The 230,686-nt window shown below is 56.7% G+C and carries 204 protein-coding genes, 8 tRNA genes, 1 other RNA gene and 1 pseudogene (2 of these 214 cut by a window edge); 96 read left to right on the forward strand and 118 right to left on the reverse strand.

Translation table 11 applies throughout. The features are described 5' to 3' along the window. The 5 genes from DW133_RS00560 to DW133_RS00580 all read left to right on the forward strand — a co-directional run. Positions 1-735 carry the 3' portion of a TatD family hydrolase gene (locus DW133_RS00560; protein ID WP_118274183.1) on the forward strand. The gene continues 60 nt to the left of window position 1, outside the view, so 735 of the gene's 795 nt are visible here — the last part of the coding sequence; the start codon falls outside the window, past its left edge; its stop codon occupies positions 733-735. Between the two features lie 130 nt (positions 736-865). Further along, positions 866-1,426 (forward strand): glycine cleavage system protein R, encoded by a 561-nt coding sequence (locus DW133_RS00565; RefSeq protein ID WP_118274185.1) that lies wholly within the window; start codon positions 866-868, stop codon positions 1,424-1,426. Positions 1,427-1,470: 44 nt separating this feature from the next. After that, the gene (locus DW133_RS00570) at positions 1,471-2,844 is read left to right on the forward strand and encodes a PFL family protein (protein ID WP_118274187.1); all 1,374 of its coding nucleotides are present in this window, start codon (positions 1,471-1,473) and stop codon (positions 2,842-2,844) included. Positions 2,845-3,183: 339 nt separating this feature from the next. Further along, on the forward strand, positions 3,184-4,080 hold the full coding sequence (locus DW133_RS00575) for a universal stress protein (protein ID WP_118274189.1): 897 nt from the start codon (positions 3,184-3,186) through the stop codon (positions 4,078-4,080). A gap of 215 nt (positions 4,081-4,295) precedes the next feature. Further along, the gene (locus DW133_RS00580; RefSeq protein WP_118274191.1) at positions 4,296-5,192 is read left to right on the forward strand and encodes a universal stress protein; all 897 of its coding nucleotides are present in this window, start codon (positions 4,296-4,298) and stop codon (positions 5,190-5,192) included. Positions 5,193-5,293: 101 nt separating this feature from the next. Here the strand turns inward: DW133_RS00580 and DW133_RS00585 are convergent, their stop codons facing one another. Together DW133_RS00585 and DW133_RS00590 are read right to left on the reverse strand one after the other, a co-directional pair. After that, positions 5,294-6,457 (reverse strand): iron-containing alcohol dehydrogenase, encoded by a 1,164-nt coding sequence (locus tag DW133_RS00585; protein ID WP_118274193.1) that lies wholly within the window; start codon positions 6,455-6,457, stop codon positions 5,294-5,296. A gap of 223 nt (positions 6,458-6,680) precedes the next feature. Beyond that, positions 6,681-7,925, reverse strand: a complete 1,245-nt coding sequence (locus DW133_RS00590; protein WP_118274195.1) for a dicarboxylate/amino acid:cation symporter — start codon at positions 7,923-7,925, stop codon at positions 6,681-6,683. Between the two features lie 502 nt (positions 7,926-8,427). Between DW133_RS00590 and DW133_RS00595 the strand changes: the two genes are divergently transcribed. From DW133_RS00595 to DW133_RS00605, 3 genes are all read left to right on the forward strand, one after another. Further along, complete coding sequence (locus DW133_RS00595) at positions 8,428-9,114, forward strand: response regulator (protein ID WP_118274197.1); 687 nt, start codon at positions 8,428-8,430, stop codon at positions 9,112-9,114. Between the two features lie 13 nt (positions 9,115-9,127). Further along, the gene (phoR, locus tag DW133_RS00600; RefSeq protein ID WP_118274199.1) at positions 9,128-10,468 is read left to right on the forward strand and encodes a phosphate regulon sensor histidine kinase PhoR; all 1,341 of its coding nucleotides are present in this window, start codon (positions 9,128-9,130) and stop codon (positions 10,466-10,468) included. A 193-nt stretch (positions 10,469-10,661) separates the two neighbouring features. Next, complete coding sequence (locus DW133_RS00605) at positions 10,662-11,330, forward strand: trimeric intracellular cation channel family protein (protein WP_118274201.1); 669 nt, start codon at positions 10,662-10,664, stop codon at positions 11,328-11,330. 36 nt (positions 11,331-11,366) lie between these two features. Here DW133_RS00605 and lnt read toward each other — a convergent pair whose 3' ends face one another. From lnt to carA, 6 genes are all read right to left on the reverse strand, one after another. Further along, entirely contained in the window at positions 11,367-12,923 is a 1,557-nt protein-coding gene (gene lnt, locus DW133_RS00610) for an apolipoprotein N-acyltransferase (protein WP_118274203.1), read from the reverse strand. Further along, complete coding sequence (locus DW133_RS00615; protein ID WP_118274205.1) at positions 12,920-13,813, reverse strand: HlyC/CorC family transporter; 894 nt, start codon at positions 13,811-13,813, stop codon at positions 12,920-12,922. Before DW133_RS00615 ends, lnt begins: the two co-directional genes overlap by 4 nt. Before the next feature lie 431 nt (positions 13,814-14,244). Beyond that, positions 14,245-14,721 carry a transcription elongation factor GreA gene (gene greA / locus DW133_RS00620; protein ID WP_118274207.1) on the reverse strand — a complete coding sequence of 159 codons (477 nt, stop codon included), beginning with the start codon at positions 14,719-14,721 and terminating at the stop codon, positions 14,245-14,247. Between the two features lie 125 nt (positions 14,722-14,846). Next, positions 14,847-18,074 (reverse strand): carbamoyl-phosphate synthase large subunit, encoded by a 3,228-nt coding sequence (carB, locus tag DW133_RS00625; protein ID WP_118274209.1) that lies wholly within the window; start codon positions 18,072-18,074, stop codon positions 14,847-14,849. A gap of 3 nt (positions 18,075-18,077) precedes the next feature. After that, positions 18,078-18,680: an SIS domain-containing protein gene (locus DW133_RS00630; protein WP_118274211.1), complete on the reverse strand. Its 603-nt coding sequence runs from the start codon at positions 18,678-18,680 to the stop codon at positions 18,078-18,080. A gap of 35 nt (positions 18,681-18,715) precedes the next feature. Beyond that, a complete protein-coding gene (gene carA, locus DW133_RS00635; protein ID WP_118274213.1) occupies positions 18,716-19,897 on the reverse strand; it encodes a glutamine-hydrolyzing carbamoyl-phosphate synthase small subunit in 1,182 nt (393 codons plus the stop codon). A 307-nt stretch (positions 19,898-20,204) separates the two neighbouring features. On the opposite strand from carA, the gene DW133_RS00640 reads away from it, so the two are divergent. The 5 genes from DW133_RS00640 (at position 20,205) to coaE (ending at position 23,819) form a co-directional block, all read left to right on the forward strand. Beyond that, a complete protein-coding gene (locus tag DW133_RS00640; protein WP_118274651.1) occupies positions 20,205-21,143 on the forward strand; it encodes a transaldolase family protein in 939 nt (312 codons plus the stop codon). Positions 21,144-21,237: 94 nt separating this feature from the next. Further along, positions 21,238-21,825 (forward strand): response regulator transcription factor, encoded by a 588-nt coding sequence (locus DW133_RS00645; protein ID WP_199588766.1) that lies wholly within the window; start codon positions 21,238-21,240, stop codon positions 21,823-21,825. A 113-nt stretch (positions 21,826-21,938) separates the two neighbouring features. Beyond that, positions 21,939-22,928 (forward strand): polyprenyl synthetase family protein, encoded by a 990-nt coding sequence (locus DW133_RS00650; RefSeq protein WP_118274217.1) that lies wholly within the window; start codon positions 21,939-21,941, stop codon positions 22,926-22,928. A 21-nt stretch (positions 22,929-22,949) separates the two neighbouring features. Continuing rightward, positions 22,950-23,026: transfer RNA gene (locus DW133_RS00655), tRNA-Pro, on the forward strand. Positions 23,027-23,207: 181 nt separating this feature from the next. Next, complete coding sequence (gene coaE / locus DW133_RS00660; protein ID WP_118274219.1) at positions 23,208-23,819, forward strand: dephospho-CoA kinase; 612 nt, start codon at positions 23,208-23,210, stop codon at positions 23,817-23,819. Between the two features lie 87 nt (positions 23,820-23,906). On the opposite strand, the gene DW133_RS00665 is transcribed toward coaE, so the two are convergent. The 5 genes and pseudogenes from DW133_RS00665 to secA form a co-directional block, all read right to left on the reverse strand. Then, the gene (locus DW133_RS00665) at positions 23,907-24,137 is read right to left on the reverse strand and encodes a DNA gyrase inhibitor YacG (RefSeq protein ID WP_118274221.1); all 231 of its coding nucleotides are present in this window, start codon (positions 24,135-24,137) and stop codon (positions 23,907-23,909) included. A 381-nt stretch (positions 24,138-24,518) separates the two neighbouring features. Beyond that, positions 24,519-24,902: pseudogene (locus tag DW133_RS10150) on the reverse strand (NUDIX domain-containing protein); the annotation flags it as partial. A gap of 6 nt (positions 24,903-24,908) precedes the next feature. Next, the gene (locus DW133_RS00675; RefSeq protein WP_118274653.1) at positions 24,909-25,751 is read right to left on the reverse strand and encodes an ATP-binding protein; all 843 of its coding nucleotides are present in this window, start codon (positions 25,749-25,751) and stop codon (positions 24,909-24,911) included. Between the two features lie 76 nt (positions 25,752-25,827). Beyond that, complete coding sequence (argJ, locus tag DW133_RS00680; RefSeq protein ID WP_118274225.1) at positions 25,828-27,054, reverse strand: bifunctional glutamate N-acetyltransferase/amino-acid acetyltransferase ArgJ; 1,227 nt, start codon at positions 27,052-27,054, stop codon at positions 25,828-25,830. Positions 27,055-27,265: 211 nt separating this feature from the next. Further along, a complete protein-coding gene (secA, locus tag DW133_RS00685) occupies positions 27,266-29,950 on the reverse strand; it encodes a preprotein translocase subunit SecA (protein ID WP_118274227.1) in 2,685 nt (894 codons plus the stop codon). A gap of 246 nt (positions 29,951-30,196) precedes the next feature. Here secA and DW133_RS00690 point away from each other — a divergent pair, with 246 nt between their 5' ends. Next, positions 30,197-30,697 (forward strand): hypothetical protein, encoded by a 501-nt coding sequence (locus DW133_RS00690; RefSeq protein WP_118274229.1) that lies wholly within the window; start codon positions 30,197-30,199, stop codon positions 30,695-30,697. On the opposite strand, the gene lpxC is transcribed toward DW133_RS00690, so the two are convergent. From lpxC to trpC, 4 genes are all read right to left on the reverse strand, one after another. Continuing rightward, complete coding sequence (gene lpxC / locus DW133_RS00695) at positions 30,694-31,602, reverse strand: UDP-3-O-acyl-N-acetylglucosamine deacetylase (RefSeq protein ID WP_118274231.1); 909 nt, start codon at positions 31,600-31,602, stop codon at positions 30,694-30,696. The two genes, DW133_RS00690 and lpxC, sit on opposite strands and share 4 nt — an antisense overlap. 13 nt (positions 31,603-31,615) lie before the next feature. Next, on the reverse strand, positions 31,616-32,860 hold the full coding sequence (ftsZ, locus tag DW133_RS00700) for a cell division protein FtsZ (protein ID WP_118274233.1): 1,245 nt from the start codon (positions 32,858-32,860) through the stop codon (positions 31,616-31,618). Positions 32,861-33,046: 186 nt separating this feature from the next. After that, on the reverse strand, positions 33,047-33,763 hold the full coding sequence (locus DW133_RS00705) for a uracil-DNA glycosylase (RefSeq protein WP_118274235.1): 717 nt from the start codon (positions 33,761-33,763) through the stop codon (positions 33,047-33,049). Beyond that, positions 33,763-34,560: an indole-3-glycerol phosphate synthase TrpC gene (gene trpC, locus DW133_RS00710; protein ID WP_118274237.1), complete on the reverse strand. Its 798-nt coding sequence runs from the start codon at positions 34,558-34,560 to the stop codon at positions 33,763-33,765. The genes DW133_RS00705 and trpC overlap by 1 nt, the downstream gene beginning before the upstream one ends. 220 nt (positions 34,561-34,780) lie before the next feature. Between trpC and DW133_RS00715 the strand changes: the two genes are divergently transcribed. The 5 genes from DW133_RS00715 to DW133_RS00735 all read left to right on the forward strand — a co-directional run bounded on the left by DW133_RS00715 (position 34,781) and on the right by DW133_RS00735 (position 36,513). Continuing rightward, positions 34,781-34,857 (forward strand) — tRNA-Pro (locus DW133_RS00715). A gap of 18 nt (positions 34,858-34,875) precedes the next feature. Further along, positions 34,876-34,952 (forward strand) — tRNA-Arg (locus DW133_RS00720). Between the two features lie 27 nt (positions 34,953-34,979). Then, positions 34,980-35,055, forward strand: a tRNA-His gene (locus tag DW133_RS00725). Positions 35,056-35,111: 56 nt separating this feature from the next. After that, a tRNA-Leu gene (locus tag DW133_RS00730) sits at positions 35,112-35,196 on the forward strand. 261 nt (positions 35,197-35,457) lie between these two features. Further along, entirely contained in the window at positions 35,458-36,513 is a 1,056-nt protein-coding gene (locus DW133_RS00735) for a type II asparaginase (RefSeq protein ID WP_118274239.1), read from the forward strand. An 89-nt stretch (positions 36,514-36,602) separates the two neighbouring features. Here DW133_RS00735 and modC read toward each other — a convergent pair whose 3' ends face one another. The 3 genes from modC to modA are packed head-to-tail and all read right to left on the reverse strand — an operon-like array spanning position 36,603 to position 39,224. Continuing rightward, on the reverse strand, positions 36,603-37,688 hold the full coding sequence (modC, locus tag DW133_RS00740) for a molybdenum ABC transporter ATP-binding protein (protein ID WP_118274241.1): 1,086 nt from the start codon (positions 37,686-37,688) through the stop codon (positions 36,603-36,605). A gap of 48 nt (positions 37,689-37,736) precedes the next feature. Next, a complete protein-coding gene (gene modB, locus DW133_RS00745; protein WP_118274243.1) occupies positions 37,737-38,429 on the reverse strand; it encodes a molybdate ABC transporter permease subunit in 693 nt (230 codons plus the stop codon). A gap of 42 nt (positions 38,430-38,471) precedes the next feature. Further along, entirely contained in the window at positions 38,472-39,224 is a 753-nt protein-coding gene (gene modA, locus DW133_RS00750) for a molybdate ABC transporter substrate-binding protein (protein ID WP_118274245.1), read from the reverse strand. Positions 39,225-39,400: 176 nt separating this feature from the next. Here modA and DW133_RS00755 point away from each other — a divergent pair, with 176 nt between their 5' ends. The 6 genes from DW133_RS00755 to ttdB all read left to right on the forward strand — a co-directional run bounded on the left by DW133_RS00755 (position 39,401) and on the right by ttdB (position 46,846). Beyond that, the gene (locus DW133_RS00755; RefSeq protein WP_118274655.1) at positions 39,401-40,204 is read left to right on the forward strand and encodes a TOBE domain-containing protein; all 804 of its coding nucleotides are present in this window, start codon (positions 39,401-39,403) and stop codon (positions 40,202-40,204) included. A 348-nt stretch (positions 40,205-40,552) separates the two neighbouring features. Continuing rightward, complete coding sequence (locus tag DW133_RS00760) at positions 40,553-41,116, forward strand: NapC/NirT family cytochrome c (protein ID WP_118274248.1); 564 nt, start codon at positions 40,553-40,555, stop codon at positions 41,114-41,116. Positions 41,117-41,295: 179 nt separating this feature from the next. Beyond that, positions 41,296-43,974, forward strand: a complete 2,679-nt coding sequence (pepN, locus tag DW133_RS00765; RefSeq protein WP_118274250.1) for an aminopeptidase N — start codon at positions 41,296-41,298, stop codon at positions 43,972-43,974. A gap of 30 nt (positions 43,975-44,004) precedes the next feature. Then, positions 44,005-45,003, forward strand: coding sequence for a class 1 fructose-bisphosphatase (locus DW133_RS00770; RefSeq protein ID WP_118274252.1), 999 nt, complete (start codon positions 44,005-44,007; stop codon positions 45,001-45,003). Positions 45,004-45,332: 329 nt separating this feature from the next. Then, positions 45,333-46,232 carry a L(+)-tartrate dehydratase subunit alpha gene (gene ttdA, locus DW133_RS00775; protein ID WP_118274254.1) on the forward strand — a complete coding sequence of 300 codons (900 nt, stop codon included), beginning with the start codon at positions 45,333-45,335 and terminating at the stop codon, positions 46,230-46,232. Next, positions 46,229-46,846, forward strand: coding sequence for a L(+)-tartrate dehydratase subunit beta (gene ttdB / locus DW133_RS00780; protein WP_118274256.1), 618 nt, complete (start codon positions 46,229-46,231; stop codon positions 46,844-46,846). Before ttdA ends, ttdB begins: the two co-directional genes overlap by 4 nt. Positions 46,847-46,941: 95 nt before the next feature. Here the strand turns inward: ttdB and DW133_RS00785 are convergent, their stop codons facing one another. The 5 genes from DW133_RS00785 to uvrA form a co-directional block, all read right to left on the reverse strand. Beyond that, positions 46,942-47,871: a LysR family transcriptional regulator gene (locus DW133_RS00785; protein WP_118274258.1), complete on the reverse strand. Its 930-nt coding sequence runs from the start codon at positions 47,869-47,871 to the stop codon at positions 46,942-46,944. 12 nt (positions 47,872-47,883) lie between these two features. Beyond that, on the reverse strand, positions 47,884-48,645 hold the full coding sequence (locus tag DW133_RS00790) for a hypothetical protein (RefSeq protein ID WP_118274260.1): 762 nt from the start codon (positions 48,643-48,645) through the stop codon (positions 47,884-47,886). A gap of 197 nt (positions 48,646-48,842) precedes the next feature. Further along, on the reverse strand, positions 48,843-50,372 hold the full coding sequence (locus DW133_RS00795; RefSeq protein ID WP_118274262.1) for a DASS family sodium-coupled anion symporter: 1,530 nt from the start codon (positions 50,370-50,372) through the stop codon (positions 48,843-48,845). A 371-nt stretch (positions 50,373-50,743) separates the two neighbouring features. Further along, entirely contained in the window at positions 50,744-51,532 is a 789-nt protein-coding gene (locus tag DW133_RS00800; protein ID WP_233542064.1) for a fumarate reductase subunit C, read from the reverse strand. 265 nt (positions 51,533-51,797) lie between these two features. Further along, a complete protein-coding gene (gene uvrA / locus DW133_RS00805; RefSeq protein WP_118274266.1) occupies positions 51,798-54,632 on the reverse strand; it encodes an excinuclease ABC subunit UvrA in 2,835 nt (944 codons plus the stop codon). A gap of 122 nt (positions 54,633-54,754) precedes the next feature. On the opposite strand from uvrA, the gene DW133_RS00810 reads away from it, so the two are divergent. Both DW133_RS00810 and DW133_RS00815 read left to right on the forward strand, forming a co-directional pair. Then, positions 54,755-55,966 carry an MFS transporter gene (locus tag DW133_RS00810; RefSeq protein ID WP_118274268.1) on the forward strand — a complete coding sequence of 404 codons (1,212 nt, stop codon included), beginning with the start codon at positions 54,755-54,757 and terminating at the stop codon, positions 55,964-55,966. Positions 55,967-56,037: 71 nt separating this feature from the next. Beyond that, positions 56,038-56,523 carry a single-stranded DNA-binding protein gene (locus DW133_RS00815; protein WP_118274270.1) on the forward strand — a complete coding sequence of 162 codons (486 nt, stop codon included), beginning with the start codon at positions 56,038-56,040 and terminating at the stop codon, positions 56,521-56,523. 67 nt (positions 56,524-56,590) lie between these two features. Here the strand turns inward: DW133_RS00815 and DW133_RS00820 are convergent, their stop codons facing one another. The 4 genes from DW133_RS00820 to DW133_RS00835 are packed head-to-tail and all read right to left on the reverse strand — an operon-like array spanning position 56,591 to position 61,233. Next, a complete protein-coding gene (locus tag DW133_RS00820; protein ID WP_118274272.1) occupies positions 56,591-57,799 on the reverse strand; it encodes an ABC transporter permease in 1,209 nt (402 codons plus the stop codon). Beyond that, on the reverse strand, positions 57,800-58,498 hold the full coding sequence (locus tag DW133_RS00825; RefSeq protein WP_118274274.1) for an ABC transporter ATP-binding protein: 699 nt from the start codon (positions 58,496-58,498) through the stop codon (positions 57,800-57,802). A gap of 18 nt (positions 58,499-58,516) precedes the next feature. Next, positions 58,517-59,791, reverse strand: coding sequence for an efflux RND transporter periplasmic adaptor subunit (locus DW133_RS00830; RefSeq protein ID WP_118274276.1), 1,275 nt, complete (start codon positions 59,789-59,791; stop codon positions 58,517-58,519). A gap of 5 nt (positions 59,792-59,796) precedes the next feature. Further along, positions 59,797-61,233 carry an efflux transporter outer membrane subunit gene (locus tag DW133_RS00835; RefSeq protein ID WP_118274278.1) on the reverse strand — a complete coding sequence of 479 codons (1,437 nt, stop codon included), beginning with the start codon at positions 61,231-61,233 and terminating at the stop codon, positions 59,797-59,799. Between the two features lie 265 nt (positions 61,234-61,498). Between DW133_RS00835 and DW133_RS00840 the strand changes: the two genes are divergently transcribed. Together DW133_RS00840 and DW133_RS00845 are read left to right on the forward strand one after the other, a co-directional pair. Continuing rightward, the gene (locus DW133_RS00840; protein ID WP_118274280.1) at positions 61,499-62,194 is read left to right on the forward strand and encodes a response regulator transcription factor; all 696 of its coding nucleotides are present in this window, start codon (positions 61,499-61,501) and stop codon (positions 62,192-62,194) included. Between the two features lie 27 nt (positions 62,195-62,221). Continuing rightward, the gene (locus DW133_RS00845; protein ID WP_147408836.1) at positions 62,222-63,598 is read left to right on the forward strand and encodes a HAMP domain-containing sensor histidine kinase; all 1,377 of its coding nucleotides are present in this window, start codon (positions 62,222-62,224) and stop codon (positions 63,596-63,598) included. A 155-nt stretch (positions 63,599-63,753) separates the two neighbouring features. On the opposite strand, the gene DW133_RS00850 is transcribed toward DW133_RS00845, so the two are convergent. Next, on the reverse strand, positions 63,754-64,620 hold the full coding sequence (locus tag DW133_RS00850) for an inositol monophosphatase family protein (RefSeq protein ID WP_118274284.1): 867 nt from the start codon (positions 64,618-64,620) through the stop codon (positions 63,754-63,756). A 369-nt stretch (positions 64,621-64,989) separates the two neighbouring features. Here DW133_RS00850 and ahpC point away from each other — a divergent pair, with 369 nt between their 5' ends. The 6 genes from ahpC (at position 64,990) to DW133_RS00880 (ending at position 70,412) form a co-directional block, all read left to right on the forward strand. Then, positions 64,990-65,553 carry an alkyl hydroperoxide reductase subunit C gene (gene ahpC, locus DW133_RS00855; RefSeq protein WP_118274286.1) on the forward strand — a complete coding sequence of 188 codons (564 nt, stop codon included), beginning with the start codon at positions 64,990-64,992 and terminating at the stop codon, positions 65,551-65,553. Positions 65,554-65,794: 241 nt separating this feature from the next. Beyond that, complete coding sequence (locus DW133_RS00860) at positions 65,795-66,775, forward strand: extracellular solute-binding protein (RefSeq protein ID WP_199588774.1); 981 nt, start codon at positions 65,795-65,797, stop codon at positions 66,773-66,775. 20 nt (positions 66,776-66,795) lie between these two features. Next, positions 66,796-67,611, forward strand: coding sequence for an ABC transporter permease (locus DW133_RS00865; RefSeq protein ID WP_118274288.1), 816 nt, complete (start codon positions 66,796-66,798; stop codon positions 67,609-67,611). Between the two features lie 15 nt (positions 67,612-67,626). Continuing rightward, on the forward strand, positions 67,627-68,445 hold the full coding sequence (locus DW133_RS00870; RefSeq protein WP_118274290.1) for an ABC transporter permease: 819 nt from the start codon (positions 67,627-67,629) through the stop codon (positions 68,443-68,445). Between the two features lie 15 nt (positions 68,446-68,460). Continuing rightward, positions 68,461-69,594, forward strand: a complete 1,134-nt coding sequence (locus tag DW133_RS00875) for an ABC transporter ATP-binding protein (RefSeq protein WP_118274292.1) — start codon at positions 68,461-68,463, stop codon at positions 69,592-69,594. Next, on the forward strand, positions 69,591-70,412 hold the full coding sequence (locus tag DW133_RS00880) for a metallophosphoesterase (protein ID WP_118274293.1): 822 nt from the start codon (positions 69,591-69,593) through the stop codon (positions 70,410-70,412). Before DW133_RS00875 ends, DW133_RS00880 begins: the two co-directional genes overlap by 4 nt. A 79-nt stretch (positions 70,413-70,491) precedes the next feature. On the opposite strand, the gene DW133_RS00885 is transcribed toward DW133_RS00880, so the two are convergent. The 3 genes from DW133_RS00885 to DW133_RS00895 form a co-directional block, all read right to left on the reverse strand. Next, complete coding sequence (locus DW133_RS00885) at positions 70,492-71,808, reverse strand: amidohydrolase (RefSeq protein WP_118274295.1); 1,317 nt, start codon at positions 71,806-71,808, stop codon at positions 70,492-70,494. Positions 71,809-71,898: 90 nt separating this feature from the next. Then, positions 71,899-72,363, reverse strand: a complete 465-nt coding sequence (locus DW133_RS00890) for a hypothetical protein (RefSeq protein WP_118274297.1) — start codon at positions 72,361-72,363, stop codon at positions 71,899-71,901. A 50-nt stretch (positions 72,364-72,413) separates the two neighbouring features. Then, positions 72,414-73,193, reverse strand: coding sequence for a DUF3100 domain-containing protein (locus DW133_RS00895; RefSeq protein ID WP_118274299.1), 780 nt, complete (start codon positions 73,191-73,193; stop codon positions 72,414-72,416). 659 nt (positions 73,194-73,852) lie between these two features. Here DW133_RS00895 and fusA point away from each other — a divergent pair. Beyond that, on the forward strand, positions 73,853-75,901 hold the full coding sequence (gene fusA, locus DW133_RS00900; protein ID WP_118274301.1) for an elongation factor G: 2,049 nt from the start codon (positions 73,853-73,855) through the stop codon (positions 75,899-75,901). A 126-nt stretch (positions 75,902-76,027) separates the two neighbouring features. Here fusA and DW133_RS00905 read toward each other — a convergent pair whose 3' ends face one another. From DW133_RS00905 to tyrS, 3 genes are all read right to left on the reverse strand, one after another. Beyond that, a complete protein-coding gene (locus DW133_RS00905) occupies positions 76,028-76,228 on the reverse strand; it encodes a hypothetical protein (RefSeq protein ID WP_118274303.1) in 201 nt (66 codons plus the stop codon). Between the two features lie 245 nt (positions 76,229-76,473). Continuing rightward, positions 76,474-76,911, reverse strand: coding sequence for a D-aminoacyl-tRNA deacylase (gene dtd, locus DW133_RS00910; RefSeq protein ID WP_118274305.1), 438 nt, complete (start codon positions 76,909-76,911; stop codon positions 76,474-76,476). Further along, positions 76,912-78,165 carry a tyrosine--tRNA ligase gene (gene tyrS / locus DW133_RS00915; protein WP_118274307.1) on the reverse strand — a complete coding sequence of 418 codons (1,254 nt, stop codon included), beginning with the start codon at positions 78,163-78,165 and terminating at the stop codon, positions 76,912-76,914. A 261-nt stretch (positions 78,166-78,426) separates the two neighbouring features. Here tyrS and DW133_RS00920 point away from each other — a divergent pair, with 261 nt between their 5' ends. The 3 genes from DW133_RS00920 (at position 78,427) to DW133_RS00930 (ending at position 82,988) form a co-directional block, all read left to right on the forward strand. Beyond that, a complete protein-coding gene (locus DW133_RS00920; protein WP_118274309.1) occupies positions 78,427-79,857 on the forward strand; it encodes a M23 family metallopeptidase in 1,431 nt (476 codons plus the stop codon). A gap of 38 nt (positions 79,858-79,895) precedes the next feature. Then, positions 79,896-81,005, forward strand: coding sequence for an anhydro-N-acetylmuramic acid kinase (locus DW133_RS00925; RefSeq protein WP_118274311.1), 1,110 nt, complete (start codon positions 79,896-79,898; stop codon positions 81,003-81,005). 246 nt (positions 81,006-81,251) lie between these two features. Next, complete coding sequence (locus DW133_RS00930; RefSeq protein ID WP_118274313.1) at positions 81,252-82,988, forward strand: SulP family inorganic anion transporter; 1,737 nt, start codon at positions 81,252-81,254, stop codon at positions 82,986-82,988. 53 nt (positions 82,989-83,041) lie between these two features. Here DW133_RS00930 and DW133_RS00935 read toward each other — a convergent pair whose 3' ends face one another. From DW133_RS00935 to DW133_RS00950, 4 genes are all read right to left on the reverse strand, one after another. After that, positions 83,042-84,508, reverse strand: coding sequence for an ATP-binding protein (locus DW133_RS00935; protein WP_118274315.1), 1,467 nt, complete (start codon positions 84,506-84,508; stop codon positions 83,042-83,044). Positions 84,509-84,511: 3 nt separating this feature from the next. Then, positions 84,512-85,210: a response regulator transcription factor gene (locus tag DW133_RS00940; protein WP_118274317.1), complete on the reverse strand. Its 699-nt coding sequence runs from the start codon at positions 85,208-85,210 to the stop codon at positions 84,512-84,514. Positions 85,211-85,323: 113 nt separating this feature from the next. Further along, the gene (locus DW133_RS00945; protein ID WP_118274319.1) at positions 85,324-85,695 is read right to left on the reverse strand and encodes a NirD/YgiW/YdeI family stress tolerance protein; all 372 of its coding nucleotides are present in this window, start codon (positions 85,693-85,695) and stop codon (positions 85,324-85,326) included. Between the two features lie 36 nt (positions 85,696-85,731). After that, positions 85,732-86,088, reverse strand: a complete 357-nt coding sequence (locus DW133_RS00950; protein ID WP_118274321.1) for a NirD/YgiW/YdeI family stress tolerance protein — start codon at positions 86,086-86,088, stop codon at positions 85,732-85,734. 366 nt (positions 86,089-86,454) lie between these two features. On the opposite strand from DW133_RS00950, the gene DW133_RS00955 reads away from it, so the two are divergent. Together DW133_RS00955 and DW133_RS00960 are read left to right on the forward strand one after the other, a co-directional pair. Then, entirely contained in the window at positions 86,455-87,180 is a 726-nt protein-coding gene (locus DW133_RS00955; RefSeq protein ID WP_118274323.1) for a DsbC family protein, read from the forward strand. 49 nt (positions 87,181-87,229) lie between these two features. After that, positions 87,230-89,335, forward strand: coding sequence for an acetate--CoA ligase family protein (locus DW133_RS00960; RefSeq protein ID WP_118274325.1), 2,106 nt, complete (start codon positions 87,230-87,232; stop codon positions 89,333-89,335). A gap of 69 nt (positions 89,336-89,404) precedes the next feature. Here the strand turns inward: DW133_RS00960 and rnpB are convergent. Next, an RNA gene (rnpB, locus tag DW133_RS00965) (RNase P RNA component class A) lies at positions 89,405-89,718 on the reverse strand. Positions 89,719-89,946: 228 nt separating this feature from the next. Here rnpB and hemL point away from each other — a divergent pair. Together hemL and DW133_RS00975 are read left to right on the forward strand one after the other, a co-directional pair. Next, positions 89,947-91,224, forward strand: coding sequence for a glutamate-1-semialdehyde 2,1-aminomutase (gene hemL, locus DW133_RS00970; RefSeq protein WP_118274327.1), 1,278 nt, complete (start codon positions 89,947-89,949; stop codon positions 91,222-91,224). Positions 91,225-91,238: 14 nt separating this feature from the next. Next, positions 91,239-93,500, forward strand: coding sequence for a protein-disulfide reductase DsbD (locus DW133_RS00975; protein WP_158571082.1), 2,262 nt, complete (start codon positions 91,239-91,241; stop codon positions 93,498-93,500). 74 nt (positions 93,501-93,574) lie between these two features. On the opposite strand, the gene DW133_RS00980 is transcribed toward DW133_RS00975, so the two are convergent. From DW133_RS00980 to DW133_RS00990, 3 genes are all read right to left on the reverse strand, one after another. Beyond that, a complete protein-coding gene (locus DW133_RS00980) occupies positions 93,575-94,474 on the reverse strand; it encodes a DMT family transporter (RefSeq protein ID WP_118274331.1) in 900 nt (299 codons plus the stop codon). Continuing rightward, positions 94,471-95,934 carry a D-alanyl-D-alanine carboxypeptidase/D-alanyl-D-alanine-endopeptidase gene (dacB, locus tag DW133_RS00985; protein WP_118274333.1) on the reverse strand — a complete coding sequence of 488 codons (1,464 nt, stop codon included), beginning with the start codon at positions 95,932-95,934 and terminating at the stop codon, positions 94,471-94,473. Before dacB ends, DW133_RS00980 begins: the two co-directional genes overlap by 4 nt. 128 nt (positions 95,935-96,062) lie before the next feature. Then, positions 96,063-97,025: a DMT family transporter gene (locus DW133_RS00990; protein ID WP_118274335.1), complete on the reverse strand. Its 963-nt coding sequence runs from the start codon at positions 97,023-97,025 to the stop codon at positions 96,063-96,065. 276 nt (positions 97,026-97,301) lie between these two features. Between DW133_RS00990 and DW133_RS00995 the strand changes: the two genes are divergently transcribed. The 3 genes from DW133_RS00995 to DW133_RS01005 all read left to right on the forward strand — a co-directional run bounded on the left by DW133_RS00995 (position 97,302) and on the right by DW133_RS01005 (position 101,242). Beyond that, entirely contained in the window at positions 97,302-97,589 is a 288-nt protein-coding gene (locus tag DW133_RS00995) for a co-chaperone GroES (RefSeq protein ID WP_118274659.1), read from the forward strand. A gap of 50 nt (positions 97,590-97,639) precedes the next feature. Continuing rightward, positions 97,640-99,274 (forward strand): chaperonin GroEL, encoded by a 1,635-nt coding sequence (gene groL / locus DW133_RS01000; RefSeq protein WP_118274337.1) that lies wholly within the window; start codon positions 97,640-97,642, stop codon positions 99,272-99,274. A 288-nt stretch (positions 99,275-99,562) separates the two neighbouring features. Then, entirely contained in the window at positions 99,563-101,242 is a 1,680-nt protein-coding gene (locus DW133_RS01005) for an ATP-binding protein (protein ID WP_118274339.1), read from the forward strand. 15 nt (positions 101,243-101,257) lie between these two features. Here the strand turns inward: DW133_RS01005 and DW133_RS01010 are convergent, their stop codons facing one another. Beyond that, complete coding sequence (locus DW133_RS01010; protein ID WP_118274341.1) at positions 101,258-102,505, reverse strand: peptidase U32 family protein; 1,248 nt, start codon at positions 102,503-102,505, stop codon at positions 101,258-101,260. 8 nt (positions 102,506-102,513) lie between these two features. Then, positions 102,514-103,485, reverse strand: a complete 972-nt coding sequence (locus DW133_RS01015) for an alpha/beta hydrolase (protein WP_118274343.1) — start codon at positions 103,483-103,485, stop codon at positions 102,514-102,516. Between the two features lie 186 nt (positions 103,486-103,671). On the opposite strand from DW133_RS01015, the gene pyrF reads away from it, so the two are divergent. Both pyrF and DW133_RS01025 read left to right on the forward strand, forming a co-directional pair. After that, positions 103,672-104,499, forward strand: coding sequence for an orotidine-5'-phosphate decarboxylase (gene pyrF, locus DW133_RS01020; protein WP_118274345.1), 828 nt, complete (start codon positions 103,672-103,674; stop codon positions 104,497-104,499). 24 nt (positions 104,500-104,523) lie between these two features. Continuing rightward, on the forward strand, positions 104,524-105,096 hold the full coding sequence (locus DW133_RS01025; protein ID WP_118274347.1) for a flavin reductase family protein: 573 nt from the start codon (positions 104,524-104,526) through the stop codon (positions 105,094-105,096). A gap of 80 nt (positions 105,097-105,176) precedes the next feature. Here DW133_RS01025 and DW133_RS01030 read toward each other — a convergent pair whose 3' ends face one another. The 6 genes from DW133_RS01030 to ribH all read right to left on the reverse strand — a co-directional run bounded on the left by DW133_RS01030 (position 105,177) and on the right by ribH (position 108,961). Further along, positions 105,177-105,611 (reverse strand): phosphate-starvation-inducible PsiE family protein, encoded by a 435-nt coding sequence (locus DW133_RS01030; RefSeq protein WP_118274349.1) that lies wholly within the window; start codon positions 105,609-105,611, stop codon positions 105,177-105,179. Between the two features lie 86 nt (positions 105,612-105,697). After that, positions 105,698-106,195, reverse strand: coding sequence for a CinA family protein (locus tag DW133_RS01035; RefSeq protein ID WP_118274351.1), 498 nt, complete (start codon positions 106,193-106,195; stop codon positions 105,698-105,700). Continuing rightward, positions 106,195-106,755, reverse strand: coding sequence for a phosphatidylglycerophosphatase A (locus DW133_RS01040; protein ID WP_118274353.1), 561 nt, complete (start codon positions 106,753-106,755; stop codon positions 106,195-106,197). Before DW133_RS01040 ends, DW133_RS01035 begins: the two co-directional genes overlap by 1 nt. Positions 106,756-106,779: 24 nt before the next feature. Further along, positions 106,780-107,790, reverse strand: coding sequence for a thiamine-phosphate kinase (gene thiL, locus DW133_RS01045; RefSeq protein ID WP_118274355.1), 1,011 nt, complete (start codon positions 107,788-107,790; stop codon positions 106,780-106,782). Positions 107,791-107,922: 132 nt separating this feature from the next. Next, entirely contained in the window at positions 107,923-108,426 is a 504-nt protein-coding gene (gene nusB, locus DW133_RS01050; RefSeq protein ID WP_118274357.1) for a transcription antitermination factor NusB, read from the reverse strand. Beyond that, the gene (gene ribH / locus DW133_RS01055) at positions 108,410-108,961 is read right to left on the reverse strand and encodes a 6,7-dimethyl-8-ribityllumazine synthase (RefSeq protein ID WP_118274359.1); all 552 of its coding nucleotides are present in this window, start codon (positions 108,959-108,961) and stop codon (positions 108,410-108,412) included. Before ribH ends, nusB begins: the two co-directional genes overlap by 17 nt. A 197-nt stretch (positions 108,962-109,158) precedes the next feature. On the opposite strand from ribH, the gene DW133_RS01060 reads away from it, so the two are divergent. Further along, the gene (locus DW133_RS01060; RefSeq protein ID WP_118274361.1) at positions 109,159-109,647 is read left to right on the forward strand and encodes a hypothetical protein; all 489 of its coding nucleotides are present in this window, start codon (positions 109,159-109,161) and stop codon (positions 109,645-109,647) included. On the opposite strand, the gene DW133_RS01065 is transcribed toward DW133_RS01060, so the two are convergent. The 15 genes from DW133_RS01065 to moaC all read right to left on the reverse strand — a co-directional run bounded on the left by DW133_RS01065 (position 109,644) and on the right by moaC (position 124,182). After that, positions 109,644-110,711, reverse strand: coding sequence for a hypothetical protein (locus DW133_RS01065; RefSeq protein WP_118274363.1), 1,068 nt, complete (start codon positions 110,709-110,711; stop codon positions 109,644-109,646). The genes DW133_RS01060 and DW133_RS01065 overlap by 4 nt on opposite strands. A gap of 31 nt (positions 110,712-110,742) precedes the next feature. Next, positions 110,743-111,369 carry a riboflavin synthase gene (locus DW133_RS01070; RefSeq protein WP_118274364.1) on the reverse strand — a complete coding sequence of 209 codons (627 nt, stop codon included), beginning with the start codon at positions 111,367-111,369 and terminating at the stop codon, positions 110,743-110,745. Between the two features lie 59 nt (positions 111,370-111,428). Further along, positions 111,429-112,517, reverse strand: coding sequence for a bifunctional diaminohydroxyphosphoribosylaminopyrimidine deaminase/5-amino-6-(5-phosphoribosylamino)uracil reductase RibD (gene ribD, locus DW133_RS01075; protein ID WP_118274366.1), 1,089 nt, complete (start codon positions 112,515-112,517; stop codon positions 111,429-111,431). Then, positions 112,514-112,981 carry a transcriptional regulator NrdR gene (nrdR, locus tag DW133_RS01080; RefSeq protein WP_118274368.1) on the reverse strand — a complete coding sequence of 156 codons (468 nt, stop codon included), beginning with the start codon at positions 112,979-112,981 and terminating at the stop codon, positions 112,514-112,516. The genes ribD and nrdR overlap by 4 nt, the downstream gene beginning before the upstream one ends. Before the next feature lie 33 nt (positions 112,982-113,014). Further along, positions 113,015-114,280 carry a serine hydroxymethyltransferase gene (glyA, locus tag DW133_RS01085; protein WP_118274370.1) on the reverse strand — a complete coding sequence of 422 codons (1,266 nt, stop codon included), beginning with the start codon at positions 114,278-114,280 and terminating at the stop codon, positions 113,015-113,017. 192 nt (positions 114,281-114,472) lie between these two features. Next, complete coding sequence (locus tag DW133_RS01090) at positions 114,473-115,315, reverse strand: radical SAM protein (protein ID WP_233542065.1); 843 nt, start codon at positions 115,313-115,315, stop codon at positions 114,473-114,475. After that, the gene (locus DW133_RS01095; protein WP_233542066.1) at positions 115,249-115,938 is read right to left on the reverse strand and encodes an orotate phosphoribosyltransferase; all 690 of its coding nucleotides are present in this window, start codon (positions 115,936-115,938) and stop codon (positions 115,249-115,251) included. Before DW133_RS01095 ends, DW133_RS01090 begins: the two co-directional genes overlap by 67 nt. A gap of 12 nt (positions 115,939-115,950) precedes the next feature. Beyond that, on the reverse strand, positions 115,951-116,946 hold the full coding sequence (locus DW133_RS01100) for an amidohydrolase family protein (protein WP_118274374.1): 996 nt from the start codon (positions 116,944-116,946) through the stop codon (positions 115,951-115,953). 167 nt (positions 116,947-117,113) lie between these two features. Beyond that, entirely contained in the window at positions 117,114-118,187 is a 1,074-nt protein-coding gene (locus DW133_RS01105; RefSeq protein WP_158571083.1) for an FAD:protein FMN transferase, read from the reverse strand. 117 nt (positions 118,188-118,304) lie between these two features. Next, positions 118,305-118,637: an FMN-binding protein gene (locus DW133_RS10080; RefSeq protein ID WP_199588768.1), complete on the reverse strand. Its 333-nt coding sequence runs from the start codon at positions 118,635-118,637 to the stop codon at positions 118,305-118,307. Between the two features lie 33 nt (positions 118,638-118,670). Continuing rightward, positions 118,671-120,077, reverse strand: a complete 1,407-nt coding sequence (locus tag DW133_RS01110) for a flavocytochrome c (RefSeq protein ID WP_199588769.1) — start codon at positions 120,075-120,077, stop codon at positions 118,671-118,673. A gap of 329 nt (positions 120,078-120,406) precedes the next feature. Next, on the reverse strand, positions 120,407-122,497 hold the full coding sequence (locus tag DW133_RS01120; protein WP_118274380.1) for a glutamine--tRNA ligase: 2,091 nt from the start codon (positions 122,495-122,497) through the stop codon (positions 120,407-120,409). Positions 122,498-122,575: 78 nt separating this feature from the next. Continuing rightward, on the reverse strand, positions 122,576-122,905 hold the full coding sequence (locus DW133_RS01125) for a branched-chain amino acid transporter permease (RefSeq protein WP_118274382.1): 330 nt from the start codon (positions 122,903-122,905) through the stop codon (positions 122,576-122,578). 3 nt (positions 122,906-122,908) lie between these two features. Further along, positions 122,909-123,628, reverse strand: coding sequence for an AzlC family ABC transporter permease (locus DW133_RS01130; protein ID WP_233542067.1), 720 nt, complete (start codon positions 123,626-123,628; stop codon positions 122,909-122,911). Positions 123,629-123,702: 74 nt separating this feature from the next. Beyond that, complete coding sequence (moaC, locus tag DW133_RS01135) at positions 123,703-124,182, reverse strand: cyclic pyranopterin monophosphate synthase MoaC (protein ID WP_118274384.1); 480 nt, start codon at positions 124,180-124,182, stop codon at positions 123,703-123,705. Positions 124,183-124,333: 151 nt separating this feature from the next. On the opposite strand from moaC, the gene DW133_RS01140 reads away from it, so the two are divergent. The 4 genes from DW133_RS01140 (at position 124,334) to recN (ending at position 129,932) form a co-directional block, all read left to right on the forward strand. Further along, on the forward strand, positions 124,334-125,842 hold the full coding sequence (locus tag DW133_RS01140) for a M48 family metalloprotease (protein ID WP_118274386.1): 1,509 nt from the start codon (positions 124,334-124,336) through the stop codon (positions 125,840-125,842). Positions 125,843-126,025: 183 nt separating this feature from the next. Continuing rightward, complete coding sequence (locus tag DW133_RS01145) at positions 126,026-127,108, forward strand: NAD(P)/FAD-dependent oxidoreductase (protein ID WP_118274388.1); 1,083 nt, start codon at positions 126,026-126,028, stop codon at positions 127,106-127,108. Positions 127,109-127,230: 122 nt separating this feature from the next. Then, positions 127,231-128,190 (forward strand): NAD(+)/NADH kinase, encoded by a 960-nt coding sequence (locus tag DW133_RS01150; protein WP_118274390.1) that lies wholly within the window; start codon positions 127,231-127,233, stop codon positions 128,188-128,190. A 65-nt stretch (positions 128,191-128,255) separates the two neighbouring features. After that, on the forward strand, positions 128,256-129,932 hold the full coding sequence (recN, locus tag DW133_RS01155; RefSeq protein ID WP_118274392.1) for a DNA repair protein RecN: 1,677 nt from the start codon (positions 128,256-128,258) through the stop codon (positions 129,930-129,932). Between the two features lie 71 nt (positions 129,933-130,003). Here recN and apbC read toward each other — a convergent pair whose 3' ends face one another. Beyond that, entirely contained in the window at positions 130,004-131,107 is a 1,104-nt protein-coding gene (apbC, locus tag DW133_RS01160) for an iron-sulfur cluster carrier protein ApbC (protein ID WP_255415069.1), read from the reverse strand. Positions 131,108-131,255: 148 nt separating this feature from the next. Further along, entirely contained in the window at positions 131,256-132,449 is a 1,194-nt protein-coding gene (locus DW133_RS01165; protein ID WP_118274394.1) for an RtcB family protein, read from the reverse strand. A 209-nt stretch (positions 132,450-132,658) separates the two neighbouring features. On the opposite strand from DW133_RS01165, the gene metG reads away from it, so the two are divergent. Further along, positions 132,659-134,788 carry a methionine--tRNA ligase gene (gene metG / locus DW133_RS01170; RefSeq protein ID WP_118274396.1) on the forward strand — a complete coding sequence of 710 codons (2,130 nt, stop codon included), beginning with the start codon at positions 132,659-132,661 and terminating at the stop codon, positions 134,786-134,788. 61 nt (positions 134,789-134,849) lie between these two features. On the opposite strand, the gene DW133_RS01175 is transcribed toward metG, so the two are convergent. The 7 genes from DW133_RS01175 to rph all read right to left on the reverse strand — a co-directional run bounded on the left by DW133_RS01175 (position 134,850) and on the right by rph (position 141,368). Then, complete coding sequence (locus DW133_RS01175) at positions 134,850-135,509, reverse strand: cyclase family protein (RefSeq protein ID WP_118274398.1); 660 nt, start codon at positions 135,507-135,509, stop codon at positions 134,850-134,852. A 142-nt stretch (positions 135,510-135,651) separates the two neighbouring features. Continuing rightward, a complete protein-coding gene (gene dcuC / locus DW133_RS01180; RefSeq protein WP_118274400.1) occupies positions 135,652-136,917 on the reverse strand; it encodes a C4-dicarboxylate transporter DcuC in 1,266 nt (421 codons plus the stop codon). 233 nt (positions 136,918-137,150) lie between these two features. After that, on the reverse strand, positions 137,151-137,528 hold the full coding sequence (gene erpA / locus DW133_RS01185) for an iron-sulfur cluster insertion protein ErpA (RefSeq protein ID WP_118274402.1): 378 nt from the start codon (positions 137,526-137,528) through the stop codon (positions 137,151-137,153). A gap of 118 nt (positions 137,529-137,646) precedes the next feature. Beyond that, on the reverse strand, positions 137,647-138,864 hold the full coding sequence (locus tag DW133_RS01190) for a murein transglycosylase A (RefSeq protein ID WP_233542068.1): 1,218 nt from the start codon (positions 138,862-138,864) through the stop codon (positions 137,647-137,649). Positions 138,865-138,878: 14 nt separating this feature from the next. Then, positions 138,879-140,039: a radical SAM family heme chaperone HemW gene (hemW, locus tag DW133_RS01195; RefSeq protein ID WP_118274406.1), complete on the reverse strand. Its 1,161-nt coding sequence runs from the start codon at positions 140,037-140,039 to the stop codon at positions 138,879-138,881. Further along, the gene (rdgB, locus tag DW133_RS01200) at positions 140,026-140,625 is read right to left on the reverse strand and encodes an RdgB/HAM1 family non-canonical purine NTP pyrophosphatase (RefSeq protein ID WP_118274408.1); all 600 of its coding nucleotides are present in this window, start codon (positions 140,623-140,625) and stop codon (positions 140,026-140,028) included. Before rdgB ends, hemW begins: the two co-directional genes overlap by 14 nt. Positions 140,626-140,645: 20 nt before the next feature. Next, a complete protein-coding gene (rph, locus tag DW133_RS01205; protein ID WP_118274410.1) occupies positions 140,646-141,368 on the reverse strand; it encodes a ribonuclease PH in 723 nt (240 codons plus the stop codon). 151 nt (positions 141,369-141,519) lie between these two features. Between rph and DW133_RS01210 the strand changes: the two genes are divergently transcribed. After that, positions 141,520-142,419 (forward strand): YicC/YloC family endoribonuclease, encoded by a 900-nt coding sequence (locus DW133_RS01210; protein WP_118274412.1) that lies wholly within the window; start codon positions 141,520-141,522, stop codon positions 142,417-142,419. Positions 142,420-142,452: 33 nt separating this feature from the next. On the opposite strand, the gene DW133_RS01215 is transcribed toward DW133_RS01210, so the two are convergent. Then, positions 142,453-142,752, reverse strand: a complete 300-nt coding sequence (locus tag DW133_RS01215) for a hypothetical protein (RefSeq protein ID WP_118274414.1) — start codon at positions 142,750-142,752, stop codon at positions 142,453-142,455. Between the two features lie 130 nt (positions 142,753-142,882). On the opposite strand from DW133_RS01215, the gene DW133_RS01220 reads away from it, so the two are divergent. Next, positions 142,883-143,407: a phosphatase PAP2 family protein gene (locus DW133_RS01220; RefSeq protein ID WP_118274416.1), complete on the forward strand. Its 525-nt coding sequence runs from the start codon at positions 142,883-142,885 to the stop codon at positions 143,405-143,407. On the opposite strand, the gene DW133_RS01225 is transcribed toward DW133_RS01220, so the two are convergent. The 14 genes from DW133_RS01225 to DW133_RS01290 form a co-directional block, all read right to left on the reverse strand. Beyond that, positions 143,396-144,322 (reverse strand): ScpA family protein, encoded by a 927-nt coding sequence (locus DW133_RS01225; RefSeq protein ID WP_118274418.1) that lies wholly within the window; start codon positions 144,320-144,322, stop codon positions 143,396-143,398. The two genes, DW133_RS01220 and DW133_RS01225, sit on opposite strands and share 12 nt — an antisense overlap. A 2-nt stretch (positions 144,323-144,324) precedes the next feature. Continuing rightward, the gene (locus DW133_RS01230; protein ID WP_118274420.1) at positions 144,325-145,107 is read right to left on the reverse strand and encodes an ABC transporter permease; all 783 of its coding nucleotides are present in this window, start codon (positions 145,105-145,107) and stop codon (positions 144,325-144,327) included. A gap of 1 nt (position 145,108) precedes the next feature. Next, positions 145,109-145,903: an ABC transporter ATP-binding protein gene (locus DW133_RS01235; protein WP_118274422.1), complete on the reverse strand. Its 795-nt coding sequence runs from the start codon at positions 145,901-145,903 to the stop codon at positions 145,109-145,111. Beyond that, positions 145,893-146,843 (reverse strand): ABC transporter substrate-binding protein, encoded by a 951-nt coding sequence (locus tag DW133_RS01240; RefSeq protein ID WP_118274667.1) that lies wholly within the window; start codon positions 146,841-146,843, stop codon positions 145,893-145,895. The genes DW133_RS01235 and DW133_RS01240 overlap by 11 nt, the downstream gene beginning before the upstream one ends. A 102-nt stretch (positions 146,844-146,945) precedes the next feature. Next, positions 146,946-148,598 (reverse strand): NAD-dependent malic enzyme, encoded by a 1,653-nt coding sequence (locus tag DW133_RS01245; protein ID WP_118274424.1) that lies wholly within the window; start codon positions 148,596-148,598, stop codon positions 146,946-146,948. A 289-nt stretch (positions 148,599-148,887) separates the two neighbouring features. Next, a complete protein-coding gene (locus DW133_RS01250) occupies positions 148,888-149,622 on the reverse strand; it encodes a YbgF trimerization domain-containing protein (RefSeq protein ID WP_118274426.1) in 735 nt (244 codons plus the stop codon). An 18-nt stretch (positions 149,623-149,640) separates the two neighbouring features. After that, complete coding sequence (gene pal, locus DW133_RS01255; protein WP_118274428.1) at positions 149,641-150,132, reverse strand: peptidoglycan-associated lipoprotein Pal; 492 nt, start codon at positions 150,130-150,132, stop codon at positions 149,641-149,643. A 53-nt stretch (positions 150,133-150,185) separates the two neighbouring features. Continuing rightward, positions 150,186-151,451: a Tol-Pal system beta propeller repeat protein TolB gene (tolB, locus tag DW133_RS01260; protein WP_233542069.1), complete on the reverse strand. Its 1,266-nt coding sequence runs from the start codon at positions 151,449-151,451 to the stop codon at positions 150,186-150,188. Positions 151,452-151,594: 143 nt separating this feature from the next. Next, positions 151,595-153,151, reverse strand: coding sequence for a bifunctional phosphoribosylaminoimidazolecarboxamide formyltransferase/IMP cyclohydrolase (gene purH, locus DW133_RS01265; protein WP_118274432.1), 1,557 nt, complete (start codon positions 153,149-153,151; stop codon positions 151,595-151,597). Positions 153,152-153,167: 16 nt separating this feature from the next. Further along, entirely contained in the window at positions 153,168-153,476 is a 309-nt protein-coding gene (locus DW133_RS01270; protein WP_118274433.1) for a helix-turn-helix domain-containing protein, read from the reverse strand. A gap of 2 nt (positions 153,477-153,478) precedes the next feature. Beyond that, complete coding sequence (dusB, locus tag DW133_RS01275) at positions 153,479-154,495, reverse strand: tRNA dihydrouridine synthase DusB (protein ID WP_158571084.1); 1,017 nt, start codon at positions 154,493-154,495, stop codon at positions 153,479-153,481. A gap of 137 nt (positions 154,496-154,632) precedes the next feature. Continuing rightward, positions 154,633-155,715, reverse strand: coding sequence for a nitronate monooxygenase family protein (locus DW133_RS01280; protein ID WP_118274437.1), 1,083 nt, complete (start codon positions 155,713-155,715; stop codon positions 154,633-154,635). 17 nt (positions 155,716-155,732) lie between these two features. Next, the gene (locus DW133_RS01285) at positions 155,733-156,464 is read right to left on the reverse strand and encodes a sugar phosphate nucleotidyltransferase (protein ID WP_118274439.1); all 732 of its coding nucleotides are present in this window, start codon (positions 156,462-156,464) and stop codon (positions 155,733-155,735) included. 20 nt (positions 156,465-156,484) lie between these two features. Further along, entirely contained in the window at positions 156,485-157,501 is a 1,017-nt protein-coding gene (locus DW133_RS01290) for an aminoglycoside phosphotransferase family protein (RefSeq protein WP_118274441.1), read from the reverse strand. 247 nt (positions 157,502-157,748) lie between these two features. On the opposite strand from DW133_RS01290, the gene DW133_RS01295 reads away from it, so the two are divergent. The 5 genes from DW133_RS01295 to DW133_RS01315 all read left to right on the forward strand — a co-directional run bounded on the left by DW133_RS01295 (position 157,749) and on the right by DW133_RS01315 (position 164,706). Next, the gene (locus DW133_RS01295) at positions 157,749-160,109 is read left to right on the forward strand and encodes an LPS-assembly protein LptD (RefSeq protein WP_118274443.1); all 2,361 of its coding nucleotides are present in this window, start codon (positions 157,749-157,751) and stop codon (positions 160,107-160,109) included. Next, a complete protein-coding gene (locus DW133_RS01300) occupies positions 160,093-161,505 on the forward strand; it encodes a peptidylprolyl isomerase (protein WP_118274445.1) in 1,413 nt (470 codons plus the stop codon). The genes DW133_RS01295 and DW133_RS01300 overlap by 17 nt, the downstream gene beginning before the upstream one ends. A 108-nt stretch (positions 161,506-161,613) precedes the next feature. Beyond that, on the forward strand, positions 161,614-162,609 hold the full coding sequence (gene pdxA / locus DW133_RS01305) for a 4-hydroxythreonine-4-phosphate dehydrogenase PdxA (protein ID WP_118274447.1): 996 nt from the start codon (positions 161,614-161,616) through the stop codon (positions 162,607-162,609). A gap of 30 nt (positions 162,610-162,639) precedes the next feature. Continuing rightward, complete coding sequence (rsmA, locus tag DW133_RS01310) at positions 162,640-163,467, forward strand: 16S rRNA (adenine(1518)-N(6)/adenine(1519)-N(6))-dimethyltransferase RsmA (protein WP_118274449.1); 828 nt, start codon at positions 162,640-162,642, stop codon at positions 163,465-163,467. Between the two features lie 111 nt (positions 163,468-163,578). Then, positions 163,579-164,706 carry a 5-methyltetrahydropteroyltriglutamate--homocysteine S-methyltransferase gene (locus DW133_RS01315; RefSeq protein WP_118274451.1) on the forward strand — a complete coding sequence of 376 codons (1,128 nt, stop codon included), beginning with the start codon at positions 163,579-163,581 and terminating at the stop codon, positions 164,704-164,706. A 74-nt stretch (positions 164,707-164,780) separates the two neighbouring features. Here the strand turns inward: DW133_RS01315 and DW133_RS01320 are convergent, their stop codons facing one another. Then, positions 164,781-165,539 (reverse strand): GDSL-type esterase/lipase family protein, encoded by a 759-nt coding sequence (locus tag DW133_RS01320; protein ID WP_118274453.1) that lies wholly within the window; start codon positions 165,537-165,539, stop codon positions 164,781-164,783. 282 nt (positions 165,540-165,821) lie between these two features. Next, a tRNA-Phe gene (locus tag DW133_RS01325) sits at positions 165,822-165,897 on the reverse strand. Between the two features lie 207 nt (positions 165,898-166,104). Here DW133_RS01325 and hemA point away from each other — a divergent pair. The 5 genes from hemA (at position 166,105) to DW133_RS01350 (ending at position 170,906) form a co-directional block, all read left to right on the forward strand. Further along, positions 166,105-167,388 carry a glutamyl-tRNA reductase gene (hemA, locus tag DW133_RS01330; protein WP_118274455.1) on the forward strand — a complete coding sequence of 428 codons (1,284 nt, stop codon included), beginning with the start codon at positions 166,105-166,107 and terminating at the stop codon, positions 167,386-167,388. A gap of 126 nt (positions 167,389-167,514) precedes the next feature. Beyond that, positions 167,515-168,597, forward strand: coding sequence for a peptide chain release factor 1 (gene prfA / locus DW133_RS01335; RefSeq protein ID WP_118274457.1), 1,083 nt, complete (start codon positions 167,515-167,517; stop codon positions 168,595-168,597). Next, positions 168,594-169,403, forward strand: coding sequence for a peptide chain release factor N(5)-glutamine methyltransferase (gene prmC, locus DW133_RS01340; RefSeq protein WP_118274459.1), 810 nt, complete (start codon positions 168,594-168,596; stop codon positions 169,401-169,403). The genes prfA and prmC overlap by 4 nt, the downstream gene beginning before the upstream one ends. Before the next feature lie 62 nt (positions 169,404-169,465). Further along, complete coding sequence (locus DW133_RS01345) at positions 169,466-170,107, forward strand: nitroreductase family protein (protein WP_118274461.1); 642 nt, start codon at positions 169,466-169,468, stop codon at positions 170,105-170,107. A gap of 58 nt (positions 170,108-170,165) precedes the next feature. Next, positions 170,166-170,906 carry a Nif3-like dinuclear metal center hexameric protein gene (locus tag DW133_RS01350; RefSeq protein WP_118274463.1) on the forward strand — a complete coding sequence of 247 codons (741 nt, stop codon included), beginning with the start codon at positions 170,166-170,168 and terminating at the stop codon, positions 170,904-170,906. Between the two features lie 31 nt (positions 170,907-170,937). On the opposite strand, the gene mscL is transcribed toward DW133_RS01350, so the two are convergent. Next, complete coding sequence (gene mscL, locus DW133_RS01355; protein WP_118274465.1) at positions 170,938-171,426, reverse strand: large conductance mechanosensitive channel protein MscL; 489 nt, start codon at positions 171,424-171,426, stop codon at positions 170,938-170,940. Positions 171,427-171,598: 172 nt separating this feature from the next. Here mscL and DW133_RS01360 point away from each other — a divergent pair, with 172 nt between their 5' ends. The 3 genes from DW133_RS01360 to DW133_RS01370 all read left to right on the forward strand — a co-directional run bounded on the left by DW133_RS01360 (position 171,599) and on the right by DW133_RS01370 (position 172,741). Beyond that, the gene (locus tag DW133_RS01360; protein ID WP_118274467.1) at positions 171,599-172,204 is read left to right on the forward strand and encodes a glutathione S-transferase N-terminal domain-containing protein; all 606 of its coding nucleotides are present in this window, start codon (positions 171,599-171,601) and stop codon (positions 172,202-172,204) included. Between the two features lie 20 nt (positions 172,205-172,224). Further along, positions 172,225-172,638, forward strand: coding sequence for a ClpXP protease specificity-enhancing factor SspB (locus DW133_RS01365; protein WP_118274469.1), 414 nt, complete (start codon positions 172,225-172,227; stop codon positions 172,636-172,638). A gap of 27 nt (positions 172,639-172,665) precedes the next feature. Then, positions 172,666-172,741, forward strand: a tRNA-Thr gene (locus tag DW133_RS01370). Between the two features lie 552 nt (positions 172,742-173,293). Here the strand turns inward: DW133_RS01370 and DW133_RS01375 are convergent. Next, positions 173,294-173,866, reverse strand: a complete 573-nt coding sequence (locus tag DW133_RS01375; protein WP_118274471.1) for a surface-adhesin E family protein — start codon at positions 173,864-173,866, stop codon at positions 173,294-173,296. A gap of 209 nt (positions 173,867-174,075) precedes the next feature. Here DW133_RS01375 and DW133_RS01380 point away from each other — a divergent pair, with 209 nt between their 5' ends. Then, positions 174,076-174,459 (forward strand): nucleotide pyrophosphohydrolase, encoded by a 384-nt coding sequence (locus DW133_RS01380; protein WP_199588770.1) that lies wholly within the window; start codon positions 174,076-174,078, stop codon positions 174,457-174,459. After that, on the forward strand, positions 174,456-176,453 hold the full coding sequence (locus DW133_RS01385) for a DUF2075 domain-containing protein (RefSeq protein WP_118274473.1): 1,998 nt from the start codon (positions 174,456-174,458) through the stop codon (positions 176,451-176,453). Before DW133_RS01380 ends, DW133_RS01385 begins: the two co-directional genes overlap by 4 nt. Positions 176,454-176,652: 199 nt before the next feature. On the opposite strand, the gene DW133_RS01390 is transcribed toward DW133_RS01385, so the two are convergent. Continuing rightward, entirely contained in the window at positions 176,653-177,636 is a 984-nt protein-coding gene (locus DW133_RS01390; RefSeq protein ID WP_118274475.1) for a ribonucleotide-diphosphate reductase subunit beta, read from the reverse strand. A gap of 3 nt (positions 177,637-177,639) precedes the next feature. Further along, a complete protein-coding gene (locus DW133_RS01395; RefSeq protein WP_118274477.1) occupies positions 177,640-179,415 on the reverse strand; it encodes a ribonucleoside-diphosphate reductase subunit alpha in 1,776 nt (591 codons plus the stop codon). A gap of 659 nt (positions 179,416-180,074) precedes the next feature. On the opposite strand from DW133_RS01395, the gene DW133_RS01400 reads away from it, so the two are divergent. Continuing rightward, positions 180,075-181,463: a sodium:alanine symporter family protein gene (locus DW133_RS01400; protein ID WP_118274479.1), complete on the forward strand. Its 1,389-nt coding sequence runs from the start codon at positions 180,075-180,077 to the stop codon at positions 181,461-181,463. A 64-nt stretch (positions 181,464-181,527) separates the two neighbouring features. Here DW133_RS01400 and DW133_RS01405 read toward each other — a convergent pair whose 3' ends face one another. Both DW133_RS01405 and DW133_RS01410 read right to left on the reverse strand, forming a co-directional pair. Further along, positions 181,528-182,661 (reverse strand): HNH endonuclease domain-containing protein, encoded by a 1,134-nt coding sequence (locus tag DW133_RS01405; RefSeq protein ID WP_158571085.1) that lies wholly within the window; start codon positions 182,659-182,661, stop codon positions 181,528-181,530. Positions 182,662-182,815: 154 nt separating this feature from the next. Then, positions 182,816-184,642 (reverse strand): flavocytochrome c, encoded by a 1,827-nt coding sequence (locus DW133_RS01410; RefSeq protein ID WP_118274483.1) that lies wholly within the window; start codon positions 184,640-184,642, stop codon positions 182,816-182,818. 179 nt (positions 184,643-184,821) lie between these two features. Here DW133_RS01410 and DW133_RS01415 point away from each other — a divergent pair, with 179 nt between their 5' ends. Further along, complete coding sequence (locus DW133_RS01415) at positions 184,822-185,763, forward strand: LysR family transcriptional regulator (protein WP_118274485.1); 942 nt, start codon at positions 184,822-184,824, stop codon at positions 185,761-185,763. 99 nt (positions 185,764-185,862) lie between these two features. Further along, positions 185,863-186,843, forward strand: coding sequence for a LysR family transcriptional regulator (locus tag DW133_RS01420; protein WP_118274487.1), 981 nt, complete (start codon positions 185,863-185,865; stop codon positions 186,841-186,843). Here DW133_RS01420 and DW133_RS01425 read toward each other — a convergent pair. The 6 genes from DW133_RS01425 to DW133_RS01450 all read right to left on the reverse strand — a co-directional run bounded on the left by DW133_RS01425 (position 186,832) and on the right by DW133_RS01450 (position 194,671). Then, positions 186,832-189,129: an FAD-dependent oxidoreductase gene (locus DW133_RS01425; protein ID WP_118274489.1), complete on the reverse strand. Its 2,298-nt coding sequence runs from the start codon at positions 189,127-189,129 to the stop codon at positions 186,832-186,834. The two genes, DW133_RS01420 and DW133_RS01425, sit on opposite strands and share 12 nt — an antisense overlap. Further along, positions 189,126-189,731: a 4Fe-4S dicluster domain-containing protein gene (locus DW133_RS01430; protein ID WP_118274491.1), complete on the reverse strand. Its 606-nt coding sequence runs from the start codon at positions 189,729-189,731 to the stop codon at positions 189,126-189,128. Before DW133_RS01430 ends, DW133_RS01425 begins: the two co-directional genes overlap by 4 nt. Further along, positions 189,719-190,387, reverse strand: coding sequence for a molecular chaperone (locus DW133_RS01435; RefSeq protein WP_233542070.1), 669 nt, complete (start codon positions 190,385-190,387; stop codon positions 189,719-189,721). Before DW133_RS01435 ends, DW133_RS01430 begins: the two co-directional genes overlap by 13 nt. Before the next feature lie 32 nt (positions 190,388-190,419). After that, the gene (locus DW133_RS01440) at positions 190,420-191,232 is read right to left on the reverse strand and encodes a hypothetical protein (protein WP_118274493.1); all 813 of its coding nucleotides are present in this window, start codon (positions 191,230-191,232) and stop codon (positions 190,420-190,422) included. 12 nt (positions 191,233-191,244) lie between these two features. After that, entirely contained in the window at positions 191,245-191,841 is a 597-nt protein-coding gene (locus DW133_RS01445) for a 4Fe-4S dicluster domain-containing protein (protein ID WP_118274495.1), read from the reverse strand. 118 nt (positions 191,842-191,959) lie between these two features. After that, positions 191,960-194,671 carry a molybdopterin-dependent oxidoreductase gene (locus DW133_RS01450; protein ID WP_233542071.1) on the reverse strand — a complete coding sequence of 904 codons (2,712 nt, stop codon included), beginning with the start codon at positions 194,669-194,671 and terminating at the stop codon, positions 191,960-191,962. Between the two features lie 363 nt (positions 194,672-195,034). Here DW133_RS01450 and DW133_RS01455 point away from each other — a divergent pair, with 363 nt between their 5' ends. Both DW133_RS01455 and DW133_RS01460 read left to right on the forward strand, forming a co-directional pair. Then, positions 195,035-198,004, forward strand: coding sequence for a DUF3427 domain-containing protein (locus tag DW133_RS01455; protein WP_118274497.1), 2,970 nt, complete (start codon positions 195,035-195,037; stop codon positions 198,002-198,004). 56 nt (positions 198,005-198,060) lie between these two features. After that, entirely contained in the window at positions 198,061-198,447 is a 387-nt protein-coding gene (locus tag DW133_RS01460; RefSeq protein WP_118274499.1) for a (deoxy)nucleoside triphosphate pyrophosphohydrolase, read from the forward strand. A gap of 186 nt (positions 198,448-198,633) precedes the next feature. Here the strand turns inward: DW133_RS01460 and sppA are convergent, their stop codons facing one another. The 10 genes from sppA to DW133_RS01515 form a co-directional block, all read right to left on the reverse strand. Beyond that, positions 198,634-200,433, reverse strand: coding sequence for a signal peptide peptidase SppA (gene sppA / locus DW133_RS01470; protein WP_118274503.1), 1,800 nt, complete (start codon positions 200,431-200,433; stop codon positions 198,634-198,636). 16 nt (positions 200,434-200,449) lie between these two features. Continuing rightward, positions 200,450-201,226, reverse strand: a complete 777-nt coding sequence (locus tag DW133_RS01475; RefSeq protein WP_118274505.1) for a pyrimidine 5'-nucleotidase — start codon at positions 201,224-201,226, stop codon at positions 200,450-200,452. Further along, a complete protein-coding gene (gene argB / locus DW133_RS01480) occupies positions 201,219-202,124 on the reverse strand; it encodes an acetylglutamate kinase (RefSeq protein WP_118274507.1) in 906 nt (301 codons plus the stop codon). Before argB ends, DW133_RS01475 begins: the two co-directional genes overlap by 8 nt. A gap of 233 nt (positions 202,125-202,357) precedes the next feature. After that, positions 202,358-203,707: an ATP-dependent protease ATPase subunit HslU gene (hslU, locus tag DW133_RS01485; RefSeq protein ID WP_118274509.1), complete on the reverse strand. Its 1,350-nt coding sequence runs from the start codon at positions 203,705-203,707 to the stop codon at positions 202,358-202,360. A 29-nt stretch (positions 203,708-203,736) separates the two neighbouring features. Then, complete coding sequence (hslV, locus tag DW133_RS01490; RefSeq protein WP_118274511.1) at positions 203,737-204,276, reverse strand: ATP-dependent protease subunit HslV; 540 nt, start codon at positions 204,274-204,276, stop codon at positions 203,737-203,739. 185 nt (positions 204,277-204,461) lie between these two features. After that, the gene (gene dksA, locus DW133_RS01495; RefSeq protein WP_118274513.1) at positions 204,462-204,881 is read right to left on the reverse strand and encodes an RNA polymerase-binding protein DksA; all 420 of its coding nucleotides are present in this window, start codon (positions 204,879-204,881) and stop codon (positions 204,462-204,464) included. Positions 204,882-205,039: 158 nt separating this feature from the next. After that, positions 205,040-206,038, reverse strand: a complete 999-nt coding sequence (locus DW133_RS01500; protein ID WP_233542072.1) for a GTP-binding protein — start codon at positions 206,036-206,038, stop codon at positions 205,040-205,042. Positions 206,039-206,100: 62 nt separating this feature from the next. Beyond that, on the reverse strand, positions 206,101-207,318 hold the full coding sequence (locus DW133_RS01505) for a class I SAM-dependent rRNA methyltransferase (RefSeq protein WP_118274515.1): 1,218 nt from the start codon (positions 207,316-207,318) through the stop codon (positions 206,101-206,103). 33 nt (positions 207,319-207,351) lie between these two features. Then, complete coding sequence (gene dapF / locus DW133_RS01510) at positions 207,352-208,230, reverse strand: diaminopimelate epimerase (RefSeq protein WP_118274517.1); 879 nt, start codon at positions 208,228-208,230, stop codon at positions 207,352-207,354. 2 nt (positions 208,231-208,232) lie between these two features. Continuing rightward, positions 208,233-209,126 carry a lysophospholipid acyltransferase family protein gene (locus DW133_RS01515; RefSeq protein WP_118274519.1) on the reverse strand — a complete coding sequence of 298 codons (894 nt, stop codon included), beginning with the start codon at positions 209,124-209,126 and terminating at the stop codon, positions 208,233-208,235. Positions 209,127-209,272: 146 nt separating this feature from the next. Between DW133_RS01515 and DW133_RS01520 the strand changes: the two genes are divergently transcribed. From DW133_RS01520 to ychF, 9 genes are all read left to right on the forward strand, one after another. Continuing rightward, positions 209,273-211,012: a tetratricopeptide repeat protein gene (locus DW133_RS01520; protein WP_118274521.1), complete on the forward strand. Its 1,740-nt coding sequence runs from the start codon at positions 209,273-209,275 to the stop codon at positions 211,010-211,012. Beyond that, entirely contained in the window at positions 211,009-211,536 is a 528-nt protein-coding gene (locus tag DW133_RS01525; protein WP_118274523.1) for an outer membrane lipoprotein LolB, read from the forward strand. The genes DW133_RS01520 and DW133_RS01525 overlap by 4 nt, the downstream gene beginning before the upstream one ends. A gap of 2 nt (positions 211,537-211,538) precedes the next feature. After that, the gene (gene ispE, locus DW133_RS01530; RefSeq protein ID WP_118274525.1) at positions 211,539-212,399 is read left to right on the forward strand and encodes a 4-(cytidine 5'-diphospho)-2-C-methyl-D-erythritol kinase; all 861 of its coding nucleotides are present in this window, start codon (positions 211,539-211,541) and stop codon (positions 212,397-212,399) included. Between the two features lie 20 nt (positions 212,400-212,419). Further along, a tRNA-Gln gene (locus tag DW133_RS01535) sits at positions 212,420-212,495 on the forward strand. A 208-nt stretch (positions 212,496-212,703) separates the two neighbouring features. Then, on the forward strand, positions 212,704-213,654 hold the full coding sequence (locus tag DW133_RS01540) for a ribose-phosphate pyrophosphokinase (RefSeq protein WP_118274527.1): 951 nt from the start codon (positions 212,704-212,706) through the stop codon (positions 213,652-213,654). An 88-nt stretch (positions 213,655-213,742) separates the two neighbouring features. Next, complete coding sequence (locus tag DW133_RS01545; RefSeq protein ID WP_118274529.1) at positions 213,743-214,345, forward strand: 50S ribosomal protein L25/general stress protein Ctc; 603 nt, start codon at positions 213,743-213,745, stop codon at positions 214,343-214,345. Between the two features lie 163 nt (positions 214,346-214,508). Beyond that, positions 214,509-216,284: a DEAD/DEAH box helicase gene (locus tag DW133_RS01550; protein ID WP_118274531.1), complete on the forward strand. Its 1,776-nt coding sequence runs from the start codon at positions 214,509-214,511 to the stop codon at positions 216,282-216,284. A gap of 32 nt (positions 216,285-216,316) precedes the next feature. After that, entirely contained in the window at positions 216,317-216,973 is a 657-nt protein-coding gene (gene pth / locus DW133_RS01555; RefSeq protein WP_118274533.1) for an aminoacyl-tRNA hydrolase, read from the forward strand. A gap of 73 nt (positions 216,974-217,046) precedes the next feature. Beyond that, positions 217,047-218,141, forward strand: a complete 1,095-nt coding sequence (ychF, locus tag DW133_RS01560) for a redox-regulated ATPase YchF (protein WP_118274535.1) — start codon at positions 217,047-217,049, stop codon at positions 218,139-218,141. A 62-nt stretch (positions 218,142-218,203) separates the two neighbouring features. On the opposite strand, the gene DW133_RS01565 is transcribed toward ychF, so the two are convergent. Continuing rightward, complete coding sequence (locus DW133_RS01565) at positions 218,204-218,602, reverse strand: RNA-binding S4 domain-containing protein (RefSeq protein WP_118274537.1); 399 nt, start codon at positions 218,600-218,602, stop codon at positions 218,204-218,206. 112 nt (positions 218,603-218,714) lie between these two features. Between DW133_RS01565 and DW133_RS01570 the strand changes: the two genes are divergently transcribed. The 8 genes from DW133_RS01570 to rapZ all read left to right on the forward strand — a co-directional run bounded on the left by DW133_RS01570 (position 218,715) and on the right by rapZ (position 225,352). Beyond that, complete coding sequence (locus tag DW133_RS01570) at positions 218,715-219,701, forward strand: SIS domain-containing protein (protein WP_118274539.1); 987 nt, start codon at positions 218,715-218,717, stop codon at positions 219,699-219,701. After that, complete coding sequence (locus tag DW133_RS01575; RefSeq protein ID WP_118274541.1) at positions 219,701-220,240, forward strand: HAD family hydrolase; 540 nt, start codon at positions 219,701-219,703, stop codon at positions 220,238-220,240. The genes DW133_RS01570 and DW133_RS01575 overlap by 1 nt, the downstream gene beginning before the upstream one ends. Further along, positions 220,237-220,824 carry an LPS export ABC transporter periplasmic protein LptC gene (gene lptC, locus DW133_RS01580; protein ID WP_118274543.1) on the forward strand — a complete coding sequence of 196 codons (588 nt, stop codon included), beginning with the start codon at positions 220,237-220,239 and terminating at the stop codon, positions 220,822-220,824. Before DW133_RS01575 ends, lptC begins: the two co-directional genes overlap by 4 nt. Positions 220,825-220,830: 6 nt before the next feature. Beyond that, the gene (gene lptA, locus DW133_RS01585; protein WP_118274545.1) at positions 220,831-221,442 is read left to right on the forward strand and encodes a lipopolysaccharide transport periplasmic protein LptA; all 612 of its coding nucleotides are present in this window, start codon (positions 220,831-220,833) and stop codon (positions 221,440-221,442) included. Positions 221,443-221,475: 33 nt separating this feature from the next. After that, a complete protein-coding gene (gene lptB, locus DW133_RS01590; protein ID WP_255415067.1) occupies positions 221,476-222,231 on the forward strand; it encodes an LPS export ABC transporter ATP-binding protein in 756 nt (251 codons plus the stop codon). Positions 222,232-222,252: 21 nt separating this feature from the next. Further along, the gene (rpoN, locus tag DW133_RS01595) at positions 222,253-223,671 is read left to right on the forward strand and encodes an RNA polymerase factor sigma-54 (protein ID WP_158571086.1); all 1,419 of its coding nucleotides are present in this window, start codon (positions 222,253-222,255) and stop codon (positions 223,669-223,671) included. A 129-nt stretch (positions 223,672-223,800) separates the two neighbouring features. Beyond that, positions 223,801-224,316, forward strand: coding sequence for a PTS sugar transporter subunit IIA (locus DW133_RS01600; RefSeq protein ID WP_118274549.1), 516 nt, complete (start codon positions 223,801-223,803; stop codon positions 224,314-224,316). A 100-nt stretch (positions 224,317-224,416) separates the two neighbouring features. Then, positions 224,417-225,352, forward strand: coding sequence for an RNase adapter RapZ (gene rapZ / locus DW133_RS01605; protein WP_118274679.1), 936 nt, complete (start codon positions 224,417-224,419; stop codon positions 225,350-225,352). Here rapZ and mutY read toward each other — a convergent pair. After that, complete coding sequence (mutY, locus tag DW133_RS01610; RefSeq protein ID WP_118274681.1) at positions 225,340-226,350, reverse strand: A/G-specific adenine glycosylase; 1,011 nt, start codon at positions 226,348-226,350, stop codon at positions 225,340-225,342. The two genes, rapZ and mutY, sit on opposite strands and share 13 nt — an antisense overlap. Before the next feature lie 8 nt (positions 226,351-226,358). Next, positions 226,359-227,186 (reverse strand): bifunctional DNA-formamidopyrimidine glycosylase/DNA-(apurinic or apyrimidinic site) lyase, encoded by an 828-nt coding sequence (gene mutM, locus DW133_RS01615; RefSeq protein ID WP_118274550.1) that lies wholly within the window; start codon positions 227,184-227,186, stop codon positions 226,359-226,361. 146 nt (positions 227,187-227,332) lie between these two features. Here mutM and DW133_RS01620 point away from each other — a divergent pair, with 146 nt between their 5' ends. The 3 genes from DW133_RS01620 to DW133_RS01630 form a co-directional block, all read left to right on the forward strand. After that, the gene (locus DW133_RS01620; protein ID WP_118274552.1) at positions 227,333-228,217 is read left to right on the forward strand and encodes a formate/nitrite transporter family protein; all 885 of its coding nucleotides are present in this window, start codon (positions 227,333-227,335) and stop codon (positions 228,215-228,217) included. Between the two features lie 212 nt (positions 228,218-228,429). Further along, on the forward strand, positions 228,430-229,605 hold the full coding sequence (gene metK / locus DW133_RS01625; protein ID WP_118274554.1) for a methionine adenosyltransferase: 1,176 nt from the start codon (positions 228,430-228,432) through the stop codon (positions 229,603-229,605). Positions 229,606-229,814: 209 nt separating this feature from the next. Beyond that, positions 229,815-230,686, forward strand: the 5' portion of a protein-coding gene (locus DW133_RS01630) for an O-acetylhomoserine aminocarboxypropyltransferase/cysteine synthase family protein (RefSeq protein ID WP_118274556.1). It continues 418 nt past the right edge of the window; 872 of the gene's 1,290 nt are visible here — the first part of the coding sequence; the start codon lies at positions 229,815-229,817; the stop codon falls past the right edge of the window.

Below are 230,686 nucleotides of genomic sequence, written 5' to 3' on the forward strand. Positions count from 1 at the left end.
ATTTTGCAGGCACGAAAGCGGGGACTGGTTCAAGCGTTAGTCTGCGCCACGCACTCGGGCGACTTTGAGGATGTGCAACGCACAGCCTGCAAACTGCAGTTCGGCTATGCGTTGGGCATTCATCCTTTGCTTCTCCAAACCCCCGAACAGGTCGCGCAAGAAGTTCGATCCCTTGAAGTAGCGATTTCTGAGGCGCAAAAAGATCCCTTTTTGTGTGCCGTGGGAGAAATCGGCATTGACCTCTATCCGCAAGCCTGCGCTCTGCCGCTTGACTCACAATTGGAACTTTTCGAGCACATGCTCGCGATTGCTGCAAAGGCCGGGCTGCCCGTGAGCGTACACAGCCGCAAAGCGCTACAGCATGTTTTACCGCTTTTGAAACATTCGGCGGTTACTGGCGTACTTCACGCGTTTGCGGGCTCCTACGAACAGGCGCGACAGGCTCTCGCCAAGGGTTTTAAGCTCGGTTTCGGCCCTTCTTTGACTTATCCAGGCTCCAAACGCATTCGCGAAGTGTTTGCCAGACTCCCCGAAGACGCCTTCGTGTTGGAAACCGATGCGCCCTTTATGCTCACGGCAAACCGCCGCGCGCAAGGTGCTCAAATTGCCCGCGCCGTCGATCTTATCGAAGTGCTTGAAGCCGCCGCGCAAATCCGCAGCCTCCCCCTTGACGAGGCCGCCACCCTGAGCACACACAACGCTTTGGCTGTTTTTGCTCGTTTGCAAACCTCCTGATTTCCTCGCACTGCACCGAGGTGCGGCGTTTGCCTTTGCCAGCCTGTGGTATTCTGACTGCATCACCCTGCCAGAGTCTTCCCGCACGGAAGGCTTTCGCTCTCCTCATCTCTTTTTAGGAGCATCTTTCATGTCTAACCATGAGGTTGTAGTGGCCGTCATCGGCCTGGATCAACCCGGCGTCATTGCGTGCATCTCTTCAGTGATCACTCGTCTGGGCTGCAATATCCGCGAAATGACCCAATCGACCCTGCACGAACAATTTGCCGGTATCTACCTTGTGGATAAGCCGCAGGAACTCTCCAACGAAACGCTCAACGCGGAAATCGAAAAGGCCGTCGCCCTCAAAAAGATGCGCTTGACCATCGTCACGCGCGACTACGAAGAGCCTTCGGGCGAACCGGTGCCGAGTGAACCTTTCGTGATCTCTGTCTACGGGCCGGACCGAAACGACATCGTCGCGACCTTCTCTCATATCTTCGGCGCGCAACAGATCAACATTTCCTCGATGCGAGCCTTCCCGATCGGCGAAGGAAGCTCCATGCAGGTCTTTGAAGTCTCTATCCCCACGGATCTCGATACGCGCAGCCTGCATCGCGTGCTTCTGGAGCGCGCCAAGTCGCTCGGCCTGTCGCTTACCATGCAACACCGAGACATCTTTGAAGCCGTCCATCGCGTCACCGTCATCTGAGGCGATCGCATTTTTTTCGAATTTCAAAACGGAGCCAAACAAACATGCTGACTGAACGCGAGGTCCTTTCGACTATCAATATGCTTCGCAGCGAGCATCTCGATGTGCGCACGGTGACGCTCGGCATCAATCTCTTCGACTGCGCGAGCCACGATTTCGACGTCTTCGAACTTAAAGTGCGCAGCAAGATCCTCAAGTACGCCAAACGTCTGGTGGAAACCTGCAACGGCGTGGGCGACCGCTACGGTATTCCCGTCGTCAACAAGCGCATCGCCGTCTCGGCCATCGGCACGGTTTGCGCAGGCTTTTCGACCGATCAGATGGTGCGCGTCTGCCGCATCCTCGACGAATGCGCCAAAGAAGTCGGCGTGGACTTCGTCGGAGGCTTCGGCGCACTGGTGGAAAAAGGCATGACGCCGGGCGAGCGCAATCTCATCAATGCACTGCCTGAAGCCTTGGCCACAACCGATCGCATCTGCTCTTCGATCAATGTGGGCTCGACCAAGAGCGGCATCAACATGGATGCCGTAAGCCTCATGGGCCAAAAAATCGTGGAAACGGCCAATGCAACGGCCGACCGAGACGGCATCGGCTGCGCCAAGCTTGTGGTGTTCTGCAACATTCCTCAGGACGTGCCGTTTATGGCGGGCGCCTATCTCGGTGTAGGCGAACCCGATGTGGTGATCGACGTCGGCGTCTCGGGCCCCGGTGTTGTCAACAAAGCCCTGCAGCGCGCCATTGAAGAGTCGGGACGCAAGCTCACCCTTTCAGAAATCGCCGAAGTCATCAAGCACACCGCCTACAAAGTGACGCGTGTGGGCGAACTGATCGGCCGCGGCGTTGCCAAGGCCATGGACATTCCCTTCGGCGTTGCCGATCTCTCGTTGGCTCCGACGCCTGCCGTCGGCGACAGCGTCGGTGAAATCTTCCAGACGCTGGGGCTGTCTTCGATCGGCGCTCCGGGGTCAACGGCCATCCTCGCCATGCTCAACGACGCCGTGAAAAAAGGCGGCGTGTTTGCATCAAGCCACGTCGGCGGCCTGTCGGGTGCCTTCATTCCGGTAAGCGAAGACAGTGCCATTGAAGCGGCTGCCCGCTCCGGCGCTCTCACGATGGAAAAACTCGAAGCCATGACCTGCGTGTGCTCGGTGGGGCTTGACATGATCGCCATCCCGGGCGATACGCCTGCCGAAACCATCTCGGCCATGATTGCCGACGAAGCCGCCATCGGCATGATCAACAGCAAGACCACAGCCGTGCGCATCATCCCGGTGCCGGGCAAAACAGTGGGTGACGTTGCGGTGTTCGGCGGCCTTCTCGGCGAAGCTTCCATCATTCGTGTTCCGGGCGGTGACTCGCAGAAGTTCATTGACTTCGGCGGTCGCATCCCGGCTCCGATTCACAGTCTCAGAAACTAACCGTCCTTTCATGCGGGCAGCGTTGTCGTTTCGGCGCTGCCCGCCGTCTTTTTTTCCTCCCGACCAATCCGCTCTCTGTCGGGCTTTCCAGGAGGAGGCCGAGTTCCATATCAAACTTCATTTGTTGCGCAGATTCGGCCCGTCTTCAAATTCTTTTCTCTTTGCTTGCAAAACCCGCGTGATGCGCTAATATCGAAGTAGAAAAAGAAAAAACTTTTCGCTTATCAACTCGACAGAAGGCGTCACGATGAGGCTATCCGGCGCGGCTATCACTGTTTCGAGTTTGTTTCTCAAAACGAGCTGCAGCCAATAAGCCCCGACGCTTGAGAAGGGGTGCTTATGAAAATCCTGATTGCCGTTGACGGTAGCATCTATACCGACCACGCACTTGAATTCCTTGCTTCGCGTGAAGGCTTCCTTGCTGGCTCGCCCGAAATCGAAATGCTCTCCGTCGTGCCGCAGATTCCGGCCGGTGCCCTGCGCTTTATCGAGCGTGAAACACTTGAGGGCTATTACAAGGATTGTTCTGAAAAGATCTTCAAGCCCATCCGCAAGTTCCTCAAAGGCAAAGACCTTCCTGTTGAGGAAGTCTACGTCGTCGGCGATCCGTCCGAGGGTATCGCCGACGAAGTCGATCGCACCAAACCTGACCTCGTGGTCATGGGGTCGCGCGGCCGCTCGAGCCTCAAGGGGCTTTTCCTCGGCTCCGTCACGCGCGGCGTGCTCGCCCGCACCAAGGTGCCGATGTTGATCGTTCGCTCCGACCTGATTCCGAAAAAGGACGGCATGCGTGTGGGCATCGCCGTTGACGGCTCGCCGCATAGCAAAGCCGTCGTGCGATACATACTCAACAATCTCGACTTCTTCGGAAAGGACTCCAAGTTTTATCTGATTCACGTCACAAGCGACATCAGTCTCACGCTTCTTGCAGGCGTCTCCACCGGTGCGCCGCAGCCGCTCAAAGGCACGGATCTGGAGGCCATTAAGGAAGAGACATACCGCGAAGCCACCGAAGATATCGTACCGATGCTTGACAAGGCCGGCATCGAATATGAGAAGGTTTGCGTCGAAGGCACGCCGGGTGACGTACTTGCCAAAGTCGCCAAGAAAAAGAAGCTCAATCTGATGGTGATGGGCACCCACGGCTACGGACGCTTCAAGAGTGCCGTTCTCGGGTCAACGGCCATGAGACTTCTGGCCAAGGGCGAAGTACCGGTGATGCTCATTCGCAAGTAGTAACCCGTAAATCGCGCAGTTATAACCGCGGCAGCCGGAAAAAACACCATATTCGCCGCCGCATCCGTTTATAACTGCGCTATGATCGAAGAAGGTATTTTGGTGAGCGAGCAACCACAGTCCGCGCCAAACCGTTTCGGTTTTTTCTTCATTTAGTGAGTGAGCTCGACGCTTTTCGGGCGCCGCACTCAAGAAAGAACAAAGGAAATAGACGTATGAAAATTCTCGTTCCTATCGACGGCAGCAGCTACAGCGAAAACTCTCTGTCCTTTGTAGCCTCCCGCACGTCTCTTCTGGGTCAGACCCCCGAAATTGAACTTCTGGTCGTGCTTGATCCTCTGCCCGCCCGTGCCGCACGCCTGGTCGGTAAGGATTCGCTCACACGCTACTACGAAGAAGAAGCGGAAAAGATTTTTGAACCGGCTCGCAAGTTCCTGGCCGACAAGCACATCACGGTGACCGAAGCTTTCATGGTAGGCGATCCGTCCGAAAAGATCGCAGAAGAGGCTGTGCGCCTTGATGCCGATCTGGTGATCATGGGCTCTCGCGGCCGCACCGCTCTTGCAGGTCTCTTCCTTGGTTCTGTGACCAACGGTGTTCTCGCCCGTACCAAGAACCCGATTTTGATCGTGCGCAACAAGGCCGTTCCCGAAACGGACGCCATGCGCGTAGGCATCGCCGTTGACGGTTCCAAGTTCGGCGTGGCTGCAGTCAAGTACCTCGTGCGTCACAAGGAACTCTTCGGTGAAGGCGCCTCGTTCTATCTGATCAACGTCGCCAGTGACTACGCCGGCGCTGTGATGCCCGACATGGCAGGCATGGCACTTCCGGCACTGTCCGAAAGCGAAGTGCTCGAACTGCAGAAGAAGGAGTTTGGCGAAGCTGTCGACCCGATCCGTCCGATTCTAGCCAAGGCCGGTCTCACGCCCAAGGAAGTTTGCCTCGTGGGCAACCCGGGCGACGAAATCGCTGCATTTGCGAAGAAAAAGAAGCTCGACCTGGTGGTGATGGGCAGCCACGGCTACGGACGCTTTAAGAGCGCAGTGATGGGCTCGACCGCTACTCGTATCGCAGCTCAGGGCGACGTTCCCATCCTGCTGATCCGTCGCTAATTGCGCATCGTCATCCCGCGAGGTGTCTGTCCGGCACCTCGCAGACAAACGGCCCGAGAGATAACTTTCCTCCCGGGCCGCTTTGTTTGGATTGGCTCAGATCAGAGCGAAGCTCGCAGAATCTCGATCACGCCGGCCTTGTCGATCGGACGCAAAGCACCGGACAACGGCCACCAGCACGTCGGAATGTGATCAGCCATCGCTTCAAAATGCGAATCATCCACACCCACTTCGCTCAGTCGCTGCGGAATACCGATGGACGCAAAGAACTCAGCGGTTTTATCAATGGCAGCATTAGCTAACTCCATCACATCGCCCTTGGGATCCATGCCCCAAACGTTAACGGCATACTGCGCAAAGCGGGGCGCCGTCTTTTCGTTCAGGCTGTAGCGCATCCAGTGCGGCGTAATGATTGCCAAACCCACGCCGTGCGTGATGTCATGCCAGGCCGAAATTTCGTGTTCAATAGCGTGGCACGGCCACGGTGAAGGCATATTTCCGATCGCAAGCAGACCACAACAGCCGAAGGAACTCGCGAGCATCATTGCGGAGCGTGACTCGAGATTGGTCGGGTCCTTGATGCAAATCGGTGCGTTCTTGATCACGGTCTTGAGAATCGTTTCGCAGAAACCGTCGCTGACGTCGTTGCCTTCGATTACCAGATACTGCTCAAACGTGTGCGACATGATGTCGGCGGCACCCGCAGCGGTGTGCCATGCCGGAACGCTTGCGCTGACAGACGGATCGCAGAAAGAAGCCTTCGGAAAAAGCAACGGAGAAGATATCGCCTGCTTTTCGTTGGTGTCCATATTGCTGATCACACCCGGCGCATCGTATTCGCTGCCGGTTGCCGCGAGCGTGAGCACCGAAAAGAGCGGCAGAGCGTCCTTGATTAGGCTGCCGTCCTTGACGAGATCCCAGGCGTCGCCATCGTACTTGACGGCAGCGGCAATTGCCTTGGAAGCGTCAATCACAGAGCCGCCGCCCACGGCCACAATAAAGTCGGCCTTCTGTTCACGGGCCAGTTTGGCTGCGGCGTTGACAGAGGTCACGCGAGGATTGGGTTCGATGCCGGAGAACTCCACCACTTCAAAACCGGTCAGCGCCTTCTTGACACGGTCAAGCAGGCCGCTACGAACCACACTGCCGCCGCCGTAGGTGATCAGCACTCGTTTGCCGTAAGGAGCGGCAGCTGCTGCCAGCTTCTCGATGCTGTCGGCACCGTAGACAAGACGCGTGGGCATATAAAGTTCAAAGGAATGCATGGTCAACACCTCACAGAAAATTCATAACGCCGTCATTCCGGCCTAGTTGCACGGTGAGAATAGCGCACCCCAAATTCAGTCAACCACCTGAAAAGCTCAAGTTTTTGCCTGATTGTCCAAATCTCTCCGGACAAGAAAAAAGGCCGCGAGTCGCAATGAACCCACGGACCTTGAGATTGCCGGGCTCCCGACTTTGGGAGCCCGAGCGGCTGACCGAACGCGATTACTTCACTTCTTCTTCGTCGAAGGGTTCGGAGCCGAGTTCACCTTCCATACGAGAGACTGCCAGAGCGGTCGTCGAGTCGCCGACCACGTTGATGGACGTACGGATCATGTCAAGGACACGGTCCACGCCGGCAATCAGAGCAACGACTTCCAGCGGGATGCCAATCTGCGTGAAGACCAGAGTCGACATGATCAGGCCAGCGCCCGGAACACCGGCGGTACCGATAGCGGCGAGAACACCCGTCAGAACCACAATCACCTGATCCGAGAAGGTAAGCGGCAGACCGTAAATCTGAGCGGCGAACACTGCAGTCACACCCATGTAGACGGCGGTACCGTTCATGTTGATCGTGTTGCCCAGCGGCACAGCAAACGAAGCAATGGCGTTGGTAGCACCCAGACGACGGGAAGCAACGAGGTTAGCAGCCATAGCGGCGGCCGACGAGCAGGTCGTGAATGCGATAAGCCAGGGTTCGAAAATACCCTTGAAGTACTGGCCAAGCGGGATACGGATCCAGAACTTAACCCACGGGATGTAGATGATGATGACCAACAGAGCCGTAGCGATGAAGCTCGCGAGGATGAGCTTGCCCAACGGCAGAAGAACCGCGATACCGTGCTGAGCGACGACGGCGGCCATCAAACCGAACACACCGATCGGAGCGTAGCGCATCACGATGTTGGTCATGCGGATCATGATGTGGCCCATGACGTCAAAGAACTCGTACATCGCACGCCCCTTCTCTCCCATCGCGTTCAGGCAGAAACCGAACATGATGGCAAAGAAGATGATCTGAAGGATCGAGCCCTTGGCAAAGGCTTCCATCGGATTGATCGGGACGATTTCAAGCAACGTCTTCACAAAGCTCGGAGCATTGACCTGAGCGGCCTTCAGGCCTTCGGTCGAAAGCGTCACACCCACGCCCGGGTCAATCAGGTTGGCGATCACGAGACCGAACACCACAGAGATGGCCGACGTGACCATGAAGAGCACCAACGTACGAACGGCAACGCGGCCGAGCTTCGAAACGTCACTAATGCCGGCGGCACCGGCAACCAGGGTGGCGAACACCAGGGGAACGACCACCATGCGGATCAAACGAATGAACAAGTCGCCCAGCGGACGGAACCAGGTCTGCGCGAATTCGGGGTTGGTAAACGCACCGACAACCACACCCAGCACCAGACCGAACATCATCTGCATCGGCAAGCTGGTCCATACGGAGGATTTCTTATCTGCCATAACAGCTCTCCATTTGAAATTTTTCTTCGCTGAGAACGGGCAGCCCCTGGTTGCGTCCAAAGTCCACACGTCACGCACTGCAGCGTTGAAACAAACTGTTTCAACGTCTCAGTGCTTAATTTAGACCGAAGAAGGCGATCGCGAGTTCGGTATAAACCCTTACTTTTGTCTCAAGTCAATGCCTAGAAACTACTATACAAAAGTGCAACCCTTTGTTTTTACAGAGAAATTTCCAAATTTCACAAAAAACGGATTTTTTTGCCATAGGAGAAATCAAATAGCCTTTCTTTTGCGTTAGCGCAACTCTGATACGTACTTACAGCACTTGATACAGCGCGAATCTCTTTTGTTTTATGCCGATTTCGCGAATTTTTCGTTCTTGTCACGGCTTTGTCACGAATCCGACATAATTTTCTTCTGAAGAAAACATCCGTCGACATACGCACACATAAACAAACATACGCACATGCGCGCGCGAGCGCGCCTTAGGAACCAATTGACCATGGCTGAGACCATTCTTGTTGTTGAAGACGAACCGGCAATCCGAGAACTGATCGGCTTTGCCTGCGAATCATCCGGCTACGCCGTGCTGCGCGCCGGCAGCGTTAAGGAAGCTAGTGACCTTCTTTCCCAAAACCGCGTCCACCTGATCCTTCTGGACTGGATGCTTCCCGATCTTTCGGGCCTGCAGTGGCTCGATAAACTCAAGCGCGACGAGCGCTACGCCGCCGTACCTGTGATCATGCTCACAGCCCGCGGCACCGAAAGCGACAAGGTCGCGGGACTTGATGCCGGCGCCGACGACTACGTCGTCAAGCCCTTCTCGCCGCGCGAACTCATCGCTCGCATGCGCGCCGTTTTGCGTCGCGGCGGAACGGAAGCCGAAAAAACAGTCACCTGCGGGCCGCTTACTATCAACGAAGCCCGCTTCTCGGCCAAGGTCGAAGGAGAACCAATCAAGCTCGGCGTGATCGAATTCAAGATGTTGCTGGTGCTCGCCTCGTCGCCTGGTCGCGTCTATTCGCGGGCTCAGCTCCTGTCGCGAGTATGGGACGACTCAACCGAGCTCGACGAGCGCACCGTCGACGTTCATATTCTTCGCCTGCGCAAGCAACTAGCAGGCACAGCTGCGGCCTCTCTGGTCGAAACCGTCCGCGGTCTGGGTTACCGCGCCAACGACGCCGTCTGAAAGTGATTTCGCCATGGTTAAGCGTCTGAAACTAATGGCGCCGGTCATATTCCGGCTCATCCTGCTCTGCTGCCTCTGTCTGGGCATTGCGGGACTTGCCGATCCCATCTGGGGCTTCGGCCTGTTGATTCTCGGGCTTTTTCTTGAGATCTTCATGCATCTCAACTACATCGTGCTGCTCGCGCAATGGCTCGAAGAGCCGGGACTTCCCGATACGCCGTCAGTACGTTCGGGGATCTGGAGTGAAATCTTCTACCGCATTTCCAAGAGCCGCAGACAGCTCGAAAAGAACACGCGGCGCTTGACCGAACGTGAAGCACGCTACCGCAAGACGCTTGCCGCATTGCCCGAAGGCATCGTACTTGTGAAATCCGACTGGTCGGTGACGTGGTGCAACGATGTCGCCGAAAAAATCTTCGGCATACAGGGTGAAGACGACGTCGGTCGCCACCTTCTTGCCTTCATTTCCGACGAAGGGCTGCGAAACTACATCAAGTCCGGCAACTTTGCCTCTTCTTACATCCTGCGAACCAAAACACCAAATACGGCCCACGAAATCCGCCTCGTTGATGTCGATCGCAAAACGCGCATCCTGATTGCCCGCGACGTGACCGAACAGGAACGACTCGACGCGATGCGGCGCGACTTCGTTGCCAACGTCTCGCACGAACTGAGAACACCGCTTACGGTGCTCTCGGGTTTTCTCGACATGGCCCTGCACGGCATTGACGAAAAGGTCCCGACCAAACTCGAGCTTCAGGCATCTCACCTGCAGCTCATGCGCGAGCAGGCCGGCCGCATGCAGCGACTCATCAACGATCTGCTCACGCTTTCGCGCCTTGAAAACGAAGAACAGACCAAGCCGTCCGAAATCATCAACCTCTCGGCCATGCTCAGCACAATTGCCGAAGAGATTCGCGTCATGGCCGTCAAGACGCACACGGTGGAAACCGACATTGACGCCGGCATATCCGTACACGGCTGGCCCGATGAACTTCGCAGCGCCGTCGTCAACCTCATGACCAACGCCGTGCGTTATTCACCTTCAGGCGGCACCATCAAGCTGACGGGTAGAATCAAGGAAAACGGCGCCATTGCTATAAGCGTCACCGACAACGGCATCGGCATTGCCGAAAAAGACATTCCGAGACTAACAGAACGCTTCTACCGAGTTGACAAATCACGTTCACGCGACACAGGCGGCACCGGTCTGGGGTTAGCTATCGTCAAACACGTGCTCATTCATCTCAACGCCACAATGCACATCGAAAGCCGGCTCGGCGAAGGCTCGACCTTCACCGTGGAAATTCCGGCTTCGCTCAACGCCTCCTCTCAAAACGGGCCTCAGGCTTGACGCGGGACTTTCAGGACGACGGACTGTCTGCCTTTTGACGCAAACAGTCCGCTCGCCCAAAAAGCCTCCCCGATTAACGGCGAAAAAACAAATCGTGTCAGCGCTTAGACCGCCCTGTTCCGTATAGAATCAAAGCGAGTCTCTGATTTCGTCGGACAAACCGGTCCTGGTTCGAACCGCCCCGATTTCGCCTATGCAATCCAGTCTTCTGGTCTTCACCGACTCCGTCGGCATTGTCTCCTTCGCCCTCTCGGGACTTTTGGCCGCCAAAGAAAAGAAAATCGACCCTGTCGGCGTCTTCGTCGTCACCTTTGTCACCGCGTTCGGCGGCGGAATCGTGCGCGATCTCATCATCGGCAACCGTCCCATGTATTGGATCGCCAACCAAGAGTACATCTGGGCGACGTTGGCCCTGTCGGTCTTTGCGCCATCCGTCCTACGGCACTTTGAGGACAAACTGCATCAAAGACTTCTCGTATGGCTTGATGCCGTCGGGCTGGGATTTTTCACCGCAGGCGGCACCTCGCTTTCTCTGACCTACGATCTTCCCTATCTTCCCGCCGTCCTGATGGGCGTATGCACGGGTGTATTCGGAGGGCTTCTTCGCGACGTATTTCTCAACAGGCTGCCGATGGTGATGTCCGATCAGTTGCCATACGCCTCCGCCGCCTTTGTGGGCGGCTGGCTCTATATCGGACTGCACGCGGCCGGCACTTCGGAATTTGCCGCGTTGATGACGGCCACGCTCTTCATCGTGCTTGTTCGTATGCTCTGTTGGTACAAGGGATGGAGAATCGTGCGCTACGACGGGCAGCCCGAAAAGGAGACCGAAAAGAAAAACAGCCACGAGCCGCGTTGCTGACGCGACGCCTCGTCATCGGACAAGGAACACCGTTAATTACGCTTGATGCGAACGGTTTTCACGCCGTGCAAGCGCCAAGACCCCAGCCATCAAAAGTACCAGAAGGCCAATCAACGGCCAAAGACCGAAGCGTACAAAGGGCGTGGGCTTCCCCGTCGCCGTTACAAGCGTCAGATCCATATTCTGGGCGCCTGCCGAAGCCAACCGTTCGATTTTTCCGTCGGGGCCGATCAACGCAGAGTGAGCGTTCTGAACGGCCTGAATTAATGGGCGCGCGGTCTCGCGGGCTCTCATGGCGCTCATGCCCGTGAACTGAGGCAGCACGGCCTCACTAAACCACCCGAGATTGGCTGTATTGAGAATGAAGCTCGGATTGGCTTGATCCCAGGCATGGCGCAGCTCCTCGCCGAACATGTTTTCGTAGCAGATGCCCGCCGCGCCGCTCACACCGGAAACTTCAAACGGCTCGCCTCCAACAGGCCCTCTGAGCTGATCGGCCATCGGAATGCCCAGTGCATCCACAAACCATCGAAATCCGGCGGGCACGAATTCTCCGAATGGCACGAGATGATGCTTGCGATAGAAGAGCTGCGCGGGCTTGTTTTTATCGGCGGCCATCCACATACCGTTGTAGTAGCGGCCAGGGCCTTCCCGATAAAAAGCATTGAATACCACGGAAGCGCCGGTCTTTGCAGCCACATCTACGGCGGCAAGCGCCGGGACATCCAGTCCGTTGCGCAAAGGCGTCGCGATCGTACTTTCGGGCCACACGATCAGATCAAGCTGTTTTCCCATGGCAGAGCGGCTGCTCATAGCTACTGCGCGATCGATGCGCTTGACTGCCGTCGACTGCGTGTAACTCATCGCAACCGGCAGATCGGGCTGCACCAGACGCACTTCAAGTCTTGAGCCTGGTTCGCTGTAGGTCACGTCGTTGAGCACAAGCGTTACCATTGCCAGAGCGCCCAGAACGATTGCGTCGACCGTCTTGAGCCACGGTTTCTTGTCTTCATGCGGAAAAAGCAATTCAACGGCAAAGCCAACCGTCAGAACAACTGCGAAGCCCACACCGTAGACACCCGCAATCGGCGCCCAGGCCCCGAAAAAATCCGATGAGTAAGCGTAACCGACGGAAAGCCAGCCGAAACCTGCAGGCTCCACACCCCGCAGCAGTTCAAATATCGACCACAGCACCGGCAGCAGGACGATGAGCTTGAGTCGCCTCGACACCGGCAGCACACGCGTGATTCCAGTCACACAACCGATAAAGCAGGCGAGCACTGCCCCCAAAAGAACAATGGCCGTGACCGACAGCATCATGCTGAGCTGCCCGTGATCATGAAGCGAGCCGTAGCACCAGCGCAGTCCCACGGAGAAAAAGACGATGCCCCAGAGCCAGCCGAACAAAAAGCCTTCTTTCTTGCTACCGGGCTGCACTGTCACTAAAAACAACACGGCCAGAGATACCAACAGGAACCAATTGGCCGCCGGCACGGAAAAAGCGATGCTGCCCAAGGCGCCCGCAAGCGCCACGGCAACATAGCGAAGCACAGTACCCGTACGCCCCGAGGTGAGAGTGGTTAAAAACGTCATGCAGCCGACTCGATGCTTTTCGTCTCGTCCGTGCGTGCCGCCGAAACCAAACGCTCGACAAGAAAGAGATGGGCCTGACGTTCGTCGGCGGTAAGCACCTTGAAGCGGAAACCGTCAATTTCAACGCTTTCACCGCGGTGAGGAACATGTTCGAGTCGATCGCTCACCAGGCCGCCCACCGTCTCGCAATAGTCATCTTCCAGGTGCACGCCGAAGAAATCATTGAACTGATCGAGATACGTCTCCGCCTTCACGCGCCAGCGCTCGTTATCGACCGGCGTAATGTTGTCTTTGCCGAGATTGATATTGTCGAATTCGTCGGCGATTTCCCCAACGATTTGCTCGATAACGTCTTCAATCGTGATCAGACCTGAGACAGAACCAAACTCGTCAATCACCAAAGCCATGTGATTACGCGTGATGCGGAAGTCACGCAGGACGACGTTCAAAGGTTGGGTTTCGGGAATAAATCGGGCCGGTCGAAGGTGGGCTCGAATGTCATACGAAGGATCCACAAACAGACGCAGCAAGTCCTTTGCGTGCAATACGCCCTTGACCTCGTCCAGATCGCCTTCGATGACGGGAAAGCGGGAGTGTCCGCGGCTGATGACCTTGGGAAGCCAGACCTCTCTGGGTTCTTCTAAATCCACCGCTTCGATCTGAGCGCGGGGGACCATCAGATCGGAAGCGCAAAGATGCCCCACTTTAAGGGCGCCTTCCATCATGGTGAACGCTTCGGTATCAATGATCTTTTGCCCGTGCGCGCGCTTCAAGGTCTTGGAAAATTCCTCGGCCGTCGTGGGTTCTTTCTTGAAAAAGGAACGCAGTTTGTCAAAAAAACCTGGTTCTTCGGATGCGGTTGTTTCTTCTGTTTGCGGTTGATCTTGCATACAAGCCGGCAGCAATTGGCTTTGCGCCGGTTATTTGGTAGACATATTTTCTGAGGATAGCAAAATCCTGACGTTAGTGAAAGAGAGCGCCGCACCAGATGACAATCACCGGTCTTCGCACAACCACCTTGAACAAATTGTCGACTCGATCAGCTACGTATTCTGTTTTTGGCCACTCTTTGCACACTCGCCAGATTCCTCTACCAAGCCCACGGTACGACAACAAGGCAGCTCCGAAGTAGTTTAGCCAGCCGTCACGTATCAGATTTGACAGAGCCTTTCATGAAAAGGTTCTTGCGGCAACGCTATCCGTATCGGTTACCGACCGAAAGAAAGTGAGTTAAGCACAAAATTGCCGCCTACCAAACAACAAGAGCGCCTTGGAATCTCTTCCTCAGCGCTCGTTTTGCCGTCAAATCTTCCGTCTTCAATCAGATGTACTTCACCGACACGATCGCGTAGTGAATCAATCCCTTCGGCGCCGGACACGTCACCTCGTCGCCCTCGTACTTGCCGATCAGGCTGCGGGCCACAGGGCTGGAAATCGAAATGCGGTTTTCCTTGATATCGGCTTCGTCGTCGCCAACGATCTGGTAGACGTTGACCTTGCCGTCTTCGTCTTCAAGTTCGACCGTTGCGCCAAACACAATACGGTCGCCCGCCTGCAGCGTCTTCGGATCAATGATCTGCAACGCGGGGATCTTGCCTTCGAGCTCGGCAATGCGACCTTCAATATGGCCCTGCATTTCCTTGGCGGCATCGTACTCGGCGTTTTCGGAAAGGTCACCCTTTTCACGCGCTTCGGCAATCGCCTGAACAACGGCCGGACGCTTGACGCGCTTGAGTTCGTCGAGTTCTGCCTTCAACTTCTCGGCCCCGGCGGCGGTAATCGGAATTCGCTGTTGCATATCTTTGTTTTGACTTGAAAAAAGAATTTTGCCCTTCTCAGAAGGGCGCAATTTTACATGGTGCCGGAGTCTTCGGTGAAGAGTCCGGCACCATGGACAGGCTTTGTTACGTTTTACGAGGAGCGTTAGGCCTTGGTCGCTTCAGCGTACATTTCCTGAAGTGAGCAGACCTGCGCATCCGACAAGTGTTTGATGCCCTCGACAGCGGCGCGGCCGCCGGCAATCGTCGTGTAGTAGGTCACACGATTGGCCAAAGCCGCCATGCGGATGTCACGAGCGTCACTGATTTCACCGCGGGATTCGTTACTCGTAGTGATCACCAACTGAATCTCGTGGTTCTTGATCTTGTCAATCACGCTCGGACGGCCTTCAGATACCTTGTTGACCACCTTGCAAGGGATGCCGGCCTTCACAAGCGCGGCGGCAGTGCCGCGGGTTGCCACCAGGCTGTAGCCTTTGTCGAGAAGTTCGGAAGCCACCACAATGGCGCGCGGCTTGTCTTCATCACGCACGGAGATAAAGACGGTGCCCGCCGGAGGCAGAACCGAACCCGAACCGAGCTGGCTCTTAAAGAGCGCTTCGCCGAAAGTCTTGCCCACGCCCATCACCTCGCCCGTGGAACGCATTTCCGGTCCCAACACCGGATCAACACCCAGGAACTTGGCAAACGGGAACACAGCCTCCTTCACGCAGATGCGAGAAGGCGTCACTTCCACCTTGGCACCCTGTTCGGCAAAACTCTTGCCGACCATGCAGCGAGCTGCGATCTTCGCAAGCGGCTCGCCCGTAGCCTTGGACACGAACGGAACCGTGCGGGAGGCACGCGGATTGACTTCGAGCACGTACACGAGCGGGTTTTCCGTCACAGCGCCTTTGATGGCGAACTGCACGTTCATCAGACCCACTACGCCCAAGGCCTTGGCCATCAGCGTCGTTTCGCGGCGCACTTCGTCCAGAATATCCTGTCGCAGGCTGTAGGGAGGCAGCGAGCAAGCCGAGTCACCCGAATGCACGCCCGCGGCTTCGACGTGCTGCATCAGGCCTCCGATGCGCACTTCTTTGCCATCGCACACGGCATCAACGTCCATTTCCACGGCATCGTCCAGGAAGTGATCGAGCAACACGGGGCTGTCTTCGCTCACCACAATGGCTTCGTGCATGTAGCGCGTCAATTCCTTGGCATTGTGCACGATGTCCATGGCGCGGCCGCCGAGCACGTAGCTCGGGCGAACGACGATCGGATAGCCGATGCGTTCGGCGGCTTCAAGAGCCGCTTCCTGTGTGTGGCAGGTGGCGTTGGGAGGCTGGCGCAGCCCCAGCTCATTGATGAGCTTCTGGAAGCGTTCGCGGTCTTCAGCACAGTCGATGGCGTCCGTACTGGTGCCGATGATCTTGACGCCTTCTGCTTCGAGCGCGCGGCAGATCTTGAGCGGCGTCTGACCGCCGTACTGCACGATCACGCCTTCAGGTTTCTCGATGCGGCAGATTTCCAGCACGTCTTCGAGCGTCACCGGTTCGAAATACAGACGATCGGACGTGTCATAGTCGGTCGAAACGGTCTCGGGGTTGCAGTTGACCATGATCGTTTCGTAGCCGTCTTCGCGCAGTGCCATGGCTGCATGCACGCAGCAGTAGTCAAATTCGATGCCCTGACCGATACGGTTCGGACCACCGCCAAGAACCATGATCTTTCTGCGGTCGGTAGGCATGGCTTCGCATTCATCCTGATAGGTCGAATACATGTAAGCCGTGCGGGTTTCGAATTCGGCCGCGCACGTATCGACGCGCTTGTAGACCGGATGTACGTTGAGTTCATGGCGACGATGGCGAACGTTGGCTTCCTTGACGCCGAGCACATTTGCCAAGCGCTTGTCCGAGAAGCCTTTCTTCTTCAGGAAGAGCATTTCTTCCTTGGTTAAGTCTTCGAGCTTGACCTGAGCCACGCGCTTTTCGATATCGACAAGTTCCTTGATCTGCACCAGGAACCACATGTCGATGTCGGTCATTTGATGCACTTCGTCGAGCGTCATGCCGATGCGGAAGGCATCGGCCACGTAGAAGATGCGTTCGGGACCGGCTTCGCTGATTTCATGCACGATCTCTTCGCGATCACTCGAAATCGGCGTAAAGCCATCCTTGCCTGTTTCCAGACCGCGCAGAGCCTTCTGGAAGGATTCCTGGAAGGTCGAGCCGATAGCCATCACTTCGCCCACGGACTTCATCTGGGTAGTCAGACGATCGTTTGCCTGGGGGAACTTCTCGAAAGCAAAACGCGGCACCTTGGTGACTACGTAGTCAATCGTGGGTTCGAAGGACGCAGGCGTTGCGCCGCCCGTGATGTCGTTTTTGAGCTCGTCGAGCGTATAGCCCACGGCAAGCTTGGCAGCGATCTTGGCAATCGGAAAGCCCGTGGCCTTGGAAGCAAGGGCCGAGGAACGCGACACGCGCGGATTCATTTCGATGACGATCAGACGTCCGTTCTTCGGATTGACGGCAAACTGAACATTAGAGCCGCCGGTGTCCACGCCAATTTCTCTCAGCACGGCAATGGAAGCGTCGCGCAGCAGCTGATATTCGCGATCGGTGAGCGTCTGAGCCGGTGCAACCGTGATTGAGTCACCCGTGTGAATGCCCATCGGGTCAAGGTTTTCGATCGAGCAGATGATGATGCAGTTATCGGCCTTATCGCGCACGACTTCCATCTCGTACTCTTTCCAGCCTAGAAGCGACTCTTCAATGAGCAGTTCGTGCGTGGGCGAAAGCGCCAAACCGCGCTCGCAGATTTCCACGAATTCCTGCATGTTGTATGCAATGCCGCCGCCGGAGCCGCCCAGAGTAAAGGACGGGCGAATCACGGCAGGGAATCCCACACGCTGCTGCACTTCCAGAGCTTCGGCCATGGAATAGGCAATGCCGGAACGAGCCGATTCCAGACCGATCTTTTCCATTGCCTCCTTGAAGCGCTGGCGGTCTTCGGCCTTATCGATCACGTCTGGCTTGGCGCCGATCAGCTCCACTCCGTACTTCTCCAGAATGCCCTCGCGGTTTAAGTCCATCGCGAGGTTCAAAGCCGTCTGGCCGCCCATGGTCGGCAGAATCGCATCAGGCTTTTCCTTGGCGATGATGCGCTCGAGCACCTTCCAGTTCAGGGGTTCGATGTAGGTAGCGTCGGCCATCACCGGATCAGTCATGATGGTGGCCGGATTGGAGTTGACGAGAACCACGCGATAGCCCTCTTCCTTGAGGGCCTTGCAGGCCTGAGCACCCGAGTAGTCAAACTCGCAGGCCTGCCCGATGATGATCGGACCGGCCCCGAGGATCATGATTGTTTTGATGTCTGTACGTTTAGGCATGTCTTACGCGCCTTCGTTGTAGTTCTGAGCATCGAGCTCACGCTCGATGAGTTCGATCAGAATGTGGATCACTTTGATGTGCAGCTCCTGAACGCGGTCGGCCCAACGCCCCGCCGGCGTCACCACAGCGATGTCGGCCTCGTCGGTGATTGGAGAACCGGCTTTGCCGGTCAAAGCCACCACGGTCATACCTTTGGCCTTCGCCGCCTTGGCAGCCGCCACGATGTTCTTGCTCGTTCCCGAAGTGGTGATAGCAACGAGCACGTCCTTTTCAGTTCCCATTGCTTCGATCCAGCGCGAGAACACGTGCTCGTAACCGTAGTCGTTGCCGACGCAGGCCATGTGCGAGACGTCGGAAATGGCCGCCGCCCGATAAGGTTTGCGGTTTTGGCGATAACGTCCCGTCATCTCTTCGGCAAAGTGCATGGCGTCGCATAGACTGCCGCCGTTGCCGCAGGAATAGACGGCGCCTCCCTGACGCTGGCTTTCGGCAATAGCGTGTGCGGCCTGAGCGATGGACTCAAGCGTCGCCTCATTTTCAATCAAAGCGGCGAGCGCACTTTGCGCCTCTGTAAGAGCGGACTTGACGTGATCAACTGCATTCATAATGCTGCTTCTTTCTCTAGAGCTTTGATGCGACTTTACGCTCGAGCGCTTTTCATCAGCTCGACAAACTTGTCAAAGAGCGTCTCTATGTCATGCGGACCGGGAGAGGCTTCCGGATGTCCCTGGAAGCTCATGGCGGGGGCATCGATAAATCGCATGCCCTGCAGAGACCCGTCGAACAGACTGACGTGCGTGACTTCGACGTTGTCCGGAAGCGTATCGGCATCAACCGCAAAGCCGTGGTTCTGGCTCGTGATGTTCACGCGGCCGGTCTGTTTGTCGAGCACAGGATGGTTGGCACCGTGGTGACCAAACTTCATCTTGAGCGTCTTGCCGCCGGATGCCAAGCCCATGATCTGGTGACCAAGGCAGATGCCGAAAAGCGGAATGCGACGCTTGAGGCATTCGCGGGCCGCTTCAATGGCGTAAGTGCAGGGCTCGGGATCGCCGGGGCCGTTCGACAGGAACACGCCATCGGGATTCATGGCGAGCACTTCCTCTACGGGCGTGCGAGCAGGCACAACGGTAAGTTCAATGCCGCGGTCAACCATCAGGCGCAGAATATTGCGCTTGACACCGAAGTCATAGGCCACAACCTTGTAGGTCGGGTTCTGAAGCTTCTTAAAGCCAGGCGTGCCGTCGTTGGCGGTAAGCGTCCAGGTGCCTTCCTTGAATTCGTACGGAGCCTTGCAAGTGACTTCGCTTGCAAGATCTCGCCCTACCATAGAGCCCCACTGAGCGGCGGATCGTGCAGCCGACTCAATTTCCTCGGGCGTGAGCGTCCCGTTTGCAGCCACCACGATCGTGCCGGCCTGAGCACCCTTGGTTCGCAGGATGCGAGTGAGCTTGCGGGTGTCAATGTCGCAAAGACCAACAACGCCTGCTGCACGCAGATAATCTGAAAGACTCTGTTCGGAACGGAAATTGCTCACCACCGGGCTTTCGCTGCGAATAATGAGGCCGGCGGCGCAGACCGCGGCGCTTTCCTCATCCTGGGCATTGACGCCGACATTGCCGATATGCGGGTACGTGAGCGTGACAATTTGACCCGTATAGCTCGGATCGGTCACGATTTCCTGATAGCCCGTCATGGCCGTGTTGAACACAACTTCGGCCGTCACGCTTCCCGAAGCACCGAATCCGCGTCCGAGAAAGACTTCGCCGTCGGCAAGCACGAGGGCTGCTTGCGGACGAGCATCTGTGATAATCAGACTCAAGGTTCCTCCCTATCTTTGTTCTTGAACTGACTCGATTGGATCTGTGCCTGTCCCGGCAATTTCCCCGTCCGTTAGCGAACGCAGGAAATTTTCCGGGACAAAACGTTTTGCCTGAGGTTTAGAGTTCCCGGAGCTCAGGCTAAAATTGATCCATTATACCTTGGAGGCAAGGCTGTATCGGACGAAATCGTCCTGCAAAATCATCGGTTCAAGCATGCTTCTACGCTGCTTTTGCGCATTGAAATCGTCCGACGTTTTCGAGCCGACCTCCGAGCCGATTTCGACTTTTTTCTCAGAAGGTCAAGCGATGCAGCAAGCAAGCGAACTCGAGCAGCTCAAATCCATGACCGTGGTCGTTGCCGATACGGGCGACATTGATGCCATTGCGCAACTCAAGCCCACGGAAGCCACCACCAACCCTTCGCTCATTCTGAAGGCTGCAACGGGCGGAAAATACACGCATATTCTTGAAGCGGCCCGCTCCGTCAACGAACCGGCCGAAGCACGAATCGACCGAGTGCTTACCGGCTTTGGCGCAGCCATTCTCGAACACATTCCCGGGCGCGTGTCCACCGAGGTCGATGCCCGCCTGAGCTTTGACACCAATGCCACGATCGCCAAGGCGCGCCGCATCATCGGTCTGTACGAAGCCATGGGCATCTCTCGCGAACGCATTCTCATCAAAATCGCCGCCACTTGGCAAGGATGCGAAGCGGCCCGCGTGCTCGAAGCAGAAGGCATTCACTGCAACATGACGCTTATCTTCTGCACAGCGCAGGCAGAAGCCGCCGCCCAAGCCTCAGCAACCCTCATCAGTCCCTTTGTCGGCCGCATTTACGACTGGTTCAAGGCCGCCGAAGGCGCCTGCTGGGACGAAGCCGCCAACAGCGGCCTCAAGGATCCTGGCGTGCAATCCGTGACCGCCATCTACAAGCGACTGAAGGCAGCCGGCAGCAAGACGCAAATTATGGGCGCATCCTTCAGAAACAAAGGCGAAATCCTCGCTCTTGCCGGATGCGACCTTCTCACGATTTCGCCCAAGCTTCTGAACGAACTCGACTCATCCTTTGCCCAGGTGCTCCCCACGCTCACGACCGAAGAACTGGAGCAGAGCGCTCCGATCTCAATTTCGGAACCCGACTTTCTGCTTGCGCTTGCCATGAGTGCCGTTGCTAGCGAAAAGCTCGCCGCCGGCATCCGTAGCTTTGCCGTTGACACCGAAAAACTGCAGGCACACCTTGTCTAACATGATGAGCACCTTCAGCAACCCGCCTGGCAAAACACAGGTTCACACCGTTCTGATCGTCGAACCGGACTCTTACTGGCGCAAGGTACATAGTATGGACGTTTCTCGTGACGGAACGTTCGAAGTCCTTTGTGCCGTGCGCAACAAGCGCCAAGCCGTGGCCTTTCTGTCTCGCCTTCCGGTCGACTTCATCGTCACCAACAGCATGCTGCCCGACGGAAATCCCGCCGACATCATCCGCTTCGCGCAAAAACGCAACCCTGACTGTTTGGTTCTGGCGGCCTCCGACTGCGAAGATGCCAACATCGTTATGCAAACCATCACAAGTGGCGCCAACGGCTATGTTTTGTTTTCCGACAAAACAACGAACCTGTGCTCCTGCCTGCGTGTGTTACAGGCAGGCGGCTCGCCCGCCAGTCCCGCCGTCGCCAGTACAGTATTGCGATCCCTACAAAGTCGGGAAAATCAGCGCCAACAGATGCCCGAAAAACATCCTCTTACTGCTCGGGAACTCGACACACTGCGACTTCTGGCCGAAGGCATTTCGTTTTCTCAAATCAGCCACATTCTGGTTATCTCAAAATCAACCGTAAGCACCCACGCCGCAAACATCTATCGCAAACTTGACGTGCACTCCCGTACTGAAGCCGTCTACCGCGCGAAGCAAATGAAACTTCTCTGAGACTCGCTAAAATGGCTCCCGCACTGCGGGACGCGGCACGCTTTAACGCCGCATGTTCGCGTTTTTTGGTTTGCTCGTCTCGTTTCAGACTCTTTTTTTAAATCAAGACTCTCATGTCCCAATCCGAAGACATCAAAGCGGCCGCTCGCCGCGCTCTGGCTCCCATCGCCGAAGATATGCTCGAGGTCGAGCGCATCATCATGCGCGAAGTCTCAAGCGCCGTTTCCCGCGTCGACGAAGTGGGACACTACATCACAGCAGCCGGCGGCAAGCGCATGCGCCCCGCCCTGCTCATTCTGATGGCCCGCGCAATGGGGGCCGACCCCGCAAAAGCCGCCTATCTCGGTGCCGTGATCGAAATCCTTCACACGGCGACCCTCATGCACGATGACGTTGTTGACGAGGGAAAAATGCGCCGCGGCCGCGAAACAGCCAACGCGCGCTGGGGTAACGGCACGGCCGTACTGGTCGGTGACTTCTTCTATACCCGCTCCTTCCAGATGATGGTGCGCGCGGGCAACCTCAAGGTTATGCAAGCCTTGGCCGACGCCGCCAACCGATTGAGCGAAGGCGAAGTGCTGCAGATGAACAATGCGCACAACCCCGACATTACGGAAGATGATTACTTCGGCGTGATCGAACGTAAGACGGCTTGCCTTTTCAAAGCCGCCGCACACATGGCCGCAGCCATCGCTGAAGCCTCTCCCGAAATGGAAGAAGCCTGCGCAGCCTACGCCTTACACCTGGGCAACGCCTTCCAGATCGCCGATGATATCCTCGACTACAAAGGTGAAGCTGCCACCATCGGCAAGAACTTGGGCGCAGATCTGCGCGAAGGCAAAGTGACGCTTCCGCTGCTCTACGCCATGCGGATGAACACTCCCGAAAAGCGCGAGCGTATCCGAGAAGCCGTTCGCCACGGCGACGGAGACTTTGAAGAAATCAGCCGAATCGTGATTGAAAGCGGCGCTTTGCCGAAGTGTTTGGAACGCGCTCAGCAGGAAGTCGAGTTAGGAAAACAAAAATTATCTGCACTTCCCTCTGGACAATTCAAAGAATCTCTGGTACAGTTCCTCGCCTTGACAGTTCAGCGCAACAAATAAAGCGCCAACGGTCAGAAAATTCGGGGTGTAGCTCAGCCTGGTAGAGTACTACGTTCGGGACGTAGGAGTCGGAGGTTCGAATCCTCTCACCCCGACCAGATTTTGAAAAGGAGATTTCGCAAGAAGTCTCCTTTTTTCTTTTGGTTTTCGCCAAACAATCGCCATTTCAGAACGCTACCGCCTAGAATAGAGTCAGGAACACACCGCACGGAGAGATCGTTTTTAATAGTTCAATCTCAATGCGGCGTGCCGAGAGACGAGACTACAAGGGGACCCGGTATGACAATGATCATTGGAATGACTGGCGGTATTGCCTGCGGCAAGACGGCGGCGACGGATGTTTTCCGCGCTCTAGGGGTACCGGTGATTGACGCTGATGAAATCAGCCGCGAACTCACGGGCCCCGGCGGAAAAGCCCTCCCCGAAATTGCAGTGGCCTTCGGCGCCGACATGATCGGCACACAGGGCATGAAACGCGACCTGATGCGCGAAATCGTGTTCTCGGATCCGCGTGCAAAGGAAAAGCTCGAATCGATCCTGCATCCCATGATCAAGCGCGAGATGTTCGAGCAACTCAAGGGCATCAAGGCGCCCTACGTGATTCTTTCCGTTCCTCTGCTTCTGGAAAGCGGCCGCTGGGCTGATGCCGTCAAGCGCGTCCTGGTGATTGACGTGAGCGAAGACGAACAAATCAACCGTCTGGTCTACGACCGTCATCTCGGCGAGGAACAGGCCCGTGCCATCATTGAAACGCAGATTTCCCGCGACAAGCGTGTAGCGGCTGCCGATGACCTGATCGACAACAGCGGCACGCTTGAAGACCTTGAAGAAAAGGTCAAGGGGCTGCACCAGTTCTATCTGAAGATGGCCGAAGGCGAACCGACCGCCTGACACAACCGAACCGCATACGAAAACACCGCCCTCGGTTACAAACCGACTCGGGCGGTGTTGCATTTTTACCGAAGGCCTTTGAGCTGGTTACTTGCACTTGCCTTCTCTCTCTTCCTCTTCCTTTTCGCGCTGCATCCTCTCGAGCTGTTCTACAATCAAATCCGGATCAGCAGATCCCGGCTGGCCATGGATCACGTAGCTGCCACTCGCCCATTGCCCCAGATCAATAAGCTTGCAGCGTTCCGAGCAAAACGGACGCCAGGGGCTATTCATGTCGTACTCGTGCAGTTTCTTACATGTCGGGCACTTCACCATCATTTCGACTTCTATCCTTTCTCAGATCGCAACGTAGACGCCTTGCGCGCCTAGCTGCATCAATCGTTCATTTTGTTCTTCCGTTTCGCACGCCGCAACGTATAAAGGAAGCCGTTGCGAGGCTGCCTTCAAAATCGTCTCGGCGTCAGCCATCGGCTGCAAAGCTCCGACCAACCACTCCTGCAAGTCGACCGCAGTAACATCCTCCGGCTGTTCAAACCACTGTCGGCAGACGATAAGCGGCACTCCTAGCCGTTTGGCTAAAGCCTCTTTTTCCGGCGTAAATGAAGACGCCAGAATAGCCTTTGCGCCGCTTTTTTCAAAGTCAGTCTCCACCGTGGGCGATAAAGGCGTCTTCACCAATGCGACACGATCAGACAACATCAGACGTTCGATCACAAGCGAACACATAGGTAGCAGTTTTTCCGTTTGAGCCTGTTTGAGGGTTTCAAACCACTGAAATGTCTGGCCTTCACGGGGTTGAGGCTGGCCCTCCCAGTCAACAATGCGGCAGAAATGTAGACGCACGTAGGCGTGAGGATATTCACGCTCGAACACAAACCAAGGAGTCGCTTTTTTCACCTTGACGCCAAGCTCTTCGGCGTATTCGCGACTCAAAGCCTCGGTCACGGCTTCGCCTGCCTCCAGTTTTCCTCCTGGGAACTCCCACCATCCTGCATAGGGCTTGCCCTGAGGACGACTGGCCATCAAAAAGCGTCCCTCTTTATCGATCAAAACGCCGACGGCAACTTCGGTCACTTCTCGCATAATTCTCTATCCTTTGAGCGCTTCGCGAGCACTGACAAGCTTGGCAAACTGCATCGCGACACGACCGCTGCGGCCCCCTCGCTCGATTGCCCACTGCAACGCTTCAAGGCGCAATTCTTCAGATGTTCGAACCGCTTCGGGCACAGGATAGACTTCAAAGGCCCGATCCAGTACCTGCAAGTACTCGGCTTGCGTAAAGGGATAGAAGGACAACCACAATCCGAAACGTTCGGCCAAAGAGAGTTTTTCTTCCAGCACCTCACCCGGATGCAAATCCCCGTTTTCGTCCAGTTTGGAAGTGAGATTGTCGCTTGCAGGTTCCGGCATCAAATGACGACGGTTGCTGGTCGCATAGACCAGAATCCGACTGCCGCCGGTCGCAACCGAACCGTCGAGTGCCGCTTTAAGCGCTTTATAGCCGCTTTCGCCCAATTCAAACGACAAATCGTCGCAATAAAGGATGAATCTCTCGCTACGGCTTCTTAACGCCTCCACAATTTCAAACAGATCGCGCAAATCTTCTTTGCCGACTTCAATCAAGCGCAGACCTTGGTCAAAAAAGCGCGATGCGCACCCGCGAATCAGAGAACTTTTGCCGGTACCGCGAGCTCCCGTCAACAAGACGTTGTTGGCAGGAAGCCCCTTTACGAAAGCCTCTGTGTTGGCCAAAAGCAAATTTTTCTGGCGCTCAACATACAGCAACCGGTCAATATCGACGGATGCAAAGGCGTGCACCGGCTCCAGACGTCCGAGTTCTGTGCCCAAATACGCGCGTTTGACCCAACGGTATGCCGGCGCCGTCCAATCGAAGTCCTCGGCAAGAGGAGGCAACAACTGCGAAAAGCGCATCAAAAGATGACGCACTAGCTCCTCGTTGCCACCCTGTCCCAAGGCTTTTGCAAGATCAATTTCAGAAGACATAGCTTTAGCTGCGGTAATCGGCGTTAATGGAAACGTAGTCGTGCGAAAGATCCGTGGTCCACACGGTTTCTTGCGCCGATCCGCGCCCCAAGTCAATGCGCACCGTGATTTCCGGCTTGGCCATCACGCGCACGCCATCCTCTTCTTTGTACTCTGCAGCACGACCTCCGTTGCGGGCCACCTGCACCTCATCGAGCCACAGATTGACTTTATTGGCATCAAGATCTTCCACGCGGGCGTTGCCGACGGCCGCCAGAATGCGGCCGAGGTTCGGGTCGGAAGCAAAGAACGCTGTTTTGACCAGCGGTGAGTGAGCCACGGCATAGCAGACTTGCAACGCTTCGGATTCCGTGCGAGCACCCTGCACCTGAATCGTGATGAACTTGCTTGCTCCTTCACCGTCACGAATCATGGATTGCGCCAAATGTTGCCCCACGATCGTAAGCGCGCCGACCAGTGCTTCCAGACGCGGATCGTCCTCACTTTCGATAGAAAGTTCACTTTGTCCCGTGGCAATGGTGATGAAAGAGTCGTTTGTGCTGGTGTCGCCGTCAACCGTGATGCGGTTAAAACTCGCGTCAGCTACACGCTTGGCGACCTTGGCCAATACGTCCGACGCCACGCCCGCATCGGTGGCAATAAAACCCAGCATTGTGGCCATGCGCGGCTCAATCATGCCCGACCCCTTGCTGATGCCCGTCACCGTGATGAGCTTACCGTCAATGAGCGCCTTCGTGGAAAACGCCTTTTGCACGGTGTCGGTGGTCATGATGGCTTGCGCTGCCTCGATCCAATTGTTCGGAGCAAGATTGTCGACCGCCTTGGGAAGTCCTGCCAGAAGCCGATCCATCGGCAAAGGCTCCATGATGACACCGGTGGAAAACACAAGTGTCTCTTCGGGCTTGCAATCAAGAAGTTGAGCCAAAGCCTCACACGTTGCCTTGGCGTCGGCCAGCCCCGTTTCTCCAGTTCCTGCATTTGCAATGCCCGTGTTCACCACAAGACCGCGCACGTTTTTGGTCACGGCCTGATGAGCGCGGCACACCTGCACGGGAGCCGCCGCAAAGCGATTCTGCGTAAAGACGCCTGCCGCGTGCGTACCCGGGGTAAATCGCATCACCATCATGTCGCGCCGATTGGCTTTGCGAATAGAAGCCATCGTCGTGCCGAGCTCTACACCTGCCACAGGAAAAATCGTTTTCGGATCCGGAGCCGAAAGATTGACCGCCATTGAAAACACTCCTTGTATCGTTGTTTTTTTATCGCTGAAGCAAGCGATGGTTCGAGGTGCCCCGCTTGCGAGCGCATCTTTGAATTATGCCGCCGTCTCCAACGTCTGCAAACACGCTTCCTCGGCAAGTTTCGCTCAGAAAAAAACTCCTGCAGCGGAAAACAAAGAACCGTCGCAGGAGTTTGATTGGAGACCAGAGGCAAATGCCGAATTACTTCAGTTTGCCGTGGCAATCCTTAAAGCGCTTGCCGGAACCACACGGGCAGGGATCGTTACGGCCGACATGCGAGAAGTCGAGCCCCTGAGCCTCGTCGTGCTGAGCGTTGGCATCCGCAAGGCGCGATTCACCGGCCTCTTGACTTGCCTGTGCAGCCTGCTGAGCTTCTTCGGGCAGCTGGATCTGAACATGCATAAGCACGCGGCAGACGCCTTCGCGTACCGTATCGAGCAGTGTTTCAAACATCGCAAACGCTTCGCGCTTGTATTCCTGCTTAGGCTGCTTCTGGGCGTAGCCACGCAAGTAAATACCCTGGCGCAACGCGTCGAGAGCGGTGATGTGCTGACGCCACGTGGTATCGAGCACCTGCAACAGAACATGACGGCAGAAACCGGCCCAGGCATCGTGACCGACCAGATCTTCCTTGGCCTTTTCGATCTCGGCAGCGGCTTCGAGAAGCTTGTTGAGCAAGTCTTCATCGGTGGTGTCGTTGCTCGCTTCGAGCATGCCCTTCATGTCGATGTCAATGCCCCAATTGTTTTTGAGCTCAGCGAGCAAGCCGTCGAGATCCCACTGTTCTTCCACCGTTTCAGCAGGCACGCGAGCACGGAAGAGATCCGTGAAGTAACCGTCACGCAGATTCTTGATCATTTCGCTCACGTCGGAGCTCTCAAGAATTTCGTTACGCAAACGATAGATTTCGCGACGCTGGTCGTTCTGAACGTCGTCGAACTCAAGCAACTGCTTGCGAATATCGTAGTTGCGGCCTTCGACCTTACGCTGAGCGCTCTCGATCATGCGCGTGAGCATCTTGCTCTCAATGGCCACGCCTTCTTCGAGCTTGAGGCGATCGGCGATGGCACGCATACGATCGCCGCCGAAGATGCGCAGCAGCTGATCTTCCATCGACAGATAGAACACGGAGCTACCAGGGTCACCCTGACGGCCGGAACGTCCGCGCAGCTGATTGTCGATACGGCGGGATTCATGACGCTCGCTACCGATGATGCGCAAACCGCCGGCGGCAACAACCTGATCGTGCTGCACTTGCCATTCGGCCTTGAGCGCATCAATCTTGGCCTGCTTTTCTTCGGCCGAAAGAGCGTCGTCGGCAAGAATCGCATCGACCTGATGGTTAATGCCGCCACCCAACACGATGTCGGTACCGCGACCGGCCATATTGGTAGCAATCGTCACCATACCCAGGCGACCGGCTTCCAGGACGACCTGAGCTTCGCGTGCGTGCTGCTTTGCGTTGAGCACGTTGTGCGCGATGCCTTCCTTGGTGAGGAGCTGAGCGATGCGTTCGGAGTTTTCAATCGAGGTAGTGCCAACGAGCACGGGCTGGCCGCGCTTCTGACAATCCTTAATATCTTCGATGATAGCCGCGTACTTCTCGTTTTCAGTCCGGAATACCTTGTCCTGCTGATCGATTCGGATCATCTGGCGGTTGGTGGGGATCACCACCGTTTCCAGACCGTAGATGTCCTGGAATTCATAAGCTTCGGTATCGGCCGTACCGGTCATGCCCGCAAGCTTCTTGTACATACGGAAGTAGTTCTGGAACGTGATGGAAGCCATCGTCTGGTTTTCCTGACGGATTTCCACGCCTTCCTTGGCTTCCACAGCCTGGTGCAAACCGTCGGACCAGCGACGGCCGGGCATCAGACGGCCCGTAAACTCGTCGACGATGATCACTTCGCCGTTCTGAACGACGTACTGCTGATCACGGAAAAAGAGTGTGTGAGCGCGCAACGATGCATTCAGGTGATGCATCAGAATAATGTTCTGCGGCGAGTACAGGCTTGAGCCATTGGCGATCAGACCGCGTTCCGTGAGGATCTTTTCGACCTTTTCGTGGCCCTTTTCGGAGAGATACACCTGATGAGCCTTTTCGTCGACCCAGTAGTCGCCCTCACCCTTTTCGTCGGCCTGACGGGTGAGCAGCGGCGGGATTTCGTTCACGGCCTTGTATAGATCCGTATTGTCGTCGGCAGCGCCGGAAATGATCAACGGCGTGCGGGCTTCGTCAATGAGAATCGAGTCCACTTCGTCAACAATGGCGTAGGCCAAAGGACGCTGACGACGGTTGCCGACTTCATACTCCATATTGTCGCGCAGGTAGTCGAAGCCGAATTCGTTGTTGGTACCGTAGGTGATATCAGCCGCGTATGCCGCCTTCTTCGATTCGGTGTCCTGCTGGGACAGAATGGTGCCCACAGTCATGCCGAGGAAGTTGTAGAGTCGTCCCATCCAGGCCGCGTCGCGGCTTGCAAGATAGTCGTTGACCGTCACCACGTGCACGCCCTTGGCAGGAAGTGCGTTCAGGTAGACCGCAAGGGTAGCCGTCAGCGTCTTACCTTCACCGGTGCGCATTTCGGCGATCTTGCCGTCGTTCAAAACCATACCGCCGATAAGCTGCACGTCGAAATGACGCATCCCCAGCACGCGGCGACTGGCTTCGCGGACGACCGCGAATGCTTCGGGCAGCAGCGCGTCAAGCGTTTCGCCCTTGTCCAGGCGTTCGCGGAATTCAGCAGTCTTGCCGCGAAGCTGCTCGTCGGTAAGCGCCTGAATTTCCGGTTCAAGCTTATTGATCTGAGCGCAGCGTTTGCGGTATTGACGAATCAAGCGGTCGTTGCGACTGCCGAAAATCTTGGTAAGAAACGAATCAAACATATATCAACCGATTAAATGTGCACTGCCGGCAAAAGCCTCTTGGACAGTACAAAAAATGGGCACAACACCGCCTGCGATGTCATGCTCGCACAATGGCGGTAATTATAAGCAAGAGCGCCGTCGTCTTTCGGTTCGGAAATTTTCGACATTTGTGCCATTTTCTTTCCGACAGAGCGCTTTTTCAGCGTCGTCTGTAGACTACACAGGCACTTTCCGTGTTTGTTCGTCTGTTTTCCGTCTTTGGATATGTCCGACAACGTTCGCATCACTCGCGCCAATGCGCGCTCTTTTGCGCAAATCAGTCTTGACCGCAGCATGTCGGAAACGCTCGGGCAAGAGCTCTTTGACGTGCGCCGCATTGCGCGCATCTTTCGAACGGCCGCCAAATCGGTCAACGTCGGACTTGACCTCACGGACATCCGCAACATCCGGCGGGAAAACGGCGAAGTCGTGATTCTGGTCAAAAACACCGCGCAGCACGCCAAACTGCGACAGATGTTGCCGCGCCTGAAGATGGCACTTGAAGATGCGGGCTTTCGCGATCCGATCAGTCTGCGCATCAAACCTCCGACGCCCCCGCTTCAACTACGGGAGAACCTCGCCTTCGGAGCGCCGCGCGTGGCCTCCGGCCAAAGCGTAGAGCTCATTCGCAAAAAAGCCGAGAGCATGAAACCCTCGGCTTTGAAAGATGCGTTAGCTTCGCTTGCCAATGCGCTTGAAAAAGCCAACAGCGATCGGCACACCTAAAGCGCCACTGCCGCATCATCCTCCTTAAAGGGGCGCTGTGCGGCTTTCACCTCGGCGATTTCCCAGGCGTCGGTCTCGGCCAGTAGTGCGCGCAACAGTCGGTTGTTGAGCGCGTGCCCTGACTTGTAGGCAACGTAGCGCGCCAACAGCGGATGCCCCAGAACATACAGGTCGCCCATCGCGTCCAGAATCTTGTGCTTGACAAACTCGTCGTCGGAACGAAGACCACCTACATTGAGCACGCGATATTCGTCCATCACGATGGCGTTTTCAAGCGTGCCGCCCTTAGCAAGCCCCATGGAGCGAAGCAGTTCCACTTCGGAGACAAAGCCGAAGGTGCGTGCGCGACTCACCGCCTGCTCGTACGTTTCGAGCCCCAAATCCACCACGGCATGCTGTACGGTCGAATCAATCGCCGGATGACCGAAAGCGATTGCAAAATCGAGAATCATGCCGTTGTGCGGTTCTAGACGAGCCCACTTGTCGCCGTCGCGAACTTCCACTGTTTTCTTGACGCGAACAAAGCGGCGCGGAACAGGCTGTTCCAAAATGCCTGCATTGCGGATGAGGTACACGAAAGTGGCGCCTGAACCGTCCATGATCGGGATTTCCGGCGCATCAATCTCAACAATCAGGTTGTCAATTGCCAGACCGTTGAGAGCACTCATCAGATGCTCGATCGTCGAAACGATAACCTTGCCTTCGTTAAGCGTTGTCGCCAGACGCGTGTCATTGACGGATTCGGCTCGGCTGGGAAGATCCACCGCGGGCGTGATGTCGACGCGGCGAAACACGATGCCCGTATCGGGCGGCGCCGGCCGCATCACGAGTTTGACTTTACGGCCGGAGTGAAGACCGATGCCGACAGCAGAGGCCGTCTGTTTGATCGTTCGCTGCTTGATCATGCCCGACGACTAATCACTTGTTGCGCAGAATGGAAGGCACGTTTGCCATCGAGAAAGGATCGCTACTGCTCGAGGAGCCGCCCCACACATCGGGTTCGGACGGGGCTGTCGCCGGACGCATCGGCTGCGGAGCCGGTTCATAAGCCGGCTGTGGAGCAGCAGCGTGCATCGGAGGAGCCGTCACAACCGTCTGCTGCGGCATACCGGCAGGCTGCGGAACTGAAGTCGAATTGGAGAGAATCACCTCGGGCGGACGATCGTTCACCGACGGCTGCGACTGCATGTCGGAAGCCGGACGGTCGAGGCCGGTTGCCACCACGGTAACGCGCAACTCTTCGCCCATTTCGTTGTCGAAGGCCGTACCGATAAGCTGAATAGCGTCCTTGCTCACGAAATTTTTCATGACCGTCATAACCTGACGCACTTCGGCCTGCGTCATCGTATCGGCCGAAGCCGTTACGTAAACCAACAGACCGCGAGCACCCTGAAGGTTGGCGCCTTCGAGCAGCGGGCAGGCAATGGCGCGCTGAGCAGCTTCGCGTGCACGATCGGGACCGGCAGCCGTTGCCGTACCCATCATGGCAGTACCGCGCTCGCTCATCACCGTACGCAAGTCTTCAAAGTCAACGTTGATCAGACCCGGCGTGTGGATAATTTCAGCAATACCGTTACACGCCTTGTAGAGCACGTCGTCGGCAGCGGCAAAGCATTCCACCATCGTCGCATTGTCACCCACTTCCTCTTCGAGCTTGTCGTTGAGAATCACGATCAGGCTGTCGACCTGCTCCTTGAGGTTTTCGATGCCTGCCTGGGCCTGGCGCATGCGGCGGGAACCTTCGAATTCAAAGGGCTTCGTGACCACTGCAACGGTCAAAATGCCGAGTTCCTTGGCAATCTTGGCAATTACGGGAGCCGCGCCGGTACCCGTGCCGCCGCCCATGCCGGCCGTGATAAACAGAAGATGCGTGCCTTCGAGCGATTCACGAATCTGGTCGGTTGCGTCCATGGCAGCTGCAGCGCCCACTTCGGGCTTGGCACCGGCACCCAGGCCGGTCTTGCCGAGCGGAATCACGATGTCGGCGCGGGAACGATTGAGCGCCTGCTGGTCCGTGTTGGCCGCAATAAACGTGATGCCCTGAGCCTTTTTGTCAATCATGTGCTCGACGGCATTGCCGCCGCCGCCACCCACACCGATCACCTTGATGCAGGCGTTGAAAGTAGTGGGTTCACCAATTTCCGGAGCAAAATCAAAGGACATTCGCTATTTCCTTGTAATCCTTAAACACGCACAGACGCTGCCGCCCAATTTGGGTCATAAACGTCTCACCTGACAAACTGGAGACGTTCTGTGGCCGCTTTTCCACGAATCCGCTAATTATCGCCGATTTTGCACCGGAAAAGTGCACCTTTTTTGAGCTTGAACGTTGCAAAACGCAAAATTGAGTCAGACCAGCGAAAACGCCCGAGGTACCCACTCAATACGCCCGCGTCCGTGCTCTTCCAACCAGTCGTTGGCAGCCTTAAAGTGGCCGCAACCGATAAAGGGCACCGGCGGGCGACGTGCCGACAGAGGAGAAGGATGATTGCTCGAAAGCACCAAAACATCGGTTTTGGCACCGGTTTCGATGCGATCCTTCTTTTTCTGAGCCGATGCCCCCCATAACATGAAAACAACAGGGCGAGCCTCTTCTAGCACGCGATCAATCAGACGATCCGTCAGCGTTTCCCAGCCTTTGCCGGCATGAGACTGCGGCACACCCGCTTCAACGGTGAGCGTCGCGTTCATCAGCAACACCCCCTGCTGCACCCATGAGCTCAAGTCCCCTACGGCTGAATGTTCACCTTCCCCCTCCAAGGCAAGTTCCTTGAAAATGTTTTTCAGACTCGGCGGCAGCTTCTTAAGTTCGGCGGGAACGGAGAAGGCCATTCCCATCGCCTGCCCCGGGCCGTGATACGGGTCCTGCCCCAAAATCACCACACGAACATCCTGAGGTTGCGTGAGTCGAAACACGCGGTACGGATCCGGCGGATAAATCACAGCACCGGCTTGCAGCCTGTCTTGCAGAAAATCCAATAAATTTTTCCCTTCTTCCGCCCCAAAGAACGCATCAAACTCGGTCTTCCAGGATGCTTCAATGCCGTCAGTTGCAAATCGATGCATCAAAAATCTCCGAATAAATGCTGCAGTGCGGCCCCGGGCGACGACTCACGCATAAAGGCCTCTCCCACTAAAAAGGCTCCGACCCCAGCTTCTCGCAAACAGTGAACGTCTTGCCGAGAAAGAATTCCGCTTTCAGTCACAAACAATCGATCCTGCGGAATCAGCCGCTTGAGTTCCAACGTCTGACGAATGCTCGTTTCAAACGTTCGAAGATTACGGTTATTGATGCCGATCATAGGTGTACCAGGCAATTTGAGCGCACGAGCAATTTCCTCTTCGTCGTGCGTCTCAACGAGCACATCCATTCCAAGTTCTACAGCGCAAGCCGTCAACTCCGATGCTTTCTGATCGCTGAGTGCCCGCATGATCACCAACACAGCATCGGCCCCCATCGCTCTCGATTCATAAACCTGATAGGGATCAATAAGAAAGTCCTTGCGCAGCATTGGAATCTGGACTCGCTTCCGCACAGCCTCGAAGGTCTCGTTCGCCCCCATGAAGAACTCCCGATCCGTCAGCACCGACAGACACGCCGCGCCGTGGGCTTCATAGTCAAGTCCTGTCTCAACCGGGCGGAAGTTTTCGCAAATCACCCCCTTGCTCGGACTAGCCTTCTTCACTTCAGCAATCACGGCGGGCAAACCGGCTTCCATTTTGACTCGAAGCGCCCGGGCAAAACCGCAGGCAGGCGTTTGCGCAATCGCTTGCTTCTTCAATGTCTGCAGCCCTACCTTTGACTTGGCCAACTCGACTTCCCGAGCTTTAACGGCAAGAATTTTTTCCAGAATATCGGTCATAACTGTCTGCGATTATTTAACACTGCACACGCAACAAAGATCTTTCCTCAGTGCGGGAAAATTGTATCGGGAAGACGTACTACGTCCGCACTTTCACCAAGGTTTTTGCCCGTTTCAGACACTGACAAACGTTGTCTCAAAAGCTCTCGGACTGAAATCCAATTTTTTTCACGAAAAAATTTGCAAGAGTCGAAAGTTTTCTTATAATGCGTGATTCCCGCGGGGTGTAGCGCAGCCCGGTAGCGCGCCTGCTTTGGGAGCAGGATGTCGGGAGTTCGAATCTCTTCACCCCGACCACTTGCTTGACAGCAGCATCTGCCCGTAGCTCAGTTGGATAGAGCATCGGCCTTCTAAGCCGAGGGTCGCTGGTTCGAATCCTGCCGGGCAGGCCAAGCGAAACGGGAAGTAAAAATTTAATGGTGGGTGTAGCTCAGTTGGTAGAGTCCCGGATTGTGATTCCGGTTGTCGTGGGTTCGAGTCCCATCTCCCACCCCAGAATTTCAAACCTCTAGCCTTCGGGCTGGAGGTTTCTTGTAAAAAATTTGGATTTTGCCCGGGTGGCGGAATGGTAGACGCAGAGGATTCAAAATCCTCCGCCTAATAAGCGTGAGAGTTCGAGTCTCTCCTCGGGCACCACTTAGAAACCTCCAGCAGGATTCTGCTGGAGGTTTTTTCTTATCTTACCGGGAATATTTTCCGCTTAAAATCAACGCATTAACAAATTTTGACCCGGATTCTAGGAAATCCCCGAATTCTTTTTGCCCTGCGCGCACTTTTGGTTCCGCACAACCGCGCTCGCTCACCCTTTTGCCTTATGATTTGTCGTTGGAAGTGGCATTTCAGGATGCTTCGTTGGGAGCGTGTCCTGCTAACCCTTGTTGAAAAGGAGGAGCCTCTATGCGACTTTTTATCAAAACGTTGCTCGGCGCTGCTTTGAGCGCCTCTCTCGCGGTTTCAGCCCAGACGCTTCCGCAGATCAAGATTTTGGCTACTGGCGGCACAATTGCCGGTACTGCCGCAAGCGCAACGCAGACGACCGGCTACAAGGCTGGCGACTTAGGCATCCAAGTTCTGATTGAGGCCGTTCCGCAAATGAAGGAATTTGCCGATGTTTCCGGAGAACAGATCTTCAAGATAAGCTCCAACAACATGACGGACGAAGGCCTCTTGAAGCTCGCCAAACGTTGCAACGAACTCCTTAAGGATCCCAAAGTTTCCGGCATCGTGATTACGCACGGTACGGACACTCTGGAAGAGACCGCCTACTTCCTGAACCTTACCGTCAAGAGCAAGAAGCCTGTGGTGCTTGTCGGCGCCATGCGTCCGGCAACAGCCATTTCGGCTGACGGCCCGATGAATCTTCTTAACGCCGTGCGCGTTGCGGCGGATCCTCAGTCTGTCGGCAAAGGCGTCCTCATCACGATGAACGACGTGATTAACAACGCTCGTGACGTCACCAAAACCAACACCACCAATGTAGCAACTTTCCGCGGTGGCGAACTGGGCGCTCTCGGCTACATTGCCGGCGGCAAAAATTATTTCTACAAGGAATCAACTCGCCCGCACACTTACAAAAGCGACTTTGACATCGAAAAGATCAACAAGCTTCCGCGCGTCGACATCATCTATTCGCATGTCAATGCCGACCGAGTTCTGGTTGACGCAGCAGTAGCAGCTGGCGCCAAGGGCATCGTCGCGGCCGGAACCGGCAATGGATCGATTTCCGAACGCGAAGAAGCTGGGCTTGTTGATGCTATGAAAAAAGGAGTAACGGTCGTTCGCTCCGCTCGTGTCCAAAACGGTCCGACGACGGCTTCCGTGGCTCGCTGGCAGGAAGAAGGCATCCTGTTCTCGCAGGCTCTCAATCCACAAAAAGCTCGTATGCTTCTTCAGCTGGCCCTGACAAAGACTCAGGATCCGAAGAAGATTCAGGAATACTTCGACAAATACTGATCGCCGCTTTTGCGAACTGTTCTCCGCTTGCCGATCTTAGGATCTCCGAGCGGAGATCATAGGAATGGTTTCAAACAAATTGTCGGCGCTTAGTGCACTGCAATCGTTTTGACCTGCGCCCACACTGCCATGCCAGGACGCAACTGCAGTTCGTGCGCTGCACGAGCCGTCAATTCAGACATGATGACCGTTCCTGCCGCCTGCACCTGCACCACCTTGCGACTGGGGTCGCTGCCATCGTCAATGGCTGCGACCGTGCAGGGAAACACATTCTGGATACTAGTCTGAGAAGGTTTGGTGACCGAGAGCGATACGTCATCGGCATTGACCATCAGGCGTACAAGGCTGCCTATCACAGCTCCCGTATCGCGCACCCAGAAGTGCATGGCGCCGCTTACAACCTTCATCAGACTCCAAGCGGAGTCGCGTTCCTCGACCGTTCCCATCACCAGAAGCAAACGACTCGCCTTGCGGCCCTTTTTCTGCATCAGGTGCAACCAAGTTTCCGCAACCGGACCGTTGTCAATAAGCTTGCCGTTGTCAATCACGGCAAGACGGTCGGCCAGACGCATCACTTCCTCTTCGGAATGGGTCACGTAAAGAATCGGCAGATTAAGTTCTTTCTTGAGCCGGTCAATCCAGGGCATGATCTCCAGTCTACGTGCGTGATCCAAAGCCGCCAGCGGTTCGTCCATGAATAGCGCCGTGGGCTTGATGGCGAGAGAACGGGCAATGGCGCAGCGCTGTCGCTCGCCGCCTGAGAGTTCCGAGGTACGACGCTCGAGAAGATGTCCGATGCCCAGAAGCTCAACCGCGTCGTCCAGACGCTTTTCGCCGTCCTTATCGGAAATTCGCTTCAAGCCGAAGCGCAGATTCTCCCGCACATTGAGATGATCGAACAGACTGGCTTCCTGAAATACGTACCCGATGCGGCGTTTGTAGGTTGGAACAAAAAGATGCTTTTCGTCATCCTGCCAGACCTGGCCAGCGATACGCACGTAGCCCTGAGCCTTTTCCAGACCTGCCGCACTCCGCAACACCGTCGTCTTGCCGCAGCCCGACACGCCGAAAAGCACCGTCACGCCTCCGCTCGGAAGCCTCAAATCAACGTCCAACATAAAACCCGTGCTGCGTGAAAGCGTCAGACGAATGCGATCGTCACTGTTGTCGGCCATGTCTAAACTCAAAACGGTTTCAGAGTTGAATGTCTTACGGAATAGACGCTACACCGGCGTCGCCGAAATATTGCCAGCCTTGGCACGGCGATTAAAGAGCGTCACGAAGAGCAGCACAAGGAAGGAGAAGACGAGCATGCCGCCCGCGAGCACATGCGCGTTGTCGTACTCCATGGCTTCCACAAAAGTGTAAATCTCGGTAGAGACCACCTGCGTCTTGCCCGGGATATTGCCGCCGATCATCAGCACCACGCCGAATTCACCGATGGTGTGAGCGAACGTCAAAACCATGGCGGTCAGAAAGCCCGGCCGAGCCAGCGGAATCACAACGGAAAAGAAGGCGTCCAGGGGCTTGGCGCCCAAGGTTGCCGCGACTTCCATCGGTCGGTTGCCGATGGACTCGAAAACACCCTGCAGCGGCTGCACGGCAAAGGGCAGCGAGTAAATGATGGAACCCACAACCAGGCCGGAGAAATTAAAGGTCATCAGACCCAATCCGAGCGACTGCGTGAGTTGGCCGATGGGGCCGTGAGGCCCCATTGCGACCAGAATGTAAAAGCCCAGTACGGAAGGCGGGAGCACCAGAGGTAGCGTGACGATGGCACTGATCGGCGCGCGCCAAGCACTCTTGGTGCGGGCAAGCCACCAGGCAAGCGGCGTAGCGAGTACCAACAGAAATGCCGTAGTAACCGCCGCCAGCTTCAGGCTCAACCAGACGGGTTCAAGTGAAATGGCTTCCATTTGTCCTCTTTCGTACCGGGTTTGAAGGTGCTGTCAGCGAAATTACTTGTCGCCGTAGCCGTAGTCAAGCTTCACCTTGGCAGCTTCCGGCCCCTGCAGGAACTTCAGGAATTCCTTGGCTGCGTCCTGATTCTTACCCTGCTTCAGGAGCACGGCGTCCTGAGCGATTTTGCCGTAGAGTTCAGCCGGAACGATCCAGCCGGAACCCGAGGTGATCTTGCCGTTCTTGTATACCTGGCTCAGAGCCACAAAGCCGATGTCGGCGTTGGCGGTCTTCACAAAGTTGAAGGTCTTGCCGATATTGTCTCCTTCCACGAACTTCGGGCTCACCTTGTCAAAGAGATTCAAAGACTTGAGGGTTTCATGAGCCGCCAGACCGTAGGGAGCCAGCTTAGGATTGGCCACGGCGCACTTATTGAAGTCGCCGGAAGCAAGCAGAGCCTTGCCGTCCTTGACCTTGTTGGCGTCAGCACTCCACAACACAAGCTTGCCGACGGCATACGTAAAGCTCGTATCCTTGACGCCGTAGCCTTCGTCAATTGCTTTCTTGGGCGTCTTGGCATCAGCGGCGAGCAACACGTCATAGGTCGCGCCGTTCTTGATCTGGCCGTAGAACATACCAGTGGCGCCGAAGCTCAGAACCAGCTTGTGTCCGGTCTGCTTTTCAAAAATCGGTGCCAGTTCCTTGGCCGGAGCCGTAAAGTTGGCGGCCACAGCCACATGCACTTCGGCAGCGCTCACGCAGAAAACAGTGCCAAGAAGTGCGGCGGCAACGGCGGTCTTGACGAGTTTCATGTTTTCTCTCCTAGAGATGAAGTGTCTGTCCAAGATTCAACCGCAGGCGTCAGAAGACATCTGCGGCCATTCAAAATTTGAATAGCGCAACGTTATCACATTTGTGAATACCGTAAGAAACACCAACGGCACTCTTGCCGTAAACTAGCGAAAATGCCTACTAGGGAAGAATGTTTATGACATCCGCCGACACTGAACACCAAGATGAATCGACTTCGCAGCTCGTTGCCGCTCCGATTGCGCTTACGCGCCAGCTCGAGCAGCTCGTCGACAAGCGCATCAACATTTTGCGTCGCATCCATGAAACGGGCTCGATTTCCGAAGCGGCTCGCCTCTCCAACGTCTCTTACAAAGCTGCCTGGCAGGCGCTCGAAACGCTCACCAACCTTGCGGGCGTTCCGTTAGTCGAAAAAGAAGTAGGCGGCAGCAAGGGCGGCGGAACGAAACTCACCGCTTCCGGTCTGACCGTTCTTGAACTCTCCGAAAAGCTCACGCGAGCACGCGAAGCCGTCCTGATGGAATTCGCCTCCCGCGTCACCCCCGAACTTGTCCCCTTGAGTTCGGCCACTCTGCGCACCTCTATGCGCAACCAATTTCCAGTCACAGTCATGCACATCGCCCGCGGCCCCGCTCTGGTTCGCGTTCACATGCGCATCGACGACGTCAACACGCTCAAGGCTACGCTCACGCAGGAAAGCGCCCAGCTGCTTGGTCTGAACCAGGGTGAAAGGGCTCTGGCCTTATTCAAAGCCACCAGCGTCGAAATCGCACACCGCGTTGAGCCCGTGAAAGGTTCAAGCGTTATCTCGGGAACGGTTATTCGCAGTGCCCGTCAGGACAAGGGCGGCGAAATCACGCTGCGTCTTGCCGGCGGTACGTCGCTCGTGGGTTTTGCACGAGCCGGTCACGGTTTGAAATTAGGCGATCACGCTGAAGCTCTCGTCACCGCACAGGCCGTGGTCGTTGCGCAAATCGCCTAGGCCAATTCATTCGTTCGGGCAGGCCGCTTGCGGCTAACTCCCTCACAAGCGGGATCTGCGTTAGGTAGGAAGTCCTAGAAAGGAATTAGGCCACTTGGCCGTGCCCAAACGCCTTTTGACATAAGTCAAAGCAAAGACTGTTTTCTCGCTTCAGGTTTGCTTAAGCGCGGTTTATGATTGCGGCCTAACCTCGCGGTCGAATGTCCCTGTCCTTACTTGCTTTCTGCGGACGACATTCCTGGAACACCGCAGAGACTTTGACTGCCAAACATGCGGAAATAACCCCCCTATTCACAAAAACCCGCCGGCAGCAAAGAGCAAGAACAAACCAATAAGGAGGATTTTCTGATGGCTTTCAATAAGAACGGCAAATGGTATGGTGCCGGCCTCGTGTTGGTCGGCGCTGTCATCGGTGTGGCACTCGTAAGCGCCGGTACGTCCGTGGTTCACTGGTCCGGCTCCACCGAATTCTGCGGCACTTTCTGCCACTCGATGGACGCGGCCTACGCTTCCTACAAGAAGGGACAGCACGCCCAGACCTTCTCGGGCGCCAAAGCCGAATGCGTGGACTGCCACCTGAAGTATGAATCCGTGCACTCCATCAGCCAGGCTCAGGTTGTGGGCCTGCTCTGGCACAAGGCCGTTTCCGGTTCCAACTCTCTGTGGGGTGAAATCCGCGGCACACTCAGCACGCCCGAAAAGCAGATCGAAAAGCGTGAAGAAATGGCCGAATCCGTTCAGAAGTGGATGGTCTCGGTGGATTACGTCACCTGCCGCGGCTGCCATGACATCGGCAACATGAAGGTCAACCCGGCCAAGCCGATGGTTGCTCCGATGCACAAGGCCTTTGCCGATCAGCCCAAGACCGACTGCGTGGCTTGCCACAGCACGGCCGGCCACAAGTACGAATAATCGTACGATCGACATTGTGGCTTACAACGCCTGCTCGCCTTTGCCGCGTGCAGGCGTTTTTCTTTGTTTTGCGCTGGGCGCAGGCGCGGTACAATCGTGTGTTGATTTGTCTCGGCTCGCAAAAGTCGAGCGCTTAGTATTTGTCACGGCCGGCTTTTGTCAGCCTTCGGAAAGTCTCCATGCAGTCTCAGGAACACACCACCGTTTACCGCAAGGACTATCGTCCCTATTCTCACAGCATCGACTCGGTCGAACTTGATTTCGTCTTGAATCCCGAGTCCACGACGGTCACCTCTACCATGGTTGTGACGCCGCTGCGCGGCGCTGCCACCCGAGACCTCGTGCTCGACGGCGGACACGATCTCTTCATCGAAAAAGTCCTCATTGACGGCCAGCAGGCAAACGAACGCTATCAAATGAGCCCGGGCCAGCTCACCATCAAGGGCATTTCCAAGCAGTCGACCATCACGATCGTTAACCGCATCGTCCCCGTCAACAACACGTCGCTTTCAGGTATCTACATGAGCCGCGGCGCGTTCATGAGTCAGTGCGAAGCCCAGGGCTTCCGAAACATCACCTACTGGCCGGACCGCCCCGACGTGATGAGCCGCTTTACCGTCACGATCCACGCCGACAAGACGCTCTACCCAGTGCTGCTTTCCAACGGAAACCTGGTCGCCGAAGGAGAAGAAGCCGACAACCGCCACTGGGTGCGCTGGGAAGACCCCTTCAAGAAACCCTGCTATCTCTTTGCTCTGGTAGCCGGTCAGTTCGTTGCGCGCGAAGCAAAAATCCGCACTAAGAGCGGCCGAGAAGTGCTGCTGCAAGTGTGGACGGAAGAAAAGAACTATCCCAACTCCGAGCACGCGCTCGAAAGCCTCAAGAAGGCGATCACCTGGGACGAAGAACGCTGGGGACTTGAGCTCGACCTCGACCGCTTCATGATCGTGGCCACCGACGACTTCAATTTCGGTGCCATGGAAAACAAGGGCCTCAACATCTTCAATTCCCGCTATGTGATGGCTTCGCCCGACATCGCCACCGACACCGACTACCAAAACATCGAGTCGATCGTCGGACACGAGTATTTCCACAATTGGACGGGCGACCGCATCACGCTGCGCGACTGGTTCCAGTTGACGCTCAAGGAAGGCCTTACGGTGTTCCGCGAGCAGGAATTCACGGCTGACATGCAACCCGACGAATCGAGCCGGGCCGTGGCGCGCATCCGCGATGTGCGCGCCCTGCGTACCGGTCAGTTCCCGGAAGACGCCGGCCCCATGGCGCATCCGATTCGTCCGGAAAGCTACCGTGAAATCGACAATTTCTACACGATGACCGTGTACGAAAAAGGCGCCGAAGTGATCCGCATGCTGCAGACGCTGCTCGGCAAAGAAGGCTTCAAGAAGGGCATGGAACGTTACGTTCAGCTCTTTGACGAATCGGCCGTCACCTGCAACGATTTCATCCGAGCAATGGCAGACGCCAACGGCGTTGATCTCTCCAACTTCAGCCTCTGGTGGTCGCAGGCGGGCACGCCGCGTGTTTCCGTGGAAACGAACTGGAATCAGGACGACTGCACCTTCACGATCCGTGCTTCGCAATCGACGCCGCCCACTCCGGGACAGCCCGACAAATATCCCCTTGTCATTCCGGTTCTCGTGGGCCTGATCGGTCAGGACGGCAAGGACCTTCCCTTGAAGCTCCTCGGCTCCGACGACGAACCCGTCACCACCGCCAAGCTTGTTTTGGAATCGGCCGATGATGAATGGACGTTTGAAGGCATCACCGAAAATCCGGTGCTCTCTCTGGGGCGCGACTTCTCGGCCCCCGTGATTTTCGACTACGCCTACACGCTGCAGGAACTGCAGTTCCTCGCGCTACACGACTCCGACGGTTTTAACCGCGCGGACGCCTTCGAGCGTCTGATGCTTACCGTTCTGAACGAAGTCGTCGACATGATTGAAAACGGCGTTGAGCCCGACGTGCACGGCACACTCATTTCGGCATTCGAAGGCATCCTCACCAACACGAATCTTTCGCCTGAATACCGCGCCACGGTGCTCACGCTTCCCTCGGAAAAAACCATCGCCGCCCACCGCGCCATGATCAATCCGCAGGCAATCCGTCAGGCTCGCATCTTCGTGATGGAGACGATCGGTCGCAAGCTCTCGCATAAGCTCGGCCAACCGCTGCGCACCGAAAACATGCGCAACATGACGCTTGAATACCGCTTCGATCCTAAGGAAGCCGGAAAGCGCGCTCTGAGCAATCTCACGCTCGAGTACCTGCTTGCGGGCGGCAACGCCAAAGCACTACTTGACGCACGAGATCAGTTCGAGCTTTCGGACAACCTCACGGATCGTCTGGCCGCACTACGCATGATCGTCAACAGTCAGAGCCCGGCCAAGATTGACGTACTCAATGCTGCCGGCAAGCTTTGGGGCCACGAACCGCTTCTGATCAACAAGTGGTTCTCTGTTCAGGCAACGGCACGCGTCTATCCCAACGAATGCCCGGTGCTTGACCGCATCAAGTCGCTCATGCAGTGCCCGGTGTTCTCGATGAAGAACCCCAACAACGTCTACGCCCTCGTGAACACGTTCTTTGTTGCGAATGAACCCGAATTCCACCGTCCCGACGGTGCCGGCTACGAATTCTGGGCCGACACGGTGCTGCAGCTCGACGCCATCAACAGCCACGTGGCGGCTCGTCTGGCACGCGCCCTGGACAACTGGCGCCGTTATACGCCGGAACTCGCCCGCCTTATGCACGCCGCTCTCACCAAGGTTGCCCGTTCGGAAAACCTGTCGGCTGGCGTAAGCGAAGTGGTCGAAAAAGCACTCAATACATACTAATCAGTCCCTGCTCGAAAAAAGAGAAGCGTTATGCAACAGATTACTTTGAGCCAGATGCTCGCCAACGAAGTCAAGACCAACGGTCTTGATGAAAAACTCGCCCGACTGATTGAAACCGTCGCTGCCTGCGGCGTGGAAATCAGCTCAGAAGTCTCCTGCGGAGCCCTCATGGGGGTGCTCGGCATGGCCGGCAGTGAAAACGTTCAGGGTGAAGAGCAAAAGAAGCTTGATGTCATCAGCAACGACATCGTTACCAAAGCTGTCCTTGACTCGGGCGTCGTCGCTGCCTGCGCCTCCGAAGAAATGGATCATTGTGTGGCCGCGGGTTGCGAAGATCGCCGTCCCTATCTCATTTGCTATGACCCGCTCGACGGCTCAAGCAACATCGACATCAACGTCTCGATCGGCACGATCTTCTCGATTCTGCCCAATCCGCATGAGGACGCCACCGCGCCCGAAGACGCCGACTTCCTGCAGCCCGGCGACCGTCAGCTTGCTGCGGGCTACATCATGTACGGTCCGCAGACGCAGATGGCGCTCACGCTCGGCCGCGGCGTAGTGATGTTCACGCTTGATCCCCGCACCAACACTTACATCCTCACCAACGACAATGTGCAGGTGCCCGAGCAAGCCAAAGAATTTGCCATCAACTGCTCGAACAAGCGTCACTGGGAGCCCCCAGTGGCCCGCTACATTGATGAGCTACTCGCCGGCAAGACCGGCGTTCGCGGCAAAGACTACAACATGCGCTGGGTCGCTGCCATGGTCGCCGAAGTGCATCGCATCCTGTGCCGCGGCGGCATCTTCATGTATCCCAAAGACAACCGCGATCCCTCCAAGCCCGGCAAGCTTCGCCTGATGTACGAAGCCAACCCCATGTCCTGGCTGATGGAACAGGCGGGAGGCCGCGCCACCAACGGCTATGAACGTATCCTTTCAATCAAGCCTGAAAAACTGCACCAGCGTGTGGCTGTATTCCTCGGCGCCAAAGAAGAAGTTGAACGCGTAACGTCCTATCACGCCTGCTGATCGTCTTCACGCGTTTGCTTTCAAGCGCTTCGTCTCCCGGACGAGGCGCTTTTTTTCGTCTGTTATTTACCCAATTAGTGGTATTTCATGTCCTCTGCTTCTTTCCGTCCCATTCCCAACTCTAGCATTTTATCCTTTCAAATCAACGAATTACATATTTCGATAAATGCTCGATTATTATATTTATAGATTGTGAAGCATTTGATTTATCAATCAAAAGGCGTAAGAATTCCACCAAAAGTAGGAAGGCCCGCCTCCCTTGATTTCACCCCACCAGACGCGCTGCGCAGCGGTCACATCCCGCTGGCCCGCGCGAGGAGACAAACGCAATGGACAAAACGGAATTGAGTACCCGTTTCACTGACACCATGGCGAAGTTCACGGCGTACTTCGGCAAGCATTTGCCCGACGACGTGCTTGCCAAGCTCAAGGAAATGCGCACGAAGCAAGACACGCCGCTTGCCAAGGTGATGTACGACTCCATGTTTACGGACCTCGAACTCGCCGACAAGTTCAACGTTCCCTTCTGCCAGGACACCGGCGTGATTCAGTATTGGATCGAATGCGGCTCCGAATTCCCGCTCATCGGTCAGATGCAGGAATGCTTGCGTGAAGCCACAATTCGCGCCACCAAGGAAGCCCCGCTTCGCCACAACGCAGTTCAGATCTTCGACGAGAAGAACACCGGCAATAACACGGGCGTACGCATCCCCTGGATTGACTGGGAAATCATTCCGGGGTCGGATCAGTGCACCATCCACGGCTACATGGCCGGCGGCGGTTGCTCGCTTCCTGGCACCGCCAAGGTCCTGATGCCGGTTGAAGGCTACGAAGGCGTCGTGCGTTTCGTCTTTGACAACATCTGCGATCGCGGCATCAACGCCTGCCCGCCGCTTCTCGTGGGCATCGGCATTGCAGGTTCCGTCGAAGTGGCTGCCAACCTCTCCAAGAAAGCGCTGATGCGTCCGATCGGCTCACGCAACAGCAATCCGCGCGGTGCGGAATTCGAACAGATCATCGAAAAGGGTCTCAACGACATCAACATTGGCCCGGGCGGGCTCAACGGTGCGCTCTCCGTGATGGGGGTTCACGTCGAGCAGGCTGCGCGTCACCCCTCGTGCCTTGCCGTCGGCCTGTCGGTAGGTTGCTGGGGCCATCGCCGCGCAACCATTCGATTTAACGCCGATATGTCTTATGAAATGATCTCGCATAAAGGAGTCACGCTGTGAGCAAGAAAATTCTGACGACGCCGATTCGCAGTGAGGACCTCGAAGACATCCGCATCGGCGACATTATCTATCTCAACGGTTATCTCATCACGGCTCGCGACTGCGCCCACACGCGCCTGGTCAAGCACGGCCGCAAGATCCCCGTCGATCTGGCAGGCAAGGCGATTTTCCACGCCGGCCCCATCATGGTGCCCGATCAGACTTCCGGCAGCGGCTTCAAGGTCGTTTCCATCGGTCCGACCACCTCCATGCGCATGGAAAAGTTCGAGAAGGAATTCATTGAGCAAACCGGCGTCAAGCTCATCGTCGGCAAAGGCGGCATGGGTCCCAACACGGTCGAAGGCTGCACCCGCTTTAAGGCGCTGCACTGTGTCTTTCCGGGCGGCTGCGCGGTACTGGCCGCTCAGTGCGTCGAAGAAGTCGAAGACGTGCAGTGGCCGGAACTGGGTATGCCCGAGTCGCTTTGGGTCATGCGAGTGAAGGAATTCGGCCCGTTGATCGTCTCGATTGACACCCACGGCGGCAATCTGTTCGAACAGAACAAAAAAGTCTTTAACGAGCGGAAGGCTCCGATCGTTGAAGAAGTGATCAAAAAGACCGAATACATCGATTGATGAAGAAACGGGCGTTTCCGAAGCTTCGAGAAACGCCCGTTATACTTGAATGTCAAGCCGTCGCGCTTTAGCTCGCTGGACGGCTTTTTTGTTGGCTAACCGTCGGCAAACTCGGTTTCGGCTACACGGCGCATGACTTCGATGAGGCTGCGCGCGGCCTTGGTCAGATAGCCGTTTTTGCGGTACGCCGCCACAACCATGCGATCAGGACGAGCGGGCTCAATCGTGAAGTAGCGCACAGGCTGAGCCGGACGGCAGCGTTTGGCAAGCGTCTGTGTGACAAACGTTGCGCCGAGACCAGCGCTAGCCAAATGAAGCGCTGCAACGGGGGATTCGCTTTCAAGCATCACGCGGGGCGTTGTGCGTGTTGCACGGCACAGGTCTTCGTAAAGATTGCGGAATTTCTGGCCCTGCTTGATCGTGATGAAGGGCTCACCGTTGAGACGATTGAACGGCATCGATGCGTAGCCGCCGGAGGCAGGCTGCGGCACAGTCTTTGCCACACGCGCCTCGGGGCTCATCGCCAACAGATAGCGTTCACGGAACAGCTCGGCATATTCGAGCTCGTCGCGATACAAAGGCGCGATCACCAAACTGAGATCGGTGACACCATCGAAAGCAAAGTCCTCAAGCTCCTTGGTCGTACCTTCAGCAAGCGACACCGTCACGCCGGGATATTCTCGGCGGAAAATCGGCAACACTTCGGCTAGGAAAAACGTAGAACGGTAGTGCGATGAGCCGATGGTGACATGACCTCGAACACCTTCGTCAATATCAGCAATCAGTCGGGAGCGCATCGAACGCAACTGCTCAATTTCGCGTTCGGTTCGCATGAAGCACTCGCCGGCATAGGTGAGTCGCAGAGGCTTTGCGGTGCGATCCACAAGCTCAGTGCCGACTTCCGTTTCCAGACGATGCACAAATTGTGAAATGGATGGCTGAGAGATTTGCAACACCCGCGCCGCTTTGGAAAACGACCCGGCAGTGATCAGCGTATCCAGGTAGCGGTAAACATTACCGGACATAAAAACCTCGCCTTACGAATGGAACATTTTTTTGAAAAACCCGTCTTTGGATTTAGCTGCCGGCACAACCGGCTGAGCAACCTCCTCCTTGATATTGTCGGTTGCGGCAGGTGCGGATACAGGCGCCGGTGCGGACTCAGCCGCCGGCGCCGGCGCCGTGCTCGGCGCTTCAACGACCGAATTTGTGTCCGGCTCGCTCGGCTTCAGCGACTTCTCTTCCTTATTCGGTTTACTACCCCCTAAAAAACCGAAAAAGCCGGACTTCTTAGGTTCCGGCGCGGGCAGTTCAGGCGCCGGTCCGATTTGCGCTTTGTCCGCAATCTGCTCGATTCGAAGCGATAACTTTTCAAGCGCTTTTTCTACGGCTTCCAGCCGCTTTTGAGCATTGACGGCACTGGTCGTCGGAACTTCAACAGCCGCCTTAATGCCAGCAAGAAGCTCTTCGCGGTTCTTGACCATTTCCTGACGCAAGCTTTCTTTGGTCTGCTCCAAGCGAGACTGTTCCGCATGGTCGGCAAGCGACTTGTTGGCATTTGCTTCCTTGTATGCCTTGCGAATCTCAACTAGCGTAGAAGCTTGCTGCATCAAGGCCCAAGCGATGCCGAAGAGCCACAGCCCGCCGAGAATCACCAACAGGATCAGTCCCAGCGGAGCCTGAATTTCTTCAACGATCAGATTGACAGGCACGGAGGCCGTGATTCCCTGCCAATTGAGGATCAAGAAAATCAGCGCCAACAGACTCAAAATAGCCAGAACAACAGAGCGCAGCGTCATAGGTCATTACCGCAAAAAATGAAAAGACGATAGGAACGGAATTAACATGCCTTTCATAGCATTTTAATTATAGAGCTAAACGAACCGTTTAAACGTCGGTTTTTGTTAAGAGCCGTTGCAGGAACGACACACCGCCGCACCCAGAGAATTTTTCCCCGAGTGCGGCGGTGCGAAGCAGATGGTTGAATCAGTTTTGTTTAGGTCACGGGAATGATACCCGGATCAATGATCAGCACTGCAATCGAGATCACAATAATCGAGACCACATTGAGCCAGAAGCCTGCGCGCAGCATGTCGCCTATCTTCAGGCGGCCGGTACCGAACACCATGGCGTTGGGAGGCGTACCCACCGGCATCATGAAGGCGCAGCTCGTTGCCATCGTGGCGGCAATCAGCAGAGACTGCGGATTGGCGTTGATGGAGTCGGCCACAGCGGCCACAAGCGGCATCAAGGTCGCAGCAAGAGCTGTGTTGGAGGTGAATTCCGAGGCAAAGCAAGCCAGAGTTGACACGCCGCCCACGATCGCCCACTCGGGCAGACCGCCCAGAGCCACCGCAGCAGCGCCCACCGCATCAGCCGCTCCGGTGCGTTGGATAGCCGCAGCCATCGCGAGACCACCACCGAACAGCAGCAGCACGTCCCAACTCACGCCCTTGGCGGCACTCGACCAGTCCAGAGCATGGATGCCCTTCTTGGCGTCCACGGGGATGATGAAGAGGATGATACCGGCGCCCATGGCGATCACGGTGTCACTCAGCGGCTTCAAGGGCTTAGTGCCGGCGATTTCAAGGCCGCGCAACACGGGACCGAACGTCCACAGCAGCGCCGCAACCACGAACACGATCAGAACTGTCCATTCGCCGCGGGTAAGCGGACCGAGATGCTTGATTTCGCTGTTGACCCAATCCTTGCCTCCGGGCAGTTCGCCGGGCTGGTCGCGGAAGAGCACGTGCACGAGCAACAGATAGGTCGCGATGATCAGAATCGTCATCGTCGGAAACGAGATCTTGAGCCAGTCAAGGAAGCTTACGGGCGAGCCATATGTTTGTTCCACGAAGCGAGCCAAAATGCCGTTGGGAGGCGTACCGATCAGGGTGTAGACACCACCCAGAGAGGCGCCGTAGGCCACGCTCAGAAGCAGGCACACACCGAAGTTGCGTTCCGCCTTATCGATGGGCTTGTCGATGCGCGTAGAGCGAACGACGGCCATAAGTGCAAGAGCGATCGGAAGCATCATGGCGGCGGTAGCGGTGTTTGACACCCAGGCCGACAGGAAGCTCGTAGCGAGCATGATGCCAAGAACGATCTGCTTGGGCTTGGTGCCCACGATACGTATCGTGTAAAGAGCGATGCGACGGTCGAGGCCCCAGCGGGCGATGCCGGCAGCAATCAAAAAGCCGCCCAAGAAGAGATAGATCGTGCTGTTGGAATATTCCTTGAGCGTCTGAGCGGGGGTCGCCACGCCAAGTAGCGGGAAGCACACGATCGGCAAAAGGGCCGTAACGGCAATCGGAACAGCTTCGGTGAACCACCAAATAGCCATCCAGAGCACCATACTCACGCAAGCGCGAGCGGCGTGCGTCAGTTCAACCGGATCGCCTTTGGCGCTCACATAAGATTCCGGCAGGATGAAATAAAGAGCCAGGGCAAGCAAGGGGCCCAGGATGAGAGGGATGACCTTGGACTTGTTGTCCAGTGCGCCGATCTCAATACTGGATTCGTGCATGTTTGCCTCCTAATAAGAAGGGCAACTGTCTGGGAAAAGATCGGCGAGAAGGCCGTATCGACTGTTGCTCGGGGTTGTTCGTACTCAAGTTATCTCTTTTTGTTAAGAGATCATCGAGTTTTGATATTAGTCAACAGAAAAGTGCACTAAAACCCTTTGTCCTTAGTATAAACCCTAATGAAACAAAAATATTCAGGACCTTTATAAAAATTGCACTATCAACCCCCATGCCTGCATCTACAGTGTTCAGCTCAGACACATACGCATAAAAAAGCCGAACTTCCGGAAAAAGGAAATTCGGCTTTTAAAGTTGCCTCCCCGGGTAAGGAGACTGGAGCCCGGGGAGATGAGCTGCTGCAAACAGCTTCGGATTACTTGTCGGCGAACCAGTTGACGGTAGGAACGTAACGGGTGGCGGCGTTGCCGGATTCCACGAGTTCCTTGCCATAACCCCAGTAGGTGTAGGCCGTCAGGGAGCCGCAGCAGATCATCAGGAAGGCGATCACAACCATGGCCTTGCGCAGACCGTGAGCGCGACCCTTGATGACGTCCCACTTCACAGCCAGACGATACAGACCGATCATGCCGTGCAGTTCGGTGGCAACCAGGAAGATGAGCGTCCAGATCAGGCCATTGTGATAGGTGTGAACCGACGACAGGTTGGGATCGATTTCGGACGGAGCCGTAAGCATGCCCATGACGTGCGGGAACACCATGCCGGTGAGGATGATGGCGGTCACGAACTGGATGAACCACAGAGAAGAATCCGTGTGGTGCACAACCTTCACGTGAGCGCGGATATCACGGAACTGCTTGTAGGAAGTCGGGAAGCGACGCAGAGCGCACAGAGCGTGGATGATGACGCAGAGCGTGATGATGCCGACGAACAAAAAGTGCAGCCAGATCTGTTCATGGCCGAAGATCGGGGTACCACCGGAAACCTGGATCAGGTTCCAGAAGAGATCCTTGCCGACCTGAATAGAGCTGGTGAATGCCATGTGGCAGAACAGGAAGATGCCGAGGATGGCACCGGTGACGGACTGAGCCACGTCAACGTATGCAGGCCACTTGCTGGCACGCTTAGCATCCTTGAGGGTCACGCCGGCGATGACTTCGGGGCCGGTGGGGGTATGACCGTACTTGATGTTGTCGGGAGTCATGATCGATTTCCTTAGTTTTTTAATGGAATGGGATCGAGGGCAGAGACTACTACCCTGACCCTTGATTTTGATGTGCGAATAATGCTCCTTTCAGACGTTTTTAATATTGATATAAATCAAACTTTCATCGCTTAGGAGTCAATTTACTGTACCCTTTTACCGTCAATTTGCGGGTTATCCCGCATAAAAAGCCAAGATTCGATGTTTGACACTTTCCTTATACAAGGGTTAACCCTTGCTTTCTCGAAAAATTTGACTTCTGGTCTCATCTGCGCTTTTTCGGTGCCTTTCCGTCGGCCGTTGCGTGCAGCCATTGTCCGGTGATGCTCTCGGAGCACTTCATCAGATCTTCGGGAGTGCCTTCAAAAACAAGCTGACCTCCAGCGTTGCCGCCTTCAGGCCCGATGTCCACCACCCAATCGGCTCCGGCAATCACGTCGGTGTTGTGCTCAATCACGATGACTGTATTGCCAAGCGCGGTCAAACGGCGCAGCACGCGCATGAGCACGGCCACGTCCTCGAAATGAAGCCCGGTCGTAGGTTCGTCCAATATATAGAGAGTACGTCCCGTGTCGCGGCGTGCCAATTCCTGGGCCAATTTGATGCGCTGCGCTTCGCCGCCCGAAAAAGTCACGGCGCTTTGGCCCAGACCGATGTATCCAAGGCCCACTTCTTCTAGCATTTCGAGCTTGCGCACGATCTGCGTGTGAACGTCAAAGAACGGCAACGCATCGCTTACCGTCATGTCCAACACGTCAGCAATCGATTTGCCCTTGTACTTCACTTCTAGCGTCTCGCGGTTGTAGCGCCGTCCGTGGCAAACCGGACAGTCAACATATACCGGCGGCAAAAAGCCCATTTCGAACTTGATACGGCCTTCTCCCTCGCAGGCTTCGCACGCGCCGCCCTCAGTATTGAAACTAAAGCGACCCGGCCCGTACCCGCGCTCGAGAGCCGCAGGTGTTGCCGCAAACACTTCTCGCAACGGCAACATGAGCCCCGTATAGGTTGCCGGATTGGATCGCGGCGTCTTACCAATTGCGCTCTGGTCGACCTCAATGATCTTGTCGAAATAATCAGCGCCTTCGATTTCCTCGAAATCAAGCGGCTGAAGCTTGGCGCGATGCAGACGCTTTTTCATAAAGCGGCCGAGCGTTTCGTTGACAAGTGTTGACTTGCCCGAACCCGATACGCCCGTGACCGCCACCAGGGCCCCCACAGGAAATCGACACGTGATGTGCTTGAGGTTGCGCCCCGACGCGCCCCTGATGACGAGAGCTTCGGAGTCAGCGGTAAACACCTTGTGAGGCGCCTGCGGCATCTTGAGTCGTCCGCTCAGATACGCGCCAGTTTTGGAAGACTCGCACGCGCATATGTCCTTGACGTCACCCTGGCAAACGACCGTGCCGCCCTGTGTACCGGCTCCCGGCCCCATATCCACCACCCAGTCAGCCGCGCGAATCATTTCGGGGTCATGTTCGACCACGACAACCGTGTTGCCGGCCTTCGTGAGCTTCTTGAGCATGTCGATGACGCGCCCCGTGTCGCGCTGATGCAGCCCCACGGTCGGCTCGTCGAGCACGTAGGTCACGCCCGTCAAACCGGCGCCGAGCTGACCCGCCAGACGAATGCGCTGCACCTCGCCGCCCGAAAGGCTCGATGTTTCGCGCGAAAGCGTCAGATATCCCAGACCGACGTCAATCAGAAAGCGCACGCGCTTTAAAACTTCATCAAACAAGGGTTTGGCCACGCAAGCAGCGGCCGGCGCAAGCTCCAGTCCTTCAACACGCTCTACAAATTCCAGAAGCGGTAGCCGCTGCATCTCAATCAGATTGATGCGATTGTCGGGTACACCCACGTAAACATTTTTGACTTCTGCTCGATGACGCGTCCCGTCGCAGGCCGGGCACACGGTAGTGCGACGCAGCACGCGCATACCGTTTTTGACCGCTTCGCTCGTCGTGCGCTTCCACTTCTTTTCAAGCTGCGTGATCACACCTTCAAAGTCTGGCATGCCGAGCACCTCACGCTGCGTCTTGTTCGGGCCGTAAAGCACATAGTCCTTAACGTCCTGTGAAAGATCGTCAAACGCAACGTCCAGAGAGAACCCCAGCAAGCGCGAGGCCGTCAACAGATCCGCAAAGTTGGCTCGATTTTGCGGCGTACAGCCACACACGGCCCCCTGGCGCAACGTCAATCGCGCGTCGCTTACCACCAACGCAGGATCAAATCGTTCTACTTCACCCGAACCTTCACATACCGGACACGCCCCGAGCGCGTTGTTAAAGGAAAACATCGCAGGGCTCAGATCGGGTGCAGTAGCTTCGCACACCGGGCAGCAATAGCGCGTGTGAAACACACGGCGCTCGCCGGTGTCCATTCTGAGATAGGCCGAGCGACCATCGCCCGCCTTGACGGCCGCTTCAAAGCTTTCGGCCAAGCGCGAACGTTGCGCATCAGAACTTTTGAGTCGATCGATCACGATGTCGATCGTGTGTCCCGCCACAGGCTCAGTGAGTATCTGCTGCGGCATATCGTCGAGCGTGTACGTTTCGCCGTCGAGCAAAAGACGCAGAAAGCCGCGCTTGATGAGCTGCTTGCCCACTTCGGCAAACGTGACAGCTCCGGGAATCTTTAGGGGCGCCAAAATCAGAACGCGCGTTCCCTCCTCAAAACCCAACACGGCATCGACCATATCGTGCACGCCGCTTTTTTGCAGCGGCACATCGTGCTCGGCACAGTACGGCACACCGGCTCGCGCAAAGAGAACGCGCAGGTAGTCGTTGATCTCGGTCATCGTGCCCACCGTCGAGCGCGATCCCGTAGTGGTCGTTGCCTGCCCGATGGCAATGCAGGGAGAAAGCCCTTCGATGGCATCCACATCGGGCTTATCCATCACATCCATGAAGCGGCGAGCGTAGCTCGAGACACTTTCAGCGTAGCGACGCTGACCTTCGGCATAGAGCGTGTCAAACGCAACTGAACTCTTGCCCGAACCCGACGGTCCGGTGACAACCGTGAGCTTGCCGCGCGGAATCTCTACGTCGACGTTTTTTAGGTTATGTGTGCGAGCTCCGCGGATGCGGATGGTATCGGGCATGAACGGTCCTTCCTAAAATCGGTTTAAGCACAAAGCTTAAGTTTTGGCTTAGGCGAATCGACTACTATACAACGCATTGCGCTCTAAAGCAGTGTTTTTTCTTCTTTTGACCTCAGCTTCCCATGACCGGCACGTCATCCGCCCCTTTGCGCCTCACACGACAGGAACGCACCGCCTCCATGACACTCGGCGCCGTGTTTGCGTTGCGACTGCTGGGCATCTTTCTGATTCTTCCCGTGTTTTCCGTCTGGGCGCAGACGCTTGAAGGCGGCACGGACGCCTTCATGGTCGGCATGGCGCTCGGCATCTATGGCCTGACCCAGGCCGTGCTTCAGATTCCATTCGGGGCAGCGAGCGACCGATTCGGACGAAAGCCGGTGATTGTGACAGGTCTCTTGATTTTCATCGCCGGTAGTCTGCTTGCATACTCTGCCGACAACATCACGACGCTCCTGATCGCGCGCGCCATTCAGGGAGCGGGCGCCGTATCGGCTGCCGTCACCGCCATGATTTCCGACAGCGTTCGGGAACAGCTCCTCACTCGCGCCATGGCCTTCGTCGGCGCCTCAATCGGCGTTAGCTTTACGTTTTCGCTAGTCATCTCCCCCATTCTGGCCGACTCCATTGGCGTACCGGGCATTTTTCTGCTCACCGCTCTTTTGTGCATGCTTGCCATTGGTGCCGTTTTGATGTTGCCGACGGCTCCAGTAAAAAGATTTGAAAACTTCCGCGCCCGCGCCAAACTTCGCGATGTGTTTCTGCACAGCCAGCTGATGCGACTCAATTTAGGCATCTTTTCGCTGCACATGGCTCAGATGGCTCTCTTTGTGGTAATCCCGCTGCGTCTGGCAGAACTTGATCTCGTCGTGGCCCAGCACTGGACCGTCTACCTTCCCGCCGTGCTCGTGAGTCTGGCGTTTCTGATGCCCGTTCTGCGGCACGCCGAAAAAACGGGTCGAACCAAAGAATTGTTCGTGGGTGCCATTTGCCTGGTGTTGGCCGCATTTGCCGGATTTGAGATTTTTGACAATTCAGTTCTTCTCATTTCAGTTTTGCTGTTAGTATTCTTCTCCGGCTTTAACGTCCTCGAAGCATCCCTGCCCTCGCTCGTGTCAAAAACGGCGCCGCAGGAATGCAAAGGATTGGCGCTTGGTGTGTACAACACCACGCAGTCCGTCGGTGTCTTCATCGGCGGAGCCGCCGGGGGCTGGCTGTATTCGGTCTTCGGCACGCACGGCGTGTACGGCTTTTGCGCCGCACTGATGGTTCTCTGGATCATCGCGGCACAGGGTATGACGGCTCCGGCCCGCGGAAACGTTGAAGCAGACTCTTGACTTACTCGAGAGCTTAACGTTGGTATCTAACGACATATTTGGTTCAATAGTTTTATTAGGATTTAACCGTCATGGCTTCTATTAACAAGGTCATCCTGATCGGCAATCTCGGCAGAGATCCGGAAACGCGCTACACCGCAGACGGCAGTACTGCCATCTGCAACATCTTGATGGCCACTTCGCGTCGCTATAAAGACAGTCAAGGTCAGGTGCAGGAAGAAACTGAATGGCACCGCGTTGTGTTCTTCGGTCGTCAGGCTGAAGTCGCACAAACCTACTTGCGCAAAGGCAATCCGGTCTACATCGAAGGCCGCCTGCGTACCCGCCGCTACACCGACAAGGAAGGCGTTGAACGCTATTACACCGAAATCATCTGTGAAACGATGCAGCTGCTCGGTAGCCGCAACTCCTCATCCGCTCCGGTGCATCAGAGCGACGAAGCTTTTGAGTCGCCGCGCCGTGCCGCTCCCGCTGCGCGACCGGCCTCTCAGCCTGCACAGCCCGCTCAGCCGGCCGTTGCAGCCGACAGCTTCAGCGATGATGACATTCCGTTCTAATCGCTGGGAAAACGTCCAGTTAGTGTTTTGAGAACCGGTCTCCGATGCGCTCGGAGACCGGTTTTCTTTATTCGTGACGAACCGCTTCAATCGGATCGAGTCGGGCGGCTCTGCGTGCCGGAAAGTACCCGAAGATAACGCCCGTGAGTGCAGCAAAAGCAAAGCTCACGATATTGATCATCGGGTCAAAAGTGTAGGGCACGTCCATCCAGCCGGTGATCAGGTAGGAAGAACCGGTGGCAAGCAAAATGCCGATGACACCCCCCATGCAACCGAGTACCACGGCTTCGATCAGAAACTGCATGAGCACTTCTCGGGCGGTGGCGCCGATAGCCAGTCGCACCCCGATTTCGCGCGTGCGCTCGGTCACTGACACAAGCATAATGTTCATGATGCCGATGCCGCCCACCAGAAGGCTGACAGCAGCCACGGCACCGAGCAAGGCCGTCATGATCTGAGTGGTGGAGGCCACTTTTTCAGCCACTTCGGCCGTGTCGAGAATCGAGAAGTTATCGTCATCACCTTCGGAAAGCGAACGACGTTCGCGCATCAGGTCGCGTACGAGTCCCTTAAGATGCACGCGATCGCTCTGCGGATCAATGCTGATGAGAATCGTGTTGACGCGATTGTTGCCGATCAAGCGTCGCGCAGCCGTATTAAACGGAATCACAACAAGATCATCCTGGTCTCCGCCCATCGCGGCTGTTCCCTTTTCATTCAGCAGCCCCACGATGCGGCAGGAAAAAGCATTGACGCGCAGCATCTCGCCGATCACGGGCGCTCCCGGGCCAAACAATTCCTTCTGAATGGTTGTGCCGATCACGCACACAGCCGCACCCGACATTTCTTCCGCGGGCTCAAAGAACCGCCCCTCGGCAAGCGTCCTGTTGTCGGTAGTGAAATAGTCCGAGCTTGAACCGATGATGGTTGTCGTCCAGTTTTTACCGTTGGCTACCACGATGGTGCTGCGCTGCGACTGAGGCGCCGCCGACAAAACGCCCGCAATCTGATCTTCGAGTGCTTCAACGTCTTCGAGCTTGAAGCTCGGCGCCCCGGCTGCACCACCGGGCCCCATGCGCTGCCCCTTGCGAAGCATCAGTTGGTTGCTGCCGAAACTTTCGATTTGTTCCTTGACGGCTTCCGTGGCACCGTTGCCGACCGTCACCATCGTGATGACGGCCGCAACGCCGATCACGATGCCCAAAACCGTCAGCAGCGAGCGCAATGGATTGCGGCGAATCTGCCTAAACGCCAGCAAAAACGCGTTGCCAAGCATTTATTTACCCTCCTGCGGCGTATCGCTTGCGATCATGCCGTCGATGCAATGCACGCAGCGCCGCGCATAGGCCGCCATATCCGGCTCGTGCGTCACGAGCACGATGGTGATCTTGTCGGACTTGTTGAGATCGGCTAGAAGCTCCATAATCTCCACACTTTTGCGGCTGTCCAAACTTCCGGTCGGTTCATCGGCCATCAACAGAAGCGGTTTGGTGACGATGGCTCGCGCAATGGCCACGCGCTGTTGCTGACCGCCCGAGAGTTCTGCCGGAGTATGGTCCTCCCACTGCAGAAGGCCCACGCGATCGAGCGCAGCGCGTGCAAGTTCATGGCGTTCGGCAGCCGGCACACCTCGGTACAAAAGAGGCAGTTCCACGTTTTCCAAAGCCGTCGTTCGCGCCAGGAGATTAAATCCCTGAAAAACGAACCCCATGAACCGACGGCGCAAAAGTGCACGCTCGTCGTTGGTAAGCGTCTCAACATGCAGCCCCTGAAAGAGGTACTCGCCGCTTGTGGGACTGTCGAGCGCCCCAATAATGTTCATGGTCGTCGACTTGCCCGAGCCTGAGGGGCCCATGATCGCCACAAATTCCCCCTGATCAATCGTCAGATCAATACCGCCGAGGGCGTTAAATGCCGCCTCCCCCGTGCCATAGCGCTTGACGATACGACGCAGTTCAATGAGGTGTTCACTCATCGTTCGCTCCCTTCGACCTTAGGGCATGCTCTTGAGCTGATCGGTAATAACCTTGTCACCTGCCTGCAGCGGCCCGGAAATTACTTCCGTCATGCGCCCGTTGGTAAGGCCAGTCACGATTTCCACGGGCTTGGCCCCGCCCTTTTCATCCACCACGTAAACGGTCTGAGTGCGCTGGTACTGAGCAAGCGACACTTCCTTGGCAGTCTTGGTCCCGCGCGTACGATGCGGCGGCATCATGATGCCTACGCTCGATTTTTGTGAACTGTTATTCACAACAGGTTTGAAGCGCAACGCCGTACTCGGAACCAGAAGCGCATTTTCGCTTTTGGCCGTATTGATCGTTGCTGTCGCGGTCATGCCGGGGCGCAGTTCGAGCTGAGGATTTTTGACGTCAAGGTAGGCCGTGTATGTGATCACGTTGTCGGTGGAAGTTGTCGAACCGTAAGCGACTTTTGTGAGTTTGGCGGGGAACCGCTTATTGGGGTAGCTTGCCACCGTAAAGGTCGCATCCTGCCCCTCCTTCACCTGACCGACGTCGGCCTCGTCCACGTCCACCTCAAGTTCGAGTTCGCGCAAGTCGGTTGCCACCGTCAGAAGTTCAACGGCCTGCAAACTCGCCGCCACCGCGTAACCGGGTTCAACCGAGCGAGTGAGCACCACTCCGTCAACCGGGCTCTTGATCTGGGATTTGGAAAGATCGGTGAGACGCGTATCGAGAGTTGCCTGCGCGTCGTCAATCGCCGCCCGAGCCGACTGCACGCCCGCCTTAGCCTTTAAAACGGTGGCGCGCTGAACGTCCAATTCCGTACGCGAGGGCAGCCTTCCGCCCGAGCTCTTGTTGAGCTCTTCGTAGCGGCGCATCTTGGCTTCGGCTTCCACAAGCGTAGCCTGGGCTTCGGCTAAAGAAGCCTTGGCGCTGGCAAGCGAAGCCTTTGCCTGATTGACATTGGCCTTGAGGTTGGAGTCGTCGAGTTCGATCAGCACGTCGCCAGCCTTGACAATGCTGTTGACGTCAACATTGACTTTACGAACGATGCCCGAAAGTTCGGAGCCGATTGAAACCGTACGCACCGGGTTGACGGTGCCGTTGGCCACCACGGTCACTTCCAAAGGACCGCGTGTGATTTCAACGGTACGGTACACGGGGACCTTGGCCGTATCGGCAAAGCCGAAGTACCAGACACCGGCTGCCACCGCCGCAATCAACACGGCTGCTCCGCCGATGCGTAGCGCCCGAGAGCTTTTGGTGCCGGCGCGCAATTCGTTGATGGTCAGTTTCTTTTCTGTCATGTCCTTTATCCTGCCGTGCCGTTGTCGGTCGTCTGCGGCTCTGTTTCAGCCGCTCCATTTTCTGTTGTGGGCTTCCAGCCCCCTCCCATCGCGCGATAAAGCGCTATGAGCTGTGTAGCTAAATCGGCCTTGTTGCTCTGTTCATTTTCGCGAACGGAATAGAGCGTTCGCTGCGTGTTGAGTACCGTCTGGTAATCGGTGAGACCCGCCGAATACTGTTGCATGGCGAGATCGGCCGCCGATTCGGCTGCGGTCAAAGCGCGCTGCAACGCATCGGCTCGACTCTGCGACGTAGTGATGCCCGTGATCGCATTTTCCGTTTGTTCCAGCGCCGCCAAAAGGGTCTTGGTGTAATTGGCTCTCGCCTGATCCAAAGCAGCAAGCTGCTGTTCTGTTGCCGTCACCTGTGCGCCCCAGTCCAGAAGAGGGAAGGCAAGCGCGGCCAGAATGCCTGCCACTCCCGTACCGGAAGCTCCCAGCGTCGTGATGGTCGCAGCCTTCGTTCCGATGTTGCCCGAAAGATTGAGCGTCGGGAACCACTGACTGCGCGCCTCATAGACGCGATCAGAAGCGGCCTGCAGAGAATAGGTTGCCGCACGCATATCGGGCCGCTGCTTTAACGTCTGCGCGGGAAGCGAAACGGCCAGAGCCATCGGCGCAGCCGGCACCGTTTCGGCAGGCTTCACGTCAAGCGTTGCCACGGACTGACCGGTAAGGCGAGCTAAGGCGTTGCGATAACTGTCGATGCTTTGTTCAAGCAGCGGAATCTGAGCACGAGCATTTTCTTCATTGGAAACGGCCTGATCGACTTCCGTTTTATCTGACATACCCGCTTCATAGTTCCAGCGGGCAATGTCGGCCGCCTGCTTGTAGTTCGAAAGCGTCATCTCAGCAATAAGCTTTTGCACGTAGGCCAACCGCAGACTCACATAAGTTTGTGCAACTTCCGCGGCCACGGCAATGCGTGTGTCTTCCAAAGTCATGGCGCTCGCCATCGCTTCGAAATCAGCCGCTCGCTTGGCGGCGATATTGCCACCGGCAAGCGAAATCGCCCACGCCCCTGAAGCTCCCGCCTGCCAGCCTTCCGACCAATTGTTCTGAGCTCGATTACCTGAGCCCTGTCCGTTTGCCGTAAAAGTCGGAAACAGAGCTGCCGTTGCATCGTCGGCCAACGCCGCTGCCGAGCGCAGATTTGCAAGCGCTGTCAGAATGTCGGTGTTGTGCTGCGCGGCTGCCTGCAGTAGTGCCGTTAACTCCGGATTGTTCCAGGCTTGCCACCAGGTCTTGTCGCCCAACAGCGACGGCGGCTGCAGCTCGGGCAGCGTCGCCGTCCACTCGGCGGGCTCAAGTTTGGCCTGCTCCTGCAGAAACTCCGTGTTGCTCGCGCACCCCGCAAGCAAGGCGCAGAGCGCGGCAGTCAAAGTGAGATGCGTTCGTTTCATTAATCCCAAACCCAAAAATCTGAATCCTCGTTCAGTGCCGTTTGGCTTCCTAAACAGTAATCTAAAGAGAGTCTTTACAAAGAAGCGTGAGACTTTTGTAAAGCTACGCAAATTTCGACTTCAGTACAATGCCGAATCCGCACAAACGGTTCAGCTTGTGCAATTATCTTGACACAGGACCTCGGCCTTGAGTAAGCGCTGAGGAAGTTTTTCCGCAAATCATTTCGGCTGCGATCGCTTGTTTCAGTTTTCGGGAGCTTTATTTATGTACGCACGTCCTTCGAAAATCCTCATCATCGACGACGACGTCGAGCTCGTCACGCTGCTCGTCGACTACTTTACGCTCGAAGGCTTTGAGGCCACGCCCGCGCATTCGGGTACCGAAGGTCTGCAAGCCCTCGAGAACAAAGAGTTTGACCTCATCATTCTCGACGTCATGATGCCCGGTATCTCCGGCGTCGAGACCCTGCAGCGCATTCGCGAAAAGTGGCGTACCCCCGTCTTGATGCTCACCGCCCGAGGCGACCCCGTCGATCGCATTCTCGGTCTGGAACTCGGTGCCGACGACTATGTGCCGAAGCCCTGTTCGCCGCGCGAGCTCGTCGCCCGCATCCGCGCCATTTTGCGTCGTGTGGCCGGCAACGAAAACAACCGCGGGCCGGTTCAAGTCGGCAAACTGCAGATCGACCTGGCTCAGCGCCGCGCACACTATGACGGCAAGCAGATTCCGCTTACGGGCACGGAACTGTCCCTTCTCGAAATGCTTGCACGCTCGGCCGGCCAGCCGGTTCCGAAGGCTGAAATCTATCCGCGCATTCTGGGCCGCCCCATGGGCCGCTACGATCGCGCCATCGACGTACACATCAGTGCCATCCGGCACAAGCTCGCTCAGGAAGGCGTTGAAGGCATCGCCATAGAAAGCGTGCGCGGCGTGGGCTATCAGCTCGTTCGCTTGGACTAATCTCAAAAGGACTTCGGATTGTTGCGTTTGAAATCCATCAGCGGCATCTTCATCCGCTTTTTTGCCGGTATCTGGCTCACGCTTCTATTTGTGGGAGCTTTGGTTTGGGGTGCCTCTTCTTTTTTTACCGAGGCACCTTCGAATTACGGCTCCTTTGAGCACAGCCCGGCCGCTGAGCGCGCAATTGGCACGGCACTGGGTATTGCCCGCTGGGGCGGGGAAGATGCTCTAATCACCTGGCTCAAAGATCCCGAAGTCAACACTCGCCCTGAAGTTTTTGTTGTGGACCCTTCGGGCCATGAAATTTCAGGGCGCTCCATACCTCAAAAAGCGGCCGAAAGTCTGGCACATTCCGGTCCCCAGGAAGGCGTTTATACGATGCGGGGACACGGCCGACACATGCGGCCTTTCCAAGGCTACCGTTTCTTTGCCGTACGCACCGATATTCCGCCGAGCCCCATTCGACTCATCATGTGGAAAATGCCTTGGTGGGGCTGGGCTCTGATAGCGGCTTTGATTTCCGTGTTTGTTGCCGGCAGCGTCGCGTGGACATCTACGCGTCCGATCAAAAAACTGCAATGGGCCATGCAAAAAGCCTCTCAAGGTGTCTTTGACGTCCGCATTGCCAATGAAGTCGGGCACGAACACGATGAAATCGGTGAGCTCGCTCGTCAGTTTGACGCCATGGCCGAACGTATTCACGGGCTCTTTGAACGACAAAAACGACTCTTTCATGACGTCAGTCACGAGTTGCGTAGCCCCCTGGCGCGCATTTCTGTTGCCGTCGAACTGGCGGAAAAAACACCGGAAAAATCGCATGAGTTTTTGCAGCGCATCGAAGGCGACGTGCAGGTTCTCAACGCCATGGTCGACGAGTTGCTCACCTATGCCCGTCTTGACGAAAACGCAGTGATTCATTTCGAGCGGACAGATCTGGTGCCGCTACTGGAAGCCATCACCGATGATGCCGATTTCGAAGGATCTGCTACCGGTACGCATGTTACGCTGCAGTCTCCCGATTCCATCCTGATGAACATGCACGTTGATTCGCTCATGCGCGCCGTCGAGAATCTGGTTCGCAACGCACTTCGTTACTCAGGCCCCGGTCAACAGGTTTCCGTGGTAGCTAAGGAAGAAAACGAACACGTCGTGATCACCGTTACTGACAGCGGCCCCGGCATGGATCCCTCCGAACTCGAAAAGATCTTCGAGCCGTTCGTGCGCGGCAAAAATCAACCCACCGGCGGCGGATTCGGTCTAGGCCTTGCGATTGCCAAGCGTGCGGTACAACGCCACGGCGGCACCCTCACGGCAACGAACGTCGAACCCCACGGGCTCTGCATGCGCATCGATATCCCGCTTTCCGGTCCCAACGCCGTCACCTCATCCACAGCAACCGCTTAGGTCGGAAAAAGGCGCAAATTTCGCCTTTTCCGTCAGAGATAAGCGATATTACGGCTGAAATATTTGCGTGCCAACGCCTCAAAACGACCGCCTCTGATGACTATGTGCTGATCCAGAACCTTGTTGCCTGACGCTTGGCGACCTCTGAATCGGCATCAAGAGCCTGTCTGATCGCCGCCGCTGTTGAGAAGCGCGATCACTTCGCCGTGAATGCCGCCCGCCGTGCACACGGCCGAGAGATCCTTGAGCGGATTGCCGCCCGTCACCGATGTGAGCGTACCGCCCGCACCTTCCACGACTGGCAAAAGTGCGGCGATGTCCCAATAGCTCAAATCAGGATCGATCATGATGTCGGCGCCGCCCGAAGCAACGGCAAAATAACCAAAGCAGTCGCCGAAGGTACGGTAAAGCTTGACGGCGTCGATCAGCTTTTGAATCCGCTTGTCGCCCTTTTGTTCCCCCGTCGTCCAGTGGCTCGTTGCAAGAAGCGTTGCCTCGGACAGCTGAGTGCAGTTGCGCACGTGAAGCGGACGAACCAAGGGCGCAGTGCCGTTGTCGTAGTAGAGCGTGGTACCCGAAAGGGAACCCACCGTACGCACGCGTGCTGCAGGATGACTGACGGACGAGAGAATCGGTCGGAACCCCGCTCCGTCATCGCGCTCGAGCGCAATCAGCGTGCCGAAAAGGAAACTGTTCGTGATAAAGCTGCGGGTACCGTCGATCGGATCCAGAATCCAGCGATACCGAACCCCGTCAACTTCCTGGCTTTCCTTGATGCCGAACTCTTCGCCGAAGATTCCGTGCTCAGGGAACCGCTCATCAATCATCTGGCGCATGATGGCTTCGGCCTGTTTGTCAGCCTGCGTCACGGGCGTGCCGTTGTCCTTGTCGTCGACTTTAATGCCGCGCAGGAAGCGGGCCGAAATCTCAGCAAAGGATGCGTCGAGAAGCTCAAAAAGAAAAGGCGTAAAACGTTCGAGTTCGGCCGGCGTTGCCGGCGCGCAGTAGCTATTGGCGGTCACAGCGGGACTCCCAGAAGAATCGCGATCTATTGCTTCAAATCCTAACGCCGAGGCGGCGGTATTGAGCAAGACAAAACGGAAATTTATTGCCGCATTGTGGCCGATAGATATGTCCTATCCGTGACATTGATATCACCCCTTTTCCGATGCCTCTCCCCATCAACAGACCGCTCAAATTTTTGCTTTACTTTCAGTCGATTAGAAGATTCCAGAGAGTAACAGAAAAGAATTCTCACATCCCGGCTGTCTTTTTCTTTTTTGTCGATCCCTTTTAAGCGGGTGCTTCTGATAGATTTTTCGCACACGATGAGTGGCAGAAAGCCGCAAATCACACCAGTTTGAAATCTTGTTTTTATAAGGAATACTCCGATGTCCATTCTTCGCACCGAAGTTCTCCCGTTCAAGGCCACCGCTTTCAAGGATGGCGACTTCATCAATATTTCCGAAGCCGATCTCCGCGGCAAGTGGTCCGTCGTGTTCTTCTATCCGGCTGACTTCACCTTCGTCTGCCCGACCGAACTTGAAGACCTCGCCGAACACTACGAAGAGTTCCAGAAGCGCGGCGTTGAAATCTACTCCGTATCCACGGACACCCACTTCACGCACATGGCCTGGCACGGCTCGAGCCCGGCTGTCGGCAAGGTCCGCTTCCCAATGGTGGGCGACCCCACGGGCGTGATCTGCCGCAACTTCGGCGTGATGATCGAAGAAGCCGGTCTTGCCGAACGCGGCACCTTCGTGATCAACCCCGAAGGCAAGGTTGTGGCCTGTGAAATCCACGACGGCGGCATCGGCCGCGATGCAGCCGAACTGCTGCGCAAGGTGGAAGCCGCTCAGTACGTAGCTGCCAACCCCGGCGAAGTCTGCCCTGCTCGCTGGCGTCCGGGCGCACAGACGCTCAAGCCCTCTGCAGAACTGGTTGGCAAGCTCTAATCCGACTCTTTCACAATCAATTATCTGATTGAAATTTGCGGCAGACGTCCGGTACGTCTGCCGTTTTTTCTTGTCATCGTCTCTACACAAAACCATCATCGTTTCGACATACCTCCCGATTATCGTTGCGGCGTCTTTGAAAAAACAAAGAAACACCACACTGATTCCCTACTTCAGGATTACAAAAATGACCACAATCAGTCGCCGCAACTTCGGCAAATTTGCTTTTGGTTCCGCTCTGATGATGAGCGGTTTCGGCTTCACAAACGTTTTTGCACAAACCGGCAAAACCGCCATCTGCTACAACGTTCCTGCCGAATGGGCCGGCTGGGGCAATATGCTTCAACTCATTGCCAAAGAAACCGGCATCAATGTGCCCATTGACAACAAAAATTCCGGCCAATCGGTCTCTCAGGTCATCGCCGAAGCCAAAAACCCTGTGGCCGACGCTATGTACCTCGGCATTTCCTTTGCCATCAATGCAAAAAAAGCCGGCATCATCGAACCGTTCAAGGGCAAAGGCTGGCAGTCTGTTCCGGATAATCTCAAGGATCCCGACGGCTATTGGGTTTCCATCCACGCAGGCACCGTCGGCTTCATGGTCAACAAGGAAGCATTGGGCGATGTACCTGTTCCGAAGAGTTGGAAAGATTTGTTGGATCCGAAATACGACGGCATGGTCGGCTTCCTGGATCCGTCTTCTGCATTTGTCGGCTATGCCTGTGCCGTGGCCGCAAACCAGGCGTTAGGCGGTTCGCTTGATAACTTTAAACCCGGCATTGAGTTCTATAAGAAGCTTCTTGAAAACCACCCGATCATTCCGAAGCAGACTGCCTACGCCCGCTGCCTGTCCGGTGAGATTCCCATTCTGTTTGACTATGACTTCGATGCCTATCGAGCCAAATACACCGACAAGGCACCGATTGAGTTTGTCATCCCCCAGGAAGGCACGATTCAGGTTCCGTACGTGATGTGCATGGTTAAAAACGCACCGCACCGAGAAAACGGGCAGGCTGTGATTGATTTTGTTCTCAGCGAAAAAGGGCAGCAGTTCTGGGCGGAAAACTATCTGCGTCCGGTTCTCGGCGAACTGCCGGCTTCCGCTAAGGAAAAATTCCTCCCGGATTCGGAATACAAGCGAGCAATCGGCATTGACTACGCCCGCATGGCCGCCGTGCAGGAAAGTTTCAGCGAAGCCTACCTGAAGGCCACCAAGGGCTAATCAAAGCTTTGAGAGTCACTATGAAATCCCGTTCTACGTGGCTCTATCTGCTTCCGGCGATCACCATTCTGGCAGCATTTTTTGTGCTGCCGGTGGTGAGACTTATTCCTGCCTCCGTATCGTCGGAAAGCGGTTTAGGGCTTTATCTTGAAATCATCACCAATCCCCGCTACAGCACAAGTGTCCTGTCGACCATTGTGCTTTCGGTCTTTGTCACGCTTGCCAGCCTTTTCGTGGGAGGCCTAAGCGGACTTTTTCTCGAACGTCACCGTTTTTGGGGACGTGATGCAATCGTCGGACTTATCACGTTGCCGCTGTCATTCCCCGGCGTAGTCGTTGGCTTCATGATCATCATGCTTGGCGGTCGAAATGGCCTGATCGGCATGTTTACTCAGGGATTAGGGGCCGGAAAGCTCGTATTTGCGTACGGCATGGCAGGCCTTTTCCTAGGCTATCTCTACTTTTCAATCCCGCGTGTCGTCACCACTGTCATGGCAGCGGCAAAGAAAATAGATCCGATGTACGAGGAAGCGGCGCGAACGCTAGGAGCCTCGTCGTTTCGAATTCTCAAAGACGTCACGCTCCCTGCTCTGGCTCCTGCACTCTTTTCCACCGGTGCGCTCTGTTTTGCTACCTCCATGGGAGCCTTCGGTACCGCTTTTACGCTTGCAACCGACATCAATGTTCTGCCGATCACGATTTACACCGAATTTACGCTTTCGGCCAACATCGCCTCTGCAGCAATGCTTTCTGTCGTGTTGGGATTGATCACCTGGATCATGCTTGTCGCGGCGCGCCACTTCTCCGGCTCCTCTACCGTTACCGGTGCCGCATAAGAACTGGAGCAAACAATGTCAGCAAAAAAATCCTTCAACGGCGCTGTTTGTTTTGAAGCAGCTCTAACCGGACTTACGCTCCTGTTTTTGATGGTGCCCGTGATCCAGATGGTCATCACGGCCTTCACGGTCAACGCTTTTCGCGGCATCAAATCCGGGCTCACTACGCAATGGCTCGTCAAAGTTCTCGAACTGTACGGCGATACGATTGTCAGAAGTCTTGGTCTTGCTCTGATGACACTCATCGTCTGCGTCATCGTCGGGGTGCCTGCCGCTTGGGTCTTGGTGCGTGAACAACGCAAGCGCTGGGCCGCTTTTATCGAAGAAGCATTCATTCTGCCACTTTCAATGCCGGGGCTGGCAGTCGGCCTGGGCATTCTGCTCATCTGGGGCGGTTTTTCCTATTTCCGACAAAGCATCTTCTTTCTCTTAGCCGGCCACGTCATGTTCTGTCTGCCGTTCATGGTTCGGTCGGTGACTGCCGTTCTGCGCGTCGAACCGCTTTCGCAGTATGAGGAAGCTTCGGCCACGCTCGGCGCTTCGGCCTGGACGACTTTCCGCAGGGTCGTCGTTCCTGTTGCAATGCCGGGAATATTGGCGGGCGCCCTGATGGTCGTCACGGTTTCGCTCGGTGAATTCAACATTTCCTGGATGCTTCAAACTCCCTACACCAAAACGCTTCCGGTCGGTTTGGCAGACAGCTACGCGTCAATGCGACTGGAAGTGGGCAGCGCCTACACATTCATCTTCTTTGTCATCCTAGTGCCGCTTCTCACGCTCATGCAGAAACTTCCGGAACGCTTGAGCAAGCGCCGTGCGCTCAAAAACAAATAAGAACTGGTAAGAAATATGGATCAGAACCTCAATCCGGGACAAGAACCTGTCTCGATCGAACTCAAAAACGTCAGCAAGCACTACGGCGAGACACTGGTGCTTACCCCCTTTTCGCTCACGATGGAAGCCGGCTGCCGTACCGTGCTGCTGGGACCTTCCGGTTGCGGCAAAACAACGCTGCTGCGAATGATTGCGGGCCTGGAAACTCCCGATGAAGGATCTCAAATCTGGATCGGCGGAAAAGACGTAACCAACATTCCCGCCGAAAAAAGACAGATTGGTTTCATGTTCCAGTCCTATGCCCTCTTTCCCAATATGACTGTTGCTGAAAATGTGGCATATGGCCTGACAGTACGCAAAGAAGATCCTCAAAAAATCAAAGAAACCGTCGCGAGAATGCTCGAACTCGTCAATCTTGAGCCATACGCCGATCGTCCTGTCCAAGCACTTTCAGGCGGACAAAGACAGCGCGTCGCTCTTGCTCGTGCTTTGGCCATCCGGCCCCGCGTTCTCCTTCTCGATGAACCGTTGACTGCTCTTGATGCACTTTTGCGACACAAAGTGCGAGAAGAGCTCGCAGTCATTCTGAAACGTTTGGGGATCACTGCCGTCATCGTCACTCATGATCAGGACGAAGCTATGGTGCTCGGCGACAAAATTGTCGTCATGCAAGGCGGCGTCATCCATCAGGCCGACACGCCTCAAAATGTTTGGGACAATCCTGCCACCGATTTTGTGGCCGGTTTCGTCGGAAACAGCAACAAGCTCAAGGGAACACTTTCCAACGGAATTTTGGATATTGACGGCGGCACGATTGCCGTCAGCGATCTTTCTCCCTCCAGCCAAGAACGCTTGAAAGGTCTGGATCAAATGACCGTGCGAGCTTTTGTCCGTCCCGAATCAGCCAGTATTGAACTTACTGCGCAGCACTACAAAGAACCCGTGCTGCGTGTTCCGGTCATCGTGCGCGATTTTCACTTTATGGGCAGCTTCATCCGCATTTCCGTAGAGCTGAAATCGCACACCAAACTTGTGAAAGTCAATATGTCCGAAATCCCGGCCGGAATTGAACCGGGCTGTGAAGCAACAATGATTATCCCTGCCAGTGATCTGATGGTGTTTGCCGGCAGTAAGGTTGAAGAAAAATGATGAAAATTCTGCACTTATCCGACCTTCACGTCGAACCGGTCGGCAAACTTGCCTACGCACGTGCCAACACCGCCCGCCGCATGATTGAACTAACGGAATGGCTGGCCCAGCATAAAGATGAATACGATGCGATTGCAGTTTCAGGCGATTTGAGCTGTGACGGAAACATTGATTCTTACCATCTCATTGATGCTATCTTCCGTTCTCTTCCCAAACCCTGTTTCATGGTTCCGGGCAATCACGACCGCAGAAAACCATTTTTAGAATGTCTCTCTCACTTCTGCCCAAATGTCTACAGTCCCGAGAACTTGAGTTTTTCGGTCGATCTCGGTGACTACCGGCTTTTCATGCTCGATACGCTCCAACCGGGCATTCACTGGGGTGCTTTGCCCGATGGTGTACTCGACTGGCTTGAAGCTGAGATGAAAAATACCAACAAGCCTTCCTTGGTTTTCTGTCACCATACGCCGGTCAAACCCGGTATGGGCTATATGGATGAACCATTCGGAAACGGGGACCGCTTCATTGAGATTCTCTCGCAACGGCCGGATGTACGTCTCTGTACAGGCCATTTACATCGCCCCGTAGCAACCCTTGCCAAAAACAAAGTTGTCGTTGTCACGGCACCGTCCGTCTCCTTGCAGATGCTGCTTGACTTAACCCCCAAGGGTGGTGATGAATTTGTCTTTGAAACACCGGGATACGCTGTGCATACCTTCCTAGATGACGGTTGGGTAACACACTTCGGTCAATTCCCGTTCCCCAGCGACTTCAGCGGTCCGTATCCGTTTGTCAACACAATCAATCCAGACGCTTAAGTCCCGTTCTGGAAAAAAACGCGGAAGAGCATTCGCCTCCTTCCGCGTTCTTTTTTTCAGATTTCAGGACTGTCGAAAATCACTGACCGGATGCGATCTTGTCCTGGAATTCGCAGTACGTTTCCTTCGTAAAGACGGGTTTGAAGTTGGCGCAAATTTCTTCAGCCTTCTTCGCATCGTCGTACAAAAGATCAATGATTGTCATGGCTAGCACTTCGGGCGACTTTTCGTAGGCCACTTCTTCGTTGTCGAGAACGAAATTGGCACCGTGCAAAACACCCTTGGCGCAACCCACCCACGGATGTACGACCGGAATCAGATGCGAGACGTCGCCCATTTCGGTACTGCCGGCATTGTGTGCGCCGACGGCCACGTGTTCTTCACCGAAAAGCGCCACGGCATTGTCGCGCAACACGTTGCGCAGATTTTCGTCAGGACGCAACGGCAGGTAACCCGGCAGGTCCTGCAGTTCACAGGTCGCCCCCACGGCATCGGCACCCGCACGCAGTGCACGGTTGATGTCGGTGTTGTAGCGAAGCAGTGCATCCACATTGGCTGCACGCGTGTAGCTTTCCATCGTGACGTAATCGGGAATTACGTTCACCAGATCGCCGCCCGAGTTGATGATCGGATGAAAGCGCACGAAGTCGTCTTCGCGGAAACGTTCGCGGATGGCATTGACGCCCATCACGCCCATCATGGCGGCGTTGAGCGCATTGATACCCTTGTCGGGCGCGCCCGCAGCGTGAGCCGCACGTCCGCGATAGGTCATAAGCTTTCCGACAAAGCCATTGCAGCTGCCGCCCAGATCATAGAAGCCATGCGGATCGTTTGTGATGTTGGCGTGCATCTGCATGGCGATATCAATGCCGTCGAAAGCGCCTTCGGCAATCAGTTGCTGCTTGCCGCCGAGATAACGCAGGTCACCCTTTTCACGCAGGCCGTTGCGGAAGTCAATTTCGACATACTCTTCAGCCGGAACAGCAAAGAGCATCAGGTCGCCGTCAAGTTCGTCCATGATGCCGGCGTCCTTAAAGGCCATGCCGACGGCGAGCATATTGGCAAGCTGCACGTGGTGACCGCAGCAGTGCGCCGCCCCGGTTTTGGGATCGGCATGAGGATGGTCGCGGCAGATGATGGCGTCAAGTTCGCCCAGAAGCGCCACCGTCTTCTTGCTCTTCTTGCCCTTCATGCGGGCGCGAACACCCGTGATGCCCCAGCCGGTTTCGCACGACAGGCCAAGCTTTTCAAACTCTGCCTTGATTTTGTCGGATGTCTTCGTTTCCTTAAAGCCCAATTCGGGTTCGGCAAAAACGCTTTCGGCTACAGCCTTGATGTCGGCACGACGCGCACGAATGGCTTCGCACACGCGGCGCTTGAGATCTTCCTTACTCATGATGTTTCTAGGCGTAAAAGTTCAACAAAAAAAGGCGAGCCCTTCAGACGGCGCACAAGCCGCTGGAGCTCGCCTGCGCATTACTAGGCGTCAGAATACACCTTCGAGGCCCAACATGATTTCAGCCAGAACCGTTGCACAAATGAAGCTGCCGGCAGCCACGGCCAATGCCACGGGAATGATTCGCCAGGAAAGCGCCTTGAAAGCTTCCATGTCCTTGCCCACCGAGAGACCGGCGTAGGCAAGCAGCGGCGTGGTCAACGCAAGGAAGCTCACCTGCTTGGTGTAACTGATCACAACGTCACCGCCCGGGAAGCCCGGAATGGACACCATCACGGCCACGATCGAAACCCAGAACACCATCGGAAGCTTGTGGAAGCCCGGAAGCTTCGAAATAAAGATGCCGATGGAAGCCAGCACGACCAGAAGGAAAACACCGATGGCGCTGGCACCGAGATCCGGATGGATGTTGATGAGGTTGGCTACCCAGCTGAAAACACCCGTCACCAGAAGGATAAAAACCATATCCTTCATTTCATTCAAAATTTTCATCATGATCTTTCTCTCTTTAACTTTGCAGTCTTAGTTGTTACGTTCCCGATTCGTCAAGCCGCTTTTTTGGAGCGCAGCGAATCCATCCAGCCGTAGACCTTGACAGTCACCGGCAGCGAGATGAAGAGCGCAAAGTAAATACCCAGAACGGTGGTGAGCAGGTTGGCGGCAGCCGCGTAGGCCTGCACCGTTTCAGCCCATTCGGGGTGAGAAGCAATAATGGATGCGGTGGAAGCAGCCATCATGGAAGCACTGCCGATGCCGGCACCCATAGCAAGAGCGTGCGGATGGAAGATGCCCATCTGAGCAATGACGCCTGCAAGAATTGAAACCCAAAGTGCACCGAAGACAGTACCGCAGATGTACATGCCCATCACACCACGGCCTTCGGGCGAGTCAAGCCCGTAGCGCTCGGCAATAATGGCGATATTGGGTTCGCGGTCAATGGAGTAGCACGCGCCGATGGCTTCACGCTTCATGCCGACGAGGAAGGCCACGGGCAGACCGAAGACGAGCGTGCCGAAGAAGTGACCGAATTCCTGAACGAGCAATGCCAGAGAAGAATTGGCGAGCTGTTCCAGGTTCGGACCAATGTCCAGACCGAGCTTGGTCACCAAAATGAGCATGCCCACGGAAAGAACACGGGAAGCGCGCTCCATTTCGGGCAACTTCAGAATCTTGAAGTTGGGGTAGCTGATGATGCCGCCGATGATCAGGGCATAGAACAGCGGCAGGAAAATGATCAGATCAAAACGCTTCATGCCGATCGATTCTGCGACGATCACGATCAGAAGCGCCAGCAGATGAAGCTTCCAGTTTTTAATAAGGTCCATTTGGTTCTTCCTTGTTGTCCGATCTCGGGCATTTTCTGTCGAAATCGTTTGTACCTGGGGGTTGGCAGCTCCTCGTGCACAGGCTTCCGTTAAGAAGCCAAGCATGCAGAAAACACAAGCGGAGGCAAGACTTTTGTCGATCTCCCTCCGCTACAGTGTCCTCACAATGCCCTCGACGGAATTTTCCTTTCCGCCGATGCTGCGCGGCAGCTGTCTCTTTATCCGATTACACTTGGCGCGCTCGAGCCACGCGGCAGTCATCGCGACGCGCCGGAAAAGCGTATCCGCTGATGTTGCTTTGAAAAACTGCCGCGAGGATCATTTTGAATCGTGTCGATTGCGTTCAAGCGTTACGGACAAAAGGGGCCGGCGGGAGGCCCTCTAGGTCGGACAGTACCACGCCGAAGCCCAAAAACTCAAGGAAATCGCGGTTTTGCACGCAAAATTAGCCATCTAGCCTAAGGAATTTTGCTCACTTTTGTCTTCGTTTTGACATCGTCCCGCGCAATTGCAAAGAAACCTCAAAGTTTTGAGCCGCGTCAGCAATCCGAGTCTTCAGTTTTGTCAAGACACGCATTCCTTTAGGTCATCGGCTTGAGTTTTACTCGCGCTCGGGAGCAAAATGCAGAGATCATCATACGAAAGAAGGAGGGCCTGCGATGTCCAATTACCTTACCGAAAACCTTCGTACTGTAGCTTTGGTCGGGCACAGCGCTTCGGGCAAGACGAGTCTTGTCGAAGCTATGCTGGTTCGTACCGGCGCCATCGCTGAAGCCGGCTCCGTCGAACGCGGCAATACCGTTTGCGACAACGATCCGCAGGAAAAGGCGGTCGGTCACTCGCTTCGTATGGCCGTAGCGCACATCGACACCGCTATGCCCGACCTGACCCCGGTGCGCATTCACGTCATTGACACTCCGGGGGGCCCCGACTACGTCGGTCAGGCACTGTCCGCTCTCGACGCCGTCAAGTCCGTTGCCGTGGTGGTCGATGCCACCAAGGGCATCGAACTGATGACGCGCCGCATGATGCAATGGGCTGAAGAACGCGGTCTGTGCCGCGTGATCGTAGTCAACAAGATCGACGCTCCCGACATCAACCTTCATGAACTTCTTGACGAACTCAAGGAAGCCTTCGGCGACGGCGTTCTGCCGATCAACCTTCCCACCAAGGGCTGCACCCGTGTCATCGACTGCTTTGACAAGGATTCGGGCGAAAGTGACATCATGACGGTGAGCGACGTTCACCGCGCCTTCATCGAACGCGTCGTCGAAGTCGACGACGAAACGATGGAAAAATATCTCGAAGAAGGCGATGTGGATCCCTCCACTCTTCACGGCCCCGTGACGAAAGCCCTGCGCGAAGCCCACGTCATTCCGGTGTGCTTCACCTCTGCGAAGAACCTCATCGGCATTCGCGACTTCATGAAGGTGATCATCCGCCACCTGCCCTCTCCGAGCGAAGCCAACGATGCTCAGTTCATCGACAAGGAAGGCGCTCCCTACCAGACTCAGCCCGACAAGACTCTGCCCGTTGTGGCTCACGTCTTCAAGGTCGTGAGCGACCCGTTCGTCGGCAAGATCGGCGTCTTCCGCGTACATCAGGGTTGCATCACTGCCGGTTCCACTCTGTACGTCAACGACAACAAGAAGCCCATCAAGGCTGCCCGTCCGTTGATTCTGCAGGGCAAAAACACGTTTGAAACCGACGAACTGCACCCCGGCGACATCGGCGCTCTCAACAAGATCGACGAACTCACCTACGGTTGCATCCTGCATTCCGACCCGAACCTCGACATCCGCATGCGGCCTCTGCCCTTCCCCAAGCCCATGCTCGGCTTGGCTATCGCTCCGGCCCGCCGCGGCGACGAAGGCCGCATGAGCGAAGTGCTCGGCAAGATGCTTGCTGAAGATCCGACGCTTTCGGTCGACCACGACGTCGTTCTGAACGAAACGGTGCTGCGCGGTCTGACGGAAATGCATGTGCGTACGGTGCTCGAACGCATGAAGGAACAGTTCAAGCTTGAAGTGACGACCAAGACGCCGTCCGTACCCTACCGCGAAACGATTTCGGGTTCGGCCGAAGGCCATGCTCGTCACAAGAAGCAAACGGGCGGTGCCGGTCAGTTCGGTGAAGTCTATCTGCGCGTCGAGCCGCTGCCGCGCGGCGAAGGCTTTGTCTTTGCCGATGAAGTCAAGGGCGGCGCCATTCCGTTCAACCTGATCCCGGCCGTGGAAAAGGGCGTGCGCGAAGTGCTCGCCACGGGCTTCGTTGCCGGTTACCCGATCGAAGACATCAAGGTAACGGTCTACGACGGCAAGTACCACCCAGTGGATTCCAAGGAAGTGGCCTTCGTTTCGGCCGGCCGCAAGGCCATGCTCGATGCGCTTGCCAAGGCCTCGCCCCAGGTGCTCGAACCGATCGTGGAAATGATCATCACGGCTCCCGACGGCTACATGGGCGACATCACCGGCGACCTTGCAAGCCGTCGCGGCCAGATTGTCGGCACGGATAATCTCCCGGGCGGCATGATGGAAATCCGCGCTCAGGTTCCTCTGGCTGAACTGGAAAATTACGCTACGCGTCTGCATGCCCTCACGCAGGGCGCCGGCGCCTTCTCGATGGATCTGTCGGGCTATCAACCCGTTCCGTCCCAGAAGCAGGCCGAACTTGCCTCCAAGTTCAGTCTTAAGGCTGAAGAAGACTAACCAACTCTCACAAACACCCGCTTCCGTTGCGAAACGGGTGCCATTTTCCTCCCGAGCGGCATTTACTTTGTGAACTGCCGCTCATTTTTTGCCCAAAGCAAACTGCCGGAAATTGCGACCTTTCAGTCAATCTTCCACCGGCGGCTTTTCTGATTCGGGCAGGCAAACCACATAGCGAGTGTTTCTGCCGGAACCTTCCCGGATGATCTGCTGCTTGTCCTTTAGCTTATTCAGCCAATAGTTTGTGGTTATACGAGGAATGGCAAGTTGCTCCTCAATTTGAGCTCGCGTCAACAATCCCTCTCTTTCCTTCCAACTTTCTTCCAATAATGCGTCCAGTTCTATCGAACTTGGAAGAAAAAATATTTCTTTAATATCAGCACATTAAAAAAAGCCTGCAACCTTCCAGGTTTTCTTCCAACTTTCCCTCCAAAACTTAGAAGAAAAAGCTTCCTCCTTCCAACTTTTGATGTCCGTACACGACACCAAAAACAAAAAGACCTCCGAGTCAACCGCCCGACGATCCTCGAGCAACTCGGAAGTCTTTCCGTACAAAGCAGATTTTTCGGCTCTTAGTTCTCGAGCCAAATGGTCACCGGTCCGTCGTTGACGATGTTAACGACCATGTGCGCTCCAAAAATGCCTGTCGCAGTCTTCAGCCCGGAAGCCGCACATTCCTCGACAAAAATGTCAAAGAGTCGCTTTCCGTCCTCGGGGGCGGCCGCTGGCGTAAAGCTCGGACGGTTGCCTCGGCTGGTGTCGGCGGCAAGCGTAAATTGCGACACCAAAAGCAACTGGCCGACGATATCCGACACAGAACGATTCATCTTGCCGGCATCATCCTCAAAAATACGGTAGCGCAACACTTTCTGCGCCAAGGCTCGAGCCTTCTCTTCGGTGTCCCCCTTGACGGCACAGACAAGTATGCACAGGCCGCGACCGACTTCACCCACGGTTTTCCCGTCGACTGTCACGCCGGCCTGCGCGACGCGCTGCAACAACGCGATCATTTAACCCACCGTCACCTTGGCCCAACGGCGCTTGCCGACCTGCAGCGTGTACGTGCCCGGCTTTACCTTGAGACCGCGATCGGAAATGCGTTCGCCTTCCAGGCGCACGCCGCCCTGATCGATGTTGCGGTTGGCTTCACCCGTACTCGGACACAGACCCGCTTCCTTGATGAGACGGGCAATGCCGATTTCTCCGTCGGGAGCGGCAACGTTGACTTCCGGGATATCCGAAGGCACGGCACCAGCACGGAAGCGGTTGTTAAATTCGGCTTCGGCCGCATCGGCCGCCTTGTCGTCATGAAAGCGCGCCACGATTTCCTTGGCAAGCAACACCTTGGCATCACGCGGATTGCGACCGTTTTCGCATTCGCTCTTGAGTTCAGCGATCGCTGCGTTGCTCTTGAGGCTCAGCAGGTTGTACCAATCCCACATGAGCGTATCGGAAATGCTCATCACCTTGCCGAACATCTCATCGGCACTTTCCGTGATGCCGATGTAGTTGTGCTTGGACTTACTCATCTTATTGACGCCATCAAGGCCCACCAACAAGGGCATCGTGAGGATGCACTGCGGTTCCTGGCCATACTGGCGCTGCAGTTCGCGGCCCACAAGCAGGTTGAAGCGCTGGTCGGAACCGCCGAGTTCCAGATCGGCATGAAGAGCGACCGAGTCGTAGCCCTGCATCAAGGGGTAGATCAGTTCGTGCACGGCAATCGGAAGCTGTTCGGCAAAACGCTTGGCAAAGTCGTCGCGTTCGAGCAATCGAGCCACCGTGTAGCGGCTGGCAAGCTGAATGAGGCCCGTAGCGCCCAACTGGTTGCACCATTCGGAATTCCAGCGCACTTCGGCCTTTTCGATGTCGATGACGTGAGCAGCCTGTTCGAGATAGGTTTCGGCGTTGACCTTAATCTGTTCAGGCGACAGCGGCGGACGGGTCGTATTGCGGCCGGTCGGATCGCCAATGGCGGCCGTAAAGTCACCGATCAGGAAGATCACCGTGTGGCCGAGATCCTGCAGCTGACGAAGCTTATTGAGCACCACCGTGTGACCGACGTGAATGTCGGGAGCCGTGGGATCCAGACCGAGCTTGCAACGCAACTTGGTGCCGGTCGCCTTGGCGCGGGCCAGCTTCTGCTCCAATTCGCTTTCGATCAAAAGCGTGTCGGTACCGCGGGCAATCGTGGCCATTGCCTCCTTGATTTCGGGCGTCACTTCGTATTTCTTTTCTTCGGTACGGGCGGATTCAACAGACATCGGTATGGAATTCCCAAAAAAGCTTTTTCATTCAACGGCTGCGACACATTCGCAACAAACGGAGCGATATTGTACCGAACGGCAAAGAATCAAGCTCAAACAGCTCGCAACGCTGGTCTGAAACGGCTTTGTCCAAAATGCAAATTCTTTTTTCACATAGAGACAGCACTGTGTCACCAAACTAAAATACCAGCTTGGTTTGGCGCAACCTCGAAAAATGGTTGTCAAAAAGCGCCTTCGGCCCAGTTTCATCGCTTCTAAATGACCTCTCAGCTTATTGTCGGTAAAGAATTGCGGCGCCTTGGCAAAGGCGTCATCGACCTCGCTCGTTCTCGACGTCTGTCGCAAGTGGGCGGAGGCGGTGTCACGCGCACCTATCTGGTCGCGCTGGGTTTGTTCTGCGTGCTTCCGATCGGCGCAACGGCCGCCCTTTATTATTCGATTCCGAACGAAACGCTCACGGCTTCCCCCGTTCGTACGCTTACGGTCGAACCGGTTCGCCTTCCTGATCTGAGAGGCCAAATGGCGGCCATCGAAGCCGTCACCGATCCGATTTCGCACGAAATCTTCGTGCGCGAGGCCGAAACGCTCACCTCGCTTCTGGCTCGTCTGCAGATCAAGGACACGCAGGCGCGCGACTTCATCATTCGCAATCCCATAACACAGGCTCTCGTCTATCCCAAGCAGGGCCAGTTTGTGACAGCCGTGGCCGGCGAAGACGGCAAGCTCGAAGAACTGCGTTTGTACACTGACAGCGACATTTCCGGCAAGGGGTCTCTTTTAGAAGTGCGACGTACGGCACGAGGCTTTCAGGCCCGTACGACCCCCTACGAGTACGACACCGAACTCACCATGGCAAACGGCGTGGTGTCAGGCTCTCCCGACACAAGTCTCCTCAACGCGGGTGTACCTGCCAAGATCGTCGAACAGATGCATTCGGCCTTTGACTTCGATCGAGATGTCGTCAGCCAACTGCAGCGCGGAGACGCATTCCGCCTGATTTATGAAACAAAGTTTGCCGAAGGCAGTTTCGTGAGACACGGCAGACTTCTGGCCATGCAGCTTGATCACGACGGCAAGACCACTGAACTCTTTCGCTTTGACAACGACAATGCCGGCGGCAACTTCTACGACGCCGAAGGTAATATTTCGCGGCGTACGTTCATGCGCGTACCGCTGGACGTTCAAAGCGTAACGAGTGAGTTTTCTCCCATGCGCCGCCATCCCGTGACGGGCGTTCTTCGCCCTCATCTGGGCACGGACTTCCGCGCCCCCTGGGGCGCCGTGGTACGCGCCGCAGCCGACGGCACTGTGGAATTTGCGGGCGTCGGCACGGGCTACGGCAACTACATCCGCATCGCGCACGGCCCGGGCATTCTGACGCTTTACGCGCACCTTTCCTCCATTGACCCGCACGTCAAGAAAGGCACAAAGGTCAAGTACGGCGAAGTGATCGGCCGCGTGGGCCAGACAGGTCTTGCAACCGGTCCGCATCTGCACTACGAATTGAAATTCGGCAATGTGCAGATCAACCCGATGACCGTACGGCTGCCTGACACCAAGAAGCTGACACCCTATCAGTTTGCGCAGATGGAGGTGCTCATTGCTCCGCTGCGTGCCAAACTAGCCCGCCTGCAGCAGGTGCAGGTGAGCAGTCTGAGCGGCAAAAACGCCGTTTCTCAAACGAACTAAAATTACCATTCCCCAAACCAAATCGGAGATTTTCAACCATGGCCAAGACAGTGACCCTGGGTTTAATGTCGGGAACCAGTCTTGACGGCGTAGACGCCGTCGCCGTCGATTTTTCCGGAGTGGGACCGCGTCTGATCGGCCATCACCACATTGAATTTCCCAAACCGCTCAAGGAAAAACTCCTTGCGCTGTGCCAGCCCGGCGACAACGAAATTGATCGCATGGGCGTTGCCTCCGTGGAACTCGGCAAGTTCTACGTGCATTGCGTAAACGAACTGCTTGACGTCGCCGACATCGGTCGCAAGGATGTGGCAGCCGTCGGCATTCACGGGCAGACGATTCGTCACCGCCCCGAACAGGGCTGGACGCTTCAGCTCAACAACCCGGCGCTCGTCGCCGAACTCTCGGGCCTTGACGTCATCAGCGACTTCCGCAGCCGCGACATTGCCGCCGGCGGTGAGGGCGCTCCGCTTGTGCCCGCTTTCCACCGTCAGGTCTTCATGGGCGAAGTCGCCCGCTCGGTCGTCAACATCGGCGGCATTGCCAACGTCACGTTCCTGCCTCCTCGCCGCGGCTACGGCAAGATCATCGGCTTTGACTGCGGTCCGGGCAACATCCTTCTGGACGCATGGTGCCGCAAGCACATCGCCCGCCCGTACGACACCAATGGCGCCTGGGGCGCAACGGGCCGCGTGCACGAGGAACTTCTTGCCAAGCTCCTCTCGGATCCGTACTTCGAACGTCAGCCCCCCAAGAGCACCGGCCGTGAACATTTCAATCTCGACTGGCTTGAATCCCAGCTCACAGAATTCGGCACTCTCGAGCCCGCCGACGTACAGGCAACGCTCGTGATGCTCACTGCCCGCACCATTACGGATGCAATCAAAAAATTTGCCGGACGTACTGAAGAAATCTATTTGTGCGGCGGCGGAGCCTTAAACGGCGCGCTTGCGCAGTGCATCCGCGAATGCGCGGGCGAAGCCATCTACGTGCGCTCGACTTCGGCTCTGGGCGTTGATCCGATGCACGTCGAAGCAATGGCCTTTGCCTGGCTTGCCTGGGCCTTCCTGCAGAAGAAGCCCGGCAATCTGCCCGAAGTGACCAACGCTTCCGGCGCTCGTTTGCTCGGCGCGCTCTACCCGCACTAATAGCTCAACCGATTCACTCAGCGAACTTCGACGACCGGACGGAAACACATTTTTCCTCCGGTCGTTTGTTCTTTGGGACGACGCTCTTTAGACTTCTCGTTAATCCGCATATTTGAGCAGCGCCGCCGCGCTTACAATTCCGCTTTTTTGAAACCTCCCGGCCCAACTGACGCAGACTGACTTGTTCGACCAAGGCACAAGCCGGCCTACCGCCTGCGACCGAGAACCGACGCCTTTGTTTTTGCCATGTCGTTCGTCTCTTCCGCCAAAGCATTTCTGGGCAGTCTGCCCATTCAGCGCTTTCATCCCGTCACGTTGGATGCGCTCCGCCACTACGACACACGGATGCTTACTCGCGACATCAGCGCCGGTTTGACGGTCGGCATGGTGGCGCTGCCGCTTGCCATGGCTTTCGGTATCGCCTCAGGCGTGCCTCCCGAAGCAGGTATCTACACGGCCATCATTGCAGGGTTTCTGATTTCTTTGCTCGGCGGCTGCCGCGTTCAGATCGGCGGCCCCGCCGGCGCCTTCATCGTCATCATCTACGGCATCATCGCCAACTACGGCCTGGGCAATCTGCTTCTGGCCACCATCGGCTCGGGCGTCATTTTATTTTTAATGGGGCTCTTTAAGCTCGGCAGCTTCATTCGCTTCATCCCCGTTTCCATCGTCATCGGCTTTACCAACGGTATCGCCGTGCTGATCGGCCTGAGTCAGGTCAAGGACTTTCTGGGGCTTTCGATCGAGAAGATGCCCGCGGACTTCTTCCATCAGATACAGACGCTGTACGCGCATATCGACACCTTCAACCCATACGCTTTCGGTCTGGCGCTCGTAAGTTTTCTCATCGTCAAGTTCTGGCCCAAGGGCTACGTCATGGGCGGCGCTCCGTGGAAGCGTTGGATGGCGCATCTGCCGGGCACGGTGATCGTGCTCGTAGCCTCCACCATCGTGGTCTCCGTCTTCAATCTTCCGGTTGAAACCATCGGTACAAAGTTCGGCGGGATTCCGCAGAAGCTTCCCGATCTGACCCTTCCCGATTTTTCCTGGGAAGCCTTCAAGCACCTGATCGGTCCGATGATCACGATCGCTCTTCTGGGCGCCATTGAAAGCCTGTTGTGCGCCCGCGTGGCGGATGCCATGACCGATGACCGTCACGACCCCAATCAGGAATTGATGGGCCAGGGCGTGGCCAACTTCGTCGTACCTTTCTTCGGCGGCATTCCGGCCACCGGCACCATTGCGCGAACCGTCACCAACATCAAGAGCGGCGCGGCCAGCCCCGTTGCGGGCATCGTGCACGCCCTCACGCTTTTGGTCGTGATTCTGGCCGCCGCTCCCTTAGCGGGCGACATCCCCCTGGCGGCACTGGCTGCAATCCTGTTCTTTGTTGCGTGGAATATGGGCAACTGGCGTGAATTCTCCCGCCTGCGCCAGATGACGATGAGCTACAAGGCCACGCTGATCACAACGTTCCTCCTGACGGTGATTTTCGACCTCACGGTCGCCGTTGAAGTCGGTCTGTTGGTCTCCTGCGTTTTCTTTATCTACCGCATGAACACGCTCACCCGCGTCACGCGTCAAACGCTGCCCTTCGACATGCCCGAAACGGTGGAATGCTGGAAGCTCACCGGCGCTCTCTTCTTCGGTTCCGTCAGCAAGCTCGAAGACGTTACCGATCCCAAGCGCATCACGTCGCCTGATGCCGCTAAGGTCGTGATCCTCGACTGCACCGACTTGCTCAACATTGACAACTCGGCTATGGACATCCTGCAAGTCTTCATGCGTGCACTCAAGCGCCGCAACCACGAGCTCATCATCGCGGGCGCTTCCGGCCACCCGCAGCGCCAACTGCAGCGTACCGGCATTGCGCAAAGCCTCGGAGCCAACTTCGTGCCCAACATCGAGTTTGCTCGGCATCGCGCGCGCGAACTCCTTGTCGAGATCGAAAACAAGGAAACGAGCGGCAAACCCGTCGTCTGACCGTTTTGTCGTTCCGTCTCCAAAAAGGCCTTGAAGCTTTCAGGGCCTTTTTGTTATGCCTTCGGCATATCCACCGTCACGCTCAACCCCTTTTGTGCCTGAGAATCGGTCCAGTCAAGCGCAATGGTACAGCCATAGCGATCCGCAATTGTCTTGCAAATGGCCAGCCCCAGACCGGTGCCCGTCTGCTGCGTCCCCAAAACGCGGTAAAACGGGTCAAAGACACGGCCTCGCTCGGCCTCAGAAATCCCAGGGCCGTTGTCGGCCACACACAAACTGAGGCGATCACCCGTCTGACGAAAAGCAATCGTCACACTGCCGCCCTGCGGAACATAGTGCACGGCGTTGTGCACGAGATTTCGCACGAGACAGAAAAGCGAAGCTTCGGGCATCGCCGCACAGGCGCTTTGTGCTTCGTTGGTGTCGAACCCTGCCACCTCAACGGCAATCTCCTTGCTTTCGGCCTCCCAATAAATATCTTCAACGACCGAAGTCACCACCTTGAGACACTGCGCCGTTTGCGGGCCGTCGACGGCTTTTTCTTGTCCGGCCTGCACGCGCTTGAGCGTCAGCAGCTGACTGATGAGGTTAGAGAGACGCGCGATACCCGCTCGGATATCCGCTACTGTTTGCTGCGCCTGTTCGGACATCGGCATGTTGCTCAAACGATCGACCTGCAGACTCAAAGCCGTCACTGGACTGCGCAGTTCATGGGCCGCATCGGCAACAAACCGTGTCTCGCGCCCTCGAAGTTCCTCCACGCGAGCGAACATATCGTTGACGGCTGTCATGATGCGCTCGAGTTCTTCGGGCACGCCTTCGTAGGAAAGCGAGCTCAAGTCATCGGCCTTGCGCTCCTGAATTTCTTTAACGAGCCGCTGCACCGGCTTTAACCCGTGCCAAAGCACCAAAATCAAAACCAGCAGCATCACGGGCGTGAGTATCAAAATAGGCGCGGCTGCGGTAAGAGCTCTCACCAGAATCTCTTCGTTACGCTCGCTTAACCTCTGAGCGGCGGCCACATGGGTGCCATCGGAAAGAGTTCTCAAATAAAAACGATACTTGTCACCGGCAAATTCCGCCGTATGTGCGCCATTTGAATAGGATTGCCGAAAGGTAACGGTCAGAGCTCGACCTTTTTTGTGCAGCATGCGCACCAAAACCGTTTCACCGGCCTGCACCACGGCGTCCTTGCTGTCGTCGTCAAGTTGAAAATGATCCTCAAAAACATCGTCATCCATGGTGAGCGCACCGTACTGCGGCAACGTCTCACCTTTGTCCGAGCCGGGGCCGTAAAAACCCCCGAGAGTGAGTTCCTGAATTTTGTTGCGCTGACGCTGTTGCACGATGTCGCGCGAAAGCATCCCCACCACTTCCTTGAGGATGTCATCCTGACGGTCTTTGGCCTCTTCGTAACCAATGGCAAAACTCGCGGCCGCCGTGATGAGCGAAAACACGGCAAGCGTGCCCGCGCACCAAAGCGTCACTCGCTTTAGAAGCGAATGTTTTCTGAAAATCATAAGTTATCGTCCTGCCGCGCGTCCCTTGTGCACCATCCATCCCAGACCACGGACGTTTCCGATAGCATTTGCACCGAGCTTTTTGCGCAAGCCGTGGATGATGAATTCCAGAGCATTGCTCTCGGGCATGTCGCCGTCTCCGTAGAGACGCTCTTCGAGCGTGGTGCGTGACAAAATGGCGCCCGGTCGGGTCATGAGCGCCTCCATCAGATCAAATTCGCGCTTACTGAGCGCCACTTCCTTGTCACCCTCGGGCGCATGCAAGCGCACGGTCTTCGTTTCGCAATTGAGCGTCATCGTGCCGTTGGTGAGCACCCTGCTTGCGGCCTGCGCACCCTGGCGTCGCCGTTCGATGGCGCGCAACCTTGCCAGCACTTCAGACATATGAAAAGGCTTGACCACGTAGTCATCAGCCCCCGCGTCCAGACCGGCTAAACGGTCGTCCAGTCCGTCCCGGGCCGTCAGAATCACCACCGGAGTTTCGGAATCCTTGGCGCGCAGCTCACGCAACACGCTCATGCCGTCCTTGCCGGGCAAGCCCAGGTCCAGCAGCACGGCATCGTACTTGTTTTCCGAGAGAAACCCTGTGGCTTCCCAACCGCTGCGGGCCCAGTCAGCCGCTTTGCCAGCATCGGCCAGAGCATTGACGACCGCCTCTCCGATCATCGGGTCGTCTTCGACAAGAAGAATCTTTTCGGTCATAACTTTTCGGCGCGCAAATCGACTCTGCAGCCGATGAAAAAAACGCCGCTCCTTTCCTGCCGTAGTCTACGGCAAGTCGGCCAGCGGCTTAACAAAGTGCTGCGTTGCTTTCGTTACGGAGCTGCCGGCAGAACCGTCAGACGATAGACGTCAATCGTTTCTTTTTCGGCGTATTCAAGCTCCAGTTCTCCTTCGATGCGGATCTTGGTCTTGGGATCAACTCGCTGACCTTGAAAGACCTTGTCGGGAATCTCCGCAATGATGCGGCCCGTCTCATCGGCAAACACATACTTCTTGCGCTTGACCTGCTCAACGATGAAGCCTTCGAGCGACGCCTCCTGATCTTGCTTGCCGTTTTTAAGCAATTCAGCGACAGTTGTCACCGCAACGGCGGGTTTGTCACTGACAAATTGCGCTTGGATGGGAGCGGCGGCAAGAATGCCGAGGGCTGCCGCCGCAAGCGTCATGGATTTCAGATTCGACATTCTCCAGTTCTCCGTGATGCGTCTGCGGTTAGCGAATTAGCGCAGGATGGTGAGGTTGTAGACGTCAACCTTGTCCTTTTCCATGAAGTCGCGTTCGAGTTCGCCGTCAATGCGCACCTTGGTCTTCGGATCAACGCGCTGGCCCTTGAAGACTTCGTCGTCGATTTCAACGAGCATTTCGCCGGTGCTGTCGCGGAACATGTACTTTTCGTGCTTGACCTGCTGCACGATGTAGCCTTCGAGCGTAGCGAGCTGATCGTCCTTGCCGCTGTCGAGCAGGTTCTTGACGGTGGTCACGTTGCTCGGGCCGCCCACAAACTGAGCCTGGGCAGGAGCAAAGGCGATAACGGAGGCAAGAGCGGTGGCAGCGGCAATGGTCTTGAGATTGAGCATGGTGTTACTCCTTGTAGAAAAACCGTTTTCAAATGCTTTCTGTCTGTCGGGGAACTTCTTCTCCCCTCTTGGTAACACGCAGTTTAGGAAGTCCGGATTAGCCACCCCATAGCTGGCCCCAACCGACTATTTCCCGCCTCTCGGTTCATCGTTTTTCCCGTCGGGCGGCGCAAAGAAGGCGAACTTAGAAAACTTAGCGGACGCAAAGTTTTCTCAGTCGGCACGCGCTTAATTGCAACCATTTGTATCGCGCGAGCGGTCATCTTTTTCGGCTACACTTTGAACCACTTGGATTCCCGCCGCTGGCCGCCTCGATTTGCCCCAAATCGTCCCGACTGTCGGCGCCGCAACCTTACTTTTCGAATCATGCAAATCAAAACCCTCGTCTGTTCCCTCACCTGCCTTGCCGCTCTGGCCTCCGCTACCGCGAGCGCCGCGACCGACCCTCAGATTGAAAAAATCAGCAAAGCGGTTCAGGCCGCCACGGGCAAAGCACCCGACTCCGTAATGAAGTCCCCCGTCAATGGTCTCTGGGAAGTGGTCATTGACAAGCGCATCTTCTATTCCGATGCCGATGCGCGCCACCTGATCATCGGCCGAATCTTCGACTCGGCCACGGAACGCGACCTCACCGCCGAACGGATTGAAGAGCTCAACCGCATCAAATGGGCGGAACTGCCGCTTAAGGACGCCATCAAGGTCGTCTACGGCAAGGGCGAGCGCAAGCTCATCGTCTTTACCGACGCCAACTGCCCCTATTGCCGTCTGCTTGAGCAGAACCTGCGCAAGGCCGGCAACCTCACCGTCTACAACTTCATGTATCCGGTGCTGCGTTCGCGTGAAGAAGCTCGTCGCATCGTTTGCGCAAGCGACCCCGTCAAGACCTTCCTCGACTCAATGGCAAGCGGCCAGGTGCCCGAGGTTGGCCAATGCAGCAACAGCGCCGTGCTTGACCGCAATCTCGAACTCGGTCAAAAGCTCGGCATCAACTCCATTCCGGCCGTGATTTTCCCCGACGGATCCCGTTACACGGGCCTGATGTCAGTCGAAGCGATCGAAGAAAATCTCGCCAACAGCGCGGCTAAAAAATAAGCCGCCAGCCGATTTGCCCGCCAACCGTACTTTTGGAGACGAACACACCATGTCGCACAGTCTTGACCACATCATGAAACCCTCCAGCATTGCTGTGATCGGCGCTTCCACCAAGCCCCACACCATCGGCTCGGATCTGATGAAGCGCTTAATCGAGTTCGGTTTTAAGGGCCGCATCTACCCGGTCAATCCCAAGGGCGGCATGATCGAGGGGCTTCAGGCCTATCCGAGCGTGCTCGACATCGAAGGCCCCGTAGACATGGCCGTGATCGTCGTTAACTCCAAGTTTGTGCTTTCCACGATTGATCAGTGCCACGAAAAGGGCGTCAAGGGCCTCGTCGTGATCTCGGCGGGCTTTAAGGAGTCCGGCAAAGAAGGCGCCGAAATGGAAGCTCAGCTCTACGAACGCGTCAAGAAATACGGCATGCGCTGCGTGGGGCCCAACTGCCTGGGCGTGGTCAACACGCATCCGGACGTGCGCATGGACGCCTGCTTTGCCGAATCGCTTCCGGTGCGCGGTGACATCGGCTTCGTCTCGCAATCGGGCGCGTTGGGCGGCGGCATTCTCAACATTTTGCAAGACCTCGGCATCGGCTTTGCGCAGTTCGTCTCCATCGGCAACCAGGCCGACGTCAATGCCGAAGACGCCATCGAATACTGGGAGGATCAGGACGACGTCCGTCAGATTCTTCTCTACATGGAGTCCATCAAGGATCCGGCAAACTTCCGCAAGCTTGCCTCGCGCGTGACCAAGGTCAAGCCCGTGCTCGCGCTCAAGGCCGGCCGTTCTGCTGCGGGCGCCTCGGCTGCGAGCTCTCACACCGGCTCGCTTGCCGGTTCCGACCGTGCCGCTGAAGCCTTGCTGCGTCAGTCCGGCGTCATCCGCGAGTACAGCTTGAAGCAGCTCTTTGCCACAGCAAAGGTCTTTGCCAACTGCCCGATTCCCAAGGGCGACCGCGTGTGCATCATCACCAACTCGGGCGGCCCCGGCATCATGGCTACCGACAGCGTCATTGACTACGGAATGCAGATGGCCCAGCTTTCCGAGACGACGAAGGAAACGCTGCGCAGCTTCCTGCCCGCCGCTGCTTCCGTGAAAAATCCGGTCGACATGATCGCTTCGGCGCCGCTTGAACACTATCGCCGCACGCTCGAAACGGTGCTTGCCGATGAAGGCGTCGACATGGTGATTTCTATCTACCTCCCCTTCCTCGGACTCAAGGACACGGACGTGGCTAAGGCGCTCATGGAGATCAAGGCGCAGCACCCTGAAAAGCCCATCGTCGGTGTGTTCATGACCAAAAACGAGTTCTTTAGCGAAATCTCCAAGGGTGAAGTGACGATTCCGTTCTTCATGTACGCTGAAGAAGCGGTCGACGGTCTGGCACGACTCAATATGCAGCGTAAGTGGATGGAGCGCCCGGTCGGTACGACGCCCGTCTTTGACGTCAATAAGTCAGCCGTGAGCGACATCTTTGCCGCCGTGAAGTCCGAAGGGCGCCTGGAGCTCACCACGCGCGAAAGTCTCGACGTACTCGAGGCCTACGGCGTGCGGGTCTGCCGGGCACGCTTTGCCGTCGGTGAAGACGAAGCCGTAGCTGCCGCTCAGGAAGTGGGCTACCCCGTCGTGATGAAGATGACCTCCAAGAGCACGTCGCACAAGACCGACGTGGGAGGCGTGCGCGTGAACATCGGCTCGGACGAGGAACTGCGCGCGCAGTACCGCGATCTCGTAGCCAAACTCAAGGAGCGCGGCATTCTTGATGGACTTGAAGGCGTCATCATTCAGGAAATGGTCAAGAGCAACCGTGAGCTTGTCTGCGGCATCGCCGCCGATCCTCAGTACGGCCCGATGATCATGTTCGGCACGGGCGGCGTGTTTGTGGAAGTAATGAAAGACGTTGGTTTTGCTCTGGCCCCGCTCACCGATGCCGACGCGCACGATCTGGTGCGTTCCGTCAAAGCCTTCAAGCTTCTCGAAGGCGCCCGCGGCACCAAGCCTGCCGACATCGCACGCGTGGAAGAAACGCTGCTGCGTCTGTCGCAATTGGTGACCGACTTCCCGATTGTGCAGGAACTCGACATCAATCCGCTGATGATTTCCAACACCACGGGCGAAGCCATCGCCGTTGACGGCCGCATCAAGCTTGCCTAAGGCAGACGAGGCATCTTGACAAAATGGGGAGACATCCTTTTGGAAGCTCCCCATTTTTTGTTCGGTTCACGTCGGGCTGAAGCTATAAGCCGGATTCTGTGCCGCGGCTTTCTTTCGAAAACCGCAGTGACGACCATTCATCTCGGACTCTGCTCACGCAGAGCCTCCAGCCACCTACCCGCAGTCTCACCGGGCCGGGTCAAAGACTGCTTACTTGGTGTTACTCCCCGTAGAGATTGCCCGTTTCACCCGAACTGAATCGGCTCGTCTCTGTTGCTCTAATCCTCGCCTTGCGGCGGACAGGCGTTACCTGCTACGGTGCCCTTCGGAGTCCGGACTTTCCTCAATGAAAACAAGTTCATTGCGGCCGTCCGCCTCACCCCAACGTGAGGCGTGAGAATTTACGCGGATTTTTTCTGTACTGCAACTTTCCGCACCCGATTCATTTCCATTGCTGGCTCTTCGAACAACAGAGACACAAAACTGTTTGCATCCGCACACACTTGTTAAGCGAAACATAGGCTTGACCTTGCTAGACTTCGCTGAATTTACAGGGATCGGCTGTATCCGGTGCCCTGTTGCTTTTATTGATTCAATGCATTGGAAAGAAAATGGGCATCAACGAGGAACTTTTTGAACGGGCTCAGCAGAGCATCCCCGGCGGCGTGAATTCTCCCGTACGCGCTTTCAAGAGCGTTGGCGGCGCACCGCGCTTTATCCGTCGCGCCAAAGGCGCCTACATGTGGGATGCCGAAGGTCGCCGCTACATCGATTACATCGGCTCCTGGGGTCCGATGATCCTCGGCCACAACCATCCGGCCGTGATTGAAGCCGTGCACGCCGCCGTCGACACGGGCCTTTCGTTTGGCGCCGTCACCGAGGGCGAAACGCTCATTGCCGAAGAAGTCATCAAGATCATGCCCAATGTCGAAGCCGTGCGCTTTGTGAGTTCCGGCACGGAGGCCGGCATGAGCGCCATTCGTCTGGCTCGCGGCTACACGGGCCGCAATAAGATCATCAAATTCGAAGGTTGCTACCACGGCCACAGCGACAGCCTGCTCGTGAAGGCCGGCTCGGGCATGCTCACATTTGGCAACCCCTCTTCGGCTGGTGTTCCGGCCGGTACGACCGAACACACGCTCGTACTCGAATACAACAATCCGCAGCAGCTCGAAGACGCATTCAAGCAATGGGGCGACGACATCGCCTGCGTAATCGTCGAGGCAATCGCCGGCAACATGAACATGGTTCCGGCCACGCAGGAATTCATGGACACAATGCGCCGCCTGTGCACGCAGTACGGCGCGCTTCTGATCGTCGACGAAGTGATGACGGGTTTTCGCGTAGCGCTGCACGGCGCACAGTCCCTCTACAACATCGTGCCCGACATCACCATGATGGGCAAGGTGATCGGCGGCGGCATGCCGGTGGCTGCCTTCGGCGGACGCCGCGAAGTCATGAATAAGATCGCTCCTTTGGGCCCCGTCTATCAGGCCGGCACCCTCTCGGGCAACCCTGTGGCCGTTGCCTGCGGTCTGGCCACCCTCAAGGAAATCCAGAAGCCGGGCTTCTACGAAAGCCTCTCGGAAAAGACAACCAAGCTCGTGACAGGACTTACCGCTGCGGCCAAGCAAGCCGGCGTTTCGTTCTGCGCTCGCTCTCAGGGCGGCATGATGGGGCTCTTCTTCCTTGAAAACCTGCCCAACGGCTTTAACGACGTCATGAAGGCCGATCCGGCCGTGTTTGCGAAGTTCTTCCACACGATGCTCGAAGAAGGCGTTTACCTTGCTCCTTCGATCTTCGAAGCGGGCTTCGTGTCGGCGGCTCACAGCGACGAAGACATCGAAGCGACTATCGCAGCCGCCCGCAAGGCTTTTGCGGCTCTTTAATGTTCAAAGCGGTAATGAAACTCTTTCGCAGCTTAACGACGCTGCTGCTCGGCTTGACGACGGCAGCTTCCGTAGCACTGGCCGCTCCGACCGGATTGGGTGCGGGTTCTGCCGGCACGGGATCTCCCTTTGCAGGCGGCGGCCAACCCAAGACGGTGACGGTGCAGCTTGTGTCGCGACAAACGGCCGGGATTCCGCGCGCGACCAACGACATCGGCATTTTGCTCAAGCACGAACCGGGCTGGCACACGTACTGGCAGTTCTCGGGTGACTCCGGTTTTGCTCCGAGTGTCGAATGGAAGTTGCCGCGCCGCTGGACCGCCGAACAAATCGGCTGGCCCACGCCGCAAAAGCATAAGCTCGGGCCCATCACCAACTTCGTGTACTCGGGCGAAGTGCTTTTGCCCTTCAATCTGGACATTCCCTGGGGAACGCCTTACGGCGGCACATACACCCTGCGAGCCAAGGTTGACTACCTCGCTTGCAAGGAAGTCTGCATTCCGGGCACCGCCGAAGTTTCGATGAAGCTTCCAGTGGAGGTGGCAGCCAAACCCGGCCCCTTTGCCGGCAAGTTTGAAAAGACGCTCAAGTCCATCCCCGAAAAGGTTGTCTCCGAACACATTTCGGCTCAGATTGAGGACGACCGCATCCGCATCGACTTTGCCCCGCTTGCGGGCAAGATCGAAAAAAAGGTGGAGTTCTTTCCTCTTACCGAAGGACTTGTCGACTTTAAGGAACTCGATCGAGCGGTGCTCAGCAAAGACCAGGTGTCGCTCTATCTTAAGGCCGCTCCTGAATATCTGGAAAGCCTCAAGACCGGCAATCCTCTGCCGTTTACCGGCGTGATCGTCGCCGACGGCGGCCCGGACAACGAAGGCTGGGCCATCGAAACGACGCTCGACATCAAGCCGGGCGAGGTGCCGTTGCCGTGGGCGCCGGAAGAAAAACCGGATTCCGCTCAAGCCGAACCGGCCACTCCAACCGCACAACTGCCCGATGCGCCGCCGAGCATGAGCACGGCGACCGCCTTGAGCTTTGCGTTCCTGGGCGGCTTGATTCTGAACCTTATGCCCTGCGTGTTTCCCGTGTTGAGCCTCAAGATCCTGCAATTGGTCGACGGCTCTCGCCGCAAGGGTGCGCTTGCTCTGCACGGCTTTGCCTTTACGGGCGGCGTGCTGCTCTCCATGGCAGCGCTCGCCGGCGCCTTGGTGATACTTCGAAGTCTGGGATGGGCCATCGGATGGGGCTTCCAACTGCAGCAGCCCTGGGTTGTGGCGACTCTGATTCTGCTCTTTAGCGCGCTAACGCTCAATTTGCTGGGCGTCTTCGAGTTCACGGCCGCCTCGCACCTTGCCGACAGCCGTGCCGTGCGCAAATTGCCGAGCACGGGGCCTCTCGGAAGCTTCTTTACGGGCGTTCTCGCCGTCGTGGTGGCCTCCCCCTGCACTGCACCCTTCATGGGGGCGGCTCTGGGGTACGCCGTGCTGCAGGACAGCGCCGTGAGTATGCTCATCTTCCTGGCGTTGGGTTTCGGTATGGCGCTTCCGTGGCTGATTCTCACTTTGGTACCGGCCTGGATGAAGCTCTTGCCGCGTCCGGGCGCCTGGATGCTCACCTTCAAGCGCGTCATGGCCATTCCGATGGTCGCGGCTGCCTTGTGGCTCATCTGGGTGCTTTCGCGTCAAGTCACGCTCTACGGGCTTCTCACCGTGCTCTTTGCCATGGGTTCGGTCACCGGTCTGTTGTGGGCCGTAGGCAGAGAACAGTACGGCCGCGGCCGCTCGCAGGTACTCAAAGGCGTCTGCGCGCTTGTGACCGTCGGATGCATGGTTCTGTTGTGTCTTGGCAACTTCGATCGTCGCATCGACACCGAAGCGGTGATGGCATCCGATCAATGGCAGCCTTGGAGCGAAGAGGCGGTCAATTCGGCCATCGCCCGCGGTCAGCCCGTTGTGGTCGACTTCACGGCCGCCTGGTGCGTGACTTGTCAGTTCAATAAAGCCACGGCACTGCGCACCGAGGCTGCCACGACCGAACTCACGCGTCTCAATTACGCGCGATTCGAAGCCGACTGGACGAACCGCGACAGCAACATCACCGAAATGCTCAATAAGTTCGGCCGTACGGGCGTGCCGCTCTATCTGCTCTACAAGATAGACGGTACGGCCACGGTTTTGCCGGAACTTCTCACTGAGTCGTCCTTTATTGCGGCATTGAAGGAAAACGTCGGCGAAAAACCGGCAAAGAATGAAGAAACCAAGAAGGACGCGCCTTAAAAGGACTCTGACTTCCGGTGTTTCCAAACGGCAGACGTTTTAGCGGCGTCTGCCGTTTTTTCTGCGGAACAGATTCAGGAGGTTTTCTGACGGGCGAACTCTTCGGCTTCCTGCTTTGCTTCCATGCGCTTAGTGGCCACAGCTGCCGACATGCCGGCAAGCAAAATAAGCGTCATACCGAAAAGCGACAGCGGATCGACCGACTCGTCAAAAAGTGTGACGCCGAAAATGACCGAAAACGGCACGGCCGAAAAACCCAGACAGGAGGAAAGAAGCATATTGCCGTAGGCGTAGGAGCGCGTGGTGCAAATCTGCCCGAGCGTGGCAAAAAGGCCCATGCCGAGAAGCCCCGCTATGCCAGTGAGATTGGGCACATGAAAGCCAGTCGTCGCCACGGTGCCCACCGCGGCAAACACCATGCCGAGAATGCAGAAATAAAACACGATGCGATAGCTCGGCTCGTTCAGGCGCCCCATCTGTTTCATCTGCCAGTAGGCAGCCAGATCAATGAGCGCCACGCCCAAGCAAATCAACGCGGGGATAAATTCATCGGTACCCAGTCCCGGTTTCATCACCAGACAAATGCCGATAAAGCCCGTGACAATAGCCAACACCACCGCCCACGGCGCTCTTTCACCCTTGCATTTGGCAAGAATGATGAAGTTCAAGGCCATGAATAGCGGCGTCGTGTAAATGAGCGTCATGCAGGTGCCGAAATGCATCTGCGACAAGGCATAAAACCACAGCGCAACGCTCGTGACACCCAACAAAGATCGAACGATATGATGCCGGAAGTGTTCCGTCTTGAGCGTGCCGCCGCTGCCTGCCACCACAAACGCAATGAAGATGGCGCCGAAAAGCGAACGGTAAAACACGAGTTCAAAGGAGCCCAGATCCTCCGTGCAGAATTTCACGAAGGCGCCCATGATGGAAAAGCAGGCCGCAGCCGCAATCGCCCATAAAGACTGTTTCATCGTGCCGCGCTCCCTTTTCGTTGATCATCCCAAAGAGCCTGCGCTCCGCCCTGGGCACACCACTGCAGTACGGCCTGAGAAAAGATCCGATCGCCGTCGAGTCGTTTTCCGTTCATCATCACCACCACGCTCCAACGACGGGCGTTGATGTCGGTCACGTACCCCGCAATTGAACGCACATCTCGAATGAGGCCCGTCTTGACGTGGGCGCTGCCCACCGCCATACCTCTCTTTTTCATCGTGCCGTCAAAGCCCGCCAAAGGAAGCGAAGCCATAAATTCGGGCATCACGTAGGAACGAAAACCGTAGTTGAGCACTCGCCCCATCGTTTCTGCCGTGATTCTGGTTTTGCGCGACAGGCCCGAACCGTTGTCGATAAAAGTGCCTGAAGGTACTTCGCCTGCAGCCTTAACAAGCCACCGATCCGTCACGGCCCGGCTGCGCGTCAATGTGGCAGGCTTTGCCGTACCGACGGGGTCGGTCTGAGACAACGTTAAAAACACGTGACGAGCCATTGTGTTGTTGGAATACTTGTTGATCAAGGAAACAATCGTTGGCAACGGCTGTGACTGAATTTCAGCCAGACGCACGCCGCTTTGGGCAAGAGCTCGTCCTTCTCTGACAACTCCTGTCCAAGCAATTCCAACCGAGCGCAGAATCGGCTTTAAAAGGCGCGTGAGATAGTCGTCTGCCTCCCAACGCGACACATGCAAAGCTTTGACGCCGCAAGATGCGGGCAAATCGCCCTTAAAGCGCACGCCTTTGTCCGAATACGAGGCCTTGACCTTGCTTTTCCAATCGCCACAGGCACCTTTACTCAGAGCAATGCGCTTGGGTACGGAAAAGCCTTCGAGCACAGGCAACGACGTGACGCGCGCCCACTTGCCGTTTTCTTCCGGTTCAAGCGTGATGGAGACGGCCTTGAGGTTGACGAGCGCCGCATCGGCCGCCACGTTGTAGGAACGATCGGCTGCGCCGTCAAAGGCGCCCTGATCAACCGGCTTTTCGCCAAAGGCCGAGCGATCGACCGTGATGTCGCCGATGATGCGCTTGACACCCGTCTGACGTAGTTGTTCCACAAGCAGCCACACCTGCTCGATCATCAGATGAGGATCCCCCGAACCGATGAGCGACACGGAACGCACAGCTCCCGCCTTGTCAGGCAACGTCTGCGCTCGAATCTGCGTTTTCCAGGTGAAATCGGGCTTGAGAAGATCAAGACCGGCAAGCGTTGTCACCACTTTGACGGAGCTTGCGGGCTGCATCAGACGATCGGTGCGATGCGCGACGACAGGAGCGTTGATGCCTGCGGGCGACACCCACACGGCAACTTCGTCAAGAGACACGGACGTACGCGCCAGCGCTTCTTCAAGCGCCGACGGCAACTGCGCCCATCCGGGGAACGACAGGAAAAGCGCCCCCAAAGCGGCACTCAATTTGAGAACTGCTGAATTCGGCATGATTCGCGCCCGATACGGACGCCCTCCCTTTCCGGCTGCAGTTTGTCTTTATGTCAAGGCTTGCGCCCCTTGTCGCCGGAATTGAGCAATTGTATCGGTTACGGCGGCCTATCGGAATGAACGAACGTTCAATTTTGACTTTTCCAGCGCGGAGCAATGTTTTCGCCTTCGTTTGATTTGCGCGGCGTCTTGGCAAGCAAAACTACCGTTGCAAGCACCATCACCACGCCGATGCCCTCGATGAGCCCAACATCTAGCCCCATCACCAGCACCGACAGCAGGTAAGCCGATACCGGTTCGCCCAGACTCAGGATGCTGGCAATCACCGGGGAAATCAGGCGCAGGGCCGTCATGTAGAGGCAAAAAGCCATCAGGGTGCCAAAAAACACCACATGAAAAAGCAACGCTGCGGTCATCCAATCAAAGCGCGAGAAGTCGAAGGTCGCAGGCAAAAAGAAAGACGCGACGACCGCCATCAATCCGCCGAAAAGCATGGCGCTTCCCATCACGGGCATCACCGCCACGCGCTTGAGGAGCTGCCGAGGCTGTACGGAATAGCCCGCCGTCATGACAGCGCAGATGATGGCCCAGGTAAGCCCCGTCAGATTGAATTGGGAAACATCGAACTCGCCCTTGGTAACAATGAGCGTCACGCCCACCGCAGCGAGCAGAAAACAGATCACCATCCGGGGCGACGGTTTCGATCGGTTCACGATCATTTCCCAAAGCGCCACCCACAGTGGAACGGTGGTCAGCACAATGGCCGCCGCACCGGCATTGGAATAGTGAATGGCGAGCATGAAGGCAAACTGCCCGCCATAAATAAAGACGGCGCCGAAAAGTACGTCGCGAAAGTTCGTCCAGCTAGTGAAGATTTTGACGATCTCATTGCGAGCGGTGATGCAGCACCACAAAAGAAGCAATCCGCCTGAACTACACAGGCGCACGATCACGAGCGCGCCGGCGTTGACCACGCCGTTTGCCATGACCGCCTGCGCGGCAACAGCCATCGAGCCCCAGAAAATGGCCGCGCAGAGCGTGAAGATCACGCCCTTGGGAAATGAACCGATGTTTCGGACTGCGTTCAGCATACTTTTATCGTGTCGATCGGACCGCTCTCAATCTATCGCAGGTCGGAAGCATGAACAAGTAGCGCAATCTTGTTTTGTCTTCGTTTCAGCTCGATGACAAAACTGTCAAAAAAAACTTCAGAAAAAATTTTTGCTTCGGGGCTTGAAATGCTGTTGCCCCATCCCCATATGGGGTTCTAGCAGCGGGCTTGGAGCCCGCTAAGAAATGATTTCATTGCTGAAAGGCCGCGCTAGTGCGGCCTTTCAATGGTTATTCAAATTTGGAGTGAAAACAAAATGCAGATCCGTCCGTTACACGACCGCGTGATTGTGAAGCGCCTTGAAGCCGAACGCACGACCGCCAGCGGCATTGTCCTTCCGGACACCGCCGGTGAAAAGCCCGATCAGGGCGAAGTCCTCGCTGTGGGTCCCGGCAAGCGCGACGAAGCCGGCAAGCTCCTCCCGATGGACGTGAAGGTCGGTGACCGTGTTCTGTTCGGCAAGTACGCCGGTCAGACCGTCAAGGTAAACGGTGAAGAACTCCTCGTGATGCGCGAAGAAGACATCATGGGCGTTCTCGAATAATCGGTATCGGTTTGATTTCATTGAAGAATTTTTAACGGAGATAGAAACAAATGGCTGCAAAGCAAGTTCTCTTCGGTGATGACGCCCGCGTGCGCATGGTCCGCGGCATCAACACGCTCGCCAACGCTGTGAAGGTGACTCTGGGCCCGAAGGGCCGCAATGTGGTGCTCGAACGCGCCTTCGGCGGTCCGCTCGTGACCAAGGACGGCGTGACGGTTGCCAAGGAAATCGATCTCAAGGACAAGTTTGAGAACATGGGCGCCCAGATGGTGCGCGAAGTGGCCTCCAAGACCAACGACAACGCCGGTGACGGTACGACCACCGCCACGGTTCTCGCTCAGGCCATCGTTTGCGAAGGCATGAAGTACGTTGCCGCCGGCATGAACCCGATGGATCTTAAGCGCGGCATCGACAAGGCCGTGGCCGCCGCCATCGAAGAACTGCGCAAGATCTCCCGTCCGACCACCACTTCCAAGGAAGTTGCTCAGGTCGGCGCCATCTCCGCTAACTCCGATCAGGAAATCGGCGACATCATCTCCCAGGCCATGGACAAAGTCGGCAAGGAAGGCGTGATCACGATCGAAGACGGCAAGAGCCTCAACAACGAACTCGAAGTCGTTGAAGGCATGCAGTTCGACCGCGGCTATCTGTCGCCCTACTTCATTAACACGCCGGAACGTCAGGCTGCCGTGCTCGACAATCCCTTCATCCTGATCCACGACAAGAAGGTGAGCAACATCCGTGAACTCCTGCCGGTTCTCGAACAGGTTGCCAAGACCTCTCGTCCGCTGTTGATCATCGCTGAAGACGTTGACGGTGAAGCTCTCGCCACCCTCGTGGTGAACTCCATCCGCGGCATCCTCAAGGTTGTGGCTGTCAAGGCTCCGGGCTTCGGCGACCGCCGCAAGGCCATGTGCGAAGACATCGCTGTGCTCACGGGCGCAACGGTCATCTCGTCTGACCTCGGCCTCACGCTCGAAAAGGCAACCCTCGAACAGTTGGGTTCTGCCAAGCGCGTTGAAGTCACCAAGGAAGCCACGACTATCATTGACGGCGCCGGCGACGCTCAGGCTATCGAAGGCCGTGTCACCCAGATCCGTCAGCAGATCGAAGCCGCTACGAGCGACTACGATCGTGAAAAGCTTCAGGAACGCGTTGCCAAGCTCGCTGGCGGTGTAGCCCTCGTTAAGGTCGGTGCCGCTACCGAAGTCGAAATGAAGGAAAAGAAGGCTCGCGTGGAAGACGCCCTGCACGCTACCCGCGCTGCCGTGGAAGAAGGCATCGTCCCGGGCGGCGGTGTGGCTCTCGTGCGCACCAAGTTCGCCATCAAGGACCTCAAGGGTGACAACGACGAACAGAACGCCGGCATCAAGATCGTTCTGCGCGCCATGGAAGAACCGATGCGCCAGATCGTGTCCAACTGCGGTGAAGAACCCAGCGTGGTCGTCAACAAGGTTGCCGGCGGTGAAGGCAACTTCGGCTACAACGCTCAGACGGGCGAATACGGCGACATGGTTGCCATGGGCGTTCTCGACCCGACCAAGGTCACCCGTACCGCTCTGCAGAACGCTGCCAGCGTGGCCGGTCTGATCCTCACGACCGACTGCATGGTCGCCGACATCCCTGAAGACAAGCCGGCTGTGCCTCCGATGGGCGGCATGGGCGGAATGGACGGCATGATGTAATTCATCGCCTGAGCGCTTAAGTCTTTAAGGCATTGAGCCGCTTGCTGTAAAGCAGGCGGCTCTTCTTTTAGGTTCACGTCTTAGATTCGACGAAAAATCTCTAACCTTCAGTTGTTTGTCGTTCGTGGTAAAGACAACTTAAGATCATACATACGGACATGTATGTATCACCACTCCTTTTTTAACATCAGTTAATACATACATTTAACATCAATGTCTTTATAATTTAGCATCATGATGCTAACCGTCTGTATCTTAGCTCACTTTTCCGTCTGTTGATTCTTTACCATGAACACCGACAATCTCTCTTTCCCGCAATTTCCTTCCAGAGAATCGTTAACGATCGAATTCAAGAGTGATCCTAAAAGCGGCCTGCCGGACAAGGTTGTGGTTGAGACCGTCGTTGGACTGGCAAACGCTGAAGGAGGAACGCTTTACGTCGGCATCAATGATGACGGCATCGTGTCGGGTGTACGAACACCCAGGTGGCGCGATCCGGACCTTGCCGCCGCATACATTGCTTCGCACACCATTCCACCCGTAGCAGTCGTGGCGGAACTCGTCGAGGCTGGCGAAGGTCTCGATGTACTAGTAATCGAAGTTTCGAAAGCCACGGGTATCGTTGCGACCAACGACGGCAAAGTTCTCAAACGCCGGCTGAAGATCGATAAGACGCCTGAAACCTCCCCACTCTTTCCACAGGAGTTCATTTCGCGTCTCTCAGAAATCGGACGCTGCGACTACTCATCCATGATCCTGCCGAATACTTCGTACGCCGACCTGGACAACGATGAACGCCGGCGATTGAGGAGCTTCATTCGCGACAACCGAGGAGACAGCACTCTGCTCGAACTTGAGAATGAAGACCTCGACAAAGCTCTGGGGTTCGTAAACGAAACGCCGCACGGTTTGTTGCCGACGGTCGCAGGGCTGCTTTTGATCGGGAAAAAAGCAAGCATCCGGCGGTTTGTCCCTGGAGCCGGAGCCGTTTTTCAGCATCTCAGCGGAACGGAAGTCCTGGCAAACGAAGAAATCGAACTGCCGCTGCTCCGAAGCTTTGACGCTCTTCTTGATCGGTTCCGAGCCCGCAATACGGAAGTCGAAATCACGCAGGATCTCGTTCGCATTGCAATTCCAACCTTTTCCGAGCGAGCCTTTCGAGAAGCATTGGTCAACGCCTTTTGTCACCGTGACTACACCATCCTCAATCGTGTCTCCGTCCGTTTCACGGACGACGGCCTGGAAATCAACAGTCCTGGCGGCTTTGTTTCCGGTGTTGATCTCAACAACCTGCTCACTGTTGAACCGCATCCGCGAAATGCGCTGTTAGCGGACATTTTCAAGCGATTGGGACTTGCCGAGCGTACAGGACGAGGAATTGATCTGATTTTTGAAGGCAGTCTTGTCTACGGACGTCCGTCACCGGACTATTCCGAATCCACTGAAGAAAACGTGCGTGTCTTTTTCCCAAAATGCGAGGCCGACGTCAATTTCTTCAGGCTCATCCTTGAATATCAAAAGCGAAACGGCAAGCCGATTTCCATCCAAAGCTTGATGGTGCTGACAGCGGTACTCTTTTCCAAGCGGATCACCTTCGAAGGCATTGTCGCTGCAACAAAACTGCCTGCCAACCGGCTCAAACGGCACGTCGAAACACTTGTCGAAGACGGTCTTCTTGAATGCAAAGGAAGTGGATCCGAACGCGATTTCATCTTGAGCCCAAAGTTTTATAAGGCTCAGAATCGCGAAATTGAGATGGTCCGCCAATCGGGTATTGGCTCCGTAAGAAACGATGAGCTTGTCATGCAGCTTGCCCGAGAAAAAGGTTGCATCACACGAGCCGATGTAATGCAAATTCTCAGTCTCGAAGCCCAACCAGCTTATCGACTATTACGCAAATTAACAGACCAAGGGCGGCTAATACGAGAAGGCGACAGGCGCACAAGCACGTACCGAGCATCTTCGTAAAAGTAATTCCGCTCGCTATCCGCGAGGCTGCAGCACATAAAGCTTGTCGTTTTCACGCACCTTCTCGGGAACCTTGATCGTCACGGCCGTTCCTTTGGTCGCGTGATTCACCGGTCCGTTGTCGTCGAAAATTTCATCGGCCACAAACTCCACCGCGCCCGTTGTGGGACCAGTGACAAGCAGTCGAGTACCTCTGTCGAAGCCGTCAGCCTGCACCAGAAATTGCGCCACCGACGCCTTATTGAAGAAATTGATGCACTTGCCGGCAAAACGTTTGGTGATTGTGGCTTGCGAGCCGTATCCGGAGGCAAGCTCCGGCGTGTGAGCTCCCAGGTACCATCCGTCCCAATAGCCGCGATTGAAGACCTCGGCAAGCTTGTCATCCCAACAGGCCACCTTGTCGGCCGTAAAGTCGCCGTCAAGCACCGCCTGCAGGGCCTGGCTGTAGCACTGCACGGTCGTGCGCACATATTCGGGCGAGCGGGCGCGTCCTTCGATTTTGAAAATACGCGCGCCACTCTGAACCATTTTGTCGAAAAAGCCGATCGTTTTGAGATCCTTCGGACTCATCACGTACTGCGGATCAATCTGCAACTCAATGTCGCGCTCGGCGTCCTTGATGTAATACTTGCGGCGGCACGACTGAAGGCACTGCCCCCGATTGGCGCTTTTTCCCCTCGTGTGCAAACTCATGAAACAGCGGCCGCTTTGTGCGATGCAGAGCGCCCCATGACAGAAAATTTCGATTTTGATGCATTCGCCCGACGGCCCGCAGATGTTTTGCTCGTCGATGGCTCTCGTGATTGCTGCGGTTTGCTCAAGCGTCAATTCACGAGCAAGAACAGCGACATCGGCAAAGTGCGCATAAAACTTCAGCGCTTCAACGTTGGCGATGTTGAGCTGCGTGGAAAGATGCACGGGGATACCAACTTCGTGCGCAAGCATCATCGCCGCCACATCCGAACAGATGACGGCATCAATGCCCGCCTTCTTGGCAGCAAGCATCGTTTGACGAGCCTCGGACAGATCTTCATCGTAGAGCACGGCATTAACCGTTAGCCGCGTCTTCAAATTGTGATCTTTTGCAAAAGCGGCAATATCAGGCAAGTCGGTTTCGCGAAAAGCACCGGTAGCAAGACTCCGCATATCAAGCGCGCCCAGCCCGAAATACACGGCGTCGGCACCTGCTGCTGCGGCAGCCGCCATCGCTTCTCGGGAACCGGCCGGGGCCAAAATCTCAAACTCTTTTCTGTCGTTTCGCATTACTGTCGTTATTCCGTTCGCTTCAGGTGGCGGTCAAAGAAGTTCACCACGCGGGAGATCACGCCGGGTTGATACCACGGTAAATCGCCATGTCCGGCTCCGCGCACAAGGACGTATTCGGCCTCTACCTTCTTGTTCTGAAGCGCTTCAAACATTTTTTTGCTCTGCAAGGGACTCACTACCTTGTCACCCGAACCGTGCATCAGCAAGAAAGGGGGCTCCGTTCCGTCTACATGCCCAATGGGGCTTGCCGCCTTCGCCTTTTGGGGATCGGCATTCACGGAAGCGCCGGCAAAATCCTTAAAGGCCGGCCCGTTGAGAAGCAATGCTTCCGTCACAGCAGCAGACGCATGCACGTTCTCGTTGCCGATCCCTTCCCCAATTGTCGTCAGATCGGAAATGCCGTAGATCGATACCACCGCCTGCACATCGGACGAAACCTCCTTAAAGTCGCCTACGTCCCAGTTTTTTTCGCCGTTGGTGGCACCAGCCATCTGTACGACGTATCCGCCGGCGGAGTCACCAAGCAGCCCGATGCGATCGACGTCCACTCCAAATTCTGAGGCATGCGCGCGCATCCATCGCACCGCTGCCTTGGCGTCTTCAAGCAGTGCCGGGAATTTATTGGGCACGGCACGATACTCGCAAGCCGCGACAGCGTATCCGGCACGAGCCAATGCATAGCGCATTTCCAAGAACTTCTCGTGATCGGCCGAAGTAAACCCGCCTCCCGGGAAATAAAGCACTGCCGGTTTCTTTTCTTTCGTGCGCGGAACAAAAAGCGTCATCTTGAGCCCACGCACACTTCGGCCTCTTTCAAAAACCTGGCTGTAGACAACGCCGGAAATCGCGTCGATTCGCCCCTGGACAACGGGCACGTCAATGACCTGTGCTTCAGGACTTTGGCCCATCAAATTCTGGGCTGTCGCTGTCGTGACCAAAAGGCTTGCCGCAGCAAGGACCGCGAGCTCTTTTCTCATGTTTGTTTCTCCCAAAAATCCTGTGCAACTATAAGGCAAATGGTGTCAGTGTTTGCCCAAACGTCTCGTCTTTGCCTGTTGCCAACCATTCGCTCTAACGGGCGCGGTAAGATTTAGCCTCAAGAAAAACCGGTTTTTACGGAAGGCATTTTCTGCCTTTCTTTTTGTGAAGGAAAACGCAACGTCATGTTCATCGAAAAACTCAACAAGCGAATCGACGCCGTTGACTCCATGCTCTGCGTGGGACTTGATCCCGATCTCAAACGTCTGCCCGCGCATCTGACCAAAGACGCCGAAGGTGTTCTGCAGTTCTGCTGTGCCATTGTGGACGCCACAGCACCGTACGTCTGCGCCTTCAAGCCTCAGATCGCTTACTTCGCGGGCGAAGGTCTGGAAAAAACGCTTGAACAGGTCATTGCATACATTCACGAAAAGCACCCCGACATTGCCGTCATTCTCGATGCCAAGCGCGGCGACATCGGCTCCACGGCCAAGCAGTACGCCAAGGAAGCATTCGTGCGATACCAAGCTGATGCGGTGACGCTTTCGCCCTACATGGGTTTTGATACCGTCGAACCCTATTTCGAATACGAAGGACGCGGCGTGATTCTGCTGTGCCGCACGTCCAACCCGGGTGGCGCCGACATTGAGGAGCTCGTCACCAAGGACGGCGACATGGTCTACGAGCGCGTTGCCAAGATGGCTTCGGGTCCCTGGAACGTCAACGGTCAAGTTGGGCTGGTCGTGGGCGCCACGCAGCCCGCTGAAATCGCACGCGTACGTGAACTTGCGCCTGAAACGCCTCTGCTTGTGCCCGGCATCGGCGCACAGGGCGGCGACGTCAACGCTGCCGTAGCTGCCGGTCTGGACGCACACGGCCGCGGCATGATCATCAATTCGAGCCGCGCCGTCATCTTTGCCGGTAACGGCGAAGACTTCGCGCAAGCCGCTGCCAAGGCTGCTGAAGCTACGATGATTGCCATCCGCGAAGCCAAGAAAAAAGCCTTGAGCTGAATTCCATCATTTGGGAGAACAAAAATGCAGAACTTCAAGCCGGTGGAACTGGAGGATGTTTATCGTCTCTTTAATTTGGGTGCCACCTCGTTGGTGTCGGCCGCAGACGGCGATGATGTCGACGTCATGCCCGCCACTTGGGTGTGCCCGCTCAACACCACGCCCGCCCTGTCGACCGCGGTGATTGACTCGGTTCACTACACGCGCAAGCTCATTGACAAGACCGGCTACTTCATGCTGTCCTTGCCGTCTCTGGCCATTGCTCGCGAAACGCTTTATCTGGGCTCGGTGAGCAAATTCGACGAAGCCGACAAGATCGAAAAAAGCGGCGCCAAGCTCTTCAAATTTGAAGGCTGCGACATCCCCACCGTCGAAGGTGTGTTGTGTGCGGTGCTTTTCAAGGTGATTCCAAACGAATACAACGAGAAAAAGCACGACCTGTTTATCGGAGAAGCCGTGGCGGCCTGGGCTGATTCCCGCGTCTTCTCCGAGGGACACTGGCACTTCCCGGAAGGTGACGACAGCTGCCGGACGCTTCACTACGTCTCCGGCGGTCATTTCCTTACGATCGGCAACGCCCACGACATCAAACTCTGATCGTTTAGTTCTTACCCATTAAAAACGCGCACCGGCTCTGAGGCTTGTGCGCGTTTTTAATGGGCTTATGTGCGTGTTTCTTAATCGGCGTTGTCCTTGCCTGCCGACCAACCGGTGAGGCGCACGCGCATCTTCCAAAGAAAGAGCGCAGCCACCAGAATGAAGATCGCGCCTGCGTACATCATCTGGTGTAGCGCGTTGTGATCCGAACTCACAACCATATAGCGCCCCATCGCCACGATGGCAATGGCAATCGGCATTGCGATAGCAAGTTCGTGGTGACTGTGAAGCGCCGCGCGCGCCATCACCATCACTTCGGTATAAAGGAAGAGCAAGAGCAGATCGCCCAGAGCGATCGTATCGGCCGTCACCATACGCCAGAGCTCAGCACCAAAGCCGACAATGGCCGCAATGGCGATGGCGCTCAGTCCCAGAAACTGGCACACGTTGAAAAGCCTATCGAAAGCGCCGAGCGCCGCGGAGGATTCTTTGTTTGTTTTTGTCAGAGGTTCCATTCCATCAAATCTCGAAACGAGTCATCGGAACCCGCATTGTGGCACACACCGTCATTGTTCCTGAGAGCCGTCAGACAAATCTGTTGTTAGCACTTGTCACCAAGCGCCTGGCAGAGCAATTGCAACGCATAGCGAATGCTTTGACGACGTACGTCATCGCGGCTGCCGTCAAACTGCATACGGGAAGTATGCACCATAGTCTTGCCGTCGATTTTCAAGGCCACCCCGAAACAAACGGTTCCCACGGGTTTGCCCGGCACAGCGCCGCCCGGCCCCGCAATCCCAGTGATAGACACAGAGAGCTGCGCGCCGGAATGCTCCAAGGCGCCGTAAGCCATCTCTTCGGCCGTCTCTCGACTTACGGCTCCGAATGCGGCAAGCGTTTCTGCCTTCACTCCAAGCATCTCTTCTTTAGCACGGTTCGTATACGTGATAAAGCCGCGCTCGTACCACTCACTTGATCCTGGAACGGCTGTGATTTCAAAGCCGAGACCTCCCGCCGTGCAACTTTCAGCCGTTGCCACGGTCACGCCGCGCCGCTTGGCTCTCAGGCCGAGCTCAAGCGCCAGTTCATATGAATCCATCAGAAGACTCCGAGAAAAAGACTGGCACCGGGAAACAATCGATTGCAGAGCATATCGATTCCCACTAGGGCCACCGCCGCCCAAACGCCGGCGAGCAGATCGTCGAGCATGATGCCCCATCCGTTGTGGATTTTGCGATCCACCCAACTTGCAGGCGGCAACTTCACGATGTCAAAAAGTCGAAACGCAAGAAATGCGGCGCACCAAGCAATAGCGTTTTGCGGCAGCATCAGGCACACCAGCCAAACGGCAGCCACCTCGTCGACGACCACACAGCCGGCATCCTGTACGCCGAGATCCCGACAAGTTTTTTCGGACGCGAGCGCGCCCAACACAAAAAGCACCGCGATGCAAACCGCAAGCGCCTTCCAGCTTAAGAACTGCACCAAAACTATCCACGCGAGCACGCCGGCAAGCGTACCCCACGTGCCCGGTCCCGGTCGGAGGCAGCCCGCTCCGAAGAAAAGCGCCAGCGTGTGCGCTGGGTGCGAAAACGCAAATTTAAGGCCCGGACGAACGTTGTAGGCGGGATTTGACGCGCTGTACTTTTCTGAAAACATGGGCAAAAGCTCTTTGTTTTTCTCTTAATCGGCGCCCTGCGCAAAATGATCGAACCCCTGCACCGGCAAAAAGAGCGGACGCCCCGAAGCGTCTCGAATCGCTAGCGGCGCACCGCTTTGCTTCTTTTCGATGATGCGGCCGATGCGAGTCACGGGCGTGAGCGCGGAAATCGAAGCCTGTTCGATCAAACCGCGCTTATCAGCCGGCGCCGTGAAGACGAGCTCGTAATCGTCGCCGCCGCTCATGGCTGCTTCGACTTGCTGCTCCTGCGACAGTGCCGCCAAGGCCGGATGCTTGGGCACAGCGTCCCACAGCACATCAGCGTCAACGCCGCTTCGCTCCAAAATGTGTCCCAAGTCCTGGGCAAGCCCGTCGGAAATGTCCGCGCAGGCCGTCGCCGAACTCAAAAGGGCTGTACCGAGCGCATTGCGGGGGTTGGGGCGATCCATAGCAAGCGCAGCCGATGGAAAGACACGCGCGTCAAGCGTGAGCTTGCCCCAGCGGTGCATCAGCGCCGCCCAGGCGCCTCCCACGCAACCCGAGACCCAAATGTCGTCGCCCGGGCGGGCGCCCGCTCGAGTAAGTCCCATACTCTGCGGCAGTTCACCCATGGCCGTAATCGAAATCGTCACCGGAGCGTGTATGTCACCCACCTTGGCCGTACGTGTCGTGTCACCTCCCAGCAGAGGACAGCCCGCCTGTCGGGAAAGCTCCGTCATGCCTTTGGTAAAACCGGCAAGCCAGGCGTCGTCGCGCACGGGCAAACCGATCGTCAGAAAGAAGGCGCGCGGAATGGCCCCCGCGGCAGCCAAATCCGACAGATTCACGGCAAGGGCTTTGTAGCCGATATCTTCCGGACGCTGCGTGGGAAGAAAATGCGTGCCGATGGCCATCATGTCTGCCGTCACGGCAATGCGGCCTGCGGGCATATCAATGATGGCGCAGTCGTCGCCGACGCCCTTACTTGCCCAAGCGCCAAAGTTTTCATGCGTAAAGAAGCGCTCAATAATCTGAAATTCGCCGTTCTGAGCCATAGGATTCTTTCAACCTCCTGTTGTCCGACAACAAGGTCAATTTTGGCGCAAAAAACGAAAAAGGCACGGCCGAAAGAGAAACTTTCTCTCTCGAACCGCACCTTTTGCGGTGTGCTTTACCGAGATTCAGCCTTAGGCCTGATGTTCGGCCGGACGCAGCTCTCCGGCGACCTTGTCGAGCACGCCGTTAACGAGCTTATAACCGCGATCGGCACCAAAAACCTTGCACAGCTCCACCGCCTCATTGATGACGACTCGATAGGGAATCTGCGGGCAGTTCTTCATTTCCCACGTTCCGATCATCAGACACGCGCGTTCCACAACAGAGAGGCGCTGCGGGTCGCGGTCAAGATGACGCGAAAGCGTATCGAGCAGCTCCTGCTTGCCCTTGATCACGCCGTCAAGGATGTCGCGGTAAAACTCCTGATCGCACTGATCGAAGTCTTCTGATGTGAGATCGCACCCGGCAACGGGACTGCCTTCATCGGTAATCACGCTCAGAAGATTGGCGTCGATCGCCGCAAAGTCGGCCGATTCGTTGATCAGCGATTCGTACACGCCCAAAAGCGCGAATTCACGAGCTTTACGGCGCGGGCCCAGGCTCAAGCGAGCACGCAAATTAGCACTTTCCGTCATGTTTTTCGAGGTCGTCCGCAAGGATCACATCGTCGTCTTCATCGGCGAGGTTTTCCCAATCGGAGCTATAAAAGTTTTCGTAGAGGCTCGTCTGCAGGTTGACCATTTCAACGGCGCAGCGGGCGCAGTCCTTACCCTTCATGTGGGTACGGGCCTTGCACTGTTCATCGTCGTAGGTCGTAAGGATGCCGTTGGCGATCGGAATGTCGTTTTCACGGCTCACGCGAGCGATTTCAGCTGCCGACGTGTCAGCCACGATTTCGAAGTGATAGGTTTCACCGCGAATCACGGCACCCAAAGCGATCAGAGCGTCAAACTCGTCGCTTTCGGCCAACATCTGCAGCGCCAAGGGGATTTCCAGGGCGCCGGGAACCGACACTACGCGGATGCAATCTTCCTGAACGCCGAGAGTCTTGAGTTCTTCAAGACAGGCATCAAGTTCTTCTTTGCCGGCGTACTCGTTGAAACGAGAAACGACAATACCAACGACGATTTCGGAGCCGTCGAGCTCGCCCTTAAAGGTCTTCACGGTCATATCTGACTTGCTAGCCTATGTAGTTCGTTTGCAGGTGCAAACAAAATTTCTTCAATAACAGGCGATTTTACCTTTCTCAGGGAAAATTCGCCTCGGAAACACCGTTTTTTAACAAAACGACTTGGACTGCCGTTTGGTCAGAGCAAAGCACAAACTCTTATACTTTGGCCCAACGACACTCTGAACAAAAAAACAATATGCCTTCGATTCCCACTTGGGTCACCACCGGCCTGCTCATTTTCGCCGCGCTCTACACTGTCGTGCAGGCAGTGCGTCTCTTTCTTCCCGTCTATTTCTGGACACTCGATCGGAATGCGGCGCGCGGGCGCGCCATTTTAGCGGTTTGCCCAAAAGATACAAGCCCGAGCGAAATTGCCCGCGCTGTCCCCGCTGAAGCCTGTCTGGCTCGTTTACTGAGAGCACAGGACCTGAGCCCGGCCGAAGAAGCCTGCAAGGCCGATTTCCGCCGTCGCGTTCTGTACTGCTTCGTTGCCTTCGGCCTAACGCTCGTGGCACAGTTCAAGCCTGACGCCCCCGCCGTCCTGATGCCGCTTTCCCAAGCGCTTTTGCTGTGCGCCATCGGAATGATCATCGGCGCCGTCGCACGCTATCGCATTCTGCGCACGATGGACGTGACCGAAACCACACTCAAAGAAAAGGGCCTCTGGAAAGAGACCGAAACCTAAAACGCCGCAACAAACACCGGCGTCTGCACCGGGCTGCCCAGGCTCTGCGCGGCAGCCCACACCCAACTCGGGTTCTTGACCATCTCGCGACCGATGCAAACCGCATCGGCGTCCTGTGTGCGCAAAATCTCTTCGGCCTGAAGCGGCTCGACAATGCCGCCGCTCGTGAAGGTCACAATTCCAACCTTCTCTTTGATGTGGTGTGAAAACGTCGTGTGCGCAACGGTAAGCGATGCCGGAGGTTGCTGCGCGGGATCGATGCCGCCGGAGGAAACGTCAACGGCACAGACGCCAAGCTCGGCAAGCGACGAGGCCAAGGCCAGAGCCTGCTCTTCGTCGGCGCCGCCCTCAATCCAATCGCTGGCCGACAGACGCACCATCACGTCAAGCCCGGGAGCACCCTTTTGAACGGCTTTGACAACTTCCTGAGCGAAGCGCAGACGGTTTTGAGTCGTACCACCCCAAGCGTCGGTACGGTGATTGGTCACGGGCGACAGAAACTGGTGCACAAGATAGCCATGCGCCGCATGAATCTGAATGCCGTCGAACCCCACTCGAGCCGCCCGGCGAGCTGCCTCTTCAAAGGCCTGCAGCACTTCGGCGATATCGGCTTCAGTCATTTCGCGCGGCATCGGCGCCTGCGCAGTGTATGCAACGGCCGAAGGCGCCATCAGTGCAAAGCCTCCCTCTTCGGGCAACAGAGTGCCGTGGCCGGTTTTGGGATCCTTACGGCTGCCTTTGCGGCCGCAATGCGAAAGCTGAAGGAAGAACTTGGTATCGGTGCTCGCCACGGCGCGGCAGGCTTTTACAAGCTTTTTGAAAAAGGCTTCCTGCTCATCGTTGTAGAGCCCGAGGCAACGCGTGGTGATGCGGCCGTCGGCGCGAACCGCCGTCGCCTCGACCACAACCAGCCCCGCCCCTGAAGCCGCAAGCGTCTCGTAGTGCGAGATGAGCTCATCGCTGCCCACGCCCTCTCGAGCAAGGCAACGACACATCGGCGGCACGCAGATGCGATTGGGTAGCGTCTGTGCCCCCATCTTCAAAGGCGTAAAGAGCAATGCCATCCGAAAGTCCTTCCTAATGCGCGGCGATCAATCAGAACAAATCGTCGCCGTCGTCTTCACGAAGCTTGATCATGCGCTCGACATAGCGCGCGATCGTGTCAATTTCGAGGTTGACCCAATCCTGCGCCTTGAGGTGCTTCAAGGTCGTTACTTCAACGGTATGCGGGATGAGATTGATGCTGATGAGCGCGCCCATCGCCGTATCTTCGACCTCGTTGACGGTAAGCGAGACACCGTTGACAGCCACCGAACCCTTGTAGGCGAGATAAGGCGAGAGCTTCAAGGGAGCTCGGATCACGAGCTTGTAGCTTTCTGCAATCTTGGTCATGGACTCGACCTGGCCTACGCCGTCAACGTGGCCGCTAACCAAATGGCCGTCAACGCGATCGCCCAGACGCATCGCCTTTTCAAGGTTGACTTCACCGAACGTATCGAGACCGCAGGTCTTGGAAAGGCTCTCGGCACTCACGTCAATCTGGAAGGAATTCCCTTCGATGTTGACCACCGTCATGCAAGCGCCGTTGACGGCGATGGAGTCGCCCACGCGCACTTCTTCGAGATGAAAGTCTTCGGGCGTGACGATCGTCAGACGAACGCCGTTGCCGAGTTTTTCGGGTTCACGAACCTTGCCGATGGCCTGAATAATTCCGGTAAACATGGTTTTTCAATCTTTCCTAAAAGGCGGCCTCTCCTGTCCGAGACTTGCCGCAGTTGCAGTTAATTCTTTCGCAGCACGACCTCAAGGTCGTCGCCGACTTTCTCAAAACTAACGAAGCGTCCGCGCAAGACTTCGCTCATTTCTTTGAATGGTCCGAGCTTGGCAAAGGGCATGCCCTCGCCCATCACAGCCGGCGCCAGATAGCAGACGATCTCGTCGACCAGATCCGCATCAAGGAGCGCCCCGGACAAGGTTGCACCGGCTTCGACATGCAACTCGTTGATTTCATCACGGCCGATCTGACGGATGATTTCCTCGAGATCAAGCCCTTCGCTGCCGCCCACGCAGCGGACCGTAGCGCCGGCGGCAACCAGTGCGTCCACACGCGCCTGAGGAGCCGTGTCGCTTACGAAAATCGTCGTGGGTTGCCCCTGCAGAATGTTGAAAGTCACCGGCGTAAGCGCCTGGCTGTCGGCCACATACTTCACCGGGCTCGGCAGCTTTTCTTCGCGCACGCTCATTTGCGGATTGTCCGCAAGCACCGTGCCGATACCGGTAAGGATACCCTGAGCGCGGGCGCGCCACAGGCGTCCTTTGCGGCGAGCTTCCTCGCTCGTGATCCAGCGGCTGGCTCCGTTGTAAAGCGCCGTACGGCCGTCAAGCGTCACTGCAGTCTTCAGTCGCACCCAGGGCTTGCCCGTCGTCATGCGTGTAAAAAAGCCGATGTTGGATTCGTAGGCCTCGTCGCGGCACACACCGCAGACCACCGCAACTCCGGCCTGACGTAGCATTTCCAACCCCTTGCCGGCGACCTGCGGGTTAGGGTCTTCAATGGCGGCCACGACGCGCCCGGCACGTTCTTCGATAAGGCGCGCCGCACACGGCGGCGTGCGGCCGTAATGCGAACAGGGCTCAAGCGTCACGTAATAGGTGGCGCCGGTAATGTCGATACCTGCCTGCTTGGCGTTCATAATGGCATCGATTTCGGCGTGCTGAGAGCCCGGAGCGTGCGTATAGCCGCGCGAGACAATCTGACCGTCCTTGACGATCACGCAGCCGACAGCCGGGTTGGGCGGGGCGATATAGCGCCCCTTGCGCGCCTCTTCAAGAGCGGCGCGCATGAAAATCTCATCGCTCGTATCCGTCATTTCGCTTCGTTCTTGTCGATTTCCAGATCACGCATCAAGCGCTTGAAAGCTTCGGGATCTTCCACGTTGAAGTAGACGCTTGCAAAGCGAACGTAGGCGATCTTATCGAGACGCTTGAGTTCCTCGAGCACAAATTCGCCCACCTTTTCGCTTTTGACTTCCCGCTCCCCGAGACTGCGAAGTCGTTGCTCAATGAACGTAATGGCTTCCTCGATCTGCTCGTCGCTCACGGGACGCTTGCGAAGCGCCAGGCGCATGGAGCCGCGAACCTTGTCGCGGTCGTACTCGCGGCGCACGCCGGTGCGCTTGACGATGGCCGGCATATTGATTTCCACGCGCTCAAACGTCGTGAAACGCTTGCCGCAATGGCTGCACTGACGGCGACGTCGAATGGAGAACCCATCTTCGCTCGCGCGAGAGTCCACCACCGCTGTGTCCTTAGACTTGCAAAACGGGCAACGCATCTTGAAAACTCCTGGAAAACGCCCGGAAACGGTTTAGGGTCGATAAACGGGGAACATCGCCGTGAGCTGATCGACTTCGGTACGCACACGTTCGAGCACCTGAGCGTCCTCGGGAGCCGAGAGCAGATCGGCAATGAGGTTGGCCACCTTGCGCGTTTCTTCTTCCTTAAAGCCGCGGGTGGTCATGGCAGGCGTGCCCAGACGAATGCCTGACGTGACGAAGGGCGTCTGCGGGTCGTTGTGAATCGCGTTTTTGTTAACAGTGATGTGTGCTGCTCCCAGAAGCGCTTCAGCGGCCTTGCCCGTCAGATTCATCGGACGCAGGTCAACGAGCATCACGTGGCTTTGCGTGCCGCCCGAGACAATGCGCAAACCGCGCTCCATCAGCGTCTTGGCAAGCACCTCAGCATTCTTGATCACCTGCTTGCCGTACTCCTTGAACTCGGGCTTGAGCGCTTCGCCGAGCGCCACAGCCTTGCCTGCGATCACGTGCATGAGCGGACCGCCCTGAGTGCCCGGAAACACTGCCGAGTTGATCTTCTTTTCGAGATCGGGCCGGCAGAAGATGATGCCGCCGCGCGGGCCGCGCAGGCTCTTGTGCGTCGTCGTGGTCACCACGTCGGCATAGCCAAACGGGCTCGGATAGACACCGGCGGCCACCAGACCTGCGTAGTGCGCGATGTCAGTCATCAGAATGGCGCCTACCGAGTGCGCGATGTCCGCAAAGCGTTTGAAGTCGATGTGAAGCGAATAGGCCGAAGCACCCGCGATGATGAGCTTGGGCTGATGTTCCTTGGCCAAGCGCTCGACTTCATCGTAGTCGATTGCTTCGGTGTCGTCGCGCACGCCGTAGCTCACGATGTTGAAATAACGGCCGGAAAAATTGAGGTGCATGCCGTGCGTGAGATGGCCGCCGTCGGCAAGGCTCATCCCCATCACGGTGTCGCCCGGATTCAGAAGGCCGAACAGAACGGCTTCGTTGGCCTGCGCGCCGGAGTGCGGCTGGACATTGACAGCCATTTCGACACCGGCGGGCTCGCAAAAGAGCTTCTTGGCTCGCTCGATGGCGATGCGTTCCACCTCATCCACATACTGGCAGCCGCCGTAGTAGCGCTTGCCCGGATAACCTTCGGCGTACTTATTCGTCAGAAGCGACCCTTGAGCCTGCATAACCGCCGGAGACGTGTAGTTTTCGCTCGCGATCAGCTCAATGTGCTGTTCCTGACGATCCGCCTCAGCCTGAATGAACTTCCAGACTTCGCTGTCGGCTACTGCGATGGTGTTGGAGTGGCGAAACATGTCCTTGGACTCCTTAAAAGTTGGGCGCGCTTGTTCGTTCAAACAAGGTTCTTCTTGAAAGAACGGCGCAATTTTTTCAAAAAACGATTCTGCAATTATCGCCTATGGAGTCGACAAAAAGAGACAATGAAAAAGCCGGCTCCGTCAAAGAATCGTTTTTTCTGACAAACGACTCCGACAAGCCGGCTTTCCTTATCCGTACCAGTGAGCGCTGATGCCCAGGTTCTCGACCCGCTGCGCAATCCTTTCGAGCGTCTCCGCAGGCGCCTTTTTGAGCCCCGCCACAGGCGTCTCGCGCGCCAGAGTATAGATGTCAACGCCTTCGGGACGAATCTGCGCCAGCGCTTCAAGCCAGGGGCCCACGTACTTTTCAGTCGTATTGTCGACGCTTTGTCCGGCAAAGGTGCCCTGCATGAACATCGTCTGTACGATGCAGCGACCGTTGAGTTCCTTGATGCGCTCAATCACCTCTTTGACGTCGTAGCGCGCGTTGGGGCGATCCACCAGACGAATGTAGTCTGCATCCACCGTATCGAGCTTCAGACACGGGCGGTCGATCAGACGAACGGCCTCAAAGACGTCCTCGCGGTTGAGGTGCGTGGCGTTGGTCAGCAGACACACCTTGGCCTGCGGACAATACTTATCGCGCAGCGCGAGCGTATCGCGCACAATGTTGAGGAAATCCGGATGTGATGTGGGTTCACCGTTTCCCGAGTAAGTGATCGCCTCGGGCAAGTCGTCGGCGTCGCGCATGGCGCTCAGACGCGCTTCCAGAGCTTCGCGCACAGATTGGCGCGAGGGCATCTTCGACTTGGGGCGACGTTCATCATTGAGTCCACATTCGCAATAGATGCAGTCGAAACTGCAGATTTTGCCGTCAACGGGCGACAAATTGACGCCCAGACTCTTGCCCAGACGTCGACTGCGAACGGGCCCGAAAACGGGCCCGGGATAAATGACGGTACTCATCAGTTTTCGATAGCGCTTGCCACAACGCCGTGCATGGCGGCCCACGTCCAGGGCGTCTGCAGCCATTCGAGCACCAGTTTTTCGTGCTCGACGTCAATCACGCCCATTTCCTGCGCCTTATGCACGACTTTTTCAAAGGCAATCACATCGTAGGTATCGATTCCTTCCTGCTTGAAGAGGCGCTGTGTTTCGGGAATCGCGTAGTTCGTAATCGACATTACCTGCGTCACCTGAGCTCCCTCTTCGCGCAGAGCGCGAATGGCGTCCAGACAGCTCAGACCGGTCGAGATATGGTCTTCGAGAAGAAGCACGCGCAGCCCCTTGACATCACCGCCTTCGATACGGGAGTGGTTGCCGTAGGTCTTAGCCTTCTGACGCACCATGATGGCGGGCAGTCCCAGGCGATAAGCCAGAGCTGCGGCGTGCATGGAGCCGGCGGCTTCGACGCCTGCGACTATGTCAAACTCCAGATCGTATTCTTCAACGCGGCTAGCCATCGTCTCAACAATGTCGCGCCAGGCTTCCGGATGCGAAAAAAGCTTGCGGTTATCCACGTAAACGGGAGAAATCAGACCGGACTTCAGGCGCATCGGCGCATCGGCAAGAAACTCCACCGCCTGTGCGCGAATCAAGCGTTCGGCCATGATGTCTTCGGCAATGCTGCTGGTGTAGCTGGGCTTAAATTTCATGACTCTTCCCCTTTACTCAATGCCGAGAACCTTGCGACCATTGACGGTAGCGATGTTGACGAGCTGTTCGAAATCATCGAAGCGGCAGCCGGTGGCAAGCAGCTGCAGTTCGTGCCACATGTCGCCTGCGCTCCACGGAACCATGGCGTCGCACACGTTGTCGGTACCGAGCGCCACCGTGACGCCGGCCGGCACGAGTTCGTCAACAGGCGTCATCGAATTGTGCATCGGGCCGATCATTTCGGTACGGGCCGTGTCGATCCAAGCCGTCGGACAGCAGACCATCATCACGCCGGCTTCCTTGAGAAGCGTGTAGAGACGCTGACGGTACATGCGGGAATGCGCACCAATCGAGATGCCGTGAATGGCGACCACCCGGCCGCGCATGTCATGCTCAATCGCCTTGTGCGCAAGCATTTCGGTTTCGTATTCGCTGGAGAGGTTGAATTGGTCGACGTGCACGTGCACCATCTTGTTCTGCTCTTTGGCCGTGCCAAGCAAAATGTCGAAAGCTTCGGCAGCGCGTCCAAAGTCACGTTCGTCTCGCTTGGGCAAGCCACCGATGATGTCCACCATTTCGGCGCCGATGTCAAACCATTTGCGCGCTTCCGGATCAATCACTCCTTTGAGTGTCTGATTGGCAAATTTCACAGTGATCTGATCGGCATAGTGCTCGCGGGCGCGAAGGCCTGCCTTGATGGCACGATCTTCGGTCTGAGGATCGATGTCCACGAACGTGGCGCAGGCCGTGCAGCCTTGCTCGATCATCAGTTCAAAGAACATGGAAAAGCGCCGGTAGAAGTCTTCCTCAGTCGACTCGCTCTTTAAGCGATCCAGAGCGTCCCATTTCTGCTGCAGAGAGTGCGTGCGACGCATCTCCAGAATTTCGGGAGACAACGTAAACGCACGGTCTGCGTGAGCGTGCGTGTTTACCCAACCGCCGGCCTTCTTAATTGCCGGCTCGATCATCTCGCGTACGGTTCGCGGCGCGTTTTCATCAAAAGACATGAAGGGTTCTCCTAGCGAAAAGGCACGAGCGCCCGTTGTCTGTCAGCATCAAGCTCAGACAGCGGCGCTACGCGCCTGCAAATCTAGGTTAATTTAACTAGGTCGCGCGCTTGTGTCAACCATGTCGCACGAGCGCGCCTGAGAAAAAAGTGATTCGGCCGACCGCCTTACTCGACAACGGTCAGTTTAACCTCCGGATCCAGAATCTTTACGCGATCGGCAATGCACTTGCTCACCCAGGCTCGCTTAAGGTCGGAGTCAAGAATAAAGACGCCCAAGTCCTTCTTTTCGGCCATTTTCTTGACCGCCTTTTCTACGCCCATCGCAAACAAGGCCGTACACCAGCCGTCGGCGCGCGCCCCGTCCTTATCGACGATCGTGACGCTGGCAATGTCGGTAGCGACAGGCATCCCTGTCTCAGGGCTCAAAATGTGCCCATAAGATTTGCCGTCCTTCTCAATTTTGCGCTCGTACGCGCCCGAGGTGATCACCGATTCGTCAAAGGCTTTGACGACGGCAAAGATTTGACCTCGTTCTTTGTCGGGGCGCTGGATGCCGACGTTCCAGGCGCGTCCTGCGGGAGACTTTCCGAGCAAGGCAACATTACCGCCCAAGTCAAGAATCACGTTGGTGGCACCGGCCGCCTCCAGATCCTGCGTGAGTGCCGTGCCGATCCACCCCTTAGCGATAGCCCCGAGATCGATGCTCTGCCCCTTGCCGATGCGCATGCGGCAGACGTTGTCCTCGCGCTGCGTTTCAATCTTCGTGTAGTCAACCTTTTTGAGCGCCGCATCAATATCTCTTCTCGCCGGAACCTGATCGCCGCCGAAACCGATCTTCCAGACGTTGACAAGAGTGCCGATCGTGGGTTCGAACGCCCTGTCGGAAGCCTCTGCTATGGCCTTGGCTTTTTCCGTCAGTTCGGTGATGCGGCAGTCGACTTCAACCCATTCGCCCGAGCGTTTATTGACCTCGTAGAGAGGCCCCTCGCGGTGCACCGTAAAAAGCGTTTCGTAGTCATCGACGCGTTCTGATACGAGCTCTTCGAGCTTTTGCGCGGCTTTGGCATCCGGCGAAATCAAACGCGCCGTAATCAGCGTTCCCATCGCAAGCCCTTGATACTGCGTTTCATAGAGCGTTTTGCCTTCTTCGGCAGCGGAAACAAGCGTACTCAAACCGCAAAACAGGGCAGCCGCAAGGAGTGGCGCGCGCGCGAAAATGCGAAAAGTCGTATTGGGCAAGGCTGACATCCTTTCAGTCGAACAAAAATGCAAAGAGTATGCGCACTATATACAGAAAAAGGCCCGGTGCGGGATTTCCCCACTCCGAGCCTTTTTTGCATCATGCAACTGAGCTGATTACTTGGCGGATTCGAGAGCCTTGTTCACAGCTTCGATGATGCCCTTGGAGGAATTGGACGCACCCGTCACAGCTGCGACACCTTCCGTACCGTTCTTCTTGATAATTGCCTTGGACAACTTCTTCTGAGCGGCGTTGAGCAGCATTTCGGTTTCGCCATGCTTGACAACCTTGACAGAAGTGATCTTGCCACCGGCAACAACAACTTCCACCTGAATCTTGCTGGCGTTACCGGTGCCTTCACCGGTGTAGGTGCCGTCCTTGTAGGTAGCGGCCTGAGCACCTGCACAGAGCAGAGCGGCAGATGCAGCAACAATCAATTGCTTGATCATTGGTTGAAAACTCCTCTAAGTTTTACAGCGTTATTAGTGAGCCTTGACGTAAGCGGTAGCGCTGTTGCCAGCGATACGACCGAAGACGATGATGTCGGCCTGAGCATTGCCGCCGAGGCGGTTGCCGCCGTGGACACCGCCGGTCACTTCACCAGCAGCGAAGTAGCCCGGGATAACCTTGCCGTCGACGTTGATCACTTCAGCCTTCGTATTGATCTTCACGCCGCCCATGGTGTGGTGCACGGCCGGGGTGACGAGAATAGCATAATACGGAGCCTTGGTGAGCGGACGTTCCATCTTGGTGCGGCCGCAGCAGCTGTCCTTACCGGCAGCCTGATCCTTGGCGTACTGAGCCATCGTGGCCTTCAGGTTAGCAGCCGGAACACCCATGTTCTTGGCCACTTCGTCAAGATCCTTACCCTGAATGACCATGCCCGGCATCTTGATGTAGCCTTCGATAGCCTTCAGAGACTTGCGAACGTCATCGTCAAAGAACATGTAGGCGTGGCCGGTGGTCTGCTTCAGGATGGCAGCCGACACAGCGTCGCGCGTGTTGAGTTCGTCAAAGAAGCGCTTGCCTTCCTTGTTGATCAGCACAGCACCGTTGCCGCGAACGGCTTCGGTCACCATCACGCCGGTCGTTTCAACAACGGTCGGGTGGGTCTGGATCTGGTCCATGTCAACAAAGGCAGCCTTGACCTTTTCGGAGAGCAGCAGGCCGTCGCCCGTGGCACCCGGATGGTTCGTCGTGGCAAAGCCCTTCAGACGCGGAATGATCTTGGAAACCATGGCGTTGTTGCCGGCAAAGCCGCCAGCTGCGTTCACGACAGCCTTGGAGTTGATTTCGTAGACCTTGCCGTCTTCGTCCTTAACCTTGACGCCGGCCACAGCACCGTTCTTGACAATCAGGTCGACAACCTGAGAGTCCGTGCGCAGATCAATCTTGCGGGCTTCAACAGCGTTATAGAGCGTCTTGACAACTTCAGGACCAACAGCGGCGCCGCCCGTCGGACGGTGGCAACGCTTGTTGGTGGCGCCGCCCATAAAGCCGACGTCGTTGAAGTTACCGCCGAGCTTGATCAGCCACTGAACAGCATCGTTGGAGTTTTCGCACAGAACCTTCACGAGTTCAGGATTGTTGCGGTTGTGGCCGCCCTTCATCGTGTCCTTGTACATCTGTTCGATGCTGTCCTTAATGCCGAGCTTTGCCTGCTGCGGCGTTTCAGCAGCGTTGATACCGCCGGTAGCGCGGATCGTGTTACCGCCGACCATCGGCATCTTTTCGATGATCACAACCTTCTTGACGCCGTTGTCGTGCGCCTGAACGGCAGCAGCCATACCGGCACCGCCTGCACCGATCACGACAATGTCAGCCTGTTCGGCAGCGTTGGCCATGCCGAAGGCGGCAGCGACTGCGGTTGCGATAAGAATCTTTTTCATGTTTGTTGTCTCCCCAACAAAGATTGTCGATTCCTATTTGAATCGATCTGTGGTTTTCTGAGCACGACCGCTTTCTCAACTTTTTTGCGCGCAAGCCACCCGCCGGCGCAAAAAAGGCCGCACTCAACCTGAGCGATTATATGGAGAAACGTCAAAAGCACCCGTTCAAACTTTCGGATGTCCCTACCCGACATCTTTTTTGTTTGACTAAATACAAAACCATGAATTGGCCTTTACACAAACAAAAAAGCCTGTCCGACCTCCGAGCGTCGAATGACGACGAACGGGAGAATTCGGGCAGGCTCTTGTACCGCTGGGGAAAGATTCTGTTACTTCGCGTTCTTGCCCCAACTGTCGCGCAGTCCGACGGCAAGGTTAAGCACCGGATGTTCGGCGCTGTGATCCTTGATGTCGGTCACAAAGTAGCCGACGCGCTCAAACTGATAGCGCGTCTCGGGAGCGGCAGCAGCCACGTTGGGTTCAACGAAACCCTGGCTCACGAACTTGCTGTCGCGGTTCAAAACGTCGAGGAAATCCTCGGCCGAGTCAGGCTGCGGCACCGTAAAGAGACGATCGTACATACGGAACTGCGCGGGGACGGCGGTCTTGGCGTCAAGCCAGTGAATGGCCGCCTTCGTCTTGACGGAATCGGCGCCGGCCGTACCGCTCTTGGTTTCCGGCAGGTAGTCGGCATGCACGCACACGACGTTGCCTTCGGCGTCCTTTTCAAAGGACGTGGGCACAATCACGTAACTGTTGCGCAGACGCACGGGCTTGGCGGGCGTACCGTCGGCCGGAATCGTCAGTCGGCGATAGCCCTTCGGAGGCACTTCGGCAAAGTCTTCCTGTTCGATCCAGAGTTCCCGGCTCATCGTCACCGTACGCGTTCCCATTTCGGGTTTTTGCGGGTGATTCGGGCACACAAGCTCTTCGCTCTTACCCTCCGGATAGTTGTCCAGAATGAGCTTTAACGGATGCACAACGCCGGCGCGCCGTTCGGCCGTGCTTTCCAGGTCCTCGCGAAGCGACTGCTCAAGCACGCTGTAGTCAATCCAACCGCCAGCCACGCGGCTCACGCCGCAGTTTTCGACGAACTTCTGCAATGCTGCGGCGGTGTAGCCGCGGCGACGCAGACCGACGAGGGTAGGCATACGCGGATCGTCCCAGCCGTCGACCAGCCCCTGCTGAACGAGGGAAATAAGCTTGCGCTTGGAGAGCACCACATAGGTGAGACTCAGACGGTTGAATTCGTACTGATGCGAAAGCAGGAAGAAGTTGTTGCGCACCACCGACAACGCGCTCTGAAGCAACGGCGTGAAGTTTTCGGTGTTCATCTGCAACAACGTAAAGAAACTCTTGCCTTCGGTGCCTTCGAGCGTCTCCGGACCACCCGTGGCAGACCAGCGGCCAAAGATCTCACGCATGGCCACTTCTGGTTCGCTCTGACCGAGCTTGTCAGCGGCGTTGAACGCAGCGCGGGCAAACGCCAGCGCGCGATCGTCCTTGCCGGCAGCCATGTCGGCGATGATTCTCTTGGCTTCTTCGTACTGGGGCGTACGAAGTACCGGCACAATGCGCTCGAGCGCCCAGTCGTAGAACGCGCGCTGGTCGTCAAACTCGAGCGTGCAGATCGAGTGGGTGATATTTTCGAGCGAGTCTTCGATCGGGTGCGCGAAGGTGTACATCGGGTAGATGCACCACTTATTGCCCGTGGACTGGTGTTCAGCAAAACGGATGCGATAGATCGCCGGATCGCGCAGGTTGATGTTGGGCGAAGCCATATCAATCTTGGCGCGCAACACCATGGAGCCTTCCGGATGCTTACCGTCGCGCATTTCGCGGAAGATGCGCAGGTTTTCCTCTGGGCTGCGGTCGCGATAAGGCGAGTTCTTGCCCGGTTCGAAAAGCGTGCCGCGATTGGCGCGCATTTCGTCGGCGCTCTGTTCGTCGACGTAGGCGTAACCGGTCTTGATCAGATGTTCGGCAAACTGGTACATCCAATCGAAATAATCGGACGCGTGATAGAGATTGTCTTCCGTGCCATGCTTCCAGTCAAAGCCCATCCAGCGGACGCTTTCCTTGATCGCGTCAACGTACTCCTGGTCTTCCTTAACCGGGTTGGTGTCGTCAAAGCGCATGTGGCAGACGCCCTTGTAATCGGCCGCCAGTCCGAAATTCAAGCAAATGCTCTTGGCGTGACCGATATGCAGATAGCCGTTGGGTTCGGGCGGAAAACGCGTGCGAATACGCGCCCAATCGGGCTCACCCTTTTGCAGTTGTTCGGAATAGGGAGCCGGATGACCGCACCAGTAGCGCGGCAGGTTGTTGCCCTGCTCCAGATCGTTTTCAATGATCTGGCGGATGAAGTTGGTCGGACGCGTGGCGCCCGCTTCGATGTCGGCAGTTTCTTTATCAGTCATCTCAAAGAGTCCAAGCCTTACGCGCCCAAGGAGTTGGGCCTATCTGACAAGCGCAGGCGTAAAAAATGAATTTTAGCGTCAAAAGGGCAAGTAACCGTTGACCCAGGCGACATACAGGGCTGTGCCCGCAAAGATCGAAACCAGAGGATTTTTCAGGAACCACTGCAGCACAAAGGCAAAAGCGATGCTCACCACTTCGGGAGTGGGAGCTGCATCACGCGCCACGGCCGCGTCGGTTGCGGCGTGCACGGTCAAAAGCACCATAATGGCAAGAGGCAAAAAGTCGCCCAGATCTCTTACCCAGCGCTGTTTTTGCAGCCATTTGCTTGCGGCAAAGGGAAGCGCGCGTTCGGCAAAGGTCACCGCCGCCATAGCGATGAACACAAGCATCAAGTATCCGAAATCCATCCCTTAGGCCTCCTTGTTCAAAACGCAGTTGCCCGCATCTCGCTTGCGGCGGGAAGCTCCCCATGCAAGCCCCGCAACCGCACACAAAGCGATCGAGACGGCAAGAGCGTTTTCGGGCATCAGCAGTCGAGCAGCGGCGTATCCGAAAAGCGCCACCCAAAGCGATAGCGCCGTCTTGCGATTGCGCCACTGTTCAGCCGTCAGCATGGCAAAAAGACTCGTGAGCACAAAGTCAAGACCGGTGAGCCCGATCGTCACGCTTGAGCCCGCCAGCGCACCGACAAATCCACCGAGAATCCACCACAGGTGATTGAAAAAACACACGAAAAGCATGCGCGCCAAAGGCGTACCGACAGGCATGATCGAGAGCAGTGAGTACGTCTCGTCGGTGAGTGTATAGGCGATGTACCAACGCGCCCAGCCCTTGGAAGGGACCTTCTGCAGCAGCGACACGCCGTAGAAGATGTGTCGCAGGTTGATCACAAGCGTTGCGAAGGCGATCGCCGGCACCGAAGCGCCGGCCGCGACCATCGGCACCATCATGTACTGCGAGGCGCCGCCGTAGACAATGATCGAACATACCGGCGCCATCCAAACGGCGGCACCTGCCTGAGCAAACAAGAAACCAAAGACAAAGCCCAGCGGCAGATACCCCATCATCACAGGAATGGAGTCGCGAAAAGCCGTCAGCACCGAGTCTCGAAGTTCGGAGTCGAAATGCATTTTCCTCAAAAAACAAACGGACAGGCCTGACGCAAATCAGCCTGCCGTCGCGTATCGATCAGATAAAGAATTGGTTACTGCGGAGCAATCCAATGACCGGATTTGCCGCCGGATTTCTCGAGCAACTTGACGCCGCCGATTTCCATGAAGCGATCAACGGCCTTACACATGTCGTAAATCGTGAGAAGCCCAACCTGCACGGCGGTGAGAGCTTCCATTTCCACACCCGTCTGCCCTCGCGTTTCGCAGGTTGCAACGCATCGCACGGTGCTCTTTGCCTCGTCAAACTCGAAATCAACGGCCACGCGCGTGAGCGCAATCGGATGACACAACGGGATCAGGTCCGACGTCTTTTTGCTCGCCATAATAGCCGCCACGCGGGCAATGCCGATCACATCGCCCTTTTTGGCCGTTCCCTGAGAGATCATGGCAAAGGTTTCGGACTTCATACGGATGTAGCCTTGCGCACGCGCCACGCGATGCGTCTGATCCTTGGCGCCGACGTCAACCATATGCGCGTTGCCGGCTTGGTCAAAATGAGTGAGTTCTGTCATCTTTCGTAGCAATAGATTGCGTTTTGAGTCGTCCGAAGAAACCACGCCTCGGCCGCAGGCCGCTATGATACACAACCGAAGTTCTCGGCTTCGATTCAATCGACATCCTGCCGACGGCTTGCCGCCGTCCGACTTATAGGTTTTCAATTCCGTGCGCTTTCTTAAAACGCTTACCGTTCTTGCCGTCAGTTGTTCGCTTGCCCTTCCGCCGGCAGGCGCATACGCGCAGCTTGCGGGCGGCGTGGGCGAATTTAACCTTCCGAGTCTGGGCAATGTAGTCGGCGCCGACCTCACCGTGCTCGAAGAGCGCAATCTCGGCGAACAGCTCATGCGCCGCGTGCGCGCGGACAGGTCCTATATGCCGGACCCCGAGATCACCGACTTCATCAATCGGTTGGGTTATCGGCTTGTGGCGGCCGCCAACCCCTCGCCCTACGATTTCTTTTTCTTTCCGATCCGTGACAAATCGTTAAACGCCTTCGCACTGCCGGGCGGGTTTATTGCCGTGCATACGGGCCTGATCGTCGCCGCGCAGACCGAAAGCGAACTTGCGGGCGTCATCGGTCACGAAATCGGCCACGTCACGCAGCGACACATCGCCCGAATGATCGAGTCGAGCAAAGGATCGCTTGCGATGACCATCGGCTCGATTCTGCTCGCGCTGCTTGCGGCACGTGCCGGCGGCAGCTCGGGCGGCGATGCCGCCATGGGCGTGATGTTGGGCACCCAAGCGGCAATGCTGAGCAAACAGCTCGGCTACTCGCGCGATGCAGAACGCGAAGCCGACCGCTTCGGACTTTCAACGCTGCAAAACGCCGGATTCGATCCTCTCGGCATGGAAGCGTTCTTCGAGCGGCTGCAGCAGAACAACCGCTGGTACGAAACGACAAGCACCGCGTACATCTCCACCCACCCGATGACGACCGAGCGTATGAGCGACATGCAAAACCGCACCCGCAACATGGCCCCGGTCACACATCGCGACAGCATGGACTTCTTCCTTGTGAAGGCGCGCGCACGCGTGCTGCAGGAAACAACGTACGACGGCTGGCTTAAGGTCTCGAAGAGCTTTGAAAACGAACTCAAGCGCCATCCCACGGGCTACAGTCTTGTGGCAACGCAATACGGCCTGTCGGTTGCCTACGCGAAGATGAACCAGAAGGACAAAGCGCTTGCCGCCATCCGCGCCGCCAAAGCCGCGAGCAAAGAAAAAAGCGTCATTCTGGATAAACACCTGTCGGAACTCACCTATCAGGTCGCTAAAACGCAGGCTCAGAAAGACCAGGCACTTGCCGTTGCCAAGGGAACGTGCGAGCAGTATCCCTACTCGGGACTGGCCGCATCCAACTACGTCGAACTGCTCTTTCAAAGCGGCAAGCATCAGGAGCTCGTCGACTACCTGCGCAAGCAGTCGGCCCTTTCGCGCACCAACCCCGACTATCACATGTACCTCGCGCGCAGCTACGAAGCTCTCGGCAAAAAGTCGATGGCCTTTGCCGCCACAGGTGATATGTACGCGCTTTTGGACAACCCGCGCGCCGCGGTCTATCAGTTTGAGCTCGCACAGAAAGCCAACGACGGCGACTTCTACATCATGAGCGAAATTGACGCCAAACTGCGTGAACTTCGCCAGAAAGTGCTCGACCAGAAAAAGGATTGATTATCCGCTACGAACCGGCGAAGTCGTCTTTTTTCCTTATTCAAAACAGCGGGATCGTGTGCGAAAATACGCCCAACGATTCGCCTGCGTGCAAGACGGGGTTTTTGCGCGCCGGTTTTTTGCGCGCGTCAAGCTGACGCCGCCCTATGCTCAACGAATATTTGACAGACTTAAACGACAACTATGGCTATTGAAGATTATCTGAACGTTGCCGAACCCACCGACCAGGTCATTGAAACCGACGCCGTGATCGTCGGTGCCGGCCCCGTGGGTCTTTTTCAGGTTTTCGAGCTCGGCCTTCTCGAAATAAAGGCTCACGTCGTCGACTCGCTGAAAAACGTCGGCGGCCAGTGCATGGAACTGTATCCCACCAAGCCGATCTATGACATCCCGGCCGTGCCCGTGTATTCCTCCTACGAACTCACGGAAAACCTTCTCAAGCAAATTCACCCCTTCAACCCCACCTTCCACCTCGGTGAGGAAGTCAGCGTGGTGAAAAAGCGCGAAGACGGCCTTTTTGACGTTGAAACCGACAAGGGCACCAAGTTCCTCTGCAAGGTCGTAATCATCGCCGCCGGCGTGGGCTCCTTCCAGGCCCGCCCGCTGCGCGTGCCCGGCATCGAAAAGTTCGAAGGCACCCAGCTGCACTACCGCGTGCGTGACCCCGAACTCTTCGCCGGCAAAAACGTCGTGATCTGCGGTGGCGGCGACTCGGCTCTCGACTGGACGCTCAACCTCGTGGGCAAGGCCGAAAGTGTCGTGCTGCTGCACCGCCGCGACGGCTTCCGCGCTGCTGCCTCGTCCGTGGCCCGTATGCGCGAGCTGTGCGAAAACTGGGAAATGCAGTTCGAAGTCGGTCAGGTGACGGGCTTTGAAGAAAAAGACGGTAAGATGACCGAAATCCGCGTCACCGGCGGCGACGGCGTCGTGCGCCGCATGCCTCTGGACCACCTGCTCGTGTTCTTCGGCCTTCAGCCCAAGATCGGTCCGATCGCCGAATGGGGTCTGGAACTTGACCGCAAGCAGATCGTTGTGGACACGGAAAAGTTCGAAAGCTCCATCCCGGGCATCTTCGCCGTGGGTGACATCAACACCTATCCGGGCAAGAAGAAGCTCATCCTGTCTGGCTTCCATGAATGCGCACTGGCTGCCTTCGGCGCGTCCAAGTACGTCTTCCCGGAAAAGAAGGTGTTCCTGCAGTACACCACGACGAGTCCGAAGCTGCACAAGGTGCTCGGCGTTGAAACGCCCACCTTCGACGACTGATTCGTCTGACGTTACTTCGACAGAATCCGACGCCGGCCGCGGTCAACCGACTTCGGCCGGTTTTTTCTGTCCGGCGCAAATTGCTACACTCTCGATCGAACCATTCTTTGAGCTTTGAATCGATGCAAAAATTTGAGCGCGTTGCCGTCATCGCCAAGCCTCAGGGCGCCATCTCCCGCTATGTTCGAGAGCTGACGGATCTCATCACCCGCACGGGCTGCACGCCCTATCTGGACGAAAACGCCGCGGCCCACATGCCGAGCGACTGTCCTTTCGAGTCGGGATCAGCCGAAGAGATTGCCCGCGTATGCGACGTGGCCGTTGCCATTGGTGGCGACGGCACCATGCTCGGCGCCGCACGCGCCATGGCGGCCTACAAAGTTCCCGTGATCGGCATCAACGCCGGGCGCCTGGGCTTTATCACCGACATCGTGCTCGAAGACATGAATCGGCTGCTTCCTGCCATGCTGCTCGGTCAATACGTCGCCGACGAGCGCAGCATGCTCGAAGGCAGCGTCTGGCGCGAAGGCAATATGCTCTTTGAGGGACTGGCCGTCAACGACATCGGTATCAGCCACGGCCGCGCTCTGGGTATGGTCGAGTACACCGTCTACGTTGACGGTCTCCAGATGGCAGTGCAGCGCGCCGACGGCGTTCTGGTGAGCACCTCGACCGGATCGACCGCCTACGCGATGGCCGCGGGCGGTCCCATCATGCATCCGTCCGTTTCCAGCATGCTCCTGGTGCCAATTGCGCCGCACACCCTCTCCAACCGCCCGATCGTGCTCGGCTCGCACACGAAGATTGACATTGAGGTAAACGAAACCCGCAGCGCCGTGGCAAGTTTCGACGCTCAAGTACTCATTGACGTGCAGGCTGGTGACGTATTGCGCGTCAAAGTAAGCAAAGAGCGCTTCACCATGCTTCACCCGGTCGGCTACAACCACTTCGATTTGCTACGCCGCAAGCTCAAGTGGAACTACCTGCCGCAATCCGAACATCCGATTCACACACCCCTGCAGGATCAGACCACGCCGGTTCAGATTCCTCATCCGACAACCTCAGAAAAATCGTCAGACTAACACTTCAACCCATTTGATTCCATCGACAAACGTCCGGACTTGTCCTTTGCTTTCGAGAGTTAAGAATGCTTCAGTTGTTGTCCCTTAAAGATTTTGTGATCGTCCCCTCGCTTGTTGTGGAAGCCTCCTCGGGGCTAACGTGTCTGACCGGTGAAACCGGTGCGGGCAAATCCATTCTGATCGACGCGCTGGAACTCGTTTTGGGCGCCCGCAGCGACACAGGGCTCATTCGCGAAGGTGCACAGCGCACTGAAGTCTGCGCCGAATTCGATGTCACGCCGCGCGTGAAAAAGTGGCTCTCCTCGGCCGGTCTCGACGAAACCGACATCGTGATTCTGCGTCGCACGGTTGATATCAAAGGGCGGTCGCGCGCCTGGATCAACGCCACTCCGGTGACCGTTTCTCAAATTCGTGAACTGGGCGAACGCCTGGTCGACATCCATGGGCAGCACGCGCACCAATCGCTTCTGAAGACCTCGTACCAACTGCAGCTCGTCGACGGATTCGGCGGCACACAACCGCTACGGCTAGCAGTGCGCGAAGCCTGGCTCGAATGGCAAGAGCGCGTGAGACTTCTCAATCAGGCCACACAAAACGTCGAACAGCAGCAGGCAGAGGCCGAGCGGCTGGGCTGGATCAACGAACTCTTTGACGAACTCGATCCCAGGGAAGGTCAATGGGAGGAACTCTCCAAGGAACACAGCCTGCTTTCAAACGGCGCAGAAATCGTCAGCCACATTCGTGCCGCAACCGACGCTCTCTCACAGGGAGACGTGACGGCCGTCGGATTGACGATGCAGGCGCAGGCCGATCTGAGCGCCGCAGCCAAATTCGATCCGGAGCTTGCGCAATACGAAGAGTCTCTATCAGAAGCAAGCGCTATTCTCGAAGACATTTCGCGCGACCTTTCACACCACCTCGATCGTTTCAACGTCGACGAATCGCGCTTTGCAGAAATCGACGAACGTCTGTCGATGTACTGGAAGCTCTCGCGCAAACTGCACCGCGCTCCCGAAGATCTTTTTGCGTACCGCCTGGAAGTCAAGGCACGGCTCGAGGAACTCGCTGAGAACGCCGACATCGAGCTTTTGGAAGAGAACGAAAAGCGCGCCAAAGAAGTTTTTCTGAAACGCGCAGCAGCGCTCACCCAAGCGCGCATGAAGGCCGCTCAGGATCTCTCAAAAGCAGTGACTGATGAAATGCAGCACCTGTCCATGACCGGAGGTTGTCTGCAGATCACGCTCCCGAAGTGCGAACCCTGGGCAGGCGGCTTGGAGCGCTGTGAATTCCTGGTGTCAGGGCACGCCGGAGCCACGCCGCGACCGCTCACCAAAGTGGCCTCCGGCGGCGAACTGGCCCGCATTTCGCTTGCCATTGCCGTGATCACCGCACAGATCACGCCGGTACCCACGCTTATTTTCGACGAGGTCGACAGCGGCATCGGCGGAGCCGTAGCCGAGGTCGTCGGGCGTCTGCTGCGCCGTCTCGGTCAGACTCGACAGGTGCTTTGCGTCACTCACCTTCCTCAGGTTGCAGCCTGCGCCAACAACCAGTGGCTTGTGCAAAAAGAAACGCTCAATGACGTGACGACGAGTTCTCTGAAACCCCTTTCGGAGGAAGAGCGCATCCGCGAAATTGCCCGTATGGCCGGTGGCCTGCAGATCACCGACGCTACGCTCAAGGCCGCGCAGGAACTTATCGAGAGCGCAAAACAGGCCGACGAGACCGTTGAGAAAAATTAAGCGAGAAAATCGTCTCCGACCTTCCCGCTCCTCAAACTTTGCCCCGACCTTGATGCCGGGGCATTGTGTTTTTAGTCGTTGACGACCTTCACGGAAGGCATCACCTGACTCATGTCCTTGGCAGTACGCGCCACGTAAGCAGCCGCACGCAAGGCGATCTGACGATAAATCGAAGCGATTTCACCATCGGGATCAGCCGCCACGGTGGGCAGCCCCGAGTCGGCCTGTTCGCGGATGCGCGAATCAAGCGGCAACTGGCCCAAAACAGGAACCTTGTACTGTTCGCTCATGCGCTTGGCACCGCCTTCTCCAAAGATGTGTTCGAGGTGCCCGCACTTGGGGCAGCGGAAGAGCGCCATGTTTTCCACGATACCGAGCACCGGCACCGAGACCTTTTCAAACATACGAAGGCCCTTCTTGGCGTCCAGAAGCGCGATGTCCTGAGGCGTCGTCACTACAACGGCCCCTGTGACCGGAACAGACTGCGAGAGCGTAAGTTGCACATCACCCGTTCCCGGGGGCATGTCGATCACGAGGTAGTCGAGGTTATCCCAAGCAGTCTGATTGAGAAGCTGGGTGAGCGCCTGCGCGACCAGCGGACCGCGCCAGATCATCGGCTCTTCCGGATCAATCATGAAGCCCACGGAGTTGATCTGCAGACCCAGGCTTTCGATCGGATCCATGTTGACGCCGTCGCGGCTCGTCGGCTGACCTTTGGCACCCAACATCGTGGGTTGCGAGGGACCATAGATATCGGCGTCGAGCATGCCCACGCGAGCGCCTTCGGCAGCAAGCGCCAGAGCAAAGTTGGCTGACACCGTGGACTTGCCCACGCCGCCCTTGCCGGAGCTGATGGCAATAATGTTCTTGACACCCGCCATCGTCTTGAGCGTGCGCTGCACACGGTGAGCAATGATTTCGCCCGAAACCGTCACAAGCGCGGAAGCCGCACCGGCCTGCGTGAGCGCCGTCTTGACACGGGAAGCCAATTCGTCGGCAACACTCTTGACGGGGTAACCGGGACACACGGTCACGGCAACGGCATCGCCGTCGACGACGACATTCTTGATGGCCTTAAATTCCGAAAGCGGCAGGTTGAGTACCGGATCAAGCACTGCACCTGCAATCTCCTGCACTTGTTCTTTGGTCAGCATGGGATAGTGTTCTTTCTTAATGGTGGCGACAAGCGCTTCACAGTTCGTCGCCGGTTGCGTAAACAATGCGCAGGCACGCGTCGCACCCGCGCATGGAGTTGGAGTTTACAAGGAAAAGTCCGAGCTATCTAGTCGGACATTTGACCAAAGCTCTTCTGAGGAGAACGAATCAGCCTTTGACGCACAGAACCTGACGGAACTTGTGGATCACGCGTACGAGATCGTTTTGGTTTTCCATCACGGAGTCGATGCGCTTGTAGGCAGCAGGAATTTCATCAAGCACACCGGGATCCTTGCGACACACGATGCCTTCGGTCTGCGCCTTGAGGTCCTCAACGGTAAAGCGTCTCTTGGCATCCTGTCTTCCGTAGCGGCGACCGGCACCGTGCGCAGAGCTCATAAAGGACTCCTCATTGCCCAGTCCTTCGACCAAGTAAGACGCGTCACCCATGCTGCCCGGCACGAGACCAAGTTCGCCGATACCAGCACGAATGGCTCCCTTGCGCGTGACGTAAACCTCTTCTCCGAAGTGCGTTTCCTTTTCGACGTAGTTGTGGTGGCAGTCAATCAATTCACCGACGGGCTCAACATGCGGCCATACGTCTTCAAGCGACTTGATGACGTCGTCGACCATCGTGCGGCGGTTGGCGCGTGCATAGTTCTGTGCCCAGTGCACCGCCTGCATGTATCGGTCGAACGCCTCTTCGCCTTCCTCAAAGTAAGAAAGCGCGCCATCAACAAGTTCGATGCCTTTGGCTGCCGTCAGCGTCTTTGCTTCCTTAATGAAACGCGACGCCATAACGTTGCCGGCACCGCGAGAACCCGAGTGTAGCATCACCCACACGCCGCCTTCTTCGTCAACCTCAAGCTCAATGAAGTGGTTGCCCGAACCGAGCGTACCCATCTGAAGCCGCCAGTTCATGTTTTGCATCGGATCGAGAATGCCGGGATTTTTGGATTCGATTTCTGCCATCTCGTCGGAAAACGGCAGGCACATTTCCGTGCGGCAGTTCTTCTCTCTGTGCTGTGTCAGGCCCACCGGCGTGCGACGCAAAATCGCCTGAAATGCGGCGACAAGCTGTTTTTCTGTGAGTTCGCTTCGCTCGAGATTGAGTTTGACGGCGGCCATACCGCATCCGATGTCCACGCCGACGGCAGCCGGAATCACGGCTCCTTTGGTGGCAATCACGCTTCCGATGGTCGCGCCCATGCCAACATGAACGTCCGGCATAGCAGCGACATGATGAAATACAAACGGCAGATCAGCCACGTTCTTGAGCTGTCTGACGGAACCTTCGTCGACGTCGTTTGTCCATATTTTGACGGGCACGCGCGACGATTCAATGATCTGCTTGATTGGCATTTCTCTTCTCTTTTTTCTTTTGTTGGGTCGTCCGCACAGGTCAGCCTACAGCATGGTGCGTCAACAAATGACGCAGACGAACACATGTCTCTTCGCTGTGCTTTTGTCCTCTCTTTTCGGCGCACCGTCTAGCGCAGTAAAATGTCGGATTGCACCGCGACTCCCTACGTTCGCGGCCTTCTTTTTTTAACCGATTTTTCTGATAAACAATGAGCAACGCCAAGCGCAATATTTTCGTGACCACCGCTCTGCCTTATGCAAACGGCGCCTTCCATTTCGGCCATATTCTGGAATACATCCAGGCCGACATCTGGGTGCGCCACGAGCGAATGTGCGGCAACAACGTGCATTTTGTATGCGCTGACGACGCTCACGGTGCCCCGATTATGATTGCGGCGAGCAAACAGGGTGTTACGCCGCAGGAATTTGTCGCCAAGATCTCTGCCGGTCGCCAGCAGTATCTCGACAACTTCTACATCAACTTTGATCACTGGCACTGCACCGAAAGCCCGGAAAACACCGAACTCTCGCAGGACATCTATCGCCGTCTGAAGGATGCCGGTCTCATCTACACCACTGACATCGAGCAGTTCTACGACGAAGAAGTCGGCATGTTCCTCGCCGACCGCTTCATTAAGGGCACCTGCCCGAAGTGCGGCGCGCCTGATCAGTACGGCGACTCGTGCGAAAAGTGCAGCTCGGTGTATTCGCCGACCGACCTGATCAATCCCTACAGCGCCATCTCGGGTTCCGTACCGGTTCTGAAGACCTCCACGCACTACTTCTTCCGCTTGTCGGATCCGCGTGCTCAGGCCTTCCTCAAAGACTGGACGATGGGAAATGGCGCCGACGGCAAACCCCGCGTACAAGCTGAAGTGCTCGCCAAAGATAACGAATGGCTCGACGGCAATCTTGCCGACTGGGACATTTCTCGCGATGCCCCCTATTTCGGCATTGAAATTCCGGATGCACCCGGCAAGTACTTCTACGTTTGGCTTGATGCGCCGATCGGCTACCTGGCCAGCTTCAAAGCCTATTGCGCCAAGAAGGGACTCGATTTCGTGCAGGAACTGTCGCGTCCGGACACCGAACAGATTCACTTCATCGGCAAGGACATCATCTACTTCCACACGCTCTTCTGGCCGGCCATGCTGCACTTTGCAGGCACCCCCTACCGTGTTCCCGATCACGTCAATGTGCACGGCTTTATGACCGTCAACGGTCAGAAGATGAGCAAGTCGCGCGGCACCGGCATCAGCCCGATGGACTACCTGGGCCTCGGCATGAACGCCGAATGGATGCGCTACTACCTCGCCGCCAAGCTCAACAGCCGCGTCGAAGACGTCGACTTCACTAAGGGTGACTTCCAGGCCCGCGTCAACTCCGACCTGATCGGCAAGTACGTCAACATCGCCAGCCGCGCCGCCGGCTTCATCTTCAAGCGCTTTGAAGGCCGCGTGTCCGATGCCGCAATGAATGACGAAATCCTCACGAGTATTCGCGCTGCGTCCGAGGACATCCGCAACGATTACGAAAACCGCGAATACGCTCGCGCCATGCGTCGTGTGATGGAACTCGCCGACGTCATCAACGAATACGTCGATCGCGAAAAACCCTGGGAACTTGCCAAGAATCCGGAAACCGCCGACAAGCTTCAGTACGTTGCGTCCGTTGCGCTCGAAGGCTTCCGCTTGCTTACGCTCTACCTCAAGCCCGTGCTGCCGGCAACAGCCGAACGCGTCGAGAAGTTCCTCAACTGCGGCTCCATGCAATGGGACAGTGTCAATCAGACGCTTTCAAGCGAACGTCCGATCTCGAAGTTCGAACATCTGATGGGACGCGTGGATCGCGAAAAGCAACTCGACGTACTGCTGCCCGATCCCGACAAAGCCGAAGCCAAGGTACAGAAACCTGCGAAGAAGGCTGAAGCAAAGCCTGCCGTCGAAGCCAAGCCCATTGAGGCAACCGCCGTCAGTGCTCCCGAAGTGGAAGCGGTGGCCGACATCTGCACCATCGACGATTTTGCCAAGATTGATCTGCGCGTAGCGCGTGTCGTCAAGGCCGATCATGTCGAAGGCGCCGACAAGCTCATCCGTCTCGAGCTCGACATCGGCGACGGCCGCAATCGCCAGGTTTTTGCCGGTCTCAAGGCCTACTACAAGCCAGAAGAACTCGTGGGCAAGCTTGTCGTGATGATCGCCAACCTCGCCCCGCGCAAGATGCGCTTCGGCCTGAGCGAAGGCATGGTTCTGGCGGCAAGCTATCAGTCCGACAAGGGCGCCGGCGTCTATCTGATCACGCCGTTTGAAGGCGCTCAGCCCGGTATGCGTCTGCGTTAATCCGCAGCTCCCACCGGTCTGTCTCGGCCCGCGTCTTTCTGCTGAAGGCGCGGGCCTTTCTTTAGCCGATCAACGCAACGGCACGCACCGGAGCGCCGTCGCCGGCGGCTAGCTTCAAGGGATAGGCCGCAAACAGGATTCGAGGTTCAGTAAGCAACATTTCCAAACCCGTGAGGTTTTCCACCATCAGTCCGCCGCCGCTCAGAAACCACAACCGGTGCAAATCCACGCCTTCTCGATCAAGCCCCGAGCAGTCCAGTCCGATGCCTTTGCGCGCGATCTTTGCGGCCGCCTTGACGAAGGTTTCGGTAAATCGCGGTTCCGTCCCGAAATACGCGTCGCTGCCCCACTTCTCGCTTTGCCCCGTACAGAGCAAAAGCCAATCGCAAGGCTCAATGCCGTCAAGCGCCGTCGCATCAACCTCACCCAAGCCGCGCAGATCCGCCACGCGGGCCGACCCCGAAAATGCCGTCAGCGGATAGTCTCCGAGCCGTTTGCCGCCGTGCATGACGTGCGCCGCAGCATCAATGTGCGTCCCCGTGTGGGTCGCCATGGAAATCCGCGTCACGCAGCAGTCGTCGTGCGTGATGTCAGCCTCCGTTTCCAAACGCGGAGCCGGATCGCCGGGATACGGCTTCGTGGCGTTGTCGACAACATGCGACAGATCCGCCACGCGCAGTGACGCGAAAAGTGCTACCACCGCTTTCGGCTGTCTTTCCATAATCGGGCACTCCTTGCGTTTTCAGTCCAACAAAAAACCGGCCGCAAACAAAAGATCGAAATCCATCGTTTGTCGGTCCGGTTTTCCATCAAGCCGGCCGCGAGCTCTGAACACAGTCTCGCGGCGGCTGCTTTCGTCGCCTTTAAACCATCAGGAAGGCGCAGGCAAAGACGGCAATGATGCAGGGGATCGCGGTGCGCTTGATCACGTCGATCGGGTTGACCATGGCAATACCCGAGACGAGAATCGTCACGCCAGCCAGAGGCGACATCGTACGGCCAAGAGCGCCGGTGAGGAAGGCCAAACCGCCCAGACCTTCAATCGTCATGCCGAAGTCCTTGGCGTGCGGCGTCACCGTTTCGTTAAAGGCCAACGTGGCAGCGTCGCCCGAACCCGTGATCACACCCATGATCCAGGGACCGAGGGAACCGCCCCAGCGAGCGATGTCGTTGGAGTCCTTCAGAGCGTCAACGCAGGCGTCGATCAGACCCGTGGCGCGCAGACCGGCGGCAAAGACACCGGCGGCGATGATGATGCCGAGCACGTCAGCATAACCCTTGCCCATACCGTCAAAGAACTTCTTGGAGAATTCCTGCGGGTTGCTGAGCGAAACGAGCAGGGCGCAGATCGCACCGATCAACATAGCCTGAGCAACGCCCATCTTGATGGCGGGAACCCACATGTTGCCGACGACCAGAATCGTGATCGGAACGAGCGGCACGAGAGCCTTGAGAGGATTCGGCGTGAAGTCTTCGTTCTTGATCTTGGTTTCGTCAACCTGGGCGTTCGTATCGCCCTTGCCGTCGCCCATCAAGAAACAGACCACGGCCGTGCCGACCACCAGAATGGCGCCGCACATCAGCGAGTAGTAGGTGTGCGTGCCGATGAATTCCATCACGTCCATGCCGGCCATCTTGGCGACGAACGGGTTGTGCGAGGTACCCGGCGAGAGATAAGAGCCGATCGTGCCGGCCAAAACGGCGGCAGCAGCGGCGGCAGGCTTAATGCCCGCGCGCAGCATCAGCGGAATCAGCGTAGAGCCCACGGCGGCGGCGCAGCCCGCGGCCGACGGAATGGCGATGTTCACGAAGAACGTGATCACTGTCGAGACAGGGACCAGGAAAAGGCCCAAGCCGCGAATCGGAGCGGCCAGGTAGTGCACGAGCGAGCGGTCGCACTGCGTGTAAGTAGCCGTAAAGGCAAAGCCCATCGAACCGCAGATTGCCATGATGAGCGAATTGTTCGTCATCGACTTGGCAAACTGGTTCAAACCCATCATCGGGTCAAGACTGATGATGCACAGGAAAAGACCGGCGGCAATCAGCACCAGACGCGTTTCCCAACGTTTGATCAACGCCCAAATGGTTACGAAGATCACTGCAACGGCAATCCAGGACAGTAGTGTCATGAATATCTCTCCTTAACCGGGCTGCTTTTCATAAGACGCAGCCCCTACGAGTTTTGATCTGCCTATTCTAAGACGGCAACGCCTTGAAAGGAGATGCAACCTTTTGAAACGAACAAATTGGACGAAAACTTTTGCGCCGATAGGACTAAAACTCAGCGGTTAACAAAAAAGCTCCCGCATCGGAGAGCTTTTTCGTGTTAGGCCGCGGCGTCGTTCGGACGCCTCAATGAGCCTTAAACCGAGAAGGACGAGCCGCAGGAGCAGGACGTCACCGCATTGGGATTGCGGATCACAAACTGCGAGCCTTCGAGATCTTCCTTGAAGTCGATTTCGGCACCGACCAGGTACTGCATGGAAAGCGAATCAACGAGGAAAGTCACGCCGTCGCGCTCAATGATTTCGTCGTCTTCCGCCGCCTTTTCTTCAAACTGGAAACCGTACTGGAAGCCCTGGCAACCGCCGCCCTGCACAAAAACGCGCAGAGGCATGTTGGGATCTTCTTCGGCAGCAAGCAGCTCCTTCACCTTCGCCACGCAGGCGTCCGTAAAGACCAGCGGTTCGGGCGCTTCTTCCGGGGAAGGATTCTGCAGTTGGGTGTTCTCTTCAGTCATATCTCAATCTGTCTCCCGAAAAAGCACGGCAAATCAATTCGTTGGCCGTGCTTCAGTGTCAAAGTGGTGCCATTATAACGGTCGCTTCGGTGCATATATGGGGCCGCTTTGGCCGTTTTCAAAGCCTCTGCGAGAAAACCGCCGCAGGGCTCTGTCCCTTGGGTACCATCACCCAGGCGCTCACGTCGCTTTTTTGGCTGCCTGCGCGATTGCCCGCCTCGTTTCCGAGTCCCCAGAAGTAGTCAAAGCGCAGCACGCCCTTGATGGCGCCTCCCGTATCCTGAGCAATTACTGGACGAACAAACTGCATCGCGGGCATGCTCTGGCTTGCGGCCGTCACAAAGGGCACTCCGAGTTTCCAGTAGCGCCGATCAACCGCAACGGAAGCCAGAGGCGTAAGCGGCACGCCCTGAGCGCCCACCGGTCCCTGATCGTCGGAGTAGCCCGTGCGCTCGGCAAAGAAAACGAAGTTTGGGTTGGCGTTCAAAAGCTCCTGCCGGCGCTGTGGATTGTCTCTTACCCACTGCTTGATGCGTTGCATGCTCATTTCATCACGCGTCAGTCCCGCATTTTCAATCAGCCAGGCGCCCAGGCTTCTGTAGGGATGCCCATTTTGATCCGCGTAGCCGATACGAAGGAGCGAACCGTTGTCAAGCAACACGCGCCCGGATCCCTGGATCTGCAGAAAGAACGCCTCCACGGGGTCGTCGGCCCAGCAGATCACATGCTTTTTCTCCAGATCCTTGCGAGAGGCGATGCCCTTGCGATCGTCGTAAGGAACTAGCTTGCGGCCCTGCAACTTGCCGCGCAGCCGCAGCCCCTTTAACTGAGGGTGAATCGAATCGAGCTCCACCGTGATGAGGTCGTCGGGCACGCCGTAGATCGGGTACTGATAGATGCCATGACGCACGCGGCTAGCGCGCAAAATGGGCTCGAAATAGCCCGTCATGAGCCCCTTGTCGATAAAAAAGCCGCTTTGCGAATCCCTGGCCGAGACTTTCCAGAGCTCAAAATTGCCCTCGAAAAAGGCACGGGCAAGCCCCTGAGGCATTCCTTGCGCATTGCGGCATGCCTCGCGCCAGAGCGAGTGATGCTGCATGTTCGTGCATGACACCTGAAACGCCTTGAGGGCCTGTTCCCAGTCTTCATCGCGCGTGACGGGCAGATCGGCAAACTGCGCCGGACGCAGACGCACGTCGCCCGCGACAAAATCTTGCGACTCGGGCGTCGGCGGCACCGTTTCCTTTTCTGGGGGCGTTTCCTGTTGCGGTGCCGTGCTGCACCCAAACAAAAGCAAGCTGCCGACCAAAGCCGCCGTCATTGGCCAATTGATCATGAGAAAACCTTCCTTCAGAGTTCGTTGTCGGCGAGGAACCGCTCCTGCACCGTGCTGAGCCAATTGCGCCCGAGGGGCGTACACACAAGCCGTTGAGGATCTTTGGCTAGAAGCCCTTCGCCACGCAGCGCATCAACCGTTTTTCCGATCACGTCAAAGGACAACCCCGTGGCCTCTTCCCAAAGGCTCACAGGCACACCGTCATAGAGACGCAAAACGTTGAGCATGAATTCAAAGGGGAGAGACTCGGCAAGCACGAAACTGAGTTGAGCGGCAAATCGGCCGTTGGCCGCATCGTCCATGTATAGCTGCGGATTAGCTCGCCGTTCGGTGCGAAGAATGCCGCCTTTGGTCGTAATCTTGCCGTGCGCGCCGGCTCCCACCCCGATGTAGTCGCCAAATGTCCAGTAGTTGAGATTGTGACGGCAACGGTGTCCCGGCTTGGCGTAGCCCGAAACTTCGTAGTGCTCAAACCCGGCTTGCGCAAGGATTGAAGCCACCGTCTCGCCCATTTCCGCAGCCGTATCATTATCGGGCAGTCCCGCGGGCTCTCGCTTATAAAAGGCCGTTCCCTCTTCAATCGTGAGCTCGTAAAAAGACAGGTGCGTTGCACCGCTCGCCACGGCCGTGCGGGCATCCTCCACGGCACCATCCATCGACTGCCCTGGCAGGGCATACATCACGTCCAGATTGATGTTGTCGACATGTTTGAGCGCCGTTTCGACGGCTTGCAGCGCCTGCCTGCGATCATGGATGCGCCCGAGCGCCTTGAGCCTCTCATCGTTAAAGCTCTGCACGCCGATGGAAAAGCGATTGACACCGTTTGCGACGTAACCGGCAAAGCGGGCCGCCTCGTGCGTACCCGGGTTGGCTTCCAACGTAATCTCAGCGTCTTCGGCAAAGGGAAGACGCTCGCGCAAACCGTTCATAAGCGTCTCAAAGCCCGCCACCGACATCAGGCTCGGCGTACCGCCACCGAAAAAGACGCTCGAAACGGGCCTGCGGCCGGACAGGGCCACCGCCGCATCTATGTCCTTTAAAAGCGCGCGGATATACCCGGCTTCATCCGCACCCGAGCCGATCGCATGCGAATTGAAGTCGCAATAGGGGCACTTGCGCACACACCACGGCCAGTGTACGTATAGTGCAATGGGCTTGACATCAGCGGCCGACACCCCAGCGCTCCTGCATTTCCGTAAGCAGCAGACGCATGGCCTTGCCGCGATGGCTCAGACGGTTCTTCTCCTCAGCAGACAACTCTGCTGCCGTGCACCCCTGCTCGGGCAGGTAAAAATGGGGATCGTACCCGAAACCGCCGTCCCCCTTGGGAGACGCGATAATTTCACCGTACCAGCAGCCTTCGCAAACGATTGGATCGGGATCGTCGTGCGAGCGCACCGCTACGAGCACACAGGTGTAGTGCGCGCTCTTGTCCTCAAACTTGGATAGGCGCTCGACCAGCTTGGCGTTGTTGGCCGCGTCGTCGCTCTTTTTCCCGCTGTAGCGGGCCGAATGCACACCGGGTTCGGTCACGAGAGCATGAGCCGTAATGCCCGAGTCGTCGGCCATCGCAGGAAGGCCCGTTGTCTTGGCCGCATTGCGCGCCTTAGCAAGCGCATTTTCCAAGAACGTGCAGAAGGGCTCTTCGCAAGGCGTCACACCGAGCGCCCCTTGGGAAACCACCTCAATGCCATGATCAGCAAAAAGCGCGCCGAACTCGCGTAGCTTTCCCTTATTGTCCGAAGCCAGAACCAACTTCACTTTTCTCCTCCGTTGCGTCTTTATGCAGCAAGCGCAGCCTTCTGAGCCGCCAAAATTTCTTCACAGCCTTTCTTGGCAAGCGCTAGCATCGCCGTCAGGTCTTCGTGACTGAAGGGAGAACCTTCAGCCGTGCCCTGCAGTTCGATAAAGCGCCCGCTTGAGGTCATCACCACATTCATGTCCGTTTCGCTCGTACTGTCTTCGACGTAGTCCAAGTCAAGCACGGGACCGGCATCGGTCATGCCGACGCTGATCGCGCAGACAGCTTCCTTGATCGGATTTTCTTCGATCATGCCCTTTTCAAGCATGAAATTAACGGCGTCAACCAGAGCCACATAGGCGCCCGTGATCGAAGCGCAGCGGGTTCCGCCGTCGGCCTGCAGCACGTCGCAGTCAAGCGTGATCGTGTGGCGGCCGAGCTTGGTGCGGTCCACGATGCCGCGCAGACTGCGCCCGATGAGGCGCTGGATTTCCTGTGTGCGGCCGCTTTGCTTACCGCGGGCGGCTTCACGATCAGTGCGCGTACCGGTTGAGCGGGGCAGCAAACCGTACTCGGCAGTCACCCAGCCTTCGTTCTTTTCGTTGAGAAATTTCGGTACCGTCGGCGAGACGCTGGCCGTACACAGCACTTTCGTTCGTCCGACCGATACCAGAACGCTGCCTTCGGCGTGGCAGGTAAAGCCTCGTTCAAACTGAATGGAGCGCATCTCGTCGTTGGCGCGTCCGTCGTGTCGCTGTGTCATGTCAATCCTTTCTTTCGCTCAAAATTTCCTGCTGCGCACCACATCGGCGCAGCCGCATTCAGCATTCTAAGGTGAGCGTCTACAATTAGGCCTCCGCAAGACCAATCCTGCGGCTTACTTTTTTGCAACCGTCCTTGTCATCTCTTTTGTTATGTCCGGCATTCGTTCCATGACCGGCTTTGCGACCGCGCAAGGCCAAACCCCGCTCGGCTTCATGACCGTTGAACTTCGCGGCGTCAACTCGCGTTTTCTTGACCTCACGCTTCGTCTGTGCGAGGAACTGCGAGCGACCGAACCCGCTGTTCGCGAGGTCATCTCTGCGGCCGTCAAGCGCGGCAAGCTGGAGTGCCGCGCAAGCCTCAAGCAAGCCGAAACGTCAGGCGCGGGCATCAACGCGGCAGCTCTCGCCAATGTGCTCACGCTGCAGCAGGAAGTGCTCAAGGTCAATCCTGACGCCGCCCCCATGTCGGTATCTGAAATACTGCAGATGCCGGGTATTCTCAATTCGCCCGAGGTCGATCAGGACGAATTGAACGCAAGTGTTGCGACCATCCTGCGCGACGCTCTGCAGGCTTTCAACGCTTCGCGTGAACGCGAAGGTGCAGCGCTTGCTGCTATTCTCTCGAAAAACTGCGACACCATCGAAGAAGTGGTACAAGCGGTGGCCGAACGCATTCCCGACATTCACCGCAATCTCAAGGAAAAGCTCGAACAGCGCCTTCAGGAAGCACTGGGTGCCACGCTTTCGAACGCGAGCTCAATCAGTCCGGAAGAAGTGTCGGATCGCATTCGTCAGGAAGTGACGTTCTATGCGCTCAAAATGGATGTGGCCGAAGAAATCAATCGCTTGCGCACGCACGTTGCTGAAGTGCGCCGCATTCTCAAGGAAGGCGGTGCGGCCGGCCGTCGCCTGGATTTCGTCACTCAGGAAATGAACCGCGAAGCCAACACGCTCGGCAGCAAATCGGCCGCCATCGAAATGACCGATGCGGCCGTTGCGCTCAAGCTTTGCATTGATCAGATGCGCGAGCAACTGCAAAACATTGAGTAATCGTTCGTATTCAGCCGGCGGCGCAGTCAATGGCTAGAAAATCTGCGCCGCACCTTGCTTCTGTCGAATTTCTTGCCAGAAATCAAGCGTCATCCAGTAGAAGTGAAGACCCACTTCCGCCACCATCAAAAACTCTTCTTCATTGGTGACGAACGGGAAACGGCGCGCGAGGCGAATTGTGCCGAATTGGCCGATGCCGACCATCGAGGTGACGATCGCATCAAAGTCGGATTCCTTTTCGGGATCGAACCGCAGCACCCGACAGGCCACTTCGAAATTTTTCACTTCCCGTTTGGCGCGCTCGATATATTGCGCCGCGTATTTGCTCGCCATGCGTCCGGAGTCCTTAACTATTTCTCTTTGCAAAACCGCTCAAATTGTATCGAAATCCGCCGACTCTAAGTCCTGGCAATGTCGGCGCACCTAGCATCTGAGGCATCCGGACGGATCCTTTTGATTTCCTATGTTTGAAGTTGAGATTTTGCGCAATATCCGCGAGAGCTTCGGTGGCGACGAAGCCCTCGTCTTTTGGCAGACCGTGACGCACTTGGGCGACGCGGGACTCGTCTGGATCGCGCTGGGGCTTTTCCTGCTGTGCTTTCCGGGGTTTCGCCGCATCGGCAGCACCATCGGCATTGCACTTTTCTCAGGGTTTCTGATTTGCAACGTGCTCCTAAAACCCATGGTCGATCGCCTTCGCCCCTGTGAACTGCACGCCGAAGACCTGTTCATGGTCTGTCCCACCGATCCGTCTTTTCCATCCGGCCACACCACCGCCTCCTTTGCAGCCGCGGTTGCCTTCGGCATCTTTCACCCCAAATGGGGCATGGGACTTCTGACACTTGCCGTTCTCATTGCCTGGTCACGGATGTACCTCTTCGTGCATTGGCCCAGTGACGTCGCCGTCGGCATACTGGTCGGCACCGTTTCAGCCGCCGCTGCCGCAGCTTTTACCAAATCGGTCTTCGAGGAGCGTTTAGGCCTCTGACGCTGTCGGAGCACTGGAGCTGAAAAGATCCTGAGTGTCGTCAGAAGACCGCATCGGTGCCGCAGATACGTAGATCGGCGCAAAGGGAACGGCCTGCGTGATGCGAATGAGTCCTTCCTTAGCCAACTCCAAAAGCGCGAGATAGTTGACGATGCAAACGGAACGACCGGCCTCGGGCTCAAAAAGCTCCTGAAATTCCACAAACCGCTGCGTCGACAGGCGTTTGAGAATTGCGCTCATAAATTCGCGCACGGAAAGTTCCTGCTTCGACACCTTGTGGTGTCCCTTGAGATTGGCTTCGCGCAGAATGCCGTCCCAGGCAAGCCTCAGATCATCGGCGCTCACTTCGGGCAAAAGTTTGATCTGTGCTTGTTCAATGAGCACATAAGCTCGCAGGAAGTCGCGGCTATTTCGCGGAACGCGATCCATTTCGGCAGCCGCCATCTTCATCTTTTCATACTCAAGCAGACGACGGGCAAGTTCGGCCTGCGGATCGGCAACCTCTTCGCCGGTATCGGCGTGCGTCACAGGAAGCAACAACTGGCTTTTGATCTGCATGAGATGCGCGGCCATTGCAAGATATTCGGCCGCAAGTTCCAGATTGCTTTCGCGGATCAGCTCCACATAGCTCATGTACTGTTCCGTAACGATCGCCATCGGAATCTGCATGATGTCGAACTTTTGCCGTCGGATGAGATACAAGAGCAAATCCAGCGGGCCTTCGAAGCTTTCCAGAAACACACGCAGTGCGTCGGGCGGAATGTACAAACCCTCAGGCACCTTAAAGAGCGGCTCACCGTACAGACGCGCAAAGGCTACGCCGTCAATTGCTTCCGGCGTCGTATCCTGCGCATTGCCGGTATCCATTAAATCGGCAAGGCTGAGTTGCTTGGGCTGTGCGGCGTTCGAGGTCATGATTAGTGCAGCTGCACAGCGCGACACCAGGGCGTAAGCACCACTTCGGAAAGCCACACGGCAGCGTAGAGAAGCAGCCCGATGACGCTCATGTCGAGAATGCCGTTAAACATCGCCAGCGTATCGCCCACACCCCAGGCGTCCATGATGAGAAAGCCCAGCCCCGTGGTCGTAGCAAAGCTCTCGGCCAAAAAGAGAACGGCAACGGCCGTGCCGCAGGCGACCTTCAGACTTGTCAGAAACGCCGGCAATGCCGCAGGCAAATAAACGTAACGGATTCGATCCCAGCGTCCCGCCCCCATACAAGTGATGGCCGTCTCATAGACGGGATCAAGCGAAAGCGCCGCCGCACGAACAATCACGATCATCTGATAGCCCGTCGTGAGCGCAATCAAAAGAACGCGGGAAGCGTCGCCCAGACCCAGAAAAAGAAAAAACACCGGCAACAACACGATTTTGGGCAACGGAAATGTCGTATAGACAAGCGGCGCGCCCAGCCAATCGGCCTTTTTGAGATGTCCGAGCAAAAGTCCCAGAAAAAGCGCGGGAAGGGCACCGGCCGTAAGGCCGCAGATCAAACGCTTGAGGCTTACGATCATATGCCCGATATAAACGGGGTCAGCCAACGACTGGAAAAAGAGAAGAGCCGTCGTCACCGGAGAAGGCAGCAACGCTTCGCCTGCAGCGCGCGAAGCGACTTCCCACAGAAGTCCAATGAGAAAAAACGCCAGCGTGTAGCGCAGCAGCAAAATAAGAGCGCCTCTTTGAAAAGTTCCTTCTCTCATCTCACCACGCCCCATCGGTTAAATGCAGTTCCTGGCCCGCGCGAACCGCCGCCACGGCGTTGTGCAGGCGGCGCTGCACGGCATAGAAGGCATCCGTTCCGCGCACATCCACATTGGCGTCGTCCGTAAAGCTCGGATTGGCGCCGAAGGCGGCTACGCGCGATGGGCGTGCCCCCAGAAGCATGATGTGTTGGCCAAGATAAACGGCTTCACCGATGTCGTGCGTCACAAAGACCATCGTGCAAGGGTGACGTTCGCGCAGCTGTTTTAAGAAGTGCTGAAGATGTTCGCGCAAAACGGCGTCGAGCGCCGAAAACGGCTCGTCCATGAAAAGCACGTCGGGCTTGGCAATGAGCGCGCGACCGAGAGCCAGACGCTGGCGCTGTCCGCCCGAGAGCGCCGCAGGGAAGCGCCGCTCAAGGCCTTCGAGCTCAAGCTCGGCGAGCATTTCGCGCACGCGCTCGGCTATACCGTATTCCTTCTTGAGTTTCAAAGGCAAAGCCAGATTGCCCGCCACTGTGAGCCACGGGAAAAGCGCCAGATTCTGCCAGACAATGGCGTTGACGGGCTTGCCTGCACTCTCCGAGCTTCGGCACGACACGTCTCCCGCCACGGCAGGCAAAACCCCGGCAAGCGTCTGCAGCAGGGTGGTTTTGCCGCAGCCCGACTCGCCGATCACAGCCAGAGAACTGCCCGGCTGCAATGTGAAGTTCACGCCCGATAGCAAGGCCTGTCCGCGGCGCCCCACGGACAAGTCCGTTGCTTGAAGCGCAAACAACGCGCGCTTATTTTCCAACGTAGATGACCTCCTCGTAAGACGGCACTTTCTTGATCATGCCGCGCTGAAGCATCCATTGTCCCACACGCTTGACATCTTCGGCCGTCGGAAGCGGCGGCAGACCATCTTCACGGCCGAAAAGCGAGAAGCGGACCATCTTGTAGTCCTTGGCCACGGGCTGCGGGATCAGACGCTTTTGCACCATGAGCGCACGGTACTTATCGGGTTCGGCTTCGATCTTGCGGGCGGCTTCGGCCACAGCCTTGCGGAAAGCCGTCACGGTCTTGTCGTCGAGATAGGGCTGGCGCAGCGCCACCACGGCAAGCGATTCATCAAGTTTCGTGTCGTCCCAAATCACGCGACCGCCCTTCTTTTCGACAACCGTCACAAGCGGTTCGGGCAAGAGCGCCGTTTCAATCTGGCCGCTCAAAAGCATCTGCAAGCGGATCGGAATCTGACGCACTTCCATGTTCTTGAGCGCCTCGGGCTTGACGCCGGCTGTTTCCTGCATTCGGGTGAGCAGATAGTCGATGATAGTCGAAGCACTCATCGCCGTGGGCGTAGCCTTCAGATCGTTCAGAGACTTGATCTTGTCGACGTGCTTGGGCGAAACCACCATGCCGAAGGCGCGCTGTGCGGGAGTGGTGTGCGTCGTGGTGATCACAACGGCCTGAGCCGCTCCCGTTTCGTTCTGCGTAAAGACATTCATCAGGTCACCGAAATGACCGGCAAGCTGCCCGGCACGCATGGCAGCCCCCACTTCAAGCGCGCTCTTGAAAGGGACCGTCTGTACGTCAAGCCCTTCCTTCTTAAAGAGCCCTTCGTTGACAGCCACATCGAGCACGATGGAGTCGGCCGCGGGCAACGTGGCAATACGAAGCGTCTGCGCAGACACGCAGGCGCAGCCCGCACAAAGCAGGCTGCAGAGGATCGTTTTGAATGTCGATTGCATGTGCATGGTTGAATCTTTGTTTGTCAGATTGATCGGAGATGCTCTCAACGAAAAACCCCGTGCTTTTCGGCGCGGGGCCCCTTCGCGTTAACCCGTAACTCTAAAGGATTATTCGCCACAAACAAAGTGTGGGTCTTCGGGTGACCACATCGTGGCCTTCACGGCGGCCAGAATGTCGGTCGGACGTTCAGCCTGTGCGAGTCCCTTGTTGTAGAGGTACGCGGCCACGGCAGCGGCAATCTCGGCCGACAGTTCGCGCACCTGGCTCAACGGCGGATACATCGAACCATTGTCAAGATCCGACTGGCTCACGAGCTCAGCCAAACGCTTGGCGGCCGTAAGGAACACGCCCGTCGGGATCATTGTCGGCTGAGCGATCACGCAGCCCAGGCCGATGCCCGGGAACACGTAGCTGTTGTTACCCTGACGCGGCACAAATGTCTTGCCTCCGCAGCTCACCGGAGCAAAAGGCGAACCGGAAGCGAAGATCGCGCGGCCTTCCGACCACTGATACGCTTCCGCGGCCGTGCATTCGGCCTTGGAGGTCGGATTGGAAAGTGCAAAGATGATCGGGCGTTCGTTCAGAGCGCTCATCTCTTCGATCACTTCCTTTGTAAACGTCTTGGGCTGAGCAGAAACGCCGATGATAGCCGTAGGCTTGAAGACCTTGACGGCCTCAAGAAGATTGCCCGCGAGCGGCAGATCGTGCGCAAACGGCAACTTGTTGGCAGCAAGCGTGTCGGAACGACGCGAGCTCACCATGCCCTTGGAGTCAACCAGAGCGATGCGCTTCAAGGCTTCTTCGCGCGGCAGGCCTTCTTCGGCCATAGCGTCGGCAATCAGATGAGCAATGCCCGTTGCCGCCGACCCTGCCCCCAGGAAAAGCACGCGCTGTTCGGAGAGCTTTTCGCCCTTGACGCGCATGGCAGAGTACAGACCGGTAACAGACACCGAGGCCGTACCTTGAATGTCGTCGTTAAAGCACGGGATCTTGTCCTGCCAGCGTTCGAGCAGTTCAAAGGCGTGCGTGTTCTGGAAGTCCTCGAACTGGATCACCACATTGGGCCAGCGTTCGCGAGTGGCTTCAATGAATTCCTGCACCAGTGCGTAATACTCTTCGCCGTCGACTCGCTTTTGCTGCAAGCCAAGATAGAGCGGGTCGTTGAGGTAGTTTTCGTTGTTGGTGCCCACATCAAGCGTCACAGGCAGCACGTGCTGCGGGTTGATGCCGGCGCAAGCGGTGTAGAGCGCGAGCTTGCCAATGGGAATACCCATGCCGTTGATACCCAGGTCACCGAGACCCAGAATGCGCTGGCCGTCGGTCACCACGATCATCTCCACATTGTGCGTGGGCACGTTCTTGATGAGTTCGCGCACGCGACCGCGATCGTTGATTGAAACGTACAAACCGCGGGCATAGCGGAAGATATGGCTGAACTTCTGGCACGCTTCACCGACGGTGGGCGTGTAGATGAGCGGCATGTATTCTTCGATGTTCTTGATCACCAGACGGAAGAAGGCGATTTCATCGGACGAATGGATGCCGTCCAAAATCAGGTACTTGCCCAGAGCCGTCGGCTGGGAGGCAATCACTTCCTCCAGGCGGCTGATCTGTTCCTGAACGCTCGAGACGCGAGGGGGCAACAGGCCGCGCAGGCCGTAGCGGTCGCGTTCTTCTTCGCTGAAGGTTGAGCACTTGTTAAACCAAGGATTGCGCAACAGACTCACGCCGCGCATTTCGCTATCACTGCAGTAGTTCATTTTGTTCTCAGGCTCGAGGTTTTCGTTTTAAATCTGAAGGCGTCTTCAGGACAGGAAAAAGCCGCGCCCGAAGGGCGCCATTCCTGTGCAGTCGGCAATTCAATCAGGCAAGAAACAGAGCTCGGCAAAACCTTTCAAGCCTATTTTTGCCGACTCCTTTGTCGATTGTATCTCAGCTATGGTGCGAAAATACCGACTCACTGCGCCCGAAACGCAACGAAAAGCAAATGGGCGCACGAGAACCTTCCTCCCGTGCACCCATCGGCGGAGTCTCCTATCGAGGCTTGCCTTACTTCTTCTTTTTGGCGTTAAGGCTCTTAAGTCGCTCCAGGGCCACTTTGGCTGCCGGCGCGTCCTTATGCTCCTTGATGATTTTCTGAAGCGTCTTGGAAGCGTTGGTGCGCTGCCCGAGGCCCACTTCAGCCGCGGCCTTCGTCAGCAACGCATCCGGCACGCGAGCATCCTTCGGAAACTCTTTCAGAAGCTTGTTTTCGACTTCAAGCGCCTGCTTGAGTTCACCCGAAGCGTAAAGCGAATTACCAAGCCAGAAAAGCGCGGCGGGCATGTAACCGGTCTGCGGATAATTGGCGGTGAGCGTTCTTAAAAGCGCCTCGCTTTCCTCATACTTGCCCTGGGAAAAGGACGATACGGCAAGCGTATAGAGACGGCGTTCCTCAGCCGAAACGCGCACGGTACGCCCGTCGAGCTCCACGTCAGCGGGTTCAAGTTCGGCCATACGCTTGTCCAGATCGGTGTACAGGTCGCGATTGGAGCGCTGCTCCAGCGTGAGCTGGTTGGAGAGCTCTTCGACGCGGCCGATCAAACGAGCGTTTTGTTCGCGCAGCGCTTCGATCTGGTTTTGCAACATCAGCTGCGCGTTTTGAGCCGCCTCCACCTTTTCGCGCAAATCAAGAATAGCCTTGCGGGCTTCATCATCGCCGAACAAGGCGTGCGCAGGCAAAGAGGCCGCGAGCATTACCGGCGCAATCACCAGAGAGGCCAACCAATTTTTCTTCATCAGCATGAACGGATCCGTCGGTGATTAACGATAGACGATGTCGGCACGACGGTTCTGCGCCCAAGCTTCTTCCGTGTCACCCAGGGCGCGAGGCTTTTCACGGCCGAAGCTCACGGCTTCAATGCGCGAGGCGGGCACGCCCAAGAGCTGCAAACGCTGCTTGACAGCTTCGCTGCGCTTCTGGCCGAGAGCGAGGTTGTATTCACGGCTTCCGCGGTTGTCGGTGTTGCCTTCCACCGTCACGTGACGCGACGGATTGGCCATCAGGTTGCGGGCGTGGGTTTCGACCACCGGCATGAATTCGGGCTTGACGGTGTAACTGTCGAAGTCAAAGTAAACGGCGTTGCTGTCGAGAGCGGCGCCGGAAGCCGAGCGATGCTTCGCGGCGGCATCGTCCTGTGTGGTACCGGCCTTGGCGGATTCGTCAAGAGGCACACTTGAACAGCCTGCCAGAAGCATGCTGGCGGCAACAAGACCCAAGGCGCAACCGCGGATGGCGATCTTAGAGAACTGCATGATGCGTTTGTCTCCGAAAAAAGTGTCTAAAAAATGTCCGTCTTCACAATTCATCAGTCGAGCAACGGCCCCCACGTCGGCTCGCGGATGTCGCCGGCCGATGCGGTAAGCCAGGCCGAAACGGCTCCGTCGGTGCTCACGGTGCCAAGCACTCCCTTCTTGTTGCGTTCGCTCGCATAACAGATGATGCGGCCGTTTGGCGAGAAGCACGGACTTTCGTCGAATTCGTTTCCGGTGAGAATGCGTTCCTGACCGGTCTGCAAATCCATGATAGCAATGCGGAAGCGCCCGTTGGAGCGGGTCACGTAGCTGATTTCCGTTCCCTGCGGATTGAGCGCGGGGCTCACCGCATAGTTGCCGTTGAAGGTCACGCGTTGCGCGGAGCCTCCTGCCAGAGGCTGACGATAGATCTGCGGACTGCCCCCTCGGTCGCTCGTAAAGTACAGGTACTGACCGTCGGGAGAGAACACGGGTTCAGTGTCGATGGCCAGACTCTTGGAGAAACGCTGAACTCCCGAACCGTCCGTGTTGATCAAGAAGATCTGTGTATAACCGTCGCGCGAAAGCGCCACAGCAAGTTTCTTACCGTCGTGACTGAACGCCGGCGCCGAATTGTTGCCGCGGAAATTGGCCACGACACGGCGCTGACCGGTGGCAACCGTATGCACGTACACCACAGGTTTGCGCGCCTCAAAGCTCACGTAGGCAAGCTGCTTGCCGTCAGGCGACCAGGCGGGCGAAATGATCGGCTCCTTGCTCTTTAAGGCAGGCAGCGCGTTGGCGCCGTCGCTGTCGGCAACGATCAGCTCGTAGCTCTGCTTGGAGTGCTGCACAACGTACGCTAGGCGAGAAGCAAACAAGCCGCCCAAGCCCGTGAGCTTGTCGTATATGCGATCGGCAATGCGGTGACTCACCATGCGAAGCTGACGGTCTCCCGCAAGAGCGTACCATTCGTCGATCTGAGAGCCCGCCACCACGTCAAAAAGACGGAAGCGGATATCCCAGCGTCCGTCAGCGAGCTTCACAAGAGACCCCGTAGCAAGAATGTTGGCCTTTTTCTCCGTCCAGCGTTCAAACTGCGGACGCAGGCTCGTTTCAAGCGAGGCCTCAGCAGCCGAATCGGTGATGATTTGAAAGGCCCCCGTGCGTGCCAGATCGGCGCTGACAACCTGCATCAGATCTATGCCCGTCTCGGCCGACCCGTTGAAGCGTTCGAGCGCAAGCGGAATGCGGTTAGCACCCACGCCCGTGATTTCGATGCGCAGTTGCGCCCAGGCAGGAAGCGAGGAAAGGCCGCCCGCAGCGACTGCGGCAGCCATCAGACTTCTTCTGGAAAAAGAAACGTCAGAGTTCATTATTCGTTTTTTCGTCCGGCCGAGCCGGCTGTTTTACAAGCAAACCCGGCCTTCTTTGAAGATCGGGAAAAAGTGAAACAGCCTCCCTTTTCCCGCAATCTGTTTCTTTAGTGACGGAAGTGGCGTTCGCCGGTAAAGACCATCACGATGCCGCGTTCGTCAGCAGCAGCGATCACTTCGTCGTCACGGATCGAGCCGCCCGGCTGGATCACGCAGGTGGCACCCTGATCGACGATGACGTCAAGACCGTCGCGGAACGGGAAGAACGCGTCGGAAGCTGCGGCACTGCCCGCCAAAGACAGACCGGATTCGGCAGCCTTGATGGCGGCGATGCGGGCCGAGTCGACACGGCTCATCTGGCCGGCGCCCACGCCGAGCGTCATACCGTCGTGCGCATAGACGATTGTGTTGGACTTCACGAAGCGAGCGACGTTCCAAGCGAACATCATATCGGCGATCTGAGCCGAAGTGGGCTGCTTCTTGGTGACGACCTTCAGAGCGGATTCCGGACAGATGCGATTATCGAGCGTCTGGACCAAAAGGCCGCCGCCCACGCGCTTGAATTCAAAGTCGTTGTGCGCGTCGCCGGCAGCAACCGTAAGCACGCGCAGGTTCTTCTTGGCCTCAAAGACGGCAAGAGCCTCGCGAGTGAATTCGGGAGCGATCACCACTTCGGCGAACTGGCCGGTAATGGCGCGAGCCGTGGCTTCATCAACCGGACGGTTGAAGGCGATGATGCCGCCGAAGGCGCTCTTGGGATCGGTGCGGAAGGCCTTCTGATAGGCTTCAAGAGCATTGCTGCCGATGGCAGCGCCGCAGGGATTGGCGTGCTTAATGATCACGCAGGCAGGCGTCTCGAAGCTTCGAACGGCTTCCCAGGCAGCGTCCGAGTCGGCGATGTTGTTGTAGGACAGCTCCTTGCCCTGATGCTGATGGAAACCTGCAAGCAGACCGGGAGCCACGATGTGTTCGCGGTAGAAGGCGGCCTTCTGGTGCGGATTTTCGCCGTAACGCATGTCCTGAGCCTTGATCCACTGACGGTTGAAGACGTCCGGGAAGGCCTTGGTGCGTTCCTTATTCTCATCCAAGCTCGTGAGGTAGTTGGTGATGGCTCCGTCGTAGCGAGCGGTGTGTGCGAAGACCTTCTTGGCAAGCGCCAGACGCGTGTCGGCGGAAACTTCGCCCTTTTCGTTGATTTCAGCCAGAACGCGGTCATAGTCGGTCGGATCGACGATCACGGCGACAGATTCGTGGTTTTTCGCAGCGGCGCGGATCATCGTCGGGCCGCCGATGTCAATGTTTTCGATAGCCAGTTCAAACGTGCAGTCCGGACGGGCGATCGTCTGTTCGAACGGGTAGAGGTTCACGCAGACGATGTCGATCGGGTCGATGCCGTGATCGGCAATGGCCTTCATGTGTTCGGGCACGGGACGGCGAGCAAGAATGCCGGCGTGGATGTGCGGATCGAGCGTCTTCACGCGGCCGTCGAGCATTTCTGGAAAGCCCGTGTAGTCAGCCACTTCCTGGCAGGGCACGCCCTGTTCGGCCAAAAGCTTGGCCGTACCGCCCGTCGACAGAATGTGGTAACCCGCAGCCACGAGTCCCTTGGCAAAATCCACGACACCCGTTTTGTCGGAAACACTGATCAATGCTTGTTTGCGCATAGTTTTTCCTCTAATTTCAAAGTCCTGAGGCCGGAAACCCGTGCATGACGAGTTTCTTTCTCAGCGTATTTCGGTTAATTCCCAAAAGCGTTGCGGCAGCGCGCTGATTGCCGTTCGTTCTTTGCATCGCCCATTCGAGCAACGGACGTTCAGCGGCTTGCGTAATCATTTCGTAAAGCGGCAGTCCGCGCACTCCCTCAAGGTCGCGCAGATAGCTTTCGACGCGATACACCACGAGTTCATTGAACGCATCGTTGGCAGTCACCCCGGGCTGCAGAATGCTCTCAAGGTCCTGCGTCTTGGTGTTGTCAGTTGCGTTCTTCATGGCTAGTCGACTCGATGTGCCGTCTCGGGCACCTCTTCAAAAAAATCCGTCACGGCGCCAGAAAGCGCCTCACGCGTCTCCATTCGAAGCATCCGTCCAAGTTTCGCACTCAATGCTTCCTCGTGGAGGCAAAATCCTTCCAAATAATGCCGCAGGTGCTTGCGAAATGTCCTCACAAGCGCGCGTTCGCGGCCGGGTTCTTCCAAATTTTCACCGTCAAAAAGCGCCTCAAGGTGCGCCTCAAGCGTCTCGTGCACGTTCCGCGCCGTCGGGGCTCCGGGATCGGGCTTTCCGTCGATGAGCGCCTGAGCCCTCGAAAAGAGCCACGGATTCCCGCACGCGCCTCGTCCGATCATCACGCCGGCTGCCTGCGTCTGTCGCATCATTTCAAGCGCCTCTCCGGGGGTTGTCACATCACCGTTGGCAATCACCGGTATCTGCACGGCGCGCACCACCTCGGCAATGTCGATTCGGTTCACCGTTCCCGTAAAACGCTGCGCCCGCGTTCTGCCGTGCACCGTCACCAGACAAAATCCCGCATCCTGTGCCATTTTGGCAATCTCGACGGACGTCTTCATGTCCTCATCCCACCCAGTGCGCATTTTCACCGACACAGGGATCGTGACTGCCGAAGCCACCGCACGCAGAATGTCGCCGGCAAGTTTCGGATCACGCATCACAGCCGACCCGCACGCTTTTCCGCAGACCACGCGCGCCGGACAGCCGAAATTGACGTCAACCATCGCCGCGCCGCACTCCTGAGCAAGCGCCGCCGCATTTGCCATTTCAGCAGGATCGGCTCCCAAAATCTGTACCACGGCAAAACGTTCGCGGGGGTCGCACGTGTAACGGCGTCGCGTCATTTCGGTGTGAAGCAGGTGCGAGCCGGAAGCGGCCATCTCACCCACAGCGTAAGCCGCCCCATGTCTGAGACAGATCACTCGGAAGGCCGCATCGGTGACGCCTGCCATGGGCGCGAGCACCAAATTCCCTGCCAACTGATACGGCCCTATCTGCATCCCACTGAAAACAAAGAAAAAGTCAACGCCATCCGACGGCGTCGCAAACCCAGCGTTTACGATCCCCGCCATTGTACAGGACTGCACTTTTGCACTTGGCCTGTGCAGTCCGTTTGTAAGAGGTTCTCACAAATTTTTTAGAGCGGAACAAAGCTTGTCAGTCGTTGCACAACGGCTTCGACAGGTTCTTCACGGGCAAGCATCGCGGACTGACCCGCAGGCAGGCACGCCAAATCGTCCCGCCTCTGCCGAACGGCCGCTCTCAAAATCGGACGCATAACCTCACGCTGCAACGGATACGGAGCGTAAGTAAGCCCAGCCTCGTCAAGCGCCTGTACCAGCTCGCTCGGATACACACGCGTCAGGCGACCGTTGAAGCACTTCGTCAAACGCATCGATACGTCCGACAACAATGGCAAAACCGACTTGAAGGATTCGCTTGCCGCGCTCTCGGGCGTACGCAACAGAGCCGAGCCCACCATCACGGCACTTGCTCCCGCTGCCAAAGCCGCATAAACCTGCTGAGGTTCGGCAATGCCGCCCGAGGCGATCACAGGAAGACGCGTGGCGCGGGCTGCATGCGACGCAAGAACCGACATACCGATGGCTGCTTCCTCCTCCGAAGATTCGAAATTCAGACGAGGGCCACCGGCTTCAACCCCCTGCACCACCACCATATCTGCTCCGGCGGCGCGCAGCACCTTGGCTTCGCGAAGGGTCGTTGCCGTGCCCATCCAGGCGATGCTGGCTTGCTTGAGACGATCGTCGTACTCTTCGCGCAAACCGCCGAAGGTGACGCTCACAAGCGGCACTCGTTTTTGCAAGAGCACATCAAACTGCGCGTCAAAGTCGGGCAACGGTTCGAGTGTGCCCGCTTCAAGCCCAAGGTCAGCGGCCAGATCTTCGAGCGCCGAAAGCATCTTGCGCTGACACTCCCGATCTTCGGATGTCGGCGATTTCGCAGGCGGAACACGTAGATTCACGGCAAAACGCGCATTGACTCCGACAAGGCGACGCACTTCGTCAATGGATTCGGCGAGCTCCTCAGGCGAAAGTTCGTCGCCTGCAAGAATCCCCAAGCCGCCCGCGCGGCACACTGCCGCGGTCAAAGCGGAGCCTGCGACTTCGGCCATCGGAGCGTTCATCAGAGGAAGGCGCACACCCGTCACTTCCAAAAATCGGGCGACGCGCTCGCGAATTTGGTTTTCAATCGATTGCATTTGGCATTATCTTAAGATCAGAAACAAGCCCACTTCAGAGCCTCGGTGTTGCGCCGCAGCGCCTGCAGCTGCTCAATCGTGCCGATGTTGTCCCAGAACCCCTCAAAGACTTCGGCGCGCATACGCCCCTTGTCGGCAAAGTCCCACATCCAAGGGAAAAGTTTGCACCACACGGGCTTCAACCCATCGAAGATCTTGGGATTGACCACCATGATGCAGCCGTAACTGTGTCCGCGCGGCGGTTCTCCACGCAAAACGCTGCCATCGGCATAGACAGTCAGGTCACCCTGACTGTTGAAGTTTGGATTGGGTACGGCCACCAGAAAGACATCGTAATCGCCCGCTTCAATTTCTCGAGCGCGCGCAAAAAGACGTGAAAAGTCATAGTTGTGCACCACATCTCCGGCCACGATCACCACAGGCGACATGTCTCGCCCTTCGTCAGTAAGCAGCGGCAGCGCACGGACGATGCCTCCGAGACTTTCAAGCGACTGATCGTGCGTCCTGGCCTCGCGAGACAATTCCAGATGCAGGCCGCGGGCTGCAAGCTCCTGGGGCAACGCCTCAAACGTCTCGGGCAAATGCGCCGTGTTCATCACGATGTCCGTGATGCCGGCGCGCTTGAGTCCGGCAAGCGTCCAGTCACACAGGCGCACGCCGTCGGCCACCTGCAGCAGTGGCTTTGGAGTCGTATCGGTCAAAGGCCGCAGCCGAGAGCCTCGGCCGGCGGCAAGCACCATCGCGCGCATCGGTAGAGTCTCCGTCTTTTTCAGTATGTCCAACCGACCTTGGTCTTTTGCTCTTCGAACTGATCCAGCAGCCAGTTGATGGGCTTGAGTTCGTTATAGCGGTTGGCCGTTTCGCGCACATAGTGCAGGAAGCGCGGCGTGTCCTCAAGGTACTTCGGACGGCCGTCGCGGTAGTTGATGCGGGCAAAGATGCCGAGCACCTTGAGGTGACGCTGTATGCCCATCCATTCGACTTCACGCCAGAATTCACCGAAGTCCTGCGGCACGGGAATGCCGGCCTTGCGTGCCTTGTCCCAATAGCGGATCGTGATGTCGAGAACAAAGCTTTCGCCCCAACTGATGAAAGCGTCACGCATAAGGCTAGCGATGTCGTAAGTGACGGGACCGTAAAGCGCATCCTGGAAGTCGAGCACGCCCGGCATCGGGTCGGAAACCATCAGGTTGCGGGGCATAAAGTCGCGATGCACGAAGACCTTGGGCTGTGCCAGACACGAGGCAATGATCTTCTCGTAGACACCCTCAATGATTTCGCTTTGCTTTTCGGTAAGCGTGTAGCCGCGATGACGGCCCACGTACCATTCCGGGAAAAGATCGATTTCGCGACGCAGCACGGCATAGTCATACTCGGGCAACACGCCGGGCTTGGATGCCGCCTGCCACTTCACAAGCGCGTCGGTAGCCGCATCCATCAAGCGAGCCGCGTTATCTTCGTTGAGAACATCAAGATAGGTCTGACGCCCCAAATCGCTCATCAGAATGAAGCCCTGCTCGGCATCGCTTGCGAGAATCTCAGGCACGTTCAAGCCCGCATTCTTCATGAGCGCATCAACCTTGAGAAACGAATCGATCGGTTCTTTTTCGGGCGGCGCATCCATCACGATATAAGTGGCCCCCTCGCCCTGTACGCGGAAGTAGCGACGGAAACTCGCATCGGCGCTTGCCGGCGTCACGGTTGTCAGATCAAGTCCGGTCACAGCCGTCTGGCCTTCAAGCCAACGGCTGAGAGCCTCCAGGCGTTCGTCCTGCGCAGTCAGCATCACTCTTATCCTTACAAAAGCGGTCACGGAAAACTTGTGAGGCGGATTATGGCCGAAAAGGCGCAGAACTGCTCTGAAAAGAAGCCGCTCGGACCGCAACATTGGCTATCCCAGCGGCTCCAAGTGTCAAATCGGCGTCAAAAGAAGAGAAAAATTGCGCCTTTTTCGCACTGCTCGGCCATTTGAGCCTCGGTTGTAACACGTCTCTCTCTATAATCCGAACACCAAACAGCGAACTGTATTGAAAATGCCCCGGAACTCACAGCCGCAACTGCTCCCTCTGGTCGCCGCCGTGACGGCCGCGCTTTGTGCGCAGGTCGCGCACGCGCGCGCCCCTGCAACGGAGTGGCTTAACATTGCCAGCGCCGAAGTGCGCACCCCGCCGCATACACCTTCCCAATCGGCCGCCCATCAGTCGCCAGCGCAAAACGATGCGCAAGCCGCTTATCTGGATCAATGGACCGGAACGCTCGCCGATCCCGGCGCGAAGCCGGAAGATGCCCCCGCCATTGGCTACGCCTACACGATCGAAGGGTCTCCGGAAACGGAACTCACAATGACAGGCGACGCCGAGCTGCGCCGCGCCGGAACCGTCATCAAGGGTGAGACGATCGTCTATACGCAACAGACCGGGGAAGTGCAGGTCAAAGGCGACGCGCAGGTTTCGCGCGCAGGCGTTGAACTCAACGCACCTGAAGCAACCTATCAGCTCGACGACGGCACAGGCGAAGCCGAAAACGTCGACTACGAATACAAGCCGCGCGGCCTTCGCGGCAAAGCCCGCTGCATGCGCTTTGCCTCGGCCGACGTAACCGAACTCAAGGACGTGCTGCTTACGAGTTGCGAAGGCGACAACCCGGCCTGGTGGGTTGAGATGGACGAGTTGACGCTCGATGAATACGAGCAGTCGGGCACCGGCACTGGCGCCGTTCTCAAGCTCGGCGGCATGCCCGTCCTGGGTTCGCCCTGGTTTACGTTCCCGTTGTCGGCCGAGCGCAAGTCGGGCTTTCTCTCGCCTGTGTTCGGCATGAGCTCTTCGCGCGGCATTGATATTTCGGTGCCCTACTACTTTAACATCGCGCCGAATTACGACTATACGCTCACGCCGCAGATCATCACCAAACGCGGCATGATGATCGGCAACGAATTCCGCTTCCTCACCAAGCATCTTGAGGGCGAAATTTCCGGCGAATACATGCCGCACGACAGCGACTACGGTGACAAGCGCTACAGCTTGCATGCCAATATTCGCGGCAGCTGGAACAACTTCGGCTACGGCATCAACTACAACCGCGTGTCCGACGACGACTACTTCGACGACTTTTCGACGAGTCTGCGCGATAACACGGATGACATCCTGCCGCAGGACTACTGGCTGAACTACACGTCGACCTACTGGAACGCCGCCGTTCGCGTCACGAAGAACCAGACGATCAACGATACCGACAAGCCCTATGAGCGCGAGCCCCAGTTCTCCTGGAATGCGTTTGTGGCCGACGCCGCCGGTTTTGAACTCACCACGCACTTGGAAGCCACGCGCTTCGTGCACCCGACCGAAATTGACGGCGATCGCTTCGTTTTCCATCAGCAGATCGCTTATCCGATTCGAGGCGCAGGGTGGTTTGTTACGCCCAAGGCACAGTTGATCAGTACCAAGTACGACCTTGATCACGACAGCTCCGATCGCTATACGGACTCGTCACCGGGCTACACCGTGCCGATGTTCTCGATCGACTCGGGCCTTACGTTTGAGCGCGACATCAATGTGGCCAACCGTGATGTACTCCAGACGCTAGAGCCGCGCATCTTCTACAGCTACACGCCGTATCGCGACCAAAGCCAGATCCCGCTCTTTGACTCGAGCGTTGCCGATCTGAACTTTGCTCAGCTCTACAGCGAAAATACCTGGGCCGGTTACGATCGCATCGCCGAAACCAATCAGGTGACGGCAAGCGTCACGAGCCGCTTCATCGACGCCGACAGCGGTCTGGAATGGCTACAGGCCTCGATCGGTCAGCGCTACTACTTCAACGATCGCACGGTCAATAGCGAAGGCGAACGCATCTCGATGGAAAACCAAAAGAGCGACTTTCTTGCAAGCATCGGCGCGCGCCTGACACGCACCATCTCTGCTTCGCTCTTCGGTCAGTGGTCCTGGGAGCGCTCGAGCTTTAAGAAGGCTGTCGCGGGCGTTCGTTGGCAACCCAAGCCTCAGAGCGTGATCGGCCTCTATTACCGCTACAACTGGCAGGAGGACCGCAACAGCAAAGACTACATCGATCAAATCGACCTTGCTTTGCAGTGGCCCTTGTCCGACAAGGTCTACGCCTTGTTACGCCAGAACTATTCGCTCTACGACCATAAATTCATTGAAAGTCTTGCCGGCGTCGAATATCACGCGGGTTGCTGGACGCTGCGCGCTGTTGCACAACGTTACACTCGCGATGAAGACAAGAATGATGAAACGAACTTCTTCTTGCAGTTAGAATTGACCGGTCTGGGCGCAGTCGGGTCGAGTCCGCTCTCCGAACTGCAACGCAGCATCCCGGGCTATCAAACCCGCAGCCCCGTGCCCACCTCCATCGGTACCTATGACTACTACCAATAAAAGAATCACTTTGACGGCAGCCGTCCTCGTTCTGGCCGCGCTGCCCGCTTTTGCTCAACAGAGCAGTCAAATTCGCGAAACGACGGCCGAAGAGCCGCAGCCGGTTGCCGCTGCCGAAGGCCAGGCTCTGACCGAACAACAGACCGGTGCATCCAAGTTCGCCGACCGCATCGCCGCCGTCGTCAATAACGACGTCATCACGGAATACGAACTGCAAAACCGTGTGCGTCAGGCCGCCATCAACCTGCGTCAGCAAAACATCAATCTGCCCCCGATGCAGGAACTGCGCCGTCAGGTGCTTGAGCGCATGATCACCGAAAAGGCCACCGAGCAGCGAGCCAAGGAACTGGGCATTCGCGTCGATGAGCAAATGGTGAGCGCCTCGATCGAACAGATCGCGCGCAACAACAAGATGACCGTCGACGAGCTGCGCGAGCGTCTTCGCGCCGACGATGTGAGCTTCGGCGCGTTCCGCGCGCAGGTGCGCGACGAAATCACGGCGCAACGTTTGCGCGAACGAGAAGTCGACAGCAAGATCACGATTCCGGAAAGTGAAGTCGATGCGTTCCTTGCCGAACAAACGGGCTTTACGACCAATGACACGCAGGAATACCACGTGCGTCACATTCTGCTGCCGATCCCGCCGGGCGCTTCCGACTCTGAAGCGCGCGATGTTGAACGTGAAGCAGAAGCTCTGGTTGAACGCGTCCGCAACGGAGAGGACTTCAGTTCGCTGGCTGCAGCCAACTCCAAGGCCGAAGACGCGCTGTCGGGCGGTGATCTGGGATGGCGCGATGCCTCTCGTCTGCCGACCATTTTCTGGAAGGCCATTGAAAACAACCGCACGCAGCGCAACTTCATCACGACGGTGCGCTCTTCGGGTGCCGTTCACATCGTTTTCCTCGAAGACAGTCGCGACGGCGTCAAGGCCAAGCTCGCCGGCACGCCCATCGAGCAGACCCACGTGCGCCACATCCTGATGTTCGTCTCCGACCTCACGCCGGAAGACCAGGTGCTCACGCGCTTGAACGACATTCGCCACCGCATCACCACGGGTGAAGCAGACTTTGCCACACTCGCTCGTCTGAATTCCGTTGACAACTCCGCCACCCGCGGCGGCGACATCGGCTGGGTGAGCCCGGGCGATACAGTGCCGGAATTCGAAACGGTGATGAATCGTCTGCAGCCCGGCGAAGTTTCCGAACCGGTGCGTACGCCCTACGGCTATCACCTGATTCAGGTGCTTGAACGCCGTACGGCGGAAGCTAATGCCGAACGTAGCCGCATCAACGCCCGCAACCAATTGCGTGAAAAGAAGCTTGCCGAAGCTGTATACAACTGGCAGCGCGAGCTGCGCGACCGCGCCTACGTCGAAATCCGCACCAACGATTACTAATTTTTCGGCGCTTTCAAGCGCCTGACAACCAAAACGCCTGCGGACTTCCGGCTGACACACAAGCCAGCAGAAAGCCACAGGCGTTTGCTTTTGGTACTCGGTTTGAGAATGTCCTCCAGCATTGCGATCACTACCGGAGAGCCTGCGGGCATCGGTCCGGAAATCAGCGTCAAAGCGGTCTTTACCGGTCGCGTCAAGTCACCCGTCACGCTCATCGGCGACAAAAAGCTTTTGATCAAGACGTCCGAGAAACTGGGCTTTGGCTCCATCTTTCCGGACTGGGTGAAGTTCGAGCACGTGCCGCTTGCGCATCCTGCCGTGCCAGGGCAGCTTGACGTTGCCAACGCCCCCTACGTCGTCGAAACCCTGCGACGCGCCGCACAAGGCGCTCAGGACGGCACCTACAGCGCTGTGGTAACGGCTCCGGTGCAAAAAAGCATCATCATAGAAGCAGGCATTCCGTTTACGGGACACACCGAATTTTTCCAGCAGTTTGCAGGCGTTGACCGCGTGGTCATGATGCTCACATCGGGCACAAGCCAGCAGGCTCTGCGCGTGGCGCTGGTGACAACGCACTTACCTCTGCAACAGATTCCCGCGGCCATCACCGACGAAGCGCTCGACAAGACGCTTGCGATTTGCGCACATGCGTTGCATCAGGACTTCGGCATTGAGCGTCCGCGCATCGCCGTCACGGGCCTAAACCCGCACGCGGGAGAATCCGGCCACATGGGCCGCGAAGAAATCGAACGCATTGCGCCTGCGATTGAACGCGCCAAGGCTACGGTTCATTCCGCCGAATTTTCAGGTCCGTGGCCGGCAGACACGATTTTCGTGCCGGCTCACTCCAAAAATTTCGACTGCATCGTGTGCATGTACCATGACCAGGGACTGCCCGCTCTCAAGCGCGAGGGCTTCGGGCACGGCATCAACATCACGCTTGGGCTGCCTTGGGTACGCACATCGGTCGATCACGGCACGGCACTGGACATTGCCGGCAGCGGCGAAGCTCACGAAGGAAGCCTTCTTGCCGCTCTTTCCATCGCACACCATATGGCGGAACGCCGCGAGAGAATCCGCGAGCTGCAGCGCCTGCTCGGTTAACCTACAACACGACTTTCAGAGAACACATTTATGGCCAGTGAAGGACTTCAGGGACATCGCGCACGCAAACGCTTCGGGCAGAACTTTCTGCACGATCGCCATTGGATCGAGCGCATCGCCAAAGCCGTCAACGCCACTGAAGGCGACGACATCGTCGAAATCGGCCCGGGGCAGGCAGCATTGACCCGCGAATTGATTGCGGGTGCAGGCAAAGTGCGTGCCGTAGAAATCGACCGCGATCTCGCCGCATGGCTCAAGGAAACGTTCCCCGAGTCTCTGAGTCTGATCGAAGCCGACGCGCTCACGCTCGACTGGACGCAAGTGGCCAAAAACGACAACCTGCGCGTGGTCGGAAATCTTCCATACAACATCTCTTCACCCCTGCTCTTCAAACTTCTTGAAGCCGCCGATCACGTCAAGGATCAGCACTTCATGCTGCAAAAGGAAGTGGTCGACCGCATGGTGGCCCAGCACGGCAGCAAAACCTACGGACGTCTGTCTGTGATGCTGCAGTGGCGCTATCGCATGCAAAAACTCTTTGACGTGCCGCCGGGCGCATTCAACCCGCCGCCGAAGGTAATGAGCTCGGTCGTGCGCATGATTCCCAAGGCCAAGGAAGAGGTGCCCTCCGTCGATTTTGAACTCTTCAGTTCAGTCGTCGCCAACGCCTTCTCGCAACGTCGCAAGACAATTCGCAATGCGCTCTCGGCACTTCTTTCGGCCGAAGAAATCGCCGCCTGCGACGTAGATCCGGGTGCGCGAGCCGAGGCGCTGCCGCTGGACGCATTTGTCCGCCTGGCGCAAAAGGCCGAAGCTCTCGGACGCAAAGCCGTCACACCCGGTACCACGGTCGACTAAATCGAGCGTGTGTTTCTGCAGAAGGTTTGTCGTATTACCGCGACAAGCCTTCTTTTTTCTCGGCAGAATGTGGGCACTGTATTCAATATTCACTCTGGAAGGATTCCCACTATGGTTCACGTCAATCCGCCGTATCGCTGCGATGTCGTCGGCAGCTTTCTGCGTCCCAAAACCGTGGCGCAGGCCCGCGTCAAATTCTCCTGCGGTCAGATCAGCAAGGAAGAACTCACAGCCATTGAAGACGCCGAAATCAAGAAGCTCATTGCCAAGGAACGTGAAAACGGCTTGAGCGCCGTCACCGATGGCGAGTTTCGCCGAGCATACTGGCATTTGGACTTTCTGGCGTCTCTCGGCGGTATTCGTCACGTCAAAGCCGAGGCCTGGTCGGTGCATTTCGAAGGTCATCAGCCCAAAGCCGAGACCATCGTGATTGCCGACAGAATCCGTTTTCCGGAAAACCATCCGTTTTTGGAGGCATTCGATCGTCTGAAGGCTCTGGCCGGCGATGCGCCCATCAAGTTCACAATTCCTTCGCCTTCGATGCTGCACCTGATTTGCTGCGTGCGCGAAGAAAACTATGAGGCCATTGATCTTTACAAGGGCAACGACGACAAACTTTTTGCCGATATCGCCCAGACCTGGAAGGACGCCATGCTCGCGCTCTACGCCAAAGGCTGCCGTTATCTGCAGTTTGACGACACGAGTTGGGGCGAGTTTTGCTCGCAGGAAAAACGCTCCGCCTACGCCGCACGCGGCATCGATGTCGACACCGTCGGCCGCAAGTATGTCGCCTGCATCAACGAAATTCTTGAAGCCAAACCTGAAGATATGACCGTGACGATGCATATCTGCCGCGGCAACTTCCGCTCCACGTGGTTTAGCTCCGGCGGCTATGAGCCGGTGGCCGAAAATCTCTTCGGCAACTGCCGCGTCGACGGTTTCTTCCTGGAATACGACACGGAACGCGCCGGCGGTTTTGAACCGTTGCGCTTCATCAAAGATCAGACGGTTGTACTCGGCTTGATCACGAGCAAATTCCCCGAACTTGAGGACAAGGAAGCCATCAAAGCTCGCATTCAGGAAGCTTCCAAATATGTACCGCTCGAACGCCTGTGCCTGTCTCCGCAGTGCGGCTTCTCGTCGACCGAAGAAGGCAACATCATGACCGAGGAGCAGCAATGGGCCAAGGTGCGCCTTGTGCGTGACATCGCCCGTGAGGTTTGGGCCGACGCGAGCTAAAGACTATTGGTCTCAGACAAAAAACGCACGGTCATAAAAATGTGAGCGTGCGTTTTCTTTTTTTGTCAGCCGAATCAGCGAGCCATCATTTCGCGGACCTTGCCCGCCACCGCTTTGCCGAGAAGTTCGTGCTCGTGTGCAGACAAATGCACCTTGTCGGGTTGATCAGGCATGCCCACAACAGCCCCGCCGTCGAAATACTCGGCGCCGGCAGTTCGTACTGCCTTTTCAATCACAGGACCCCAAGCTTTGGTCTTGGCAAGTGCTCCGGCAAAGAAGTCCCCGTAGGGCGTGTTGTCGCCGTCGAGTTCCGGCGGCAAAACAATCAGAACACGAGGCGGCTTATAGGCGGTACGCCGCTGCCACTCTCCGCTTTTGATGCAATTCGTGAGATTGACCAGTCCCTGCGCGATCTCTTTCGGACCGCGATGATGCCCTGCTTTCAGATCGTTGGAGCCGAGCATAACGATAACCAGATCAACGGGCATGTTGGCCGAGAGTGCGGCAGGTAACGTAGTCAGTCCGTTATAGGTCTCGCCAGGAATTTTGCCGCTGCCCGGACTTTCCGGCTCATCGACATCCGTCGTGCGGCCGCCGAGTGCGTCGACTTCCAAATGGTATTTATTGCCAAGCTCCCGATTCATGAAATAGGGCCAGGTTTCATCAACGGGCAGACGTGAAACGATCTGCGTCTTGGGTTCGTAGACCCAGCCGAATGTATTGGAGTCGCCGTAGACAAAAATTGTCGGTTTTTGCTGAGCTGCAACGACGGAGCATGAAAGAAAAGCAGTCACCGCAATCGCGGTTGCTTTGAAGCGAAGAGAAACGGACATGAAATACCCTCCGACAGTAAATCAAGGGAGGAGTTTAACGCTCGGATCTCTTCAGTCTTGAGGTAACAAACACCTGTGGTAAGAAAGCTAGTCACAAAGGCAAAAAAGTGAACTTGGTCAGTCGCTTCTTGGAACAAAGAAACAAAAGTCCTTCGCAGGCCTGTTGTCGGATGTGTTGTGGTATCTGCATGCTTTGGATCCCATTGGCATCCAAAAATCCGAGACCACTTCAAAGACGGCAGATACAAAAAAACCACCGCGAGGGTGGTTCTTCAGCAGAACTGGTGGCCAGGGACGGAATCGAACCGCCGACACGCGGATTTTCAATCCGCTGCTCTACCAACTGAGCTACCTGGCCAACAGAGAAGCGCAACTATATAGGCTAATTTGGAAATTTGCAAGTGCCCGGCTGAAATTTCTCTCCGCCTTAAGTTTTTCAAAACATTTCTGAAGCATAATCCGCGCTATCTTAAGATCAACCAGTAGACGTATACGAAGAACCGCGCCCTTGGGGAAGAAGAACAACAAACCTCAATCGGCAGACGAATTCGTTGTTATTGACCCCATGCAGTTGCTTTGTCTCGGCCTTAACCATAAGACCGCTCCGCTTGCGGTGCGTGAGCGCGTTGCCTTCGGTCCTGAAGATACCGGAGAAACCGTCGCTCTCATCAAAACCCGCTTGGCTTCCGCGGATGCCGGCGGTGTCACGGAAGCCATGATTCTGTCGACCTGCAACCGCACGGAAATCTATTGCGCGGCAGTCGACACCAAGCGTGCCGCTGATTCCGTTCTTGAGCTCATCGAAGAACTCAAGGGCGTGCGCACGACCGATCTTCAACCGCATGTATACGTCTACGAACAGTGCGAAGCGGCTCGTCATGTCTTTCGTGTGGTTTCGGGCATCGACTCGATGGTACTCGGCGAGACGCAGATCGTCGGCCAATTCAAAAAAGCCGTGGCGACAGCCCGTGACGTCAAGGGTTTGGGCTTGATGCTCAACCACCTCTTCCAGGATGCGTTTACCGTTGCCAAAGAAGTGCGCTCGAGTACGGCCATCGGCTCCAACTCCGTGAGTCTTGCCGCAGCTGCCGTGCGTCTGTCATTGCGTCTGTTCGGCAACCTGTCCGACTCAAACGTGCTGTTTGTGGGCGCCGGCGAAATGATCGAACTCTGTGCCGCCCATTTCTCGGCACAGCAGCCCCGCTCAATTACCGTGGCCAACCGTTCGCTCGAACGCGGCCAGAACCTCGCAGCACGTTACAACGGCAAAGCCATGAAGTTGCAAGACCTGCCGCAGGTGATCAGCAACTTCGACATCATTGTGTCGTGTACGGCTTCCGCCCTTCCCATCATCGGCTTGGGCATGATTGAGCGCGCCGTCAAAGAACGTCGCCATCGTCCGATCTGCATCGTTGACTTGGCCGTGCCGCGCGACGTGGAAGCTGAAGTCTCCCGTCTGGACGACGTCTACGTCTACAGCATGGATGAACTCGGCGCCGTCGTCGAATCCGGCAAAGAAAGCCGCAAGGCCGCTGTAGTCAAAGCCGAAGTGATCATCTCGATGCGCGTGCAGGCTTTTGAAAAATGGCTTGAGATGCGTGCAGCCGTGCCCGCCATCGCCCGCATCCGCAACCGCGCGGAAAAGGCCCGAGAAGAATTGACGCAAAAAGCAATCAAGCAGATTGAAAAGGGCGCAGACCCAGCCGTCGTGATTGACCTCTTCGGCAAAGCCTTCATGCATAAGCTTCTGCATGATCCCACCGTGCTTTTGCGTAATGCCGAAGGTCTGACCAGTGAAGAGCGCGAGCATATGACGATGATTGTGGGCCACTTCTTCGGACCTCGCTAAAATTCCTCTTTTTTCAGAGACAAGCAACGGACGCGTACAATTTCAGTCGCGTCCGCTTTCTTTAGCGATTTCCTCATACGAATTTTCCCTGGCCGTCTGAAATACCCGGCCGTTCTTTTTTGTGCCATGAAAGAAAACATCCGCGCCAAGCTTCTCGGTCTTTGCCGTCGTCTTGAAGAACTCGATGCCATGCTCGCAGCACCTGTTGCAGCAGACGACATGAAGCGCTTCACGGAACTTTCGCGCGAACGCGCCGAAATCGAACCGGTTGTTCTCAAGACCAAGGAATACGAACAGACGCTCGAGGACATCGCTACGGCCGAAGAAATGGCCAAGGATCCCGAAGTCGCCGAATTTGCCCGCGAAGAAATGCTCGCTGGCAAGAAAAAGCTCGAAGAACTCGAACAGGACCTGCAAATTTTGCTTCTGCCGCGCGACCCGGACGACAATAAGAACACTTTCCTTGAAATCCGTGCCGGCACGGGAGGCGAAGAGTCGGCACTGTTTGCGGGCGACCTGCTGCGCATGTACATGCGCTACGCGGAACGCAGCGGTTGGCGCGTGGAAATCGTCAGCAAGAGCGACTCGGATCTCGGCGGCTACCGTGAAGTCATCTGCCGAATCATCGGTGAAGGTGCATACAGCCGACTGAAATTCGAGTCCGGCGGCCACCGCGTGCAGCGCGTGCCGGAAACAGAAGCTCAGGGCCGCGTGCACACTTCGGCCTGTACGGTTGCCGTCATGCCCGAAGCCGACGAAGTAGAAGCCGTCAAGATCAATCCGCAGGATCTGCGCATTGACGTATACCGCGCTTCCGGCGCCGGCGGCCAGCACGTGCAGAAAACAGACTCTGCCGTCCGCATCACGCACTTGCCCACGGGGCTTGTAGTCGAATGTCAGGACGAACGTAGCCAGCGCCAAAACAAGGAACGCGCCATGAGCGTTCTGGCCAGCCGCCTCTACGCCATGGAAGTTGAGAAGCGCCGCAGTGAAGAAGCAAGCACTCGCAAGAGCCTAATCGGCAGCGGCGACCGCAGCGAACGCATTCGCACCTACAACTACCCGCAGGGCCGCGTCACCGACCACCGCATCAATCTGACGCTCTACAAGCTCGGTGCGATTATGGACGGCGACCTTGATGAAATTCTGACCGCGCTTCAAAACGAACATCGCGCCGAACTGCTCGCCGCGATGGGAGAAAACGCGTGACGACGGTTGCGCAGGGCTTGTTTCAGGCCGTAGGACGCGTTTCCCGTTCGGAAGCGCGACTGCTGCTTGCAACAACCATCCGCAAACCCAAAGAATTTCTCATCGCACATCCGGAATATTCCCTCACGGACGAAGAAGTCTCGCTTTTTGACTCCTGTCTGCAACGCGCCCAGGCCGGAGAACCCATTCCCTACATTGTGGGCACGCAAGAGTTCTGGGGACGCCCCTTTCACGTCACGCCCGCCACGCTCATTCCGCGTCCGGACACCGAAACGCTCATCGAAGAGGCTCTGGCATTTCTCCAGAATCTTGAAGCGCCCCGTGTTCTTGATCTCGGCACCGGAAGCGGCTGCATTGCCGTGACGATTGCGCTTGACTGTCCCAAGGCTCAAGTCTGGGCCTGCGACAAAAGCAAGGATGCCCTGATCGTCGCCAAAGGCAACGCCGAAGCATTCGGCGCCAAAGTGACGTTTGTCGAAAGCAACTGGTTTAGCGCCTTTGCCGACGAGAAATTCGATCTCATCGTCTCCAACCCTCCTTACATCGAAGAAAACGACGAACACCTCAAGGCACTTCGCTTTGAACCCATCAGCGCGCTCACGTCCGGCACCGACGGACTGGACGACATTCGAATTCTGGCGGCTGATGCGCCTAAACATCTCCGCGAACACGGCAGCATCATTGTTGAGCACGGCTACAATCAAGGAGAATTGGTCGCTGCAATTTTCCGGTCGACGGGCTTTGCGTCCGTGCGTACGGTGCGCGACCTCGGGGACAATCCACGGCTTTGCTGCGCCACGCTCTAAAACCCTGTTTTCGGGCGTTGGCGGCGCGCAACGCCGTCTTCTTTTGAAAGGACGAACCGAAAATGGAAATCTTGAAGTTGCTCCAAGAGCGTCACACCACCAAAAAATACGACGCTTCCCGCAAAATCAGCGACGCCGATTTCGATCTGCTGTTGGAGTCGCTGCGCCTGGCCCCTTCTTCCGTCAACTCTCAGCCCTGGGAGTTCTTCATTGCCGACACGAAGGAAGCTAAAGAAAAGCTTCTGCCTGCCATCGCCGACTTCAACCATAGCCGCGTGACGGATTCCGATCGTTTGATCGGCTGCGCCATTCACACCGATCTGGATGAAACCTACATGCAGGATCTGGACGATCAGGAAGAAACCGACGGCCGCTACCAGGATCCCGCCTACAAGGTTGACAATGGTCAGCGTCGTCGCTTCTTCGTCGGCAAATATCGCGATGCCGGCGAAATCGCCTGTTGGGCCGGTAAGCAAGCCTACATTGCTCAGGGCTTCCTGCTCTACACCGCAGCCGCTCTCGGCATTCATTCCACGCCGATCGAAGGTTGGGACGCCGACAAGGTTGACGAAATTCTCGGCTTGCGCGAAAAGGGCATGCACGCCCAGTACGCCGTAGCGCTCGGATACGGCGCTGCCGACGACCACAATGCTGCTCGCCCGAAGTCACGCTGGCCGGCTCAGCGCATCTTCCACAAACTTTAACCCTATCCGCACAAGCGCTCAGCGATCTCACGCTGCGCTCGCCAAGGTTCGTCCCGACATGCATATTCGTGAACTGATTCAACTGCTCGACAGCATTCTCGATCCGTCTTCTTACCGCGACTACGCGCCCAACGGCCTGCAGGTGCAGGGCAGCCGCGACGTCAAACGTCTGGTGACCGGCGTCACCGCCTCGCTTGATCTCATCGAAGCGGCCGCCGCTCAAGGCGCCGACGCCGTTCTTGTGCACCACGGCTGGTTCTGGAAGGGCGAAGAAGCGCGGATCACCGGTATTCGATACCAACGCATCTCCCGTCTGATCGAAAGCGGTATGCACCTCATTGGCTACCACCTGCCGCTTGACGATCATCCAGAAATCGGCAACAACGCATTGCTCGGAAAAGCCCTGGGCCTTTCGGGCGACATGCGCTTCGGCGATTACGGCTGGTCGGCACCATGCGACTGCGCGATAACGGTGCCGGACCTCGCCGACCGACTTGAAACTCTTTTAAACCGCAAACCGCTTGTCTTGGGACCGCAACAGGGTGAAATCCGACGCATCGGTTGGTGTACGGGCGCAGCGCAGGACTTGATCGAAGAGGCTGCCGCCATCGGCTGCGACTGCTTCATTTCGGGAGAAGTGAGCGAGCGCACTTTCCACCAGGCCAAGGAACTCGGCATCACCTACTTTGCTTGCGGACACCACGCTACCGAACGCTTCGGCGTGCGCGCTCTGGGCGAACGAATCGCCACTGAAACGGACATAGACGTCACATTCATCGACATCGATAATCCCGTTTGATCAACACGCAGACAACCTCTCTGAGCCTCTGTCAGGACTTCTTGGCAGAGGCCTCTTTCAATAGATCGCGAATTTCGCGCAGCAGCGCGATGTCTTCGGGCGTCACTTGAGGTTTGGCCGCCGCTTCCTCCTCTGCCTTTTCCTTGTCGGCCTTGGCAAGGGCTTCCAGACGGACTCGCAGTCCCGTAACCACTTTGATAAGCCAGAAGATCACGAAAGCGAGAAGCAGGAAATGCACAACGGCCGTAAGAAATGCACCATAGCCAAAAACCGTTGCGCCTGCGGCAGTCAGCGCCTCATAGGTACGCGGTCCCGTGTAACCCTCAGGTTCCGATAACACGATAAAAAGACCGGTGAAGTCGGGCTTGCCCACCAGAAAGCCCAGAAGCGGATTGATCAGGTCTTTGACCAGACTGTTGACAATGGCGGAAAACGCCGCGCCAATGATCACGGCAACTGCCAAATCAAGCACGTTACCCCGCGAAATGAAAGTCTGAAATTCCTGCAGAAACTTTTTCATTATTCCTTCCTTCTTTCGATCTGATTTTTATTTAAATTCAGTATGTTACGTGATTTTTCTCGCGATTTTCAAGCGATTTCGGTAAAATTCAACCTTCTTTGATTTCCGAAAAGCTCGGTTCCTCAGCTAGGCTGAGTTTTCCCCTTTTCGTTCTTTTGGTGTTTAGATACTTATGATGGTTTTGTACTCGGGTGCCACCTGCCCCTTTTCGCACCGCTGCCGTTTCGTTCTTCATGAAAAAAGCGGCGACTTTGAAGTGATTGACGTTGATCCGAGCAACCCGCCCGCCGAGATCACCAAGCTCAATCCCTACGGCGAACTGCCCATCCTGATGGAACGCGATCTGACGCTGTATCAGTCCACAATCATCAATGAGTATATCGATGAACGATTCCCGCATCCGCAGCTGATGCCGGCCGATCCCATTATGCGTGCGCGCGCCCGTCTTTTCATCTACACGTTCGAACGCGAACTCTTCAGCTTCGTACGCCTGCTTGAAAAGCGCGACGCCGACGAAAAGCGCAAAATGATAGCCCGCGCACAGATCCGCGAACAGCTCATCCAGCTCTCTCCGATTCTTTCGAAGCACAAGTACCTGATGGGCGACGAATTCACGATGCTCGATATCACGCTGGCCCCGTTGCTCTGGCGCCTTGGGCTGTACGGCATCGATCTGCCGAGCTCCGCCGCTCCGCTGCTGAAGTACGCCGAAACGGTGTTTGCCCGCAATTCGTTCATCGACTCGATGACGCCTTCTGAAAAAGTGATGCGCCGTTAATTTCCGTCAAGGAGACTCTCATGGCTCTGAACAACAAAACGGTCGTCATGCCTCTGCAGTGTCCGGATTTCCGCCCACACTTGATTGAGGCCATTGTCAATTGGTGTGAAAACCGCGGACAGACGCCCTACATGCTCGTCGAAGTCGATGATGCGTGCGACGTGCCGCGCCATCTGGCCAATCCCGACAACACCATGGTTTTCTGCATTTCCGAAGAAGCCGTGAACAATTTCGTGATTGACGATGAGGCCGTCTCCTTCCAGGCTCGCTTCGGCGAAAGCATCAGCAACATCTACATCCCGCTCAATCGAGTGGCCGCCGTTTATCCGAAGGAAGACACCAATCTGGTGACCTACTTCCCTGTGACGCCGACGCCTGAAAAGAAAGTCAAAAAAGATGAACCTACGGACTTCCCCGTCTTTACGAAAGTCTGACCTTCATCTGTATAATGCGCTCTTCTTGCCTCAATAGCTCAGTTGGTAGAGCAACCGCCTTGTAAGCGGTAGGTCGTCTGTTCGAGTCAGTCTTGGGGCACCAAATCTCAACCTCCAGCAGGATGCTGCTGGAGGTTTTTTACTTTCTGCCGCAAAAATTATAGGGAGGGTAGCGAAGGTCTCTTGCAAATCCCTGCAAGCAAATTGGGTTGTTCTTGGCTTAGAAAAAAATTTTCAGCAAAAACCGAAATCCTGGTTCCTGAGTGAAGCTCTTTTGAGCAGAATGAAGGTTCAACAACGACAAAAGCCTAGTGCGCCAACACTGAGCTTCGTCATTTTTGCGGGAGTTATCGATGGAAACGCATCTGATCCTCTCGTGATCGATTATGCCTGAACACGTAGAAAGCACCCCAGAAGCCGAGAGTGATGTGGTTACAGTACTCGGATCAACAGGAAGCTTCCCGATTGACGCCCCTTCTACCTCCGTGTCACCACGACGTGGCCCCAGAACTCGAGCATCAACCATTTGTGTCAGTTTTACCTCACAGCAGGTTTCCGAATGCTTAATACTCACCGTCCCTTGACATTTACTTGCGTCTAAAAATTGTTCACCCAGCGCACAACCTCGTGCCCGTTAAAGAGATGGACCTTCACTTTAAGAAGGATTGTTGCAACGAAGCTCAACGAAATTATCGCCCAAGGTCCTGGGTGCAACCTTTCGCCACTCACCCAAATCTTTAGACGTGAGCACTGTCCGTCGACGATCAAGGTAGTCGTTGTACAGAGAGGACTCAACAGTCCGAATTCGTCGTGACTGGCAGTCAACTTCAATGGCTTCCATACGAGATGCCACAGATTCTTCTTTCTTCGGCAATTTCACCAGCCACTTACCCTTTGGGGCAACCATGTAGCTCCAAATTACAGCCGCATTGCGCTTATCCAATTGAACAAAAAAGTAGGCAACTTGGTCCTCCCCGACAGCTTTTCCGCTCTCGACCGGATCAGCCGGGTAGACCTTGGAAAAATCCACGCAATTTAGGCAGAGCCAAGTTTGATCTTTCCCCGTCCACACACCGGTTGATCTGTATCCTTCAAGCAGCTTTCCGTCTGCACGAGATTTAGACCACTCCGCCGTGAGGACATGACCTCCGACATTGACGGTACCGGTAAACGCACAAGCCCAGCCAGCAACGGCTATCAAAGAAGCAAAGACAATTAATTTCTTCATAACAGGCTCATCGGGTGAAACATTCCTCGAGACAATTTAGTCCCCTTTGTTCCTCGCCAGGCAAAAGTCTTCAAACTGTCACTCAAATTGGCCTATCGTGCACAGACTTCAGCGATTGCATCAGCGAGCAATACAATTGAGTTTCGGTCAAAAAAAACATTATGGTGCAGGATTCCCTTATCACAAGCCGTATCGCAAGAGACGTATTCATGACAGAACAACTTTCCCCCAAACCGGTCATCAGTGCCGATACACTTCAGCGCATCCTTGAGTTTCGCGACGAGAGAAACTGGAAGCAGTTTCACAACCCAAAGGATTTGGCAATCTCTCTCAGCCTAGAGGCCGCCGAACTGCTTGAGTGTTTTCAGTGGTCCGGAAAAGATACGGAAGTAGCAGGCAAAACTGCCGCCATGAAAGAAGAATTGAGCGACGTAGTCATCTATGCATTACTCCTGGCCGATCGCTTAGGAGTGGACATTGATACTGCGGTAAGAGAAAAGATTCAAGTCAACGCCGCTAAGTACCCAGTCCAAGAAAGTTACGGAAATTCCGCCAAATACAACAAACTCAAGCAAATCGCCCGTTCGTCATGACCATCGTCTATCGGAACAGCCTGGACCACTTTTACCAGAACAGTCCAGCGATCCCGGATCTTCTCATGGGACTAGACAGCTCTGATGCACCCCGAAACAGCGCTCAATATCGAGCCTGGGCCAATTCCCTGCAATTCATGCAAAGCATGCTGATGATGGCCAACCTCCCTCGAGACTGCGGCGTTCTAATCGAATACCGTCTGCCATCCACCAGCAGACGTGTGGACTTCATCATCACAGGACACGATGTTCATGGCTCAGCGAACTTCGTCATCATCGAGCTAAAGCAGTGGTCCACGGCCGAGGCCGTTTCCGGAAAATCAGGAATCGTGATGGCCAACGTGGCCGGGCATCACATTGAAGAGACCAACCATCCCTGTTATCAAGCATGGTCATACAAAGTTTTTCTCGAAAACATGCTTGATACCGTATCAAAAAATCACCTGCATGCCTTCGCATGCGCGTATTTGCACAACTACAAATACAAGGGACCAGACAATGATCCGCTCGCTGCCGAGCCCAATCGAGAGCTCGTCGAAAGCGCTCCGCTATTTGGTCGAGACGATCGCGACAAGCTCGGAAGCTTTATTTCTCAGCACGTTGGCCGTGGCGACGGCGACCTGATCATGGAACTGCTTGCAAGCGGTCAAGTGGTTCCCAGCAAACGTCTCGTAGATGCCGTCGGCATCATGTTTGATGAGAACAAAAAACAGGCTTTCACACTCATTGACGAACAAAAGAATGCCTATGAAACCGCTATGCGTGCCGTTCGTGAGACACCGTTAAACCGGAAACGGTGTGTCATCATCACAGGCGGTCCGGGAACAGGTAAAAGCGTTGTCGCCATGACCTTGCTGGTCGACATCCTTCGAAAGTTCCGGGAAAACGACAAGCGCCGTAATGTACGCTTCGTTTCGCCAACTTCATCATTTCGCCAAGCCATGATCTCCATGCTGGCAGGAAGCCATCAGGACAAACAGGAACGGAAACGACGCAAAGACTTGGCCCAACACCTCTTTTGCGGAAGCATGAGCTTTTATATGCCTGAATTTAACAGCGATTTCGCCAATGAAAGTCCATACCACTGTCTGATCTGCGACGAAGCGCATCGTTTGCATTCTCATCAGAACATGTACCGAGGCAAAAACCAAATTGAGGACATCGTCAAAGCCGCCAGCGTCTCGGTTTTCTTCGTTGATGATAACCAGGCTCTGCGTCCGTACGACATCGGTTCCGTAGACTCAATTCGGCAAGCAGCAGACAAGTACAACGTTCCGGTCGAACAGGTAGACCTTGCCGCCCAATTCCGCTGCCAGGGTTCCGAGGGTTTCCTTAATTGGCTTGCGGTTGTACTCGGTCTTGCAGACGCTCAAAGCACTGGAAATGCCCATGGTTGGGACAAAACTGCATTCGATTTTGACATCGTTGATACGCCGGAAGAAGTCATTGATTTCGTTAACGAAAAAAACCGTTCTGCAGGGGTGCACAATCCTGTGCCCGGCCGCAGCATTATCTCGGGAGCTCGTCTTCTGGCTGGGTATGCTTGGCCCTGGACAAAAGAAGGCAACAATCTCGGTGAAGTACCCGACGTGGATTTGGGGTCCGTCAAATTGCCGTGGAACAATCGGAAATCCAGTTACAAATGGGCTATAGACCCGGCCACAATGCTAAGAAACGAAGTCGGGTGCGTACACACCAGTCAAGGTTTGGAATTTGACTGGGTTGGCGTTTTCATCGGAAAAGATCTGCGTTACGACCCCGATAAGAAGATGCTGTTTGCCGACATTGATAACTACCACGACAAAGGCGGCAAAAATGGTCTCGGCAAAAACAAGGCCGAACGCTCCAAGAATCTTCTCAAGTACATCTGCCGTTGTTACCGAGTGCTCCTTTCTCGCGGCGTTCATGGGGCTCGCGTCTACTGCTGTGACAAGAACCTTGCTAAATATCTCAAAGCAGAGCTTGCCAAAACAGTCAATTTGACCGGCAATTGACAGGCTAACGACAGAAGACTCGGTAGTTGCTCACTGGCTCAGCTTCACCTACAGAGGAGAACCGGTTTTGCCTTGTTGCTCTCATTTCTTTCCGTTAGTTCACCAAACGGAAAGAAAGGAAAACGGCAGACGTTGAGAAAACCAACATATCTGCCGTCAGAAGTAATCAGTTCCTTGTTTCTTCCCAGTCAAAAAGCTTTTATTCCTTCGCCCCTGCGGCACCCCATACATCGCCCCAGGAGCCGGTGAGCGCCCCTTTGGCGTAGTCAACCACGCGGTTTTCAAAGAAGTTGGTGTGCGTCACGCCTAGCATCGCGTCGACCCAGTTGAGAGGATTTTTCTCCGACTTAAAGATCGGCTTCAAGCCGAGTCCCATCAGGCGCCGATCGGCAATGTAGCGGATGTAATCCTTGACTTCCTGCTTGGTAATGCGCTTCATGTCGCTTACGCCGAAGGCGAGTTCAATGAAACGATCTTCCAGGTCAACCATCGTTTCGGCGATCGAGTAGATGCGTGCCTTGAGTTCATCGTTCCAGAGCTGCGGATTCTGCTTGATGTACTCACGAAAGAGCATCGTCATGGATTCGGTGTGCAGCGTCTCGTCAGCAATCGACCAGGCAATGATCTGCCCCATGCCCTTGAGTAGTCCGTTGCGCGGGAAGTTGAGCAACATCACGAAGCTCGAAAACAGCTGCATCCCTTCGGTGAAGGCCGAAAAAGCGGCAATCTGGGCGGCAAGCTCGTTTTCCGACAGGCACTCGTTAAAAAACTCGTGCTTTTTGGCCATCGCCTCGTACTGCAGAAACTCGTTGTAGACGGTCTCGGGCAGGCCCAGCGTCTCGATCAAATGCGAGTATGCCGCGATATGCACCGCTTCTCGGCCGGCAAAGCTCGAGAGCATCATGCGGATTTCCGGTTGAGGAAACTGGGGCAGATAAGTCGTGACGTAGGCTCCCGACACGTCGATGTCACCCTGCGTGAAAAACCGCAGGATCTTCGTCAAAAAATCGCGTTCGGAATCCGTGAGCCTGAGCTGGAAGTCCTTGACGTCTTCCATCATCGGCACTTCCGTCCAAAGCCAGTGCATTTGTTCGCTTTGAACGAACGCATCGTAGGCCCACGGGTAGGCAAAGGGCTTGAAGTAATTGCGGTTGCCCGCGAGTTTCAGTGCGCTTTTCTGCATTTCTTATCCTTCACAAGCAAGGCAGCCGGTGTCGTCGGCCACAGCCCGCATATCAATTTCGTCCTCAAGACGCCGACGGACGGCAACCTGGCCGACCTTGTCGGCTTTTCTCAGCTTGTCGCTGCGGCAGTAGTAAAGAGACTTCAGCCCCTTCTTCCAAGCCATAAAGTGGCAGGCGTGCAGATAACCGATCGGCACGTCGGGCGCAAAGAAGAGATTGACGCTCTGGCCCTGGTCAATATAGGGCTGGCGATCAGCTGCCAGTTCAATGATCCAGCGCTGATCGATTTCCTGAGCCGTCTTAAATACGTCTCTGACCTGCTGCGGCAAATCCGTGCGGTGTTGCACGCTGCCGTCGTGGGCAATCAGATCACTCCAGACTTCGTCTGTATCGAGACCGAGTTCAGCCAAAACGCGTTTGAGGAAGCGATTCTTGACGATATGCGCGCCGGAAATCGTGTCCTGCCGGAAAACGTTGGCTCGAATCGGTTCGATTGACGGGCTCGTGCCGCCCGTGATCAACGACGACGAGGCGTTAGGAGCCACGGCCATCCAGTGGCTGAAACGACGGCTGACGCCGGCAGCGGCCGCATCGGGACATGCTCCGCGCTTTTCACACAGAACCTTGTCGGCACGCTCGCATTCGTTTCGGATGTGGCGAAACATCGCCATGTTGGTCACTTTTGCGACAACGCTCTCAAAGGCAATGCCGTTTTTCTGCAGATAGGCATGGAAGCCCATGGCACCGAGCCCCACACTACGCTCGCGCATGGCGCTCAATCTCGCACGCGCAATCGTGTCCGGAGCGTGATCGATGAAGTATTGAAGCACGTTGTCGAGAAATTCCATCACGTCCTCGATGAACTGAGGCACGTGCTTCCATTGATCGAAATACTCCAGATTCACGGACGAAAGACAGCAGACGGCCGTACGCTCCTCGTTCGTGGGCAAGAATATTTCGGTGCAAAGGTTCGATCCGTTGATCTTGAGCCCCTGATCGGCAAGCCACTTGGGCAACACGCGGTTGGCCGTATCGGTAAAGACCAGGTACGGTTCGCCGGTGTGCATGCGCATTTCCAAAATACGCTGCCAGAGATCACGGGCACTCACCGTTTCAACCACTTTACCGGTGGCCGGGTGTTTGAGCTCCCACGAATCGTCATAGTCGGCATCACGCATACTCGCTTCGATCTTCTCCATGAAGGCGTCGGAAATATTGATGCCATGATGCAGATTGAGTGCGCGCATATTGGGGTCGCCCGTGGGTTTGCGCATCTCAATGAACTGAACGATGTCAGGATGATCAATCGACAGGAAGGCCGCGTAGGACCCGCGCCGCGTCGAACCTTGACGATACGCAAGACAGGCCGCATCGTAGACCTTGAGATGAGGCATGACACCCACGCTTTTGTCGTCAGCATTGCGAATGCCCACGTGAATGCCGACGCCACCGCCGAGCATCGAAAGCCAGTTGACTTCGGAAAGCGTATTGACCAGCCCTTCGGCCGTATCGGGCATGTAGCTCAGAAAGCACGAGACCGGCAGACCGCGCTTGTTACGCCCGAAGCTCAAAACAGGCGTCGAAAAACTCAGCCAATGGCGACTCGCATAGTCATAAATACGTTGCGCATGTTCGGGATTGCTCGCAAAGCTTTCCGCCACAAAGGCGTAGCGCTCCTGCGGAGATGTTTCCCCTTCTCGCATATAGCTTTCGCGCAAGCGTTGCAGCCCCAACTCGTCAAAAAGCGCATCGCGCGATAAATCGATCTGAACGGACATAACTGATTACCCGGCAAGAAAAAAGAGCTAACCGCTGATGCGCGGCGCCTCTGATTTAGATGTCCGAAAAATACTATATGGCGATATGTTCGATCGCAATCACACAATATGCTGTTGTCTTTGCCGATGACTCGGCGCCAACCCGTTGATACAGCGGCAAAAATTGTCCCCGCTCTCAAAACAACAAAACACACTTTTTGCCTTTTTCGACTGCCAAAAATGACAGTCTGCGTCTTTTCGCGCAATGAAAGCCACGTAAAGCGTTCTTTTTCTACCGAGAAATAGAAGTTCAGCAGTAGAAGGAGGTAGAATGCGGGTTTTCCTGCTTGTGACGGGAGGGGTGATTATTCCCGTCATTTTTGTCTGCCAAGTACAAGAAACTTTGTGACGCTGTCGGCAAAGTGTTTCGTCGCAATCCGGACCGACGTTCTGATTTCGCGCAACGTTCCACAACATTTTCCCTAAAAACAGATCACTAGAAAGTTTGCTTTCCATCGAACTTTCATCAAGTTTTCATTTGCTCTGCAGATAAAGCACCTAAACTCTAGGCTGTCTCTTTCCTGCCTAAAAAAACAACAAGGACAGAGCGCATAAGTAGCCGTCACCGCTTTATTGTCGTTTGAGCGCTACAAAATCAAACTCTCGGAGCCAAAGTCGTCATGGACTTTCTTAATCATCTCGTCAGTGAGATCAATAGTGTCCTTTGGGGCGTTTTCTGCCTGATTCCCTTGCTGTGCGGCACGGGCATCTTCTACAGCATCAAGCTTCGTTTTGTGCAGGTACGCAAGTTCGGCCTCGCCACGCGTTTACTGTTCGGCGGCGCCACGCTTTTTGGCAAGCGTGCCGATAAAACGGGCATGAGCTCATTCCAAGCTTTGGCTACCGCCATCGCTGCTCAAGTGGGTACCGGCAACGTTGCGGGTACGGCCACTGCTATCGTCTCGGGCGGCCCCGGCGCCTTGTTCTGGCTGTGGGTTGCCGCCTTCTTCGGTATGGCCACCATCTTTGCCGAAGCGGTGCTGGCTCAGACCTTCAAAGGCAAAGACGCCAACGGCCACGTGGTCGGCGGTCCTGCGTACTACATCACCAAGGGTATGGGTGAAAAATGGCGTCCGATGGCCGTCTTCTTCTCTATCGCCATCATCATTGCTCTGGGTTGCATCGGCAACATGGTGCAATCCAATTCGATTTCCAACGCCATGCACACGGCTTTCGGCGTTCCGCTGGTCATCACCGGTATTGTGACAGCCATTCTCGCCGGTGCGGTTTTCTTCGGCGGCGTCGCCCGTTTGGCGTCTGTGACTGAGAAAATCGTTCCCTTCATGGCCGCCATTTACATCATCGGCGGCTCCTACGTCATTGCTTGTCACGCCGGAGAACTTGGCAATGCGTTCCGTCTGATCTTTGTGGCTGCATTTGATCCTCAGGCTGTTATGGGCGGCGCACTCGGTCTGACGGTTGCCAAAGCCATGCAGTTCGGCGTTGCCCGCGGCTTGTTCTCCAACGAAGCCGGTATGGGTTCCACACCGCACGCTCACGCCGTTGCCAAAGTAGAGCACCCGGCCGAACAGGGGCTCGTCGCCATCTTCGGCGTTTTCGCCACCCTGATCGTTGTTACCTTCACGGGCATCGTGATTCTCGTGACCGGCGTACTCGACTTCCAGAGCACCGGCATTGCGCTCACTCAGAAGGCTTACAACGTGGGGCTGGGTTCGTTCGGCGTAAGTTTTGTTGCTATCTGCCTCTTCTTCTTTGCCTATTCAACGATCATCGGCTGGTACTTCTTTGCCGAACAGAACGTGCGCTTCCTCTTCTCTGAAAAAGCGCTCCTTCCCTATCGCGTGATTGTCTGCGCCTTCATCATTGTCGGCGCCACGCTCAAGGTTGATCTGGTGTGGGCACTGGCCGACCTCTTCAACGGCCTGATGGTCATTCCCAACCTGATTGCATTGATTGCTCTGCACAAGGTTGTCGGCAACTGCCTTGATGACTTTGAAGCCAAGTTGGCCAAATACGAGAAGACACAACAAAACATCTCTCACAGTTAACGAGAGTTTTGCTGCAGGCAGTACGAGGCGCTTTCTTCACGAATGCGCCTCGTTTTGCATCTGCTCACGGACATCCAAACCGACACATCACACGGGCATGGTCATGCAAACGATTGAGGACCGCCTCAATCTCCGCACCCTGTAGCAGTTGCGTCTCGGGAGCCTCGTCGGCAACCGCACGTAACCAAAAACGCTCGCGGTTTACAGCACGATCGTATTGTTGTGCGGCCATTTCAGAAACCAGCACCGCCCCGGCTTCGAGTCTCTCGCGACTGCACTCGATGATTGCCTCGGCATACGTTTCGTTGCGATCCATCCAATGGAATAAATGCTCGGGCGCAGCAAGACGGTCCGATTTGCTGCGATTGCACTTCGGACAAGCCAGTACAAAGTTAAATGTCCTTGTATGCGCGAATCGCGAGTACGGCAAAAAGTGGTCAACGTCGCAACCGGAATCCAACTTGCGACCGCAGTAAAAGCACGTCTGCGCAGGCGTCGATTCCCTCAACACGTCTCGAATGGCCGCAAGCGTTTCCGAGCGATGCGGATAGAACAGAAAGTCGCGCAGCGTGGATTCCGGCGTCTCGCCAAGCACGCCGGAATTGGCCCGGATTGAGCGCAGCATCTTCTCCCACCGCGAAAAGATCAGTTCCTGAACGATCGGCTGAAACCGACACAGCAAAACTGCGACTTCTCGACGTACATAAATCCGATTGGTACGATCGTCCTTATCAAACAGGAACTCGTAGCCTTGCATGTACTGCAACGGATTTTTCTTCAGAACTCGCGTCTGACAGTCCTTGACCAGCCGATCGAAATCCTTCTCAAAACGCTGCGCCTGCAAAAATGTCAGCCATTGCGCGTCTGCCGGACACAACCGTTCCTGAAAAGCCTGAATCAGCGAAATGACAAGCGCATTACTGCCGCCGAAGCTTTGTCGCAACACAGCGTCTTTAACAGAACTCTTGTCGGCTCGCGGATAGGCTTTGGCTTGTGGCCAATAGATGCGCAAAAACTCAAGCGCCAGCTCGCGATAGCTGATCTCAAAAACTTCCGAATCAGGATGATTTACAAAAGGAATTTCTCCTGCCTTGTTCGTGACGGCCAGCACCAATGCCAACTTGTAGGTGGTGTTGAGATCGTTGCCAAGTATCAGCTTCTGAATCGAAAGCAGAAAGTCTTCGACTGACAAAGTCATTTGAGAGGTCCACAAACGTAGAAGACACCGTTCGGACCATTGTACCTTCATCCCGGACCACGAAAATACGGGCAAAGCACAACACCTTGCCCGTCAAGGAGATTGCGGTTTTCCGAAGAAGTTGCCTTCCCGGAAAACCGCCTGAGGAGACAAATTATTTGCCAAGGACCTGAGCAGCAGCGTTTTCACCGGCCAGGCGACCGAACGTGATGGTTTCACTGATCGAGTTGCCGCCAAGGCGGTTCTTGCCGTGCACGCCACCCGTGACTTCACCGGCCGCATACAAGCCGCCGATGGGCTTGCCGGAGGTGTTGATCACCTGCGTCTTGCCGTTGAACTTCAGGCCTCCCATGTAGTAGTGGATAGCCGGCGTGATTTCGATGGCGTAGAACGGAGCCTTGTCGACCTTGAGCTTGGCATTCAGACCTGGACGGTTGAAGTCGGGATCCTTGCCGGCTTCGGCGTACTTGTTGTACTGAGCAATTGTCGCTTCAAGGTTCTTGGGATCGATGCCCGCGTTCTTGGCAAGTTCCGCCAGCGTCTTGCCTTCCTTGGCAAGCCCCAGTTCGAAAGCCGCACCGGTTTGCTTGACACTCTGACGAACCTTATCGTCAAAGATTTCAAAAGCCGTGCCACCGGTTTGCTTCGACACAGCAGCACTCGTCACGTCGCGCGTGGTGAGTTCGCTGATAAAGCGCTTGCCTTCGCGGTTCACAAACACCGCACCTGCTCCGCGCACCGTTTCGGAAACAATCACGGGGCTGCCGACCAACAATGTCGGATTGAGCTGAATTTCCTTGGCATCGACCACAGCCGCGCCAACCTTCTGTGCGAGCACCATGCCGTCGCCCTGGCTGCCCGGCTGATTGGACGTCTTCACATCCGCGCTGATGTCCGGACGTAGCGACTGAACGAGCTTAGCATTGGCGCCGATGCCGCCCGTAGCCAAAACCACAGCCTTGGCATTGATGCGATACAGGCCCGAATGCTTGCCTTTGATGAGCGCACCGGTCACATTGCCCTTGTCGTCGGTATAAAGCTTGACCATCTTGGAGTTCAAGCGCAGATCAAGATTGGTTTCCTTAGCGTGATCGCGGAAGAACTTGGAAAGATACGGTCCCACGAAAACGCCGCCCGCAGGTCCGTGCATACGAGCTGCCGAGGCACCGCCGCCACGGCCGACATGCGAGAGCACAGCACCGCGATCGGCAAGCCACTTGATCGAATCAGCTGAACGTTCGGCCAGAATCTTGGCAAGCTCGGGGTTGCTCACGTTCTTGCCGCCCTTCATCGTGTCTTCGAACATCAGCTTGGCATTGTCCTCTATGCCTTTTTCCTTCTGATAAGGAGTGCCGGCCGCATTCATGCCGCCAGCTGCAAGCTGGCTGTTGCCGCCCGGCACCGCCATCTTTTCGACCATGATGATGTTCTTCACACCGGCTTCCTGTGCCGTAAAGGCTGCCACAAAGCCTGCAGCACCGGATCCGACCACCAGAATATCGGTGGTTTCCGTCCGTTCGGGCTTGGCGTTGTCGTACTTCGTCAGATCTTCATACTGAGAAGCCGGCTTGGCACCCTTGCCGAACTTCATATCCTTCATGGACGGGAAATCATGACAGTTGGTGCAGTACGCGACGGAAGGCGTATGACCGGAATGGCAGGCCGTGCACTGAACGTCACCCAAGTGACTCTTGTGCGGATTGGGCTGATGCGGCTTTTCCGTTTTCTTGACCAATGCGTTGGGCTCGTGGCACATCACGCATTGCTTATTGATTTCCGTTTCCGAATCACTGACCTTGTCCGTGGTGTGACACATCTGACAAGAGATTCCCTTCTGGTTGTGGGCACCCGCCAAGAACGAGGCTTTGTCTCCCTGCGAATAGGATTTCGTCATTTCGGCTGAAAACGCATAGGCGCCGGACGACAAACCGAGGCCGAGAATAACCGCACTCGCCAAAATGGTCAGTCGTTGGAATTTCATCTTTCTCTCCTTGCTTTATTGTTTAGCAAATCCGAATCCCTCTCAGAAACTCGAATTTTTTCGGCAAAGTCCAAAATCAGTTGGGGAGCTAATAATTTCGGACTTCTTACGGGCATGTTAAGCTTAGGAAAAGAATTCATCCATCAGTCTTTTTCAAAGGTTACGTTCGGAATTTCCGAATGAATCGCACCTTTTTTGCTTTCGCAATGCAGCACTTTTCCTTAATTGATCTCAAAACATTTCGCGCCGTGGCCGACGAAGGCAATCTCACGCGAGGAACTGCACGAGTGCATTTGAGTCCCTCGACCGTCTGCGCCCGCATCAAAGGACTCGAGTCAAGTTTGGGGGTGCCTCTTTTCACACGATCGGCACAGGGTATGGCAGTAACGCCTGCCGGCGAAATCGTGCGGCAGGGAGCTCTTCGCATTGAGCGCGACATTGATGGCATGCTTCGCGATCTCGAGCCTTTCGTGAGTCGCGAGGCCGGCACGCTTCGGATCGTCTCTAACTACGGCGCTGCCATGAACTTTCTGGCCGATGGGCTGGCGCGTTTTTTGAAGGCACATCCTGACGTTTCGATCTCTCACCATCGCTGTTCTTCACGCGACGTGGTCGAGGCCGTTGCCGAAGACAAAGCCGACATCGGCCTGAGCGCCTTCGTTGGCGACTATCCGGGCGTTACTTTCATAGACTACGCCCGCGACGATCTTGTGGTGATCGTAAGCATCGATTCCCCGTTGGCGCACCGTGAAGCATTGGATTTCGCCGAATGTCTGAACGAGAACTTCGTCTCCCTGAGCGAACACGTCGAAATGCAGCGTTTCGTCGACGAAAGAGCGAGAGAACTCGGCCACAAGCTCGTTCCCAAGGTTCGCGTCTCCAATCAACCAATCCTCTTTCAGATGGCCGCCGCAGGTGTTGGAATCGGCATTGCCAGCCGCGTCGCTTTCGAAGCTCAGCCCCACCCGCGCGCCCGTGCGGTAAAGCTCACCAACGCCTGGGCGCAGCGCCACATTCGAATTGCGATCCCTGCGCAAAAGGAACGGCGGCTTCGTTGGGCCACGGAGCTCGTCGAAGCGCTGAGAAACGGCACCAATTTCACAATCCCTCAATCAAACTGAATTTTTTGAAAATTGACCGCTGTTTCGCTCGGCTAAAATCGGGCGCATTACCAAAACAACCGTTTCAAGCTTCGTTATCAGCCCAATTTCGAAACCACCGTGAAAACCATCGACAACCTCGAAGCGTGGGAGGTGCTCGTCGTTGCCGCCCGTACGCGCAGTCTCTCGCGCACCGCTATTGTCCTTGATCTTGATTTGCCCAAGGTCTCGCGCCTTCTTCACAACCTTGAAGAAGAGCTCGGCTTCGCGCTCTTTGACAAGTCTCACCGTCCGATCTCACCCACGCCGCGCTGTGCCGAACTCGTCAAGTCCGTCGAACCTCTTGTCACCGGTTTTCGCAATCTGGAAATCTTCACCCGCAATCATCTGACGGACAAACTCACCATTCGCTTTGCCGCCCCCATTGAGCTTGCGAGATTATTTTTCTCCGAAGCCTTACTGCACTACTCGAGCGACCACCCCGATGTGGAATTTGCGATCCTGCCCGAAGTTCATCCGGATGCGATCCGGGCAGACACGGTTGATGCCATCGTCGCTAACCGCCTTCCGCTTGATGATTCCGGCCTCGTCGTTCGGCAATACAACAGCTCCTCCACGCCGGTGTTCGCCACACCCGAATACCTGAATAAACACGGCATCCCCCAATCCCCCGAAGACCTTTCCGAGCACACCGGACTGCTGCTTAAAACCGTGGCTCATGACCCAACGGACGTTCTGTACAACGTCAGTGGCGACTGCGCGCCGATTCACTGGAAAAACACGTTCATGACGCACGACCAGATGAGTTTGAAGCAATTGCTGCTCAACCATCAGGGCATTACCGTGGACCTCTATGCCGGCCACGTACTCGAGGAACTTCAAAACAGAACGGTTGTTCCCATTCTCGAAGGTTGGGAGCGAGAAGTCTGGACAATGTGCCTGATCACTCGTCTGGAAGACGAGCGCAATTCCCCGAGACTGCGTGCGTTTGCCGAATGGTTCATGATCACTCTCGGCACTCAGATGCGAAACTTCAGCAAGCTCGCGCACATGGCCGCAACTGTTGCGTTCGACCGTGCCCGCCGACAGTCAGGTAATTGAGCAATACCGAAGAATCGCCCGCGCTGCGCGTCTTCCGTCGGCCACCGCCGTCGACACAAAAGCCGCTCCGCGCACAGCATCACCCCCGGCGTAAATTCCGGCCACGTTCGTCGCGTTGTTGTCATCCACGCAAATGCGGCCTGCGTTATCAAATGCAACGCCGCTGCCGGCCAACCAGGGAATCGGTTCCGGCCTAAATCCGTAGGCAACAAAGACAACATCCGCAGGCACTTCGAGTTCTTTTCCGTCCCCATCCCTGCACAAAACTGCCGACACAATGCCGCCGGCAGACACGAGACGCTCTACCTGCAACCCGCAAAGAATCTCTGCTCCCTCTTCTTGGGCCTGTTGCAGTTCGCCAACCATAGCTCGCAGTGCTTCTCTCGGCTTTCTTGCCACAGCCGTCGCCGAGGCCGCCCCTTCTCGAATCGCACAGCGCAAGCAATCCACCGCCGTATCGCCGCCGCCGAGCACCACGACGCGTTTGCCTTTTACATCCGGCATTTGGTTCGACTCACCGAGCGCTCGACGACTGACTGCTCCCAACAGCACCATGGCAGGCAACACCCCAGGCAAATCCTCTCCCGGCAGTGACAGACCGACGGCGCAACCCGCGCCGGTGGCCACAAACACCGCATCGTTTTGCCGACGAATCGACTCGAAGTCCAGCTCCTTGCCCAATGTCGTTGCCATCACCAGCTTCACGCCCAGTTCGTTTAAGAGCGCTCTGCGCCGCGCAACAACGTCTCGCGAAAGCTTAAACGGCGGAATGCCGTAGGAAAGAAGCCCGCCAATATCCCTTTCTTTGTCGTAAACCGTCACATTCACGCCGCGTCTGGCCAGATAATCGGCGCAAGCCAGCCCCGCCGGTCCTGCTCCGATAACCGCTGCTTTGGCAGGCACTCTCGCGCGACGAATGCCGGGTTTGAATCCGTGGTCAAGCGCATACTGCGACACCGCGCGTTCGATATCGGGAATCATCACTGCGCCTTCGGCTTCCTGCATGGAGCACACACGCTCGCAGAACCGTTCGGACGGACAAACCCTTCCGCAGATTTCAGGCAAGGCGCCTTCCTGCAGCATCAATCGAGCCGCACCATCCACATCGCCCCGACTCAAAAGAGCCATCCACTGCGACACACGGTTACCCTGAGGGCAGACCGAGGTGCATCGACCGCATCGCAAGCAACGCGAGCTCTGCCTGACAGCCTCCCGAATATCGAGCGGCCGCCTGACTTCTTCGTAACCGACGAGACGTTCAGCGACAGGCACGATTTCGATTCGGCCGCGCGCCGGCATCGGAGCCGTCTCGACAAAAGGCGACGACGGCAGCAACGGGAAACTCACTGCTCGTGAAGGGCAAACTTCGGCACAGGCACGGCACTTGATGCACACTGAAACGTCAGCGCTCGTCAATTTTCCCCTTCTGAGATCAATACCCTCCGGACAAGCGTCCGCACAAATGCGGCAGTCCACGCCATGCGTCGCATGCACGCAGGCTTTGGGATTGATGCGCGGCACAAAAAGGCGATTCAATCGGCTCATCAGCCCGATTAGGGCTCCCAGCGGACAGAAATTGCGGCACCAACGTCGCAGCACCAGCAGTTCCAAGACAAGAAATGCCGCAAAAATCAAAACTTCCCAGCCCGATTCATTGAATTGGAACAACCGCGAAAGTGCGATCACCACGGCAAAGGTCAGACCGACGGGGCAGATCAAGCAGAACACAGGAAAGCCGAATACGGCACTTGAGGCCAGAGCGCCGGCAAGAACAGTCAAAGGACCGGCGTCTGCCGCCTGCCGTTTTTGTGCTGCCGTTTTCTTTACCGCTTCACCCGCACTGCAGCTTGAGCAGCCGGCACACGATGAAATGCCGCACGTTTCCGCGTGCTTGTCTTGTGTCGGCTGTGCCGGCAGAACAATCTGCCGTTGCGTATCTTCCTCCGCAACATCTTCTTCCTTTTCTCGTCTGCGCCCTCCCGTTTTCAGAAATTGCAGCAAACGGGAAACGGACGGAACGGGACAAAGCCAGCCGCAGAAAAAGCGCCCGAAAATCACCACCAGCACGAAAAAGACAGCCAAAGCAGCAAGCGCTCTGGGCAAAATCGTCTTTTCGGCAAGCATTGTTTCAAGAGCGCCCAAGGGGCAAATCGCCGCAATCTCCTTCCAACCGAAGGAAGACAAGGTACCCCATCCGGTGTGCCAGATCGTTCCGACAACCGTGAACAAAATGAAAACGACGGGAATCAGCGTACGCAGCCAAGACGACTTCAGAGGCTTTTTCATTTTTGAGCCTCCTTGTGAATTGGATGAATCACAACTCCCCGTTGTGAACCGTCCTTAAACGACTGCAGAACATTAGCCGGACACACCTTCACGCACAAACCGCAACCGTTGCACTTATCCGCATGAATCACCGGACGGTTTCGGGCGTCCAGCGTAATGGCCTTGTATTCACACTCGTCGTAACAAAGCCGACAAGCCCCGGTTCGAAGCGCAATGCAACGCTCGGTGAGTTCGGCCACACCCACCTTGACCGTTTTGGGATCAAACATTTCGATGGCATGCGTCGGACACACCCGAGCACAGTCCTGACAAAAGTCGCAGTGTCCGAGATGAAAATCAAGAAAGGGCGTACGGACATGGATGAGCCCGTCGGAAAATCCCGCCACCGAAATCACATTCAGATGACAGACGCTGCGGCAGCGGTCGCACCGAATGCAGCGCGCCAAGAATTCGTCTTCGCCGACACTGCCCGGAGGACGAATCAGCTCGCCTGATCCCTTCGCGCCGCGCACGCCCGCCCCCAGGGCAAGCAACGCCGTGGCACCGACGGCACCCGCCACCACCTGTCTGCGCGTGACCGCTTTGTCGTTTAGCTCGGACATTCCTGCAGCATGTCTTCTATCGCACCCTTAAGCGTGAAGACGAAGCCCTCGAGGATATATGACCAACCCTTGTAGAAGGGCGAAACGGGGCAGGCACGGATATCGTCGCAAAAACGCGAAACCCAGTTTTCAATATGCGTTTCGATAAACGTCTTTTGCAGCCGAAGAACATCACACGCTTCGGCCTCCTTACCTTCTTCAAAAAGCTTGGCCGCGCGGCCGCTCAGATGTGCCAGAAACTGAATCTCCAACGCAATGTGGTCTTCATGCAGATCACAATCTTCGCTTTTGACGAATCCGTACTTGTGGTACAGCTGACGCACGGCCTCATAGGCATCCTGCATCACCAACCGCGTCGGACTCGTGTAAACGGACTCAAACGGATAGGCCGCCACCTGATTGACAACACCGGCACCCAAAAAAGCGCGGGCAAAATCAGCTGCCGCTGTCTCCTCCTTATCTTCCCCTGCGCCGTCTGCAAGCCAATCCGCAATCATGTCTGCGCCTTTGGCCGCACGTTCGTGAAAATTCCACGCATCCCGATCTTTCATCACCACATCCATGTAGGCCTGCTTCATTTCAAAAGCAAAAGCCGAGGCAATGACTTTCCCAAGATCGGCAAGTGCACGGCATTGCGAGTCACGGTTGGTCAACATGATTTCCTTTCTCATTCAAAATTCAAATAGCGCTATCGCGCGAAAAAACTCCAGGCAGCCGACCCGAGCCGCAGCACAACGATTTGCCAACCCGCACAACCGACTAGGGCCGCAAACAGAGCCGCGGTAAGCGCCACTCTCGATTGCCTGGCCAACAACGTCAGTCCCCATGGGAGCACGACGCCCGCACCTACGGTCAGCCCCCAAAACCAGGTCGCCAGATCGCCCGTCAGCACGCGCGAGGCCGTCGGCTCCACGGCATCGGTTCCGCCGACAATGACAAGGTAAAGCGCCAGTCCGAAAACAGCAAAACCGCCGGCAGCCAAACTCACCCGCCTGTCGAGCGCGTAGCCGTGGACGGCCCCAACCAATCCCATTGTCGCAACCCCGATCAGCGCCGCATAGCCGAAAAACGGCAACACGATGCTCCACGTATTCCAGGCAGCGCGCCACGGCATGACGTAGTTGCTTGCGTGAGCCATCAGTACCAGTGCGGCAGCAACGGAAGCGATCAGCGCCAACTTGCGGCACGTTGACTCGTATGCGGCTCGGTGGATGGCCGCCAAATAGGCGGCGCAAGCCGCAAGCGCTACGATCCATGCAACCCCAAGCTTGAAAATCGAGGAAGCGGGATTGGAAAAGGCCGCAAATATCAATTGCGGCCTGCCCAACTGCATCAAAGAAGTGCCTGCCAAAGCCAGCAATGCGATACAGGCCAGCGCGCTTGCCAGCGTAAGCGACGGAACAGGCGCACTGCGTCTCTCGAGCACGGCGACCGCGCCCGAAAGACCTGTCGCGGCGGCGGCAAACACCGCCGCAAGCACTGCGGCAAAGCCGACACCCATATTCAACTCCGATCAGAGCATCTTCGGAGGATTGGGCTGCCAGGGAGCGTTCTTCTTGTGCAGGATGTAACGCACCGTGGGCTTGTTGCCGCTATCGGGCATCGAGTGCACGTTCTCGGGACCGGCCGCTGCGATCGCCTTGGAAACATCGCTGTTGGGGTCATCAATGTCTCCGAAGAAGCGAGCGTTTGCGCAGCATACCTTCACGCAAGCGGGCTTCTCGCCCACCTTCTGCAGATGGTCGCAAAGCGTGCACTTCTCGACCACCTTGGCCTGCGCATTGAAGCTGCGTGCACCATAGGGGCACGCGGCCATACACATCTTGCAACCGATGCACTTTTCCTTGTCAATCAGAACCTGACCGTCTTCCTTGCGCTGATAGGTGGCCCCCGTCGGGCACACCTTCACACAGGGAGCCTCACGGCAGTTTTGGCAAACGGACGGTAGAAAATACTGCTGGATGTCTGGAAATTTTCCGAGCGGTCCGATGGTGAGCACCTTGTTGTAGTGCACACCCAGCGGAATGCTGTTTTCATTCTTGCAGGCAACTTCGCAGGCATAGCAGCCGATGCAGCGATCAAGATCGATAACCAATGTCTTGTGGGTCATCTTTGTTCTCCGTTGTATTTTTTATCGGTCTCAAGGCGAGGGCACCAATGGAATGCCTAATGCCACTTCCAGTGTCCTCATGCCTTAAGACTGAATATCTCTCAGACTACGTCACCCTTTAGAGCTTCGGATTAGGCGTCGTATCCGTGGGTTTGGGCATCCACGGTGCGAAGTCTTCCGGCTTCTGCCAGATTCCCTTCGGTGCGCCTTCCTTGGCCTTGCTGATGCGCACCTGAATGCCTCGCAGCGTGTAGGTGCCGACCATATCGTTAAAGGGAGCGTCGTTCTTCGTGAGAACATTGACGTTGCATTCCGTCCAGCCGTGCGTCTTCGTGTAGAGCGTTTCGGGGAACCAGAAACGTTCCATATAAGCCGTCTCCGGCGGAATACCTTCGGTCACGCGAACCTTGCCGCGTGTTTTGCCGCGCTTGGATTCGATCCAAACCCAGTCGCCAGTCGTAACGCCGTACTTGGGCGCCGTAACCGGATTGAGCCAGATTTCGGGAACGGGATAGATCTCGCGCAGATACGGGATATTGCGCAACGTACCGTGGTGGTACATCGGCAGACGACCGTTGGTGAGCGTGATCGGGTAATCCTTTCGCGTCTCTTCGGTGAATTCGGATGGCGGCAGGTAGTAAGGCAACGGATCGTAGTCCTTCTTCACCGGCGGCACCTTGTCCAAGGCATACGGTTTGCCGGTGCGACCCAATTCAATAAAGACCTCTCCGTAAAGTTCCAATTTCTTCGAAGGCGTGCCGAACCCCACGGGCTTGCCCGTCTTCGGATCTTCCTTCTTGTAGACGTAGTAGCTGTTCCACTTTTCATACGGCATGAAGGTGTAAGGCTGAACCTTCAGGAATTGCTTCCAGGTCATGCCGATATTCTTCAGACGGCCGTCGAGAAGTTCTTCCATCGAATCCCAGTAGGCCAAATCACCCTTCATGAAGGCCGGATCACACGCGCGCTTGCAGTTTTCGTTGCCAAGTGCCGCGCAGCGCTTGATGAGTTTCGACCAGAAAAGCGTTTCGTCTTCGGTTTCCCAAACGTGGGCCACAGGCTGGCGCGCAAAGACCATATTGAGCGCTTCGACCAGCATGTTCGTTTCGAGCCATTCGGTCGCGGGCAACAGAATGTCGGCGTACATCGAGAACGATGTCGGATACATGAACATGTGCACGATCAGATCAACGTTCTTCATAGCCGGCAACCAACTCTGAGGATTGGCGTTTTGCAGCATCTTGTTGCCGGAGCGCTCGAGCCAAACCTTGATCGGATAGGGTTTGCCGGTGAGCATGGCTTGCAGCACGGCCGAAGGTTGCGCAGCATCCCACTGCATAAGCCCCTTGTGTTCGTTGCTGCCCAGACGCTTGGTGAGCTGTCCCTTGGGAAGCAGATACGAGCAACGCGTTGCCAGAGATCCGGCGGGCACCACATTGGTCGTCGGGTTGCGCTGCATCAGAGCGCCGGGGCGTTCCACATTACCAGCCAAGGCATTCAAAATGACAGCCCCCATTGCCGCCTGCACGGAATTGGGCGTCTGGTCGGTCGCAACGCCGAGAGAGATACCGGCCGGACCGTCGCAGTACAACTCAATGGCCTTCTTGATCTTTTCAGGATCAAGCCGGCACTCTTTGCCTGCAGCTTCCAACGTCCACGGTTCGCTGCGCTCGCGCATCATCGTAAAGCCCGTCTTGTAGGTCACGCCCTTGTATTCAAACGTCCCCTCAAGCGCCGGATCAAGCGCATCATCCCACGGATAAGCAATTGCCTTGGGACTGTTGGTCTTCTTATCCCAAACCGTAAAGGTCTTGGCATCACCCTTAGGATCCAAGTCGCTTGCTCGAAGCATCATCTTCGTCTTGGCGTTGACCAGATACGGCAAATTGGTCCAACGCATGACGAAGTCTTCGTCGTAGAGCTTGTTGGCCATGATGTAGCGAATCCAGCACAGCATCAGTGCCACGTCGGTACCCGGACGAATCGGCAGCCAGACATCGGCGCGCATAGCTTCCGGAACAAAGCGCGGATCAATGACGATCGTGCGAACGCCCTTGGCACGCAAACGCACGATGGCGTTGCCACCGGTGGCCGGACTGCTGTTGGATGAATCTGTACCCCACAGCACCAATGTCTTCATTTCCGTGTTGGGGTTGTAGATTTCGCGCGACTTTTCGTCAGCAATTGAAGTATCAGGACCGCCGTACATCATGCCGAAAGCAAGCGTACGAGGCAGATAACACTGTGCGCAGCCCGGCTCATAAAAGTTCGGGGTGCCAAACGCATTGGCAAAACGAGGGATACCACGGAAGGCCGGGTTGCCACCGCCGCCCGTCGTTACGAGCACAGATTCGGCGCCGTATTTGGCACGCACTTCCATCATCTTTTCAGCGATGGTATCAATGGCTTCCTTCCAGCTAATGCGCTTCCACTTGTTTTCACCGCGCTTGCCCACGCGGATCAACGGATACTTGTTGCGCTCCGGATGGTAGAGCGCATTGATGCCCGACAAGCCCTTGGCGCAGATTGCACCATGCGACATCGGGTATTCGGGGTTGCCCTCAAGCTTGACAACGCGACCGTTTCGGACATGAGCCAAAACACCGCAATTCTGAATACAACCGCGGCAGCACGTCTTTACGATTTTTGTATCACCGCCGGCAGAGGCTTCAACTTTAGCTGCCGCCCCGGCAGCTTTAGCATCTTCAATCAAGCCGATCGGAATCGTCTTGTCAATTGCAGCTGCCAGTCCGCTAAACGCTGTCGCCTTGATCAACGTTCTTCTTGAGGTCATCAGGGACTTCATTGCCTGTTCTCCTGCTTTTGTCATGACGCCGCAATCAAAGCGCAAACAGCACGCCTTGACTGAGCATTCCATTAGAGGAAAACGGCTGCCGGTCAGGGGTGTGGAGTCGAAAGGCAAAGACTGAGCGCTTTGTCAGTCTTGTCCGGCAGGTTTTCCCGGGTCGAAAAAAAACTTCTTGAGTTTTTATTTTTTGTTTTCTGCGAAGTCTCCGAACATTTGCCTGGGACAACTTCAAAAATCCGCAAGCTATGTTGTGAAAAATGAAAGTTGTCCGATACTCAAGTCTTTCTCTCGGGAAAGCCCTATCTCGAAATATTCCTGGACACGCACCGGTCGCTCCGGCTATGCTGCCGGAAGTGACTTTTCTTCTCTTGTTTCTCGAGTGCCATGGCTTTGGATGGAAATTTCTGCCGCAGTCTGCGCGACGGACTTTTGACGTCGTTTGTCGACGCTTCGGTCGCTTCGGAGCAAAATCTGCGCGCGCAATTGCTGGCTAACGATATGTCGGGCTCCGGCACCAAAGTGATTTCGGTGCTCGAACAAGAATTGTTGCGCTGCCAGAAGTTCGATTTCAGCGTTGCCTTCATCACGATGGGCGGCATCACGCCACTGCTGCAGACGTTCAAAGAACTGGAAGCGCGAGGTATCAAGGGGCGCATCCTAACGACGAACTATCTGATGTTCACCGACCCGCGTGCGCTCGAGAAGCTCGCCGGACTATCTAACATCGAGATCAAATTCTTTCGTACCGAAGAAGCCGGACAAACCGGGTTTCACACCAAGGGCTACATCTTTGATCGAGGACGGCTTCGCAGCATCATTGTCGGCAGCTCCAACCTCACGCAGACGGCACTTACCGTCAATCAGGAATGGAACGCACGACTTGTGAGTGCCGCCGAAGGTGAATTCGCACGCCAGATTCAGACCGAATTCGATGCCTTATGGGAACATCCGGCCTCTCACGCACTCGAAGACGTACTCGACGACTACCGAATCGAGTATGAACAAACCAAAACGGTACGGCGAGCGTTTTTCTCGCAAGAACCGACGCTCGCTGGCGAGCTCGCCCACCACGAAATCCGTCCAAACGCCATGCAAAAGCGCCTCGCAGACAATCTTCTGACGCTCATGAGAAAAGAAGAGCCAGGCGCCGACATCACCGTCCCCAAAAAAGGTCTGTTGATTTCGGCCACCGGTACTGGCAAGACTTACGCTTCGGCCTTTGCCCTCAAAGCCATGCAGCCCAAACGAGCTCTTTTTCTCGTACATCGCGAACAGATTGCCCGCAAGTCACTTGAGAGTTACCGCCACGTCATGGGCCAGTCCTACACATACGGCGTTTTCATCGGGCAACAGCAGGAAACTGATCGGGACATTGTCTTTGCAACCATGCAAACCATGGTCAAGCACCTCAACGACGGCACGTTTGCCCCGACAGAATTCGATGTGATCGTCATTGACGAAGTGCACCGCGCCGGCGCCGCGAGCTACGACCGAATCATGCAGCATTTCAAGCCCAAACTGTGGTTCGGAATGACAGCCACGCCCGAGCGCCCGGACGGCTTTGACGTCTACGGTCTGTTCGGTCACAACATCCTTACCGAAATCCGACTGCAGCAGGCGCTTGCCAACGACCTTCTGTGCCCGTTTCACTACTTCGGCATCTCCGGACTTTCGGTCAACGACAAAGACTACGAAGCCAAGGACTTCTCAAAACTGGCGTCCGACGATCGCGTCGAACACATTCTCAAGCAGTCCGCCTACTACGGCTACAGCGGTGTTCGCCTCAAGGCACTTGTCTTTTGCAGCTCCAACGAAGAAGCGCGGCTATTGTCTGAGAAATTCAACTCACGAGGTCTTCGCACCGTCCACTTAAGCGGCAGCGACTCGCAAAGCACCCGCGAAGAGGCCTGCCGACGGCTCGCCTTGGACAGTGGTGATGAAGCACTTGACTACATCTTCTCGGTTGACATCTTCAACGAAGGCATCGACATTCCCGAAGTCAATCAAGTCATCCTGCTTCGTCCCACGCAAAGTCCCATCGTCTTCGTGCAGCAAATCGGCCGCGGCCTGCGCAAGCACGAGTCAAAGGAATACGTGGTCATACTGGACTTCATCGGAGAATACAACAATAACTTTCTCATTCCGGTGGCGCTCTCGGGGGATCGCACCTACAACAAGGACTACATGCGCCGCGTGGTCTCCACCGGCACGCAAGTTTTGTCCGGTCCTTCGAGCATTCACTTTGATGCCATCTCGCGCGAGCGCATCTACAAAGCAATCGACTCGGCGCGCACCAACACCATGTCAAGCCTACGCGAAGCCTATCGACTGCTTAAATTCAAGCTCGGACGCATTCCGTCAATTCTCGACTTCGATGTGCACGGCCTGATCGATCCGATGAAGATCTTCGACGCTTGCGGCACTTACTACGGTTTCCTGAAGAAAATGGAAAAAGACGGCGAAGACTTCGGCGAAATGGATGCCGCCGCGCAGAAGTATCTGTCGTACATCACACAACGGCTCGGCAATGCGCAGCGTCTGAGCGAAATTGTTGTGATCGAACTGATCCTCAAAGGCGAACGTGATCAACTCAAAGCCGCTTTTGTTGCCGATTTTGTCCAACGCTTTTCCTCGAGTCCGTCTGAGGCGCACCTTCAGTCTTGTGAGCACATCCTCACAAGCGACTTCTGGCGCACGCAAAAAGAAAAGAAAGACAATGCCGACTGCGCTGTCATCGAACTTGACGATGACGGCGAGTGGCGCGCCGCCGATGCGTTCGTGACAACGCTTTCCGCCAATCCCCTTCTCACCCGGGAACTGAAAGATCTGACCGAATTTATCAAGACGCGCTACGAGCTCACCTACAAAGGCGGCTACGGCAATACGCTCCTGAAACTTTACGAGCGCTACACCTACGAAGACGTCTGCCGTATGCTCGATTGGTCGCGCAACATCACGGCGCAGAACATTGGCGGCTACTTCTACGATAAACCGTCGCGAACCTTGCCTGTTTTCGTCAACTACAACAAGGACGAAGGCGCCATTGCCTACGAAGATCACTTCGTATCGGAAAATCATATGGTTGCGCTCTCCAAGACCAAACGCAAAGTCAATTCGAGCGACGCCGATCACATCTTCAAGCGCACCGAAGAGGACAAGGACAACCGCATTTACCTTTTCGTTCGAAAAAACAAGGACGATGCCGAGGCGAAATCGTTCTACTTCTTGGGCGAAATCGACGCTGAGGGCGAACCGGAACCAGTCAAGGTTGTCGGCGGCGCCGATGCCTTTGAGATCAACTACCGATTGCGTGTGCCGGTTCGAAACGACATCTACACCTATCTCACTTCGTAGAGACCGTTTTATCAGCACGTATACTTGCTACCCATTATTGAAAGGACGCAAACACAATGAAGACCATTGAAGTCGTTGCCGCCATCATTGTCAAGGACGGCAAAATTCTTGCCACACAGCGCGGCTACGGCGAATACAAAGACGGCTGGGAATTCCCCGGCGGCAAAGTGCAGCAAGGCGAAACCGCCGAAGAAGCGATCGTGCGCGAAATTGAAGAAGAACTGCGCATCACGATTCACCCCGACAAGTTCGTGACAACGGTCGACTACGACTACCCGAACTTTCACCTCACGATGCACTGCTTCCTGTCGAGCATCACGCAGGGCGAAATCGAATTGGTCGAGCATGAAGCCATGAAGTGGCTCACCCGCGATGAACTTGACACTGTAGATTGGCTTCCGGCTGACATTGAAGTTGTGGAAGCACTCAAAAAGCTTCTCTGAGCCTGTCAATCTGAGAAACAAACGCTCGATTGAGAACCGACATTGGGATGCGTTCCTGTTCCAATCGCAGTCCGTCTTTCTGCAGTGCTTCAAAAAGATCCGCTTCGCCCGAGGTAACCCTCGGGCGAAATTGCGATCAACTCTGCGGAATCCTCAACAGCCGAATGGTTGCAGCGTGAAAGCTTGCTACTGCGGCGTGCACAGACAATGCGCATAGAGCGGCATACTGCCGGAAACCGTCTGCCGCAGGCGTTGGACGGGCTCGAGCACCTGCACGGCAGGAGTCGTCAAACGCATTGCTTCGGCAAAACCTGTTTCGACCATGGCGCGGCGCATCAGACGCATTACCATCACCGAAAGCCCTGATCCGTCGCGCTCGATGAATTCAGCCTGCGCTCCGGGAACGTTGGCCATCTCGGCGGCTCTGGCGAGCGCAACATCGAGACCCCCCAACGTATCTGCCAAGCCCATATCAATCGCCTGACGCCCGGTAAAGACGCGGCCCTGCGCAAGCGCTGTCACCTTCTGCTCGTCCATCTTGCGGCCCTTGGCGACCAATGAAATGAAATCGCGATAGATGCGAGCCACCGACAGTTCCATCATCTTTCCGTACTCGGGCGTCACGGACTTGAGCGGATTCATGGCATCGGCCAATGGCGACGTTGCAACACCGCCCGTGCCAAGCGACAGACGAGAGATCGCCTTTTCAAAGGTCGGCATCATGCCGAAGACACCGATGGAGCCGGTGATGCTCATCGGATCAGTCACGATCGTGTCGGCGCCGAGCGCCACCCAATAGCCACCGCTGGCAGCATAGTCACCAAAGCTTGCCACCACAGGCTTGCCCGCCTTCTTGACAAGTTCGAGTTCACGGCGAATGAGTTCAGACGCAACCGGACTGCCGCCGGGGCTATCGATGCGCACCACCAGCGCCGCATAATCGGGCGATTCGCGCACGGCTCGGATACGTCGCACGGCATCGCGCTCGCCGGTCATGCCGGGGCCGTCGCCGCCGTCCTTGATTTCACCTTCGATCGTCACCACGGCGATGCGTTTGCCGGAAGGCACCGTTTCAGCGGCTTCAAGATAAAGCCGGTAATCGAGCAACTTTTCTTCGGTCGCACTCTTCCAACCCATGCGGGTGCGCAGAATGTCAATCACCTCATCGGCCGTATGTACCGAGTCGATCAGGCTCTGATCGAGCGCCACACGACTCATGTCGCCCTGCGCCTTTTCAAGAAGATCCGGATAGGTGGAGATCACCTTGTCGACGATGCCCGGCATCAGGCCTCGGGAAGACTCGATGCTGGCGGTGTATTGCCACCAGATGTCCTTCATCCAAAAGCGATCTGCTTCAAGCGACTCTTTGGAAGGAGCCGAGCGCACGAACACTTCCGGAGCGCTCTTATACTCGCCTGCACGATAGACGTGCACCGTAACACCCAGTTCCTTAAGCGCACTGCCCCAATACAAACGGGTACCCGAAAGGCCCTTGAGCATCACGCCGCCCATCGGGTGTACGAAAACTTCGTTGGCGTGTGCGGCTACCGCGTACTGAATCTGACTGTAGCCCGTCGACCAAACGGTGATCTTCTTGCCGGCGGCCTTGACACGATCCATCGCCGCACCGATTTCGCGCAAGGAAGCCAACCCAGCCTTTTGCAGATCCTGCACGCGGAAATGCACCGCCGCGATGCGCTTGTCGTCAGCCGCAAGCGCCAGAGCGCGCGTCACATCTCGCAGACGCGTAAGCGAATCCGAACCGTCGACCATGGAGGAAAACGTTCCCTGGCCGTCGAAATCGTCTTCTTCGACAACCTGCCCCGACAAGGTCACCAGCAGCACGGCATTGTTGGGCACGCTCACGGGCTTTTCGTAGAAAAAAGCAAAAACAATCGCGCCGAGAATCAGCAAAAAGACCAGGTTCAGGGTCAGACGCCTCAGAAAATCCAACCCGCGCCAGCAAGTCTTCAACACCTTCAGCATTTGCGTCTCTCCTGCCTTAATTCGGTCTCATGCCGGCCTGCGAGCGAGCGTTACGCACGCGACGGGCCAGCTCAACCAGGGAATCGACTGCAACGTCGGCCCAGGCGTGCGCCTGCATGCGATGCGGTTCGCGCTTGCGATAGCCCGCGCACCAAACCGTCACCATGCCGAGTTTCTTGGCCGTCTTGAGATTCACGGGGCTGTCTTCAACAAAACCGCACTGCTCGGGACGAGCCTTGAATCGCGCCGCCAAGCCGGCAAAAAGAGTCTCGTCAGGCTTGCAGCGCCAGGTTCCCATCACTCGCATATCATCGGCGCTTACCACCGCATCAAACAGGTCGGCAATGCCCAAGAGCGGCAAAAGCGCCTTGATGTAGCACTCCGGACCGTTGGTCACCAAAACGCGCTTGCCTTTTAAGGCCTTGAGACTGTCGCGCAGTTTGGCGCGGCTGAAGTCTTCGGGCACTTCTTCGGAAAGATCGAACCGGTGCGTGGCCTCAAAAAACTCCTCGGGGGCAATGCCATGGTGCTTTTCCAGCCCTAGAAAAGTCGCACCGTAGCGCGCCCAGTAGGCGTGCTGAAGGCGGCGACCTTCTTCAATCGACACGCCGAGCTTTTGCGCAATGAACGACTCCATGCGCAGATGAATGGCAGCAAACATGCCGCGGGAAGATTCATAGAGTGTATCGTCGCAGTCGATCAGCCAGACCTTGACGCGACTCAGTCGCGCACGGGTCTGTCCGTCGTCAGCGTTTTCAATCGGTTTGTTGCGGCGTTTCTTGTTATCAGTCATCGGCCGAAATCATCGTACCCACCCCCTGCGGAGTGAGAATTTCAAGAAGTAAACAGTGATTGACGCGTCCGTCAATGATGTGCACGCTGCGCACACCGTTGCGGGCGGCCGACAGCGCAGAAGAAAGTTTGGGAAGCATACCGCCCGAAATCGTGCCGTCCTTAAAGAGCGCATCGATTTCAGAGGCCGTCAGTCCGCTTAGAAGATTGCCCTCGCGATCGAGCACACCCGGCGTATTGGTAAGCATCACGAGTTTTTCGGCCTTAAGCGTTTCGGCCATCTTTCCGGCCACCACGTCGGCATTGATGTTGTAGGCCAAGCCGTCTTCACCCATGCCGATGGGACTGATCACCGGAATGAAGTGATCCTGTTCGAGCGCCTGAACGAGCGACGGATTGATTTCCTCGATCAAACCCACCTGACCGATGTCGTGATACACGTTGGGGTCGTTGGTGTCCTGCAGCTTCATGCGGCGCGCCTTAATGAGGCTGCCATCCTTGCCGGTCAAACCCACGGCATGCCCGCCGAAGGAGTTGATCATTTGCACGAGATCGCCCTGCACCTCACCGCACAACACCCATTCGACAACTTCCATCGTCTCGGGATCAGTGACACGCATGCCCTGCACGAATTCGCTAACCTTACCCACGCGATTCAAGGCACTGTTGATCTGAGGACCGCCGCCGTGCACAACCACCGGGTTCATGCCGACAAGTTTCAAAAGCACCACGTCTCGCGCGAAAGCGCGTTGCAGTTTCGGATCCGTCATGGCGTTGCCGCCGTACTTGATCACGATCGTCTTGCCGTGAAATCGCTGAATGTAAGGAAGAGCTTCGGAAAGAACTTCAGCTTTGAGCGAAGCGGGCACCAAATTGGTGTTGGGGGCGGAAGTCTGCATTGTTTGTCATCCTTTTTTGACCGAGGGGATTTGCTTCCGAACGAAAGGCAATTCACTTGCGTGCCGTCGGGCACAGACACAAGTCCGCGGCGTTCTTTTGATGATACTTTCTTTTTTTGTCAACGCCGTTGCAAGCGCGCCAAACTATACCGCACGATGAGGCTTGCGAACACCGTTCGAGTCCGCATAGCAAAACAGAGCCCAAAGGCTCTGTCTTGCAGACGGAACGATCGTTAGAGCACGTAGCGGGACAGATCCTGATCGCCCGCGAGCACGTCGAGACGCTCACGCACGTACGCTTCGTCGATGGTCACTTCCATCGCGCTGCGGCATCCCGCGTCAAAGCTCACTTCTTCAAGCAGCTTTTCCATCACGGTGTACAGACGTCGCGCACCGATATTTTCCGTTCGTTCATTCACCTCAAAGGCGTAATGCGCAATCGCCTTGATCGCTTCGGGCGTGAAGGTGAGCTTGGCGCCGTCTGCACCCAGAAGTGCCTCGTACTGCTTGACGACAGAAGCGTCAGTCTGCGTAAGGATGCGCTCGAAGTCTTCTTCGGTAAGGCTCTTCAGTTCCACGCGAATCGGCAAACGGCCCTGCAATTCGGGAACCAGATCCGACGGCTTGGAAAGGTGGAACGCACCCGAGCAGATAAAGAGCACGTGATCGGTCTTCACCCAGCCGTACTTAGTCTTCACGGAAGTGCCTTCAATGAGCGGCAGCAGATCGCGTTGCACACCTTCGCGAGAAACATCTCCCGAGCCGTGGCGCTCGGCCCCGCCCGCGATCTTGTCGATTTCGTCAATAAAGACGATGCCGTTGTTTTCCACACTTTCGATGGCGCGGCGCGTGAGGTCTTCGTGATCGATCAACTTGCCCGCTTCTTCGTCCGTATAGATCTCCATCACTTCACGAATCTTGAGACGCTTTTTCTCGCGACGCGAGGCGTTGATCTTGTCAAAGACGTTCTGCAACTGGTTTTCAAGATCGTCCATGCCTTCCGGACCGATCATGTTGAAGACGGGAGCGGTGCTTGCCACATCAGCCTCAACGGTCTTGTCGTCCAAACGGCCGGCTCGCAGATCTTCGCGGAAGCGACGGCGAGCGGCGCCTTCCACGGGCACCGGAGCCGCCTGACCTTCGACGGGAGCGGGCGGCGGCAGAAGAAGATCAAGCACGCGTTCCTCAGCCTGTTCGCGAGCGCGCGTCATCACGCGCTTTTTCTGCTGCGCTTCAACGAGCTTGATGCCAGCCTGCATCAGATCGCGCACGATTGATTCCACGTTGCGGCCAACATAGCCCACTTCGGTGAATTTTGTCGCTTCGGTCTTGACGAACGGCGCATCGGTGAGCTTAGCCAGGCGGCGGGCGATTTCGGTCTTGCCCACGCCGGTCGGCCCGATCATCAGAATGTTCTTGGGCGTAATTTCGGAGTGCAGCGGTTCAGGCACGCGGCTGCGGCGCCAACGGTTGCGAAGAGCCACGGCAACGGCGCGCTTGGCGTCGTTCTGACCCACGATGTATTTGTCGAGTTCGCTCACGATTTCTCGCGGCGTGAGCATGGAGCGGTCGGTTTCGGTCATCTCGGAAAAAAATCTGTTCTTGGGAAAAATTAGCCTTGCAACGTTTCGATGGTCTGGTTGCGGTTGGTGTAGATGCAGATGTCGCCTGCGATATCCAAGGCCGCCTTGACGATGGAAGGAGCATCCATTTCGGTGTGTTCCTTCAGAGCTCGTGCAGCCGACAGAGCATAATTACCGCCCGAGCCGATCGCAGCAATGCCGCCTTCGGGTTCGATCACATCGCCGTTACCTGAGAGCACCAGCGTGGCGTCCTTGTCGGCCACGATCATCATGGCTTCAAGATGACGCAACATGCGATCGGTGCGCCACAGTTTGGCTAGCTCCACTGCCGCGCGCATCAAATTGCCCGAATGCTTTTCGAGTTCGCCCTCGAAGCGCTCCACCAGTGTGAAGGCATCGGCCGTAGCGCCGGCAAAACCGACCAAAATGCGGTCGTGATAAATGCGGCGCACCTTGCGTGCGGTTGCCTTGAAGACAACGTTGCCGAGCGTCACCTGTCCGTCGCCGCCCATCGTCACGGTGTTACCGCGGCGCACACACACTATGGTCGTTCCGTGAAACTGTTCCATAAGATCCTCTTTGTATCCGTCCAGATTACTTCAAAAATCCGGCTTGTCCTTACGAAAAAGGAAGGCTTGAGCCTTCCTCTTACGTGTTTTTGCGCGGTTGACGTCAAAAGAAAATTGCACAAGGGCTCGAGCCCGAGAACTTCCTCGGGCCTGGACGCCAAAAAACCGCACCAGACGTCGACGTATCAGTCGCCGAACATCTTCTGCTTAATCTCGCGGCGTTCCTGCGCTTCCAGAGAAAGCGTAGCCGTCGGGCGGGCCAGAAGACGGCGCACGCCGATCGGTTCGCCGGTTTCTTCGCAATAGCCGTATTCGCCTTCGTCAATGCGCTTGATGGCCGCCTGCACCTTCTTGAGAAGCTTGCGTTCGCGGTCGCGAGTGCGCAGTTCGAGTGCGTGTTCCTCTTCGATCGTCGCACGGTCGGCCGGATCAGGCACCACAGTCGATTCGCGCAGATTTTCAGTCGTCTGGCCGGCGTTGTGGCGCAGTTCTGCTTCCATCTCCGTCAGACGGTTGCGGAAAAACTCAAGCTGCTTGTCGTTCATGTAGTCCTTGTCGGACATCGCCAAGAGCTCTTGCTCGGTCAAAGTCTTTTTTGTTGCCATAAAACTCTTTCGATCTACAGAAGTAGTCTCAGCGCCGGCGGCGTGAAAAATGAGTCCGCGTAAACGCCGATGCTTTTTGAAGGCGCACACAATAGCACAAAAGCTTGAAATCTATGACTATTTGTACCCGCCGACTTGTAACGTTTTTCAAACCGGCCTCAGGCCAGACAGGATTCAAATCCCTTGAGAATCGCCTCTTTAGGCAATTTGCGTCCGATGATCACAAACTTGGTTTCGGGTTTGTTCTCCCCCCAAGGACCGAGCACGTCAGCCCCGAACACCATGTGCACGCCCTGCACCACACAGCGGCGATCCGTCCCCTTCAGATAGAGCACTCCCTTGTAGCGCAGCATGTCGGGGCCGTAGACCGCCACCAAGCTTTGTAAGTACTGCTCAAAGCGGGGCGCGTCGAACGGCTTGTCGGACGTAAAGACAAACGCGGCCACATCGTCACCGTGATGATGCTTGTGTGCTCCGGTAAGAAACGTCGGATCGACATCCAAAATGTCGTTCATGTTAAAGCCGTAGATGTCGATCACCTTATCGATGGGCACATTGCCCATGTCAGCCACTTCGATGGGGGCGCGGGGGTTGATCGCAATCAGACGCTCCTTGAGCGCAGCGAGTTCTTCAGAGCTCACCAGATCGGCCTTGGAAATGAAAATGCGGTCGGCAAAAGCGATCTGATCAAGAGCCACCTCTTCCTTGGCGATCGTTTCGTCGGCATGCTTGGCGTCAACAAGCGTCACCACGCCGTCGAGGCGGAAAAAGGCCGCGACCGCATCGTCCATAAAGAAGGTCTGGCAGACGGGGCCGGGATTGGCCACACCCGTGGTTTCGATGACGACGTGATCAAAATCAATCTCGCCTTTGTCACGCTGGATGCGCAGGTTCGTGAGCACGCGCGACAGATCGCCGCGGATCGTACAGCAGATGCAGCCGTTGTTCATCGTAACGATCTGTTCGGCGCCGTCCTGCACAAGCAAATCGTTGTCAATGGTCTGTTCGCCGAGTTCGTTTTCGATCACGGCGATCTTGCGGCCGTGGTTTTCCTGCAGGATGCGGTTCAGAAGCGTCGTCTTGCCGGCACCCAGAAAGCCCGTGAGCACTGTGACCGAAATATCGGGTTCGGCCATCGGATCAAAGTCTTCCGTCATTTTGTCTTGTCCTTCCATCACAACAGAAAAAGCGCCTCGACAAAGGCGCCTTCCGTAAAATCTCAATCGCAGAGCTTCAGGTGCAAGCCCTTGAGGTATTCGCCCTCGGGGAACGTCATCAGCAGCGGATGATCGACCCCGGCACCGAAGCGCGACAGCGCCCAGGCCTGTCGTCGCGAATCAATGACGGCACCGGCAACAATCTTCTGGAAAAGATCCGTATCGATGGCACCCGAACAGGAGAACGTCAGCAGCTGACCGCCGGCGCGAAGCAGGCGCAGACCGTTGAGGTTGATGTCCTTGTAAGCTCTTGCGGCGCGATCCACATGATAGTGACTCGAAGCGAACTTGGGAGGATCCAGAATGATGAGATCGTACGTGTCCCCCGCTTCGCGGACCCGGCGCAGATAGTCGAAGACGTCGGCCTGCTGCCACTTGCACACATCCGGCGCAAAACCGTTGAGTTCGGCATTGGCCTGTGCACGGGCAAGCGCTTCGGCCGAAGAATCGACGCTCACCACTTCTTCGGCGCCGCCAGCGGCCAGCGCAAGCGAAAAGCCGCCGGTGTAGCAGAAGCAATTAAGCGCTCGAAGTCCGCGACCGGTTTCCTTCTTGAAGGCGCGGGCGATGTTTTGCGCGGCCAATCGGCTTTCGCGCTGATCGACGTAAAAGCCCGTCTTGTGCCCCACGCGCACATCCACACCATACTTCACACCGTCTTCTACAACTTCGATGATGGCAGGAGGCTCTTCTCCGGCAAGCACGCCCACGTGCTCTTCTAGACCTTCTCGCTTGCGGGTGGCCGCATCCGAACGATCGAACACGCCCCTGGCACCCGTGCACTTCATCAAAGCGGCCACGATCTCTTCGCTGTTTGCCTGTACGGCCGCGCTCTGAAACTGCGTCACAACCCAGTCGCCGTACATATCGGCCACCAGCCCCGGAATGCCGTCGGCTTCGGCAAAGACCAAACGGCGGGCATTGGTGCGTTCCAAGAGGGATGCGCGAGCGGCAACGGCCTTCTCGATGCGCCGCGTGAGAAAACCCGGCTGCGGCGCTTCTTCTCCGGCGTAGGTGAACATGCGCACACGCAATGTGGAAGCGGGTGACCAACCGCCAAAGCCCAACTCTCGGCCGTCGTGCGAGACCACGCGCACCATTTCGCCGGCGGCAATCTTGACGCCCTTTTGTCCGGCCTTGGCAACGGCCGTGTCGTAGACCCACGGATGGCGGCGCAGCAGACTTTTTTCTTTGTCTTTCTTTAAAACGATGTCTTGCATGTCGATTCTCAAATTCGTATCAAAAAATCTTTCTCAGAAACCGGCCGTCGGCAACACGATCCGATCAAGCTCGATTTCGCCGGTAAAAACAGTCACGGCCGGACCCGACAAGTAGACCGAGTCTTGGGCCTGTCCGCTCCAGCGAACGCGAATGTCGCCGCCGCGCATGTGAACGAGCACGTCGTTGTCCAAAAGGCCGCGGCGAATGCCTGAGACGACCGCGGCGCACGCCCCCGACCCGCAGGCAAGCGTCTCGCCTGCGCCACGTTCGTAGACACGAAGGTTGACTTCCTTTCGGCTGATGACCTGCATGAATCCGGCGTTGACCTGGTGCTCAAACACCGGCATTTCCTGTAAGGTGCTGCCCACGGCGCCGACCAGATCGGTCGCAACGTCCTTAACCAAACGAACGGCGTGAGGATTGCCCATCGAAACGATGCTCACCCAGTTATCAACTCCTGCGGCCGTGATTTTATAAAGCGTCGCTTCGCCTTCGATTTGCGTTTCCACCCCCTCACCGACAAGACCGACGTCGTCAGCCTCAAAACGGGGCCTGCCCATATCAACCGTGACCGTGCCGTCGTCTTCGATATGCGGACGAATGATTCCCTTAACCGTTTCGCAGGCAATCATCTTTTTATCCGTCAGGCCAAGCTCTCGCACGAAAACCGCAAAGCAGCGCGCGCCATTGCCGCACATTTCGACCTCGCCGCCGCTGCAATTAAATATGCGGTACTTGAAATCAATGTCGGGCAACTCGCTTTTTTCCACCACCAGCAGCTGATCGCATCCCACGCCGTAGCGTCGATCGCACAACGCACGGATCTGCTGGCTCGTGAGCATAAACGGTTCCTGCGTGGCGTCGAGCATGACGAAGTCGTTGCCTGCGCCCTGCATTTTTGTAAATCGCATAGTTAGTCTTCGTAAACGGAAGGTTCACCCTCGGGGCGCGTCTTAAAACGTCGATGCGACCAGAGGTACTGATCCGGCAGCTTCAAAATCCAGTTCTCGAGTTCGGCCGTGATGCGACGGGTATCGGCTTCGACATCGTCGGTCGGGTAGTTCTCCCAAGCCGGAGAGATATGCACCACGTAACCCTTATCGGTCATCTCGGCGATACACATGCAAACCTTGGCGCGCGTAAGCTTGGCCAGTCGGCAGGCCATCGGCACGGTTGCCGCAGGCACCCCGAAAAACGGAATGAAGATGGAGTTCTTCCGCCCGTGATCCATGTCGGGGAGATAGTAAAAGGGCAGTCCCTTATTCATGGCGCGGATCACGGCCTTGAGGTCACCGCGGCCGTGCTTGGCGATCAGTTCCGGATTGGCAAAGCGCAGCCGCCCCTTGAGGGCCGCTTCGTCCCAGACCGGATTGGCTTGCTTTTGGTAGAGCGAGCAGCCGCGCACGTGCAGATTCAGCCCGATGCCTGCGGCATCAAGCCCCACAAAGTGCGGAGAAATCACGATCAGATGTTCACCGCGGGCAACTGTTTCCGTGATGTTTTCGACTCCTTCAAAGCGCACCATGGCCGCGACCTCATCGCGCGAGCCAGCCCAGAGCACGCCGTGATCGAGTGCGGCGCGCATGAGTTTTCGGTAAAAACTTTTTGCAATTTGACGGCGTTCGGCTTCAGTCTTATCCGGGAAACACAACCTCAGATTGGTGAGCGTCACGCGACGGCGCTTCGGAATGACGAGCCAAAACACAAAAGCGAGCAGGGCGGCCAGGCCCGAGCGAACGCTCACGGGTACGTGGCGCAGGCTTTTGATGACCGCAATCCAGAACCGCGATAGAAGGTTAAGAATCATGAGCAGTAAAAAATCCTCTTTAAGCCTAGCGATTGTAACAACTCAACCTGCCGTTTAAGCCGCTTGCGGGCTGTGCCCGCTATACTCATTGATCGTTTGAAAGAGGCTGATTGCCTGTTTGCTTTCGTACCGCTTGTATTTTTCGCATGTCTGCCATTCGTACTTCGCTTAGCATTCTTCTCGGTGCCGTTCTGGGTTTTGCCGCCGTCCACGCCGCATCCCCTCTGGCTTCCGGCACGGTCAGCCGTGCCGATCACGCTGCTGCCCAAAAGTCCGCGCAGGATGCCGACATCATCCGCAGTCTTCTCGTCGGTGAATTCGCCGTGCAGTCCGGCGACTCGGAACTGGCATGGAAGGCTTTCCTTACCGCAGCGCAAAAAGGCCGCTCGGCCGAAGCTGCGGGACGCGCCTTTGACATTGCGCAGGAAGCAGACAACGAAGAAGCGGCTGATCAGGCTCTCAAGGTCTGGACGGAACTTGATCCCAACAACCGTCAAGTTCGGCTGATCAAAGCCGAAGAGCTCTTTAGCCAAGGCAAATACGATGAAGCGGGCGAACTTGTCAAAGGTCTGGTGCAGGCGGCGCGCGATCCGGCAGGCGCCTTGGACGAACTCGGTGGAATGCAGCAAGTGGCTCCCGCCAAAGATCTCTTTTATCACGCCTTCGTCAAGGCGGCCGTTGATCTCAAAGAAGATGCCCGTGCTCAGCTCGTGCTCTCCGAACTCGCCAATCGCGCCCGCATGACGCCCCAAGCCGCCATGCACGCGTCCAAGGCAATGGATCTTGCGCCTGACAGTCCTCACGTGCTGATGAAAGGCATTGACGCGGAGTTTCAAAACGATCCCAAAAAGGCCATGAAGCGCTTGGAAGACTATCTCACGCGCCACCCGGACTCCTTTGAACTGCGTCTGGCCTACGCCAAGTCACTGCTTCGTACCGGCAACGGCAAGAAGCTCGACGAGCAGCTCAAGCGCCTGGAAGAAGGCCGCCGCGACGATGCGCACAGCATGATGCTTCTGGGCATGATCGCCGAAGAAGCTCGCCTCTACGAACGCGCCGAACTCTACTACAAGCGCTACCTCGTGCTTTTGAGCAAAGCCGAAAAGACGGCGCTGCTGCCCGATACGGCATACGTGCGCTTAGGCATGGTCAAGCTCGCTCAGGGCGACCGCAAGGCCGCCATTGAGTGGCTCGACCGCGTCGAAGGCGGCGACAAGTACGAAGCCGCCCGCATCAAGCAGGCCGAACTGCTTGCCGAATCCGGCAGCGTGGACGGCGCCTGCAAGGTTTTGCGCGGCATCCGCACGACGGATGCCAAACGCAAGATGAGTCTGGACGTGGCCTGCGCCGAATTGCTTTTGAAGACCAAGCAGTTCACTCCGGCTCTGGACGTGCTGATTGAGGCGCTCGAAGCCGGTCCCAAGAATCCCGAGCTGCTTTACCGCACCGCCATCCTCGCCGTGCAACAGGACCGTTTCAAAGATGCCGAAAAGCTCTTTGAACGCTTTATTGCCGAAAATCCGGACAACCCCAACGGCTGGAATTCTCTGGGATTTTTGTGGGTCGACCGCGCGATGCATCTCGACAAAGCCGAGCGCTATCTCAACAAGGCAATGGAACTGAGCGGCGGCAAGGATGCGGCTATCACCGACTCTCTGGGCTGGCTGCGTTATCGTCAGGGCCGACTTGAGGAGGCCGAGTCGCTCGTGCGCAAGGCACAAAACGCTTTGCCGGCCGACACCGAGATCGCGCTGCATCTGGCTGAAATTCTCTACGTGGTCGGCAAGACCGCCGAGGCCGACAGCTACATCGCCTCGGTGCTCGAGGGCGAACCGAACAACACGAAGGCTAAAGAGTTGCGCCACCATCGGGGCCCGGCCAAATGAAGCGCCGAACGCTGTTTCTTAGTTCCCTCGTGCTCCTGAGCGGCTGCACGGCCGTGCACTCGCCCGGCACACGTGAACGCGCCGGGCGCTTTTCGCTACGCGCCGTGGGCCCCAAAGGCGCCGAAGCCGTAACCGGACGCTGGAAGCTCGTTGAGTCGAAAGACCTTACCGAACTCACGCTCATGACTCCGCTTTACGGCATCCTCGCCCGCATCACCGTCACGCCCGAAGGCGCCACGCTCGAGCGTCCCAACAAAGAAAGTGAGGGCGCCTTCGACTCGGCCGCAAGCGCCCAAGAATTGATGCAGCAGCACCTGGGCTTCGGACTGCCCGCCGACATGCTCTCGTCATGGCTTTCAGGTGAACCCTGGGTACAGGCCCCCGCTCAAGTTGCTGACGACTCTTTCACGCAATCGGGATGGCAAATCGCCGTCAGGCGCCGCAAGCCCGACGGCTCTCCCGCACTCGTCACGCTCTCGCAGAGCACCCCGAGACAGATCACTCTGACCCTAGTCATCGAATAACCATGACCGCTTCGTCGCTCGAACTCAAGGCTCCGGCCAAACTCAACCTTTTTCTGCACGTAGTGGGGCAACGCTCCGACGGCATGCATCTGCTTGAATCCGTGTTCGTGCTGATTGATCTGTGCGACGACATCGTTCTGGAGCTTGACCCGAGCGGCGAAATCACACGTACGGGCGACGTCGTAGGAGACGTGGAAAAAGACCTTTGCGTGCGCGCCGCCCGCGCTCTGCAACAGGCAAGCGGCACGACGCTTGGCTGTCGCATCCTCGTGAAAAAACGCATTCCCGCTGGCGCCGGCATGGGCGGCGGCTCCAGCGATTGTGCAAGCACCCTGATGGGACTCAACAAGCTCTGGGGACTGAACTGGCCGCGAAAAAAACTCATGCCGATCGGCGAATCGCTCGGTGCCGACGTCCCCTTCTTTCTCTTCGGACAAAACGCCTTTGCGCAAGGCACCGGCGGCATTCTCAGGCCGATGGCCGTCCCCTCAGCCTGGGCGGCAATCGTCATGCCGTCTCAGCCCACCGCTACAGCGTTGATTTTTCAGCATCCAGCCTTGACAAGAGACACGAAATCCTTGAAAATTTCGTCTCTTTCTCAGCAACTCAGCAATCAGTGGCCCGAGCCGATCGGCCGAAACGATTTGCAACCCGTTGCTGTACGGATCAATCCTGAAATCGGAAAAGCCCTGCAAACACTCGGCTCCGGTGCCCGAATGACGGGATCCGGCTCCGCGGTTTTTGCGCTTTTCGACTCGGAAAAGAACGCCGCAGAGGCGCTCGGCTCCGTGACGTATCCCATGCGGGGATACGTTGCGAAGATTCTTCAGGAACATCCGTCCGTCGATTGCTTAGCGAGCTGATAAAGACGAGAGAAACGGACAGGGGTGTCGCCAAGTGGTTAAGGCACCGGATTTTGATTCCGGTATGCGAAGGTTCGAATCCTTCCACCCCTGCCAAAACACTGTTTTGAGTGTTTTTCCTGCACAACGAACTGCGCAGGCGTCTCGGAAAATCTTTGCAATTTGTAAAGAGCGTCCTAGACTGCTTGGCGCGGTTTTATTTTTTTGGCGGACGAGAAAAAAATTTCCCGTTTGCGGATGCGTTTCGCATCAAAAATTTTTTGCGTTGTTATTCGTGCACGCACCCACTTTTCAGAGGGTAAAAATGATTTCTGACAGCCTGAAGGTCTTCTCGGGGAATGCCAATCCCAAGCTTGCTCATGCAGTGGCTCAGTACCTGAACATCCCGCTTGGGCGGGCAACCGTCAACCGCTTCTCCGACGGTGAAGTTATGGTTGAAATCAACGAGAACGTCCGCGGCTGTGACGCTTTCGTGCTGCAGAGCACCTGTGCGCCGACCAACGACAATCTGATGGAGCTGATGATCATGGTTGATGCTCTGCGCCGCGCTTCGTGCCGCCGCATCACCGCCGTGATGCCCTATTACGGCTACGCCCGTCAGGACCGTCGTCCCCGTTCGGCCCGTGTGGCCATCTCCGCCAAGGTCGTCGCGAACATGCTCCAGAGCGTGGGCATTGACCGCGTGCTGACGATGGATCTGCACGCTGATCAGATTCAGGGCTTCTTCGACGTTCCGGTCGACAACATTTACTCGACGCCCGTTCTGTTGAACGACTTGGTCTCGCACCAGTATCCCGACCTGATGGTGGTCTCGCCTGACGTGGGTGGCGTGGTTCGTGCTCGTGCCATGGCCAAGGAACTCGGCGTTGATCTCGCCATCATCGACAAGCGTCGTCCCCGCGCCAACGTCGCCGAAATCATGAACATCATCGGTGAAGTGAAAGGCCGCACCTGCGTCATCACCGACGACATCGTCGATACGGCCGGCACCTTGTGCAACGCCGCCGGCGCTCTGAAGGAGCGCGGCGCTACCCGTGTGCTCGCCTATGCAGCGCACCCGGTTTTCTCCGGCAACGCCATCGAACGCATCAAGAACTCCGCTCTTGACGAAGTCGTGGTGACCGACACGATTCCGCTGCGCCCCGAAGCGCAGGAATGCCCCAAGATCCGCCAGCTCTCCTGCGCGCCTCTGGTGGGCGAAACGATTTCGCGCATCGCGCGCGAAGATTCGGTGAGCGAGCTTTTTAACGAATAATCCGCTACAATCCGAATCCTTTTTTAAAACCTGTTCGCAACTGGTCGCGGTTGCGAACACTTTTTTGTTTATTTTGAGGTACTTAACCATGAAATTCACCGCCGCTACCCGCGCAACGCAAGGTACGAGTGCGAGCCGCCGCCTTCGCCGCGAAGCCAAGGTTCCCGCAATCCTTTACGGCCTGAACCAGCCTGCAGCCATGATCTCCATCGATCACAACGAAATGTTCTACGCGCTGCAGAAGGAAAAGTTCCATTCCTCCATCCTGACGATGGAACTCGACGGCACTGAACAGCTCGTGGTCCTGCGTGCCTTCCAGATGCACCCGTACAAGAACCAGGTTCTGCACATGGACTTCCAGCGTATCGACCCGAACGCCAACGTGACGATGCGCGTGCCGCTGCACTTCTTCGGCGGTGAAAACAGCCCGGCCGTCAAGATCGACAAGGGCCTCATCAGCCACCTCGTGAGCGCTGTGGAAGTTTCCTGCCTGCCCAAGGATCTGCCCGAATTCATCGACGTGGATCTCTCCGGCATGACCAGCCAGACCACGCTGCGCGTGGGCGACATCACGCTGCCCGCCGGCGTGACCGCCGTCAACCCCGAAACCCCGGTTGCTACGGTTGCCAATGTGGCCGGCGACGATGCCGACACCGCTGCTACCGAGGAAGCTGCTACGCCTGCCGCCTAATCGCGCAGTTCGTTGCATCAACGGCCGTGCCTTTCTTTGAAAAAGCGCGGCTGTACGCAGCCCAAGCCCGTTCTTTGCCAAAGGCATCCGTTGGGTGCTGCCGCAGAAAACGGGTTTTATTTTTTGCGCCACAAAGTGAGCGCTTTGACTTGAGACCGTTTGCATGACCTCCGCCTTTGCTCCTCTGGGGCTTTCCGAAAAACTCTGCGAGACCGTTGCGCGTCTGGGCTTTGAAGAGCCGACGCCGATTCAGTCCGCCGCAGTTCCTGAACTCATCAAAGGCGGCGACGTCTTGGGTCAGGCCGCCACCGGCACCGGCAAGACGGCAGCCTTTGCGCTGCCCGCCGTAGAAGTTTTTGCCGGCACCGAAGCTAAGCCCGGCGCTCCCCGCGTGCTCGTTCTCACGCCCACGCGAGAGTTGTGCCTGCAGGTGAGCGAAAGCTTCGTCAATCTCGGCCAAGACAGCGGTCTGGAAACCTGCCCCATCTACGGCGGCCAGGACTACTCGCGCCAGATCCGACTCTTAAAGCGCGGCGTTCACGTCGTCGTTGCCACGCCCGGCCGCGCGCTTGATCATCTGCACCGCGGAACGCTTGACCTCTCCCATGTCCAGTTCTTCGTGATGGACGAAGCCGACGAAATGCTCGACATGGGTTTTGCAGAAGAACTCGAAGAACTCACCGCTGCGCTTCCCGAAACGCACCAAACGGCGCTCTTTTCGGCGACGCTGCCCGAGCGCATTCTTGAAATCGCCAACAAGCATCTCAAGAACCCGAAACACATCGTCATCGAGAAAAACACCACGGAAGAAGCGCCTCGCGTGCCGCAGGTCGCCTACGTTGTGGCGCGCCCGCATCGCTTGGCTGCGCTCGCCCGCATTCTCGAAGTCGAAGAAGCCGAACTTGCCATCTGCTTTGCCCGCACTCGCGTCGAAGTCGACGAAGTCACGGAAGCCATGCGCGCCCGCGGATTTTCCGTAGAGGCTCTTCACGGCGGTCTTGATCAGGCCAGCCGCGACCGCGTTATGAAGCGCGCCAAAAACGGCTCCATCGAACTCATCGTTGCCACGGACGTCGCCGCCCGCGGCATTGACCTGGAAAACCTCACGCACGTGGTCAACCTGGGGTTGCCCGCCTCGCCTGAAACCTACGTACACCGTATCGGCCGTACGGGACGTGCCGGCCGCAGCGGTACTGCCATCTCCGTCATCGAGCCTCGCGAACATCGCCGCCTGCGCTTTCTGGAATCGCACACCAAGGCCAAGATTGAAGTGCGCACGGTTCCCACGCTTACCGATGCGCGTGCCAAGCGTCTGTCGGCACTGAAGAATTCCATTGCCGAAGAGCTTTCCAACACCGAGCAAAGTGAGCGCTACCGTGTGATCGTCGAATCGCTGTGCACGCAGTTCGATCCGATGGATGTCGCCTGCGCAGCCGTCTCTCTTGCCAACCGTGCCGTCAACGGTACCGGCGACGAGGAAGAAATTCCCGAGCCGATGTTCTTTGACCGCCCCAAGCGCGAAAGAGCCCGAGCCAGTCGCCTGACCGAGACCCCCGAGGCCGGCATGAGCCGCATCTTCATCGGCGCCGGTCACAAATCCGGCGTGCGTCCCGGCGACATTGTCGGAGCCATCGCCAACGAAGCGGGCATCGCAAGCCGCAAGATCGGGGCCATCGAAATCACCGAATCCTTTACGCTCGTAGAAGTAGAAAAGTCTGTTGCCTCGGCCGTCGTCGAATCGCTTAAGGACAGCACGATCAAAGGCCGCCGCGTGACGATCAAGTTCGACCGTGCCCCAAAGCGCTTTGATGATCGCGAGGAAGGCACCGGCAAGCCCAAGCGCCAGTTCGACAAAAGGGACGATCGCAAAAAGAATCACCGCGGCAAAGCCAAGGATAAAAAGAAGAAATCGTCCGATACGTCCCGTTTCTACGAATAACGGACCGTTCGGACCAAAAGGAAGACTGCATCATGGCTCAAAAGCCCATTGCTCTCATCGTCGGTCTCGGCAACCCGGGCGACGAATACAGAAACACCCGCCACAATGTCGGCTTTGACTTCCTCGACCGTCTGGCTCAGGCTAAAGGCGCGCGTTTCTCACATCAGGCCAAGTTCTTCGGCGAGACGGCCCGCATTTCGACGCCCGCCGGCGACGTGTGGCTGCTCAAGCCTTCGACCTACATGAATCTGTCGGGACAGGCCGTGCAGCCATTGGCTGCTTATTACAAGATTTCGCCGGAAGAAATTCTGGTGGTACACGACGAACTCGATCTCGTACCCGGCACGATGCGTCTGAAGTTCGGCGGCAGCAACGCCGGCCACAACGGTCTCAAAGACATCACGCAGCGTCTTTCGACGGGCGACTTCTGGCGACTGCGCGTCGGCATTGGTCACCCGCGCAAGCTTTGTCCGGGCATGGCTGTGGTCGACTGGGTGCTTGGGCGCGCCACAGCCGAGCAGAACGAAGGAATCTCGAAGTGTCTTGAGGGCGCTCTGAAAGCCGTCGACAACCTTGCTCTGGGCAAATTTGACAGTGCGGAACGCACCCTCGGCAAGTTTGCGCATCCGCCCAAGCCAGCCAAGACCGAAAAGACTCCCGAAAAGAAGGAGCCCGAGGCCGAAGCATAAAAATTTGCGGCTTGCTGCGCCATAATTATTTAATCATCCGATTTCATATTTTTCGCACAGGAATTTAATCGTCATGGGACTGAAATGCGGCATCGTCGGTTTGCCAAACGTCGGCAAATCCACCATCTTTAACGCCTTAACGAAGGCCGGCATCGCGGCGGAAAACTATCCGTTCTGCACCATTGAGCCCAATGTGGGCATCGTGGAAGTGCCCGATCCCCGTCTGCAGAAGCTCGCCGACATCGTCTCGCCCGAACGCATCGTGCCCGCCACCGTTGAATTCGTGGACATCGCCGGCCTCGTTGCAGGCGCAAGCAAGGGCGAAGGTCTAGGTAACCAATTCCTTGCCAACATTCGCGAATGCGATGCCATCGCTCACATCGTGCGCTGCTTTGAAGACGAAAACGTCGTACACGTCGCAGGCAAAGTCTCTCCCTTGGACGACATCGAAGTCATCAATACGGAATTAGCACTGGCCGACCTCGCCTCCGTTGAAAAGGCGCTTAACCGCTGGAGCAAACAGGCTCGTCAGGGCGGCGACAAGGAAGCGCTCAAACTCGTGCAGGTGCTCGAAAAGGTCCTGCCTTTCCTCAACGAAGGTAAGCCCGCTCGCGCGGCCAAGCTCTCCAAGGAAGAGCTCGCGATCATCCGTCCGCTGTTCCTTCTCACGCTCAAGCCCGTCATGTACGTGGCCAACGTCACCGAAAACGGCTTTGAAAACAATCCGCTTCTCGATTCCGTCAAGGAATTGGCCGCCGGCGAACACGCCCCGGTCGTAGCCGTGTGCGCCAAGACCGAAGCAGAAATCGCCGAACTCGATGACGAAGACAAGGCCATGTTCCTGGAAGACATGGGCATGCACGAACCGGGGCTCAACCGCGTGATTCGCGCCGGTTATGACCTGCTCGGTCTGCAGACCTACTTCACGGCCGGCGTCAAGGAAGTGCGAGCCTGGACGATTCACAAGGGCGATACGGCTCCGCAGGCTGCCGGCGTCATTCACACCGACTTCGAGCGCGGCTTCATTCGTGCGCAGACGATCAGCTACGACGACTACATCGCCTACAAGGGCGAAAAAGGAGCTCAGGAAGCCGGCAAAATGCGTGCCGAAGGCAAGGACTATGTCGTGGCTGACGGCGACGTAATGAACTTCCTCTTTAACGTCTAACTGACCACTTCGGTTAGCGTTTCAAAGAGCCTTTTCGAGACAACTTCGGAAAGGCTCTTTTCTTATTCGAAGCCTTCGCGGGTGAAGTAGCGGATGCGTCGGGCATCGCGCTTGGTGGGGCGCCCCTTCTTGATGGAAAGTGCGGGCTCGGCGGCAAGTTTTCGGATCGCTGCGTTTTCTTCACGCAGAATCTTCGACTCGTCCGTTTCACGATAAAGCGTCTGCGCCACAGGCGCGGGACCTCTCACCGTAGAAAGCTTTTCTACGAAGACCGTGAACTTTTCTTCGCCTCGGGTGATTTCCAGCCGGTCGCCGGGTTTGACCTCGCGCGAAGACTTGATGCGGTTGCCGTCCAGACGCACGCGTCCGAGCTCGACGGCTTCCTGTGCGAGCGTGCGGGTTTTGAAGAATCGGGCGGCCCAAAGCCACTTATCGATGCGGACAGCTTGCAGTTCGGTCATAAGTCAGTCGAAAAAGAAAATCGACGGAAAAGTTTAGCGGCAATTTTGCTCAATGGGAAAAGGTCTTCACGCGCTAAAATGACGTGTTTCCCTAGGTCTTTTATTCATTTTTATGAACGATACTGCCAACTGCGACGGCGCCATCGCGCTCGGTCGCGAAGTGCTCCTGCACGAAGCGCAAGCCGTCAGAGATCTTGCCGATACGCTCGATGCGCCCCATTTCGGAAAAGCCGTTGAAATGCTCCTGAACTGCAAAGGCCGCGTTGTCGTCAGCGGCGTAGGCAAGTCGGGACACATCGGCCGCAAGCTTGCCGCAACGCTCGCCTCCACCGGTACGCCCGCCTTTTTCGTGCATGCCGCCGAAGCCGCCCACGGCGACTTGGGTATGATCACGGTCGATGATGTCGTCATCGGCATTTCGTACTCGGGCACTTCCAACGAGCTGCTCACGATCGTCCCGATTATCAAACGCGAAGGCGCCAAGTTCATTTCGATTACGGGAAATCCTGAAAGTTCGCTTGCACGTCACGCCGATGTCAACCTCAATGTACACGTGCCCTTTGAAGCCTGCCCTCTCAACCTCGCGCCCACGTCGTCGACCACGGCCACGCTGGCAATGGGCGATGCACTGGCCGTTGCTTGTATGCACGCCAAGGGCTTTACAAAGGAAGACTTCGCTCGCTCGCATCCGGGCGGCGCACTCGGCCGCAAGCTTCTCACCCATGTCAAGGATGTCATGCGCACGGGCGAAGAAGTCCCGGTCGTGCTTTCCGGCACCACGGTTCTGGAAGCCACGCGCGAAATCACCAAGAAACACATCGGTATGACTGCCGTCGTTGACGGCGACAAGAAGGTGCTCGGCATCTTCACCGAAGGCGATCTGCGTCGACTCATCGAGCAGCGCGGCGACATCCGCGGCGTCAAGATTGATGAAGTAATGACCCGCACGCCGGCAACAATCGAACCCGAAGCGATGGCTGCATCAGCCGCCAAGATCATCGACGAACGAATGATCAACCAGCTTCTGGTGATTGACGGCGAACGTCATCTGGTGGGCGCCCTGCACATCCACGATCTCATGACCTCCAAGGTGATTTGATGACCGATTTGTTTACCCGCGCCACGTCCGTGCGTCTGGTGGTTCTGGACGTCGACGGCGTTCTCACCGACGGCTCGATTTGGACGGGAGAAAACGGAGAACTTGTCAAGCGTTTCCATACTCGCGACGGTCTGGGCATCAAGATGCTGCAGGCCGCGGGTATTCCGGTGGCCATTCTCACCGGCCGCATTTCCGCACAAACTGCCGCCCGCGCTAAGGAACTCGGCATCACTTGCGTGAAACAAGGCAAGCGCTTCAAGACGAACGCATGGGAAGAGATTCTCGCAGAGCACGGCGTGTCCGCCGAACAGACGGCCTACATGGGCGATGACGTACCCGACATTCCCATCCTGCAACGCGCGGGATTAGCCGCGGTGCCGGCAGACGCCTCCGAAGACGTCATGCCGTTGGCTCACTGGGTGAGCCCAAAGATAGGCGGCAACGGCGCCGTGCGTAGCCTGGCCGAATTCATTCTTCGCTCGCAGGGAAAGTGGGACAATCTGATTCAGAAAAACTACGTTGAAGGAGACCTTTCGTGAAGGTCTATCTGCGCGACCGCATCACGGCGGGCCTGGGCATCGGCGTTTTAGCCGTCGTCGCCGCCATGAGCTACTACTACTCGATTCACACCGAGACGGAAGCGCTGCGCGCGGAAATCATCCGCGAGTCGCCCGATTTCACGAGCACCAACATCGCGCTTACGCAATTTAAAGCTGACGGAACGGCCGAACGCCGCATCTTCGCCGACTATGCCGAGCACTACGAAGATGGCCGCATGACGAGTCTGCGGCCGCGTCTGGTAACGCTTTCGGTCGACGAACCGCAGGTGAAGGCGAGCGCCGATACCGGCATCAGTTCGGACGCAGGCGAAACGGTGCACTTTACGGGCAACGTCGTCGTCACGCGCGCGGGCGACCGTGAAAATGCTCCCATGCGCTTTGAAACAGAACAGCTCACCGTGTTTCCGGACACCGAAATTTTTGAAACCGGCGCTCCCGTCAAACTCGTCAACGGAGCCGACGTCACAACCGGCATCGGCATGACGTTTGACAACGTCGAGCGCACTGTGAACATTCACAGCAACGTAAAATCAAGCTTTAGCCCGCGTAACGAGAAGGAATAATTCGAGATGCGTTTGAAAACGACTGCACTGCCGCTTGCCTGCGCCCTCTTTCTGCTGACGGCCTTTGGCTCCGCCAACGCCGAAACGGCCGACCGCAGCAAGCCCATTGAAATCAACGCCGACAATTTCCAGGGCGATGAAGTCCAGCAGGTCGCGATTTACACGGGCCGCGTCGAGGTGCATCAGGGCACGCTCGAAATTCTCGGCGACAAGCTCACGGTGACAATTTCGCCTGAAGGCTATCGCACCATCACCGTCACGGGTAACCCCGTGCGCATGAAGGAGCGACGTGATCCCAAAACGCCCGGCGTTGAAGAATGGGTACACGCAAGCAGCCTAACGGCCGTTTACGAAGAACAAAAGGATGTGATCACGCTCACGGAACTGGCCAAGCTCGCCCGCAGCGAAAACGGCCTTGTGAAGGATTCAAGCGCAGGTGAAAAAATCGTCTACAACCTGCGCACCGCTCGCTCGCGCGTGGAAGGCGCTGTCGTCGAAGGCAAGCGTAACCGCGTGAGCACCGTTCTGGCACCTCGCAAGCAGGGCAATCAAGCTGCACCCGCCCCGAGCACCGGCGCCACGGCTCCCATGCAGGGTACGACTCGCCTGGGCCAGTAAGTTAACCGAACAACAAACCTAGAGAGATCCGTTTTGTCTGACAAGCAGATTGACACGCTCACGGCCAAGAACCTCATGAAACGCTACGGTGCGCGCAAAGTGGTGCGCGACGTGTCTGTAAGCGTCAAAAGCGGTGAGGTAGTAGGGCTTCTCGGGCCCAACGGCGCCGGCAAAACCACGACCTTCTACATGATCGTGGGCCTTGTGCCGCCCAACGGCGGCGACATCCTCTTAAACGACAATCCGATCACGCATCTGCCTATTTTCAAGCGAGCCCGCCTGGGCGTGTCCTACCTGCCGCAAGAAGCAAGCGTCTTTCGCAAGCTAACAGTCGAGGATAACATCCGCGCCATTCTGGAGCTGCAGTACGATAAGACAGGCGCCCGGCTGTCGCGCACCGAAATCGAAAAGCGCCTCAACAATCTTCTCGACGAGCTGCAGATTCAGCACATCCGCACCAACACTGCCCTCTCGCTTTCGGGCGGCGAACGTCGCCGCACGGAAATCGCACGTGCATTGGCAGCTGATCCTCGCTTCATTCTGCTCGACGAACCGTTTGCAGGTGTCGACCCAATCGCCGTGATTGAAATTCAGCGCATCGTTCGCTTCCTCAAGGACCGCGGCATCGGTGTCCTGATCACCGATCACAACGTACGAGAAACGCTGGGCATTTGCGACCACGCCTACATCATCAACGAAGGCGAAGTGCTCGCTCAGGGCTCGCCCGAAGAAATCATCTCCAACGAGTCCGTCCGAAAGATTTATCTGGGCGAAAACTTCCGCATGTAATCTTTTCTTCGGATGTCCGCTATGCCGAGAGCCGCTCTGTCGCAAACCATCACGCAAAAGACCGTGCTCTCGCAGCAGCTGCGGCAGTCCGTGGAGCTGCTGCAGCTCTCGGGGCCCGAACTGCAACGCGAGCTCGAAGTCCAGCTACTATCCAATCCCCTTCTGAAGCTCGACGAAGAGTCTTCGGCCGCCGAAACACCGATCAAAAGCGAGGAACTCCCTGCGCAGCAGGCGCCCGAAGCGGGCGTCGCACACGACTTTCGTGAACCCAATTACCTCACCTGGCGAGGCACGGCTCCCGAAACCGAAGATTTCGATCCCTACGGCGCCATCGGCTCACAGGAAACACTAAGCGACTATCTCCTGCATCAGCTCGGCTGTCTTCGTCTTGCCGAAGATCTGAGGATGCGCTGCGCATGGATCATCGGCAACCTCGACGACGAAGGTTTCCTGTCCGACAGTCTTGAAGAACTCGCACGCGACGGCGCTCAGGTCATCGGTGTGACCGAAGATCTCTACGCCTGGCAAGAAGCTCTTCGCCTGGTACAAGGTCTCGACCCCGCAGGGATTGCGGCCGACGGGCCGACACAGTCTCTTTTGATTCAGCTCTCCCGACTGGAAGTTTCCGAGGAAGAGCGTACGATCGCCTCGGCGCTTCTTACACGCATGCCCGAGGCGCTGGCCAAGCGCGACCACAAAGCTGCGGCCAGAGCGCTGGGCGTTACCGTGGAAAAAATCGAGCAGGCGCACGCGCTCATCTTGTCGCTTAATCCCCATCCGGCGTCTGCCTTCGCCGATACGCACGAAACGGGCTGCGTCATTGCCGAAGTGTTGCTCGTCAAGACCAAGGACGGCTGGAAGGCCGTGCTCAATCCGGACGTGGTCGCCCGACTGCGTTTTGACGATGAAACGTACAACCTTCTGACTCAAGCCAAGCTTCAGGGTAAAGACCTCGCCGACTGGAAAGCTCGCGCGCGCGACGCCCGAGGTTTTGTGCGTGCGCTTGAGATGCGCTACTCGACCATCACAGCCGTGGCTCAGACGATTGCCGACATGCAGGAAGCCTTTTTCACCGAAGGCCCCAAAGCGCTCAAGCCCATGGGACTTAAGGACATCGCCGCCCGACTCGGACTGTCGGAATCCACCGTCAGTCGCGCCGCAGCAGGCAAATATCTGCAAAGCCCCTCGGGGACGTTTGAGCTCAAGTATTTCTTCTCAAGCGCTCTTGCAGGCGACGACGGTCAAACGGCAAGCGCCGCAGCCGCCCGACAGCTTATCGTGGAAGCCGTGGCCAAAGAAAATCCCGCAAAGCCACTGTCGGACGCCGCCATCGCGGAAATCCTCGCTTCCCACGGCATTCACCTGGCTCGTCGTACGGTTGCCAAGTACAGAGAAATCGAGCAGATTCCGCCAAAAAGCCTTCGCAAGCGCTCAAGCTGACGGTACATGTGCCGCTTCTTAAAGCAACAGCCCGAGCCTCTTTCGGGCAAGGCGGTACAATGCGCGGAGTGTTTTAATTCGAGCCGAACATAAATCCCGCTCATCGTTTTTCTGTTGGCTCTTTTTTGTATGAATCCCGTAGCTTCGCTTCTGACGATCGACGGCATTGCGCTCAATGTGGATGCCCCCAGCCGCAAACGCGCGTTCGAGGAACTTGCGCATTTGTTTGAAAAAAATGCCGGCATTCCCCACCGGGAAGCCTTTGACGCCCTCAACGCCCGCGAGCGCCTCGGCTGCACGGCTCTCGGGGGCGGCGTCGCGATTCCGCACGGCCGCATTCAGGGGCTCGACAAGATCGTCGTTGCCATCCTGAGAACCAAAACCCCGGTGGTGTTCGACACGCCCGACAATCGCCGCGCACGACTTTTTTTCGGCATCCTGATTCCTGCCAATGATGAGGAGCACTACCTGCCGGTACTGTCCACTGTCGCCGCACTTTTGAAAGACCGCGACATTAAGGACAAGCTTCTGAACGAAACCGAACCCGTGGCCATCTGCCAGACCATAAGCGACTTCGTGCCGCAGGAATGGCCGGCCGACTCCGAAGAGGAAACGCAGGATCTGCAAAACAGCGCTTCCGCATAAGCCTCTGTCCCGATTGAATTTTTCTTTCGCAAACCCTGACCGAACGCGTAGTCCGTGAGACAATACCGTTCGGTTGTTTGTTTTGAAAAAGGGCAACGTCATGTCCGACTCCAACAGTCTTTCCGCTCAGCTCATCATCGTCACGGGGCTTTCCGGTTCCGGCAAGTCCATTGCCATCCGCCAGCTTGAAGACAGCGGCTATTACTGTCTGGACAACCTGCCGGCCGACTTTCTGCAAAGCGTCGTCGCGCATCTGGCACAGCACGGACTCAAGAAACTTGCCGTTTCCATCGACGCTCGCAGTCAGGTCAATCTTGAAACGGCCAGAAGCGCCATGCAGCAGCTAGCCGGCGCAGGTTGCGACGTACGTGTGCTGTTTTTGACCGCCTCAACACCTGAACTGGTGCGACGCTTTTCTGAAACCCGCCGCCGGCACCCGCTCACCGGACCGCAGGAAGACGGTTCGGCCGACCGTACGCTCAACGACGCCATCAGCCTGGAGCGCGAACTGCTGGCTCCGGCCACACAATACGCTCACGTCATCGACACCACGGGGCTGCTTCCCAATACGCTGCGCGACTGGGTGCGCACGTTTGCGCAGGCCGAGCAGTCGATGATGACGCTAGCCTTTGAAAGCTTTGCGTTCAAAAACGGCATTCCGGTGGCCGCCGACCTCGTCTTTGACGTCCGCAACCTTCCCAACCCCTATTACGATCCGCAGCTGCGGCCGCTCACCGGGCTTGATGCGCCGGTCGCCGACTATCTGGCTCAGTTTGAAAACGTGCGGGAAATGATCGCCGACATCGAGCAGTTCCTTGCCAAATGGCTTCCGTCGTATGAAGCGCAAAACCGCCATTATTTGACGATTGCCATCGGCTGCACAGGCGGGCAGCACCGCAGTGTCTACGTTGCCAACACGCTCGGACGTCTCTTTAAAGACAAAGTGCTCACGGTCGTGCGCCACCGCAATCTCTCGACCAAGATGCCTGAGGCAATCGCCCGTTACGAGGCGGCGCAGGCGCGTCAGAAGAGCTGAGCGTCAAAAAGCAGCGTTGAAAGAAGTTTTTTAATCGGTGCGGGCAGCGGGCCGTCCGTAAGACGACTTGCCGGCACGGCAAAAGCCTTCGGCGGCAGCTCGCTTACCTCGGCTCTGTGCACCGCCAAGGTAAGCGTCACGTGCGACATCACGTGTTCGATGCGCGCCACTTCGACGCCCCGAGGATGAGCTGTTTCCGGCAGTGTCCACAAGCCCTTCCAGTGCCCCATTCCCTTTTGGACCTCATCGCGGAGCACGAGCCACACCCAGGGCTCTTCCTCCTTGATCTCGACGCACAGCAAAGCGTGGACAAGCGCCGTCCTCCTGGGCTTGGCCGGAGCCTTCACAGGGTAGTCCAATGGATTGCCCTGTCTGGATGCTTTGCAAAACTCCCCGACGGGACACTGCTCGCACTTGGGCGTAGTCCGGGTGCAGAGCATCGCTCCCAAATCCATCATGGCCTGGTTGTAGCAGCCCGGATCCGTACGGCTTACTAGCGCCTCGGCCCGCTGCTGCAGCAACTTCGCCGTTTTCGACTGATTGATCGGAGCGGACAAAGCAAAAATGCGCGCCAGAACTCGCTTGACGTTGCCGTCGCAGACGGCCGCCACTTCCCCGTTGCAGAAGCTGGCAAGCGCCGCAGCCGTACTCGAGCCCACGCCGGGCAACTTTTCCCATGCGGCCCTAGTCTGCGGGAAACGGCCTGCGGCAGCAATCTCTTTGGCGGTCTTATGCAGATTGCGCGCTCGGCTGTAGTAACCCAGTCCGGCCCACAGGCGCATGACATCTTCTTCCGAAGCCTCGGCCAGATCGTCAACAGTAGGAAAGGCCTGCAGAAAACGGGCAAAGTAGTCCCTGACGACCGATACCTGCGTCTGCTGAAGCATGATTTCGCTCAGCCATCGACGGTATGGGTCGCTCGTAAACCAAGGCAGATTTTGGCGGCCCTTTTCGCGCTGCCACGAGCAGAGCCTGCGGGCAAATTCTTCCGAATTCATGAAAAATTTCATTTTTTCTGGCATTTCGGGCAGAAATAGGTGCTTCTCTGTCCCAGCACGATGCGTCGAATCGGCGTGCCGCAGATGGGACACGGTTCGCCCTCCCGGTCATAGACGCTCGTTTGCAGTGCAAACCATCCCGAAGCGCCGTCGGCACCGTGAAAGTCCCGCAAAGTGCTGCCGCCCGCTTCGATTGCCGAGGAAAGCACCTTGCGCACCGCTTCCAACAGACGGGCACATTGCGGCCTGCTCAGCCGGTCCGCCGGCTTAGTCGGATGTATGCGTGCATCAAACAACGCCTCGTTAGCGTATATATTGCCGCAGCCGACGACGGCGCTCCCATCAAGCAATACCTGCTTGACGGAGCGATGCGTCTTTTTAAGGTTATTGAAAAACGAGCTCTCGGTAAGTGCCTCGTCAAAAGGCTCAGGCCCTAAGCGGCTTAACGGCGGCACGCCGCGCGGATCCGCATCCATCACCGTCATGGCCCCGAATCTTCTGGGATCACGGTAGCGCGCGACCGTATCGCCGAAAACCAAATCGACGTGTTCGTGCTTCTGCACTTCGGGCCAAGGCCGATCGTAGACGCGCCAGGAACCGCTCATGCCCATGTGAGAAGCCAACCAGGTGCGCGCACCCTGATCGTTTTCAAACACCCAAATCAGCACCTTGGCGCGGCGCTCAAGGCTTACCAGCCGCAGCCCCTCAATGTTGGGCAGGCAATCCAGAAAGCCTCGAAGGGCGCCCACACGCGCAACGACTTCGGTGACCGTTTTGCCTATCAAATGCGGTGCGAGACCGCGCCGCGTCACTTCCACTTCGGGCAATTCGGGCATAACAATCCAACAACGTAGCAACTCAGTTGGCGGTATTGTACGCAAGCACTAGCAAGCTTCTCCTCCTTCCGACGGAAGATTTTTAATCCCGTGCGTGAGAAAATTCCGGTTTGCCCCTCCTCATTCACGCCCCTCTCGCGAATACCATGCCAGATAACAAAACCGCAGCCCCGAGCAATCCCTACAAAGCCCTCCTTGAAACCTGTGTGACGGGCGGCGTCTCGCGCGCAAACCAAAGCTTCCTGCAAACACTGCTCATGACGTTTCTTGCAGGAGCTTATATTGCCTTGGGCGGCTTTTTGGCTGTGCGCTGTGGTCTGGGTCTGTCATGGGATCAATGGGGATCCATGGGCAAGTTCGTGTTTGCCGCGGTCTTCCCACTAGGGCTGATTCTCACCGTCATCTGCGGCGCTGACCTTTTCACAGGCAACGCCATGACGCTCACGAGCGCCCGCATCAACAACCGCGTCGACTGGATCGCCGTTCTGCGCAGCTGGACTTTTGCCTGGATCGGCAACTTCATCGGGGCACTCTTTGTGGCTTATTTCCTGGTCTGGGCCACAGGCATCATCTTTGAGAAAGTTCCCGCCGCTGCGGGCGCTGCCGCTATGCCCTGGGCAGAAGGGCTGGTGAAACTAGCCAACGGCAAAACGTCACTGTCCTTCGGCGAAGCATTCTGGCGCGGCGTCGGCTGCAACTGGCTCGTGTGCCTTGCCGTTTATCTCAGCTACGCCGCCAAAGACATTGCCGGAAAAATTCTCGCGCTGTGGTTCCCCACGATGGCCTTCGTTGCGATGGGCATGGAACACTGCATCGCCAACATGTTCTTCATTCCGGCGGCAATTTTTGCGGGCACCGACCCCCGCTATGTGGAACTCGTCAACTCCGGAGCTGCCGTGCCGCTTACCGCCGACTGGTCGAAATTCTTTATTGACAATCTGCCTGCCGTCACGCTCGGAAACATCGTCGGCGGCGCCGTTTTGGTAGCCGTCATCTACTGCGTGATTCACGGTAAGGTACGGAATTCTTAAGGTTTTTTAACGCATTGGCACTCAATTTAGCGTATGATTGCGCCAACTATAAAACCGTCACTGAGTTAACAAGACAACTTGCGGAGTGACGTTAAACCAGAACCGCTAAAGCGTCTGTCGCAAAATGATCTGCCGGACATCGGCTTGAATTCGAGTGTTTGCGTAGGGCGCTTTCCAACTTCTACTGCAAATATTCAAAAAGGATTCAAGAGATGTCCGATTCTTATCTTTTCACCTCTGAGTCGGTGAGCGAAGGCCATCCGGATAAAGTCGCCGACCAGATTTCCGACGCCGTTCTCGATGCGTGTCTGGCTCAGGATCCGATGAGCCGTGTGGCCGCCGAGACGCTCTGCAATACCGGTCTCGTCGTTCTGGCCGGTGAAATCACCACCAACGCTACGGTTGACTACATCGGGCTCACGCGCGAAGTTTTGAAGCGCATCGGCTACGACAACACCGAATACGGCATTGACCACAAGGGTTGCTCCGTGCTCGTGGGCTATGACAAGCAGTCCAACGATATCGCTCAGGGCGTGGACGCCAAGAACGCCGATCCGCTCACGATCGGTGCCGGCGACCAGGGCCTGATGTTCGGCTACGCCTGTGACGAAACCGCCACGCTGATGCCCGCAGCCATTTACTACGCTCACCAGCTGATGCTGCGCCAGAGCAAACTGCGCCGCGACGGCACAATGCCCTATCTTCGTCCCGACGCCAAGAGCCAGGTGACGCTGCGCTACGAAAATGGTCGTCCGGTGGCTGCTGACACAATCGTGCTCTCGACCCAGCACTCGCCCGAATGGAGCGACGGCATGAGCATGAAGCCCGAATTCATCGAAGCCGTGATCGAAAACATCATTCGTCCGGTGATGCCTGCCGAATGGCTCAAGAACACGAAGTTTCTCGTCAACCCGACCGGCCGCTTCGTGGTCGGTGGCCCGCAGGGCGACTGCGGTCTGACCGGCCGCAAGATCATCGTCGACACCTACGGCGGCAGCTGCCCGCACGGCGGCGGTGCCTTCTCCGGTAAGGATCCGACCAAGGTTGACCGTTCGGCCGCCTACGCCTGCCGTTACGTTGCCAAGAACATCGTGGCCGCAGGGCTGGCCAGCCGCTGCCAGGTTCAGGTCGCCTACGCCATCGGCGTGGCCGAACCGATGAACATCACCGTTCGCACGATGGGCACGGGCAAGGTTTCCGACGATGCTCTGTCGGAAGCCGTGCGCAAGGTCTTCGATCTGCGTCCGGGTGGCATCCTGCAGATGCTCGACCTGCGTCGTCCGATCTACTCCAAGACCGCCGCTTACGGTCACTTCGGCCGCGAAGAGCCGGAATTCACGTGGGAAAAGACCGACAAGGCCGACATCCTCAAGGGCATGTTCAGCTAATCGGGAATTGTTTTCCGTCCGGCCGTCGCCTCTGCGACGGCCCTACAGCCGCCTGCAGGCCTCGCCGCAGGCGGTTTGCCTTTTTGAGTGTCGTCTGACGGCAATACCTCAAAACTTGTGCACATATTCTTTCGCACTCCCTCAATAGCCGCTCCGGCTACCCATACACTGCTCTGACTGTGTCAACAATTACGTATGAGGGACCTTTCATGAGCGGTCATTCACTTTCCACCATCTGCGTTCAGGGCGGCTGGCGTCCGAAAAACGGCGACCCCCGTCAGCTTCCGATCGTTCAAAGCACCACCTTCAAGTACGACTCGGGCGAACTGATGGCCAAACTCTTTGACCTCGAGGCAAGCGGCTACTTTTACTCTCGCCTGCAAAACCCGACCTGCGACTCGGTGGCAGCCAAAATCGCGGCGCTTGAAGGCGGCACCGCCGCCATGCTCACCTCTTCAGGTCAGGCCGCCAACTTTTTTGCCGTTTTCAATATCGCCAACGCGGGCGATCATGTGATTGCACTTTCCACCATTTACGGCGGCACCTATAACCTCTTTGCAGTCACGATGAAGAAGATGGGCATTGAGTTCACTTTTCTGTCGCCCGACTGCAGCACCGAAGAACTCGAAGCCGCCTTTCGTCCCAACACCAAGGCGCTCTTTGGCGAAACCATCGCCAATCCCGCTCTCAACGTCCTTGACATCGAGCGTTTCGCGAAAGCGGCTCACGCCCACGGCGTACCGCTCATTGTCGACAACACGTTTGCCACACCCGTGAACTGCCGCCCGTTCGAATGGGGCGCAGACATCGTGACGCACTCCACCACCAAATACATGGACGGGCACGGCTGTGCGGTGGGCGGCTGCATCGTGGATTCGGGCAACTTCGACTGGACGGTACACGCCGAGAAATTTCCCGGACTCACCACGCCCGACGAAAGCTATCACGGACTCGTGTACACCGAACGATTCGGTCTGTCGGGCGCCTACATCACCAAAGCTACAGCGCAGCTCATGCGAGACCTGGGCAGTGCGCAGTCTCCCCAGAGTGCTTACCTTCTTAATCTCGGGCTCGAAAGCCT

The organism is Sutterella sp. AM11-39 (assembly GCF_003472385.1).
In the GTDB taxonomy this organism is placed as follows: domain Bacteria; phylum Pseudomonadota; class Gammaproteobacteria; order Burkholderiales; family Burkholderiaceae_F; genus Duodenibacillus; species Duodenibacillus intestinigallinarum.

Excerpts from the sequence above, each read along its gene's own strand:
- DW133_RS00565 (WP_118274185.1), top strand. The coding sequence starts at position 866 with ATGTCTAACCATGAGGTTGTAGTGGCCGTCATCGGCCTGGATCAACCC.
- DW133_RS00570 (WP_118274187.1), top strand. The coding sequence starts at position 1,471 with ATGCTGACTGAACGCGAGGTCCTTTCGACTATCAATATGCTTCGCAGC.
- DW133_RS00575 (WP_118274189.1), top strand. The coding sequence starts at position 3,184 with ATGAAAATCCTGATTGCCGTTGACGGTAGCATCTATACCGACCACGCA.
- DW133_RS00580 (WP_118274191.1), top strand. The coding sequence starts at position 4,296 with ATGAAAATTCTCGTTCCTATCGACGGCAGCAGCTACAGCGAAAACTCT.
- DW133_RS00585 (WP_118274193.1), bottom strand. The coding sequence starts at position 6,457 with ATGCATTCCTTTGAACTTTATATGCCCACGCGTCTTGTCTACGGTGCC.
- DW133_RS00590 (WP_118274195.1), bottom strand. The coding sequence starts at position 7,925 with ATGGCAGATAAGAAATCCTCCGTATGGACCAGCTTGCCGATGCAGATG.
- DW133_RS00595 (WP_118274197.1), top strand. The coding sequence starts at position 8,428 with ATGGCTGAGACCATTCTTGTTGTTGAAGACGAACCGGCAATCCGAGAA.
- phoR (WP_118274199.1), top strand. The coding sequence starts at position 9,128 with ATGGTTAAGCGTCTGAAACTAATGGCGCCGGTCATATTCCGGCTCATC.
- DW133_RS00605 (WP_118274201.1), top strand. The coding sequence starts at position 10,662 with ATGCAATCCAGTCTTCTGGTCTTCACCGACTCCGTCGGCATTGTCTCC.
- lnt (WP_118274203.1), bottom strand. The coding sequence starts at position 12,923 with ATGACGTTTTTAACCACTCTCACCTCGGGGCGTACGGGTACTGTGCTT.
- DW133_RS00615 (WP_118274205.1), bottom strand. The coding sequence starts at position 13,813 with ATGCAAGATCAACCGCAAACAGAAGAAACAACCGCATCCGAAGAACCA.
- greA (WP_118274207.1), bottom strand. The coding sequence starts at position 14,721 with ATGCAACAGCGAATTCCGATTACCGCCGCCGGGGCCGAGAAGTTGAAG.
- carB (WP_118274209.1), bottom strand. The coding sequence starts at position 18,074 with ATGCCTAAACGTACAGACATCAAAACAATCATGATCCTCGGGGCCGGT.
- DW133_RS00630 (WP_118274211.1), bottom strand. The coding sequence starts at position 18,680 with ATGAATGCAGTTGATCACGTCAAGTCCGCTCTTACAGAGGCGCAAAGT.
- DW133_RS00640 (WP_118274651.1), top strand. The coding sequence starts at position 20,205 with ATGCAGCAAGCAAGCGAACTCGAGCAGCTCAAATCCATGACCGTGGTC.
- DW133_RS00645 (WP_199588766.1), top strand. The coding sequence starts at position 21,238 with ATGGACGTTTCTCGTGACGGAACGTTCGAAGTCCTTTGTGCCGTGCGC.
- DW133_RS00650 (WP_118274217.1), top strand. The coding sequence starts at position 21,939 with ATGTCCCAATCCGAAGACATCAAAGCGGCCGCTCGCCGCGCTCTGGCT.
- coaE (WP_118274219.1), top strand. The coding sequence starts at position 23,208 with ATGACAATGATCATTGGAATGACTGGCGGTATTGCCTGCGGCAAGACG.
- DW133_RS00665 (WP_118274221.1), bottom strand. The coding sequence starts at position 24,137 with ATGATGGTGAAGTGCCCGACATGTAAGAAACTGCACGAGTACGACATG.
- DW133_RS00675 (WP_118274653.1), bottom strand. The coding sequence starts at position 25,751 with ATGCGCTTTTCGCAGTTGTTGCCTCCTCTTGCCGAGGACTTCGATTGG.
- argJ (WP_118274225.1), bottom strand. The coding sequence starts at position 27,054 with ATGGCGGTCAATCTTTCGGCTCCGGATCCGAAAACGATTTTTCCTGTG.
- secA (WP_118274227.1), bottom strand. The coding sequence starts at position 29,950 with ATGTTTGATTCGTTTCTTACCAAGATTTTCGGCAGTCGCAACGACCGC.
- DW133_RS00690 (WP_118274229.1), top strand. The coding sequence starts at position 30,197 with ATGTCCGACAACGTTCGCATCACTCGCGCCAATGCGCGCTCTTTTGCG.
- lpxC (WP_118274231.1), bottom strand. The coding sequence starts at position 31,602 with ATGATCAAGCAGCGAACGATCAAACAGACGGCCTCTGCTGTCGGCATC.
- ftsZ (WP_118274233.1), bottom strand. The coding sequence starts at position 32,860 with ATGTCCTTTGATTTTGCTCCGGAAATTGGTGAACCCACTACTTTCAAC.
- DW133_RS00705 (WP_118274235.1), bottom strand. The coding sequence starts at position 33,763 with ATGCATCGATTTGCAACTGACGGCATTGAAGCATCCTGGAAGACCGAG.
- trpC (WP_118274237.1), bottom strand. The coding sequence starts at position 34,560 with ATGACCGATATTCTGGAAAAAATTCTTGCCGTTAAAGCTCGGGAAGTC.
- DW133_RS00735 (WP_118274239.1), top strand. The coding sequence starts at position 35,458 with ATGCGACTTTTTATCAAAACGTTGCTCGGCGCTGCTTTGAGCGCCTCT.
- modC (WP_118274241.1), bottom strand. The coding sequence starts at position 37,688 with ATGGCCGACAACAGTGACGATCGCATTCGTCTGACGCTTTCACGCAGC.
- modB (WP_118274243.1), bottom strand. The coding sequence starts at position 38,429 with ATGGAAGCCATTTCACTTGAACCCGTCTGGTTGAGCCTGAAGCTGGCG.
- modA (WP_118274245.1), bottom strand. The coding sequence starts at position 39,224 with ATGAAACTCGTCAAGACCGCCGTTGCCGCCGCACTTCTTGGCACTGTT.
- DW133_RS00755 (WP_118274655.1), top strand. The coding sequence starts at position 39,401 with ATGACATCCGCCGACACTGAACACCAAGATGAATCGACTTCGCAGCTC.
- DW133_RS00760 (WP_118274248.1), top strand. The coding sequence starts at position 40,553 with ATGGCTTTCAATAAGAACGGCAAATGGTATGGTGCCGGCCTCGTGTTG.
- pepN (WP_118274250.1), top strand. The coding sequence starts at position 41,296 with ATGCAGTCTCAGGAACACACCACCGTTTACCGCAAGGACTATCGTCCC.
- DW133_RS00770 (WP_118274252.1), top strand. The coding sequence starts at position 44,005 with ATGCAACAGATTACTTTGAGCCAGATGCTCGCCAACGAAGTCAAGACC.
- ttdA (WP_118274254.1), top strand. The coding sequence starts at position 45,333 with ATGGACAAAACGGAATTGAGTACCCGTTTCACTGACACCATGGCGAAG.
- DW133_RS00785 (WP_118274258.1), bottom strand. The coding sequence starts at position 47,871 with ATGTCCGGTAATGTTTACCGCTACCTGGATACGCTGATCACTGCCGGG.
- DW133_RS00790 (WP_118274260.1), bottom strand. The coding sequence starts at position 48,645 with ATGACGCTGCGCTCTGTTGTTCTGGCTATTTTGAGTCTGTTGGCGCTG.
- DW133_RS00795 (WP_118274262.1), bottom strand. The coding sequence starts at position 50,372 with ATGCACGAATCCAGTATTGAGATCGGCGCACTGGACAACAAGTCCAAG.
- DW133_RS00800 (WP_233542064.1), bottom strand. The coding sequence starts at position 51,532 with ATGACTCCCGACAACATCAAGTACGGTCATACCCCCACCGGCCCCGAA.
- uvrA (WP_118274266.1), bottom strand. The coding sequence starts at position 54,632 with ATGCCCGATACCATCCGCATCCGCGGAGCTCGCACACATAACCTAAAA.
- DW133_RS00810 (WP_118274268.1), top strand. The coding sequence starts at position 54,755 with ATGACCGGCACGTCATCCGCCCCTTTGCGCCTCACACGACAGGAACGC.
- DW133_RS00815 (WP_118274270.1), top strand. The coding sequence starts at position 56,038 with ATGGCTTCTATTAACAAGGTCATCCTGATCGGCAATCTCGGCAGAGAT.
- DW133_RS00820 (WP_118274272.1), bottom strand. The coding sequence starts at position 57,799 with ATGCTTGGCAACGCGTTTTTGCTGGCGTTTAGGCAGATTCGCCGCAAT.
- DW133_RS00825 (WP_118274274.1), bottom strand. The coding sequence starts at position 58,498 with ATGAGTGAACACCTCATTGAACTGCGTCGTATCGTCAAGCGCTATGGC.
- DW133_RS00830 (WP_118274276.1), bottom strand. The coding sequence starts at position 59,791 with ATGACAGAAAAGAAACTGACCATCAACGAATTGCGCGCCGGCACCAAA.
- DW133_RS00835 (WP_118274278.1), bottom strand. The coding sequence starts at position 61,233 with ATGAAACGAACGCATCTCACTTTGACTGCCGCGCTCTGCGCCTTGCTT.
- DW133_RS00840 (WP_118274280.1), top strand. The coding sequence starts at position 61,499 with ATGTACGCACGTCCTTCGAAAATCCTCATCATCGACGACGACGTCGAG.
- ahpC (WP_118274286.1), top strand. The coding sequence starts at position 64,990 with ATGTCCATTCTTCGCACCGAAGTTCTCCCGTTCAAGGCCACCGCTTTC.
- DW133_RS00860 (WP_199588774.1), top strand. The coding sequence starts at position 65,795 with ATGATGAGCGGTTTCGGCTTCACAAACGTTTTTGCACAAACCGGCAAA.
- DW133_RS00865 (WP_118274288.1), top strand. The coding sequence starts at position 66,796 with ATGAAATCCCGTTCTACGTGGCTCTATCTGCTTCCGGCGATCACCATT.
- DW133_RS00870 (WP_118274290.1), top strand. The coding sequence starts at position 67,627 with ATGTCAGCAAAAAAATCCTTCAACGGCGCTGTTTGTTTTGAAGCAGCT.
- DW133_RS00875 (WP_118274292.1), top strand. The coding sequence starts at position 68,461 with ATGGATCAGAACCTCAATCCGGGACAAGAACCTGTCTCGATCGAACTC.
- DW133_RS00880 (WP_118274293.1), top strand. The coding sequence starts at position 69,591 with ATGATGAAAATTCTGCACTTATCCGACCTTCACGTCGAACCGGTCGGC.
- DW133_RS00885 (WP_118274295.1), bottom strand. The coding sequence starts at position 71,808 with ATGAGTAAGGAAGATCTCAAGCGCCGCGTGTGCGAAGCCATTCGTGCG.
- DW133_RS00890 (WP_118274297.1), bottom strand. The coding sequence starts at position 72,363 with ATGATGAAAATTTTGAATGAAATGAAGGATATGGTTTTTATCCTTCTG.
- DW133_RS00895 (WP_118274299.1), bottom strand. The coding sequence starts at position 73,193 with ATGGACCTTATTAAAAACTGGAAGCTTCATCTGCTGGCGCTTCTGATC.
- fusA (WP_118274301.1), top strand. The coding sequence starts at position 73,853 with ATGTCCAATTACCTTACCGAAAACCTTCGTACTGTAGCTTTGGTCGGG.
- dtd (WP_118274305.1), bottom strand. The coding sequence starts at position 76,911 with ATGATCGCGTTGTTGCAGCGCGTCGCGCAGGCCGGCGTGACAGTCGAC.
- tyrS (WP_118274307.1), bottom strand. The coding sequence starts at position 78,165 with ATGTCTGTTGAATCCGCCCGTACCGAAGAAAAGAAATACGAAGTGACG.
- DW133_RS00920 (WP_118274309.1), top strand. The coding sequence starts at position 78,427 with ATGACCTCTCAGCTTATTGTCGGTAAAGAATTGCGGCGCCTTGGCAAA.
- DW133_RS00925 (WP_118274311.1), top strand. The coding sequence starts at position 79,896 with ATGGCCAAGACAGTGACCCTGGGTTTAATGTCGGGAACCAGTCTTGAC.
- DW133_RS00930 (WP_118274313.1), top strand. The coding sequence starts at position 81,252 with ATGTCGTTCGTCTCTTCCGCCAAAGCATTTCTGGGCAGTCTGCCCATT.
- DW133_RS00935 (WP_118274315.1), bottom strand. The coding sequence starts at position 84,508 with ATGATTTTCAGAAAACATTCGCTTCTAAAGCGAGTGACGCTTTGGTGC.
- DW133_RS00940 (WP_118274317.1), bottom strand. The coding sequence starts at position 85,210 with ATGACCGAAAAGATTCTTCTTGTCGAAGACGACCCGATGATCGGAGAG.
- DW133_RS00945 (WP_118274319.1), bottom strand. The coding sequence starts at position 85,695 with ATGTCGAATCTGAAATCCATGACGCTTGCGGCGGCAGCCCTCGGCATT.
- DW133_RS00950 (WP_118274321.1), bottom strand. The coding sequence starts at position 86,088 with ATGCTCAATCTCAAGACCATTGCCGCTGCCACCGCTCTTGCCTCCGTT.
- DW133_RS00955 (WP_118274323.1), top strand. The coding sequence starts at position 86,455 with ATGCAAATCAAAACCCTCGTCTGTTCCCTCACCTGCCTTGCCGCTCTG.
- DW133_RS00960 (WP_118274325.1), top strand. The coding sequence starts at position 87,230 with ATGTCGCACAGTCTTGACCACATCATGAAACCCTCCAGCATTGCTGTG.
- hemL (WP_118274327.1), top strand. The coding sequence starts at position 89,947 with ATGGGCATCAACGAGGAACTTTTTGAACGGGCTCAGCAGAGCATCCCC.
- DW133_RS00975 (WP_158571082.1), top strand. The coding sequence starts at position 91,239 with ATGAAACTCTTTCGCAGCTTAACGACGCTGCTGCTCGGCTTGACGACG.
- DW133_RS00980 (WP_118274331.1), bottom strand. The coding sequence starts at position 94,474 with ATGAAACAGTCTTTATGGGCGATTGCGGCTGCGGCCTGCTTTTCCATC.
- dacB (WP_118274333.1), bottom strand. The coding sequence starts at position 95,934 with ATGCCGAATTCAGCAGTTCTCAAATTGAGTGCCGCTTTGGGGGCGCTT.
- DW133_RS00990 (WP_118274335.1), bottom strand. The coding sequence starts at position 97,025 with ATGCTGAACGCAGTCCGAAACATCGGTTCATTTCCCAAGGGCGTGATC.
- DW133_RS00995 (WP_118274659.1), top strand. The coding sequence starts at position 97,302 with ATGCAGATCCGTCCGTTACACGACCGCGTGATTGTGAAGCGCCTTGAA.
- groL (WP_118274337.1), top strand. The coding sequence starts at position 97,640 with ATGGCTGCAAAGCAAGTTCTCTTCGGTGATGACGCCCGCGTGCGCATG.
- DW133_RS01005 (WP_118274339.1), top strand. The coding sequence starts at position 99,563 with ATGAACACCGACAATCTCTCTTTCCCGCAATTTCCTTCCAGAGAATCG.
- DW133_RS01010 (WP_118274341.1), bottom strand. The coding sequence starts at position 102,505 with ATGCGAAACGACAGAAAAGAGTTTGAGATTTTGGCCCCGGCCGGTTCC.
- DW133_RS01015 (WP_118274343.1), bottom strand. The coding sequence starts at position 103,485 with ATGAGAAAAGAGCTCGCGGTCCTTGCTGCGGCAAGCCTTTTGGTCACG.
- pyrF (WP_118274345.1), top strand. The coding sequence starts at position 103,672 with ATGTTCATCGAAAAACTCAACAAGCGAATCGACGCCGTTGACTCCATG.
- DW133_RS01025 (WP_118274347.1), top strand. The coding sequence starts at position 104,524 with ATGCAGAACTTCAAGCCGGTGGAACTGGAGGATGTTTATCGTCTCTTT.
- DW133_RS01030 (WP_118274349.1), bottom strand. The coding sequence starts at position 105,611 with ATGGAACCTCTGACAAAAACAAACAAAGAATCCTCCGCGGCGCTCGGC.
- DW133_RS01035 (WP_118274351.1), bottom strand. The coding sequence starts at position 106,195 with ATGGATTCATATGAACTGGCGCTTGAGCTCGGCCTGAGAGCCAAGCGG.
- DW133_RS01040 (WP_118274353.1), bottom strand. The coding sequence starts at position 106,755 with ATGTTTTCAGAAAAGTACAGCGCGTCAAATCCCGCCTACAACGTTCGT.
- thiL (WP_118274355.1), bottom strand. The coding sequence starts at position 107,790 with ATGGCTCAGAACGGCGAATTTCAGATTATTGAGCGCTTCTTTACGCAT.
- nusB (WP_118274357.1), bottom strand. The coding sequence starts at position 108,426 with ATGACGGAAAGTGCTAATTTGCGTGCTCGCTTGAGCCTGGGCCCGCGC.
- ribH (WP_118274359.1), bottom strand. The coding sequence starts at position 108,961 with ATGACCGTGAAGACCTTTAAGGGCGAGCTCGACGGCTCCGAAATCGTC.
- DW133_RS01060 (WP_118274361.1), top strand. The coding sequence starts at position 109,159 with ATGCCTTCGATTCCCACTTGGGTCACCACCGGCCTGCTCATTTTCGCC.
- DW133_RS01065 (WP_118274363.1), bottom strand. The coding sequence starts at position 110,711 with ATGGCATTGCTCTTTACGCCTTTGAAGATGGGGGCACAGACGCTACCC.
- DW133_RS01070 (WP_118274364.1), bottom strand. The coding sequence starts at position 111,369 with ATGTTTACCGGAATTATTCAGGCCATCGGCAAGGTTCGTGAACCCGAA.
- ribD (WP_118274366.1), bottom strand. The coding sequence starts at position 112,517 with ATGACGGATACGAGCGATGAGATTTTCATGCGCGCCGCTCTTGAAGAG.
- nrdR (WP_118274368.1), bottom strand. The coding sequence starts at position 112,981 with ATGCGTTGCCCGTTTTGCAAGTCTAAGGACACAGCGGTGGTGGACTCT.
- glyA (WP_118274370.1), bottom strand. The coding sequence starts at position 114,280 with ATGTTTCGCCACTCCAACACCATCGCAGTAGCCGACAGCGAAGTCTGG.
- DW133_RS01090 (WP_233542065.1), bottom strand. The coding sequence starts at position 115,315 with ATGGCTGCAGACGCCCTGGACGTGGGCCGCCATGCACGGCGTTGTGGC.
- DW133_RS01095 (WP_233542066.1), bottom strand. The coding sequence starts at position 115,938 with ATGAAATTTAAGCCCAGCTACACCAGCAGCATTGCCGAAGACATCATG.
- DW133_RS01100 (WP_118274374.1), bottom strand. The coding sequence starts at position 116,946 with ATGTCTTTTGATGAAAACGCGCCGCGAACCGTACGCGAGATGATCGAG.
- DW133_RS10080 (WP_199588768.1), bottom strand. The coding sequence starts at position 118,637 with ATGATCAAGCAATTGATTGTTGCTGCATCTGCCGCTCTGCTCTGTGCA.
- DW133_RS01110 (WP_199588769.1), bottom strand. The coding sequence starts at position 120,077 with ATGAAAAAGATTCTTATCGCAACCGCAGTCGCTGCCGCCTTCGGCATG.
- DW133_RS01120 (WP_118274380.1), bottom strand. The coding sequence starts at position 122,497 with ATGACTGATAAAGAAACTGCCGACATCGAAGCGGGCGCCACGCGTCCG.
- DW133_RS01125 (WP_118274382.1), bottom strand. The coding sequence starts at position 122,905 with ATGGATTTCGGATACTTGATGCTTGTGTTCATCGCTATGGCGGCGGTG.
- DW133_RS01130 (WP_233542067.1), bottom strand. The coding sequence starts at position 123,628 with ATGCATTTCGACTCCGAACTTCGAGACTCGGTGCTGACGGCTTTTCGC.
- moaC (WP_118274384.1), bottom strand. The coding sequence starts at position 124,182 with ATGACAGAACTCACTCATTTTGACCAAGCCGGCAACGCGCATATGGTT.
- DW133_RS01145 (WP_118274388.1), top strand. The coding sequence starts at position 126,026 with ATGGCTATTGAAGATTATCTGAACGTTGCCGAACCCACCGACCAGGTC.
- DW133_RS01150 (WP_118274390.1), top strand. The coding sequence starts at position 127,231 with ATGCAAAAATTTGAGCGCGTTGCCGTCATCGCCAAGCCTCAGGGCGCC.
- recN (WP_118274392.1), top strand. The coding sequence starts at position 128,256 with ATGCTTCAGTTGTTGTCCCTTAAAGATTTTGTGATCGTCCCCTCGCTT.
- DW133_RS01165 (WP_118274394.1), bottom strand. The coding sequence starts at position 132,449 with ATGCCAATCAAGCAGATCATTGAATCGTCGCGCGTGCCCGTCAAAATA.
- metG (WP_118274396.1), top strand. The coding sequence starts at position 132,659 with ATGAGCAACGCCAAGCGCAATATTTTCGTGACCACCGCTCTGCCTTAT.
- DW133_RS01175 (WP_118274398.1), bottom strand. The coding sequence starts at position 135,509 with ATGGAAAGACAGCCGAAAGCGGTGGTAGCACTTTTCGCGTCACTGCGC.
- dcuC (WP_118274400.1), bottom strand. The coding sequence starts at position 136,917 with ATGACACTACTGTCCTGGATTGCCGTTGCAGTGATCTTCGTAACCATT.
- erpA (WP_118274402.1), bottom strand. The coding sequence starts at position 137,528 with ATGACTGAAGAGAACACCCAACTGCAGAATCCTTCCCCGGAAGAAGCG.
- DW133_RS01190 (WP_233542068.1), bottom strand. The coding sequence starts at position 138,864 with ATGATCAATTGGCCAATGACGGCGGCTTTGGTCGGCAGCTTGCTTTTG.
- rph (WP_118274410.1), bottom strand. The coding sequence starts at position 141,368 with ATGACACAGCGACACGACGGACGCGCCAACGACGAGATGCGCTCCATT.
- DW133_RS01210 (WP_118274412.1), top strand. The coding sequence starts at position 141,520 with ATGTCCGGCATTCGTTCCATGACCGGCTTTGCGACCGCGCAAGGCCAA.
- DW133_RS01215 (WP_118274414.1), bottom strand. The coding sequence starts at position 142,752 with ATGGCGAGCAAATACGCGGCGCAATATATCGAGCGCGCCAAACGGGAA.
- DW133_RS01220 (WP_118274416.1), top strand. The coding sequence starts at position 142,883 with ATGTTTGAAGTTGAGATTTTGCGCAATATCCGCGAGAGCTTCGGTGGC.
- DW133_RS01225 (WP_118274418.1), bottom strand. The coding sequence starts at position 144,322 with ATGACCTCGAACGCCGCACAGCCCAAGCAACTCAGCCTTGCCGATTTA.
- DW133_RS01230 (WP_118274420.1), bottom strand. The coding sequence starts at position 145,107 with ATGAGAGAAGGAACTTTTCAAAGAGGCGCTCTTATTTTGCTGCTGCGC.
- DW133_RS01240 (WP_118274667.1), bottom strand. The coding sequence starts at position 146,843 with ATGCACATGCAATCGACATTCAAAACGATCCTCTGCAGCCTGCTTTGT.
- DW133_RS01245 (WP_118274424.1), bottom strand. The coding sequence starts at position 148,598 with ATGAACTACTGCAGTGATAGCGAAATGCGCGGCGTGAGTCTGTTGCGC.
- DW133_RS01250 (WP_118274426.1), bottom strand. The coding sequence starts at position 149,622 with ATGCTGATGAAGAAAAATTGGTTGGCCTCTCTGGTGATTGCGCCGGTA.
- pal (WP_118274428.1), bottom strand. The coding sequence starts at position 150,132 with ATGCAGTTCTCTAAGATCGCCATCCGCGGTTGCGCCTTGGGTCTTGTT.
- tolB (WP_233542069.1), bottom strand. The coding sequence starts at position 151,451 with ATGGCTGCCGCAGTCGCTGCGGGCGGCCTTTCCTCGCTTCCTGCCTGG.
- purH (WP_118274432.1), bottom strand. The coding sequence starts at position 153,151 with ATGCGCAAACAAGCATTGATCAGTGTTTCCGACAAAACGGGTGTCGTG.
- DW133_RS01270 (WP_118274433.1), bottom strand. The coding sequence starts at position 153,476 with ATGAAGAACGCAACTGACAACACCAAGACGCAGGACCTTGAGAGCATT.
- dusB (WP_158571084.1), bottom strand. The coding sequence starts at position 154,495 with ATGCAGATAGGGCCGTATCAGTTGGCAGGGAATTTGGTGCTCGCGCCC.
- DW133_RS01280 (WP_118274437.1), bottom strand. The coding sequence starts at position 155,715 with ATGCAATCGATTGAAAACCAAATTCGCGAGCGCGTCGCCCGATTTTTG.
- DW133_RS01285 (WP_118274439.1), bottom strand. The coding sequence starts at position 156,464 with ATGCGCGCGATGGTGCTTGCCGCCGGCCGAGGCTCTCGGCTGCGGCCT.
- DW133_RS01290 (WP_118274441.1), bottom strand. The coding sequence starts at position 157,501 with ATGCTGACTGCGCAGGACGAACGCCTGGAGGCTCTCAGCCGTTGGCTT.
- DW133_RS01295 (WP_118274443.1), top strand. The coding sequence starts at position 157,749 with ATGCCCCGGAACTCACAGCCGCAACTGCTCCCTCTGGTCGCCGCCGTG.
- DW133_RS01300 (WP_118274445.1), top strand. The coding sequence starts at position 160,093 with ATGACTACTACCAATAAAAGAATCACTTTGACGGCAGCCGTCCTCGTT.
- pdxA (WP_118274447.1), top strand. The coding sequence starts at position 161,614 with ATGTCCTCCAGCATTGCGATCACTACCGGAGAGCCTGCGGGCATCGGT.
- rsmA (WP_118274449.1), top strand. The coding sequence starts at position 162,640 with ATGGCCAGTGAAGGACTTCAGGGACATCGCGCACGCAAACGCTTCGGG.
- DW133_RS01315 (WP_118274451.1), top strand. The coding sequence starts at position 163,579 with ATGGTTCACGTCAATCCGCCGTATCGCTGCGATGTCGTCGGCAGCTTT.
- DW133_RS01320 (WP_118274453.1), bottom strand. The coding sequence starts at position 165,539 with ATGTCCGTTTCTCTTCGCTTCAAAGCAACCGCGATTGCGGTGACTGCT.
- hemA (WP_118274455.1), top strand. The coding sequence starts at position 166,105 with ATGCAGTTGCTTTGTCTCGGCCTTAACCATAAGACCGCTCCGCTTGCG.
- prfA (WP_118274457.1), top strand. The coding sequence starts at position 167,515 with ATGAAAGAAAACATCCGCGCCAAGCTTCTCGGTCTTTGCCGTCGTCTT.
- DW133_RS01345 (WP_118274461.1), top strand. The coding sequence starts at position 169,466 with ATGGAAATCTTGAAGTTGCTCCAAGAGCGTCACACCACCAAAAAATAC.
- DW133_RS01350 (WP_118274463.1), top strand. The coding sequence starts at position 170,166 with ATGCATATTCGTGAACTGATTCAACTGCTCGACAGCATTCTCGATCCG.
- mscL (WP_118274465.1), bottom strand. The coding sequence starts at position 171,426 with ATGAAAAAGTTTCTGCAGGAATTTCAGACTTTCATTTCGCGGGGTAAC.
- DW133_RS01360 (WP_118274467.1), top strand. The coding sequence starts at position 171,599 with ATGATGGTTTTGTACTCGGGTGCCACCTGCCCCTTTTCGCACCGCTGC.
- DW133_RS01365 (WP_118274469.1), top strand. The coding sequence starts at position 172,225 with ATGGCTCTGAACAACAAAACGGTCGTCATGCCTCTGCAGTGTCCGGAT.
- DW133_RS01375 (WP_118274471.1), bottom strand. The coding sequence starts at position 173,866 with ATGAAGAAATTAATTGTCTTTGCTTCTTTGATAGCCGTTGCTGGCTGG.
- DW133_RS01380 (WP_199588770.1), top strand. The coding sequence starts at position 174,076 with ATGACAGAACAACTTTCCCCCAAACCGGTCATCAGTGCCGATACACTT.
- DW133_RS01385 (WP_118274473.1), top strand. The coding sequence starts at position 174,456 with ATGACCATCGTCTATCGGAACAGCCTGGACCACTTTTACCAGAACAGT.
- DW133_RS01390 (WP_118274475.1), bottom strand. The coding sequence starts at position 177,636 with ATGCAGAAAAGCGCACTGAAACTCGCGGGCAACCGCAATTACTTCAAG.
- DW133_RS01395 (WP_118274477.1), bottom strand. The coding sequence starts at position 179,415 with ATGTCCGTTCAGATCGATTTATCGCGCGATGCGCTTTTTGACGAGTTG.
- DW133_RS01400 (WP_118274479.1), top strand. The coding sequence starts at position 180,075 with ATGGACTTTCTTAATCATCTCGTCAGTGAGATCAATAGTGTCCTTTGG.
- DW133_RS01405 (WP_158571085.1), bottom strand. The coding sequence starts at position 182,661 with ATGACTTTGTCAGTCGAAGACTTTCTGCTTTCGATTCAGAAGCTGATA.
- DW133_RS01410 (WP_118274483.1), bottom strand. The coding sequence starts at position 184,642 with ATGAAATTCCAACGACTGACCATTTTGGCGAGTGCGGTTATTCTCGGC.
- DW133_RS01415 (WP_118274485.1), top strand. The coding sequence starts at position 184,822 with ATGAATCGCACCTTTTTTGCTTTCGCAATGCAGCACTTTTCCTTAATT.
- DW133_RS01425 (WP_118274489.1), bottom strand. The coding sequence starts at position 189,129 with ATGAAAAAGCCTCTGAAGTCGTCTTGGCTGCGTACGCTGATTCCCGTC.
- DW133_RS01430 (WP_118274491.1), bottom strand. The coding sequence starts at position 189,731 with ATGTCCGAGCTAAACGACAAAGCGGTCACGCGCAGACAGGTGGTGGCG.
- DW133_RS01435 (WP_233542070.1), bottom strand. The coding sequence starts at position 190,387 with ATGTTGACCAACCGTGACTCGCAATGCCGTGCACTTGCCGATCTTGGG.
- DW133_RS01440 (WP_118274493.1), bottom strand. The coding sequence starts at position 191,232 with ATGGGTGTCGGCTTTGCCGCAGTGCTTGCGGCGGTGTTTGCCGCCGCC.
- DW133_RS01445 (WP_118274495.1), bottom strand. The coding sequence starts at position 191,841 with ATGACCCACAAGACATTGGTTATCGATCTTGATCGCTGCATCGGCTGC.
- DW133_RS01450 (WP_233542071.1), bottom strand. The coding sequence starts at position 194,671 with ATGACAAAAGCAGGAGAACAGGCAATGAAGTCCCTGATGACCTCAAGA.
- DW133_RS01455 (WP_118274497.1), top strand. The coding sequence starts at position 195,035 with ATGGCTTTGGATGGAAATTTCTGCCGCAGTCTGCGCGACGGACTTTTG.
- DW133_RS01460 (WP_118274499.1), top strand. The coding sequence starts at position 198,061 with ATGAAGACCATTGAAGTCGTTGCCGCCATCATTGTCAAGGACGGCAAA.
- sppA (WP_118274503.1), bottom strand. The coding sequence starts at position 200,433 with ATGCTGAAGGTGTTGAAGACTTGCTGGCGCGGGTTGGATTTTCTGAGG.
- DW133_RS01475 (WP_118274505.1), bottom strand. The coding sequence starts at position 201,226 with ATGACTGATAACAAGAAACGCCGCAACAAACCGATTGAAAACGCTGAC.
- argB (WP_118274507.1), bottom strand. The coding sequence starts at position 202,124 with ATGCAGACTTCCGCCCCCAACACCAATTTGGTGCCCGCTTCGCTCAAA.
- hslU (WP_118274509.1), bottom strand. The coding sequence starts at position 203,707 with ATGACCGAAACCGACCGCTCCATGCTCACGCCGCGAGAAATCGTGAGC.
- hslV (WP_118274511.1), bottom strand. The coding sequence starts at position 204,276 with ATGGAACAGTTTCACGGAACGACCATAGTGTGTGTGCGCCGCGGTAAC.
- dksA (WP_118274513.1), bottom strand. The coding sequence starts at position 204,881 with ATGGCAACAAAAAAGACTTTGACCGAGCAAGAGCTCTTGGCGATGTCC.
- DW133_RS01500 (WP_233542072.1), bottom strand. The coding sequence starts at position 206,038 with ATGACGGAAGACTTTGATCCGATGGCCGAACCCGATATTTCGGTCACA.
- DW133_RS01505 (WP_118274515.1), bottom strand. The coding sequence starts at position 207,318 with ATGCAAGACATCGTTTTAAAGAAAGACAAAGAAAAAAGTCTGCTGCGC.
- dapF (WP_118274517.1), bottom strand. The coding sequence starts at position 208,230 with ATGCGATTTACAAAAATGCAGGGCGCAGGCAACGACTTCGTCATGCTC.
- DW133_RS01515 (WP_118274519.1), bottom strand. The coding sequence starts at position 209,126 with ATGATTCTTAACCTTCTATCGCGGTTCTGGATTGCGGTCATCAAAAGC.
- DW133_RS01520 (WP_118274521.1), top strand. The coding sequence starts at position 209,273 with ATGTCTGCCATTCGTACTTCGCTTAGCATTCTTCTCGGTGCCGTTCTG.
- DW133_RS01525 (WP_118274523.1), top strand. The coding sequence starts at position 211,009 with ATGAAGCGCCGAACGCTGTTTCTTAGTTCCCTCGTGCTCCTGAGCGGC.
- ispE (WP_118274525.1), top strand. The coding sequence starts at position 211,539 with ATGACCGCTTCGTCGCTCGAACTCAAGGCTCCGGCCAAACTCAACCTT.
- DW133_RS01540 (WP_118274527.1), top strand. The coding sequence starts at position 212,704 with ATGATTTCTGACAGCCTGAAGGTCTTCTCGGGGAATGCCAATCCCAAG.
- DW133_RS01545 (WP_118274529.1), top strand. The coding sequence starts at position 213,743 with ATGAAATTCACCGCCGCTACCCGCGCAACGCAAGGTACGAGTGCGAGC.
- DW133_RS01550 (WP_118274531.1), top strand. The coding sequence starts at position 214,509 with ATGACCTCCGCCTTTGCTCCTCTGGGGCTTTCCGAAAAACTCTGCGAG.
- pth (WP_118274533.1), top strand. The coding sequence starts at position 216,317 with ATGGCTCAAAAGCCCATTGCTCTCATCGTCGGTCTCGGCAACCCGGGC.
- ychF (WP_118274535.1), top strand. The coding sequence starts at position 217,047 with ATGGGACTGAAATGCGGCATCGTCGGTTTGCCAAACGTCGGCAAATCC.
- DW133_RS01565 (WP_118274537.1), bottom strand. The coding sequence starts at position 218,602 with ATGACCGAACTGCAAGCTGTCCGCATCGATAAGTGGCTTTGGGCCGCC.
- DW133_RS01570 (WP_118274539.1), top strand. The coding sequence starts at position 218,715 with ATGAACGATACTGCCAACTGCGACGGCGCCATCGCGCTCGGTCGCGAA.
- DW133_RS01575 (WP_118274541.1), top strand. The coding sequence starts at position 219,701 with ATGACCGATTTGTTTACCCGCGCCACGTCCGTGCGTCTGGTGGTTCTG.
- lptA (WP_118274545.1), top strand. The coding sequence starts at position 220,831 with ATGCGTTTGAAAACGACTGCACTGCCGCTTGCCTGCGCCCTCTTTCTG.
- rpoN (WP_158571086.1), top strand. The coding sequence starts at position 222,253 with ATGCCGAGAGCCGCTCTGTCGCAAACCATCACGCAAAAGACCGTGCTC.
- DW133_RS01600 (WP_118274549.1), top strand. The coding sequence starts at position 223,801 with ATGAATCCCGTAGCTTCGCTTCTGACGATCGACGGCATTGCGCTCAAT.
- rapZ (WP_118274679.1), top strand. The coding sequence starts at position 224,417 with ATGTCCGACTCCAACAGTCTTTCCGCTCAGCTCATCATCGTCACGGGG.
- mutY (WP_118274681.1), bottom strand. The coding sequence starts at position 226,350 with ATGAATTCGGAAGAATTTGCCCGCAGGCTCTGCTCGTGGCAGCGCGAA.
- mutM (WP_118274550.1), bottom strand. The coding sequence starts at position 227,186 with ATGCCCGAATTGCCCGAAGTGGAAGTGACGCGGCGCGGTCTCGCACCG.
- DW133_RS01620 (WP_118274552.1), top strand. The coding sequence starts at position 227,333 with ATGCCAGATAACAAAACCGCAGCCCCGAGCAATCCCTACAAAGCCCTC.
- metK (WP_118274554.1), top strand. The coding sequence starts at position 228,430 with ATGTCCGATTCTTATCTTTTCACCTCTGAGTCGGTGAGCGAAGGCCAT.